We start from the raw sequence: 230686 nt of genomic DNA on the forward strand, positions 1-230686 counted from the left end.
GCGGCGAACGGCTGCCTCGCCGGAACCGGTGTAGCGAGCGTGAGCGTATTCACGAAGAAGCCGATGAGCCCGGCGACTTCGCCGCGCTCGCGATTCGCCGCAGGCACGCCGATCCGGATCTGCGTTTCGCCCGACGAGCGCGCGAGCAATGCGCTCAAGGCTGCGAGCAATACGGCGAACGGCGTTGCGCGCCGCGCATTGGCCAATGTTTTGACTTGCCGGGCGAGCGCGGCATCGAGCACGAAACGATGCCGCGCGCCGCGCGCGCTGCGCTGAGCCGGACGCGGCGCCGCGCCCGGCAATATCAGCACGTCGCGATTCGCGTCCAGCCGCTCGCGCCAGAATCCCAATTGACGCTCACGCTCGCCCGCGTCGAGCCAGCGGCGCTGCCACAACGCGAAGTCGGCGTACTGGATCGGCAACGGCGCGAGCGACACCGATTCGCTCTTCGCATACGCGCGGTAAAACGACGCCAGTTCGGCCAGCATCACGTCGGCGGACCAGCCATCGGAGACGATGTGGTGCGTCGTCAGCGCGAGCCAGTGGGTGGTCGCGTCGAGGCGAATCAGATGAGCGCGCATCAACGGCCCGACCGACAGATCGAAGGACTTCGCTTCGTCGGCGCGTGCAATCTCGGCGGCGCACGCCTCGCGCTGATCGGCGGCCGACGCGCTCACATCGCTCGCGCGCCACGGGCAACGCGACGGCGCATGTACCGTCTGCAACACGCCGTCCGCGCTCTCGCTGAAAGTGGTACGCAGCGCTTCGTGGCGTGCGATCAACGCATCGCACGAAAGACGCAGCGCGTTGGCATCGAGCGCGCCGTCGAGCCGCAGACGCTCGGTAATGTGATATGCGGCCGCTTCATCGATCATTCGCGCATGCAGCCACAAACGCGTTTGCGCGAACGAAGCCGGCACGCTCGCGGTCCGCTCGGCGCGCGGCGGAATCGGCAGCACGCGAAAGTCGATGCCGGCGGCGGCGAGCTTCGTGAGAAAGGCCTTGCGTTGCGCATCGGGCAACAGCGCGAAGCGCGACGCAAGGGAAAGCAGATCCGGTTTGGCTGTGGTCATGCTGGGTTGTCCCGGTACGGGCCGACGGGTCGACGAATCGACCGCGCTGGCTTATTGCAGTTCGAATTCGCCGAGCAATGCATCGATCGCGCTCGCGGTATCGCCTGCTCCGTGCGCATCGCGCCCGGCGAGCGCGCGGTCGATCGCGGCCGCGCAGCGCTGCAACGTGCGTTCGTCGAACAAGGTGCGCAGCGGCAGGACGAGCGTCCAGTGCAGATTCGCCTGCGCGTTCGCTTGTGTCGCGAGCAGCGAGTGGCCGCCCAGTGCGAAGAAGTCGTCGTCGCGGCCAATCGTGTCGACGCGCAGCACCCGTTTCCAGATCCCGGCGAGTTCGTGCTCGGTTTCGGTGGCCGGCAAGGCGACGGCTTGCCGGTCGGCCGCGCCACGCTCGGGCGCCGGCAGCGCATGACGGTCGCATTTGCCGTTCGGCGTGACCGGCAGCGCATCCACCTGAACCAGATACGAAGGCACCATGTACGACGGCAATTGCGCACGCAAGCCATCGAGCAGCGCCGGCGTGTCGAGCGCGTTGTCCGCGCCGCGCGCCACGTAGCCAATCAATTGCTCGTCACGCACGATCACCACGGCATCGTGCACGCCCGGTGCCGCACGCAATAGCGCCTCGATTTCGCCCGGCTCGATACGCTGGCCACGCAGTTTCACCTGCGTATCCATGCGGCCGAGATAGTCGAGCGCGCCGTCCGCGCGGCGACGTGCGAGGTCGCCGGTTCGGTAAAGCCGCGCACCTTGCGTGAACGGATCGGGAACGAAGCGTTCCGCCGTCAGCGCGGGCCGGCCCAGGTAGCCGCGCGCCAGCCCTGCACCGCCCAGGTATAGTTCGCCGGTCGCCCCTGGCGGCAGCGGTTGCAACGCCGCGTCGAGCACGTGCAGTTGCAGATTCGCAATCGGATGACCGATCGGCACGGACGCCGCTTCGGCATCACGCGCATCGCACGTCCAGTGCGACACGTCGATGGCGGCTTCGGTCGGGCCGTAGAGGTTATAGAGCCGCGCGCGAGGCAATTGCCGGGCGACGCGCGCCACCAGTTCCGGCGCCAGCGCCTCGCCGCTGGCGACGATTCGCTCGATGCTCGCGCAGCGCGCCGCCACATGGAAGTCTTCCAGATGGGCGACGAAGGCCGCGAGCATCGACGGCACGAAATGCAGCGTGGTGACGCGATGGGCTTCGATAGCCGCGACGAGGCGTGCCGGATCGCGATGGTCGCCGGGCGCCGCAATCGCGAGCTTCGCGCCGACGGCAAGCGGCCACACGAACTCCCACACCGACACGTCGAAGCCGAACGGCGTCTTGTGCAGCACGACGTCGCTCGCGTCGAGGCGATAGGCGGTCTGCATCCACGCAATCCGGTTCGCCAGCGCGCGGTGCGTATTGCCCGCGCCCTTCGGCTTGCCTGTCGAGCCCGATGTGTAGATGAGGTAAGCGAGCTGATCGGGTGCAACCGCCACGGCAGCGCTGAGCGTGAAGTCGGCGCCGCGTAGTGCGTCGACGCTCAGGATTTGCACGCGGGCGCTGTCGACTGCGGCCGTGACGCGTTCCAGCAGGTGCGGCTGCGTCAGCACGACAGCCGGCTTCGCGTCGTCGAGCAGATACGCAATGCGATCCGCCGGATAGTCGGGATCGATGGGCAGATAAGCCGCGCCCGCTTTGAGCACGCCGATCAGCGCCACCACCATGTCGAACGAACGCTCGACGCACAACGCGACCGCCGTGTCCGCGCGCACGCCGGCTTCGATGAGCGCGGCGGCGACGCGGTCGGCATTCGCGTCGAGTTCGCCGTAGGACATCTGCTGCGTGCGGCCTTGCGGATCGGCGAATTCCAGCGCGATCGCATCGGGCGACGCCAGCGCGCTCTGTTCGAACTGCCGATGCAGCGCCTGCTGCCGCGTGCGCGGCCATGCTTGCGCGGTCGCGTTGAAGCGGTCCAGCGTGGCCCGATCGTCCGCCGTGGAAATCGAAATCGTGCCGAGCGGTGCGTCCGGATCCGCGATCAGGGCCTCCAGACATGCGGCGAACGCGCGGTGCAATGCCGCGACACGTGCCTCATCGAGTTGCGCGGCGTCGTAGCCGTAGTCGATCGTCAGCGTGGCGCTCGCTTCGATCACCAGCGTGAGCGCGAAGTCGGTCGCTTCGATATTGCGCAGTTCACGCAGTTTGAGCGCGCGCTCGTCGCGGCCTTGCCAGGCATCGTCTACGGGATAGTTTTCGAACACCACCAGCGTGTCGAACAGCGCGCCGCCGCCCTGTCCCGCCCATTGCTGGATTTCATAGAGCGGCGTGTGCGCGTGCTCCGCAGCCGCGGCGTTCTCGCGCTGCAGATCGTGCAGCCATGCCGAGGCGCGGCGTTGCGGCAACGGCGCGGTGATCACCGGCAGCGTGTTGATGAAAAGGCCCAGCACGGTATCGACATCCGGTAGCGCATCGGGACGGCCCGCGACAGTCGCGCCGAAGGCGACCACCGGGCGATGCGTGATCCGCTGCAGCGCGAGCGCCCATGCGCCCTGCACCATCGTGTTGAGCGTGATTTTCAGACGGCGCGCGGTGTCGGTGAGACGCGCCGTCGTAGCCGCGTCGACGGTCTCGCGCCGCGTGAGGTGACGCGACGCGCGGCGGCCGTTTGCGGAGTCGAGATCCGCAACCAGCGTCGGTTCGTCGAGCCGCGCGAGCCGTTGCAGCCAGAACGCGCGCTCGCTGTCGGCGTCGCGTTCAGCCAGCCACGCGATGAAGTCGCGATAACGCGTCTTCGCGGGCGCGGCGAACGGCTGCGGGCGCGGCGGCGCAATGTAGTCGCGCAGCACGTCGGCGAACAAACGCGCCGTGCTCCAGCCATCGAGCAGCAAATGGTGACGCGTCCAGACGAGACGCCATGCGTCGTCCGTGATGCGGATCAGCGCAACGCGCATCAACGGCGGCGACGTCAGATCGAAACCGCGCGCGCGGTCGGCGCCGAGCCAGGCTTCGAACGCGGCCATGGCATCCGCGCCGCGCTCGCGCCAATCGAGAATCTCGACGGGCATGCGCGCCTGGCGGTGCACGACCTGCATCGGCATCGCCTCATCGGGCGTGAAGCTCGTGCGCAAGATGTCGTGGCGCGGCACGGCGGCCTCGAAGGCCACCCGCAGCCGGTCGACGTCCGGCTCGATCAGCGTCGCGACCAGTTGATTCACATAAGTGGACTGCTCGGGCGCGAACAGCGAGTGAAACAGAATGCCGTGCTGCATCGGCGAAAGCGGATAGATATCGTCGATGGCGCGCAAGTCGAATGGCATGCGCTCGATAGCGGCCTGCGTCAGGCCGGCGGCACGCGCGAGCGGATAGTCGCGAGGCGTCGCGCCGCCGCCGCGCTGCGCGAGACGGGCGGTGCAGGCGGCGATCAAGCCGGCGAGCGCGCTTTCGAAGCGCCGCGCGATGGCTTCCACGGTGGCGCGCTCGAATTGCGTCGCGCCGTAGACCCAGTGGATTGTGAGCTGGCGCGCCGCGGCGCCGTCGATATACGCGTGAATCGCCAATGCGTTGCCAAGCGGACCCGCCGGATCACGCTCGCGGCCCGCGCCGCCGAAACGCGGCACGAGCGCCGCCTCGCGCGGCGCATCGAACTGGCCGAGGTAGTTGAAGGTCACACGCGGGCGCGGCACGGCAGTCAGCGCCGCGCGCGTCGCCGCATCGCCGTAGTGGCGCAGCACGCCGAAGCCGAGACCTTTGTTCGGCACCGCGCGCAACGTGTCCTTGACCGCGCCGAGCGTGGCCGCCGGCGTGCTTTCGAGTGTGAACTGCACAGGATAATGGCTCGTCAGCCAGCCGGGCGTGCGGCTCACGTCGGCGTCGTCGAACAAGGGCTCGCGGCCGTGGCCCTCCAGTTCGATCCGGCACACGGGCAAGCCGAGCGATTGCGCCAGCGCCGCTATCAGCAGTTCGACCGTTTGCGTCCGGTATGCGCCATTCGCTTCCGTCAACGCGGCCTGGGTCAGCTCGGCGCCGATGGTCTGGACCACGGATTGCGCATCGGCGTTCGTCGCCGTGGCTTGCGGACGGTCGAGCGGTAGATCATCGTACGGCGCGGCGAGCGCGGTCCAATACGGCAGCTCGGCGGCAAACGGCGAGTTCGTGGTGTCGAGCGCGGCGCGTGCGAGCCGTGCCGCCCATTCCTGCGCCCGCGTTCCCGTCGACGCGAGACGCACGCTGCGGCGCTCGCAGGCGGCACGATACGCGGTGTCGAGATCGTCCAGCAGCACACGCCACGACACCCCGTCGACGATGATGTGATGGATCGCCAGATAAAGTTTTGTCGTACCGTCGGGCAGCAGCGCGGCCAAAGCGCAGACGAGCGGGCCATGCGTCAGATCGAGCGTGCTTTGCAACGCGTCGAACTGGGCGAGCGCGTCGGCCTCGTCGCGCGCGGACGCCGCCGCGAGCGGCAGTGTTTCGAACGCGTGCGCGGCCAGCGTGAGCCGCCATTCGCCTTGCGTTCCAACCGGCGCGAAACGCTGCCGGAAAATCTCGTGATGGCTCAGCAGCGTTTCGAAAGCGCGCGCGAAAGCATCGAAATCGAACGGCGCTTGCGTAGCCAATTCGATCGATTGGTTCCAGTGTCCGCGCCGCGGAATATCCAGCGCGAAGAAACGCAGTTGCGCGGGCGTGAGCGTCGCGGCGTGGTCGGCTTCGGACGGCGCGGCCTGCGCCTTCGCAGCGGGTGCGGCCTGCGCGGCGAGATCCACCGTCGTCGCGACACGCGCGAGTTGCGCGAGCGTGGGCGAGTCGAATAGTTGCTTGGGCGTAAAACGCACGCCGCGCTTGCGTGAACGGGCGATCACCTGCAACACCAGAATCGAATCGCCGCCCAGTTCGAAGAAGTTGTCGTCGCGGCCCACGCGTTCGGCTTTGAGCACGTCCTTCCAGACGGTAGAGAGGGTTGCCTCGATCGCGCCTTGCGGCGCGTCGCCCGCGCCCATTACGGGTGCTGATGCAGCCGCCAGCGCCCGCAACGCGGCCCGATCCACCTTGCCGTTGGCGGTCACCGGCAATGCGGCGACAGGCTGCAACACGGCCGGCACCATGTAGTCCGGCAGACTCGCGCCCAGCGCCGCGCGCAACGCGGCTTCGTCGAAACGCGCACCGCTCGTCAACGCGACGAAAGACGCCAGACGCAAACGCCCTTCGTGCTCCACGGCCAGCGTTTCGGCCTGAGTGACACCGTCGAGCGCGCGCAGTGCCGCGCTCACCTCGCCCGGTTCGACACGGTAGCCGCGAATCTTCACCTGATCGTCGAGCCGGCCCAGAAAATCCAACCGGCGATCGGCGCGCAGTCTCACGCGGTCGCCCGTTCGATAGAGCCGCTCGCCCGCTGCGAATGGATTCGGCACGAAACGCTCGGCGGTAGCGGCAGCACGTTGCAGATAACCGCGCGCCAAACCCGGCCCGCCGAGATACAACTCGCCGACGGCGCCCGGCGGCACGCTCGCGCCGGAGCGGTCGAGCACACACGCGTACGCGTTCGGCAAGGGCAGACCGAGCGGCACGGCCTGGGCGCCGCGCATGCTCGGCGCGCGCAACGCCGTTTGGCCCGGCGCGGACGTATCGCACGTCAACGCGCCGACCGTCGCTTCGGTCGGGCCATAGTGATTGATGACGCGGCACGCGGGCTTGAGCGTCGCGATCCGCTCGACCAGCGCCCACGGCAGCGTTTCGCCGCCCGTCACCAGCGCGTGCGCGGGCAGCACGTCGGCAGCCTGCTGCGCGTCGAGCAGCGCGTGCAAGTGGCTCGGCACGATCTTGAGAATGCCCACGTGGCGCGTGCGCATTTCGTGGGCAAAGCGATCGGGATCGAACGCGCACTGCACGGGCAACAGGTGCAGCGTGCGGCCCGAGCACAATGCGCCGAACAAGGCCGTATGGCCGAGGTCGGCGGCGACGGTGGACACCATCGCCATCGAAGCGTCGGCGGCGAATGCGAGTTCGTCCAGCATCCCTTCGACGTAGTCGGCCAGTGCGCCATGCGAAATCACGACGCCCTTGGGCGTGCCGGTCGATCCCGAGGTAAAGATCAGGTAGGCGGCTTGAGCTGCCAACGGGGGCGTGTGCGATGCGATTGAGCGTCGGCTGGCGTCGCCACCTCCAGCCGGCGATGAAGCTTGCGTGAGCGTGTCGATGTCGAGCGCGATCGCGGCGCCCAACCGCGTGACGGCCTGGCCCGCCGTCAGAATCCAGCGCGCGCCACAAGCGTCGACAGAAGCAGTCAGCCGCTCATGCGGCGCGGCCGGATCCAGCGGGACGACGTACGCGCCCGACTTCATCACGCCGATCATCGCCACGGCAAAGCGCACCGAACGCTCGATACATACCGCCACCGGCAGTTCCGCGCCCACCTCGCGCTGCCGCAAAGCCGATGCGATACAGTCCGACGCCGCGTCGAGTTCCGCATACGTGAGCTGCGTATCGGCATCCGCCAGCGCCAGCCGATGCGGCGTCTCACGCACATGCCGCGCGAACAGCGCGAGCACGTTATCAGCCGCCGGCTGGAATTCGCGGCCACGCCGCGCGGAACGGTATTCGGCGCTATCCGCGCAGTCCAACTCAGCAATCGCTCGTTGCGGATCGCGCACGGCATCCGCAACGAGCGCGGCGTAACTATGAAGCCACGCGTGAGCGGTCGCTTCGTCGATGCCGTCGAATGCGTACGCGGCGACCAGTTCGATGCCGCGCGGGTCGTCGGTGAAATCGAGCGCGTAATCGAAGCGGGCGGCAAGGTCGAGCCCCGGCGACATGCGCACCGAGGCACCCGGCAATTCAGCCGTCAGTTCGAGATCGAACTGCTGCGCGAACTTGACCTTGAGCCACGCGTCGCCGCGCCGCACGGGCGGCTTGACGGCGTCGAGCACCTGATCGAACGGCACGTCCTGATGTGCGAACGCATCGAAGGTGGAGCGGCGCACGCCGTCGAGCAACGCGGCGAACGGCAGGTCCGGCGCAACATGGGCGCGCAGCGCAAGCGTGTTGAGGAAGAGTCCCACCAGCGGCGCGGTGTCCGCTCTTTGGCGATGGGCGATGGGTGCGGCGACCACGACGTCGGTCGAGCCCGTCAACCGGTAAAGCCACGCGTCGAAGGCGGCGAGCAGCACCGTGAACGGGGACGCCTGCGCGCGGCGCGCCGTTTCGCGCACGGCCTCCGAGAGCGCCACGGGCAAACGCAGCGCGAGACGGCCGCCGCGATAGTCGTGTTCCGGCGAGCGCGGCCGGTCGAGCGGCAATCCGAGTGCTGGGGGCGCGTCGCGTAAAGCATCGCGCCAGTACGCCAGTTGCGTGTCGCCTTCGCCCGCGGCCAGCCGGTCGCGCTGCCATTGCGCGTAGTCGGCGTACTGGACGGTCAGTATGGGCAGTTGCGGCTCGCTTCCGATCGTGAATGCCGCGTAGGCGGCTCGCAGTTCGTCGAAGGCGCAGCGTGAACTCCAACCGTCGCTAATCGAATGATGCGTGGTCAACAGGAACCGCTGGGTGTTGTCAGTCAGCGTGACAAGGGCGGCGCGCACCAACGGCCCTTTCGACAGATCGAAGGCGGCGCCAACGTGCTGTTCGGTGAGCAGCACCAGTCGTGAAGCGCGTTCGGCCTCACCGCCGGCGCGCAAATCGATGCGCGCGATCGGCACCGGCAAGCGCGCATGAATGCGTTGCATCACAACGCCGTCGTCGGATTCGACCAGTGTGGTGCGCCATGCCTGATGCCGCGCGATCAGACAATCGAGCGCACGTTGCAGCGTGCCGATATCGAGTGAGCCTTGCACGTCCCATTGCACGGCAACGTGGTAAGCCGCACCCGCGTCCTGCGTTTGCGCGAGCACCCAGAACCGCTGTTGAGCGAACGAGGCGGCACGGTCGACGAACGGCGCGTCGGCGGGCCGCATTACGGTGATGGAATGCGAACCCACGCACGTTTCCGGCTCGCTCTCGTCGATCAGACGCGCTAGCGCTTCGAGCGGTCGATCGTCGAACAAGGTGTCGAGCCGCAGGTTCACGCGCCATTCGACACGAATCGCCGCCTGCAACTGCATGGCCGCGAGCGAATCGCCGCCGCTAGCGAAGAATCGATCGCCGCAGCCGATCGGCGCCGCGCCGTTCAACAGCGTTTGCCAAAGCGCCGCCAACCGCGTTTCAGTCGCGGTTCGAGGCGCGACATGATCCGCATCGGCCACCACCGGCATCGTCGCAACGAAGTCGCGCAACGCGGCGCGATCGAGCTTGCCGTTCAGCGTGTAAGGCAGCCGCTCAAAGCGCACGAGGCGCTGCGGCATCCACGCCTGCGGCAAATGCGCGGCGAGATGCGCTCGCAGCGATGCATCGTCGAGCGAGTCTTGCAGCACGATGCAGGCGATCAGTTGCGTCCGGCCATAGGTAGTTTCGGCGAGCACACCCGCATCCGCCACCGCGGGATGCGTCAGCAGACACGCCGCGATTTCGCCGGGCTCGACACGCACGCCGCGCACCTGCACCTGATCGTCGATGCGGCCGAGATAATCGAACGAACCGTCCGCGCGTTCGCGTGCGAGGTCGCCAGTGCGGTAAATCCGCTCGCCGGGCTCGCCGCCCGGGTCCGGCAGAAACCGCTCCGCCGTCAGGGCCGCGCGGCCGTGATAGCCACGTGCGAGACACGCGCCGCCGAGCAGCAGTTCGCCGCCTTCGCCGAGTTGCGCCGCGCCGTCGATGCACGCCACGCGCCGCCCGATCGGCCAGCCGATCGGCAGCGACGCAAAGCCGTTGCCTTCCTCGAGCGCCGGCGTCATGCCCGGATCGACAGGCCACAGCATCGGCGAGATCACGGCCTCGGTCGGCCCGTAGCCGTTGACGAGACGCACCGACGGGAACACGCGGCGAATCTCGTCGAAACTGTCCTGCGACATCGCCTCGCCGCCGAACAGCAGCGTGCGCAACGAAGGCGGCACGCCAAGGCGCTCGCAAACGTTCGCGAACTCGCGCACATAAGCGGGCGGCAGCGTCGTATTGGTGATGCCTTCGCGCAACATGAAGGCATGCGCGGTCTGCGGCGCGAACGGCGGCGGGTCGCTGATCACCACACTGCCGCCCACAGCAAGCGGGACTAGCCAGGCTTCGATGGAAACGTCGAAATTCACCGACGCAAAATGCAGCACACGGTCGCCCGCGCCGATCGGCAACGCGTCGGCCAGCGCCTGACCGTGCGCGGCAAGCGGTCCGTGTTCGACGGTCACCGCTTTCGGCGTGCCGGTCGAGCCGGACGTGTAGATCATGTAGGCCGCCGCGCGCGGATGCACCGGCGCGTCATCGCCGTTCACGCGCGGCTCGATCGGGTTTGCCGCAGCAGCGCCCGTCACGTCGAAGCATTGGGCGAAGCGCGCGCGCATGGCCGCATCGGCGGAATCGTCGACGATGCCGTGCATGAGCCCCGCGTCCCGCGCGACCCAATCGAGGCGCGCCGGCGGATGACGCGGATCGAGCGCGACGAACACGCCGCCCGCCTTCAATACGGCCAGCAAGGCGACGAAAAGATCGCAGGACCGGGCAACGCAGACGCCCACGCGCACTTCAGTCGTCACACCGGCCGCTCGCAGCCGTGCGGCAAGCCAGGCCGCGCGACTATCCAGTTCGCCGCGCGTCAACCGCACGGTATACGGCGTGAATGACGCCAACGCGGGCGCATCGGGATCGATGCGCGCCAGCGCGCGGATCTGGTGGTGCAACGCAATCGGAAAGCTCGTCATGGGCATGAAATCCGTTAGAACCGGCCGCTTCGGCCAAGTCGCTGGCCGTAATGGGCCGCTTCATTGGTGTGACGATCCGCGTTCGTGAATCTTTACCGCGTATGGCGTTTTTATTCGGACTGCGTCTTTTCCGCGCGGCGGATGACGGCGCATGGTAAATGTTTGCTTCGCCCATTCGTCTATCAGGCGAGGGGCGAGTCTGCGCGCCCCGCTGAATGGCCGTATGCATGCCCTCATGCGCGGCGATTCACCGATCCATTGCGACCCACTGCGACACCTTGCCGATGACCGCTGCCAACGAGCGCCACGACGCGCCACCCGCCTCTTCTTCATCTCCTTCCCACTCCGCGGGCAAGCCCGCCATGCGCCTGATCGTCGCGCTGCTCAAGCGCTCACGCGGCTCTTTCGCGATCGCGCTGAGCGCCTGCGTGCTGAACGGCATCGCCAGCGTGCTGCTCGTCGCGACCTTGAGCCGCGCGCTCTCGCAACCGGGCGCCGCCGATATGTCGCTCGCCATGCGTTTCGCGTTGTGCGCGGTAGTCGCGCTCGTCACGCGCGTGATCACCGGCGTGCTGTTCGCACGCCTCTCTCAGGACACGATGGCGCAGTTGCGTGAACACGTCGCGCGTCGCGTGGCCGAAGCGGAGTTGCGCGATGTCGAACGGATCGGTGCGGCGCCGGTGCAGTCCGTGTTGACCGACGACGCCACCAACGTCTCGATGCTGTTCTTCGCGCTGCCCAATCTCGTGATGCACGGCTCGATCGTGTTCGGTTGCCTCGGTTATCTGGCGTGGCTGTCGTGGCCGATTTGTTTGCTCGCGGTGGCCGCGATCCTGGTCGGCTCGCTCGGCTATCACGCCGGCGACAAGCGCGCGATCGCCTCGCTCGAAGCCGCGGGCCGCTCGCAAGACAAACTGTTCGGCTATCTCGGCGCGCTCTTCACCGGCGCGAAGGAATTGAAGCTGCATCAGGCGCGCTCGCGTCAGTTCGTCGACGGCCAGCTCGGTTCGGCGATCGACGAAGTGCGCGATCACCGGCGCGAGGCGTTCAGCGCCTATGCGGTCGGGGTCGGCTGGATCGTGTTTCTGTTCTACGTGTTTCTGGGCGTCGCGGCGTTCTGGCCGGCGCTCGGCGTGCATGCCGATGCGCCGTCCGCATCGGGCTACGTGGTCGTGTTCCTGTTCATGCTGCTGCCGCTCGACGGCCTGCTCAACAACGTGCCGACGCTCAACGCGGCACGCGTCTCGCTCGATCGCATCGAGAAAGTGATGGCCGAATTCGGCGCGCTGCGCACCGCGCCGCCGCCCGACGAAAACGCTTCGCATGCGCCGTATCGCACGCTTACGCTCAGCAATGTCACGCACTCGTACTTCCACGAGCGCGACGAGCGGATGTTCCGCGTCGGCCCGGTTAATCTGACTTTCAGGCCAGGCGAGCTGGTGTTTATCGTCGGCGGCAATGGCAGCGGCAAGACGACCCTCGCGAAAGTGCTCACTGGTCTCTACGAACCCGAGGACGGCACGATCGAACTGGACGGCAAACCGGTCGGTTTCGCCGAACGCGCCGCGTACCGCCAGCGCTTCACGGCCGTGTTCAACGATTTCCATCTATTCGACGCGCTGCTCGGCATTGTCGACCCGAACGACGCCTCACGCGCGCAGGCGGATGCCCGCGCCAACGCACTGGTGGCGAAACTCGCGCTCGATCACAAGGTGCAGGTGGTGAACGGCGCGTTCTCCACGCGAGCGCTTTCCACCGGTCAGCGCAAACGCCTCGCGCTGGTAGTCGCGTATCTGGAAGACCGGCCGTTCTACCTGTTCGACGAATGGGCCGCGGATCAGGACCCGCAGTTCAAAGCGGTGTTCTATGAACAACTGCTGCCGGAACTGTGCTCGCGCGGCAAGACAGTGCTGGTGATCAGCCACGACGACCGCTACTTCCATCTCGCGGACCGGGTGTTGAAGCTGGAGAACGGCAGTATCGTCAGCGAGACGCAGGGTTCGGCACAAGCGGTGCTGAGCCCGGCGGCGGCCAACGGTACGATGGGATGATGACGAGAGAGATACGCATGCCGGGCGCTGGTGTTGCGGCGCTCAGCATGTTGCAACGCGGTTCGCTTACTTCTTTACCGCGGGCGCCGGCAAGGACAACAGCGTCTCGGTCATCCTGTCGGCGAGCCGCAATGCCGACATCGGTCCACCAAAACCCCAGATATTCCGTTCCACGAGCCCAACGCGTCCCGAGCTGCGAGCCGGCACGAAACGCCAGATCGGCGAATCGAGTTTGGTGGCGAGCGGGACATTCTCTCCCGTCGCGCTGACGAACAGCACGGTCAGCTTCGGCTGCTTCAATAGATCCTCAGAACTCACATATGCGGTGCCTTCGCGAGTCGCTTCGGCGGGCCACGGGTCAAGCCCGAGCGCTTGCGCGACACCCGCCGCCGTGCTGTTGCCGGTGAACGCCCAGTTGCGGTCCGGCAAGCCCAATTCCTGCAACCATGCGACCTGCTCGCCATGGCGGCCCGCATCGGCGAGACGCTGCGCATCACGGGCGAAGCCGGCATCGACCCTTGCCTCGACGGCACGCGCCGCCTCCTCGCGCCCCGTCAGGCAGCCGATGGTGCGCAGAATCTTGCGGCTCCAATCGAGTTGCGTGACGTGGGCGCCGTCTTCGGTCAAATTCGGGCCGTATTTGAACAGCACGGTCGGTGCGATGCGTTCGAGCGCCGCAAAAATCGGCGCATGACGCAGACCGACGCCGAGGATCAGATCGGGCCTCACCGCCGCGATCGCTTCGAGACTCGGCTCCTGCCGTGTGCCCATGTCGGGCACCGATGCGAGACGCGCATTGTCGTAGCCGATCCACATGGGGTAATACTCGGGATCAGCCATGCCGACCGGCGTGATACCGAGCGCCGCCAGGTCTTCGGCGAACATGAATTCGAGCACGACGATACGCTTCGGTCGTGCGGGCAGCGACGGGCTCGCTTGCGAGACGATCGGATCGTCGGCAAGCGGCGTGCAGATTTGCCGCTGGGCGTGTGGGCTGACTACATCACTTGAAGGGCTTGCTCCGGTTGCGGACGGTGCGCGTTTGCTGCCTTGCGCGAACGCATACGCGTTGCAGAACAGCGTGGCCGCCGCGGCGGCAACCACGCAAAACTGCCTGAAACGCGGGGGTTTCCTCGCGCGGCGCGAGCGCAGCGCCGATGCCGCCAACACGGCGGTCATTGCGACGCGGCCTGCAATGCGATTTCCGCATCGCTCATCGTCAATAGCAGGGGGCAGCGTCCACACAGTTGCGTCTCTCCAGGAATTTCATAACGTACGCAGCACACGCGCCGCGCACTGAACGGGTTCGGCAAACTCGCGGCACGCGGCTTCGCCTGCCGTACCGGTTGACGCAGCGGATTAGCCTCGCCATTGGCATCGAGCGCGCCGAACAGCCACGCGATGTCGTCGGTCAGATCGAATCGCGGCGCGCATTGTTCGAACAGGTAGTCCAGCAGATTGCCGGCGTTGCTCCACAAGACGCGCGGTGCGATTCGGGTCATCGCGCACACTGTGCCGATCACCGTATTCAGGTGGTCGACGAGCGGCGCGTAGCGGCGAGCCGGGTCGCATTCAACGGGCTGCAAGGCGTCGCGCATGAAATACGCGGCGACGGGAAGGCCGTCACGCAGCACGATATGGGTCTTATCCGGCGACATGGCGAGCGGTCTGCGCAGCAAAGCCGCCGCGACGAATCCGGCGGTCGCGATGAAACCGAAGTAGTACTTGGTCCATTGCGACAGCAATGCGCGCGCATGCGTTTCGCGCTCGCCGCCGTAGAGCGTGACCATTGCGTCGAGCAATGTGGTGCGATGGTCAGCGAGTTCGCTAACGCGGATCACGGTTAGCGAAGCAGTCCGGTCACCGGCGAGCGCGGGTTCCTCGATCGCCTTCGGCGCGCCGAGCCACACATGCTCCAGATAATGTGCGATCGACTCCGGCGCGAAGGCCGCGAAACACCGCGCTCGCGGGTCTCGATCCGGTGGCCGCATCACCGCTTGCCCCGCTTCTTGCCCCGCGTCTTGCCCCGCCTCTCGCGCCGAGCCTCCACGATCAGCAGCGCGAGCAGATACGGTGCGCCGATCAGCGCGGTCAGCACGCCCGCGGGAATTTCGCGCGGCGCCAGCAGCGTGCGCGCCGCGATATCGGCCGCGACCAGCACCAGTGCTCCGCACACCGCCGCCAGCCATAAACGCGTGCGATGAGCACGCGCGCCCAGCATCGACGCCAGATGCGGCGCCATCAAACCGATGAAGCCAACCGGACCGACCGCCGCCACCGCGGCGCACGCGGCGAGCGTCGCCACGGTCAGCACCAGCGGACGCAACACGCCGATCGGCAAGCCGAGCGAGGCGGCCTGATCGTCGCCCAAGGCGAGCAGATCGAGCGGCCGCGCGAGCAGTGCGAACACCGGCACGGCCAGCACGCACCACGGCAGCAGCGTCGCCGCTTCGCCCCAGCTGCGCCCGTATGTGCCGCCGGCCAGCCACACCACGAAGCGCGCGGGTTGCACGCTTTGCTGGGTGATGAGCCATTGCGAGAGTGTGGTCCACAGCGTGCCCATCACGATGCCCGTCAACGCGACCGCGAGCGGCGCATAGCGATGCCGGCGATTCAGCAGGAGCGTGAGCGCCAGCGTGATGCCGCCGCCCGCGAGCGAGGCGACGGCCAGCGTCGAATGCGCCGCGAGCGGCCACATCACGAGAGCCGCGAGCGTGGCAAGACCCGCGCCTTGCGTCACGCCCAGCACTTCCGGGCCGGCGAGCGGATTGCGCACGACGCTTTGCATCAGCACGCCGCTCGCGGCAAGCAACGCGCCTGCCAGCAATGCGCAAATGAGGCGTGGCAGACGCAGATCGAGCAGCATTCTCGCGAACTCGTCGCGTTGATCGAATGCGGCGAGCCAGCGCGGCGCGCCGATCGTGGTTGGGCCGAACGAGGCGCCCGCGCACACGATCGCGATGCCGAGCAGCATCAAAATGCTCGCCGTGAGCGGCCACGGCCACGCATCGATCGCGCGCACGAAGCGCGTGCCCGAACGCTCGGCGGCGCGCTCCTGACCCGTATGCAGCGCGCCTGACCATGCGGCGCCGCGGCGGATCATCGCGAGCATCAGCGGTGTACCGACGAAGGCAATCGCCACGCCCGTCGAGAGCGTCGCGTCGAGATCGAGCGCCTCCACGGCGCTATCGGTAACGAGCACCAGCGCGCCACCGACCAGCGCCGCCAAAGGCACGAGCGCGGAGAGCCGCGACGCTTTCGCGCCGCGTATCTGACGCAGCAGATTCGGTGCGATCAAGCCGACATACGAGAGCGGTCCGGCGACACTCACCGCGACGCTCGCAAAGCCGACCGCCACCACCATCGCCGCGAGTCGCGTGGCGTCCACGCGTACGCCGGCTGCCGCCGCGGCGTCGTCGCCAAGCGCGAGCGGGTCGAGAGGGCGGATCACGAAGGGCAATGCGATCAACGGCAGCACCAGCCAGGACGCGGCGATCTTCAACCCCGCCGCGCCAGGTTGATACAGACTGCCGCTCGCCCACAACGACACGCCGACGATGCTCTGCTCTGAGAACGCGAGTATCAGCGTGGTCAGCGCGGAAAACAGCAGCATGCAAACGCTGCCGGCAAGAACGAGCCGCAGCGGCGTCGCGCGCCAGCCGCCTGCCGCGGCAGCCACACACGCCGCCGCGCCGAGACCGCATGCAAACAGCAGCGGCACGGACGCCACGCCCGCGAGCGCCGGCACCAGCATCGCGGCGAGCAGGCCGAGCTGGGCGCCGCCGGTGATGCCGAGCAGATCGGGCGAAGCCAGTGGATTACGCGTGAGCGACTGGAACAATGTGCCCGCCACCGCGAGGCACCCGCCCGCCACCCATGCCGCGAGAATGCGCGGCACGCTCAGGTCGAACAGCAGAATGCGCGCGAGCTGCGCGGCGTCGCTGCCCGCGGGCGCGGCGAGCCATGCGCGAAAACCCGGCGCAAGCCGCATCACGGTGACGACCACGATCAACGCGATGAGCGCGGCGCCGATTGCCGTCACGCGACTCTTGACGGGCGCACGGTAGCTGTCCATGGCAGGCGTGTTACGGCGCAGGCGTTTGCGTGCTGCAAGCGTCGTCATGCGGCGACATCCTTGCGCATCGCTTCATCGCGCAGCGCGGCGCCGCCTTCGTACGCCGGCACGCACATCGGTGCACCCGTCTGCGGATGCGCGATTTTCAGCATCGGCACGCCGAAGGTCTCGTTCAGATGACGCGGGTCGAGCATCGCGTCGGGTGAACCTTGCGCGACGATGCGGCCGGCGCGCATCAACACGATTTCGTCGCTGTAGGCCGCGGCCTGATTCAGGTCGTGCAACACCCACACGATCGTCAGGCCACGCTCGCGATTCAGGCGACGCAGCTCGCGCAGAATGTCCAGTTGGTGATGGATGTCGAGATAGGTGGTCGGTTCGTCGAGCAGCACGATCGGCGCCTGCTGCGCGAGCGCCATGGCGATCCACGCGCGTTGCCGTTCGCCGCCCGAGAGCGCGGCAACGTCACGCGCGGCGTCGGCGGCGAGACCGCTGGTAGCGAGCGCTTCGTCGATTGCCGCATGATCGGCGCGTGAGAGTCCGCGCAGCCAGCCACCGTGCGCGTAACGCCCGTACGCGACCAGTTCACGCACGGTGAGACCCGCAGGAATCTGGTTGAACTGCGCGAGCATGGTGAGCGTGCGCGCCAATACGCGGCGCCGCTGCGAAGCGAGCGGCACCCCGTTGACCTCGACGCGGCCGGACAATGCCAGTTGCAAGCCGGCGAGCGTGCGCAGCAACGTGCTTTTGCCGCAGCCGTTCGGTCCGCACAGTGCCGTGACGCGGCCGGCCGCGATACTCAGATTCAGACCGTGCAGCACGACGTGATCGCGATAGCCGACCGTCAACGAATGCGCTGCGAGCGCCGCGCCCCGCGATCCGGTCATTGCGCGGCCGTCCGTTTTTCACCTTCGGCTTCGCTGTAGCTTCGCGCCATCGCGACCACGACCTTGCGCGGTCCTTCGAACGGATCGCGTGCATGCGCGCTCAGCATGTTGTCGAGCATCAGCACGTCACCCGTCAGCCACGGAAACACGATGCGCTGCTGGTCGAGCACGCCGCGGATTTCCGCGAGCGCGTCCGCTTCGAGCGGTTCACCGTCGCCGTAATAGACGTTGCGCGGCACGTTTTCGAGCCCGACCGAATCGATCAGCGCCTCCTGCATGTCTTCGTCGAGCGAGGACAGGTGGAAGAGATTTGCCTGATTGAACCAGACAGGCTCGCCCGTGCGCGGATGGCGCGCCACCGCCTGGCAGCGTTCGCGCGTGCGCAGCAGCAGCTCGCCGTCTTCGCTGTCGCGCCATTCGCATTCGATGCCGCGTGCGCGGCAGATGTGCTCGACGGTGCGCGGATCCTCCGAGCCGAACGCCTGCTCCCACGGCAGATCGAGCCCTTGCCCGAAGTTGCGCACATAGAGCAGCTCGCGCTTCGTAAAGCGTTCGACCAGTGCGGGATCGAGCGCACGGTAGATCGCGCGGCTATCGGCGATCGGCGTCGCGCCGCCGCAACGTGCGGCGAGCGCGCAGTGAAACCAGATGCGCAACGGCCATTCGCGCGTGTACGACTGCTCGTTGTGCAAAGGAATCGAGCGATGCGGCGGATATTCCGTCGACGTGTACACCGCGCCTTCCACCTGGCTGCGCGGCGTGGACGCGAACTCATAGCCGATCAGCGGATGCCCGAACGAGGCGGCGAAGCGCTGAAACGCGTCGATCGAGGCCACGCGAAAACCGGTGAACAGCACACCGCCCGCGCGTTCGAGCGTGTCGTCGACAATCGTACGCAAGACCGGCGCGGCTTCTTCCAATGAAATCGCCGCACCTGCGCGCGGCGAGACGACAGTCGGCAAGCCCGGCTCGATTGATAAATCGGCGAGCGTGGGCAGCGGCATCGAAAGCATGGTCATACCGTGAATCCTTTTGCGGAAGCGGCGGGGCTGGGCGCACGCCCGAGCCCGCTCAATTGCACTGCTCGTGTTTCAGGCCGTCACGTGCTTCAGGCCGCCGCGTCCATGTGTCTGCGCAGACTGGCTGGGCGCATATCCGTCCACACGGTCTCGATGTGCGCAAGACATTCGGCCTTCGGGCCGCGCACGCCGACTTCGCGCCACCCGGCCGGCACGTCGCGGAATGTCGGCCAGATCGAGTACTGCTCTTCGTGGTTGATGACGACGGTGTAGACGAGGTCGTCCGCCTCGCCGGCTGCCGCGCCGGAGGTCTGCTGTGCTTGCGTCATGATGAAAGGCTCAGTCGATGAAAAGTCGGGTAGCGCCGGGACAGTGCACTGGCATGTCCAGGCATAGCGGCGCCGGCAACTCGCTCGCGCACCGCATCTATTCAGTTGACGTTTGATGCGCGCGCTTTTTTACCGGCGACGCGCGCGGCCGCTGCAGAACGAGGGGCCGGCCACGCCGCGATTGCGGGCGTCGAGGCAATCGGCGCAATGCTTCTCGGCGTCACGCACCATGAAATGCACCAGCGTCTGCGAGACCTCGAGCGCGCGCGCCGTGCTTTGCAGCGTTTCGTCGCGCAGGCGCACCATTTCGAATGCGGCGCGACTGCGCGGCGGGAGTTGCGCGAGCGCGTGGTAGACGTGCCGCAGCGTATCGCGCACGAGCAGCGCGGCTTCAGGCGAAGGTTCCGGCGACGGCACATGCAGGCCGTCGTCTTCGTCGGCGTGATAGGTGTTTTCGAGGCTTTGTCGGCGAAACGCGTCGATCGACGCGTTGCGCACCATGCGTGTGACGTAGGCGACCGGTTGACGCACCGAGTCCTGATCCGGAAAGTCGACCAATTTGATGAAGACGTCGTGCACCACGTCTTCCGCGAGACTCGCGCAACCCACGAAACCGCGCGCCAGATTGACGAGCATGGGCCGGTTGGCGATCAGCACGTCGAGCAGCGTGCCCTGCTCCCAATCGACTGAACGCGCATGGCCGCGCGCGCGCCGTGAGACCGGTGGACAGGCGCCCCCCGCGTTGAGAACCGTGATCGGGATCGCGGTTGATGGATCTCGCCTGACGAGCACCTCAGCCATGGATTCGCTCCGTTTTCTCAAAGGACAGGAGCGCCAATCTAACGTAAACGCGAATCATTCTCAATCAAGATTTGGAATAACCTTACGCTCTCCGATAGCTTTTCGGGTGATGCCAAATGCATAGCGACTGACCACGAAAGCTTGTGGTCTCCGGCAAGGGCCATGAATATATCTTAGGTATCCGTACTACTTTCGATGCGCTCACCCTGCTTCAAACTGCCGCACAATAGTGGAAATCGCTGCCGGCTCGGAAGCCACAGCCGTGACGATCGTGACGGTAGGCAAAGTGAAGAAAATGGGCGTGGTCGCACCGCAACTGTTCGCGGATCTGGCGATTCTTAGCGCCGAACTCACGCTCGGCCTGCCCGTAGCGGCGACTGCGGCGACCGGCGTCGATGCAGTGGTGCATGCGATGGAGGCTTACCCGGGCTTACGCGTCCGCGCATCTGAAGAATCCGGTTTCCGACATGCTCGCGGTGAAAGCGCTCGAACTGTTGTCGCGCAATCTGCTGCCGGCTTACGAGGATGGCGGCAACCGTGCAGCGCGCGAGGCGATGCTGCACGGCGCGACCTTTGCGGGCCAGGCGTTTGCGAATGCGCCGGTTGCCGCGGTGCACGCGCCGGCGTATCCGACCGGTGGCATCTATCACGTGCCGCATGGCCTTTAGAACGCGCTCGTGCTGCCGCACGTGTTGCGGTTCAACGCGGAAGCGGCGGCGACCTTGTATGCGCAACTCGCTGAGGTGGTCGCGCCGGGTGTGACCGGCAGTGATGAGAGCAAGACGCGAGCGCTGATCGACGGCTTGAGCGGATGATTGCCGCGACGGCGATTCCGGCGCGTTTGCGCGATGTCGGTATCGAGCACAGCGGGCTCGAACGAATGGCGAGCGATGCGATGTTGCAGACGCGGCTGCTGGTGAACGATCCAAGGCCGGTTAGCGAAGCGGATGCGTTGGAGATTTATACGGCTGCGCTCTAGTTCGAATGGGTGTCATGGGCTTGTTGCGATGTGACGGTGCGGCATGGCGGAGGGTGGCGACCTTGAGCGTTACGTCGGGCGCGCGCGTTACGTAGCACGCGGTCGGAACATGGTCTTGCCGTTGATACGAAACCGGCTATTTTGTCGCGGTAAATTTTCTTTTCTGGATTTTTTGTCGGTGTTTATGCGTCACTGACAAACGATCACGCCATAACTTACATTGGCGTGCAACTTGCAGTGATGTCCTCGTCAATAGTCGTTCAACGGGGACATCATGAAGAAATTTGCCGGTCGGACAGCCATCGCCGTCGCGACCTCCACATTACTCGCGCTATACGGCTGCGGGTCGACACTCAACACGCCGGGTAGCGGGCTTGGCGGCGGCGGGTTAGGCGGAACGTCGGGGTCGGGTACTTCGGGTACTTCGGGTACTTCGGGTACTTCGGGTACTTCGGGTACTTCCGGTACTTCCGGTACTTCCGGTACTTCCGGTACTTCCGGTACTTCCGGTACTTCCGGTACTTCGGGTACTTCGGGTACTTCCGGTACTTCGGGTACTTCGGGTACTTCCGGTACTTCCGGTACTTCGGGCACTTCCGGCACTTCGGGCACTTCCGGCACTTCGGGCACTTCGGGCACTTCCGGCACTTCGGGCACTTCCGGCACTTCCGGCACTTCCGGCACTTCCGGCACTTCGGGCACTTCGGGCACTTCCGGCACTTCGGGCACTTCCGGCACTTCGGGCACTTCGGGCACTTCGGGCACTTCGGGCACTTCGGGCACTTCGGGCACTTCCGGCACTTCCGGCACTTCCGGCACTTCGGGCACTTCGGGCACTTCCGGCACTTCGGGCACTTCCGGCACTTCGGGTACTTCGGGCACTTCGGGCACTTCGGGCACTTCGGGAACTTCGGGAACTTCGGGAACTTCGGGCACTTCGGGTACCTCTTCCACCCCCATCGGCAACATCGTCACCAATGCCAGCAATCTCATCACGGCAGTCGGCACAACAGTCGCCGACACCGGCGCCAAGGTCACGGGCACGTCGATTCCCGGCGTCAATGGCGCGACGACTGCCGGTCTCGGCACGGCTCTCACGGACCTCGGCAATGGCGTGAAGGTGCTGGGTAACGGCACCGCCGCCGGCCTCGGCACCCTCGGCAGCGCGGCTAATCCGCTCGGCCCGACGTTGACCTCGACTTCCGGCGTCGTCTCCAACACCGGTGCTGCCGTCACCGCGGTCGGCGGTGTGGTGACGAGTCTCGGCACGGGTCCGCTGAAACCGCTTGCCCCGGTGACGTCGACGCTGGGCAGCGTCGTCGGCGGCGTGGGCAGCGGCGTCACGGCTCTCGGCAAAGGATTGAACACCGCGCTCTCCAGCGCGCCGGTTCAACAGATCGAGACGCAGCTCAGTTCGGCGATCAACCCGATCACCCTCGCGGTCTCCAACACGACGCAGACAATCGGCAACGCGACGGGCCTCGGTTCGCCGCTCAACAACCTGCTCGGCACACTCGGCAACGGCCTCAACACGGCCGGCGTCAAAGTGTCAGGCGCCACCGGCGATCAGGTCGGTAAGGACGTCGGCGGAGTCGTAAGCCAATTGGGCAAAACCGTCACGAACACGGGCGGACTGCTCACCGGCGCGACCACCAATCCGCTTGCGCCAATCACTGGCTTGCTCGGACCGCTCGGCGGCACGAGTGGCTCGGGCGGCTCGGGCGGCGCGGGTGGCGCCGCCATCCCGCCTTTGAGCGGCCTGATCGGCAACCTCGGATCGCTGGGCGGTGCCACAGGAGGTTCCGGTGGTACAGGCGGCGCTGCCGGCCTGCTCGCGCCTGTCACAGGTCTGCTCGGCAAGGTCGGTTCATTGGGTGGGACGCCCGGCACCAGCAGTCCGCTCGCGCCTGTCGTCAGCCTGGTCGGCTCGCTGACGAGCGGCGTGAGCGGCGCCGTCAACGGCGCCTCACAAGGCGGCGCGCCCGCCAATCCGCTGACGGGCCTGATCAGCGGATTGACCGGTGGCTCGGCCGGCAGCACGGGCGGCAACGGTTCGACCAGCAAGAACCCGCTTGCGCCGGTGACGAATCTGGTCGGCGGACTGCTTGGCGGCGCGGCGACAGCCGGCAAATAAGCGCTACGCAAGCACAGCGGCCGGGCGCAAAAAAGCCAACAGCCCGGCCGCCTTCAATGTCACGACTACGAGGGATGACATGAACTCCACTTTCGATGCGGTCGCGCGCGTGCAAGACTCGCGGCCGCGCTCAGCGACGCCCTTTTCGATCGGCCTGCTTGGGATTGCCGCCGGACTGCTGACGCTCTGGGCGCTGCGCGACAGTCGCGCGCTGGACGGCGCGGCGCGCAGTACTGCCGCCTGTCTCGCGATCATCGCGACCATCGCCACCTACGAGCTATTTGTCGCGCGTGTCTATTTGCGGCCGAGCGCCGGCCTGGCAAGCCGCGCGGTGCGGTCGCTCAGCATTGCACGCGTTGCGTTGCGCCTCGCGGCATTGGCCTCGGTATATGCCGGTATCGGCGTGCTTTACTGGCTGTTGCCCGAGTATCACGGTGCGTTCTATAACCCGTTCTGGTCGCTGATCGGAACGCTCGCGCCGTATGTGCTCGTTGCGGCGCCGTTTTATTTTGCGTGGATGGACAGACATCAGCGCGAAGTCGACGACGCGTATCTGTTATGGGCTCACCTCCTGTTTCGCGGCGAGCGGCCGACGAACTGGCGTCCTGTGCGCGAGATGCTGGCCGGGTGGATGGTGAAGGCGTTCTTTCTGCCGTTGATGATCGTCTACCTGTCGACCAATGCGGATCACCTCGACGCGTCGTTGACGACCGCGCTGAACGCGCCGTTTTCGCTCGCGACATTCCGCTTCATGTATGACCTGTCGTTTGCGATGGACCTGATGTTCGGCACGGTGGGCTACCTGTGCACGTTGCGCATTCTCGACAGCCACGTGCGCAGCGCCGAGCCGACCACCTTGGGTTGGCTGGCAGCATTGATCTGTTATCAGCCGTTCTGGTCCTTGATCTCGAACCAGTACATTCATTACGAAGGCTCGGTGTTCTGGGACGGCTGGCTGATTACCGTGCCGGTTGTGCGTGTGGTCTGGGGCGCGGTCATCATTGCTTTGCTGCTGTGCTATGCGCTCGCTACGATTTCGTTTGGGTTGCGGTTTTCGAATCTGACTAATCGTGGAATTATTACGTCCGGGCCGTATCGGTTCACCAAACATCCGGCTTACATTTCGAAGAATCTGTCTTACTGGATGGTGACAGTGCCGTTTGTCGAGCCGCTGGGCTGGAAGGTTGCGGTGACACATTGTGCGGCGCTGGTTGCGGTAAATCTGCTGTATTTTCTTCGGGCCAGGACTGAAGAAAGACATTTGATGAATGATCCGGAGTACAGGGAATACGCCGCTTGGATTGCGAGGAACGGGGTGTTTGCCAAGCTCTTGCGTGTGTTTGAGTGAGCGTTCACCAATGCGCCAGCTTCCCATCAAGCCAGCATGCCTTAGTCAATATCGACACCAGGAAAAGTCAGTTCATCATTTCCGATGGTCGCCACTACTCGCCAGGCCGGATATCGATAAAAAACGGCTGATCGCGCAGCGCAACAGGCGCTCCCTCGAAATCGACCAACCTCGCGGCAAGCTGGCTTGCGTCAGCCTGCCATTGTATCGACAGGTGTCGAACACCTTGACCTACGGACTACGAATTTGTAGGATGATGACCGCCGCGTTCGGACAGATACCATCTGCCAGATTTTCAGTCCACGCTCGACATAAAAATAAAGTCCACTCCTAAATGGCGAGGTCACGGGGTTATGGCATGACAATGGATGAAGACATCGCTCACGTGGCGCGTGTGATGGTGCCGTCGCTCAGCGCGTTCCGTGGCGAGCCGGTGCTGCAGCCGGCGTATTGGCGAAGACGGCTGCAGCGGATACAGAGCGAGTTTCGGTTGACTGAGACACAAACGTTGCAGATCCAGCATTTACTTGGGGACCTAGACAGGTTTGAGGCGGAAAGCCTCGCGAAGAAACAGCCGACCGATACTCACATCCGTTCTTTAGGACCGCTGACGCAATGTGGCGATGAAACGTCTGAACTGACAAGATATGTTCAGCGTCTTACTACCACGGACTGACCTTGAGGTGCGGCGCGCAATGCGCCGCATCTGTTTTCCGTCTACGACTAGCTGGTAGCCTGGGCAATCAACCACGACGTTATGCCCAGAAGCATCGATACGGTTGCCGAGAAGCCCATCCGCCGCAAAGACCTCGCCTTCGCAGTCTCCGTTTTACCAATCGCGCGACCCGGGTGCAACTCAAGGAAAATGAGCCCACTACCTCGGCGTCTCGAGATCCAAAAGGCCGTCCGCAGACTTGTCACCAGGTAGATGAGACTCCAGGCAAAACATAACTTCCACAGAATTGCGAGAATATAGGTCATGGCGTGCGGTGTGAGGTTAATAGAAACGCCGCCCTCTCGTGGGGCGATCGCATCGGGGTTTGTCTCATTGCCAGTCCAAGCGCGCGGCAACGGTGACAACGCGAAGTTCGTGTGATGTCGCACTGACCACACGCTTTAGACGTCCAATCCAGCACCTGGATGTAGTGCCGATATTGCTTATGCGCTACGAGCGCCCGTAACATCAGCAATCGAAGTCAATTGTGAGGTTCTGTACGCCGCAGGCCTATGTGGTCAATCAACTAAGGCTCAATCTGAACCACGACGTTAGGCGCCTCTATCCCTTCGCGAAGATAGGCTACACCCTTTGTGTTAACCCAGTGAGCATGTCGACTGACGATCCTTCCTTCAACCACATGCCCCTTACTTTTCAGGGCCGACACAATATAGGCATTGTCGCTGCCGTCATCCTGATGCCCATTAATTTGAATATCGATTTTCTTCGCAACCGCCCCCGGTATCCTGGCCAGCCATAGCTCGATTCCGCAACGGCAGTTACGCGTCACCGGATCTGACACCACGATATTCTCAAGCACATCTCGATTGCTGTTAGGCTCAATGTCCAAACCCGCCGATGGCAACGTGCCGCGGATGTTTTCCCACAGCGGATTCAGGATGCGAACGTTGCGACCACTAATAAGCGAAATACCTTGTCTTCTGCATCCGCTTGCGTAGTGGGATTTAACCACCACATTTGAGCAAACAGCGTCCCGGTCCGTGTAGCTGTTAGCGATATAGATTCCATCTCCCCAGCAGTTGTTCGTGACTGGATTGGTCAACACCACGTTCGATGACCCGCAAATGGAAACTCCCATCCCATATCCATTCTTTCGACGATCGTTCGCGGCAGAGTTCAGCTCCTTGCTTCCGTCAAGCACCAGACCCACAATCTCGACATCATGGATATCCCAGATACGGACCATTTGGTACGTGTATGTATTGTGAGGAAGCAATTTAATGGCTGCGCCTCCATCAAATCTGATCCTAGTGCCCGATCTCAACGTCAGGCCCTGCACATCTATTCTAGGTTTTCCGGAGATCACCAGCACTTTTCCCACACAATTGTCGATGGCACGCTGCAACATTGCCGTATCGTTAGCGCGGCCATCTGCCTTCACACCGAATGTTTGCGCCGCCACCTCCGCGGCGGCCGTGCTCTCAGCGCGGACCTTTGCGCATGAAACGGAGAGAAGCCCGAAAGCTGCGAACTTCAGTGCATCACGCCGGCTGAGAGATATTCGAGGCTGATTGTTCAATCTTGGCTCATTGAAGTTAAGATCCGATGCCGTCTGCCCGCCACGCCGGGAATCACCGCACGCGTAATCTTCCGTACAGTCGCAAGTAACCCCGGCATGCGGCGTGAAGCGGAAAGTGACGAACAATGCGGTGCCGAGCTCGCTGACCGAGCTCACGCCTCTCCTCACTCGACAAGTTCACAATCGACAGTATTCCATCGGCGAGCCTTATGCTGTCCTTAGGTGGGACGACAACGCCCGTTTCTCCGATCAACGATGCGGTGTCGCCGACATCTGTAGCGACACATGGGACACCGCAGGACATCGCCTCGCCAATTACCGTCGGCAACCCTTCGCTGCGGGATGAGAGACAGAAGACATCAAGACCTGCCAGGCTTTCCTGAATGTTACTTGTCGGCCCCATCAGGTGCACTCTGGATTCAAGTCCCTTAACCGCAATCCGATCTTCCAAATGGCCGTTACCCTTGCTGAATCCATGGCCCATCATCACAAACTGAATATCAGGTTCTCTCGCCCCAACGATGGCGACTGCGTCGATGAAGTTCCCAATGTCCTTGATTGCGTGGTAGCGCCCCGCAATACCGACGATTCGACAGTCGGCCGGTAATCCCAGTTTCATCCTCAGATCGTCCCTCGCGCTTTTACATGGCCTGAACAGCTCCGTATCGAAACCATTGCGGACTAGATAAATCTTCTTCGAGCAGTAACCATGTTTTATGTGAGACACGCGAGCCGCATCAGCGCAGCATATAATTGCGTCCGGAATTGCAGAGGAAAGGCGAGCACAGAGGCGGGCTACCGCCCCCAAAACGAACCCTTCACGAAATCTGGGAAACGCCGTGTGGTGAACTCCCCAAACCAAGGTCGGCGTTGATCGAGGCCTCCGGAGGTCGAACCAGTCGACCAGACGGCTGATGAATACCATCAGTCCACCGGCCAGGTCTGCGTGGTACATCCATGTCTGTACTACGTCGGGACCTATACGCCTGACAAGGCGAACCAACTCAAGTAGCACATAGAGCGTCCGCCATGACTTACCCATGTTGAGCGCGAGCACCTCGCAACCTGAACGCCTTAACCGCGGCGCAACGTCCCCCTCTCCGGACAGCGATATGACCACGTTCTGTACGCTGTCTTTCTGCGACTGCTCGACAAACCGGCACAGACATACTTCGGCGCCGCCGACCCCCAAGCCCGAGATGATATGAACGATCTTCATCCGCCTACCCCGGACACGTCTTGCGATCAGACGCCGCGCCGGCGCAAACGCGGCCTTGCAGACCTTGACGCCTTAAAGAGCAATGGTGCCCGGAAGTTGACGAGGCACGCATAGAGATAGACATATAGCAAGATGAAGAGCCCAAGTGACACAACTAGCGATACATCCTGGTTCCAGAAGATCGACGCCGGCAACAATGGCATGAGACAGAGTACCCACAGGTACGGTGACGTCATCGAATTCGAAGTGAGGCCGAATCGCGGCTGAGATGAACAAGTAATACGCCTATGTACAAGCGTATGCAGATGCAATCCGTCGGGTTGTCCCACCGGCTTCCCCTGCACAAACTTACGCCGGTAGATCGTGAACAGCGTTTCGAACACGGGATAGATTAATGCGAGCGCGCCGTACCAAGGTGAAACGGTCGGATTCTCTGACACAAGCACGAGCGCCAAAACGGCAATCGAGTAACCAATAAAATAGGCTCCACCATCGCCGAGAAATATCGCTCCCCGAGGAAAGTTCCAGACGAAGAATCCCAGAATCGACCCAGCGATCATCAACGCGGCGAAGAAAACAAATTGGTCGCCGGCGAGATACGCAACCAGCGCAATGGACGACAGCACGAGCAGGGACACACCGGACGCCAGGCCGTTGAAGCCATCTATGATATTCACGGCGTGTGTGACGCCCGCAACGGCAAACGACGAAAACACAAGCGCGGCAGGTCCGACCGATAGGATTAGATCAATGATAGGGACATGCACGACAGACACGGTCGCATGCAAGAACCGACTGGCCAGCAAGCCACTTACCAGAGCGCAGGTCAAACGCGCACGGGGCGAAACCCGCTTCGTCAGATCCTCTGCAAACCCGGACAAGGCCGCCGGTAGTGAACAAAGCATAAACAGTCCAAGCCTGTGAGACGCGGGCGCATCCAGGATCGCGGTAACAGCCACACAGGAAATCGCAGCCAGAATAATCGCGACGCCTCCAACCCGCGGAACCGCCCTCTGATGGAATTTCTGTACGCCGCAGATATCGTGATCGTGCGAGAACCTTGAGTGCCATCGGTCGTACCGCAAGATCAATAGTACGAACACGAAAGACAGCCCCAAAGGAAGCATAAGGAAAATCATCGCGATTTTTCTTTTTAAAGCAATACGTTTTTGTAGCCGCGACAGCGTGATCACGTTACAACATGCGACTGCCCCCGTTCCGTACCTGAGTGTTGCTTGCAACACCTAGGCGGCAGCCCGCGGATCATGTGCGTAGCGGGTTATTTAATCAATCAGCTCGGACGCACTCAACAGCGCTTCGCTGTCGAGGCGACACCTTCACTTTGCCAATGCGGCAGGTTCCCCACCCTCATCTGCATACGTCTGGCTTGCCGACCGTCTGTACGACTTTCCCCACAATGATGGTTCTGGGTTTCTGCGAATCACCGCTCCCCGGTGCAAACGGCGAGGATTCCCGGCAGCGACTCTGCGCCGCGTAGAGAGAAAGACACCTGGTTCGTAATAGCGAGTTGTATGCCAGCCAAGTAACGACAAAGAGCCACCGTCACACGTGGCTCTCGCGGACCTATACGCTCAATCAGGCCGACCTGTACCCGTAACATGGACCGGACGTTACGGCGCTTAGGCCGTAACGCCTGACCGCGCGCATGCTGAAGTACAGCTGGATTTCATGAATTAAAACGGAGCCGGCAGTCTGGACGGCGCATGCATCCTCTTGCACAACGCGGGCATAGTTGTTGCCTTGCATGATCCACGAGATGTCGTTCAAACAGGCGTCTTCTCAACTCGGCGTCGCGACGTCTCTACTACTTAAAACTCGACTCGCAGACGGAAGCTGCTATTGCCTCGGATGACTTAAGCAACCGACTCACGATTATTGGAAGGTGTATTGCCTTCCGCATACCAAAACTCAAATGTGATATGGCCAACCACATCCTCTGTTATACAAAGCTTCTATTTGTCAGTCTAACGGTCTGCCTTCTCAACGCCTGCGCCTTCGCTCCAGGCATGAAGTACGAGGCGAATGTGCCGTCCGAAAACGGCCGTCCCACCATCACGCCCACTGTGGTCGAGATCACACCGAGCCTCGTCACACAGATACAGGCCGAATCAGCAGCATCTAGCGCTGACACATACGAACAGTTGATCGGCAAGCCCGTACCGTACAGAGTGGGCCCCGGTGATGTCCTGTCGATTATCGTCTGGGACCATCCGGAGCTTGTGATCCCGAATCTGACTTACGTTTCCGGCGACGTCCAGAACAGCACTGGTTTGCAAGGGCTCACACCACGAGCCGGGCTCACTTCGCCGACAGCGCCCGGATTCACCGTGAGCGAAGACGGATACATCCAATTTCCGTATGTAGGCCACTTCAAGGTCGCCGGCGAATCGCTTATCGAAATTCAGTCGCGGCTGGCAAGCGCCCTTAACGAATACGTACACCGCCCGCAGATTACGGTCGGCATGGCGGCCTACCGAAGCAAGCGAATTTTCGTCGAAGGTCAGGTGGCGCAGCCGGGTGCACAGCCATTGACGAGCATTCCGATGTCGATCCTCGAAGCCATTGCAGGTGCGAGTGGGATTACTCCCGGAGTCGGCGACGAAAGTAAGGTGCAGTTGGTACGTGCAGGGCGGGTCTATAACCTGAATCTCCCTGAACTGATCTCGCAGGGCGTGGACCTCGCTCATCTATATCTTGCCGACCACGACATCGTGAGAGTTCAGCCGCAGGCCTACAACCAGGTATTTGTCGCGGGTGAAGTCATGAAGCAAACAGCGGTCCCATTACACGATGGTCGTCTAACCCTGAATGAAGCAATTGCCGCGGCCAACGGCATCAATCAGAACCTTGCAAACGCCTCCGCCATATACGTCATTCGGGCGACTGCCGACCCCGTCCGGCCTGAAGTATTTCATCTTGATGGTTCCTCGCCTGTCAGTCTGAGTCTCGCCGAACATTTCAATCTTCGACCGAAAGACCTTGTGTATGTCGATTCACCGGGACTGGTTCGATGGAGCCGCGTCATCACACTTCTCGTGCCCAGCACGCAGGGTTTGTATTTCGGACGAGCAGCGGGAGCCGGGCTTTGATCAAGAAGATCTCCGTGCTGTGCATTGGAAACATATGCCGAAGTCCCATGGCCGAGGCATTGCTGAAGGCGGGTGTTCCTCACATCACGCTACGCTCCGCCGGCCTGCATGCCGTCGTAGGTGCAAAAGCGGATTCGACGGCATACCAGCTTATGCAGGAGCGCGGACTGGACCTGGCGTGTCATCGAGGTCAACAGTTCTCATACGAGGCCCATCGCGACTCCGACCTGATTCTTGTCATGGACGAGGCTCAGAAGGCACTACTCGAGAAGAACCACACGCCGCTCCGCGGTCGAGTTTTCAGACTCGGACATTTCTCGAACACCGACATATTCGATCCGTACAAGATGGGCTATTCAAGTTTTGTCGAATGTCTGGCGCTGATCGAGGCTGGCGTGACAGATTGGAAAAATAGACTGCAACAGCTGACTTAGGCTGAAATCGATTGATGACGGGGCCACATATGACTTATACAGCGGGAGCCGGAAGCTCATTGAAAGAGGAAGACGACGATATCAATTTCGCGTCTCTACTTGACACGATCATCTCGCACAAGGGAATGATCGCTTCCATTACCTCAATCGTTGTCCTGTTCGGCGCACTCTATGCATTTATGGGAACGCCTGTCTATGAGGCCAACATTCTCGTGCAGATCGAAGACAACGCGGACGCAGCAGGCGCCGCAAAAAATCTTCTTGGCGACATCTCCTCAATGTTCGAGGTCAAATCCTCCGCAGATGCAGAAATCCAATTGCTTGGATCGCGGCTTGTCATTTCCCGAACGGTGGACCAGCAAAAGCTCTACATCACAGCCGAGCCCGCGCGGTTTATGCTCATAGGCGAATGGATCGCGCGCCATATTCCCTTCGATGGTTCATCCACGCCGCTTCTGCGGTACTTCGCCTGGGGGCAGGAGAAGGTCAAGGTGGTCGCCCTCGAAGTGCCACCGGGTCTGATGGAGTCGTCGCTAACGCTCACTGTTATCGACGGGAGTACGTATCGCCTGGCCGAAAGTGGCTGGTCTAAAGGATGGATCGGTCACGTGGGAAAGACGGAAACGTTTTCCTCAAGCGGAGGCCCAATTGTCATCAATGTAGCCAGCATCTCGTCAGAGAGCGGCGTGCGGTTCCACGTGATCCGGCATTCTCGTCAGAATACGATCGAGCTTCTCCAGAAAGGACTCAAAATCGCTGAGCAGGGCAAGGATTCAGGTGTACTCAGCGCCACCTTGCTGGACAAAGATCCTTTTCGTCTCCAGGCTATTCTCAACGAGATTGGCTATCAGTACGTCCAACAGAATGTCGAGCGCAAGTCGGCGCAGGCGGCAAAATCGCTCACGTTCCTGAATTCGCAACTTCCAGAAATGAAGAAGCGGTTAGATGAAGCCGAGCAACGTCAGACGACCTACCGCAACGCGCACGGAATTATCAGCCTCGGCGAAGAAGCCAAAGTCGTCTTGGCGCAATCGGCGGACGCCGAGGGGCGAATCGCGATGCTGGAGGCACAACAACGGGAACTATTGATGCGCTTCGGGCCATCGCACCCTTCCGTTCAAACCATTGCGGAGCAACTTTCACTTGCTCGTCAAAAGCGTGGGGAGTTGACCTCCAGAGAAAAAGCAATGCCCAATCAGGAGCAGGAGCTCATCCGCTTGACGCGCGACGTTACGGTTGCAAACGACCTCTACGTGGCGACGCTCAGCAACATCCAGCAACTGGAACTTCTCAAGTCGGGGAAGATTGGCAACGTTCGGGTAGTCGATACGGCATTCAACCCGGAAATTCCAGTTAAGCCCAACAAAGCTCTTGTACTGCTCCTGTCCGCAACGCTCGGGCTGGCAACGGCAGTATTCGCGGCTATGGCAATAGAATTGCTGTACGGCGGCGTAACCGATGTCGACGCATTGGAAAAGAACACCGGCCTCAGCGTCTACTCGATCGTTCCCTTTAGCGAAGTACAGGATCTCTTGTTCAAGAAGATCAAGCTCAAGGTTCGCGAGATTCTTTTGTTGACCAAGGTCGCCGCTGAAGATCCGGCCGTCGAGAGCCTACGTAGCTTTAGGACCTCACTCGAATTTGCAATGCTCGAAGCTTCGAACAGGATCGTTCAAATCACTGCTCCTTCGCCCGGCATGGGCAAATCCTTTCTTAGCGCGAATCTCGCTTCGGTGCTCGCAGCCGCAGGCAAACGTATCCTGCTGGTCGATTGCGATTTGCGCAGAGGTCATTTGAATCAATATTTCGGATTGACACGCGACGCCGGCCTTTCCGAACTGATAGCGGGTAGCGCCGATATGGAACTGGCTACAAAGAGAGAGGTCGAGCCGGGACTCGACTTCGTTTCGACCGGTACACGGCCGATCAACCCATCGGAGCTTCTTGCCAGCAGCAAATTCAAGCAGATTCTGAATGAATGGTCGCAGAAATACGATGTTGTGTTGCTCGACTCTCCACCAGTGCTGCCGGTCGCCGATGCCGAAGTGATCGCATCTTCCGCTGCCACTGTATTTCTGGTAGCTCGTTTCGGCAAAACCAAGACCGGCGAGCTGATCGAATCCGAAAAGCGGCTTCGGCAGGTTGGAGCACGCGTTCGGGGCCTCATATTCAACGGGGTGATCCAGCGTTCCGGGGTTTACGCATACGGCTCGAAGTACGGCGCCTATCGCTACACGGCGTACCGATACGAAGTCGAAACAGATCACTAGCAATCAGCGGGTCTCCAATAACAAGGGCAAAAAAAATGATTCGTTTAAAAGAAGTCAAATTGGCTGTAATTGGCCTGGGGTATGTCGGTCTGCCACTCGCAGTCGAGTTCGGAAAAAAGCGCACGGTGGTGGGCTTCGACATCAGCAAGGCGCGCCTTGCCGATCTTAATGATGGCGTCGACAGGACGCTCGAAGTGGAGCGTGACGACCTTGCGCAGGCAACCGGCCTGTCCTTCACCGCGAGCGTCGATGATCTGCGTAAATGCAATGTTTACATCGCCACGGTTCCCACGCCAATCGATGCGCATAACCAGCCGGACCTATCGGCGATTCTGGGTGCCACCCGTACGATCGGCTCGGTGTTGAAGCGCGGTGATATCGTCATTTATGAATCGACCGTATATCCGGGAGCGACCGAAGAACGATGCGTTCCGTTACTCGAAGAGATATCCGGCCTGACATTCAATATCGATTTCTTTGTTGGATATAGCCCCGAGAGAATCAACCCGGGGGACAAGGTCCACCGCCTGACAACGGTGGTGAAAGTGACCTCTGGATCGACTCCGGATGCGGCTGCTTTGATCGACAGTCTCTACTCCGAGATTGTTGCCGTAGGTACTCACCGCGCCGCGAGTATCCGCGTAGCGGAAGCAGCAAAGGTCATAGAGAACACCCAGAGAGATCTGAACATCGCCCTCATGAACGAGCTGGCGATCATCTTTAATAGGCTCGACATCGACACAGAAGCCGTCCTTAACGCCGCAGGCACAAAGTGGAATTTTCTCCCCTTCAGACCGGGGCTTGTCGGGGGACACTGCATTAGCGTTGATCCCTACTATTTGACGCATAAAGCACAGGCGGTTGGGTATCATCCGGAGATCATCCTTGCCGGACGAAGACTGAACGACAACATGGGCGCCTACGTGACATCGCAACTTGTCAAGGCGCTTACCCGAAAGCGAATTCACGTGCGTGGTGCGAGAATCTTGATTCTGGGCCTTACATTCAAGGAGAACTGCCCGGATCTACGCAACACACGTGTTGTGGATATCGTGTCTGAGCTGAAAGAGTACGGCGCTCTCGTGGATATCCACGACCCGTGGGCATCATCCCACGAGGCAATGGACGAATATGGATTGTCGTTGACCAGAGAACCCCAGAAAGGCGTGTATGACGCAGTGATTGTCGCGGTGGCCCACGCTGCTTTCACCGACCTTGGTCCCAAAGGAGTAAGACGCTATGGAAAGGATGACCACGTCGTTTTCGACCTGAAATCGATCTTCCCACGGGAAGACTCAGATCTCCGTCTATAAGCGAAGCCACAGACAATCTCTCAAGTCCGACATAGTGATGACAGGTAAATACGAGGAGATCTGTGCCGATCTCAAAGCTAAGCCGAAGCGTTGGTTGGTTACAGGTGTAGCGGGGTTCATTGGGTCCAATCTGGCGGAGCGACTTTTGCAACTCGGCCAATATGTGACTGGCCTCGATAATTTTCTGACGGGCTCGCGGGACAACATTGAGTATCTTCTGCGGGACGCAGGCACGGATGCGAAGGAAAGGTTCACATTCCTGGAAGGTGATATTCGGAATATTGATACCTGCCGGCACGCCGTAGAAGGGGTCGATCATATCCTGCATCAGGCGGCATTAGGATCTGTTCCCCGTTCTTTGAAAGACCCGCTGACTACCAACGACATCAATATCACCGGCTTTCTGAACGTGCTGCTTGCCGCTCGCGAGAGATCAGACTGCTCCTTTACTTACGCGGCTTCGAGTTCGACATACGGAGATCACGAGGCACTTCCAAAACGAGAGTCCTGCATTGGCATGCCATTATCCCCGTATGCAGTCACCAAATACGTGGATGAACTCTACGCCCATGTGTTCGCTCAACAACTGGGATTCCGCAGCCGTGGGCTTCGCTATTTCAACGTGTTCGGCAAACGGCAGGATCCCGAAGGAGCCTATGCCGCTGTGATCCCTAGATGGATAATGAAGGCACTTCGAAACGAGACGATAGAGATCAATGGTGACGGCTCAAGCAGTCGCGACTTCTGTTTTATCGACAACGTGGTTCAGGCTAATATTCTGTCTGCCATGACATCCCCCGCCGAAGGACACGAGGTTTGCAACATTGCGTTGGGGGACCGTACAACACTACTCGAACTTCATGCGTTGATTGTTCAGGCTGTTCGCGCCAGGGGATTCACTCCGAAGGCCGACCCGGTGTTCCGGGATTTCAGAGCCGGAGACGTCCGACATTCGCAAGCTGATGTAAGCATGGCAAGCGAGGTGCTGGGATACCGTCCGGCCATCCGCGTGGGCGAAGGTCTAAGGACTACCGTTGACTGGTATGCGTCGCATCGCCTGAAAAGCTGATTGGAGAGAGAGACGCCCCCGCCGGTGCGCCGACGTCGATCACACATTATGACCGCTTCTCGATTGTCTGGAAGGGGCGGTCGTTCGGATGTACCAGTCAACGACGCGTCGAGAAGCCTCATTTAGTTCGAAAAACAAGTAGAGGAAGGCCCTTGCGGAGGCTTTGCGCCGAAAACACAGGTCGCCATAGTTCACCCATGTACTTCGAACGAACTTTCTCCCGCAGGCATCCTGCACGAACATGCTCAATAAGACCATGTCTTTGGAGCCTCGCAAAACCAACTAGATTGATATGTCGGAAATAAAATAGTCGTAGACATTCTTATAGTAGTTGTTGATTGCGTCGACCCCGACCATGGCAAAAAGCAGAACCGTCATGCCGAGAACAAGCCATCGCTTGATGACGATCTCCGGAATCAGGTATGGCAACAACATCGGCACGTAGTACCAGACACGCCCCTTGCCGAATGGGAAAATGAAAAATGCCACCACGAGGTAGACAACGAGTGCGATATGGATGACGGAAATCTGCGAGACTATCCTTTTCATTGGCCATCTATGGTCGTTGCGTCGAGTGTAAAGCACTAAGATTGATGCGATCCCATAGGCGGCTAGCAAAAATAATAGCTTGATCGTGAAGTCGTCCGTGTCCGCCGAGTACGTTCCAAGCCTGCGACCGCCAAACCTTTCAAAGAGAAAATGACCCGCGCTTGCAAGCGCGATGGCCGTTGCACTACAGGCGGAAATCGCCAGTGCCGTCCGGTTTCTGAAAACATGCGCCACGATCAGGAAGATAGCGGGAACGGCGAAGGTGGTGTGGATCGTACTCGCGATCAGTGCGCCCAACACCGGCCGTCTGTAGACGATAGCGGAGTACATCGCTATTGCGAACGCAAACCCTTGGCGAATCTGGAATAGCCCGACCGTGGATAACGCGGTCGGAATTACAATATAGAGAATCAAAGCCAGAAGCGGACGTCGTGCTCTGCTGAATGTGTAGATGGTGAGCGCGTTAAGCACCAATACCGTCAAGCGGACGCCATCCTCGGGAACGTTGTCGAACCAGTTGACGAGCAGGATCCACATCCGCCAGCCGAGTTCGTCCGTAACAGTGCCGATAAGGAACATGAACCCCGAGTGTTTTTCGGCGTAGATACGAATCCATTGCCAATTGGTTTCGGCAAAATAGCGCAAGTAGTTGTCCTGATCCAGCAGCGCATAGGTCCGCGGTGCGGTCGCCAGAAAGATCAGGACGATGGCCGCCACCCAGATAAATGCCCACCCAGCGGGTCGAAACCAGAACTCTTTTAGCCGGACACGCGGCTTTGCAATACGAAGACGCGGAAGTGCTAGCGCTTTCATTGCGGTTCAACCGGGTGGCGGTCCAACGTCGGCCAATTCACTGGCGTCCCGGCAAAGAATCCATCGGCGAAAAGGTCTGCGGCATTTTCCATGGTCATTGGCACCAAAATGACAAACAAGCTGTGGATTTCCGGAGGAGAAAGGTGACACAAACACGTGATCCCGACTCTACCGGCGTCTCGATCGATCGAATCGGAGACACTTGCCATTGTGAAACTCAGGGTGCCGGCTAAGACGGCGTAACAGCTCGCCGCGACTCAGCAGCAACGTCTTGAATCGTCGCATTTGTCAGTTGTTCATAGACGGCAATAGTCTTGCGTATCACGATCCGTTCGTCGAACTCCAGAAGTGCCCTTTCACGTGCGGCATTGCCAAGAGTCAAACACAGAGCACGGTCCTCCTCGAGTCGCCGGATCGCGCTGGCAAGGGCCGAGGCGTTGCGAACCGGCACCAAAAGCCCATTTTTACCATCGTCGTTGACCACCTCGTTGCAGCCGGGCGCGTCGGTTGTAACGATGGCCAAACCGCAAGCAGCCGCCTCAATCAGTGATTTAGGCAGACCTTCCCGATAGCTCGGTAGCACGATCACATCCACGTCATTGAATAAGCCTGGCATGTCGGCAACATGCCCCAGCCATTCCACAATGCCTTCCGACTGCCATCGGCTGATTTCTCCTTCCGGGACAGAAACAGGATTTCCTTTATCCGGCGTGCCGGCGAGGATAAAACTGTAGTGCCGTGATTCGTTTTTTAACTGTTTCGCGGCGTCTATGAACTCGCCGATCCCTTTATCCCAAAGAAGCCTCGAAGCAAGTACAAGTCGCAGGGGCCTCGATCGGTCCAGAACGTCGCGACGGTCGCGGTCACGGAAACGGGCCAAATTCACGCCTGAACCCTTTATCAGGCACACGTCGCGCGGATTTATCCAACGGGCCTTGTTGAAGAATGCCAAGTCATCGGGGTTTTGTACGACGACTGTGATGCGTGGACCACCTAGCGACAAACGAAACAATCCCCTGACGATCGGTCGTAACAATCGCGCAAGCGCCTTTTGGCTGGTAAAGACAAATCCCAACCCCGCAATGGAATTCACAATGCCGCCGGTCGTTGCCAGTTTTGAAGCGATCGACCCGTAGACTGCGCATTTTATTGTGAAGTTATGCAAGATGTCGGGCCTCTCCGCGGCGAGCAATTTCGCCAGCCGCATGATCACCCGAAGTTCGGCCAGCGGATTGATACTCCGTCGGCGCATGGGAACTTCCTTCCAGACGAAACCCGCTTCCTCTAACCGAGTGGTGTATTCACCTGGCGGAGAGAACAGCACCACCTCGCAACCTCGATCACGCAACTCCTGCGCGAGAGACAGTTTGAAGTTGTATAGATACCAATCTGTATTGGCAAAAAGGGCTACTTTCATTCTTATCGTTCTCCTCGATTCAGGTGGCCCACTCATTCGGACTGGGCGATGCATCGGTTTGTAGCGCGGTAGGTCCGCGATCAAGGCTCCTTAATGCACGCCGCGTCTGCCCAGAGGCACAAGTCTTGCCTCGTGCCACCGGCTCTACCGCACCTCCTCGAGGACTCCAATTTTGCGAAACTCCGCATCCCATAACGCGGTCACCCTCGCAAGAGAAAACCGACCGCGGACCGAGTCTGCGCCTAGACGTCCAAGAGATTGGCGGTCGGCCGAAGATTTCGACATCATCGAGCGCAACGCGGCTACGAAATCGTCGGCGTTTCCGTTCTCGACCAGGCGCCCGGATACGCCGCGCTCCGTCAGGTCGCGCGGCCCGCTCGGACAGTCGAAGGCGACAGCTGGCAGTCCTAGCGCCATGGCTTCCATGAGGGCCATCGACCAGCCTTCGAAGCGGGAGGAGAGAGCAAAGAGGTCGCAATTTGCCAGTTCCTCCCAGAGAGCGTTTGTTCGCCCCGGCAGGAAGACCCGGCGCCGCAGGCCAAGCTGATCGATCAACTCCTCAAGAGCAGGACGCTCCGGACCTTCGCCCCATATATAAAGGTCCCAATTGTCGAATTCTTTTGACAGACGGGAGAACATCCTGATCAGAAGATCAAATTGTTTCTGGTACTGCAAACGTCCTACCCCAACCACGCGGAAACGACCGGATGCTCCATTCGGCCGCATAGGCGCTGACGGCATGTCCGCGGGAAGCGGATTCGGGATTACCGCCATGTTTCCGACACCCGGCAAGAGGGCTTTATAGGGTGCGACAACGTCATGCGTAAGAACCGAAACGCAACTGGCAAATCTATAGGTTAGCCGTGATGCGATTCGCCAGAACAGGGATCTTCCGTCGACCAGCGGGTTATTGTGTTCACAAATAATGAGCGGGACTCTCAGTAGACACGTTGCCAGGATGGTCATCACATTGACGTTCGTCAAGTGCGAAACGACAACCGTTGGACGTTCGCTCCTGATTATTTGCCTAAGTTTTCCAAGCCGGAGAAAGAAGAACAGTTTTCCCGCCGAGCGACCCGGCACCATGTCGGCTAGAAACCTGACTGCAACCCCCGGGCCGACAGGATAGAAAATGGTTCCACGGCCGGAATAGGTGGCGACAAGCTGCACCTTTGCTCCTGCATCGGCCCACGCATTCGCCAGCGTGGTCGCAACGCGTTCCGCTCCACCGCTGCCAAGGGAGTTGACAACTACCACGATTTTCATTGCGCAGTCTCCTGTGTCAAACGATGCGCGACAAAAAGATACGCACTAAAGATCGAGACATACATGATCGATGTCGCAAGCAAAATGCCCTCAACCCCCAGAAGTCTTACAAGGAAAAAGCTGGCGATTACTTTCGTGACGAATCCGAACGCGGCAATGACCGACATGATTCGGTATCGCTTCAGGCTTGAGAACATCTGCATAAGGACGATCATGCCGAAGTTGAACGGGACCTGGAGAAGGCCAGGGCGCAACGCAGCAGCGACCATTTGAGTGTTGTGGGCCGTAAATGCGCCTCGCTGAAACAGGATCTCCACCAACAGGCTTGCCCCTAGCCATCCAAGCATCACAACAGTCAACCCCGCGATAAACATGACGGCGCACCACTTCAGCGCGATCCCTATAGCCCTCTCCTGTGACCGCGTTTGCATGACATCTGTCAGAACGGGCAGAATGGCGCGCCCTATTGCCAACGCGCCGACAGCCAAAATCAGCGCCAGAATCCGGTTGGTATAGCCCAGGGTTGCCACTCCTCCCGGACCGAGTTTGACAGCGAAGAACTGATCAAGTGGAATAGCCAGGCAGAGGACTATCTGGCCGATAGAGAAAAGTCCAATGGAGCGCAGAAGATCGGGCCAGTGGCGAGATTCAAAGCCAAATTTGAAAGGAGCTCCTATGTCGTCATTCAGTCTGACAGCACCATATAGACAGAGTGCCTGCAAGCCGAAACCAGCAAGGGTACCCAGCATTAGCGAATGAACGGCATGGCCCTTGTGAAACAGGACAATTGCAATTAGCAAGGTCGCAGCCGGCACGCACTCCAACATCGAGTTGACATGCTTTTCCTGTGCCTGAAGTCTCGCCGAAAATTGCGCAATCAGCAAAATCTCGACGGCCAGTGGGGCAAGTCCCTTTGAAAACTGCATCGAAAATTGAACGCTCTCGGCAGACAGGTTTGTTGCGAAGACGTGCAAGACGTACGGCCATGCCAGATAAAGCAGAGCACCGATCGCACATCCCGTTGCAACGACTGCGGTGTTCAACTCCGCCAGGAACAGAACGCGTTCGTCATCCTCCAGCATGCGGACGTGGACCAGCAAAGGAACCAATACAATCCCAAGCACTGAAACCAGGGTGCCTGGAACCCAGGTCATTAGATTGAAGGTCAGTTGAAACGAGTCGACGATCGGACTAACGCCGTAGAAATTCGCAATGGCAATCTCTTTCAGCGCACCCGCGCACCGCCCAATGAGGACGAAGACCAGGATGAAAAGTGCATTTCTGCCGATGCGCTTGTGGTCATCGTGAAGATTCAAGCCCTGCCATCTTCCAGCAGGTGGTTGTGTTGGTCTCATCGGGCGCTACACGGGAAAGTCCTGGTGTGGAACATCGGAGAGCAATAGAGTGCAGTGCGGATAAGCCGCAGCCGCTGAGCCAATCAACTCAGCCCACACTATGTCTTGCGACGATGTTCAATTGATCGGATCGCCCCGCGACCAGACCGGCTGTTTTAAACAGTATCCACCGCTGCTCATGCTTGATCCGCTGTGAGGAGGGCACCGGGCGAGCCGATCGTTCTTTTGTGCGACTGTCGACTTCGATCCGACGGAAAACCCTGCCATCAGGGGAACATCATCCCTCTCATCACGTTTGAACATCACTCGCAGCACATCGCTCGACACAGCGTTACGTAACATCTGGCATGGCGATCACGCCTCGCCGCGAAACGCGAACATGCTAGCCAGCCCGAGTTGTGGAAGCGAAAATAGCGAACCTTGCACCAGAGCCAGTGGCCAGCGACTCAACCACCGCAACTGCTCCTCAGTGTCGACACCATTCACCACAACCCCCAGGTCGAGCGCGTGCAGCAGATCCATCAGCGCAGCCATCACCGCCGCCGCCCGCTTATCGCGCGGCACTGTCGCCATCAGCTCACGCGCGACCGTCACGGTATCCACGTCGAGCCCGCCGAGCAGCGCCATCGACGACCCGCCGTTGCCCCAATTGCCGAGCGTGATACTGACGCCGGCATCGCGAAGACTCCCAGTCAGCGTGCGCAAAGGGAGAAGTTTTGCCGCTTCAGCGCTGTCTGAAACTTCGATTTCAAACAGCCGAGGCGAAACGCCATACGAGGCGGCCACGCGCGTAATCTCGCCCGCGAGCGATTCATGCAGCGCCACGTGAGCCGGCATCGCGATCGCAACCGACTGCAATGGCAGCTTCACCTCGTGACAGTCACGCAGTTCTCGGCATACCCCATCCACGACGAACAGGGCCATGTCCAACGCCATCTGCGGATGCTCGATCGGCATCATGAAACTGCCGGGAAGCAGCACGCCGTAATCCGGATGCGCCCAACGAAGCTGCGCTTCCAGGCGCGCGAGCGTTCCGCTTGCGGCGCGATATGCGCCTTGAAACACGAGATGAAATTCACCTGCGCTCAACCCCTGCAATGCGCGGTTTTCGAATTCGCTCAGACCCACAGGGATATCACCGGCATCCTCCAGGTCGTCTTGCGTCATACGGGCGGCGTGCTTCATGCGCGCGCGAGCAGGCAGTCCAGGTTTTGAGTAGTCGAGCGTGTGCATGGCGAATTTACTTTTTGGTTACGGCCGCTATATGCACATGTCATGCCAACCGAGGCGACGTCTGCTGTGGAAGGGCCGCTCGAATTGACGGAAACGCCGGTCCCGCAGCGAATTGCGCAGTACCTGACGCGAGTTTGCCGAAGTGTGAAATTCTCCGCCAAACGTTTGCGCGCTGTTGCGTGTTACGTAGCGTTGCGCTTCATGTTACGTTGCACAGCACATCGATGTGACCGCCGGCAGCGAATCCGATGTTGCGCGACACTGCCCAAATCCGATACGGCAGCGAAATCAAACGCATGGCGTGCTGAAGTGCTGAACAATTTACCGCGACGCGTCGCAACAAGACTATTTGACCGATAAAGAAAGATTTACTAGTATCGCCACACATGCAGCGGACAACGGCTGCGCATTCCTCACACAGTGTTCCGGGGCAGCCAATGCTACAAATCCCTCTTTCTGACGCCGACTGGGCAAGGGTCCAAGGTCTCTTTCCCGACCTTCGTTCCGCACGCGGGCGACCTCGTCGCAGCGATCGCGAGATTCTCAACGCGATACTCTGGTTGCAGCAAAGAAAGGAGAAATGGCACAGGCTTCCTGCCACTTTCCCGCCGCAGCAGACTTGTTATCTTCGATATATCACCTGGAAGAAGACAGGCGTGCTCGACCAGGTCAATGAGCTTCTTCCAATGTGTGACCCGGAGTTGTCGACCTGCTAACCGGCATATCTGAATTTGCTTCGCATACCATATCGAATCAGATGCGATTTGCCGTTTAGCGTGTCGCGATCTGCCGATCGCATCGATGCAGAACCACAGCCAGCCAGTAAATTCAGCGGGAAACCTACCCGCTGTTGCCGCTGCCTTGCCGTTGCCTTGCCGATCCTGCCTGCGGCTTTAAACCGTGGGCAGTTGCGCTGCCACTGCCCGTGGAAACGACACGCTGATATGCACGCCTTTGCCACCTTCGCCAGGCTTCAGCGTGATCTCGCCGTGATGGGTATCCGCGATTTCACGCACGATCGCGAGGCCGAGCCCGGTGCCTTCCGTATCCGCCGACGCCCGGAAGAAAGGCTCGAACACGCGGCTGCGCGACTCGGCAGGAATGCCTGGACCATCGTCCAACACGCTCACGGTGACGGTCTCCGCGTCGGCATCCACGCCCACCGTGACATGACCGCCGCTGCCGGTATAGCGAATCGCATTCTCAGCGAGATTCGCGATCAATGCCTGAAGCAGGCCACAGTGCCCCGCCACCGGCGCGGCGCCGTTCAGTTCGGCACCGAGATCGATGCCGCGCGCCTGTGCGAGCAGTGCGAGATCTTCCACGACTTCCATGGCGAGCGGAACCAGATCCACCGTCTCCAAGGCGAGCTGCGTGTTGTCGGCAGCCTCGGCTTGCGCGAGCAACAGTAGCTTGTTCGTCAGTCCCACCATCGAACGATTACTGCGATGCATGGCGGCCAGTGCTTCGTCCAGAGCCGGATTCAAACCCTCCTGCTGACGCGCGAACTGCAACTGCGTGCCCAACAACGTGAGTGGCGTGCGCAACTGGTGCGCGGCGTCAGCGATGAAGCGGCGCTGCGCGGCCACCTGAACGCCGAGCCGCGCAATGCACTGATTGATTGCTTCGACGATCGGCCGCAACTCGGTATGCAGCCGCTCGACACGAATCGGCGCGAGTTGCATTGGATCGCGGTCCGCCACATCCTCTTTCACTTTCATCAGCGGCCGCAATTCGAAAGTCAGACCGATGCATACCAGCGCCACCGCGAGCACGATCATCTCGATCTGCCGCACGAGTTGTGGTTGCCACAACTGCTCGGCCATGGCGTCACGCGAGCGCACGGTTTTACCGACAGTCACGCGCACGCGGCGCGTCGCGCCGTTGTCGTACATGAGACGGACAAGGCCGACCGCGCGCACGGAGTGACCTTGCACATGAGCGTCGTAGTGATCGGGCGTATCCGGTGCCTGCGCGGCACGCGTGGGAAATTCAGGCGTGCCCGCAAGCAGCCTGCCGTCGTCGACGCTCACGCTGTAGAACACCTGATCCCGGTAGGGCGACACGAATACTTCGAGCGCGGCGGGCGGGACATCCACCCGCAAGATGCCGTCCACCCATTCCACCTCGCCCGCGATCATGCGCGCGGACGAGATCAACTGATTGTCCTGCACCAGATCCGCGGTGCGCCGCGCGTTATCGTATTCAGCCTTGCCGGTCACGAACACGTACAGCGCGAGCGGTACCAGCAACCACCACAACAGGCGCATGCGCAGACTATTGGTCATCTTCTTTCTTGCGCAGCAGGTAACCGAGTCCGCGCAGCGTGACGATCGCCGCCGAGCTGCCGTCGAGTTTCTTGCGCAGACGCGAGATGTAGATTTCGACGGCATCTTCGCTCGGCTCGTCCGCGAGCGTGAAGATCGCGTCGACCAGCGCCGGCTTCGTGACGGTTTTGCCCAGCCGCAGGATCAGCGTTTCGAGCACCGAGCGCTCGCGCGGCGTGACGTTCAGCGGTGCACCCTTTAGCGTGAACTGGCGCGTGTCGATGTCGAACGCCAGATCGCCACAGACCACTTCGCTCGCCTTCGAGGGCGACTGGCGGCGGATCGCCACCTTGATCCGCGCAATCAGCTCCCGCACTTCGAACGGCTTGACCAGATAATCGTCCGCGCCGGCGCCGAGGAGTTCGACCTTTTCGTCGATCGAGCCGCTCGCAGTCAGGATCAGCACCGGCGTAGCGTCGCCGCGCTGGCGCAGACGGCGCAGCACGTTCTTGCCCGACAGCTTGGGCAGATTCAGGTCGAGCAGGATCACGTCGTAGTGGTTGGTGCGCAGCAACTGGTCGGCCGCGTCGCCATCCTGCACGGCGTCGAGCGCGAACGACTCCTGTTCCAGCATCTTCGCGAGCCAGTGCGCCAATGTGGGGTTGTCTTCGATCAGCAGCAGCTTCATGGCGGGAACGGCAAAAGTCAGGCCGTTGATTGTGCCGTAAAACAGCGGCCTTGCGCGTTTCCGCTGTGGTTTGCGGCATACGCCGTGGCGTTTCGGGGCGGCGCTGCGACAGGGTTGTCGTGTGGTTGCGGGTTAACACCCATGATTTACCGCCTGCCCAGAAAGCTGCCAGAAGGTTTCAAATTTTTATAATCGCCGACATTCACCCAGAAAGCGCCGCGTGCCTCACCCAGCGGCGACCAAACCTAAGGAGACTGCATCATGCGTACCTTGCGCCAGATTGCCGCCGTGTCAGGTCTTGCCTTCACCCTTGCCGCTGCTTCGGCTGCTGCTCACGCTGAAAAGCTCACGATCATGGTCGGCGGCGCCACCAAGATCATCTATCTGCCCGCCAAGCTCACGGAGCAACTCGGCTACTTCAAGGACGAAGGCCTCGACGTCGAAATCCTCTCGCAACCGGCCGGCGTCGACGCGGAGAACGAACTGCTCGCAGGCGCGGTGCAAGGCGTGGTCGGCTTCTACGATCACACCATCGACCTGCAGAGCAAGGGCAAGGAAGTTCAGGCGCTCGTGATCTTCGGCCAGGTGCCGGGTGAAGTGGAGATGGTCTCCACCAAGGCGTCCGAGACCTTCAAGAGCATGGCCGACTCGAAGGGCAAGACGCTCGGCGTGACCGGGCTCGGCTCGTCGACCAGCTTTCTCACGCAATACCTCGCGCAACGCGCAGGTGTGCCGTCCACGCAGTACACGCTGCTGCCCGTGGGCGCGGACAACAGCTTTATCGCGGCCATCAAGCAGAACCGCATCGATGCGGGCATGACGACGGAGCCGACCGTCTCGCAGTTGCTGAAGACCGGCGACGCCAAGGTGCTGGTCGACATGCGCACGCTGGAAGGCACGCGCGCCGCGCTCGGCGGCACCTATCCGGCATCGAGCTTCTACGTGCAGCGCGCGTGGGCGGAGTCGCACAAGGACGAAGCGGCAAAGCTCTCGCATGCTTTTGCGAAGACGCTGAACTTCATCGCGACGCATAGCGCGGAAGAGATTGCCGCGAAGATGCCGAAAGACTACTACGGCAACAATAAAGACCTGTACGTCGGCGCGTTGAAAGCGTCGCTGCCGATGTTCACGAAGGACGGCAAGATGCCGGCCGACGGTCCGGACACGGTGCTCAAGGTGCTCTCGGCGTTCAATCCTTCGGTGAAGGGTAAGCATATCGATCTCGCCAAGACCTACAGCAACGACTACGTATCGGCAGCGGTCAAGACCGCGGCGAAGTAACGATCTTTAATCAAAGTCACGAGAACAGCGAGGGACCAGCCGATGAATCAACCCATTTCACGCGATACGCCAGCGATCGAGATGCGCAACGTATCGTGCCGTTTCATTTCTCCCGACGGCAAGGCGACCATTGCGCTGCGCGACTTCAGCATGTCGGTGGCGCGCGGCGAATTCGTTGCGGTAGTCGGCCCGACGGGTTGCGGCAAGTCCACCACACTCAGCATGATTACCGGTTTGCTGAAACCCACCACGGGTGAAGTGCGCGTGATGGGCGCGCCGGTGGACGGCATCGACCCGCGCATCGGCTTCGTGTTTCAGGCCGACGCCGTGTTCCCGTGGCGCTCGGTGCTCGACAACGTGGCGGCGGGCCCGCTGTATCGCGGCCGTTCGAAATCCGCCGCGTACGACGAAGCCAACGAGTGGCTGCGCCGCGTGGGCCTCGACAAGTTCGGCAAGCACTATCCGCATCAACTGTCCGGCGGTATGAGAAAACGCGTGGCGCTCGCGCAGACCTTCATCAACAAACCGGAAATCCTGTTGATGGACGAGCCATTCTCCGCGCTCGACATGCAGACTCGCACGTTGATGCAAGACGAGCTTCTGCAATTGTGGGGAGGGGTTGGATCGGTGGTCTTCGTCACGCACGATCTGGAAGAAGCGATTGCGCTCGCCGACCGCGTGTTCGTTCTGACCGCGCGCCCGGCTACGCTCAAGAAAGTCTACGAAATCGATTTGCCGCGTCCGCGCGTGACCTCGGAGGTTCGTTACGACCCGCGCTTCGTCGAAATCTCGCGGGACATCTGGCACGACCTGCGCGAAGAAGTGCAGATTGGTTAATCAAGGAATGGCAAATATGTCTACTACCCCCCAACAGATGATGCCGTCGGGCATCGACGCCGCGTCGCTCGCGCAAGTCGAGCGCGTGGCCCAAAAACGCATCCGGCAACGTCACGCGCTGGTGATCTCGTTACGTATCGTCGTGCTGGTGGTCGTACTCGGCGGGTGGGAACTGTCCGCGCGCCTGAAGTGGATCGACCCGTTCTTCTTCTCGATGCCGAGCGCGATTTTCGACCAGATCGTCGACTGGTTCGTGAACGGCACCTCGCAAGGCCCGCTGCTCACCCAGGTGTGGGTCACGCTCGAAGAAACGGGGCTCGGCTTCATTATCGGTTCGGTAGCCGGGGTGTTCTGCGGCATCGTGCTCGGCCGCAACAAACTGCTGTCCGACGTGTTCAGTCTCTACATCAAGATCGCCAACTCGATTCCACGCGTGGTGCTCGGATCGGTGTTCGTGATTGCGCTCGGTCTGGGCATGGCCTCGAAGGTGGCGCTGGCCGTGGTGATGGTGTTCTTCGTCGTATTCGCCAACGCTTTCCAGGGCGTGCGTGAGGCCGATCGCTACATGATTGCGAATGCGCAGATTCTCGGCGCGTCGCGCCGTCAGGTGACGACCTCGGTGGTGATCCCGTCGGCGCTGAGCTGGATTCTCGCGAGCTTGCACGTGAGCTTCGGTTTTGCTCTGGTCGGCGCGGTGGTGGGCGAGTTTCTCGGTTCGAAGCAGGGTATCGGTCTGCTGATTTCCACCGCGCAAGGGGCGTTCAACGCAAGTGGCGTGTTCGCCGCCATGATTGTGTTGGCTGTGGTCGCACTGGCCGCAGACTATCTGTTGACCGCGGTCGAACACCGTCTGTTGAAGTGGCGGCCGGCCGCGGTTTGATCAGGATGTCTTAGTCCCTGGGCAGCGACACTTGTTTCGAGGCTAATGCCGTTCAGTCGTGGACTGAACGGCATTTTTCGTTTACGGATTGTGGATCACGCGTTGCCGCTCGACTGTGGCCCCAACGTATCTCCGCGTCGTAAGTCAGAGCCGATGCGAAATGGCATCGCCGAGTCGATCCGCTGCGTAAGCCAAATGGAAACTTGAATACGGATCACGTCGAGCGCGCCACCCCTCATATCTATATTTCCGCATTCGCATTCAGGATGGCTGATTAATGCTTGAATCCGCATGTGATCTGTACGTCTGCTTCACATGGCGGAGGCAAGACCGGCTCTCTGAACCGTCGCCGAACGACAAAGCCTCAGCGTGCACCTTTCCTTGCTACACGAAGTATTTCGATAACGCACCTCTCTGGTGCGCTGCGCACAATTCGACAAGGACGCCGGTGACAGTCCCCGCCCTGTGTCCCGCCGGAAAGTCCCGCATGTGTTGCGCGCATGTCCGGCGGACGTTCGCAATGGGTGCCGCGAGGGTGGCGCCAAGGGTTTGAAGGAGATGGACATGAAGAAGGCTCTGATCATCGCAGGCGGACTGCTTTGCGCGTTTACATGGCAAGCGCATGCTCAGGACACCACCGCGGAGAGTACAGCGCAGGCGCAACCGACAGCAGCCGACGCGATGGGCGGGCAGCCCGCCACCACTTCGATGTCCGGCGGCCCTGCAAGAACACAGGGACTGACGCGCGCGGATGTCTACCAGCAACTCGTTCAATCGCAGAAAAGCGGGGAAGCGGCGCGCCTGCAAGATCTATTCAAAGGGGGCAATTGAACCGTGCCGTAGCATTGGAGCGGGACCGCTCTGTTGAATCCAGTAGCCGTCCACATCACTGCATGAATGACGCCGTGTTTGCGTCAACGTCCCGACGGGATCCCGACCGGACGAAGCGAATACGGCGTCCAGTGGAAACGGCCGCCTGGTCGTGATTGTCGGCCCTGTTAGTCGCCACTTTCCCGCAGCCTGTCGCCCGTCGCCAAACTCACTATCAGTATTCGTTGGCCCCCGCGCAACACATTTTCATCACCCACAATCGCCCCAATCGCATACACGCCCGCCGCATAAGACACCGTGCGCTATGGCACGGTCGATGCGTAAGAAAAGACACCCCGTCGTGCACTTACCAACATCGGTTGAATCGAGGTGCGTCATGTCAAGCGTGCAAAGTCAGCGTCGTCCAGTGACGTGGCGAAGCCGGCCCTTTTCTGCGGAAAGCGGTTTGAAGCACCGCACTCGAGGCCGCCACCTCGCCACCGGATTCGTGCCGCTCGGGTTACGGACCGCCGGCTTCATCGGCCGGGGTCCGAAGCAATTGTGGCCGTATGTCTTGCCGTGGGTTTTCGCGGTGCTCACCGTCGGTTTCTTCTGCCTCGTCGTGCGCGGCGTACTCACGCGGCAGTTGCTGGTGCCACCGGTCGAAACGCCGCAGTCGCTGGTGGAACGCGGTTATACGTCGAACTTTCTCGCGGAACGCATCATGTCTTCGATGAGAGCGATCGGTCAGGACGCCGAGTCGATTCCTCACGACACCATGACCGACAACGACGCGCAACCGGACATTCAGATTCCCGGCCAGGAGATGTCGTATGCGACGACAGTGCGCTTCATCAAAGGCGTCATAAAACGCACGGATGTCGTGGTTCACGTCGGCATCACCAAGGTCAACGAGAGCGCCGACTCCTATATAGCCCACGTGCAGATTGAAGGCGGCCCGTTCAATGCCCGCGAAAGCACCGTGCCTTTCGAAGGACGCGACCTGGAAAAGTTCGTGCACGATATCGCTGTCAAAGCCATGCGTCTCGCCGAACCGAATATTCTGGCCAGTCACCTCTATTCGCAAGTCCAGAAGACCAAGTGCTCGCTCGCGCAATGCGACTACGGCGAGATCGTCTCGATCTACGACGAAGTGCTGTCACTGCCCGCCTCCGAGCAAGGCGAATGGGCGCTCGCTGGCAAAGCGTGGTTGCTCGCCAATCAGGGGCTCTCCAAAGAAGCCGAACAGCAGACCCGCGAAGCGCTGACCGTGTACACGCATTCGGCGGTGCTGCGTGCAAGCCTCGGCATTGCACTCGAACAGCAGCATCGCATCGACGACGCACTGGAAGCATTGCGAGCCGGTGCGAGCGAGAAATCGAAGACTGCTGAAAATCTGCGTCTTCTCGGCGACGTGCTGTTGCATGCGAATCGCTATTCCGAAGCGCTCGACGCATTCAAGCAGGCTGACAGCATGAAGCCGGACTCTGTCGACAACCTGCACGATTGGGGCGAAGCGCTGGTTACGGTCGGCCGTTATGACGAAGCGATCGAAAAACTTTCCCGCGCGGTCGCACTGCGCCCGGATCTGGCGCCCTCCTACGCGGAATGGGGCCGGGCACTGGATCGCAAAGGCGATCTGCTCGGCGCCTCGCGCAAATACGCGCAAGCGTTGCAACTCGACGCGGGCACTTTGTCGGCGCGAGAAAGTCGTCTGGCGCGCGTCGCGAAAGCGATTCAGGAAGGCGATCGCCCCGACATGCCGAAACCCGATAGACAAATCAGACCCGTTTCGCATCCCCCCGCAGCGCTTCCGTTTCAAACGGCCTAACAGGCACCCGGCAATACCGAATGAATCACCATGCGGATGGCTTTGCCCAGAAGCATTTTTACCGTCGCAGTCATGCACACAGTGGAAGAGGAGATGATTGATGGACAACTTCGATGATGCGTTCAAGGCTCTAATCGGCAATGAAGGTGGGTACTCCTTCAATCCGCATGACCCGGGCGGAGAAACGATGTGGGGCGTGACGGCACGGGTGGCGCGCAGCGAGGGCTATACCGGGGCCATGAAAGATCTGCCGCTGGATACCGCGAAACAGATCGCGAAGCAGAAGTACTGGGATCCCTTGCACCTCGATGAACTCGACCCGCGAGTGGCCTTTCAGATATTCGACGCCAATTACAACGGCGGGCTGGTGGTGTTGTGGATGCAAAAGGCGTCCGGCGCGAAAGAAGATGGCAAGTTCGGCCCGGACACACTGGACGCGGTCAAAAGCGCGGACCCGCTGAAGTTTGTCATGCGCTTTGCCGCCTTTCGTTTGCGTTATCTGCGGAACCTGCATGCATGGCCCAATTTCAGCCGTGGATGGACAGAAAGAATGGCCGCGAATCTTCTCCTGGGAGCAGCATGATGGACTGGTCAAAAGTGGCATCGAATATTGGCAGCGCGGCCCCCCTGCTCGCCGGGCTCGTGGGAGGACCGGTCGGCTTGGGCGTGACCGCCGCCGCTTCGATCATTTCACATGCACTCGGAACGCCTAGCGATCCCGCCTTCGTGGAACCCGCGTTGAACGATCCCGGCGCACTGGAGAAGATCCGTCAGGCGGAGAGTGCGAACTCGTTGCAGCTGCAACAACTGATGGTCACTGCCGCCCAGGCGGGCCTCGCGCACGAAAGCGACATGGCGCGCATCCAGGCCGCCGATCGGGCCGACGCGCGCGCCATGGCCATCAGCAATAAGGACTGGGTGCCCAAGGTGCTCGCCATGGCGGTTACCGCGGGTTTCTTCGGCATTCTGTTGCTCATGGCCTTCCAACCGCTGCCGGGGCCGAACAAGGATCTCGTCAACGTGATCGTCGGCGCCCTCGGTACGGCGTGGATCAGCATCATCGGATATTACTTCGGCACCTCGGTCGGATCGATGCGAAAGACCGAGCTACTCGCCAAGCCCAGCGTGCCCATTACGCCGGACAGCGCGGTCACGCTGCGCGAGCCCGCCACTTCTGCACCACGTCCAGCAGCGGCCAGCGCACCCTCGCATGGCGAGGTATTCCAGCAGTTCGCGCCGGGCGGCCAAGGTCCGATCTTTTCGGGCAGCTGACCCGCAGAGCGCAATCCGGACGATGCACCCGGCGAGCGAGCGGCTCGCCCCGGGCATCGTCCGTTGCCGTCTTTGTCTCAGATTCGGCAACAAACAATACCTGAAACGGTGATTACTCTCTCCAGGTCGCAAAACTACAATGCAATCACTGACTACGAACGAGAACGCTCGTAGCAACACAAAAACCGAACTGGAGGTAGTTCATCATGAAATCGCTCATTCAAGCAGTTGTTATTGCCACCGTCCTGGCCGCGCCTGTTGCTTCGTTTGCGCAGTCAAACCAGCCTGTGACCCGCGCCCAAGTGCGCGCCGAACTGATTCAACTGGAAAAGGCCGGCTATCAACCGGGCCGCGACGACCCGCACTACCCGGCTGACATTCAGGCCGCGCAAGCTCGCGTCGACGCTCAGAACGGAACCGCGCAGGCAGCGCAAAGCGGCTTCGGTGGCGTGGTGAGTGGCGCGTCGCAATCGGGCCGCCCGGAACTCGCCAACGGCCCGAAGTCGATCTACTTCGGCAATTAAGCGGTAGATAAGCGGCAACCAGGCGTCGGTCATGCGGTAAGCAAGCGGTAACCCGGCCGTAACCTGCCGTCGGCGGGCCACGGCCGGTGCAGGCGCGAGAAATCGCGCGCCGCCCGACGCTCAGCGCGTGCACGGCATACGCGCACTGATTCAAATGAACTGGCCCGCGACCGAGTACTCCCGATCGCGGGCCAGTTGTGTATTCCTTACCTCCGTCATCGGGCTCCCGATGGCTTCCGCCTGGACCTTCGCGGTCCGGGCGCTTTTTACCGGCAAGTGGTTTGGCGAGACTTCTGCGTGTATCGCCAGAGTCGTTGAAACAGGCGCCTGTGGGCCGGTTTCAGATAGTGGGCTCGCGAATCGAATCAGTCGCGCGCCACCAGATCGCCCACTTGACCGCGCCCGGTGACGAGGCAGCTCGATAGAAAATTCTCGCCCTGGCTGCTGGCCCCGATGTCCCCGAAACCTTTTTTCAGCGCGCTCGACTTCACCAGCTCGGCACCCTGGTGGCAGGTTATCGTGCCCATTTCTCCTGCTTGCGCGCGCATCAGCGCCCTATCTGCCATCAGATAGCCAAGCAGCAGCACCACGGCAATATTGAACGCTTGTCTCATGGTTCGCCTCCTCTTTTGAGCAGACTAACGCGAACCATGGATGCTTGGTCCTAGGGGTTTCCCGATCGAACGGTATTCCATGATGCAGATTAAATCAGGTAATGCTTCCACGCGAGCCGCTATGCGGGGTGACTGAATCCGGCGTTGCGCGCACAAAACGGAACTTCTGGATGCTCCTCTGCGCGCGTTTGGTATTCTGCTCGAACAGCAGATATACCGTGTACGCATAGACGTAACACGCGACGAGCATGCTCATGAGCACCAGCACACCGCGAGCGTCGAACTGGATACGGTGCCCGAACCCGACTGCGGCGACGAACAGAATGAACGAGAAATGCGTGAGATACAGCGAATAGGAGAATGCGGAGAAGCGTATCGCGATACGCGACAGGAGCGCCGGACGCAGGCGAACGTTTTCCCAGAGAATGCAACGCAGGAAAATGAAACACGGCACGCCAACGGCCCAGTCGTTGCTCCACAGGAACAAACGCGAGCACACCAGCGCGGCGAGAAACGCCGCTCCGCTTGCCAGCGTGAACCAGGGCAAGCCCGTACGCACGCTCCGCGCCGCAAAGCGCCTTTCCAGAACCACCAGGATGACGCCGAGCAGCCAGAGGCCGAACCCGCTCAGAAGCGACGGGAACGCGATCATCGTGGCGAGTGCGAGTGCAGCCGCCGCGAAGGCCGCGAAGCCACGCCGCTGACGCAGTAGTACGAAGCACGCGGGGAACCAGAGGTAATACCAGAACTCGTTGGCGAGACTCCACAACGGCCCATTGGATCCATAGGTGCCGCACGCGAGGGTCTGCAGGAACACGAGGTTGCAAGCTAGCGTCGCGCCTCCGAGATGCGATGCGACGTTGATCTGCTGATCGAACGTACCCTCGGTCCCGAGATAAAAGGACCCGCCTCCCAATGCGATGCCCAGGCGGTCCCAGAACATGGTCAGCAGCAGAGCGGGAATCAGCACGATCCACAGCCGCGACATGCGTTCGGTCAGATAGCGCTGCCAGGTCCAGGTTCCCGCCTGGACCTGGCGCAACACCGAACCGCCCACAAAGTATCCGCTCAGCAGGAAAAATACGATCACCGCAGTGTGGCCGTAGTTACTGACGAAATAGAACGCCTTGCCCGCGAGTCCCATGGCGGCACTCGAACGGTAATCGACAAACATGAGATTGCGCAGATGACTGATGCATACCGCGCCTGCCGCCAGTGCGCGGATCAGGTCCAGCGTGTCGCAATGGTGTTTGTCGGCAAGCGCCATGTGAGTCGGATCGGGCAGAGAGGTTGTCCAACAAACTAAGGCCCACCCTGTTTTTATTCGGTACGCTCCCCCACACTGCACAGGTGACGGGCTATCCGGTGGAATACGGCGAGACCATTCGCATCGCGCGCAAGGTCGCGAGCCGGCGTGTGATGTTGCGCAGCGGATGCCTGCTGTTCCGGATCATGCCGCGGGTCTCCAACGGAACAGCAAATGGCTCAAGAGATTCAGAAGCGCGCTTCGATCTGCCTGATTCGCTGTTCGACGGCGTTGCGCACGAGCCCATTCGAAGGCACCAGCAACAGCGACCAGGCGATGATCTGATACACCTTGTTGCGCCGAACTTTGGAGACTTTTTGCGGATCGAGCCAGGCGTCGTTGTCCACCAGAAGGATCAGCGTCTCCAGGCCGATCAGAATCGGCCACAGGCTCGCAAGACGCAGCCGTACCGCGGACGCGGGAATGGCCAGCGTGTAGTCGAGGGCTTCGCGGAAATGATCGAGTGTCTTGCGCAGAAGCTCGATCATCAACGGTCGGGCACGCACGGAGTTGGCCGGCAGCAGCAGGTCTTGCGCGCTCAGACCATATCGGTCGAGCAGGGTCTGCGGCAGGTAGCAGCGGCCGATGCGCAAATCCTTGCCGCAATCGCGCAGCACGTTGGTCATTTGCAGTGCCTTGCCGAAACGCACGCCGCGCCGTGCCATGGTGTCGGGTTGCTCCCTCAGCGTGCCGGGCATGTGCGCGTAGGTCATCGTGGTCCAGAATTCGCCGACGCAGCCCGCCACCAGATACGTATAGCGGTCGAGTTCGTCGTATTCGCGCAGCGCCGCGATCCGGCCGGAACGTTCGTCCGGAAAGGTGCGAAGGTCGAACTCCATGCCCTCGGTCAACGTCGTGACGATCTCGCGCACGGCCTTGCGATCGAACTCGCTCAGTTGCAGTAGCACGTCGAGCGCGGGACCGAGCGATTCGAGCAGGACCTTCTCATCCGACTGGACCTGCTGCCCCGCCACTTCGGCGGCCATGCGCCGGAACAGCGCGCCGTCGTCCGCCGCGCCATTCACCTGCTCGCGTAGCGACAGCAGCAAGGCGAGGCGTTGTTCAGGCGAGATCAGCGAGGTATCCGCGATCGTGTCGGCCGCGCGCGCCAGCAGGTAGGCAAGTCCGATCGGATCGCGCATCCCGACGGGCAGCACGCGCAGCGTGAGATAAAAGGAGCGTGAAACGCCTTTCAGGAGCGGGCCGAGAAGGAAGGCCCGGGTCGGATTCGGCATGAATGGGATCAGGTCAGTATGGGCGAAAAGCGGACAGAAATCCGGCGCTGCCGAATTGTATACGGCGCGCGCGCTCAACTCTTTTTCCCGCTCCAGTTGCACCGTTTGAAACGCTTGCCCGCGTGGCGCCGAGTGGATCGACCTTTGCCGCGCCCATTCGCCGCTAGTCCCTACCCGCCGCGCCGACATTGCCCGTTCGCCAACCGGCCCGGCACCAGGTAGAATTCGCCGCATCCATGCCGACGCGCGCCGTAGCCGTCCTGCTTCGGGAACACGGATTGCTGGCAAAAGTAGTTTGAACAACAGACGGTTCAAGGGCGAGCCGTCGATTCCGCGCACCTTGAATGACACTTCGACAATGACTATCCACGAATCTCCGACGTCTTCCCGATCCAACGTGGAAACAGGCGTCCCCGGTCTCGACGAGATCCTGGGCGGAGGTCTGGTCCGCGGCGGCGTCTACCTGCTGGAAGGCATGGCCGGCGCCGGCAAGACGATTCTGTCGAGCCAGATTGGCTTTCATCGTGTAAGCCAGGGCGAGAAGGTGCTGTATATGACCTTGATCGCCGAATCGCACGACAAGCTCCTGGGGCATCTGAAGGGTCTGAGCTTCTTCGACGAAAAAGCCGTCGCACAGCAGATGCTGTTCGTCTCCGGCTATCACGAACTGATGCAGGACGGTCTCGACGGCTTCCTCAAGCTGATCGCCTCGAGCATTTACGATTACCGCCCGAGCCTGATGATCATCGACGGCTTTCGCAGCGCGCGCGAATTCAGCGAAACCGAATTGTCGCTGTCGAAGTTCATCCACGAGTTGAACGCGCTGGTCGCGGCCATGGATTGCACGACCCTGCTGCTCGCGCCGCTTTCGGGCAACGAACCGCATCCGGAGCACACGCTGGTCGACGGTCTGATCGAGCTGAACCGGTACAACGACGGCATGCGCCGCGCGCGCGAAATCGAAGTCCACAAGATGCGCGCGCGCAATCATTTAATGGGCAAGCATTTTTTCCGCATTGCCGAAAGCGGCCTGTTGATGTTCCCGCGACTGGAAGCGCAATGCGCCGCACAGCCCGGCCCGGTGGATCTGAAAGCGCGCCTCGGTTTCGGCCTGCCGCATCTGGACACCCTGCTGGGCGGCGGCTTTGCGCAAGGCTCCACGACGACGCTGATCGGGCCGTCGGGCGTCGGCAAGACGCTGCTCTGCCTGCAATTTCTCGCCGCTGGCGTGGCGCGCGGCGAACGCTGTGTGTACCTTGGCTTTTACGAAGGACCGCAGCGGCTCATCGGCAAAGCCGAGGCCGTGTCGATCGGCCTCACCGAAGCGCATGACGACGGCCGGCTCGTGATCCAGTGGCAACCGGCCATCGAACTGGCCGTCGACGAACTCGCGGCCACCGCGCTCGCCACGGTCCAGAAGGTCGGCGCATCGCGCATCGTCATCGATGGTGTGGAAGGCTTCCGCGATTCCGCATTGCGCACCGAGCGCTTCGGCCTGTTCCTGAATGCACTGTTGCATCAGCTTCGCGAAGCCTGCGTCACGACGCTGCTAACTGAAGAATTGCCGCTCTACGCCGACCCAGGCCATTCCCGGAGCGTGCGCGTCTCGGCGTTGACCGAGAATCTCCTGTTGTTGCGTTACGCCGAAACGGAGGCGGGTCTGCGGCGCATGATTTCCGTGGTCAAACAGCGCGAAAGCGCCCACGACACCTCCTTGCGAGAGCTCGTGATTTCGCCTCAGGGTCTCGACGTGATCGAAGCCCCGGGCGGTACCGCGAGCATGTATTCGGCGGCAGGCCTGTCAGCCACGTTGCCGCCGCGACGAAATACGTAGTCACCCATGAAAACCATTCTGGTCGTGGACGACGAGTTCGACATCCTCACGGTCTGGCGACTGTTGCTGGAGCGGCACGGCTATACCGTGCTGGTCGCGTCGAACGGGGCGGCCGCGCTCGAACAGATAGGCAAGACCCGGCCCGACATCATCTTGTCGGACTGCATGATGCCGGTCATGTCCGGGCTGCAATTGTGCGCGGCGCTCAACGCCGATCCCGATCTGCGCGCCATTCCGATCATTCTGTGCAGCGCGGCGGCGGATATACCCCTGCAGCCGAACCCCACGATCGCCTACGCGCGCAAGCCGCTCTCCTTCGACACGTTACTGGCGATGCTTCAGCGCATGGCCGCATAAAGCGCCGGACTGCCGGCCCGGCGGGCCGACGCGCCGTCTGCGAGCGCGCCCGCCCCCTCCTTCTCCTCCGCGCGAAACGCCGGATCCACACCCCATGCCCTATGCAACGCGGCCAGGACCGCCCCGCCAACGCCGCTCCAGGCATCTTGAGACGACCGCGCCATTTGTTGAGCGCGTCCAGCGTTCTGCGTTTTGCCGCTGCCTTTTACAGTACGTCATCGATCGCGCGAAGCCGGAACATCGGAGCGCGACGCAACTTTCGGAGGATCGGTGATGAACAGCAATCGTGGGGCGATTCCAGTTGCTTTCTTCGGAATCGCGGTGGGCGCGCTGGCGTTTGCCAATTTGTGGCGCGTCGCGATCAGGCTCTGGCACCTGCCGGCTGCCGTGGGCACCTTGACGACGGTAGCCGCGCTCGCCGTGTGGCTCGTCATTCTGGCGGTATACGGGCAAAAGTGGCTGACGCATGTCGCCGAAGCCCGCGCGGAAATGAAGCATCCCGTGCAATCGTCGTTTGCGGCGCTCGGGCCCGTTTCAAGCCTGCTGGCCGCGCAGCTTCTAGAGCCGTATGCGCACGCGTTGGCGCTCGCGCTGTTCGGCGTGGCCGTCGCCGCGCAACTGGCGCTCGGCGTCTATCTGCATGGAAGGCTCTGGCAGGGTGGACGCAAGCCGGAACTGGTGACGCCTGCCATTTATCTGCCGACCGTGGCGCCGAGCTTCGTGGCCGGCACGGCTGCGGCCGCCTTCGGGTTCCATCAATTGGGCGGGCTTTTTTTCGGCGCGGGTCTGCTCTCGTGGCTTGCAATCGAATCGCTGATCCTGCATCGCGCCGCCGTGCATGAACCGCTGCCCGAAGCACTGCGCCCGCTGCTCGGCGTGCAACTCGCGCCGCCAGTGGTGGGTGGCGTGACCTATTTGAGCCTGAGCAGCGGCACGCCCGACCTGTTCGCGCTGGTCCTGCTCGGCTATGGCTTGTACCAGGCGCTGCTGCTGTTGCGTCTGCTGCCGTGGATTCGCCAGCAGGCTTTCGTCCCGGGCTATTGGGCCTTCAGCTTCGGTGTGGCCGCTCTGCCGACAATGGCGCTTCGGATGGTCGAACGAGGCGCGACGGGTCCGCTGGAATGGGCCGCGCCGGTTCTGTTCGTCGCGGCGAATCTGATCATCGCGATCCTGGCGGTGAAGACGCTGGGTTTGCTGGTGCAGGGCAAGCTCATTCCCGCCGCCACTACGGCCACTACCGCGACTGCCGCGGCGACGCCAGCCGTCAGTTCCCGGCCCGCATCGCCAGCACCGGCCGCTTCACGGATCGCCCGAGCCGGCTAGACTGCCACGCTGACGCGGCCCGATTCGGCAGCCCGATGCGCGCCGCGCTCAGATGGACGCCACCACCAGGGCGCCCACGTTCGCGATCGCCGCATTGCTGCGCGCCGCGTTGCCATCCGTTTCGGTCAGGTACACGGTCACCAGCACCGGACCGCGTCCGGGTGGCCAGAGGATCGCCACATCGTTGGCGGTGCCGTGATCGCCAGTGCCGGTCTTGTCGCCCACGCCCCACTCCTTTGGCAGCCTGGCGCGAATCCGCGCTCCGCCCGTTTCGTTCGCCGCGAGCCACGCCAGCAGTTGCGCCCGCGACGGCGGCGACAAATGCTCGCCGAGCAGAAGTTCGCGCAGATTGCCGAGCATGGCGTTGGGCGTCGTGGTGTCGCGCGGATCGCCGGGCATGGCTTCGTTCAGTGTCGGCTCGTTTCGATCCAGACGCGTGATGCCGTCACCCAGGCCGCGCGCGAACGCGGTCAGCCCCGCCGGTCCGCCGAACGTCGCCAGCAAGAGATTGGCCGCCGTGTTGTCGCTCAACGTGATCGCCGCCTTGCACAGTTCAGCGATGCTCATGCCCGCCTGACCGGTCAGCTCGCGGGTGTGCTTGCTCGTGGCCGGCGAATTGGATACCACGTCGTTCTGTGAGAACACCACGCGCCGCTGCAAATCTTCCTCGCCGCGGTCCGTGCGCGCCAGCACCGCGCCCACCGCCAGCACTTTGAAGGTGCTGCACATCGGAAAGCGCTCGTCGGTCCGCCAACCGGCGTGCAAGCCGGACATCGTATCGACGATCGACACCCCGAGCCGGCCGCCGCTCGCCACTTCGATTTCAGCAAGCCGCCGCCGGATTGGTTCGGCCCTGCCCAGTTCGCGCCCCTGCGCCGCCGCCCCCGTTTTCATCGTCTTGCCGAACGCGCCGGCTCCGCCAACTGCAACTCCAGCTATCGAAACACCCAGCATCGCGCCCGCGAACTTGCGTCTTGTGACCATCGCTGCTCCTATGTGTGAAGGCGCAACTATCGGTTTTCCGCCAGCCGCTGACAAACGATGATAAGTTAGCCAACTCACAAGAAAATCTTATGCCTTCGCGATGAGACCGTACCTTCCGCTGAACGCGCTGCGCGCTTTCGAATCGTCCGCGCGGCATCTGAGCTTCACGCGCGCGGCGCTCGAGTTGAACGTCACCCAGGCCGCCGTCAGCCAGCAGGTCAGAAGCCTGGAGGAGCGGCTCGGCACCGCGCTCTTCAAGCGTCTGCCGCGTGGTCTTGCCATGACGGACGAGGGTCTCGCGCTGCGTCCGGTGCTGACCGACGCGTTCGATCGCATCGAAGCCGTCCTCAAGCAATTCGAAGGCGGCCACTTTCACGAAGTGCTGACGGTCGGCGTAGTGGGCACGTTCGCGGTGGGATGGCTGATGCCGCGACTCAAGTCGTTTCGCGACGCGCATCCGTTTGTCGAACTGCGGCTGCTGACGAACAACAACCTGGTCGATCTCGCCACCGAAGGTCTCGACTTCGCGATCCGTTTCGGCGACGGCACATGGCCCGGTTCGCTCGCGACCAAACTGCTCGACGCGCCGCTCGCGCTGCTATGCACGCCTGAAGTCGCCGCGCGTCTGTCGAAGCCGGAGGATCTCGCCAATGAGACGCTGCTGCGCTCCTATCGCGCTGACGACTGGATGAGCTGGTTCACGGCCGCCGGCATTGCGCCACGGCCGATTCGCGGGCCGGTGTTCGATTCGTCGCGGCTTATGGTGGAAGCGGCGATGCAGGGCGCGGGGATCGCGCTCGCGCCCGCCTTGATGTTCGATCACGAGATCAACACAGGCCGGCTGGTGCGCCCGTTCGAGGTGGAGGTTCACGCCGGCAGTTACTGGCTCACAGGGTTGAAGGGCAAACCCATGACGCCGGCGATGCTGCTGTTCAGTCAGTGGATCGTCAAGGAAGCGGCCGGGCAGACGCCAAACTAGCCGGCTAGCAAAGCGCCGTGCGGCGATGGCCGTTCATTGCCGGCCGTTCGGCTTGCGGCGGAAACACATTCCACGAGCCGTCGTCATGACGGAAGAAGAAGATCGACAGCAGCCCGCCCGGCCGCAAGGCTTCCACGCACACATAGCGTTGCTGTTGCGATGCACGGTGGCAAAACTGCACGACGCGCGCGGGCATCGACGGGGTCGGGGCGAGCCATTTGTCCACGGCCCAATGCAAGGTCTTTTCCGCGGCAGCCATGATGTTCTCCTTGAATGCTTGAATCGCTGAAATCGGATGGCCCGTTACGCCAACTGCATGGCACCCTGAGCGCCCTTCGCACTGCTTTCCACGAAAGCCTTCACGAGGCACACGAGCGCATGCATGCCGGTGCGCGGATGGCGCAGGCAGCAATGCACCTGTTCGCTACGGCTTTCGCCGAGCAGGCACCACGAGCAGAAGTGCTCGCAGTTGTTCGTCAGCAGGCGGTAGTGGTTTTCACCGAGACGGGAGCGTGCGCGGCGCACGGCTTCGTCGCCGACGTAGCGGGCGGACGGGGTGGAGCGGATCGACAGCGGGTGACCGGCGGCGAAGCGTTCCAGTTCCACTTCTTCAACCGGGCCGCGATGCGCGGAACTCGCAAAGCCCGCGTAATGAACCACGCGACCATTGCCCACATAGATGCCGTGGTGTTCGTACCCGCGACGTTGCGTGACGAGGTGCGCGCCGATCGGCAGGTCGATGGTGGACGCGGCGTCGCGGCGGTCTTCGCTGCTATCGCTGCTCGTCGGGAGAAGTTTGGTGTTCATGGCTGGCCTCGCTTCGATTTCCAACACTGTTGCGAGGTTATTCGCATCATCCGGGCCATGCGCGCGAAAGCCTTTATTTAAAGGGCTTTGCGGCAAATTGCAGCGGGACGGACGCGACGAGTGTGCGTTGTGAGCCGACAGAATCCGGGCCGAAGTGTTGGCGGCCGGCGTTCATTCATGGCTGCTGCGCGAGGGGCAGGCAAGCCGATAACGACGCGCGGCGGGTGACGGGAAAGTGTTGGGTCCGACACCGGTCCGGCTGCGCGCTAGTTGGCTGTCAGCCGACCTGTGAATCAACCCGCGTCCGTGCGGGATGAAACGAGGCGCGCGGAATCGCCCGGCTATCAAGGCGTCAGAAAAAACGGCGCGCAAGGTCCGCAAATTGGCATGGCACTTGCATCGTATCGCGCAGATTCAATTAAACCGCGCGTCACCGCGCGCGTTTCACGCGGCCAACCGGAGAACGACATGGCTTCTATTACAGTAACCGACCTCTCGCTGAACCTCGCGCTAGACCGCAAAGCGATGACGGCGATTCGCGGCGGCGGCGGCGCCCCATGGGTGTACGGCTGGATTCAGCCTTATGTGCGCGACACGCCGAGCATTGGACCCGTCGTCAATCTGTACGAGGTGTCCAACAACTTCTATGCTAACCAGATGATCAATCAGTTCCAGTCGGTCGACGTCCGCAACACCGGCGCGAACTCGAACATCAGTGTCTCTCCCGACGCACGCAGCAGAAACGATACGGTGTAAACGTTGTGACCTGTGCGAGCCAATTTCGCTGGACGTCGTCCGCGCGTTCCGATGCCGGACGCGTCCGCGAAATCAACGAAGATGCCTGCCTCGACCAGTCCGAACTCGGACGCTGGGCCGTTGCCGACGGCATGGGCGGTCACGCGGTCGGCGATGTGGCGAGCCGTCTGGTGATCGATGCGCTCGCCCGGCTGACCTCGCCAGTTAGCATGAAGGCGTTTGTCGCCGACGCACGGGCGCGCCTGCAAAGCGCCAATCGTCAACTGCGGGAAGAAGCCGCGCGCCGCCAGGTGCAGCGTATCGGCAGCACAGTCGTTGCGCTGCTCGCCTGCGACCGTTTCTGCGGCTACGTATGGGCCGGCGACAGCCGGCTGTATCTGCTGCGCGAAGGCAGTTTGCGGCAACTCACGCGCGATCACAGTCAGGTTGAGGCGCTCAAGTCGCTCGGCGTGATCACCGAGGAGGAAGCGCGGCATCATCCGGCGCAGCATATGATCACGCGCGCCGTCGGCGCAACCGACGTGCTCGAACTCGACGACGACGCCATCGAGGTTGTGGATGGCGACGTTTTCCTTCTCTGCAGCGACGGCCTGAGCAATGAGGTCAGCGAAGACGAGATGCTGGCCGTGCTGAGCAAGTCGGCAAGCGTGAACGCTTCTGAAGAACTCGTCGAGCTGGCGCTCGCGCGCGGCGGACGCGACAACATCACCGCCGTGGTGGTGCGCGCCGAAGACCCGAATGCATCGGACAAAACCCTGCTGAACCCGGCGCCTTGAGCCTGTTGTTGCAATGACGGCGCATTACCGGGGCTTAAGTCGCGGGCTCAAGGCTCGTCGCCTTCCTCGTCACGCTCGCCCGCACCGTTCCTGGCAGCGGAAGGCATATTGCGGTTGCGGAAGTCCTTTGAATGCAGGCCGTGCTTCTTCAGTAGCATCTGCAGATGCGAACGGTTCATGTCGATACGGCGGGCCAGTTCCGCGACCGTGCCGCTCACTTCGCGAAGGCCACGCTCGAGAAACGCTTTTTCGGCGTCGTCGCTGGCCGCGCGCTTGGCGTCGCTCAGTGACATCAGGTTGGTCACGCTGATCGGCTCCTGCCCCGTTGCGGCCGCCGCGTTCAACGACGACGCGGGTCCGGGCCCCGTCGGCCGCATGTCCTGCGGCAAGTGATCGACATCGGCCATATCGCCGGCCAGACACGACACGCGATACATCACGTTGCGCAGCTCGCGGATGTTGCCCGGATACGCATAGTTCAGCAGAAAGTCGCGCAGACGCGGCGTCATCCGCACGGGCCTGCGCTTCAACGTACCGGCGGCTTCATCGCCGAACCACGCAATCAGCAATGGAATCTCATCGCGCCGTTCGCGCAGTGGCGGCAGCGTGACATGAATCACACTGAGCCGGTAGAACAGGTCCTCGCGGAACTTGCCCTCTTCACTCAGCTTCCGCAGATTGCGATTGGTCGCGGCGACAATGCGCGTGTCCACCGCAATCGTCTCATCGGACCCGACGCGCTGAATCTCATGCGCTTCCAGCACACGCAGCAGCTTCACCTGGCCGGCTAGCGGCAACTCGCCGATCTCGTCGAGGAAAATGGTACCCGTATGCGCGCTTTCGAATTTTCCCTTGCGGTCGTTCGAAGCCCCCGTGAATGCGCCTTTGCGATGCCCGAACAATTCCGACTCCAGCAGATTGTCGGGAATCGCGCCGCAGTTCACGGAAATGAACGGCTTGTCGGCACGCGAGCCGTTGGCGTGAATCACCTTCGCCATCAGCTCCTTGCCGGTGCCGCTTTCGCCGTCGATCAGCACGGGCAAATCAGTCGGCGCCGCTTTTTCCGCAATTTCGAGCGATTCGAGCAGCCGCGGATTATCGCCGAACGTCCCTTCGAAAATGAAGCTGCGTTCGAGCAGCGCTTTGCGGCGCGCGCCGCGCGATTGATCGACCCGCTCCTGCGGCTCGGCGGCCACCGCCGCTTGCACGAAGCGCTCCTTGTGCGAGAGTTGCATCACCTCGTCGCGTAACGAGGTGGCTTGCCGCAAGAGTTTGTCGATGTCCGCGCGCTCCAGCCGCGACGACCAGCGCAACGTCGAGCGCAGAATCTCGATCCGCTCGATCAGGCCCGCATACGAAATCGCGGGGCTGGCCTCTTCAATCTGGTCGAGTATTTTCATCATCACGCGCTCAACTGTTTCTGGACCAGCTGGTAATACATGCCGCCGCGCTGAATCAGCTCATCGTGGCGGCCCTGTTCGACAATCGCCCCTTCGTACAACACGAGAATCTTGTCCGCGCGCATGATCGTGCTGAGCCGGTGCGCAATGATCACCGCCGTTCGTCCTTTCAGGATGTCGTGCATATTGCCGAGAATATTGCTTTCCGATTGCGAGTCCAGCGCCGAGGTCGCTTCGTCGAAGACGAGCAAACGCGGATCGTGATACAGCGCGCGGGCAATGCAAAGCCGCTGGATCTGCCCGCCGGACAAGCCGATTCCGCGCTCGCCGACGATCTGCTCGTAGCCGAGCGGCATCTTGCTGATAAACGCGTGCGCGTCAGCCATCTTCGCGACTTCCTCGATGCGGCGCCGATCGGGCGCGTCGTCGCCGCTAGCGATATTCTCCGCAATCGTGCCGGAGAACAGCAGGTTGCTCTGCATCACATAACCGATCTGCGCGCGGTAATAGGCTTTATCCACCACGCCGAGATCGTAGCCATCTATCGTCATCTTGCCCTCGGTCGGCGTGTAGAAGCCGACCAGCAATTTGGCGAGCGTGGTCTTGCCCGATCCGCTGCGCCCCACGATCGCCACCAACTCACCCGGCTTGATATCGAAGCTGATGTTCTCGAGCACATACGCCGAATCGTTTTCGCCGTAGCGGAAATAGACACCGCTCAGGCTGATTTCGCCCTGAAGTTCGGGCAGCATCACCCGCGAGGGCAAATCCTGCGGCTTCTGCTCGGGCTCGATATCGAGCACGTCGCCAAGGCGCTCCATCGCCACGCCCGCGTCGTTGAGCATGCTCCACAAGCCGACGAGGCCCATTAACGGGCCCAGTACGCTGCCCATGAACGCGTTGAAGGCGATCAACTGACCGATCGTCATTTCACGCGCCAACACGAGATTCGCGCCGACCCAGAGAATCGCGATCGTCGTCGCGGCATTCAGCAACTGGCTGCCGAGTCCCACGAGAATATTGAACGCATGCGCGCGATACTGCACTTCGAGCGCCTTCGCGTACTTCTTCTCCCAACGCAAGCGCACCGGCCGCTCGATCCCCATGCCCTTGATAGTCTCCACCCCGGCAAGCGCTTCCATCAGAAACGACTTCGATTCGGTCGACGCCGTGAACACTTCGCGCGCATAGCCTTTGATCTTCGGCGTGGCGATCGCGGTCAGCGCCATGATCGGAATGACGAACGCGATCAGCACCAGCGTCATCTTCACGTTGTAGACGAACATGATCGTGAAGTAGATGAATACCATCAGCAGATTCAGCGCCGTGGTAACAGTGGATTCGGTCAGGAAAGCGCGGATCGTCTGGTTCTCCTGGAAACGCGCGAAAATGTCGCCGGTCTTGCGCTTGGCGAAGAACGAAAATGGCAGCGACAGGGTGTGTTTGAAGAACTGCGACATCATCGCGAAGTCCATGTTGCGTACCATGAAATTCGCGAGATAGGCGCGAATCGACGACATCAGTTGCGAAAAGACGTTGGCGATGATCAAGCCGCCAATCAGGAGATGCAGCAGGCTGACATTCTGATGCACGATCACGCCGTCGAGAATGTTCTGGATAATCAGCGGCGGAATTACGCCTAACACCTGAATGACGAAGGTAGCGAGAAACAGGTGACCGAGAATCTTCTTGTACGGCGTGAGATAGCCGACAAAGCGTATCCACGGCGAACGCGCGGCAGACATCTGCAGCAGATTCGGGCCGCCGGCAAACAGCAGACAGGTGCCGCTCCAACCGCGCTCGAAGTCCTCGACCGTCATCTTCTTGAAGCCGACCGCCGGGTCCGCGACCCACACATAGTCTTTGGAGAGCCCGTACACCACGACGTAGTGGTAGCCCTCCCAATGCACGATGAACGGCAGATCGAAGCCGCGCAACGAGTCGAACGTGCATTGCACGCCGCGGGCCGTGAAGCCCAGCGATTCACCCGCGCGCGCGAGACTGTCGAGTGTCGCGCCTTGGGTCGTGACGTTGGCGAGTTCGCGCAATTTACCGAGCGTCATTGGAATGCTGTAGTGGCGGCATATCATGGCGAGGCACGCCGCGCCGCAATCCATTTCTTCGGCCTGTTCGACCAGCGCGAAGCGCTTGATGACTTTCTCGCCGAACTCGGGCTTAGTCTGCAGATCGAGCATGAGCGGCAGCTTGCGCCGCTGTTCGAGACGTTTCTGGCGCTGCAATTCGCGGTCGCCGTAACGAATCCGCTCGTCGAGCACTTCGCGCAGCTTGGGATTGCGCTCCAGGATGAAGTGGACCGTGCGCTCCGGAATCACCAACAGGCGTGTATCGGTCGTCGCGACAACCGAGGCCATCTGCTCCTGACGCATCAGACACGCTTTCTCGCCGAATATCTCGCCTTCTCCGAGCGTCGCGAGCGTGTAGTCATGGCCTTCCTCGTGCCGGACAATGCGCACTTCCCCCTGGCGCACCACATACAGCCGCCGGTCTTCGCGTCCGTCCTGCTTGAGAATTTCCTTGCCGGCCGCGACCCGCTTCACACCGACGCTGCGCACATACTCCTCGAGTTCCGCCTTGTTCAGCTTGCCGCGCAGATCGAACAACTGCGCGACGAACCCGCCCGCTGAGTTGATTGCCACATAACTGGCAACGAACGCCAGCGCGGCCTGATTGCCGGCAATCACCGGTTCGATCGCGGCACGCGGAATGAACAGCAACTCGGTTTTCGCCGACGCCCGCACCGACGCTTCATGCACATAGGCGCGCAACATCGCGATATCGGCGAAGATTTCGCCCGATTTGCGCACCCCCATGCTGGTTTCCTTGCCGTGCTCCTCCGTGAAGATCCGCACTGAACCCGAGCGAACCACGTACAGCCCGTCGGCCGTCTCACCCGCGGAGCAAACCGTTTCGCCGAATGAATAGAAGCGCGCTTGCGCATATTCGGCGAGACGCTCGATCTCATCGCGCGAAAACGGCGAAAGAATTTCCACCGAGGTGAGAAACTCGGCTGCGGAGGGCGCGGTCTGGGGTGCATCCATGTGCTTGCGGACCTCGAATCGGCGTGTCGTGGCGTTGTTTCAATGCGGCGTGCGAGCGCGGGCTAACGCGCTTCGATCACGTGCTCCTGCGCGCGGGCGATCAGCCAACTTTCGCGCAGCAGCCGCCTGACTTCCGAGGCCACGTCGGCGTCGAGCGTCGCGGGATATTTGGCCGTTACGGCGAAAATCTCGAAGCACGATCGATCCGCCGACGGAAACGGCCCCAGCAGGTCGCCCACTGCCGCATTGAAAATCTTCGCTTCGATGTCCGGCTTCAATGAGCCGCGCAACACCTTGCCGATCACGCCGCCGGCCTCGCGCGTATCCGCGATGGAGTGCTCGCGCGCCATGTCGGCGAAACTGTCGGGGTCGTCGTGCAGATACGAGATCATCTCCTTCGCCTTGCCTTCGCTGTCGAGCACGATGTGGCTCACTTCGATCGCGTCGAACTTCGGCGAATTCAGTGCGAAGTAGTCCTTGATCGCGGCGTCATTGCCGATCTCGTCGAGCATCTTCTCCTGATACAGCCCGTCGGTAATGAAGGCCTCGAACTCGTCGAGACTGACGTTGAGCGCATCGAGGTACTGATTCATATCCGTCGCGCGATGCAAGCCGCGCACCCGGCGGAATTGATCGGCGCGTTCCTGGATTTCATCCGCGCTCACGGTCAAGCCCTGCTTCTTCGCCGCATGCACCGTGAGCTTGTCGCGCACGATCTGCTCGATCAGGCTCTCGAACTGGCCGGTCAATTTCAGAAGACGAATGAACTCGGCCACGTCCACGACTTCGTCGTCGATTCGTACTATCGCGGTCATCTCGTTCGCTCCTTTAATTGATGTGGGATCCGCGTGGTCAACCCGCCACCTGCCTGAACGGATCGAGACCCAGATCGATCAGGCGGCGCTCACGCACCACGATCTCGGCGCTTGCCGTCATGCCGTAGCGCAACGGGTAGCGCGTGTCGGCAATCTGGTAGTAATCCTTGTCGAGCGTGACGCGGCCTTCGTAGACCGGCTGCTTGTCCGTCGCCGACGGCTTGGTGGCCGGCGAGATATAGGCCAGCGTGCCGCTGATCAGCCCATAGCGCTGATACGGAAAGGCGTTGAATTTGAGCTTGACGGGCAGACCCTCGTGCAGAAAAGCACGGTCGTGTTCGGCAATTTCGATTTTAAGCACGGGCCGCGCGTCTTTGGGCGCAATGCCCCCGAGCGGCGCGTTGGCCTGAATCTTGTCGCCGCGCTGGGTCGATGTCACGTCGGTGATGACGCCCGAGACCGGCGCGAGAATCAGCAGGAAATTGTCCTTGTCGATGTTCTCGAAGCGAATCCGCGCGGCCGCTTCGGAGACCAGCCGCGCGCTTTGCAGTTGCAGGCGCAACTTGTCTTCCGCGTCGGTAATGTCGCGCACTGCCGAATCGTATTGAAGCTGCAGGTCGGTGGTTTGCTGACCGCTGGTTTCCAGTTGCGCATTGGCCTGCGCATATTCGTGGCTGAGGCGGAAATCCAGCTCCGCGAGCTTCGATTGCGCGACCCGGTATGCGTTATCCGCTTCCATCGCCGCGGTGCGCTTCTGCTCCACCTGCAATTCGGCAATGCCGCCGCCGCCCGGTTGCGCGAATAGCCGCGAATAGCGATCCAGTTCCTGACGCGCCGCTTCGCGCGTGCGCCGGGCGTTGTCGAGCACGCTGCGAGCTTCGTCGAGTTCGGCCTTCTGCCCTTCCGCGAGTTTGGTCGTGCCTTCGGAGACGCGATTTTCGTGCTGGCGTGCTTCCACTTCCATCTGCGCCTTGAGCGCGGCGGCTTTACGCTCCATGAGCGCCTTCTTCTCGGGAAACTGCTTCCAGTCGCGCTCGGCGTCTTCCAGTTTGAGTTGCGCTTGCAGCGCGTTGCTGGCGGCCTCGATCGCACCGCGCGCATTCAGCCGCGCCAGCACGTCGCCTTTCGACACGGGTTGGCCCTCGGCGATATAGAGGTCCGCGAGCTCGCCGTCGATCGGCGCGTAGATCCGGCGCACCTCCGATTCCGGCGACAATGTGCCTTGCGCGCTGACGATCACGTCCGCCCGTCCCACGAACGACCACAGCAGACCGACCACGACGAGCGCGACCATCGCCCAGATCAGCGCGCGCGCGAGCCGCACCGGTTCCGCCGTCAGAATCGCAATGCCTTCGACACTGTGATCCTCCAGCGCCTCCGACAACGGTCTAGGGTGATTGTCGCGTTTCACTCTGCTCGCCTCCGATGAGTGCCAGCTTCGCTTTCAGAAGTCCCGGATCCAGCACCATGCGCAACTCGGTCAGCGAACGGCGCTGCAAGTTGGCTTCGGCTTCGATATCGGCGAGCAGACGGTCGAAGTCGGCGGGGTGATCGGCCTTCAGTTGCGTGTAGATGCGCATGCCCTGTTGCGCCGACGTTTGCGCCTCGGACAGCAGACGCGCCGCGCTGCGAAACCCCGGCGAGATTCCCGCTTCGAGACGTTGCGTTCCGCCGATCGATCCGCTCGCGCGATACTGTTTCCATAGGGTCTGGGCGCGCAACAGCAGGTCTTGGGCACGCGCCAGCGCTTTGTCGTGCAAGGCGGCGACGTCTTTCTGAATCGATTGCAGGAACCAACCGTCCGTTGCCGGGACGAGGCTCGCGTAGAACGACAGCAGGCGTTGGTCGTAGTCTTTATCGCCGCGCGTCTTCTGCAATTGCGCGTACTGATCGAGCAAGGCCTTCTTGTGCGCCAGTTCCGCCGCGAGCACATCGGACCACGGCCCGGCGGGCATGGCCTGCAAACCGGCCAGCGCCTGTTGTGCATCGCCGCGCTGCCATGCCTCCGCCACCGCGTCATGGCGCGCAATGACGTCGGGTGACGGCAAACGGCTGGCCGCCAGTTGTTGAAACTGCGCCTGAAACGGCGGCGTGCTGAAATGGGCCGTTTTCAGCATCGCGAGCAATGGCGCTAGTTGCCGGCCCAGCGCGGCGTTCAGCAAGTCGGTATATTGGCGTAGATCCTGGCGCACCCGGTCGATGCCCGCGAGACGCGGATAGCGCTGCGCGTAATCGTCGAGTACCGGAGGCAGCGCATCGGGCTTGTCGCGCGCCAGCTCGGTGCGAATCGTCCCATTCAGACGGTCGATGGCGGCGAGATACACCGAGTCGTCGCTTTCCAGCTTGCGCAGATGGCTCAGCGCCAGGGCATAGGGGTCGGCGAACACGGGGACGTAGGACGCGATCCGGTCGAGCGCGCGCTGGTGGCTCTTGGCGTCGTCTTCCCAGCGTCGCAGCAAATTGCCGATCGTGCCCTCGTCCGTGTACATTCGAATCGGCGCCTCCACGCCGCCGCGTCCCGCCACGAAGCGCTCCAGATCGCCCACCCACTGTAATTCGCCGATCAATGACGCGGCATCCGCGTTGTTTGCACTCAACGATTTCATTTCGGTGAGCAACGCGTCGGCCTGATCGAACTGCGCCTTTTCCAGCGCATTCAGCCAGTTGGGGACTTTCGCCTTCAACAGCGCTTCGCTCGCGAGCGCGCTGACTTTCGTGTCCGTGGGATGGCTCGCCAGGTAGCCCTTTGCCGTGGTAACCGCGCTGCTGTAATCGCCGTTGGCGAGCAGGTTCTTCAACTCGCGCTCCGACGAACCGCGCATATAAAGTGTCGACGCGATTGCCACCAGCGCCGCCACGCCCACGCCGCCCCAGATCGCGATACGCCGCACGCTCGTGCGATCGCCGATTGCAAAGGCGTTACCGAGTTCGCCAGCGAGCAAGCGCCAACGTTGCGGTTTGCGCTTGCCCGCGCCGGCATGGGCGGCGCCATGCGCACCGTTCGTTCCGTTCGCGCCTTTCTCCATGCCCGTCGGCGTGTCGCGTTTCGCATGCGCGGACGTGGGCTGCGCGGCCTCGTTGACTTCGTCTTCCCGTTGCACACCAGGGTCGACGCAAAAGATATCGAGGAAGGAATGCGCGGCGCCGACGAACGTGGTTTTGTCCTGATCGGCGGCTTCGGCGGCGGCCGGATTGAGGCATAGCTGGGTCACGGTGGGCTCGACTTCAGGGGGGTTCTGCAGCGTCACCCTGTAGACGAAGTGATCTCCGCCAAATGCAACGAGGTCTCCCTCTACGAGCGGCAGCGCGGATTCGTCCAGCCGCTTTCCGCCGACGAATGTCCCGTTGGTGCTGCCGAGATCTTCGACATACAGTTCGCCGCCCTTCAGAAAGATGTGAGCGTGACGCCGCGAAATGTAGTTGACCTGGTGCGGGTAGCGGTCCTTGTAGCGCGAAAACACCTCGTCCGTTTTGCTGACGAGAAACGGAAAGGCCTGCACCTCGATGGGTTGCAGGCCGAGGTCGTCGCGCTGCGGCACCAGCAGCAATCCCGGCGCGGCGGACGAACTGGCGGCCGCCACGATACGCGCGCGAGGCTCGATGCCCACCCGGTAGCACAGCTCGCCACCGAAGCACAGTTCGTCGCCGGCACGCAGACGCGCCGGTGTTTGCCGCACCGCGACGCCGTTCACCGTCGTGCCGTTCTTGCTGCCGAGGTCGGCCACGTAGACCGCGCCATGTTCCGTGAAAATCCGCGCATGGCGGCGGGACAGGCGCGCAATCCGTTGCGCCGGATAGTCGGTAAACGGCGCCTCGCTGCGCCCGATTGCAAAGAGGTTGTCGACGATCCGGATCGCATCCAGCGCGGGACGTTGCGCGGACGCAGCCGGCGACAACACCACGTCGAACGCGGCGTCTTCAGTCGCGCGCATCTCAGCAATCGGAGCTTCGCCGGCGGCCATTTTATCTGGATCACTAAGCGTTTACCCGCGGCGGCGAGAGCGCAGCGGAAACGGGACGAAGGACTACGGCGAAAAGATATTGTTCGAGTGAGCCGTGCATGGGCCGGCCCCTTAAAGATTGTAAGTCACACATGGCGGGTGTCAATTTTCCGATCGTCGGTTATGAAGGCAACGAGTGCATCAGATACAGCCGAAATACCCCCTGTTGCGCGCCACATTGCGGTTTAGCTCAGTGTTCCTTTACTTCTGTCTGTACGTCGACGCTCGGCCAGCCCCCGCCCAGCGCTTTATAAAGCAGCACCGTGTCGGACAGAATCTGCTGATGGTTGGCGAGCAATGCCTGCTGCGCCTCCAGCAAGGTTCGCTCGGTTTCGAAAACCTCCAGTTGCGACACCACGCCGAGGCGCAGTTGCGACTGGATCTGATCCGCCACGATTTGCAGCCGCGCCACTTCCTGCTGCAGTTCCACCCGCTGTTCCTTGTGCGAATTCACATTGACCAACGCGTTTTCCACTTCTTCGAACGCGGCCATCACCGCCACGCGATACTGCTGCTCGGCAACCGTCGATTGCGCCTGCGTGACTTTCACGTGCGCCCGCACGCCGGGATCGAGCAGCGGAATGTTGATGCTGGGCATGAAGCCGTACGTGAACGATTTCAGCAGATCGGTCAGCGCAAAACTGGCGGTGCCGCCGTGCGCGGTCAGGCTGATGGTCGGCAGTTGCGCGAGTTTTGCCTGGCCGACGAGGTCGTACGCTTCCAGCACTCTGAACTCCGCGGCCACCACGTCGGGACGCCGCGCGAGCAGTTGTGCGGGCAGGCCGTCAGGCACGGCGGGCAGTTGCACGCGCTGCTGCAAATGTCCCTTGGGCATCTGAAACTCGCCCGCCGGCACGCCAAGCAACGTGCAGAGCGCGTTGTTGGCAAGCGCGCGCGAACGGCGCAGATCGAGCAACTGATTGGTCAGGCGGTTGATCTCGGCCTGCTGGCGCAACACCTGGGTTTGCGGCACGAGGCCGTTGCGGCGCTGGCCGTCGTAAATCGCGAGAATCTGCCGGTTCGTTTCGAGGGTTTTCTGTTGCTGTTCGATCTGATCGTCGAATTGCAGAATCTGGAAGTACGTGCTGGACACGTTCGACACCAGTTCCAGATAGCCGGCTCGCCAGTCCGCTTCGCTGGCGTGGAATTCCGCCTTTTGCGCCTGCACGCCTTTTTCGACTTTGCCCCAGATATCGATGTCCCAGTTCACCTGCGCCGCCAGGTTGTATTGCTTGGAGAACGTTTGGTGGGTGGTCTTTTCGAAATCGGCGCCGGCGCCGAGGTCCATGGTCGGCAGGGCGCCTGCCTTGGCTTCGCCGATCTGCGTGCCGGCCACGTCGATGCGCGCGGCCAGCACCTTGATATCGAAGTTGCCGGCAATCGCCTTCGCGATCAGCGTGTCGAGATAGGGATCATGGAAGCCTTTCCACCAGTCGGGTTCGATCGTCGCCGCAGCCGAGACGGGCGAGCCCTTCTGATCCGACCACGACGCCTTGGCGGGCGTGTCGGGACGCTTGTAATCGGGCATGCTCGTATCGACGCAGGCCGTCAGCGATAGCGCGCAAACCGTTGCCGCGCAAACGCAACGCAGCGCCAGTGTCCTGCGATAAAAGCGCTGACGAGCTGATGAAAGCAACGCTGACACAATGGTCTCCGATGACGCCCACTTCATTGCACGAGGAGAACGCGCCCTTTAAGTAAAGCATCTCCTGCGCGGCTTCACCATCGAAGCGAGGCAAGAATGTCGGCGCGGGAATCGGGCGGTGACGCGGGGATGGCGTGGAAAGAACGATTGGTTGCGAATTCTTTTTGAGGAGCGGCCGGTAGGCGCCCGCGGAGGCCATCGGACCCCCGCGGCGGCCTGCATCGTTTAATGCAGGTTGATGTTGTTGCTTGCGCTCACGTGCGGATCGATCGTGGTCGAGATGCCGGAGACGAACGCTGCGTTGTTGCCGTTGGCGTTCTGGATGTCCAGCTGCGTGTTGATCAGTTGGGTGGCGTTGACCGTCTTGCTGTTGTTCGGCGCGTACATCGGCATGAAGTTGAAGTACGACGAGGACGGATAGTAGCCGGTGCCGCCGCGCACGGCGCTCATGGCCTTGCTGTCGAGTTGTTCGGTGATGGACAGGTCTTTGATGGTCAGCGTGTTCATGGTAAATCTCCTGGAAGGGAATACTGCACAGTTTGCGGTTGGGTTCGAGCAACTTGTCTGCTCGAGTGTCACTAATGCATGGGCTGTGCCAGTCTTGCTTTCCTCTCCTAAGAAATTTGCCGAAGCGCTGTAGATAAAGGGTTGCGGGGTGGCCCGGGAGAACGCCCCGGCAAAGAGCAATGAGCCGGCGCGGGGAAGATGGTGGATCGCGGCCAACAATCCGCGTGAAGCTGTTGGTTGCGGCGTCACACCAGGCAGTTCGGGTGTCACGCCGCGCACGGCGTCATCGAGCAATGACGGTGATCTTCTTCGAGTACACGGGTGGATTGTGCGGGACATGCATGTCGTCGCCCATCAGCAACTGCAACGTGTGCTTGCCCGGCGGAAGTTGAATCGTCGTCTCCGTTTCGCCCGCGCCGAAATGCAGGTGGTTACGGTCCGACGGAATCTCCTGATCCATCGGCGGCAGATCCGTGTCGATCAGCAGATGGTGGTGGCCGGTATTCGGATACTTGACGCCTTTGGGCGCCACGCCCATATACCGAAGGCCGAACCACACCTTGAACGGCTTGTTGGCCGGTACGACCTGGCCGTCGTTGGGATAGCCGATATAGGCATGGGCGCCCGCCGGTGCCGGCGTCGTACCCGCAATGACGACATTCGGCGAAGCCAATACCGCCGACATGGCGAGCGCCGCGACCGCGATGATCTTGTACATGGAGGTCTCTCCGTCCTGACGGATCCGCTTCGAGCGAACGGATCGCGCTAGTCTTTTAGCACGGTGATGGTGATCTTCTTCGAATACACGGGCGGCACGTGCGGCACGTGGTTGTGATCGCCGAGAATGAGTTGCAGTGTGTGTTTGCCCGGCGGCAACTCGATACGCGCGTCCGTTTCACCCGCACCGAAGTGCAGGTGATTGCGATCCGATGGGATTTCCTGATCGAGCGGCGGCAGATCGGTATCGATCAGCAGATGGTGATGGCCGGTGTTCGGGAACACAACGCCTTTCGGGCACACGCCCATGTTCCGCAGGCCCATGCGCACCCACAACTTGCCGCCGTGAATCACCGCGCCATCCGGCGGCCAGATGATGTACTCCTCCGCGCCCGGCGGCGAGGCCGTCGGCTCGGCGAGCGCAAATGCGCCCGGCACCATACCGCCGAACATGAGAACGAGCGTTGCACGCAACGCCTTACGCCGCGCCTCGCGATGAGGATTCGATTCGTGACGCACGTCGAGAACAACGGGGGTAACGGTTCTTCGCATAGCGCACTCTCCCGAAGAGCGGTCATGGCCACCCCGGCTGCGCGAGGCAGGCCGGGCGTCCGGCTGGATATCGCGGGCGCGCGCACGGTTTGACGGCCACCCTGTATATAACGACCGTGCCGCCTTACTTTGTGAATTAGCTTAGGACGTAACTTGCCAAAAAGATACGCCACACTCGTTAACCGTATAACGCGTTCGGGGCAAGTGGACGGTTGTGGCGCGCAAAGCGCGTGCTATCGTTATTAAGAGGTTGCAGATGGATGGTCGATAGCGGCGTCGATGTTTCGCGCGACTGACTCCAGCAACGGCTGCGAGTGGCGCGGTGCCCGATTGCCTATGTTCTGTCCGGAACAAACAGGATGTGAAGATGTGGCGAATATTCATGCTGGTGTGCATGGCCGGGGCGATGCAGGCGCATTGGGGCAATGCCTTTGCGGCGCCGCAACGTGAGGGCGCCCAGGCGAACGCGAGTGCGGCGCCCATGGCGCAATGGCCGCTCACGCCGTTCGCGCCGCCATGGGGCAAGCCGCCGTCTCCGCGAATTGCGCTGGTGATCGGCAACGGCGCTTACGGTGCTGATCGTGCTGATCGTGCTGATCGTGCTGATCGCAATGATGCGCAAGCGGACGCGCTGCGGAAGAACGCCCCACGCGATGCCGAGGCCATGCGCGACAGGCTGAAGGCACTCGGCTTCGATGTCGTCATGCGCACGAATGCGACGCCGCAGCAAATGCGGCAGGCCATCGGCGAATTTCATGAACGCTTGCGGGCAGGCGGCGTCGGTCTCTTTTATTTCGCGGGACACGGCATGCGGATCGGCGCGCAAACAATGCTCATTCCCGCCGGACTGGATGCTCGCTTGCCGGCCGCGGTCTTCAGCAACGCCATCGAGCTGAATACCGTGTTGCAGGCAATGCGCGCGCCGCGTGACGGCAAATTCAACCTCGTGATCCTCGATACGTGTCTGAACAATCCGTTCTCGGCAGACGTGACGGGCGATGCATCAGCGCTTCCGGACCACACGGTAGTGGCCTACGCGACCGCACCCGGCGGCTTCGCAGCAGACGGCGCGCGTCATGGCGTCTATACGAATGCATGGCTGCACGCCCTCGACAGCGCTGCGTCACAGCCCCTGGCGAACCTTTTGCAGCGCGTCGCGGCGCAGGTTCGCGACGCGACTGGCGGCGAGCAAGCGCCGTGGCTTGCTGCGTCGCTTCCTCAATCCTTCTTCATGGCCGACGCTGCGTCCGCTGCCTGGGACAATCCCGTGGTCACACTGCACAGCCGAGGCATTCTGCCCAAAGACAGCAGCGAGCAATACGAAATCACCTTCTGGGATTCGATCAAGGACAGCAACTACCCGGCCGACTATGAGGCGTATCTGAAGGCCTATCCGAACGGCCGCTTCGCCACGCTCGCTCATGCGCGCATCGACCGTTTGCGCGCGGCGGGCGCGTCGACTGCGCCGTCCGTGCCCACGCCCGCTGCGTCCTCGGTAACACCGGCTCATCAAACACCGGCTCCGCAAACCGCGCGGCCAACGCCGCCGCCCACCGCGCCAGCGCCCAAGCCCACCGCCAGCGCCGCCCCGCCGGCCACGCCCCCCGCCGCCGCGGTCGCGCAAAAGCCCGTCACGCACGCGCCGGTTGCCGGCGAAAGCCGCGATTGCGCCACCTGTCCGATCATGATCGCCGTGCCCGCTGGTTCGTTCTCGATGGGCAGCAGCACCGACGATCCTTCCGAAAAGCCGGTTCATCACGTGAGCATCGGCGCGCCGTTCGCGATCGGCAAGTACGAGGTGACGGTCGAACAATGGAACGCCTGCGTTGCCGCCAATGCGTGTCAGAAGCTCACGCCCGAAAGCAATACCAACAAAGCGGCTCCCGCGCGCGACCTCAGTTGGGACGACGCGCAGCAATACGTGAAATGGTTGAGCAAGAGCACCGGCAAACCGTACCGCTTGCCCACCGAAGCGGAGTGGGAATACGCCGATCGCGGCGGCACCACGACCGCCTACTGGTGGGGCGAGCAGATGCGCAAGGGCAACGCCAATTGCAAGGACTGCGGCGACCCGTGGCACAAGGAAGGACCCGAGACCGCAGGCTCGTTCGCACCGAATCCGCTCGGCCTGTACGACATGAACGGCAGTGTCTGGGAATGGACCGCCGACTGCTGGCACAACTCCTACCAGGGCGCGCCGGCCGATGGCCACGCATGGGAGACCCCCGGCTGCGACATGCGCGTGATTCGCGGCGGTTCGTGGCGTGAAGGCGGCGGCTATATGCTCAGCGCGACACGCTTCAAATACAGCTCGGGTGTGCGCCAGTCGCAGGACGGCTTCCGGGTCGTCAAAGATCTCAAGTGACTTGTGGGGCCGCGGCCGGTTCACAACCGGCCCGCAGGCCGCGCTCACACTTCGCGCTCAGGGCGAGCGCGGCTTCGTCGTAATCGGCGCGAAATCGGCGACGATGTGGTCGCGCCCATATTTGCCGCCGATCTGCGCGAGCCGCGCGTCGAGTGCGTGCAGGTAATCGGCGCGCGATTCGCTTTCGGGACGCGGCTTGTCAAATAGCGGTGCTGGCGTAATCAGCAGCACCACCATCTCCGATCCGAACGGCTTTGAAATGATCCAGTCGCCGGCGCCGCCGATCGTCGCGGCATAGTGCGGCGGCGCCTGATTGTCCTTTGCGCGCGGGCTCGGCACCATGTGCACGACGCTGCCGTCGAGCTGGTAGTAGTCGAGGTTCACATACGAGTCGTAGCCCGGCGTGGTGACGTCGACGACCAACGGGTCGCCGTCGCTCAACTGACCGCCTGGCGGCCGCACGTGCAAGGCGGCAACATGGCCGGCTTGCATATTGGCCACCCAGTAGGACGCGAGCGCTTTGACGGTGTCGCACTTATCGTCGGCGAGCGGGTCGACGGCAAGCGTCAGCGTATCGACGCCCGGCAGGGCCGCCAGCGTGTCCTTCAAATGCGGCGTGCCGTAGCGTTGCGAAACATAGCCCCGCACCGTCAGCGAGTGGTCCTGTACAGAGGCCGACAGTGCTGAACAGGGCACTTGCGTCAGCGCGGATGTGACGGCGGCGAGAGTCAGCGCCGGCTTCGGCGCGGGCGGCGACACCGACGGCGTGACGGGCACGGCCGCGACCGGACTTGCCGGCGGTGGCGTGGCGGGCGCCGCAGCGACCGGACTTGCCGGCGGTGACGGCGCGGGCGCGACAACCGGGCCCGACACGGTTTCCCCCGAAGCCGACGAAGCCGCCTGCTCCGCCAGGGCCTGCGACGCGCCCGCCTGCGTCTGTGCCCCGTTCTGCCGGTTCGGCGCCGAGCGGAACGCGTACACGCCGACCGCGGCCGCGCACACCACCGCGAAACTCGCGAGTCCCACCTTCGCCAACGTGCCCGACTTCTCCGCGCGCGCTTCGTTATCAAACTCCGCGATGAAGCGCTCCACGCTCGGCATGCGCGTATTGCGATCGAACGATAGCGCCGAGCGCAACGCGCGCCACTGTCTCGCGTCGAGATTGGGCGGCCGCTGCGGCTTGAAATCGGCATTGCGGGCTTGCGTCGCCGACAAGCGGTCGAACGGATGGTGGCCGGTCAGCAACTCATACGTGATGCAGCCGAGTGCGTAGATATCGTCGCGTGGATCCGGCTCGCGGTGCTCGATCATTTCCGGGCTGGCATATGCGGGCGTCAATGCGCCGAGGCTGCCGGGATCGAAAACGGTTGCGTCGCTCTCCTCTTCCGGACGCTGGAACACACGGGCGATGCCGAAGTCGATGACTTTCACTTCGGCATTCGTCGTGAGAAACACGTTGGCGGGTTTGAAGTCGCAATGCACGAAGCCGCGCTCGTGCGCGTAGGCGAGCGCGCTGCTCATGCCGCGCACGATCGGCAGCGCCGCGCGCACCGGCATGCCCTGGTAGCCCGGCGTGCGCAGCAACTGGCTGAGCGGTTTGCCGGACAGGTACTCCATCGTCAGGTAGACGATCGGCCCGTCGCGGTCGAAGTCGTACACCGTGATGATGTTGCGATGCGCGAGCACCTGCGCCTTGCGCGCCTCGCGCTGCAACGCGACGAGCGAATTCGGGTTGCCGCGGAACTGGACGTTGAGCACCTTGATCGCGAGATACGGCTTGCGATCCGAAGCCTCGAGCTTGCGCAGGTCGAGCGCCTTGTACACCGTGCCCATGCCGCCGACGCCCAGGCATTCCTCGAGCACGAAACGGTTATTCAGCGTGTCGCCCGTGCCCTTGATCTGATCGTGTCCGGCCGCGCCGCCGGTGCTCGTCGCGTTGGACGCACTGCTCGAATGGTTCCCGCTGCCCGCGCTGGCCGAGCGCACCGACGGAAGCTCGACCGTGGTCTGGATGCCGGTCTCGTCGCCGCCGGCCGCCACGTTCGAAACGCGCAACTGTTCGATGCGCCGCCGCACTTCCACATAGAGATCGTCGGGGAGCGGCGCTTTGCGATGTGCCGCGCCGAGCATATCCAGCAGCTGCGTGGGACCGAGTCCTTCGGTCGTCAACGTGCTGTCGAGTTGGGCCACGAACTCGTCACGGGACAGCTCGCCGTTCTGAAAGTCGTGAATCACACGCGCAAGGCTAGCCATTTGTGCGAAGCACCGCCGCTGCCGTTGGGCCGGATCGCACGCGATCCGAGACTCTCGGGCCGATAGAAAACCTGTCGTAACCGGTTACATGTGCCGCTTCGATACTAGCTCCAGGCCCGTGCTTTCGCAAACCAGGATTGGCCCGCTGCCTGCGAGGCGGGCGTGTGTCGTGCGCTATCCAACAGCGTAACGCGGTTTGTCGGGCGCGCGCCGTCAGCCTCGCATCCCGCAGGCACGGCAGCACGTCTTCGCCCATCCGGCACGGCGGCGCGAAAGCCTTATTCGGCAAGCCTTCTCCCACTTTCTTAGGAACCTTGAATAAAACTGGCACAGCCCGTGCATTAGTGACACTCGAGCAGACAAGTTGCTCGCAATCCACCCCAAGCCAGTGACCCTTACCTCCAGGAGTTTCACCATGAACACGCTGACCATCAAAGACCTGTCCATCACCGAACAACTCGACAGCAAGGCCATGAGCGCCGTGCGCGGCGGCACCGGCTACTATCCGTCCACCTCGTACTTCAACTTCAGCCCCGTCTACGCCCCGAACAACAGCAAGAAAGTCGATGCCACCCAGCTGATCAACAACGAACTGAATCTCCAGAGCGCCAACGGCAACAACGTCGCGTTCGCCTCCGGCATCCACTCGACGGTCAACCCCTACGTCACCACGAGCAACAACATCCACGTGTAATTCGTGACGCGGCAAGGCGCCCGGCTTCCCGGCGCGCTTTGCCGCCCGCCGATTACCCGCGTCCCGCGCGCACCTTTGGAGAAGCACCATGTCATCCCTCATGATTCGCGATCTGTCCGGCACCCGCGAGCTCGACCGCCGCGCCATGTCGGCGGTGGCCGGCGGCACCGGCAGCAGCGTACCCGGCCTGCCCTCGGTCGCCGGCCTTGGCGGCATTGCCAACGTCAACGTCTCGGTGAACCAGAACCTCAACCAGTTGCAGTACGTCAATGTGGCGGCGCTGAACAACGTCGGCGTGATCGGCGCGGGCTTCGTGCCGCTGCACCTGAACGTCAGCCCGTCGCTGTGGGGCGCCAACTACGCCAACGTCTGAGCGCTCGCGGTAGCGAGGCCCGGGGGGCCTCGCTACCGCCGGCAGGCCATCGCCGGCCGGCGAGCCACGAGCAGATTTCCTATACTGATAGTGCGAGGAGACCTCAGCACATTTCACGATATACCCGAGCGACAGCCGGTGCTTTCCACCGGCCAGCCGCTCGACTTCTTTCCTGGAGCCACCATGGCGAATCTCATCATCAGGGACCTCTCCGACAGCATCGAACTCGACCGCCAGGCAATGGCGGCCATTGTCGGCGGCGCCAGGATTGGCGCACGGCTGAATGTGGCCGTGCCGCTGGTGCCGGTTTCGGCACGTGTTGTCGAATATCCGCCCGGATTTCCCGCAGCGCACCAGACCATTGCCCGGGCGGCCATGCAGCGCAAACCGTAGCGCGGCCGCCCGCGGCGCTGCAGGTTCACAGCAGCGGCACGCGTCACACACGCATGCCGTTTGCTTGTGTCGCGAGGGGAGCGCCGTTAGCCGACAACCCGCACGCGGTTGGTCGGCGCTCACCGAACACTTCGATCCCGCCTCACCTTCACCGGGCCTCATGGCGGATAAGCGCATGACGCCTCTCCCTTGCAGGCCTTGCGTTGCCGGCTCGCATACGGTTTCCTCGCGCATCGCGCGCAATTTGGCATAGCCCTTGCAGAACATGGCTTGAGCACCGCACTGTGCTCGCCCATCCAACTTCAGGAGTAACGCCATGAAATCCACACTCATCCTCAAGGACCTGCCGCGCTCCGCGGAACATGCACATGACGACATGACGCTCACCGCCGAGCAGATGAAGGCGCTGCGCGGCGGCCGTTCCGTCGTCGTCACCGTGGACCGCGGCGGGTTAGGCCATGTCGACGACTTTGAGATCAACACCGCCATCTTCGAAGGACGCATTGGCGGGACCTACCTGTAGGACGCGCGAGATGTCCGCAATTGGAAACGGGCCCCTTGCGCGTCTTCGCCGTGAAGGGGGCCTGTTCATTTGATCTGGTGAATGTCCGGCCCTGTCGTTCATTAATGCGCCCCGTCCTTTCATGCAACCCCTTTCAAGCAGCGTCGCCTCGACGCTCACGCTTCGGTTCTCCGACGTTGAACGACGTTCATTAGACGGCCGCTCGTCGAAACCGTCAAAGCCGATGATCTCCTCACGCGAAGTCATCTGGTCCGCGATTGCATCGGACGATCACGGTTAAGCGATCCGTGCTGACAACAGTGCGACAGCAGGATTGCAAGGCATCCAGTCGCCTTGCCGCGAATCTCGCACGCTCCGTCTGCCCTCCGTTCGACATCTTCCACCGGCTTCGCATCCTCGAAGTCTGAACACGCGCACGTCAATGCAGCGCGATTCAACGGTGTCAGTGTCGTGCGCTATCCAACAGCGTAACGCGGTTTGTCGGGCGCGCGCCGTCAGCCTCGCATCCCGCAGGCACGGCAGCACGTCTTCGCCCATCCGGCACGGCGGCGCGAAAGCCTTATTCGGCAAGCCTTCTCCCACTTTCTTAGGAACCTTGAATAAAACTGGCACAGCCCGTGCATTAGTGACACTCGAGCAGACAAGTTGCTCGCAATCCACCCCAAGCCAGTGACCCTTACCTCCAGGAGTTTCACCATGAACACGCTGACCATCAAAGACCTGTCCATCACCGAACAGCTCGACAGCAAGGCCATGAGCGCCGTGCGCGGCGGCACCGGCTACTATCCGTCCACCTCGTACTTCAACTTCAGCCCCGTCTACGCCCCGAACAACAGCAAGAAGGTCGATGCCACCCAGTTGATCAACAACGAACTGAATCTCCAGAGCGCCAACGGCAACAACGTCGCGTTCGCCTCCGGCATCCACTCGACGGTCAACCCCTACGTCACCACGAGCAACAACATCCACGTGTAATTCGTGACGCGGCAAGGCGCCCGGCTTCCCGGCGCGCTTTGCCGCCCGCCGATTACCCGCGTCCCGCGCGCACCTTTGGAGAAGCACCATGTCATCCCTCATGATTCGCGATCTGTCCGGCACCCGCGAGCTCGACCGCCGCGCCATGTCGGCGGTGGCCGGCGGCACCGGCAGCAGCGTACCCGGCCTGCCCTCGGTCGCCGGCCTTGGCGGCATTGCCAACGTCAACGTCTCGGTGAACCAGAACCTCAACCAGTTGCAGTACGTCAATGTGGCGGCGCTGAACAACGTCGGCGTGATCGGCGCGGGCTTCGTGCCGCTGCACCTGAACGTCAGCCCGTCGCTGTGGGGCGCCAACTACGCCAACGTCTGAGCGCTCGCGGTAGCGAGGCCCGGGGGGCCTCGCTACCGCCGGCAGGCCATCGCCGGCCGGCGAGCCACGAGCAGATTTCCTATACTGATAGTGCGAAGAGACCTCAGCACATTTCACGATATACCCGAGCGGCAGCCGGTGCTTTCCACCGGCCAGCCGCTCATTTCATTTCGGGCGGAGCGTCGTCAGCCTGTCACTAACAACGCCGGAGATACCGGCGCCCGGGAACATTCCTCTTCGCTGCTTCGCCATGAAAGGGCTTTTTCATTTAGCCTGGTGAATGTCCGCACGCGGCGACGCCGCATGCCGCGCGCTCGCCTATGATGCTTAGGACGCCACGTGGTTTCTCATTGCCGTCCGCCAATAGCACGTACTATCCGGACAGCTTGCTGGCGCAGCAGTGATCGCGACGCGCCGCAGCCACGACGCGCCGCCCACCATCAGCGACGATGGCAGCGCGCCACGAGCCGGCATCGCCCATTCGGATTGGAGACGCGCAATGAAATTCATCGTCCAATGGAACGGTCTGCCGACCGCCGAGAGTTCCGTCATCGAACGCTTCATGAAGACCGGCGGCCAACCGCCGGACGGGATCAAATTGCTGGGGCGTTGGCACGCCATCGGCGGATTGCACGGCTTTGCGGTCGTCGAAGCGGACGACACCCCCGGCATCTCAGCACTGGCGCTCGAATGGGGCGACCTGCTTACCATGAGCATCTTCCCGGCCATGACCGACGAAGAACTCGGCGCCGCCCTCGGCAAACATCTGGCCGCTCGCAACAAGTAGGCACGCCATGAGCACCGGGCTCGCCGCGCCGCTTCCGAGCGGGCAACTGCTGCCGTTCCGCGAATCGCTGCTGGCGATGCTCGGCATCGCGTTCGTCGCGATGCTGGTGGCGCTGGATCAAACCATCGTCGGCACCGCACTGCCGCGCATCGTCGCCGAACTGAAGGGCTTCGATCTGTACGCGTGGGTCGCCACGTCGTACATGCTGGCCTCCGTCATCACGATTCCCATCTTCGGGCGGCTGGGCGATCTGTACGGCCGCAAGCGGTTTCTGATCGCCGCGATCCTTCTGTTTACCGGCGCTTCGGTCCTGTGCGGGCTCGCTGGCAGCATGTTGCTGCTGGTGGTTGCGCGCGGCCTGCAAGGGATCGGCGGCGGCATTCTGATCGGCACGGTGTTCGCCACTGTCGCCGACCTGTTCCCGAATCCGAAACTGCGGTTGCGCTGGCTGGTGTTCGTCACGTCCGCCTTCGGCATCGCCAACATGATCGGGCCGACGCTCGGCGGCATGTTGACGCAATATGGCGGGTGGCGGCTGGTGTTTTTCGTCAATGTGCCGGTCGGACTCGTGTCGCTGCTGTTCGTGCAGCGCTTTCTGCCGCCGCTCCTTCATCTGCGGCGCAAGGGTCCGGTTCGGCTCGACTGGCTCGGCGCGTTCGTGCTCGCGGTCACATTCGGCGCGGTGCAACTGCTGATCGAACTGCTTCCGAGGCGCGGCCTCGACGCCACGACCATCGTGCTGGCCATTCTGAGCGCAACCTGCGGACTCATTCTCTGGCTATGGGAGCGGCGCGTCGGCTATCCGATCGTGCCGGTGGACATGCTCATGGACCGCAAACTTTCCGCGCTCTTCGCGATGTCGGTGCTCGGCGGTTTCGCGCTCTTTTCGCTGGTGTTTTACGTGCCGCTGCTGTTTCAGGGCGGCTACGCGATGTCCGCGCATGACTCGGGCATGTTGATCACGCCGCTGCTGCTCGGCACGACGGTGGGCAGCGTGGTCAACAACCGCATCGTCACACGAATCCACCGCGCAAACGGCATCATGTATGTCGGCTTTGCGCTGTCCGCGCTCGCCTGTCTCAGCGTGGTCGTCTTGCGGGGCACGGAGCCGCGTCTGGTGTGGATGTCGTGCATGGGTATCAGCGGCATCGGGCTCGGTCTGGTCGCAACCAGCCTGACGGTCTGTTCGCAGCAGATCGTCGCGCGGGATCACGTCGGCGCGGCCACCGCGCTGCTTCAATCGCTGAGGACGTTCGGCGGCATGCTCGGCACCGTGATGACCGGCGCGTTGCTCGGCCATCTCTATTCGCGCGGGGTGCATCGCTCGCTCGACTCCTATCAGGCGACGCAGTGGTTCAAATCGTTCGCCAGTCCTGAACTGCTGGTGGACCGCGCGGAACAGGCCGCGCTGATCAATCGTCTGGTGAGCGCGGGCCAGGCGGGAGACGCCATGATGAAGTCCGCACGCGAAGCACTGGTGCAGTCGATTCACATCGGCATTCTGGTGGCCGGCGCCGCCGCGCTGATCGGACTGTGTCTCGCGTGGTTCGTGCCGCCCGTGCGAATCAGCTATCAGGACGCTGAACTCACGCCGGACGGACAATCCCCGGCAGACGCCCTTCCATCGCGCCGCAGCGCGCTGTAGAGGCCTTGCCTGGCGCCACGCCATGTTCTTCTTGCATTCTGTATCGGTCGATATATAATCGCTTTCTATATCGACCGATACAGAACGGTCGTCAGCTATGCAGGAAGGACCTACACCATGGCAAGACCCCGCGAATTCGACGAGCACGAGGTGCTGGAAGCCGCAAGCGCGGCCTTCTGGACCAAAGGCTATGAGGCGACCACCACGCGCGACCTGGTGAAATCCACCGGTCTGACGCAGCCGAGCCTCTACAACGCGTTCGGCGACAAGCGCACGCTTTATCTGCGCGCGCTGGAGCATTACCTCGAGCACACGTTGCGCGAGCGGATCAACCGCCTGGAACGCACCGTGTCGCCGGCTCAAGGCGTCACCCTGTTCTTCCACGAGATTCTGGAGAGAACGCTCGCCGACCCCGGCAAGCGCGGCTGCATGCTGGTCAATTCGGCGCTGGAAACTTCATCGGACGACGAAGCATTTCGTGAAATCGTCGCCACGGAATTCGCCGAAGTCCGCGCGTTCTTCTACCGCCGCATGGTCGCGGCGAGCGAGAGCGGCGAGATCACCGCCGTCGTTTCCGCCGATGACGCCGCCACCCATCTGCTGGCCACGTTGATCGGCGTTCGCGTCCTCGCGCGGGTCAATCCGCAACCGGCGCTGCTGGTCGGCGCGATTGCGCCCGCTTTGCTGCTGCTCGGTTTGCCTGCTCTACCGGCGCAAGACCCGCACGTCTGAGCCCGGCGCCTGACTGGGCGCGCCCCTTCACATCGATTTCACCACCGACATCCGGCAGCGCCGCCATTCGCGCGCGCACCGGTAAAGGAACCGTCATGTCCGCTGCACCCATAACATCCGCCAGTCCGGTCTCACTGGATGCCCGCGCGCTCTTCGCAACACTCGCCGGACTGTGCGGCAGTCTCGTCGCCATCGGACTCGCCCGCTTCGCCTACACGCCGTTGATTCCCTCACTGATCCAGGCCCACTGGTTCACCTCGTCGCAAGCGGTAACGCTCGGCGCGGCGAACTTCGCCGGCTATCTGGTCGGCGCGTTGATCGGCAGGCCGCTCGCCTCCGCGCTGTCGAACCGCAGCGCGTTGCGCATCCTGATGGTTGTGGTGACAGCCGCCTTCTTCGCCTGCGCGTATCCGCTTTCGGTGAGCTGGTTCTTTACGTGGCGTTTGCTGTCGGGCATTTCCGGCGGCGCGATCATGGTGCTGGTGGCCACGTCGATTCTTCCGCATATTCCGGCACCGCGCCGTGGCTTCGTGAGCGGCATGATCTTTCTCGGACTCGGCCTGGGCATCGCGGCATCCGGCACGTTGATTCCGAAGTTGCTCCACTTCGGCTTGCAGACCACGTGGATCGGCCTGGGCGGCGTGGCGCTGGCGCTCACAGCCGTGAGCTGGTTCGGCTGGCCCGCAACGAATCCGCCCGCGGTGCTCGCGCCGGCCGGCGCGCATCACGCGGTGCGCGTTCAAGGCTTGACGCTGCGCGTGCTGTACGCCCAATACGCGGCGAACGCCCTCGGCCTCGTCCCGGCGATGGTGCTGCTCGTCGACTACGTCGCCCGTGGCTTGGGACGCGGCGCTGCGATCGGCGCCGACTACTGGGTCCTGTACGGCCTCGCTGCGATCGTCGGCCCGGTGATCTGCGGCAACGTTGCCGATCGCATCGGCTTCGGCAACGCGTATCGCGTCGGACTGGTTCTGCAAGCCGGCGCCGTCGGCCTGCTCGCCTTGTCAGGCGGCCCGGCGGCGCTGGCTGTCTCGACCGTGATTCTCGGCATTTTCACACCGGGCATCGTGCCGCTCGTGCTCGGACGCATTCACGAACTCGTGCCGCACGATCACACCGAACAGCGCGCAGCGTGGAGCCGCGCGACGACCGCCTTCGCGCTCTTCCAGGCGCTGGGTGGCTACGGCTATTCGTACCTGTTCTCGCATACGCATAACGATTACACGTTGATCTTCACTTGCGGAGCGATAGCGCTGAGTCTCGCGTTCGTCGCGGATCTGGTTGCGCCGCGTCCCGGCGCTGCACGCAATCCGGCGCAGTAACCGGGCTAGCCGATTTCCAGCTCGCCCCTTCGCCTTAGGCATGCGGTTTGCTCAACCATGACATCGATACTGCCGTACGCAGAAGCGCCCACACCGGGCCCTGCGTGGCTGTCGTGAAGACAGATCTTATCAACCAGGCGGAGGTCATTCATATGTTGGGAACTATTCTTCTAGTCGTGCTGATTCTTCTCCTGATCGGAGCGCTTCCCTCGTGGCCGCATAGCCGTTCGTGGGGCTATGGTCCGACCGGCGGTATCGGCCTTGTCGTGATCGTGGTGATCGTGTTGCTGATCGTCGGCGTCATATAGTCTTCGCCGCCGCAGCATTTCGGAGTATCCGTATTTTCCAGGCTGGGTCGCAGGCCGCCGGCTATCCCTGCAGTTTGCTGCACGGATAGCCGGCGGCCTTGCTATGTCGACGCTCGACCCATCTTGCCGCTGTGTCACGCCGGGAGAAGCGATGGAAAAATTACTCGCAAATCAGGTCGCTCTAGTCACGGGCGGCAGTTCGGGCATTGGTTACGGTGTCGCCAAGGCGCTCGCCGACGCAGGCGCGGTTGTCGTCGTGAACTATCACTCGCAAGCCGAAGCGGCGCAACAGCTTGCCGGCGAGATCGAGAAAGCAGGCGGCGCCGCGCTCGCGGTTCAGGCCGACGTCTCCGATCCGTTACAGGTCGAGAAGATGTTCGCGGCATGCCGTGCGCGCTTCGAAAGCGTCGACATCGTGGTCGCGAACTCGGGTTTGCAAAAAGACAGCGCGTTTGCCGAAATGACGCTGGAAGATTGGCAGAAGATCGGCACGACGTTGTTCGTCGACGGCGGCATGACGCTCTACCCCGGTTTCGGCGACAACGGCTAGCCGTTGCCGGCGATCAGTTGTTCGAAGAGATCCGTATCGCCCATCTGGCCGCCTTTAAGCATGATCTCCATGCCGTCGAGTTCCGCGCGATCGGCGTGAAGCCGGCACACGGTGACGCCCGCCGATAGCGGCGCGAGATACGACAGGCCCCATGCGCCCAGCGCGCGCACGGCAAGACTCGACGTGTCGCCACCCGCAATGCCGATGCGCTGCAAGCGCACGGCGCCGAGCACCTGTTGCAACAGCGACGCACAGGCGTGCGCGAGCCGGGGCAACGCACCGCCTTCGCCCGACGGGCGGCGCGTCGTGTACGCGAGTACGTTGCGTCCGTCGCGCAAGGGGCCGGCGATTGCCGCCACACGCGTCGCCAGATAATCGGACGCCGCCTCGCCGGTCATTTGCAACGGATCCAGTTCCACGCGCAGATAGGACTGCGCCGCGCCGATCTGCACCTCGGTCAATGGAGAGAGGCTGCCCGCCAACACGAACACGGGGCCGCGCGCACGCGCCAGCGGTGGCGTGGCGCGCTCAGCAGCGGCGCATTCGGCAGTACGCTTGCGCGCCAGTGCGTAAGCCTGCGCGACGCTGCTCGCACCTACCGCAAGCAACGGCGCCGACGCTGCGGCGTGGCGCGCGATCACGCGGCCAATCGCTTGCAGATGCGAATCGTCGAGGACGTCGAACAGCAACGCGTCGGGTTTCGAATCGAGCCGGCGCCGCACTTGTGCTTCAAGCGCTGACTCACCGGCGGCATAGCAGCGCCAGTCGATCGATTGCACATTGTCCAGCCCCTGGCGCCGCAGATGCACACACAAGTCCGCTTCGTTCATCGGCGTGACGGGATGGCGGCTCATGGTCGGATGGCGGTCGATGCGATAGATCGACTGCGCGCTATCGTCCGCGCCGGCTGCCGCGAACAGTTCGCCGAACACGCAATAGCGCCGCAAATTCGGCTGACCGCCGATCACCGCGACGAGTTCGTTCGCACAGTACTCGCGCAAGGTGCGAAGCGCCACGCCGATGCTGCCGGTTTCCGGCGCGCTATCGAACGTCGAGCACACCTTATAGTGCATCACCTGCACACCGAGTGCGGCAAAAGCGGCGCCGGCCTGCTGAAGTTCCTGCCGCTGCGCGGCGGGCGCCATGGTCCGCGCGGCGCCCGCCACGCCGATCGCATCGAGCCGGCCGAGCATGGCGAGACGCGCGGCATCCGGCGGGGAAAAGAACAGCATGGTGCGCAAACCCGCGCGAGCGAGATGGGCCAGCGTGTCGGTTGCGCCGGTGAAGTCATCGCCGTAGAACGCGTAAGCCGGCCCGTGGCCGTTCATTCCGCGCACGCCGTTCATCGTGTGTTCGGTCCCGTGTGCGGTGTTCACGTGCGGCTGCCGAAAAACGCCAACGCGCGCCGCAACTCCGGCATGTGCTCGGCGTACACCGGCAGCGGCGTGCCGGCCTGCACGGCCGCCCACGCCTGGCGCACGCTCGTGACGCCCGCGGCGGGGCCGTCCGGATGCGCGAGAATGCCGCCGCCCGACATGAACAGCAAGTCGGTCGAGCGCACCGCGTCGAAGGTCGCTTGCACGGTGCCGGCGCACTGCCCTGACGAAAACGCGGGCAGTACGACATCGTCGCAGCCGGGCGCGAGCGGGGTCGCGCAATCGCGCGCCGACTCGATCACCTCGGCGTCGCTCTGGGCGAATTTGCCGGCGAGACCGTGCACGTGCATATGATCGACGCCGCTCAAACGCCACAACGTTTGATACGCCTGGAACGACATGCCGAGCGCCGGGTCGCGTGACATCATGCCGTAGCCGTTGCGGTGCGCGTGAAGCACCAGCGGCGTCGCGCGGCGCAGCGACTGGATCGCGGAAAAGCCGCACCAGTTGATGCTCGCCATCACACAACTGCCGCCTTCGCGTTCGACCAGTTCCGCGTGACGGCGCATGGCGTCGAGCTCGTCGGTGATATTGAACGCGACCATCACGGGCCGGCCGCTGCGTTCACGATAGCCGCGCACTTCGGACATCACCGCCCGCACGCGCTCGGCAAGCGGCGCATGCGCGGGGTTCGCGCACACCTCGTCGTCCTTGATGAAATCGACGCCGGCTTCGCACAGGTCGCGCACCAGCGCCGCCGTTTCCGCCGCGCTCAAGCCGACGTTCGGCTTGATGATGGTGCCGATCAGCGGCCTGTCGCTGACTTCCGTCAGCGCGCGCGTCCCCGCCACGCCATGCCGGGGCAATGCAAAACGCGCACGGTACGAAGCCGGCAAGCGCAGCGACAGAAGCCGCATGCCGGTCACTTCGCCGAGATCGTACAGATTGCCCGCGACGGTCGCGGCCAGCGTGGGCAGATTCGCGTCGATATTGGCGAGCGGAAACGACAGCGTGACGCGCGCGCGCCGCCACGGCCCCGGCGTGCCTTGACGCTCGAGCCATGCGTTCGGCAAGCTGGGCCGTGCCGCCGCCTCCAGCGCTTCGACACGCAGCACGCTCGCGCGGCTGCGTGCCCGCAGCGCATCGGATTCGTTGGCGACGCGCACGAACGTGCCGCTCGACTGCTCGCCGGCCATGACGTCGGCAACGCGCGCGGGGTCGAGCGGCGTCTCGATCAGATAGTCCGCCTCGAGCGTGTCGTCGCAGACGGTCTGCGATTGCAGCGCCGCGCTCATAGCGTGCCCAGATCGGGAAAGCGGCGCACGGGCTCACGTCCGTCCCAGTCGCGCGACGCCGCGTAGATCATGTCGAAGAGCTTGCCCTTGGGGCCGGCGATCTCGGACAACTCGATCACCGTTCCGGGATGATTCTCCGTGTCGAAGTAGACAAAGCGACCGTTGCGCCCCACTTCGCCGCTCATCGCGACTTTGAAGCCCTGCTCCTGCAGGCGCGCGAGATCCGCGTCGAACGAGGTGGTCCAGTACGCGTTGTGTTGCAAACCGGTATGGCCGGCGGCGAGAAAGTCGCGATACATCGAGGGCGCGTCGTTACGCGTCTGGATCAGTTCGACCTGCAGCGGTCCGGAGTTCGCCAGCGCAACCGAGTTATGCACCTCATACGTTTGTCCACGGTACGTATAGTTTTCAATCGGCACGCGTTCGTTATAAAACCATGGGCCCACGCCGAGCACGCGGCTCCAATAGTCCATGGCGGCCTCGATATCCCGAACCACGTAGCCTGCCTGCCGGATTTCGCCAAAGAAACGACTCATGAAACTCTCCCGATGCTGCGGGTTTGAAAAGACGAGCGACACCCCGGCGCGGCGAGGACGCAGCGCCCGAAGGTCGAACCTGTTAATCAACTTGAGAGACCGGCTTAGAGAAACCCGATCGAAATCCAGGGAATTGCGGCGACCAGCATCAGGCCGACGAGCAACGCGCCCATATAGCCGACAATCGGCCGAATGCCGGCGTCCGGATTGACCTTGCTGATCGCGCAGGCCGAGTAGTAGCCCACGCCGAACGGCGGCGAAAAGAGGCCCACGCCCATCGAGAGAATCACCACGATCGCGTAATGCACTTCGTGCACGCCCGCGAGCCGCGCGATGGGAAAGAGCAGCGGCCCGAACAGCACGATCGCGGGAATTCCCTCGAGCACGCTGCCGAGCATCACGAACACGACGATCGACACCGCGAGAAAACCGTATGCGCCGCCGGGCATCGAGCCCATGAGTTGCGCGAGATCCTGCGAAAAGCCCGATTGCGTGAGCGCCCACGCCATCGCAGTGGCACAGCCGATGATGAAGAGAATCGCGCCCGACAGCGTCGCCGCATCCACCAGCATGCGGCCAAGCCGCCGCCATTCGAAGCGGCGATACACCAGCAGGCCGATCAGCGTCGAATAGGCAATGCCGATGGTCGACACCTCCGTCGCCGTCGCCACACCTTCGACCACCGCCATGCGAATCACGAACGGCAACGCCAGCGCGGGCAGCGACACGATGAACAACCGCCCGATCTGACGCTTGCTGAAACGCTGCGCGCCGCTCAGGTCTTCCTTGCGATAGCGCCACCACACCACCACGCACAGAATCAGCGCGAGCACCGCGCCCGGCAGCATGCCCGCAGTGAAGAGCGCGGATATCGACAGACCCGTTACCGAACCGATCGTGATCAGCACGATGCTCGGGGGAATGGTCTCGCTTTGTGCGCCTGTGGTGGCGAGCAGCGCGACGAGATCGCCCTCGGAAGCGCCGCGCTTTTTCATTTCCGGAAACAGCACCGGTGCGATCGCCGCCATGTCCGCCACTTTCGAACCGGAAATGCCCGACACCAGATACATCGCGCCGATCAGCACGAACGACAGGCCGCCATGCACATGACCGACGAGGCTCGCGAGGAACTCGATCATTGCGCGCGCCATGCCGGTCATCTCGATCAGCAAGCCGAGAAAGACGAAGAGCGGCACGGCCAGCAGCACGAGATGCGACATGCCCTCGTCCATGCGGCCGACCACGACTTCGAGCGGCGTAAAGGTGGAAAGGCCCAGATAACCGAACGTGGCAAGCGCAAACGAGAAGCCGATGGGCACGCCGGAAAAAATCCCGACCGCCACCACGCCGACGAAAAAGATCACCAGATTGGTCTTGCCGAGCGTCTGAAACCACGGCCCGGCGAACACCACCACGGCGGCAAGCAATGCCGTCATCGCGAGCACGATCACGACGTCGCGCGACCGGCTTACCTGGGCGAGGCGCATCAGGCCGACCAGCAGCATGAGCGCCGCGCCGATCGGCAAGGCGAGCGCGCGCCACGCGTTGCTGATCTGCAAGGCGGGCGTGACGATCGCCGCCTCGCCGGATGCATAGTCGTACGCGGGCGCGATCAGCAGCGCGAGCAACGCGATCGAGGCCGCGATCGCCAGCGTATCGACGAACGCGCGCCGTTGCGGCGAGAGGCGGCTGACCAGCGCCGTCATCCGCATATGTTCGCCGCGCCGCAACGCGAGCACGGCGCCGAGCATGGCAAGCCACAGGAACAGAATGCCGGCCAGTTCATCGGACCAGACGAGCGGTTGATGCAGCACGTAGCGGCTCACGACGCCGGCAAGCATCACGACGATCTCCACGGCGAGCAGCGCCGCCGCGCACACTTCGACGAGCGCCATCAGACCGCGATCGAAACTCCTCAGCCAGCGGCGCGGCGTGCTCGCGGCATGCAACGGCACGCCCGCCTCCGCCGGATTCAATGCGTGATTCGACATCCTGCTGCCTCCTCGCGGCCGCTCGCCGCGCTTCGTCTCAGGCTCATCCGTATGCAACACGCTCAGGCCAGCTTGCCGACCGATTGTTCGAGCAGGTCCCACGCCTGATTGCCGAACCTGCTTTTCCATTCGGCATAAAAGCCCGCCTGGCGCAGCGCTGCCCGAAACGTGTCCGGCGCGGGACGGTTGATCGACAAACCCTTGCTTTGCAGATCCGCGACCGCCGCATCGTTCAGCTTGCGCACGTCTTCACGCTGCTTGAGCGCCGACTGGTTGAACGCGTCGCTGGCAATGCCCTGCAAATCTTTGGGCAAGCGTTGCCACGCGCGCGGGTTCAGCACGAACCAGTAGCCGTCCCACATGTGATTGGTCAGCGAACAGTATTTCTGCACTTCGTAGAGCTTGGCGACCTGCACGATCGGCAGCGGATTTTCCTGCGCATCGACGATATGCGTTTGCAGCGACGAGTAGACTTCGCTGAACTGCAGGCTGGTCGGCGCGGCGCCGAGCCCTTTGAACATATCGATACTGAGCGGACTCACCGGCACGCGAATCTTCAGACCGCGCATGGTCTGCGCGCTCGTGATCGGGCCATTGCTCGTCGTGGTCTGACGAAAACCGTTGTCCCACATCTTCTCGAACGATTCGAGGCCGGCCTTCTGCATCGCCGCGCGAACGTATGCGCCGAGCTTGCCGTCCATCGCGCTCCACACCTGGTTGTAGTCGCTGAACGCAAAGCCGACCGCGTTGATCGCAACCGACGGCGCCAGCGTCGACACCACGAGCGCCGACGGCGTGAACATCTCGATGCCGCCGCTGCGCACCTGCGCGAGCATGTCGGTGTCGCCGCCCAACTGGTTGTTGGGGAATATCCGGATCTCCATGCGCCCTTTCGACGCCTCTTTGATCTGATTCGCGGCTTCCTGCGAGCGCACGTTCAACGGATGCGTGAGCGGCAGGTTGTTGCCGTACTTGAACACGAACTCCGGGCCGGACGCGGCGCGCACGATCGCCGGAAAGCCCAGCGCGCCGGCTACCGGCACAGCGGCTGCCGCACGCAGAACGGTGCGTCTCGCGAGGTTGGTCATTTGAGCGTCTCCTTGCTTATAATTGATGTGACTGTCGAATCCATCAAAAACCATCATCGCCTGTTCAACCACCTTGATTTCCAGTCGCCGGTGTTGAGTCGTCGCGTGATAGCTGCAAGACTAGGGGTGCGCGGCAAGCGCTGTCAAACCGCGGACTTGATGTTTTTTGATGGACTTCCCTTCTATGAAGGACGGCTATGTCCGAAACGGTTCACCTCACCGCCGCCGCGCGCGCGCGCATTCCCGACATTGCGCGCACCGCCGGTGTTTCAACCGCCACGGTGGACCGCGTGCTCAATGGGCGCGAAGGCGTGCGCGCCGTGACCGCGCAACGCGTCCTGCAAGCGGCCGCTCAACTCGGCTATCTGCTCACGCCGCAGGCGCCTGCCGTGCCCGCCTCGAAACCGATGCGCATCGCGTTTCTGCTGCCCGCCGGCACCAATCGCTACTTGCGCATGCTCGGCGACTACATCGACTTCGCCCACGATCAGTGGAACGCATTGGACATGAAGTGCCGCGTGCACTATGTCGAGAGTTTCAACCCGAAGGAACTGGCCGACCGTCTGTTGCACTACGGACAGCGTGCGGACGGCGTGGTGTTCATGGCGCTCGAACACCCCGTGGTGCGCGATGCCGTGAATGCGTTGGCCGGTCAGGGAGTGCCGGCCATCACGTTGATTTCGGATTTATCGAACGCGCGGCGGCTGGCTTATGTGGGTATCGACAATCGTGCGGCAGGACGCACGGCCGCGCTGCTGCTCGGGCGCTTCATGGGCCCCCGTCCGAGCGGAAAGATCGCGATGCTCGCGGGCAGCCTCAACTATCGTGGGCATGAGGAACGCGAAATCGGCTTTCTGCATTTGATCGAATCGACGTTTCCACAAGTGCGCGTGATCGGCTTGCGCGAAGGACACGACGACAGCGAGCGCAACTATATGCAGACGCGCAAGCTACTGGAACAACATCCGGATTTAGCCGGCATCTACAACAGCGGCGGAGGATCGGATGGCGTGGCGCGCGCGCTTGTCGAAGCACGCTCTGAACAGAAGATTCTGTTCGTCGGTCACGGCTTGACGCCGGACACGCGCGCATTGTTGATCGACGGCACCATGGATGCGCTGATCACTCAAACGCCGCAAGCCATGGTGGGAAATTGTTTGCGCATTTTCCGCAACGTACGCGAGAAGCGCGACCCATTGAGCGACGTGAAGCCGGTGCAATTCAGCATTGTTCTGCGGGAAAATTTGCCCTGACATTGCCACGACGCTACCGGCTGGTCACGCATGGCAGGTCAGGCACGCGGGATGCTCAATCACTTTCGTATTCATACTTCGATACGAAAGGAGATTTCACCATGCCTTACCTTCTCGGCTGGCTGCTTGGCGTCCCGTTGATCGTACTGGTCATCCTGTACCTCATCTTCCATTAATCCTTGCGACTTCACCATTTATGCAGTTGAACTGAACTTCCGTTCCGGTGCGCCGCGGCCTCGCGGGGCTGCGGCGCGAAAGGCGACACCGGCGTCAGGGTGTCGCCTTTCGCGCGTCCGCGCGATGCCCGCATGCCGACGCGCCGGCGGCCGCAGCCGGCGGCCGCATCTTTCCGCTTGCACTGTCGGGAATGGCGCGTAAAACTAACCTTCGCTAGTCCTCGCGAAATGCCATATCTGCATACGTATGGCCGCAATGCGTGCGAGTGAGGAGGGACCGATGGCAAGCAACGAGTACACGCTGTCACACCAGGACGTGGTGAGAGCCGTCATTATTCATCAGGGCATTCACGAGGGGTTCTGGACGCTGAACATCAATTTCGACGTTGCGGCCGGCCACGGCGCGCAAGCATCCGATCCATGCCTTGCGGTCACCATTAAGGGGATCGGCATCATGCGCGCGTCGCCTGCTGATCCGTTCGCGATCGACGCCGCCCTCGTCAATCCGCCGGCGCCCCAGCGTGTCGAGGGGACAGTGCATGTCGCGGCGGCCGTCAACGGTACGCACGAGCGCGGCGTGCAATTTTGTCGCGACGTCTATCGCAATATTGCGGTACAGAGCGCGGTCAAAGCGCCGATCAAACCGACCTGAGCAGGCGGAAACGCCTGGCGGCTTTTTCGAATCGCCATTGTGGCCGTTGCGCTTTGCGGTCGATGCGTGCGGTTCAGCGCACCGTTGCCCTCAGCGCGTCGAAGCCGAGCAGCGAACTATCCATTGAAAAATTCGACGCGCAAACGCCTTTGCAACCGCTGTAAAACAGTTCGCAAGCGACGCGAAAAAACTGCCAACGGATGCCACGCTCAATGCAAGACGCGACCGTACATGCGTTCGGACGAGAACATGCGTTCATGCCCGGCGAGCGCGCCTTCCGGCGCGGGTAACACCGGAATTCGCCCGCCTGCCGCCTTCCCGTGAAGGCAGCAAGACACCGGATGGCAGCTTGTGGCCGCTTCAGGCCGCAGGCACGAGGCCCACGACCCGGACGGTTGTCCCGGGCATGAATGCATGTGGAAAATATACCCGGAGGCAAGCTGGATAGGCTTCCTAAAGCGATAGCCCGCATCCCGTGTCTCGGGACGATATTCCGCTAGAATGACATTCTCAAGAACAATCTTCCACTCTCGCCCATGACCACCCGTAACCGCCCGCTCGACAATCAGGATCGCAAGATCCTGCGTGAGCTGCAGAAAAACGCGCGCCTGAGCAATGCCGAACTAGCGGAACTGGTCGGCATGTCGACCACCGCATGCTGGAACCGCACGCGTCAATTGGAAACGGAGGGGTATATCCGCGGCTACGTCGCGCTGCTCGATCAGCAGAAGCTGGGCTTCGCGGACGTGGTCCTGCTCGAGGTGACGCTAGACCGTCACGACGACGACGCCCTCGCCCGCTTCGGCGCCGAGCTGGCAACGCTCACGGAGGTGCTCGAAGCCTATCTCGTGTCGGGCGACTACGACTATCTGGTGAAGGTGGCGGTTGACGGTACAGCGGGCTACGAGCGCTTCCTGCGCGAGAAGCTCTACAAGATCGCCGGCATCCGTCATAGCCGCTCGATGTTCGCCTTGCGTTGCATGAAGAGCATCCCGTCCGTGCAGGTGTGAGGTATGAGGCGCGAAGTGTGTAGTGCGAGGCGTGAGGCGCACTCGCCTGCGAGCGCGCCCCCACATTCAGCGCAGCGGCTTCTGACACGCCGCCAGCGCCGCGCCCGCCGCGAGCAACGCCGCGGAATACACCAGCCCCCGCGCGAGGCCCGCGCCGTCGGAAACCCAGCCGATCACCATCGGCCCGACGATCTGCCCGAACGCGAACACGATCGTGAATGCGCTGATGCCCTTGGCCCAGTGACTCACGGGCAGGTTGTGGCGCACGAAGGCCGTGGTCGACGCCACGGCGGAAAGGAACGTCGCGCCAAACAGCGCACCGGACACGAATGCCACCCACGGCTGCGTGAACAGCGCGGGCAGCAGCGTCGCGATCGCGAGCAAAGTGTTGAGGACCGCGAGCGCCTCGCCGCCGCGCATGCGGTCGAGCAGGCTCGACCACACGCGAGCCGAGACCACGGTCGCCACGCCGAGCAGCAGATAGAAGCCCGTGACGACAGCCGCGCTCATCCCAGCATTGCGCAGCAACGCCACGATGAACGTCATGTAGCCGATATAGCCGACGCCGAACAATCCATAGCCCGCCAGCGCCACGCTGAAGCGCGGCCAGCGGGGCGCATCGGCGGCAGGGTGCGATTGCGCCGCCGCGGACACCGTCACGTGCACGCTTTCGATTGTTCGCGCGGCGCCGACGGCCACCGCGGCGAATAACGCGCACGCCAGCGCGAGTGCGAACCATGCGAACTGCCAGCCGTGCGGGACGTTGAAAATGGTCAGCGGCACCAGTACCGACGACACCACGATGCCCCATCCCGTGCCGCCGTAATACAGGCCGAGGACGAGCCCTGCGTCGCGCGGCCTTGCCGACGCAAGCCGCGCCGCCAGCACGCCGCCGCTGATGAAGATGGCCGCACTGCTCGCACCGGTGACCACGCGCAACGCGAGCAGCGAGTGCGTGTCGGCAAGCAGGCCGCTGCCGGCCATCAGGAGCGCGGTCGCCACGCAACCGCCGCCGAACAGCGCGCCGGCCGACCAGCGGCGCGCAAGGCGCGGAAAAGCCAGCGCGCCGAGCAGATAACCCAGCGCGTTCGCCGTGTTCATCGCGCCGGCTTGGGCGAAACTCCAGCCGAGGTCGAGTTTCATCGACGGCAGCAGCAGTGCATACGCGAACCGGGCAAGCCCGAGCGCGATCGCGCTTCCTAGCGAAAGCGTCGCGGCAAGCTTCAGCGTGGGCAGGCGCCGCGCCGCTGCGGTAGGGTTGGAAGTCGATGCGGCGTCGAGTGTTTTTGTCGGCATGGGGGTGGCGAAAGTGGGCAAGTCGGCTGCAAACCGTTTGTGCCACAAAGGCTGAATCCGGCACTTCGCCATCATATCCGGGGACGCTCGGAGGGGCTGACCGTTAGTTGCGATATGACGCCAATGGTCAGCCGCACGGCTGCCCCACTCCTGCGTCAAGCACCGGAGATGCGTCAATTTCACGCTGCGTCCAAATGAGAATGATTTGCATTTAGACGAAAATTAGCTCATCATCCATCTCAGCCAGTTCAAGGTGAAGGAAACGCCTGATGCCGGCACCCGAGATAAGCACCTGACGCCGGCTTTGCGTCATCGCCCATCCGTCGCACGACATGCGCTGGCCTGCGACGCGGCACCCGTCCCATGTGGCCGGCGCGATTCATTGGACCGTGTCCACCCAGGAGCATCGATGAACTTTCGCTCTCAACACGCCGGCCGCCCGGAACTGATCGACGATCATCCGACCGATTCCGCCGACGCCCCCGAACGCACCGTGCTGAGCGCCGTGCGCACCTGGCTGCGGCCCGCCTGCGAAACGGCGAGCGGCGGCATGCAATGGCGCGACATTCTGGGCTGCGTCGGCTTGCGTCAGGACGGCATTGAACACTTCGATCTGCTGATGCGTTCGCTGATGCACGTGTCGTACCGTCCGCTCGACATGCGCTGCCGCTGCGCCACCGAGCTCGGCAAGGACGAAGCGGTGATTTTGCAAACCATCGCTTTGCTGCAAAAAACGCATAGCGGCGCCGCGTTGCGCCTGCTGAACGAGTGGCTGCCGGCGCCCGCGGTAAGTGGCGTGCTGAAGCTGCTTCGCTGGTTCGCCATCGACCTGCTCGACGCCGGTGTCGAACTCGACGTGCAAGCACGGCGCGTCACGTACATGCATTGAGGAAGCCGGCTTATGTCATTGGAACCGGACCAGGTGTGTCCAGCGACTTTGCGCGGAAGCGGAAGCGGAAGCGGAAGCCTAAGCGGGAGCGGCACGGCGCGCGAACTTGAAGGCGCTGTTGAACGCATCGCCGAAGGCGCCGCTGGCCACACTGCCGTGCACGCACTCCGCATCGCGGACACGGCTGTCGCGGCACCGGCGTTCCGGTGCCATCCGCTGACACGCAACCGGCCGTACGACGTTACGGCACCGCGCGGCGGCGAGTTGCATCTGTGGCGATTCCGCTGCGAATGGCTGCCCGTGCCCGTACAGGAAGGCGATAGCTGGCTTTCGAAAACCGAGCGCGAGCGCGCGCGGCTGCATCCCAACGCCGCGCTGCGCAAACGCTTTGTCGGCGCGCGCGTGGTGGTGCGCTGGATCGTCGGGAACCTGTTCGACACCGCGCCGCACGCCGTCGATCTGCAAGACGACGGCAACGAGAAACTGCGTGCGCGTCATCCCGGCGACGGCCGCGGCATCACGATCGATATCGCGTACGGCGGTATCTGGATCATGATCGGCGTTGCGTCGGCGACGCTCGGATTGGGTGTCGTCGTGCCCTCGCCCGGCGCGGCCCCCGACGAGACGCCGCAAGCATCGCGCCGGCGTGCTCGCTATGCCAGCCTGTGCAACGCGTTGCGCTACGCGCCTGTCGATATCGATACCGAAATGCTGTTCAGTCCCACCGCAACCGGTGCGTTCGATCTCGCGGAATATGGCCGCTGGCACGTGCTCGACGTGCCGATGGCCGGCAAGATTCGTGCGGCGGTCGCAGTGGCTCAACCGCTCATCCAGGTGCACACGTTTGGCTGGCCGAAGACTTTGGTATTCGGAGACGCAATCGCGTAATGCATGGCGCGGCCGCGATTACCGGAGCGCGATCTCCGACCATGCGACGCAAGCGGCGTAACCGCCCGGCGCCGCCAGCCAGTGCGCGCCGACTTCACGCATGTCGTCGGGAATCCGGTTGCGCAGCGTCACGCGCGTGCTTTCGCGCGGCAGCACCGTCAGATGTTGCAGTCCACGCGTGATGCCAACGCCTGTTGTCTTGACGAGCGCCTCCTTGGCGACCCATGCGTCGTAAAACGCAGCAGCTTGCCAGGCGGCGTCGAGCCGTTCTATCCATGCGGCTTCCTCCGGATCGAGCGTCAAGGCCGCAATCGAATGCCAATCGAATCTGTCGCTGTGCAGTTCGATATCGACGCCGACGCGCCGAACCGGCGACATTGCAACCAGGCCATGCGCGCCCGCATGCGACACGTTGAAATCGACACGATTCGAATCCGCGAGATGAGGACGGTGGTTGACATCGACTGTAAAACGCACGGCATGTGCCGCAATGCCGAGCGCTTGCGCGAGTCGTTCTCGCAGCGCGGCACGCACGGTGGCGAAACGCAACGCGTCTTCATGGCGGCGAAAGTTGCGGGCTCGCGTGCGTTCGTCGTCGCTAAGCGACGAGAAAAACGGCGCGTCCAGCGACACAGCGAAGTCGATGTCGATTCGCCACAAGGCAATGTCGGACGGGCCGTCGTGCGGCAGCGGAACAGGGTCGATGGAAGGCATCGTGAAGATTCGGACGGTCTACGGGCTGTCGCGACAGACTACACGCGACTCTACCCGATTATCCCGTCCGATCCGGCACGCGTCTTCACGCGCGCTCGACGTTTTTCGGTACGCCGAGCAACATGGCCACGCCGCTGACGAACAGCAACGCGGTCAGTACATACAGCGCGTTGTCCATGCTGCCGGTGTGCACCTTGATCAGACCGATCACCCACGGGCTGACAATACCGCTGGTAATGCCGATGCTGCTGATCAGCGCGATCCCGGCCGCCGCCGCGGCGCCGGACAGATAGCCCGACGGCACCGTCCAGAAAATCGGCAACGCGGCGAAGATCAACACTGCGGCCAGCGAGAGAATCGCGAGCATCGCGGGAAAGCTGCTCAGATGAAGCGTCAGCAACGAGAGCGCCACGCCGCCGCCAATCGTGCAAACCGCGAAATGCCGGCGACGTTCACCCCGGCGGTCCGAATGACGCGCGATCAGAATCAGCCCCACCGCGCCGATCGCATTGGGAATCACCGTGTACAGGCTGATGGCGAGGACGTCGTGAACGCCGAAGTCGCGAATCATCAGCGGCATCCAGAAGTTCAGCGTGAGCGAGGCGCAGGTCAGCGAAAAGTACACGAACGCGAACAGGTACACCCGCGGATTGCGCAACGCCTCCATGAACGAGCGGGACGAATGCGCTTCAGTCGAAGGACGGCGCTCTTCGTCGCGTTGCGCAATCAACTGCGCCTTTTCCGCGGCGGTAAGCCATGCGGCGTGCTGCGGGCCGTCCACCAGATAGAACGCGGCCAGCAGACCGAGCACGATGGCGGGCGCGCCTTCGATCGCGAACATCCATTGCCAGCCGAACAAGCCCAGCACCCCGCCCATATCGCGCATGATCCAGCCGGACACCAGTCCGCCCAGCACCCCGGCCACCGCCACGCCGGCAAAGAAGATCGACAGCACGGCCGCGCGCCGCCGCGCCGGATACCAGTAGGTCAGATACAGCACGATGCCGGGAAAGAAGCCTGCTTCGAACACGCCGAGCATGAAGCGCAACACATAGAAGTGCGTGGGCCTCGACACCAGCATCATGCCGACCGACGCGATGCCCCACAGCAACATGATCCGCGTGAACGTGCGGCGTGCGCCGAAACGCGCGAGCAGCATGTTGCTCGGCACTTCGCACAGCACGTATCCAACGTAGAAGACCGCCGCGCCGAGCCCGTACATCGCATCGCTGAAGCCGAGGTCGTGCTTCATCTGCAATTGCGCAAAACCGATATTGATGCGATCGAGAAACGACACGACATAGCAGAGAAACAGAAAAGGAATGATCCGTAACGAGACCTTGCGATACAACAGGTCGTCGTGCGCGGCAGCGGATGCGCCCGGCTCGAGCGCGCGGGCGAGGGATTGGCTCATCGGTTATCTCCAAACGTGAGGGTCCAACGGACCCGTTGGGTCCGGCGTCTTGATGCGCCGCGTTGTTGTCTGTTACTGAAAAAAGGCAGGCGAGCTTGTCGATACGCCGCGTTGCCTTGTTGGATTGCGTGGCTCGAACGGCCACGCGTGTTTTCCGTTGACTCGTACGGGTTCGAGTTCGCCCAGACCCGGCTCAGGCCGCCAACGGATGCGCCTGCGCGTCTTGAACCGCCGGAACGTCGACCACGCCCGCGCGGGCATACCGCATCGCTTCGAGCAGCGTGGCGTGATCGCCGATATGGTTGGCGAGCAGCAGGATCAGTTGCGCATTCGCCGACTGGCTCTGCGCATCGTCCAGATCCCGATGCATGTCGATCAGCGCCTCGTAGAAATCGTCGGGGCGGGCGAGATTCGGTTGCGTGTTCAGTGCCATGTCTGTCTCCTGCTATTTTTTTCCGATGCGGCGCGTGCTACGCGAGCCGCTTTTGCCGTACGTTCAAGCCGTGCCTTCGACGTACAACGCGCGTTTCAATGCGGACTCGACATCGACCGCGGCGAGTTGCCGCCAGCGCGCGCAAACGTGCTGATCCGGACGAATCAGGTAGAACGTGCCCGGCTTCGCGTCATAGCGCGAGTGAGCCAGCCCTTCGATGTCGTGCGCGACCTGAGCGCCGGCAGGCGCGCCGTGCTGCTCGACGTCGCGCGTCACCACGACGAGCTTCACCGGAATCGGTCCGCTACGCAACGCATCCAATGCGGCCTGCGTAGCCTGATCGACGCCTTGCTCGCCGCAGAACAGCACACCCGTGAATTGCTGGCCGAGTTGCTGCAGCAGCCACGCCGGCTGTCCCGCCACCTGCACCGGCGCATCCACGCACGACGCGCCCGGCACCATCGCCCCTTCGAAGGGGTCACTGTCCGGTGTATTCAGCGGCGAATCGCGTAACACCGCCGGCACCGACAGCCGGCCGCTGTTGGTCAATTGCCGCGCGAACGGATGATGACGCGAGAGCTTCAGCACCGCGTCGCGAAATACGCGGCTCACGGGGCTCTTCGGTGTAATGAAATCGGTGGAACGCGTGGAATTGCGGATGTTTTCGTCAGCCGCGAATTCGCGCTCGCTGGCATAGGTGTCGAGCAAAGCGTCGGAGGCTTTGCCTTCGAGCACCATCGCCAGTTTCCACGCGAGGTTTTCCGCGTCCTGCACGCCGCTATTCGCACCGCGTGCGCCGAACGGCGACACGCCATGCGCCGAGTCACCGGCGAACAGCACGTTGCCATGACGGAAGCGGTCCATGCGCAAACACGAAAAGGTGTAGACGCTGACCCATTCCAGCTCGAACTTCGCGTCCGGCCCGAGCAACGCGCGCACACGCGGGATCACGCGCTCCGGCGTTTTTTCCAGCACCGGATCCGCGTCCCAGCCCAACTGGAAATCGATCCGCCACACGTTATCCGGCTGACGATGCAGCAGCACCGATTGATTCGGATGAAACGGCGGATCGAACCAGAACCACCGTTCAGTGGGAAACTCGGCTTCCATCTTGACGTCGGCGATCAGGAAGCGGTCTTTGAACGTCACGCCTTTGCTGTCGAGTCCCATCAGGTTGCGGATCGGGCTGCGCGAGCCGTCGGCGGCGACCACATAGCGGCCGCGCAACGCATATTGACCGTGAGGCGTCTCGACGGTCAGCGTCACGCTGGTGTCCTCAGTGCCGGACGTACCGTTCTGCTGCACGCCCACCACTTTGCTTTTCCAGCGGATCTCGAGATTGGGCATCTCCTGCGCGCGTTCGAGCAGAAAGCCTTCGACGTAGTACTGCTGCAGGTTGATGAACGCGGGCCGGTTGTGGCCCGCTTCCGGTTGCAGATTGAACGTGTAGACCAACTCGTCTTTCAGGAACACCTTGCCGACATTCCAGCTGACGCCCTTGTCCACCATTCGCTGACCGCAACCCAGGCGGTCGAAAATATCGAGCGAGCGCTTCGAAAAGCAGATCGCGCGCGAGCCGGTGGACAGCGAACAGTCGTCGTCGACCAGCACGACCGGCACGCCCTGCTGCGCGATATCGATCGCGGTGGCGAGACCCACCGGGCCCGCGCCGACCACGATCACGGGATAGACCGTCTGCTCCGCGCCGTCTTGCGCGCTTTGTTCGCGGCACGGCTGGTATTCGAACGACAGCGTCTGGTAGTTGGTGCTCATCTTGTGTCTCCGTCCTTCTCCGCTCTGCCTTGTATTGCGATGCGTCCGTTCCGGTCAGGCTTGCAGCGCGTCCCACATTTCCTTGTCGCGTTGCGCGGTCCAGATGCGCGGATGCGTGATGCCGCTCGCCTCGTCGAATGCACGCGACACGTCGAACGGCAGGCAGTGCTCGTAGATGAACACGTGGCCGAACTTCGGATCCATCGCCTTGCGCGTATGCGCCATCGCGGCCTTCAGATCGAGTTTCTGTTCGACGGCTTCACGGCCTTGCTGCAGCAACGTGGTGACGAAGTCCTTCGTGTAATCCAGACCCTTGTTGACGTCTTCCGGCGTGGTCAGCGCGGGACCGCGGCCCGGCACGAGCTTCTCGGCCTTCAGCGCGCGCAACGCTTCGAGCGTGGCCGGCCATTGTTCGAGTTGTGCGTCGCCGCAGTAGCAGGCTGCGTCGTACTCGACCAGGTCGCCGGAGAACAGCACCTTCTGCGACGGCAGCCACACCACCGTATCGCCCTTGGTGTGACCCGCGCCGAGATGCGCGATACGCACTTCGAGCTTGCCGAGAAACAGCGTCATTTCCTTTTCGAACACGAGCGTGGGCCACGTCAAACCCGGCACCGTTTCGACACCCGCGAACAGACGCGGGAAGCGCTCGATCTCCGATTTCATGTCCGCTTCGCCGCGCTCGACGATCATTTCGTACGTGCCGCGGCTCGCGATCACTTCCTGCGCGCCTTCCTCGAAGTATGCCGACGCGCCGAGCACGCGCACCGCGTGGTAATGCGACAGCACCACGTACTTGATCGGTTTATCCGTGACGCTGCGAATCTTCGCGATGAGGTCTTGCGCCATGGCCGGCGTAGCGGTGGTGTCGACGATCAGCACGCCGTCGTCGCCGATGATCACGCCCGAATTCGGGTCGCCTTCAGCGGTGTACGCGTACGCGTTCTCGGACAACCTGGTCCACGTGACTTTCTTGACTTCCAGATCGGCCTGGGATGCGAATGCCTTTGCCATGATGCGTGTCTCCCTCAAAAGTTGGACGTGAGGCGAGACGGCCGGCTGCGCGCATGCCGCGCGGGCTGACGGTGTTGGAAGATTGTCTCGCCCCGTATTGGATTCTGTAACTGCGCCGGTGTGTCGGGGTGAATGCATCTTAGGACGGCGCCAGTTTATTTGTCAATAGCGAAATGTATCGCTATACGCAAATTCTCAGAAGCCTAGGATGTGGGCAGACAGGTGCGGTCCTTGGCCGAGGCCTTCGGTTAACATGAACCCTTTTTAACGGACGAGCGCAGGTGTGAGCAAAGCAGCGAAATCGGCCACAAGCCAAGGCACGGGCGGCCGCGAGACGGCGGACGGCGGCAAGACGCAGCGTGGCATCCAGAGCGTCGAAGTGGGCGGCCGCGTGTTGCTGGCGCTCGCGCAGGCGCGCGCGCCGCTCGCCTTGTCCGACCTCGCCACCGCCGCGCAGATCGCGCCGGGGCAAGCGCATGCGTACCTGGTGAGCTTGAGCCGGCTCGGTCTGATCAAGCGCGACGAGCTGTCGGGCCGGTATGAACCCGGTCCCCTGGCGCTGCGGCTCGGCTTGCTGCATCTGGAGAATCAGCCGGCGTTCCGCGCCGCCGTGCCGCGCGTGGCCGCGTTGGCCGAAGCGATCGGCTTCAGCGTCGCGATCTGTATTGCCGGGCCGCAAGGGCCGACCATCGTCCGCTATGAGCACGCGGGCTTTCCGCTGCACGTCAATTTGCACGTGGGTACGGTCATGTCGCTGCCGGCTACCTCGACGGGACGCGTGTTTTGCGCGTTTCTGCCGCGCGAGGTGCGCGACGGCATGTGGGCGAATCAGTCCGGTGCGGCCAATCGCGCCATGACGCCGCCTGATGAAAGCGCCGCCTTCGAGGCCGCCCTGGACGCGATCCGCGCGCGCGGCCTGGAAAGCAGCGTGGATGCGCCAAGTCCGGGTATCAGCAGTCTGAGTGCGCCGGTGCTGGACGCCGACGGCCGCCTGTCGCTCGCGCTGACGGTGATCGGCTCGAGCGGCGTTATCGACGTCGCCGCCGACGGTCCGATCGCGCGTGCGCTGCTGGCCACGGCGCGCGAGATCGGCGCCCGGTTGGCGACTCAAACCTCCTTGTTAGCGTCTTCCGCAACGTGACCGATTCTCTCGACACCCCTCACGCCACCTCCGCCGACGCGAAACCGCAGCGCGGCATCCAGTCGCTCGATAGCACCGGCGAACTGCTGGCGGCGCTGGTCGCGGCGGCGCGGCCATTGAGCCTGCGCGATCTTGCGGCGGCGGCCGGCATGCCGCCGGCGAAGGCGTTTCCGCACCTGGTGAGTCTGCTAAAAATCGGCTTGCTCGATCGCGATGCGTCCGGCTGCTTCGAAGCCGGGCCGCTCGCGCTGGAGCTGGGACTGATCGGATTGCAGCGCTTGTCGCCGACACGCGAAGCGGAACCCGAGGTGGTCGAGCTCGCGGCGTCGACGGGCATGAGCGTGGCGATGGCGGTGCTCGGGCCGCTTGGGCCGACCGTCGTGCGTCTGGAGGAATCGGCGCGGCCGTTGCACGTGAGCCTGCGGGTCGGGACGGTGATGTCGCTGGTGAATACGGCGATAGGCCGCGTGTTTGCCGCCTATGTCGCGGACGACGTGCGCGCCGGTTTGCTCGCGCAGGATCATCTGCGGTTGGCGGGAGCGGAGACGGCGGAGGTTTTTGCCGGGAACGCCGCGTCAGCGGGCGAAGCTCAGGTCCGGGGCGGCACGGACGCAGCGTGCGCGCCGCCGCCGCTGACTCGCGCCTACGCGCAGCGGCTTGCGCAAGTCCGCGCGGACGGGATCGATACGGCGCTCAGCCGCCCCGTGCCGGGCATCGACACGCTGGCCGCGCCGGTGCTGGATCATACGGGCAGCATCTGCCTCGTTCTCGCGTTGATGGGGCCGAGCGGCAGCTTTGACAGTGAATTGGCCGGCGGGCCGGCGCAGACGTTGCGCGCCGCGACAATGCGGTTATCGCGGCGCTTTGGATGGATGGCGGCCCCCGTCGAATAATCGCTTTTCTGGAGAACTGCCTGTTTGCAATCGTGTTGCGAGCCGGTTAAACGAAACTGCGGGAGCTTTGGTCCTGCCTTCCCGCCGGCACGCGCATGGATCACCACCACGGCGCCGCCCTCCCTCAATCCCCCGCCGCCTCCGGCTCATGCGACGCCAGCCTCGCCTTCGCATGCCGCATTTTTTCGAGCGTCTTCGGCCCCGCCTTGAGCGCGACGCCGATAGCCAGCGCGTCCATGATGCAAAGATGCACGAGCCGCGACACGCCCGGCGTATTCGGATCGATCGGACTCGGCACGCGCAGCAGCAGCGCAATATCCACCAGCCACGCCAGGCGCGAGCCGACGTTGGTCAGCGCAATGGTGGTCGCGCCGCGTTCCTTGGCAATCTGAATGCTCTCGTTCACTTCGACGCTGCGGCCCGAATGCGAAATCGCGAAAGCCACATCGCCTGGTTCCATGAGGCCTGCGTACAGACGCTGAAGATGTCCGTCCACAAACGCGGTGGACGCAATATCGAGCCGCAGAAACCGCAGCGCCGCATCTTGCGCGACCAGTCCCGAGCCCGATCCCACGCCGAAGAAAAACACCCGCCGCGCGCTCGACAACGCGCCGATCGCACTCTCCACCACCGCCGGGTCCAGCGCGCCACGCGCATGCGTAATGCCGTCGATAGCCGCCTCGCCCACCTTGTCCATGAGCGTTTGCACGTCGTCGTCGCGCGCCACCGCCGTGGACGCGTACGGCATGCCGCCCGCCACGCTCTGCGCCAATTGCATCTTGAAGTCGCGCAACCCATGCGCGCCGATCGCGCGGCAAAAACGCGTGACGGACGGCTCGGACACCTCCGCGCGCTGCGCGAGTTCGGTGATGCTTGCGCGCATCGCGAAGTCGACATCGCTCAAGACCATGTCGGCGACCTTGCGCTCGGCGGGCCGCAAACTGGCAAGCGCGCTGCGAATATGGGGAATCAAGTTTGGTGCGGACACCCGGTGTTCCTTACGTGGCACCATCAATCATGCGAGAGGCAAACCTGGATCGGCCTCAAAAGACCACACACGGTTCAAACCAGCCTGCGTCCACTCTCCGTATCGAACAGATGAATATGTTCGGCCGGCAGGCGTAGCGCAACGCGTTCGCCAGGCTCGATTTTCGAGCGCTGGCGAGTCGTCACGCACCACGTGCTGCCGCCTATTTTCCCGTACAAATGCGTTTCCGCGCCAGTCGGCTCGACGACCTCCACTTCCATCGTGGCGTCGGGGGTTTGCGCGATCGTCTCGATGTGCTCCGGCCGCACGCCGAGCGTGACCTTCGCGCCGACCACCGCCGAAGCCGGCGCGCCCTCCAGCACGATCTCGCCGCCATCGGTGAGTTTCAGTGCGAGGCCGGCGCCTTGCGCGCGGTTCGCGATCACCCCTTCGGCAAAATTCATCGACGGCGAGCCGAGAAAGCTCGCCACGAAAAGATTCGCCGGATAGTCGTACAGCTCCAGCGGACGGCCGATCTGCTCGATGCGCCCCGCGTTCATCACGACGATGCGGTCAGCCATCGTCATGGCTTCGATCTGATCGTGCGTGACGTAGATCACGGTATTTTTCAGCCGCTGATGCAGCGCCTTGATCTCCGTGCGCATCTGCACGCGCAGCTTGGCGTCGAGATTGGACAGCGGCTCGTCGAACAGGAACAGCGACGGCTCGCGCACCACGGCGCGGCCCATCGCCACGCGTTGCCGTTGTCCGCCCGACAGCGCGCGCGGCAAACGGTCCAGATAGCCGCCGAGGTTCAGCATTTTTGCAGCGGCCTCGATCCGCGGCTTGAAGCTCGCCGGCGACTCCTTGCGAATTCGCGGCCCGAACGCAATGTTTTCGTAGACGGACAGATGCGGATACAGCGCGTAGCTCTGAAACACCATCGAGATATTGCGCTGCTGCGGCGCGAGGCCGTTCGCGCGCGTGCCGCCGATCATCAGATCGCCGCCGCTGATCTCTTCGAGCCCGGCCACCATGCGCATCAACGTGCTCTTGCCGCAGCCCGACGGCCCGACCAGCACGACGAACTCGCCGTCGTCGATGTCCAGATCGATGCCGTGCACCACCTGCGTATCGCCGTAGCGTTTGAAGATGCCGCTCAGTTGCACTGCTGCCATGCTGTCCTCATCGTGTTCTTTCGTTGACCCGATTTCGTGCCGCCCGCATGTCGCTTCGAGCGGTCAGATCGACTCGAGCGTCAGTTCCTGCGCCATCAGACGGTTGCCGGCCATCAGGCCGCCGTCCACCGGCAACGCGACGCCGGTAATCACGCGCGCCATCGGCGAGGCGAGAAACAGGACCGCGTCGGCGATGTCGTCGGGCGTCGCGAAATCGCGCAACGGGTACCACTTTTTCAGATCCTCGAAGACCTGCGGATTCTTGTCGACACGCGCCTGCCACGCCTGCGTCTTGACCGTGCCCGGACACACGATGTTGGCGCGAATGCCATAGCGGCCGAGTTCGAGCGCGAGCGCCTTCGTATAACTGATGAGCCCGGCTTTCGCCGCGCTGTAAGCCGGATGTCCGAGCGCGGCCATGCCGTTGACCGAACCGATCAGCACCAGCGCGCCTTGCTGCCGCTCGATCATCGACGCGCGCACGGCTTCGACCGTGTGATACGTGCCGTTCAGATTCAGATGGATGTCGCGCTGCCAGCTCGCGACATCGGTCGTGGCAAGCGTCAGACCGTCTGCCGCGCCGGCGTTGGCGACCAGCACGTCCACCGGAGCGCGCACCGCGACCGCGGCGGCCACCGCTTGCTGCACCGCGGCGGCATCGCCGAGATCGACCGCGATCGGCGTGACGTGCGCCTCGCCGAGTTGCGCGGTCAACGCTTTCAGCGCGGCGGCGTCGATGTCGAGCGCCAGCACCGTATCGCCCTGCTCCACGAAGCGTTTGCACAACACGCTGCCGATGCCGCCGCAAGCGCCCGTTACCAACACCACACGATTCATTGTCCGCCTCGCTCTTCTACCGCGCCGCCAGCACCGAACTGTCCTGTAAATTTCTTACAAACCCGGTTTCGCGGCATTGTCCAGTGATCCCGAAGATTGGGTATCCGTGACATCACGCCGCGCAGAATACCCCTGCTTTACAGCATGTTATGCACAAAACCAGCTGAGAAAAAATATGGCAGACCCTACGTGACAAGCTATTTTTCGTCATGTAGGATTTTTTCAAACAATTCAACCCGAAGCGGCCGGCGACGGCAGCGAACCATCCCCAGGAGAGAGAGAAATGTCGTTGCATGCCCGTGCTTCCCTCGCGCTCGGCAAAGTTGCCGTGGCGCTCGCGTTTGCAGGTATCGCCGTCGCGGCACACGCCGACACGGTCCGCGTGACCGTCGCGCATTACAGCGACGCGACCGCGCCGTACTTCGAAAAAATGGCCCGCAACTTCGAGAAGGCCAATCCCGGCACGACCATCAAGATCGAAGACGTGAACTGGGACACGCTGCAACAGAAACTGCAAACCGACATTTCCGGCAACGCGAACGCCGACCTCGCGATCGTCGGCACGCGCTGGCTGCTCGACTTCGTGAAGGACGACGTGGCGGAGCCGCTCGACGGCTATATGGACGCGAGCTTCAAGGGCCGCTTCATCGGCCCGTTCCTCGCACCGGGTGAAATCAACGGCAAGGTGTACGGCCTGCCGATCGCCGCTTCGGCGCGCGCGCTGTACTACAACAAGGATCTGCTCGCGAAGGTCGGCTATCCCGACGGCCCGAAGACCTGGAACGACGTGATCGAAGCGTCGAAGAAACTGAAGGCGCAGGGCATTGCCGGCTTCGGTTTGCAAGGCAAGGAGATCGAAACGGACGTCTACTATTACTACGCCCTGTGGACCAATGGGGGCGACGTGGTCGGCAAGGACAACAAGGCAGCGTTCAATTCGGCGGCCGGCATCAAGGCAGCCACGCTATACAAATCGATGATCGATCAGGGTCTGACGCAACCCGGCGTGACCGGCTATAGCCGTGAAGACGTGCAGAACCTCTTCAAGCAAGGCCGCGTTGCCATGGTGATTTCGGCGCCGTTCCTGTCGAAGCAGATCAAGAAGGAAGCACCGAACCTGAAATACGGCATCGATCCGATTCCGATGGGCACGACGCACGCCACGTACGCCGTCACGGACTCGATCGTGATGTTCAAGAACTCGAAGGTGAAGAAGTCGGCATGGAAGTTCCTCGACTATCTGTTCACGAAGGAACCGCGCGTGGAGTTCACCACGACCGAAGGCTTCCTGCCGACCACCAAGGCCGAATCGACGGATCCGGCGTTCAACGATCCGGACACGAAAGCGTTCGTCGCGCTGCTGCCGACGGCCCGCTTCGCGCCGACGGTGACGGGCTGGGAAGATACCGCCAAGGCCGTGACCGACGCAATGCAGTCGATCTATCTGGGCAAGGCGAAGCCGGCTGACGCATTGAACGCGGCGGCCACCCAGGCGAACAAGTCGCTCGGTCATTGATCCCGCGGTGATCCGCTGAACCCGGCACGCGCGCCGCCACTCGCAAGGCGGCGCGCGTGCCGGCCGTAATGCACTATCCGGCCCATCCCGTCGCGCCCGCCGGTCAACGCGGACGCGACTTACGATCGAGCACGCATGAGCCGTTCCGCTTCTACGCGCCTGCAAGCGCCCTGGTTGCTGATAGCGCCGAGCCTGATACTGGCGCTCTTCATCATCAGCTATCCGATCTTCAACATCGTGTGGCAATCGCTGCACGAGGTCTCGCGCTTCGGCGCAATTCGCGATTTCACCGGTCTGCAGAATTTCTATACGATCTTCGGCGACCCCGCGTTTCTCGCCGCCGCCAAACGCACCCTTGTCTGGACCGTGTGCGTGGTCGGCGGCACGGTGCTGATTTCGGTGCCGGTAGCGCTGGTGCTGAATCAGGATTTTTATGGACGCGGCGTGGCGCGCACGATCGTGATGCTGCCGTGGTCCGTCTCGCTGACCATGACCGCCGTAGTCTGGCGCTGGGCCTTCAATGACGACTACGGCATGGTCAACGTCACGCTGCAGAGGCTGGGGTTGATCAGCGGTCCGATCCATTGGCTGGCCACACCGGAGCTCGCGTTTCCGGTCGAAATCGCGGTCGGCATTCTGGTCTCGATCCCATTCACGGTGACGATTCTGCTCGGCGGATTGTCGTCGGTGCCCGGCGATATTTACGAAGCCGCGCGCATGGACGGCGCAAGCGCCTGGCAGCAGTTTCGCAAGCTCACCATGCCGCTGTTGCGGCCGTTCATCAACATGACGATCCTGTTGAACGTGATCTACGTGTTCAACTCGTTTCCGATCATCTGGGTAATGACACAGGGCGGGCCCGATAACAGCACGCACATTCTCGTGACCTATCTCTATGAGCTTGGCTTCCGGCTCGGACGCCCCGGCGAAGCGGCAGCGGTGTCGCTGATCATGCTCGTCATGCTGTTCGTGTTTTCGATCGCCTATCTGCGCCTGCAGCCCGCGAAAGAAGGAGATCCGTCATGAGTCTGAGCGTCAAGATGAAGCGTTCGCTGTGGTGCTGGCTCGCGCTGTCGCCGTTGGTTGTCGTGGTGCTGTTTCCGTTTGCCATCATGCTATTCACGGCATTGAAACCGGCTTCCGAGATCTTTGTCTATCCGGCGCGGTGGCTGCCGGTGCATTGGCAGTGGAGTAATTTCTCCGACATGTGGGTGGCCGCCAATTTCGGCGTGGCGCTGCGCAACAGCACGGTGATCAGCTTGCTCTCGACCGCCCTCGCGCTGGCCGTCAGTCTGCCGGCGGCTTATGCATTGGCCAGGTTTCCGTTTCGTGGCCGCGGGTTCTATCGCCAGTTTCTGCTCGTCACGCAGATGCTCTCGCCTATCCTGCTCGTAGTCGGCCTGTTCCGCCTCGCCGCGATGATTCCCTATGGCGACGGAAACCTGGTCGACTCAAGGATCGGCGTGATCGTTTCTTACGCAGCGTTCAATATCGCGTTCGCCGTGTGGATGCTGTCTTCGTATTTTCAGACGGTGCCGCGAGATCTGGAAGAGTCGGCGTGGCTCGAAGGATGTGGACGGACCAAGGCGGTCTTCAAGGTGTTCCTGCCGCTCGCGGTGCCTGCGATCGTCGTCACCGCGATCTTCACGTTCATCAACGCGTGGAACGAATTCGCGGTCGTTTATACGTTGATCCGTTCACCGGAAAACAAGACGTTGACCGTGCAGGTAACCGACATGGTCGCCGGAAAGTACGTCGTGGAGTGGCATCTGGTGATGGCCGCCACGCTCTGCGCGACGCTGCCGGTCTCGGTTGTGTTCGCGTGGCTGCAGCGGTATCTGGTGAAGGGGCTCGCGCTGGGAGCGGTCAAGTAGCGTTCGGGGGCCAGCGCGACAGATGGCGGGCTGCCATCCGCACTCACCATGCCGCGTGCCGCCCGGGAGGGTGCGACTCTGGCAAACAGGTCACGCTCGCCCCTCCTTCGTATTACTCGGTGCCGCGCACAATCCGCAGATCGCGCTCGACGCCGTCACCCAACGCTTCCAGCGCTTTCTTGTAGGGTTCGCTATCGTACGCCGCGACGGCCGCTTCGTAGGTCGGAAACTCGATCACGACCGTACGCTCCTTCAAACCTTGCTCACGCGCCTCGTCCGCCACGCCACGCACGACGAACTTGCCGCCGGCGGCCGCCACGGCGGGCGCGGCGAGCTGCGCATACGCGGCCAGTTTGGCCGCGTCTTTGGTGGCGCGATATGACGTCACCCAATATCCCTTGCTCATTTGAAACTCCTTTCAATGTTGGAAAAGCAGCCGTTGCCGCAGACGACGGATTATGACGCTTGCCGGCATCCCTGTTGCTCGCGAAGTCGATCATTCTCACCGCAGTGGTGAATTGTAAGTCCCCGGCTCGCACTCCGTCACGAGCGCGGTCCTGCAAATACCGGCAATTCGGGTTACGCTGTTCGCGGCTGCCGAGCTGGCACCGGGTCGGCCATGCAACAGATCATCCCCATCAGGAACACAGCAATGACACAAGCGCTCACGATTGATTTTGTCTCCGATATCGCCTGCCCGTGGTGCGCGATCGGCCTTTCCTCGCTCCAACGCGCGCTAGCGAATCTCGGCGACGCGGTCGACGCCCGGATCGTCGTGCATCCGTTCGAGTTGAATCCGGAGATGGGGCCGGACGGCGAGACGATTGTGGACTATCTCGGCAAAAAATATGGGCGCACGCCGGAGCAGATCGCCGAAACGCAAGCGGCGATTCGCGAGCGTGGCGCGAGCGCAGGTTTTACTTTTGGCCCGCGCACGCATGTTTACAACACCTTCGACGCGCACCGTCTGTTGCATTGGGCCGGCCTCAAGGGCGAGCAGTTGCCGCTCAAGCTCGCGCTGCTGCAGGCCTATCACTCCAACGGCAAGGATACGAGCGACCACGAAGTCCTGATCGAAGCGGCCCAATCCGTCGGACTCGACGCCACGGAGGCTCGCGACGTGTTGCGAAACGGCACGTACGCTGCCGAGGTTCGGGCGGAGGAGCGCAAAAACGAGGCGATGGGCATCCAGTCGGTGCCGGCCATTATCTTCAACCGTCGCTACCTGGTGAGCGGCGGACAACCCGTGGAAACTTTCGAGCAAGCCATCCAGCAGATTCTGGCCGAAGCGAAGAACGACGATTCACACGGCACGTAAGGGCACGTAACACTGAACGTTGCTCATGCAACGGCCACGCCGCGCGCGTGGCGGGAGACGGGACGACTGCGCTTTGAAGTCGGACTGCTCCGTCCGACTGAGGCAAGGTGCGCGCGCTTGCACGATAGCGTATGCCCGGCAGATGCCAGGCATACGCGTCTATACATCACTCAACGCCACAAAACTTAGAACGCGTGACGCATACCCACGGTGACCGCCACTTGCGTGTTGGTCGCCGACGGCGACAACGTGTTGATCATGGCATGCGAGAGCACGGAGTCCGCCGGCGCGCCGTGCACGTTCTGATAGACGCCTTCCAGATAGAAGTCCGTGCGCTTGCTGATCGCGTAATCGGTCTGCAGCATGGCCGTGTTCCATCCCGGCGCCGAACCGTTATACGCGCCGTGCGTATACGTGTACGCACCCGATACGGTTACCGCCGACGTGAGCGCGTACTTGGCGTTCACTTCGTAGTTGTCGAGGCGCAGGGAACCGTTCAGCGATCCGGCAGAGGTGTCGCCCGCGCCAAGGTAGCTGCCGGTGCCGAAGGAGAACACACCCGATGCGTTGTCGATCTGAGAATGGCTCCAGACCAGCCCGACGGTAGCGGGCCCGAACGTGTAGTTTCCACCCAGCGACCAGATACGCTGGCGTTGCGCGAGGAAGTTCGCGCTCGCATCGCCCGACGTCACCGCGCCGCTGCCGTTACCCGCGTTGTTCAGTTGCAGGTAGCCCGCAGCGAGATTGAGCGGACCTTGTGCATAGGAAATGCCGAATCCATATGAGCGGTTATTGCCGAAGTCGCCCGCCTTGTTGCTGAACGAATACATCGTTTCGAACGTGACGCCGCGGTAGGTCGGGCTTGCGTACTTGACCGAATTGTTGATCACGACGGAATTCGCAGCGAGGTTGTCGTTTTCGAACGGATGCGCGGCCATGCTGCCGCCCCACGTATTGAACTCCGCCGTGAGCGGTCCGACGAGGTCGTTCATCACGTCGAACTGGCGGCCGAACGTCAAGGTGCCGTAAGGATCGCTTTGCAGACCGACCCACGCCTGAGAGCCGAAGCCATCGCCGGAGAATGCCTGGGCGCCGTTGTTCAGCAGGAAGCCTTGCTCGAGCTTGAAGATCGCGTGCAAGCCGCCGCCCAGGTCCTCCGAGCCTTTGAGGCCGAAGACCGTGTTCTGCGTCGAACTGCTCACTTCCTGCCAATTACTGTGTCCAAGCTGATTGTTCGTGTAGACCAATCCAGCATCGATGAGGCCATAGAGGGTCACGCTGCTTTGCGCATGCGCCTGCATCGTCAATGCGCCGAAGAGCGCGACCGCGAGTAAAGACTTTTTCATACTTGTTGGCTCCGTGATCGTGATCAAGCAGTAATTGAGGGTGTCAATTGCTCTTTCCGCCAGCGCCATGACCGTGCATGCAATACGTTTTTTGCAACCGTTGTTGCGCAAACTGCGAGAAGCATAAGGTGTTGTTTGATGTTTATTGCGCGCAACGCTATTTCAATGGCTTCGCCATCGTGCGCGCTGTTTTATTGCATGGCTTTTCAGATCGCTCAGTGAGCGCGTACCAGCCGGTGCGGCGAGAAAACGAGCAGCCCAATCATAGGACGATGAAAATAAACGAGGCGTCAAAAAAATAAACGGCGTGGCGTCAAAAGAACAACGGGGCACGAAGCTTAACGTTTTCCGGCGCGAGCGGGGAGGCGGTGTGGCAGGATTTAGACAGAGAAGAGGCTGGCGAAACCGGTTTTATTATTGATTCGAAATGGATTGGAAAGCCTTGTGTAACGGGGGATCCTCCACGGACGAATCGGCATTGGTATCGGCACGCCGAAAAACCGGGGCACGCGCATAGGCGCTTTTCCCCTCATGCCGCAAACAGAACAGGCCGATTCAAGCGCTGACTCCACCGCACCGAGGTGATGCTCCAGTTAGAGCGCCTGCCTCGCAGGCATCGGCCTTATGGCTTTTTGAAAGCGCTATACAGCGTCTTTGCGAGCGCGCTCAACTCGCCGCCACCCTCGCGAAGCGCAGCGATCCGCGCACCGCGCTCCAATGTCCGCTCGACTCCGTGGCTCCGATCTCGCGCCACGGCTTCTAAAACGGCCTGCGGCAGCGCGGCCAGATGATCGATCACCTCGAAATCACCTAAACCGGTCAGCATCGGATTATCCGACCCGCTGAGCATGGACCGTGCGTCAGCCTTGAACAGCACAAGCGGCTTGCCCGCGTGCCACGCCAGCGACGCCTCGACCACCGTGCCCTCATCGGCAACGCGGCCGTTGAGATTGGCAACGACTGCGTCGCAGCGCCTGAGCAACTGATACGTATCGAGACTGAAGATTGCGCGCTCGAGCATGTGCGCCGCTTCTTCGACCGAGGCGCCGAGCTTCTCGAGTTCCGGCTTGAGCTTCGCGAACTCCAGACCGTCGCGATGCGGAAGAAATGTCGTCAAACCCGCGGCCTCCAGCGCGGCTGCAATCGAATCCATCTCCGATCGCTCGGCTGCGTTGAAGAGCGGCCCTGCGCAATACACTCGTAGCATCATTCTGCGTCCCGTGAGGATGGTGGAAGTCGTGAAGCATTCCCGCAGCGGGAGAGCCGGCAATCGGGCTGCGAGGAGCCTTTACGATATCGGCGCGCGAACGAATGTCAATGCAGGGCGTCGGACAGGTGTCGCCCGAAGCGATCCGCGCGCGGGCAAGCAGATGATCTGCGAGCCCACCCGCCCTTCACGCGGCATTCAGTCGTCGTGCCGATGCTTGTGATGATGCTTGCGCGACCGATAGCCTCCTCGGGAATAGTCGTCCGCGTACGAATTGGAGCGCGAGATGTTGCCGCCGAGCGCCGATCCCGCGCCGCCACCCAACGCGGCGCCGACGAGGCCGCCGCCGCGCCCGCCCATCGCATTGCCTGCCGCGGTGCCCGCACCGCCGCCAAGCGCGCCGCCGATGATGGCGCCCGTGCGCTCCCTGCGGTTCGACGTGACCGCGCCACCCGCGCCGCCGCCCACTGCTCCACCCAGCACGGCGCCCGTGCTGCCGCCTAACGCGCCACCCACTGCCGCCCCCGCGACACCGCCGAGCGCGCCGCCAAGCGCGTTATTCATATCGCCGGCCAGCGCCGACAACGATGCCGAAGCGGTGAGCACCGCAACGGCAATAACCTGGAGGATTCTCTTCGACATAACAAGTCCTTTCATTGTTTGGGACGGCGCCGAGTATAAACGCACTTCTGAAAGGCGTTTGTAACCACGTCGCTTCGCACCCGTAAGACGTGTAACAAAATAATCCGGGAGAAGTCGAGGGGGCGCGTTTCGTGGGGCCGAACGAGGCAATGCCGACGCGCACGGTGTTGGGCACACGGGTTTGAATGGCCTCGGACTGAACACGAAAAGAAGGTCGCCGGCTACTTTGCCGGCGATCTTATGGATAGCGAATCATTCAGTCTGGCGTGGCCGCGCGACGGGCGGCCCATCGTGGACCGCCGGCCCGCCAACCGCGTGTTCAAAACTTATCTGCGCCGCGTCTTCTTCAGTTCGATGGTCTCGAACAATTCGTAGTTCTGGGTCGGTGTCTGATCCGCGCCGGGCGCGTGATAGTAGTTCATCGTAATCGTGGTCTCGCCACCGGGATGTCCGGGATCATGATCGAACACCGCAATGCCGTAACCGGTGCCGGTGTCGCGTTGTGCCGACCAGATCGCATCCTCCACGGCGTCCGCGCCCGCGCGCACGAATGTCCCGGCCGTCGCCCCTGCCACCGGGCGGTTGGGCCGCGTGAAGATGCGCGCTTGCGGCAGCCCCGTGCCGGCATCCACGCCATACACATCCAGCGGCGCGCTCGTGCCGCCGCCGCCGAGGATCAGGTGAATCGTGCCGTGGCTCGTATCGAACGTCGACGCGCCCGAAGACACGGCGGACATCACCGGCTTCGGCTGCAACGTATCCACTGGCTGGCCCGTCGCGATGTCGGTGCCCCTGTTGTGATTGCAGCCACGCACAGGGAAACTCCGCTCATAGTCGTGATCGTGGCCGCACAGCACCAGGTCGACGCCGTAGCGGTCGAACAGCGGCAGCCAGGCTTCGCGAATGCCTTTGTCGGAACCGTTGCCGGTCTTCGATGAACTCAGCGCATCCTGATGCATCTGGACGACGATCCAGTCGACCTCGTCGTCTTCGGCCGCGCGGCGCAACGTCCTCTCGAGCCATCGCGTCTGCTCGCCGGCGCTATATCCGCGCACATAGAGCGACGTGCCGGGTTGAATGGGCGGATTGCCGGTGCGGGCAACCGGCACCAAAGGATCCGGGCCGGCGACGAAGGCGGCCGCGTCCTGATACACGACATCGTCCGCATCGAGCGAAATGAAGAGTACGGAGCTCACGCGAAAGCTGTACCAGCGGCCCTGAAAGCGCGTGTGATTGTCCGGCAGCGTATAGCGCGAAAGATACGAGGCAAGGCCTTGCTCACCGTTATTGAACTCGAGTTCGTGGTTGCCCGGACACGGCATCCACGGCCGGTTCGAGGCCGATGTCTGGCAGTTGTTGCCAAAATCACGCCACACTTCCGGCTGGTGCGCCGGATTCAGGTTGGCATAGCACAGGTCGCCATTGAGCAGGTGGAACAGCGGTTGAAACCGCTCGACCGCCTGCACCGCGAAGCGGCTTTGCGGCGACGACAACACCCAGCCGGTATTCGGCGTCGCGAGATCGCCATAGCTCGTCCAGCGGAATGGCGCGCGTCCGCGCGGCGCAGTGCGAAAGCTTGCCGTGAATGGCTGAGCCGCATTGCTGTCGTTGTCCGCGCTCACGTGGTATTCGTAGCTCGTATCGGGCTTCAGATCCCGCAAACGTGCGTGATATGTGAATACGACCTCGCCGTTCAGGCCGTCCGTATAGGTGGCCTGGACGCCATGCACCGCATGTTTGGCCGCACCCGCGCCGCCCACGCGTACTTGCGGGTTCACCGCGGGCGCCAGCGACGCCCACGAGACAGTCACCTCGCTGGTCGGATCGTTGCCCCAGGTCAGATGGACCTGCTCGGGTGTGCCGTCAGGTGCGCTGTTCGCCGCGCGCGTCGCGGATGAAAGCGTGCCTGCCGCCGTGGCGAGACTGGATGCGCCGGCCAACTTCAGGAAGCCACGGCGCGAGACGATGGAAGCACCGTGATCGGTCGGTGATGCCTTGGGGATTTTGCTGTTCGACATGTCTGGTGTTGTTGTACGGAGGTGGAAGGACGCCGGCGCATGAGCCTGACGACAACCATCCTAGGCGCCAGGTTATGACACCCGGATGAAACCGCTCAAAGCAGACAATCTCATCCGTCCACTCCGCATTGCAATTCAGACGATCGACGGTTTGGCAAACCGATAGATATTTTATTATTAAGAACGCAAAGGGCGCCTATTAAGATTATTCATCCACAGGTCATCCTTTAGTGCGGGGCAATGGAATAACCAACAGGGCTGGCGATAATTGCCGAATGGGCGCATGCGGCAATCTTTTCCCGCGAGCGAATAAACGAAATGGCAATGAACTGACACCGCGCAGAACCGGCGCAGATTTCATATTTGGCAAGCGCAACGGCTAGCGTCCCGGCGGTTGCGGATTATTCGCGGGATTGGTGTCGAATCTGGAGATGCGCTGTATTCCCTCCTGGCTGACCAGTTCCGATAGTTGGCTCTCCATGAGATCCGTGACCTCCTTGCCGTAAACCTCGCCGCCGTTCACGTAGACGGTAAACGAGCGCAAGTACCTGGCTTTCTTCTCCGCGTTCTCGATCGTCTCGCGGGTCCACTGATAGAGCGGATAATTTTCCGTGCCCTGCCGTTCCGCTTCGCGCACATAGTCGGCGAATGCGTCGAACTGACATTTCAGCGTTGCGTCGTGTCTGCGCAGCACCTCATGAAGCGCGCTATGCGAAGCACCCGCCGGATCAGCACGCAAAGCGTCGGCCAGTTCCGGCGAAACGGTAAGACGCAGCTGGAATTGCAGAGTGGGCTCCATATCGGCCTCGGTGTCGGAATTGACGGACGCTCATTCCTTCGCGGAATGCGCTGCGGTTTTTTCTTCGATCCGCGCGATCTCGTGCCCCTGCACTGGCTTGCCAAGCAGAAAACCCTGAGCATGCGTGCATCCGCACAAGCGCACGAAATCCAGCTGTTCTTGCGTCTCGATGCCCTCCGCCGTGGTCGGCATACCGATTTCGCGCGCCAATGCCACGATCCCACGCACCACCGCAGCCGACTCCCGGCGATGCACGGACTCCTTGACGAAAGAACTATCGATTTTGAGCTTGTCGAACGAAAAACGCACGAGGGTCGACATGGTCGAAAAGCCGGTGCCGAAATCGTCGAGCGCGAGACCGATGCCCATGGCTTGCAGCCTCGCGATGTTGCGCCGGGTGACGACATCGTCGTTCAACAGCACCGTTTCCGTGACCTCGATATTCAGCCGCTGCGGCGCAAGCCTGGTCTTGCGCAGAATCCCCGCGACGGTCGAGGCAAACGACTCCTCGCGCAATTGCACGGGCGACACATTGACGGCGACCGTAACCTTGTCTTGCCAGGTCACCGCTTCCTTGCACGATTGCAGCAATGCCCATTGACCCAAGGCCAGAATGAGGCCGGTACGTTCGGCGGTGGGGATGAATGATGACGGCGCAAGCTCGCCCCGGGTCGGGTGGGTCCAGCGTATCAGCGCCTCGCGGCCGCAGACCGCGCCGCTGCTGAGATCGACGATAGGCTGATATTCCATGCGCAAGCCGCTGAACGAATGCAGCGCGCCCTCCAGATCGCTGCGCAGAAGGCTCAGGCTTTCATCCGACGCGTGCCTCGCGGCATCGAAAATGGCGAACGCGCTCTTGCCGCTGCGTTTCACCGCATATAACGCACGATCGGCGCAAATCAGCAATTGCGGGCCGGTTCTCGCGTGTTCGGGATAGAGCGAAACCCCGACGCTCGCGCCGATATGCACGAGCGCCTCGCGCAGCGCGAACGGGCGCGCCAGGGTCTTCACAATGCGGTCGGCCAGGATCCGGACGTCGCGGGCCTGGCCGCCACCATCGGAAAACGCCACGAACTCATCGCCGGCCAGGCGTCCTACGAGATCGCAGCTCGGCAAGATTTCGCGCAACCGGATTGCGGCTTCCTGAAGGATTTGATCGCCGGCGGCATGGCCGAGACTGTCGTTGATAGCCTTGAATCCGTCCAGATCGATCAGTAGAACAGCGAACGATTCGTCTTTGCGTAACGCGCCCTTCTCCGTGCGTTCCAGCAGAAGCTCGCTGATACGCGTGCGATTAGGCAGGCCCGTGAGGCTGTCGTGATGGGCGAGCCGATGGCTGTTTTCCCGCGCGAGAAGCAGCGCAACCGTGTCGCGATTGCTGCGCACAGCAACCGTGAAAAAACCGGCCGCGCAAAAGGGCGCCTGAAACAGCAACACCAGTTTGCCGGACCCCGGAGAGAGCGCCGCGCCGAGCGCGAGGGGCACGAGAATAAAGGTGATCTGCAGCATGACGAGCCGGGGCGTGCCGGCATTGCGTCCCGCCAATCCGCCGATAACGCCCACGGCGCAAACGTTGCCGAGCAGAAAAAGTGTTTGATCGCCGCTGATGTTGCAGAGCAATGCGCCGAAACCGAATAGCAGGCTCCAGAGCAGGCTCGCGAACAGAAACGCGGAGGTTGGAGTGGGCTGGCTGCTGGCGCTGCGCGAGCAGTTCAGCCAGATCAACGCGAGCCGTGCCATTAGCAGCGCGACAACGGCGGCGCCCCAGCTTGCGTAAAGAGGTTGGGGATGGAGATAGTACGCGGTCGCGCAGACGCTGATTTCGCAAACCGACGCAAACACGATCGACGAGGTGCGCGTGAACAGATTCGCAAGCAATATCTGCCGGTTGTCCGCGCTCAGGCCTTCAGAGGATGAGACGACCCACTTGAAAAATGGAGACCTTGGTTCGCTGAAAGCCATGACCTGCGCATTTTTATGGTTGGTGGACCGAAAACGGGTTGTTTTGCAATTCTTGATTTGCAATTATTACGCAAGCATAAAGTAGCAGGTTTATTCGACTGAGGAAATGCCCCCGGTCACGGGCAAGGAGAAAAATTTACGGATCGGCGCGGTTGATTGCCTGCGATTTACCGCGCTCCACGCGGCTTGCGCTTCACCCTTGCGTGTTCACGATGCGCGGCGGCGTACTCGCGCATCATGTCGATGAGCGCCCGTAACCCGGCAGGCGCATGACGACGGCCGGGATAGTACAAACACAGACCGTCCAGCGGCGGCGTCCAGTCCTCCAGCACGCGCACCAGTGTACCCGCCTCCAGATCCGCGGCGACATTCCATTCCGTCAGATACGTCACACCGAGACCGGCGCGCGCCGCTTCCAGCATCAAGCTCGGTTCGTCGAGCGTCAGCGCGCCTTTTCCGTCGATACGCATGGTTTCGCCGCGGCGCTCGAATTCCCATTGATACATCGCGCCGCTCGGCATGCGCGTGCGGATACAACGGTGCGCGAGCAGATCGGCAGGCGTGCGCGGCGCTTTGTGCTGCGCGAAATAAGCGGGACTGCCGACGACAGCGAAGCGTTGCCTGTCGCCGAACGGCACCGCAATCATGTCCTGCGGCACCGTTTCGGCCAGACGGATCCCTGCGTCGAAACCTTCCACGACGATGTCGATCAGTCTGCCCTCGGTCACGAGATCGATCTTCATCTCGGGGTACCGCTGCAAGAATGCGATGAAGACCGGCATGGCCTGCCTCGCCGCGCCCACCGACGCATTGATGCGCAACGTGCCCGATAGCGTGTCGCGAAAGCTGCCGGCCTGTTCGATCGCGACGCGGATCGTCGATAGCGCGGGCGCGACGCTGTCGACGAACTGCGCGCCCGCCTCCGAAAGCGCCACGCTGCGGGTCGTACGATTGAAGAGCCGCACGCCGATGCGCGCTTCGAGCGCCGCAACCGCGTGACTGAGCGCCGACGTCGACACGCCCAGCTCAGTCGCGGCCGCCCGGAAGCTACGATGCCGCGCCACAGCCAGTACGGCCTCCAGTTCGCCCAAACCCGATGTTTTCATTGTCCTGAATTGCTCAATATGACGTGCACGATTGTACGGCTAGTCAACTCAATGGCATCGGTCTATCGTGATTCGTTCGGAGCCTTCCTCGGAGCAATCATGCGGATCATCGACCAGATTTATATCGACGGCGCGTTCGTCACGCCGCACGGCAGCGACATGTTCGACCTCTTCAATCCGGCGACGGAGCAGGTGATCGGCCGCGTCCGCCTTGCAAACGCACAGGACGCGCGCGATGCCATCGCCGCCGCGAAACGCGCGTTTCCCGCCTTCTCACGCACCAGCAAGCGTGAACGCATCGACATGCTGAAGCGGATGCATGAAGCCGTCGTGGCAAAAGAAAACGAGCTTTACGAAGCGATCACCGACGAATACGGCGCACCGGTGTCGCGCGGCCGCTGGATGGCGCGGCACGCGAGCAGCGTGTTGCTCGAAGCGGCGAAGGTATTGCAGGACTATGCATTCACGCGCCGCGCGGGCAGCGCCGAGGTCGTGATGCAACCGTTGGGCGTCGCCGGTTTGATCACCCCGTGGAATAGCGACGCGGGCTTCATTTGCGGCAAGCTCGCCGCCGCTCTGGCCGCCGGCTGCACGGCCGTCGTCAAGCCGAGCGAGATGAGCGCGATCCAGACGCGCATCGTGACCGAGGCATTGCATGACGCGGGCTTGCCCGCGGGCGTGTTCAACATCGTGACAGGGCGCGGGGACACCACAGGCGCGGAAATCAGCTCGCATCCCGACGTGGCCAAGCTGTCGTTCACCGGATCGACAGCTGTCGGCAAGACGATTCTGCGCGCGGCGTCCGACACATTGAAGCGGGTGACGCTCGAACTCGGCGGCAAGTCGCCCGTGATCGTGCTCGACGACGCGAACTTCGATGAAGCCGTGCCGCTCGCGATTCAGGCCGGCTTCATCAATAGCGGGCAGGCATGTATCGCGGGCACTCGCATTCTGGTGCCGCTGCGACGGCTGCCGGAGTTCGAAGCGCGCGTGCAGGAAGAGGTCGCGCGCACCCGCGCCGGCGCTCCGCGCGATCCGAAAACCACCGTTGGCCCGATGGTCAGCCAGAAGCAGTGGGAGCGCGTGCAGCGCTATATCCGCATCGGCATCGACGAAGGCGCGCGTCTGATTGCCGGCGGCCCGGGACGTCCGGAAGGCATGGACGCCGGTTGGTTCGTGCGCCCGACCGTGTTCAGCGACGTCACGAACGACATGACGATTGCGCGTGAGGAAATTTTCGGCCCCGTGCTGTCGATCATCGGCTATCGTGACACCGAAGAAGCCATCGCGATTGCCAACGATACGAGCTATGGCTTGCAGGCTTATGTGTTGTCGGGTGACAACGAGCGGGCGCATGAGGTTGCGTCGAGAATCGAAGCGGGGCGCGTACTCGTCAACACGCTGGCTCATGAGCCGGCCGCGCCGTTCGGCGGCTTCAAGCAATCCGGCATCGGGCGCGAATACGGTACGTTCGGGCTGGAAGCGTTTCTGGAGCCAAAGTCCGTGCTTGGCGTTCTCTGACGCGCAGCGTGCGGAAAAACGCCGGCTCGCATTGGTTTCCAAACGCACACGGTATCTTGCGCGACATTCTGGACGAGTCGAGTATCGCGGTACGATGCCGTATAGTGGATGCACCGCTGATCTCCAGCGGACTGCCCGCACTTTGGCGCGATGGGGGACCACAAAATGACAGTCGCAAGTACATCGATGAACGGCTCTCACGAACCCGTGCCGGAATCGCTGCAGACCTTGGTCGAGTATCTCGAACTTTCGCTCGACAAGGCGGCGAGCGTGGTCATGACACGCCATACCACCGACGCCTGCACGGTCTACCTGGGCGACCCGGCCGGCCTGCTCGACGAAATGAAGAAGGTCGGCACGATCTCCATTCCGCTCGCCAATGACATGCTGGAGCTGACCCGCTCGGGCGTCAACGAGATGGAAATCGGCGGGCAAGCCTACCGCTTCGTGCGCACTTTCACGCAAGTCGAGAACGCCGCAGCGGTTGTTTTCTCCGCGGCTTAGACGCTAGCGCGCGACGGCGGTCTCGCGTGCGTGAGCCACATGTGGTTCGCCTATGGGCCACGTATGGGCCACGCGTTTGGGCCGTCCGCGCGCCCTGAGCGCGGCTGTCGGGAAAGCGACCGTGGCGCCGGTCAACGATGCTATCCGGTGCGCCGTTGACGGCACGGCGATCCGCCGCGTTATACTCTCCTCATGGATACGAAGCCGATCACGCTGAATTGTTGGTGGCGCGCCTGATTTAGGCGGCCCCGTTTCCACTCGTCCATCGAAACGTGATGCCGCCAGTCCTGGCGGCATTTTCGTTTCTGCGCGCTGACGGCTGGTGGTATCGACAAACGCAGAACCCAGACCATGACAGACGCAAACCAGACCACGAAACAACCCATTATCCTCACCGGCGACCGAACCACCGGCCCGCTTCATCTCGGCCACTACATCGGCTCGCTGCGCTCGCGCGTGCAGCTTCAGCACGAAGCGCAGCAATTCCTCCTGCTTGCCGATGCGCAGGCCATGACCGATAACGTGGGCCGCCACCAGAAAGTCACTGAAAACGTTATCGAGGTGGCGCTCGACTATCTGGCGGTCGGCATCGACCCGGCCAAGTCGACCATCTTCATCCAGTCGCAGGTGCCGGAACTGGCGGAACTGTCGCAGTATCTGCTGAATCTTGTGACGGTCGCGCGCCTCGAACGCAACCCGACCATCAAGGCGGAAATCGTGCTGCGCGGTTTCGAGCGCGACATCCCCGCCGGCTTTCTGACCTACCCGGTCAGCCAGGCTGCGGACATCACGGCGTTCAAGGCAACGCGCGTGCCGGTCGGCGACGACCAGTTGCCGATGATCGAACAAACCAATGAACTGGTGCGCCGCTTCAATAACACGGTCGACAAACAGGTGCTGGTGGAATGCGAAGCGGTGCTCTCGCACGTGGCGCGGCTGCCGGGCATAGACGGCAAAGCCAAGATGAGCAAGTCGCTGGGTAACGCCATTACGCTGGGCGCGACTCCGGACGAGATCACCAAGGCCGTGAACAACATGTACACGGACCCCAACCATCTGCGCGTCAGCGATCCGGGCCAGGTCGAAGGCAACGTTGTGTTCGCGTTCCTCGACGCGTTCGAGCCCGACGTACCGAAGGTCGACGAACTCAAGGCACACTACCGCCGCGGCGGCCTTGGCGACAGCGTGGTCAAGCGCGCGCTCAACGAACGGCTGCAATCGATGCTCGCCCCCATTCGCGAGCGCCGCCGCGAATTCGAGACCGACCGCGCCGAGGTGCTGAACATCCTGCGCCGCGGGACCTTGCGCGCGCGGGAAGTGGCGGGCGCGACGGTGTCGGAGGTGAAGGGCGCGCTCGGCCTGAATTATTTCCAGAACTGAGCGCCGCGCGGCGGCGGGACGCCCCATGGTCAGGGGCTCCGCCTTGCCGCCCTAAGGTTTGCCTTTCAGGGTGAACGGAGCCAGCAGAGACTGGACATCGATCTGCTGCCCTTGAAGCAGAAGCAGCCTCGCGTGAAGCACCGTGTTTTCGAGGACAAGCTTGGCGGTGCTGAGCAGGTACAGCGCGTGAATGTCGGACACCGACAGGTTGCCGGCTTCGACCTGGTGGTGGCGCTCGACGAGCGAGGTCATGACAAGACGCCTGAGTTCCTGCTCTCCGAAAGGCAGGTCGGCGTAGTCGATCGGGTCGTCGGCCTCGACTTCTCTCAGCATGTCAACAAGCGCTTCCGTGCTCACTTCCATGTTTCGGCTCCCACGTTGTCCCAACGCTCTCAGACTAACGGGTCTATTTGCGCGAGTCCAGCGCGACGAGCGATGTTATGCGATCCACGCAACGCCGGGCATAGACGATATTCGTTAGCCATGACGAGGCTCGATCCGAATCGACGCGACAACGAGTGGGCAAAGCCAGCGCTTCAGGTCGCTTCACCTTTGGCTGCTTTCGCTCGCGTGCTAGCAGGCGCTTTCTTCTTCTCTTTGCTCTGGTTGTAATCAATGGCGGCACGGATGAGATTTTTTAGAGCACGCGCATCGATCTTGTCGTCCTCGAAAAAATCGATCGCTCGTCTCGCGTTGCCTTCGAGGCCTGCGTTGAAAAGCTTGCCGGGATCCGCCAGCTTTGCCCCGTGGGCGAAGGTAAGCTTCACCTTGCCTTTGTGGGCGTTGGCAACCGCGATCATTCCATCCCGATACCACACCGGACTTCCCATCCACTTCCATTCCTTGATGATTTCCGGGTCGGCCTCGAGAATCGCCTTGCGCAGACTGGCGAATGTCTTGCCGCGCCAATCGGTCAGTTCTGCGATCAGCTGATCAATGCGTTCCGATGGATTCGCTGGATCTTTCTGCATCGAATAGTCGTCCCGTTTGGTGCCGCCGCAATCGTTCTCAGCGATGGCAAGGTTAGACGAGCCGGCTCGAGTCATAGATGGAAATCAAGCGCTTTTGTCCCGTAGCGACGCGACATATTGCCTGGCGGCTTCGTTGCCGTGGGCGATCGCCCGTGACGCAAGGGAAAATCCCAGCTGCGTTTCATGGGCCACCGCGCTGCGGTCGTCGTCGAAGACTTTCGCTGCGCGCCGCATGTGCTGCGCAGCCTGCGTGTGAAGATCCGACGCCGCGGCATGATGTTTCGCGGCAGTCAGGCCACTTTCGACGGACCCTGCCGGCAATGGCGCGGCGGTATGTTTGGCGGCGAGGTTGGCCTCTGCGATGGCAAACAACGCATGGCCTTGCGCCAATACCGCCTGGTGGGCCGCGTGATCGTAATCCTTGCCCGCCTCGTAATACTGCGAAGCCTCCCGGTGAAATTTCGCTGCCTGCTCGTGATGCGATGCAGCAGCATCGAGATGTTCCTTTTTACTTTGCTTGGTGTTCACGGCAAATCCTCCGATAACGGTTCGTTTCTGCGGTGACCGGTTGCTCGCGGATAGGCAGCCGGACGGAATCCGTTATGGAAAGGTACTCTCTCTCGCGGTGACGTGGGCTTTCGAGGGAAAAGTCATGCCTTTACTGGCGATAGCGGTTCAGCTCGCGCAGCCAATAGCGTCCGCTCACGCCGACGCCGCGAGAATCGCTTCGACGATTGCTTCCCGGGCGGCCAGGTAAGCTTCGCTACGCGGTCCTTCGTTGATCGCGGTATGGACAAATGCCCGCTTGACAGACTCATCGCCGAATCCGGCCGGGAAGATCGAATCCATATCGGAGAAGAACGTCGAGAACGGGCAGACCTGACATGCGGACGCAAGCGGAGCTTCCCAAACGGCGCCGCCCACGTTCGACGCGGACGGCGTGTTGCCGATGTCGGCAAGGCGGGTCAACGCGAGCGGGTCTTCGGACACGAGATGCAGCCGTTCCTCCCAGATCAGCAACTGCGCCAGCTTCACGAATGCGCCCTTGCGAGGGTGGCCGGCTGACGTATCGGCGGTACGTGGGCGCGTCGCCAGCCAGTTCGTCAACTGGGCGGCCGGCATCGGCTCGGCGATAGCGTAACCCTGCACGGCATCCGCGCCCAGAATTCCGATCGCGTCGAGCAGATCGACGTGTTCGATACCCTCGACCACCACCGACTTGCCAAGCGAGTGGCCAAGTCTCGTCAACTGATAGATGAAACGCAATACGCTGTTGGCGTCCTGGTCGGCGAGGTTCGTGATATTGCGATCTATCTTGATCCAGTCGAACGGCAATTGCCGCAAGCGGTTCAGGCTGCTGTGACCCGAGCCCAGATCGTCCTCCGCGAGAATCACGCCCAGTGCCTTGAAGCGGTTCAATGCCTGCAGAACGTCGCTGTTCGCGGGCAGGTCGTCGGTTTCCAGCACCTCCAGGGTGAGCACATGCGGGGCGCAGCCGTGCTGCGCGAGCGCCTGCTGCGTCGCCGTGAAATAGCGGAGATCGCTGAGCGCGGCGGGAGGAAGATTGATCGCCACGGCAAGATCGAGGTCGTCCCGCAACCACGCATTTCTTTGCGCGAGCGCCTGGTTCAGGCCGCTTACATACAGGTGAAAAAAATCGTTCGACGACATGACCGGAAAGAAAACGGCCGGACTCAGCACACGGTCCCCGTCCCGCAGCCGGGCGAGCACTTCGATCTTCGTCACCTCCCCCGTCCGGATGTCGAGCAAGGGCTGGTAATACATCACCAACGCTTCAGAGTGAAGCAACTCCGTCCAGCGCTGCCGTTGTGTGTAAGGTACCGTGCGTGTGTGCCCTTCGGAGTTTTCGATCCGGTCGATCGCGAGACCCAGCAAGCTCTGCAGCATGGCAATGAACGCACTCTGATCTTCCGACGAATAGCCTCCCGGATAGGCGCTATACAGCGAAAGAATGGCCTTCGCCGGTTTGCCCGGCTGCCGCAGCGGAATCGCGATACTGGAGCGAAAGCCCGCCATGGCGGCCCGCTCCCGCCAGGGTTCCATGCTCGGGTCCGTTGCAATATCGACCACCCGGTGCACCTCGCCGCTGCGCCATGCGCGCCCTGCCGGCCCCTGCCCTTGCGGCTGCATCGCGTCGGTCGTGATCTGCTGTTCGCTGCCCGCCTCGACATGCGCAACATACGCGCGGATAGCGCCACCCGACGCGGACTCGAACCGAAACACGCCTTGTGAGTCAGGTCGGCCGACGGAACATCCCGCGACTTCTTCGTGTCGGCCAAGAAGATTCACCGTGAGGCCGATCAGATCGGTGTAAGTCTCGGCCTCCCACGCAACGTTCGTGAGCGCCATGAGAACCTGCTGCCGCGACGCCTGGATCTGTTGATAGGCTTCGGTCTGAAACGCGAGATCGCGCGTCAACCGGCGCGCCAGTAGCGACAGTGCTTCGTTATGCTGCACTGGATCGACCGAACGACGAATCTCGGTCGCAAGAATGATCCTGCTGCGCACGAGTTCTTCCCGGTCGAGACCGATAATCGCGTGCACGCGGCCCACCCGCAAAGCCATCTCTCGATGCGCGTGTGCGCTCAGATCGGGGGACGCCATCGTCAGCAGCGTGTCCCGCTGCTTCGCCTTGAGGTGCTCCAACTCGTCGGGCGAGAGCGCCTCGAGAATGGCTTTCGATTTCGGGAGTACGGCCAGTTTCAGGTAGAACGCATCGACTATCTCCGCCGCGTGACCAGTCATCACGCTCAATAGAGACGCGAAAACGGACTGGCGCTTTTGATCGTAAAGATCGACGTCGTCATCCATCCAATGATTGCTTGCGCCGCTGCTTTGCGCGGGATTCGCCATAGCCTTGCAGTCTCTTCTGTCGGTAGCGCGATGCAGGAGCGGCAGCGGGCACTGGCGCCGATAAGGCGGTTTTCATCGTGGCGCCCGCATTCCCAGCATCGCATGAATGGATGCACGCGAAACCCTATCATAGGGCATCGGCGCTTTCCCTCATGACAAGGGCTTATTCGGAGCGCCCAGCGCGTCGCGCTTGATCGTGGTCAAGCTCAGCGGCGCCGCTTCGTCTACCGTGGTCAAAGTCGGCGGCTTATGGGGACGCCGCCGCGCGGCAACGTCCGTTTTCAATGTCTGGTCACCCGGAAGGAATCGCGATGACAGCGGCGCTGATCTCAACATTCAATGTAACGACCCGACCGTTCGCGAAAACGGTTTGCTTTATTGCTGCTGTCTTCGCGCTCCTGCCGGCAGGCGGCTGCGGAACCTATATCGCGCCGGCGAACGACGCAGAGCTCAAGGCGTCGTTGACCGACGTGCTGGATCTCTATTCCCAGCGGCTCCGGCTGGTCACCCAGCTAACGGCGATTGCAAAAGACAACCTGAAGCACGGTACGTCCGTACTCGCCGCGGTTGCGAGCGCCCGCGCCCAGATCGCTGCCGTGAATGCCACGCCCGCGCTTGCAAACGACCCCATTGCATTCGAACGTTTCGACGTTGCGCAAAGGCAGTTGACCGAAGCCGTGTCCGCGCTGACGGTCGAAGCCGAATCCGAACCCCGCCTGAATACAGACGCCACCTTCCGTGCGCTTCAGGGCAACCTTGCCGTTTGGGCGACGCGTATCGGCTCCGCTCGCACGCGCTACGACGAAGCCGCGCAAATCTACAATGCAACGCTGCACACCTTTCCACACAACATCGCGGCAAAGCTGTACGCCGAGCGGGAAAAACCGCTTTTCACCGTATCGGACCGTCGGCCTTCGGGAACGCTGCCGCACATCGACTTCCGGGAGCTGCGCGGGGCTTTACGGGTCTAACCGGCGGAGGGCGGCTGTACGTGGACGCAGGCGCCGTGTTAGAAGCGGTGGCGCAGACCGACCGCCGCGACGAACTGATTCGCGCCCGACGCGCGCGAAAAATTCGATATCTGGGCGCCCTGAATCCCCGTCCCCTCCAACTGGTTCGCACGCTGATATAACGCTTCGGCATACACGTCCGTGCGCGCCGAAATAAAGTACGTGTTCAACAGCCCGAGTTGATGCCATTTCGGATAGCGCACTCCGGTCGGCGTGTCGAATCGGCCGTAGGTAAAGACATAGTTTGCCGAGACATGCCACTTGGGCGTCATGAAGTAGCGCACGTTGACTTCGGCGTTCTCGAACCGGACCTTGTCGTGCGGCAGCGAAATCGCCGTATCGGCGACGTTGTTGATCGAGGTCGCGTTATCGAGCCGGGTCTCGCTTAGCACCAGTCCCACGAGTGCGTCGTTGTACCGGTAGTTTCCTCCCACCGCGTATGTCCGTTGTCGGTCGGCGTTGAACGGCGCACCCGCCGGTTCCGAACCACCCGTATTGGCCGTGGCGAGATTCGAAGCGTGATTGAACTGGAAATATCCCGCGCCGATGCGCATCCCGCCATAGTGGTAGCTCGCGCCCAAACTATATTCGCGGCTGTCGTCGAACGCCCCGGCCTTGTTCGAGAAGCCATACGTGCCGCCGAACGTCACACCGTGAAAGTCCGGGCTCGAGTATTTGACCGAGTTGTTCGTGCGCGTGTAGTTATCCAGATTATCGTTGTCGTACGGATGCGCGAAGGCCGTTCCGCCGTAAGCGGTGCCGCCGAGCGCGAAGGGCTCGACGTATTGCACCACCGCGTCGAACTGACGGCCCAACGTGAGCGTTCCCGAACGCTTCGAGGCCAGTCCCACGAACGACTGGAAGCCGAATAGCCGGCCCTGCTGCGCGGCTGTGCCCGTCATGACCGAAAAGCCATTGGTCAGCGTGAAGAGCGCATTCAGGTCGCTGGTAATGGGTTCTTCGCCCGTCAGCGCCCAGCGGCTGATGTTCACGTCGCCATTCTTGGCCTGCCAGGCCGACTGATGTCCCGACTTGTTGCCGGCATCGCTAACATACGCAATGCCCGCGTCCATCGATCCTGTCAGTCGCAATGAAGCTTGCGCATGAACCAATGGCGACGTCATGGCCAGAACCATGGCAACTCGCAGCCGTGCTTGACGGCCCGTATCACGGTGGTGTTCGCGCTTGTCCCCGAAGTGCGCGGAATGCGCCGCGGCTCGGCTTCTGGCCGATTGCCTGTAATTGTTCATTGAATGACGTGTACGGTTGATATCGATGCCGGTCAGTGGTCTCCATGACCTGATTTCAATGGCATTCGACTGTTGAGCGAGTGATTCGCCCGTGTTTTTATCATCGCACTGTCGCCCGCATACAGACGCAAATGTGTAAGGCACTCTTCCACTAGACGGCGCTAATGGGAGTACGCACTGCGTCCGATATGGCCAGTGAAAATCACGCAGGCGGATCAGGCCGCGCAGGGGAACACCGTCACATCGATGTTCCGCTTACAGCGGCGCATCCGCGCGTTCAGTCGCGCGGAAACGGCGCGTCGCGATCCAGCAGCGCGGTCCGAACGAAATGCAGGCAACCGATTATCCTCAGCATGCGGTAGCGCTCCGCCGTATGAGGCGTCAACTCTTCCAGCCGCGTTTGCGCCATGCTGATCGCCACGTTGACCGCCGCGAGCGCGCTTCTCAGATGCCTCACGTTGGGCTGGTCGAACAGCACCGGCAGCGCGCGCACCGCCAGATCGATCGAAGCAAGCCAGCGAGGCTTCGGCATCCGGCCGCGCACGCCGCTCTCCTGCTGCAATTCGCCACGCAGGTCGATGGCCGCGTGACCCACTTCGAGTGTGGCCAGCATCCATTGCAGCGCGTCGCGGTGCCGATGCGATTGCGTGATGAGCAGCGTGCGCAGTTGCGACATCAGGTCGTGGGTGCTCGACTGAAAGCGCCCGTCGAGCCCGGCGAGCGGCGCGGTGCATGCCATGGCGACTTGCCCTCTCAAGTGACGCTTGATCTTCTCGACGAGCCAGGGCATTTGAGGCGGAAAGATAACGGCGAAGGCCAATGCGCACAGCAGCATCGACGTGAGAATCGCGAGCCCGTTGTTCATCAGGACGTCGGGCGCGTAGTCGATCACATTGTCGGGTCCGGCGAGCAGGCAGAAGAACACCGCGAAGCCGACCCCGTAGGCTGCCGTGGACCGCCGCGCCATCAGAAACGCGCCGAGGCCGAGCGGCAGCAGAAGCGCTGCGCACAGCAGCGGAAAGCCGTCGATATTCGGATAGACGTGGGACAGGAACACGCAGCCGAACAGCAGCGAGAGCGCGGCGCCAGCAGCAATCTGCAAGGTGAATTTCGGCGGCACGGGCGATGTCGAGCTCAGCGCGCAGGTGATCGCCGCGCCCGTCACCAGAAAGCTGCCGCCCGGCCAGCCGGACGCGATCCAGAACCAGCTGGCGGCGCCGACGGCCACGACCGTGCGAACGAACGCCAGTCCAACCACGTATGGGCTGGTTTGCGGTTCGTACCGTACGCGCGAGCGGTCGAGCACATGCTTGCGCGAGTTGGCCAGCGAGAGATAAATGTCGCAGTAAGACAGGAATTCGCCGACGAACCGGTGAACCAGTTCCATCGCAGTGACGTAATCCAGCATCGAGCGTGGCGCGACTCGTTCTATTTCCCGTTGCGTTTCGCGCGCGCGCCGCGCCAGACCGGTCTGGAACCCCTTGATGCGCTCCAGTAGCTCCGGCATGTCGGCCTCACCCTTTTGCAGCCTTCTGCCGACATCCACGAGCAACACGGACAGTTCATCCAGAAACGGGGAAATGGCGGCGATCGTTTCGGCGGCGCCACTGCCGCGTAATCGCTTGAGCAGTTGGTGCAGCGCATGCAGGCGGGCGCATGCATTCATGAAGTCGCTATTCAGGCGTGAGAGCCGCGCCGCCCGGGCGCGCATATCGGGGTCTTCGTACGACGCGAAGGTGCGCGTCGCTTCGAATCCGACGATCTCGTCGACGAGCGCGGCAAACTGCTTCTCGAACCTATCCGCCGGCAATGCCGTCGACAGGACGCCGGCCGCGAAATCCGTGAACTCGATGGTCCGCCGTTTCAACGTGCGGAATAAAGTGGTCGTCGCCTTGATCGGGAAAACCAGCGCGCTCACCGCGCTCGAACACAGAATGCCGATCGACACCTCGGCGGCACGGGTCAATGCCGCCAGAAAGATCGTGTTGGGTTGCATCAGCGCCGGAACGCCGATCAGCGCCGCCGTATAGCCGGCTAACACGAAACCGTACCAGCGAAAGTGGCGGTTTCGAACCGCCGCCGCTGTGCATAGCCCAATCCAGCAGGTCAGACCGAATAGATACAACTCCGGGTCCTGCACGCAGAGACCGGCAAGCAGAATCGCGAACACGGTGCCGACGGCCGTGCCGACAACCCGGTAAAAGCTCTTCGCGAGCACCATGCCGCTGACCGGCTGCATCAGAACGAAGACCGTCGTCATCGCGGTGCGCGGCTGCTGGAGGTCGAGCAACATTCCGATGCCCAGCGCAAGCAGGGCCGCGGCCACCGTCTTGAACAGATGCAGCCAGATCAGACCGTCGTTGAGCGCCCAATGCGATGACGCCTTTCTCGCCAGCCTCAGCCAGCGCGACACCTCGCTTCTTTGGCTCAATGAGGGACTACGGGAATATCGGAGATCCATGGAAAACGCGGCGGTGGTCGCCCTTTGCGGAATTGAGCCGCGTCATGGCGTCGTCCGTCGTCAAGGGAAGAACCTCGATTCTAGGACCGCCCGATAGGTCTATTAAGCGGGCTCTTAGGGAACGTCCCTTGTCGCCAGGGTAACAATGCGCCCGCGCGGCCCACGCCATCGGCCTGCTTTCGGTCGGAAGAAACCGGCAGGCGCGATCTATCCTCAACCACCAAGGGACCATTCCACGCAAGGCGGATAATTTACTACGTCATCCTTTATAAAATGGAAAGCGTCAATCAAACACAAGAGAGGTCAATGATGTTCAGGTCGCTGTTTCCGGTGGTTGCAATCACCGCCATGCTTGCCGCGCCGGCCGTATCGTTTGCGCAGCAATCCGATCAGCCGGTGACGCGCGCTCAGGTGCGCGCCGAGCTTGTCGAACTCGAAAAGGCCGGCTACAACCCGGCGCATGGCGAAGATCCCTCGTATCCCGCCGACATTCAGGCTGCGGAAGCCAAAGTCGCCGCACAAAAGGCGTCGGTGAACTCGTATGGCGGCTCGACGGGCGGCACCTCGGCGACAGGCACGAGCCGCGCCGTGGTTCCGGCGGCCAGCCTGGAGAGACAGTCCCTTTACAGCAAGCACTAAAGACGGGTGGTGAAAATTGCAAAGCGCAGCGCCGCAAGGCTCACTGCGCCGTCCGCGTTGCAGCTTTCTGACCGCGGCGACGCGCGACGAGAACGGCTCATTGGCGCCGACACAAGCAAATAAGCCGGGTGCAATGCGGCTCACGCGCCCACCTCCTGGCTCAATGATCGAGATAGCCTCTCAAGTTATTGATACCGTCGGCGTGACGCAGCTTCTGCAATGCCTTGTTCTGGATCTGGCGAACCCGCTCACGGGTCACGTCGAACTGATCGCCGAGTTCTTCCAGTGTATGTTCGGAGACCGCATCGACGCCGAAGCGCAGTTTTAGCACTTTCGCTTCGCGCGGCGTCAGGACACCGAGCGCCGCGTCGATGGCCACCCGCAGATCGGCTTGCAGCAGTGCGTCGAGCGGCGCAAGCGCGGAAGGGTCTTCGACCATTTCGCCGAGCGTGGTGTCCGCGTCCTCGCCGATCGGCACATCGAGCGAGACGGGCTGCCTCGTGACCTTCTGCACGTTGCGCACCTTGTCCTCGCTCATGCCCAGGCGCGCCGCCAGTTCGCTGGAGCGGGCTTGCCGCCCGGTTTCCTGACGCATCTCACCCGCCACCCTTTTGACGCGGTGCATGGCGTCCGCCATATGCACGGGCACGCGTATCGTGCGGCCGTAGTCCGCGATTGCTCGCGAGACCGACTGCCGAATCCACCAGGTGGCATAGGTCGAGAACTTGAAGCCACGCCGGTATTCGAAACGGTCCACGGCCTTCATCAAGCCGATGTTGCCTTCCTGAACCAGATCGAGCAACGGCATGCCGCTCTGCACGTACTTCTTGGCAACCGACACAACGAGCCGAAGGTTCGCTTCGATCATCGCGCGGCGTGCCTCCTGCAGCTCGCGATCCGCCACATTCATTCTTCTGCTGATCCGTTTCAGCTCCTGCAACGATAAACGCTCGCGTGCCTCGATTTGCGCGAGTTTTTCCTGCTCACCATGAATCGACGGAGCGCAACGCATCAACGCCGCACTGCAAGCCGGCACCGCGGCGGCCGCGCGTGCCACCCAGTCGGGATCGGTTTCGCTTCCAACGAACGTTTCAACGAACACGTCACGCGGCATACCACTTTGATTGACGGCGATTCGCAAGACGTTTCTCTCGATTCCGCGAATCTCCTCGACCGCCTGCCGCACTTCGCCCGCGAGTTCGCCGATTGTCCGCGCACTGAAGCGGATCTGCCCGATTGTCGAAGCGATCAGCCCGAGCATGGCCTGCGCGGCATCGCGCTGACCGACACCTCCCGCCGCCGCTGCCCGCCACAAGGCAAGCCGTTCACGGACCTGCGAAAAGATCTCAGTGCAGCTCGCCGTCAAGCGAATGACACGGGCTTCATCGGACTCGGCTGTACTGCCTGGCTCGCCAGCGAGAATTTCACCTTCTGCTTCCTCGGCCGCCTTAACCTGCCCTGTCGCAAGCACCTCGCTCGGGCGCGGCTCGAAGATTCCGTCGACCAGATCGTCTATATCGAGTTCGCCCGATGCGACGCGATCCGCGCGCGCGAGTATCGCTTCGACCGTCGCGGGACGCGAGGCGATGACCTCCAGCATCTCCCGCAGGCAGGCTTCGATACGACGCGCGACGTCAATTTCGCCTTCGCGCGTCAAGAGAGGGGTCGCGCCCATTTCACGCAGATAGGCACGCATGGGGTCCGCCGCCGGTCCGGGTTCGGACATGGCGATGGTCAGCGCGGTGGCTGTTTCGTCTTCCGCGACGTCGTCGGGTGCTGTTTGCTGGGCGGCATCGCCGAGCAGAAGCGCGTCGCTGGCGGGAGCGCGATCGCGAACGGCAATGCCCACGTCGTTGAACGCCTTGACGATGCCTTCAACGGCATCTGCCGCTGCGACGCAATCCGGCAGGTGGTCGACTATCTCCGTGTGGGTGAGGAATCCGCGCTCCTTGCCGAGCTTCATCAACGCGCGTAGCTGCATTTCCCTTGAGTCTTGTTCCATCGACACGTGCACCGCTTTCTCCATCCTGGCTGCATGCCTCTACAAGCAAGGTCGACGCGCGTAGCCGCATGCGTTGGGTGGCGCCGACGCACCGGCACGGCGCCGATAGCGCGCAAACGCCGAGTGTTTCAGTAAAAAATTCTAGAAGTGTTGTACAGGTAGATCAATCGGACATCGAAAGAACATGCGTTCCAGATTGAACAACAATGATGCGGTCTACCGCTCGCGTGACAGTATCCCGACCACCTTCGCCGGCGCCGATCAGGCGGCGGCGAAGGCGGACAGGACATCCTCCGGCGTCAAACTGGCCGGTTAGAACATGTGCAGCAACGCGACGCGGTAAACCATCTGGTTGCGTCCCGAAGAAACGTCGGCCGAGCCAGGAATGTTGGCAAAGTCGAAATCGGTGCCCGTATTCGCGCTGATTGCGTGCTGATAGGCACCTTCGGCAAACACGGAAGTACGCGACGACAGATCGTAGTTGAGCTTCAGGCTAAGCTGATGCCACTTGGGATCGAATTGACCCACCGTCGAGGAAAGACGCGCCTGGGTATAGGTGTAGCACGCGCCGAGATACAGCGCGGGGGTGAAGTGATACAAGCCGCTCACTTCGAAGTTGTCGAACTTCCAGGCGTTCCATGTGCCGCCGGCTGGTTGCGTGGTGCCCGTGAAGTACGCATTTGCCGTCGGATCGTAAACATCGACGTGCGAGTACGCGAGGCCGACCAGCGCCTTGCCGATCGTGTAGTTGACGCCGATGCCGATGTTCTGCTGTGAGCGGGCGTTGAATGTATTGTCGCTGGTCACCGCGCCAGCCGAGTTGGCGGGCGCAACCACGGCGGAACTCGCGTTGTTCAGCTTGAGATACGATGCGCCGATTTGCAGTCCGCCGTTCTGGTACTGCGCACCGAAGCCATACAGCCTGTTATTCGAAAAGCCGCCCGCCTGATTGCTGAATGCGTACATGCCTTCGGCCGTGAAACCATGAATGCTCGGCGTGACGTATTTGATCGAGTTGTTGACGCGGAACGAATAGTCGGTGTTGTCGTTGTCGTAGGGATGCGCGAAGAGATAGCCGGTCCAGTTGCCATTCGCCGTCATCGGCGAAAACATATCGACGCTCGGGTCGTACTGGCGCCCGAAGGTCAGCGTGCCGTATTGATCGGACGCAATGCCGACGAACGCCTGGCGGCCGAACTCCCTGCCGCCCTGGCCCATTTTGCCGGTGTTCACGTCAAAGCCGCTTTCGAGCTGGAATATGGCGTGATACCCGGCACCGAGGTCTTCGGTGCCCTTCAGGCCCCAGCGGCTTCCGTAGTCATAGCCGCTTTGCATCTGGTACGCATCATGCCCTCGCGCATTGGTCGTGTAATTGAAGCCATCTTCAATCTTCCCGTAAAGCGTCACGCTGCTTTGCGCATGTACGGCTGTCGCAAGCGTGATTGCGGACAGCGCCACGCCGATTTGTTTCATCACCACCGCTAATCCCCTTCCGTTGAATGTTTTGAATACCTTCGTTCTTTGTCGGCCAACAATGTCGTCATGCAGCACGGCATGTAAGACATTCGATTGATCGATGCCAAACGTTAAGTGATCCAAATTTCTTCGCGTATCGGCGAATTCGGAAGAGTCCTTTCCAACCAGCGCAATAACCCGGTCTGAAGCGGTGTTTCATCGGCCTGCAAGCCGCTCGCGTGCTATTGCGAGCGAACGGCCACGGGGTGTCCTTACGCGTTGACTTGCGGCAGGCACTTATTTACGGGGTCCGCCGGACTCCGACGTGCCTTGGTCCGCGTCGCCATAGCCGCTCTGCGCAGCCGCGCCGGCTGCGGCATGACGCGCAGCGACCGTGGCTTCGGCGGCAAGGATATCGTCCGGGTAGTGCGGGTCGCTGCCCGCGCCGGGGTGCCACCCTGCCAGTTCTAGTTCAACCAGTTCCGCTCTGACCTGAGCACGCGTTAGAGGCGTCGCCGATTGTGCGAACGCGAATGCGGGAATAACGGCGCCGAGCGCGATGGAAGCGGCGAGCACGCCACGTTGGAACGTAAGCTTCATGTTGAACGACCTCGTGGGGACGTGATGGTTTGAGCAGCAGCCAGTGTTTCAACTGGCTCGCGCAGTCTAGCCATATCCCCGCGAATCGGTAACCGCCTCGCCCGGAAAGAATTGTTTCCGAAAACGTGCTGATTCAGGCACCACTCGCGCCAGCGGCAACTCGAATCCACGCACCGTTCAACGCTGCGGCGATGCTTTGACTGTCATGCCGAATCTCCCGGCGGGTGATGCGGGAACGGCAATGCGCCGCGAGGCAATGTGCCCGCACCGTGGCGGCGGAAGCTACCGCACCGCCCAGACGAAACCGCACTCTTTGCAAACCACGACGGCCGCTAACCGAGCCTCGATATGCGCCGATCGTGCTTGCTCATTGCTGGAAAAGCAGAGCGACTCACCGATTTCCCCCTCATACGCATACGTCAGATCGGGCGAGTCGCATAGAACACATTCCGCAGGGACATGCGCCTGAACGGATCGCGCGCCGATATCACGTGAAGGAGCGGGCTGAACTGGCGTTTGCGTCATCTATGCTTTTCTACCTTGCTAGTGTGTTGTACGGCCGGCGCGGCATGGCTTGCCGCGTCGAACATCGTCAATGCGTTCCAATGCCCCTCGGGGAAAGGGCACACGTGGCGTGACGAATGAAGTCTAGGCCACGTTCCGCGGCCCCTCGCTCATGTGTCTGTCGTGGCTTTTGCGCCCACGCGCGATTTCCGCCACCTGCCATGAAACCAGCGCAATGCAGCCGAATATCACCTCGCGCGCCCGCTTGACGAGCGCCAGCGACAACGCCGCCTCCCGATCCACACCGACCACCAGCGCGAGAAGCAGGACTGCCGCTTCCTGCACGCCAAGACCTGCCGGCACCATAAACGCCGCATGACGCACGGCTTGCGTCAAGGCTTCGATTGCCAACGCGCCGCTCGCCGGCACCGGATGTCCCAACATGGCCAGAGCCCAGTATGTTTCCAGCGCACCTAAAACGTACCCGGCGAACTGCCAGAGAAATGCGCCTAGCAGCAGACCTGTGCGGGACATCAGTGCGTCGATATCCGCGTCGAGCCGTTTTCCGTCGATATCGCGCAGCAACGGGTGCGCGCGGCCCAGCAGTTTCGCCGCGAAGCCCTCGATCCGGTGAAAGACCCGGCCGCGACGAAGGAGCACGACCGTCAGAACCGGTAGCGGCATTGAGAGCGCCAAGGCGAGTGCGATTGTCTTGATCGCGCTGACCTGATGCGTCGATATCGCGATCAGGACGAGCCCAAGCGCGGAGAACACGTATTGCACGGCCATCGTGACCAGTACCTCGACAACGACCGACGCACTGACCACGCTTGTGTCAGGGATGCGCCAGCGCGCGAGGCCGATGCCGACAATCTCGCCACCGATGCTCGCAACCGGCAGCAGCCGGCTGACCGCCTCGCGCACCGCCGCGACCCACCAGAGAAACGGCAGTGAGGCGCGCTTGCCGAGCAACAGGCACCACGCATATGCGTCGAGTAACAATGGCAGTGCGTGTAACGGCAGCAGCCACAGCAGCCCGAAACCCGCATTAGCAACCACATGCATGACATCGCCGGCACCTTCATGCAACACGAGCGCAATGAGTGTCGCAATGCCGACCGGCAATCCTATCCAACGTAGCCATTTCATGACGGCTAACCGCGCTGCGCGAGGAGATCGACAAAGCCGCCGCGTGTCGCACCCGCAGCACTGATCGCATCCGCCACACGCGGGGACAGCAGCGCGTTGAGCTCATCCGCATGACGGTAGGACTGCATTCCGGGCGTCAATGGCGCATCGCCCCGTGTCGCCGGGTGGCAATAGATTTCGCCGACACCACCGGGCAACCGTTCGAGCGCTGCAAGCCAGGCCGACTCGCTCATGCGCCCGGTGTCCGCGAGACCGAATACATAGTCGTTATGTGCGATGCCGGCGCGGTCGAGCCGCGTGCGCACCAGGTTCATCCATGGCCGCAACCAGAGTGGCGCATCGGGCTCGCTCGGCAAACGCATTGCGCGCATTCCGAAGTCGCGCCCGATCTCGAGGATCAGAGAAAGCACCGTTGGATGCAGGTGAAAATGCTTGTGCGTGTTGACGTGATCGAGTGTCAAACCGGTCTTCGCAAACGCCGCGAACTGCGCGCGGATTTCCAGGGCAAGCTGTGCGCGGACGTGCGGCAGAAAGTAGAACCGGAAGCCGTCGCGCACCATGTTGCTGCCGAACCGGCCCTCGGCATCCACCAGCGCGGGAATCGTCTCGCGTGGCAGCAGAGCCATGCCATCGGCGAGAACCAGATGCAAGCCGACGCACAGCCCTGGAAGCGAGCGGGCCCGCGCAATGGCATCGTCGGCGGCAGGCGCGCCGACCATCAGGCTCGCCGCCGTCAATACACCGTTCCGGTAAGCGAGCTCAACCGCTTCGTTGACGCGAGGGTGCAAGCCGAAATCATCGGCCGTAATAATCAGCATCCGCTGACGCAAGCGATCACGACCGATCATGCCTCGTGCGCGCGCAGGAACCGGAAGAATTCGACGCCTTCACGCAGGCGCCGCTTCATCATGTCCCAACTCGTGAGCATCTCGCGCAGGATTTCCCAGATCTTCGAGGGCCGGAAATAGAAACGCTTGTAGAAATTTTCGAGCTGATGGTAAATCTCGTCGCGCGACAGATGCGGATAGCCGATCGCCGCGAGCTGCACCCCCGACTTGCTGACCAGGTTGATCACCTTGTTCTCTTCGAGCCAGCCGTTTTCGACCGCCTGGTTGTACAGCGTCGTGCCCGGATACGGCGCGGCGAGCGACACCTGAATGGTGTGCGGGTTGATCTCCTTGGCGTACTCGATCGTCTTCTGGATCGTGTCCTGCGTCTCGCCCGGCAGACCGAGAATGAAGGTGCCGTGAATCTTGATGCCGAGTTTGCGGCAATCGTCGCTGAAGCGGCGCGCGATGTCCGTGCGCAAACCCTTCTTGATGTTCAGCAGGATCTGGTCGTCGCCCGACTCGTAGCCGACCAGCAGCAGGCGCAGGCCGTTTTCCTTCATGATCTTCAGCGTCGAGTACGGCACGTTCGCCTTCGCGTTGCACGACCACGTCACGCCCAGCTGCCCAAGACCGCGGGCGATTTCCTCGACGCGCGGCTTGAAGTCGGTGAAGGTGTCGTCGTCGAACATGATCTCCTTGACTTCAGGCATGTTGTCGCGAATCCACTTCACTTCGGCCAGCACGTTCTCCACCGAGCGCGTGCGGTAACGATGGCCGCCCACGGTCTGCGGCCACAGGCAGAAGGTGCATTTGGAGCGGCAGCCGCGGCCCGTGTAGATGGACACGTACGGGTGCTTCAGGTAGCCGATGAAGTAGTTCTCGATCTTCAGGTCGCGCTTGTAGACGGGCGCCACGAACGGCAGTTCGTCCATGTTCTCGAGGATCGGACGCGCCTCGTTGTGCTCGATCGAGCCGTCCGCGGCGCGATAGCTGAGGCCCTTGATCTGCGCCAATGGCTTGCCTTCGGCGACTTCCTGACACGTAATGTCGAACTCTTCGCGGCACACGAAATCGATCGCTTCAGTGGCCGTCAGCGAATTGTGGGGATCGACGGCGACCTTCGCGCCCACCATGCCGATCAATATGGACGGTTTGCGCTTCTTCAGGTCTTCGGCGAACAGCGCGTCGGTGGGAAAGGACGGCGTGCTGGTGTGGATCACTACCAGATCGTATTGCTGCGCAATGCCCAGCGTTTCCTCGACCGACAAACCATCGGCCGGAGCATCGAGTACGCGGCTGTCCGGCACCAGCGCGGCGGGTTGCGCGAGCCACGTCGGATACCAGAATGAGCGGACTTCGCGTTTGGCCTGATAGCGCGAACCCGCGCCGCCATCAAAGCCGTCATACGATGGTGCCTGCAAAAAGAGCGCTTTCATGAGTGGTCCGCCAACTTGCTTTCAATAAGGAAAATTTCACACCGCGGGCGCGAAATGTATGTAATGTCAAAGTCCATCGGATGCATCGGTGAAATCCAGCGCCTTCATAACGGAGGGATTGATCGAGTTGCTGGACGACGCAACTGGCACGCGCGCTCCACGCCATACGACGTGAGAGCCGAACGCTCCAGCAAGCCATTGCAAAGCCAATAACGTATCACGGAGCGGCACGAGCGGCAGATCTCGCCAGAACGACCGCGAATGACGCGTGGCGCGTGCGTGGAGCATTATCCGCGCGGCCGCACCCACGGCCGAATTGACGACCATCGCCGTGGCCGCCCAGGGATGCGCGCCCGCCTCCGCGCCCGAGTGGAAATTCAACGCCAGCCACGCACCGGCTACGAGCCACGGCGTGGCAAACGTGATGACCAGCGACGCGAACCCCGGCTGGTTCACCGATCTGATCGTACGCAGCCAGCGCGTTTCCCTCAACCATAACGAGGCGAACGTGGGCTCGATGACGTCGGTCGCCACCATCACGGGTGAGAGCACCGTGCGAAGTCCAAGGTTGCGGACGTGCTCGGCGAGCCAGTAGTCGTCGGCAAGGCAATCTTTCAGCACATCGAAACCGCCGATACGCTCGAGCGTCGTGCGCCGTAATGCGAGAGTCGCGCCAAAGCCGAACCGTCGAGAGCCAACGGCATGCGCGACCCGCACTGACGGAGCAAACCACTCGTTAATGAAGAGCGCGCCCAGACGCGGCCAGAAACCACCTACGCTCTGAGCGACGTAAAGACACGTCACCACACCCACGCCCGCATCGGCGAGCGGCGCGGAGACAGTACGTAAATAGTCCGGGTTGACTGCGATATCGCTGTCGGCAATCACGATAATGTCGTATTTTGCCCGCTCAGCCATATTGATGAGATTGCTCACCTTCAGGTTGCTGCCGTGCACGCGGGAGTCGATTGCCAGTTCGATATCGTGACCCGGATAGGCAGCCTGCAAACGCCTCACAACTGGAATGGCGGCATCGTCGGGCGATGACACGCCAAACAGAATCTGGAAGTGGGAATGCGTCTGTTCGCAGAACGTGGCGAGATTCTCATATAACCTCGGCTCCGCACCGCATAAGGGCTTCAATACACTGACGCCGTCGACTAATGCGCTGTATCGCTGGAAACGTTGACTGCCCGCGCGACTCGCGCGCAGAAAAGGTGTCGCGACCGCGGCGACGACTATGTAGAGCGTGGCCATGAAACACAGCACCACCAGCGACCACTGGAAAGCAGACAAGACAACGTGCATCATTGGACAGTACCCCGTGCTACTTTCACCGACGACCGCGCCAATCGGTCAGAACGCATCTAATTCAGCCGCCTGTCGGAAAGCAACATCAGTTTTGATCGGATCCCGCGACGGCAGTGGTGACGAATCCCGCCTTTTTGATCTGGCGCAATGCTCTTGCAATTGCCTTGTCGATGGTCTCGCCGTAAACCGGAATACTTCCTGGTTGGGCGCGACGGCATATTAAACGCCGCCCCGATCCCGGTAAACGCAGGAACCGCTAAAAGACCTTTCCAGAAATGAGCTGGTACGACACGTTTCGCATATCACGCAAAGCCAAAACGCCCTGCTAAAAATTCTAACGGCTTTCTCGAAATAAAGCACTTCCCCATCATCCTTTCACTTCGAAAGCGTCCGATTTACTCACCGTTTCGACAACAGTCTCTTCCTGCGATATCGACGAATACAGCCTGATCATCCACCTAGAATGGCGATTAACAGGTGCGGCGCCCCGCCCTGCGTATCGATGATGTGATGGCAATTTCCACGAAAGCGCGCCCCTGTCAAAAAGCGCGGCCGATATTCACCCAGCAAAGCTCTCCTGGAGTCTTTATGAAATCAGCAGTCGTCCAGACGATCACATTATGTGTCGCCTCCCTCATCTCGGTTTCGGCGCTGGCACAGACCGCGGCGTCCGACGAGATAGCGTCGTCCGCCCCCGCGACTGCTTCCCAAGCGGCTCCTCAATTGAGCGCGAAGGCGCGTCGCGTGCAGAATCACGTGGTGCAGAAGAACGTCCGGCATGCTCTAACCGCATCGAAGGGACTTAACTCGTCCGGAATCTCGATTCTCGCGAAAGACGGTGTGGTTACGCTGCTCGGAAGCGCACCGGATGAAAAACAGATCGCGCGCGCCGTCACCGTTGCGCAGAGCGCCGCCGGCGTTCAACGTGTCGACAATCGGCTGAAGGTCTTCCAACCCGGCAACTAAGCGGACGCGGCAGCAGGCAGACCATGGCCTGGCTGTCGCCAGACGGGCAGTGCGCGGCGCGCATTGCCCGGTGTTGCTCTTTGTGCCGAAAGACATTCCGGTGAGCGAGTGCACGCTACCGGACCAAGCGGCGCACTGGAGGCCGTTGAAACAATCGCGCCGAACCGGGGATCCACCTCGAGCCGTATCCGCCAGCGAGGCGCACATTCCGGCACCGCGCCTCGCGCCCAGTCGCATTCGACCCCGACCTATGACAAAATAAGCCACGCATAACATCAAGCAGTTGCGCGCAACTGTACTGCCACCTTGAACTCGCTTTCGGCTACCGTATCAATGTCGCTGGTCAACGGCTTTCTAGCCGGGGCAGACCCTATGGCCATTGAGCGCCTGGCTGAGCGATCGGGAATCCCGCATGCGTTGCTGCACAGACCGGGAGCGCGCGTCACGCAGGAGCAGTTTGCAACGCTCTACCGGCTGCTGGCGGCCGAATATGACGACGAAATGCCTGGCATTTTCAGCCGCCCATTGCGCAACGGCACGCTCAAGTATCTCTGCCTCAGTCTGCTCGACGCGCCTCGGCTGGATGTGGCGATGCATCGGTTCGGCCAGTTCTTCCACCTGATTCTCGATGACTTCACCGTGAAGTCGCAACGCGATGAGTCGCTCTGCCGGATCGAACTCGTAGCGAACGAGGCAAACAGACTTCAGAATGCGCTTGGCCAGGAGCTGCTGTTGAAACTCGTGCATGGCGTCGCGTCCTGGCTGATCGGGCAGAAAATCCCTCTAGTCAAGGTGGAGTTCGATTTCCCTCGGCCGGCACGGGAGACAGACTACCTCTACCTGTTTCCCGGCCCAGTGCATTTCGGTTGCACCCAGACCTGCATGTCGTTCGAGTCCCGGTATCTCGACATGGCCATTCGGCAACACAAGTCCGACCTGAAGAAGTTTCTGGCGCGTGCGCCGGAAGACTGGATCTTCGTGTCGTTCGCCGAACAGATGGTATGTCACCAGGTTCGCCAATACATTGCGGGTTGCCTTCCGGCCATTCCCACTATCGGAATCGTCGCGCAGGATCTGCACTACTCGGTGAGAACGCTGTGCCGCCGCCTTTCGATTGAAGGTACGACCTTCCAGGCGATCAAGGACGAACTGCGACGCGACATTGCGATCCAGCGCCTCACGCGTTCGGCCGACGCGATCGGCGTCATTGCCTACGAGGTCGGCTTCGACGATCCGACCGCATTTCACCGGGCATTCCGCCACTGGACGGGCAGCACGCCTCAGGCATACCGCAAGATGATTTGAGGCAAATGGCTAGGCCGACGGCTTCGCCGCATCGACGAGATGCCGTGCGAATCGCTGCTTGAGAACCAGTTTCTGGAGTTTGCCGGTCGCGGTCAACGGCATCTCGGGAACGAAAACGACGTCATCCGGAATCCACCACTTGGCGACCTTGCCTTCGTAATACGCCAGCAATTGCTGCGCGCTCAATGTGCTGCCAGGACGCCGTACCGCAATCAACAGCGGACGTTCATCCCATTTCGGATGTTCGCACCCAATACAAGCCGCTGATTCGATCTCGGGATGAGACATTGCCACATGTTCGAGTTCGATCGATGAAATCCATTCGCCGCCGGATTTGATGACGTCCTTGCTTCGATCCGTGATCTGCATATAGCCGTCGGCATCGATTGTCGCCACATCACCCGTTGAGAACCAGCCGTCTTCCAGCGCTGTTTGCTCGGCACCGTAGTAGCGATCCAACACCCAGTGGCCGCGCGCCATGAGATCGCCCGCCGATCTTCCGTCCCACGGCAATTCCACTCCACCGGAGCCGACGATCTTCAGATCGATGCCGGGCACGACGCGCCCCTGTTTCGCTTCGATACACTTGCGCTCCTCCGCGGACTTCTCCTGGTAGTCATGCGACGGCGAGCACACGGTGCCAAGCGGCGACAGCTCCGTCATACCCCATGCGTGCACGGCCTTGATGCCAAGCTCGTGCAACGACGAAGCGAGTTGCGGCGGGCACGCCGATCCTCCCACGATTGCGCGCTTGAAGTGCGTGCTGTGCTTGCCCGCACGCCGCATGTAGTCGACGAGGCCTAGCCAGATAGTCGGCACGCCCGCGGAGAAGGTGACGCCTTCCTGCTCGAACAGCGTCCACAGCGACTCGCCGTCGAGCTTCGCTCCGGGGAGCACCAGCTTGGCGCCCACGAGCGGTGCCGAAAACGGCAGACCCCAGGCGTTGACGTGGAACATCGGAACCACGGGCGCAACGGTATCCGTCGCGGACAGACACAGCGTGTCCGGCAACGCCGACCCATAGGCCATCAGGCTGAGCGAGCGGTGCGAATACAGCACGCCTTTAGGGTTGCCGGTTGTCCCGGACGTGTAGCACAGGACAGCGGCGCGCTGTTCATCGAACCGGGGCCAAACGAACTCTTCAGGCTGTCCAGCGATCAATGCCTCATAGCTCACCAGCGGCACAGGGAATGTTGCCGGCAACGCCGACTCGTCGCACAGCATGATCCACTTTTCGACAAGCGGACATTGGTGAGCAATCTGCTCGACAAGCGGCGCGAACGACATGTCGAAACAGATGAACCGGTCTTGCGCGTGGTTGACGATATAGGCAATCTGCTCGGCGAAAAGCCGCGGATTGATGGTATGACAGACGGCGCCAATGCCGGACACGCCGTAGTACATTTCCATATGCCGATACCCGTTCCATGCGAGCGTACCGATCCGGTCGCCTGGCTGGATGCCGTGCGCGGTCAGCGCATTCGCCAGCTGCATTGCGCGGACATGGCAGTCGCGATAGGTGTAGCGGTGGATATCGCCCTCGACGCGCCGCGACACGATCTCGACCTTGCCGGAGTGCCGCGCGGCCTGCTGGAGCAACGACGACAACAATAACGGCGCGTACATCATCTGGCCAAACAGGTCCATGGGCTTGTCTCCGGAAGGGTTTTCACTCGCGGTGCTTTGGAAGGTATTGAACGACCGGCCTGACAAACAACGCCAGCCAGCCGCAAGTACCGCTGAGGGCAGCGTCATGCTGCATCTTCAGTCTATTCTAGATTCACCGGCTTCCCTGGACATTAGCAAGCTTGGCCGATTCATTGACCGAATCTGCCATTTCACGCCCGGTCACGCCCGCGCTCCGGGCCGATAGAAAAACGGCAGCTTTTGTCAATGAAACGGCAGATTTCGCCATCTGGCACGGGTAGCCAAGGCAGTAGGATTAGCCATCCGAGTTGCCGCCCATGCCCGAATTGCAGGTTTCGCGCGGGAGCCTCTCGATTGCAAACCATACCAAGGAGACGGAAATGAGCTATACGGCACCCATCAAGGACATGCTGTTCGTGATGAAAGAACTGGCCGGTCTCGAACACATCGCGACGCTGCCGGGCTTCGAAGACGCGAACCTGGACACCGCGCAGGCCGTGCTCGAAGAGTCGGCGAAACTGTGCGGCGAAGTGCTCGCGCCGCTGAACGTCGAAGGCGACCGCAATCCGAGCAGCTGGAAAGATGGCGTGGTCACCGCGACACCCGGGTTCAAGGAAGCGTTCCGCCAGTTCGGCGAAGGCGGCTGGCAGGGCGTGCAACATCCGCTCGAGTACGAAGGCCAGGGCCTGCCGAAGCTCATCGCGACGCCCTGCGTCGAAATGCTCAACGCGTCGAACCTGTCGTTCGCGCTGTGTCCGTTGCTCACCGACGGCGCGATCGAAGCGCTGCTGACGGCCGGCACCGAAGCGCAGAAACAGACCTATGTGCCGAAGCTCATTTCCGGCGAATGGACCGGCACGATGAACCTCACCGAGCCGCAGGCCGGCTCCGATCTCGCGCTGGTGCGCACGCGCGCCGAGCCGCAGGGCGACGGTTCGTTCAAACTGTTCGGCACGAAGATTTTCATCACCTGGGGCGAGCACGACATGGCGAAGAACATCGCCCATCTCGTGCTGGCGCGCACGCCGAACGCACCGGAAGGCGTGAAGGGCATTTCGCTCTTTATCGTGCCGAAGTTTCTCGTCAATGAAGACGGCTCGCCCGGCGCGCGCAACGACGTGCATTGCGTGTCGATCGAACACAAGCTCGGCATCAAGGCGAGCCCGACCGCGGTGCTGCAATTCGGCGACCACGGCGGCGCGATCGGTCATCTGATCGGCGAAGAGAATCGCGGCCTCGAGTACATGTTCATCATGATGAACGCGGCGCGTTTCGCGGTCGGCATGCAGGGCGTGGGCATCTCGGACCGCGCTTACCAGAAGGCGGTGGCGTACGCGAAAGACCGGGTGCAAAGCCGTCCGGTGGATGGCTCCGCGAAACAACCGGTCGCGATCATCCAGCACCCGGACGTGCGCCGCATGCTCGCGACCATGCGCGGCCTCACCGAAGCGTCGCGCGCGCTCGCTTATGTGGCCGCGGCGCACTGCGACATCGCGCACCGTCACGCGAACGAGGCCACGCGGGCCGAACATCAGGCGATCTACGAATACCTCGTGCCGATCGTGAAGGGCTGGAGCACGGAGCTGTCGATCGATGTCACGAGCCTCGGCGTGCAGGTGCATGGCGGCATGGGTTTCATCGAAGAGACCGGCGCCGCGCAGTATTACCGCGATGCGCGCATTCTGCCGATCTACGAAGGCACGACCGCGATCCAGGCGAACGATCTGATCGGCCGCAAGACCGTGCGCGACGGCGGCAAGGTGGCGAAGTCGCTGCTCGCCGGCGTGGCTGAAACGGTCGAGGCGCTCGGCGCGCAGCAAGGTCCGGCGTTCGAGTCGATGAAGAAGTATCTTGCGCAGGGTCATCGCTCGCTGAGTGCCGCCGTTGATTTCGTCGTTGCCAATACGAAGAGTGATCCGAACGCGGTGTTCGCCGGCAGCGTGCCGTATCTGAAGCTCGCGGGCATCGTGCTCGGCGGCTGGCAGATGGCGCGTGCGTTGCTGGTGGCGGCCGCAAAGCGCGACGAGGATCCTTCGTTCTACGGCGCGAAGATCGCGACCGCGCAGTTCTATGCGGAGCATGTGCTGACGCAGGCGTCGGCGCTGGAGGCGTCGATTGTCAGCGCGAAGGGTGGGGAGAGTGTGCTGGCGTTGTCTGAAGATCAGTTCTGATGGGCGCCGGCAAAGCAATGACCTCAGCAGATCTCATTGAGCAGTACGGCCCGCGCGAGTCGATGGAATACGACGTCGTGATCGTCGGCGGCGGCCCGGCTGGGCTGTCCGCGGCGATTCGCCTGAAGCAGCAGGCGGCTGAAAAAGGCGCTGAAATTGGCGTGTGCGTACTGGAAAAAGGCTCGGAGATCGGGGCACATATCCTCTCGGGCGCGGTGATGGATCCGCGCGCCATGACCGAGCTGATTCCGGACTGGAAGGAAAAAGGCGCTCCGCTGACCGTGGATGTGACCGAAGACAAATTCCTGTTCCTCACCGAAACGGGTTCGAAGAGCGTGCCGGTCTGGGCGCTGCCGGATAACTTCAGGAATCACGGCAATTACGTGATCAGTCTCGCGAACGTGACGCGCTGGCTGGGTCAGCAGGCGGAAGCACTGGGCGTCGAGATCTTCCCGGGTTTCCCGGCTGCCGAGATTCTCTATAACGACGACGGTTCGGTCAAAGGCGTCGCGACCGGCAATCTCGGCATCGGCAAGGATGGCCAGCCGACCGAGAACTTCCAGCTCGGCATGGAACTGCACGCGAAATACACGCTCTTCTGCGAAGGCGCGCGTGGGCACCTGGGCCGTCAACTGAACGAGCGGTTCAAGCTGCGCGAAGGCGTCGATCCGCAGGTCTACGGTATCGGCATCAAGGAACTGTGGGAAATCGATCCGTCGAAGCACCAGCCCGGTCTGGTGATGCACACCGCCGGCTGGCCGCTGGAGAACGACACCTACGGCGGCTCGTTCCTGTATCACATGGATAACAACCAGGTGGTGGTGGGCTTCGTGGTCGGGCTCGGCTATACCAATCCGTATCTGTCGCCGTTCGAGGAATTCCAGCGCTACAAGACGCATCCGGCGATCCGCGCGATTCTGGAAGGCGGCAAACGCGTGTCGTACGGCGCGCGGGCGATCACGGCGGGTGGCCTGATGTCGCTGCCGAAGCTGGTGTTCCCGGGCGGCGCACTGGTCGGCGACGATGCGGGCTTCCTGAACGCGTCGCGGATCAAGGGCTCGCATGCGGCGATCAAGACCGGCATGCTGGCCGCCGAAGCGGCGTTTGAAGCCGTGCAGGCAGGCCGCACCAGCGATGAGCTCACCGCCTATCCGGAGAGCTTCAAGACCTCGTGGCTGCACACCGAACTGCATCGCGCGCGCAACTTCAAGCAGTGGATGAGCAAGGGCCTGTACCTCGGCACGCTGATGGTCGGCATCGAGCAGAAGCTGCTGGGCGGCAACGTGCCGTGGACGCTGCATCACCAGCACTCGGATCACGAGATGCTCAAGCCCGCGTCGCAATGCAAGCCGATCGTGTATCCGAAGCCGGATGGCAAGCTGACGTTCGACCGGCTCTCCTCGGTGTTCATCTCGAACACGAACCATGAAGAGAACCAGCCCGCTCACCTGACGCTGAAAGACCCTTCCGTGCCCGTGAACGTGAACTGGCAGACCTACGCGGGTCCTGAGTCGCGTTACTGCCCGGCAGCGGTGTATGAGTTCGTGAAGAACGACGACGGCAGCGAACGCCTCGTGATCAACGCGCAGAACTGCGTGCACTGCAAAACCTGCGATATCAAGGACCCGACGCAGAACATCGTGTGGGTCACGCCCGAAGGCGGCGGCGGTCCGAACTATCCGAACATGTAACTTCCTTGCGCGCGCGCTGAGGCAAGCTGCACGCGTCAAGTCGAATTCAGGAGTCTCAAGTGCAAAGAGAAGTTGTTGTTGTCAGCGGTGTGCGCACCGCGATTGGCAAGTTTGGCGGGAGTCTGAAGGACATTCCGCCCTCCGAACTCGGAGCGCTTGTCGTACGTGAGGTTCTGGCGCGGGCCGAGGTTGCGGGAGATCAGGTCGGCCAGGTCATATTCGGCACGGTGATAGCGACCGAACCCAAAGATCTTTACCTGTCGCGCGTCGCCGCGATCAACGGCGGCGTCAGCGAAACGACGCCGGCATTCAACGTCAATCGTCTGTGCGGCTCGGGCTTGCAGGCTATCGTCTCCGCGGCTCAATCCATTCTGCTCGGCGACGCCGACATCGCGATTGGCGGCGGTGCGGAAAACATGAGCCGTGCCCCGTACATTACGCCTGATGCGCGCTTTGGCGCACGAATGGGCGACACCCGCCTGGTCGACATGATGCTCGGGGCGTTGAGCGATCCGTTCCACTCGATCCCGATGGGCGTGACGGCCGAGAACGTCGCAAAGAAGTACGGCATTACGCGCGAACAGCAGGACGCGCTCGCAGTCGAGTCGCATCGGCGCGCCGCCCATGCGATCGCCGAAGGCCGCTTCAAGGATCAGATCCTTCCGATTACGCGGACCGTAAAGGGCCAGCGGGTCGTCTTCGACACCGACGAGCATGTGCGTCTGCAACTCGATCCCGCTGAGCTGTCCGGCTTGCGACCCGTGTTCCAGAAGGAAGACGGCACGGTGACGGCAGGCAACGCGTCGGGCATCAACGATGCGGCGGCCGCTGTTCTGCTGATGTCGCGCGAAGCGGCGGACGCGCGTGGCTTGAAACCGCTGGCCCGGCTCGTGTCGTACGCGCATGCCGGCGTCGATCCTCTCTATATGGGTATCGGCCCGGTGCCCGCGACGCGCATCGCGCTCCAGCGCGCCGGCCTTGGCATCGGCGATCTCGACGTGATCGAGGCGAATGAGGCCTTTGCCGCGCAGGCCTGCGCCGTGACGCAGCAGCTTGAACTCGATCCGCGCAAGGTCAATCCGAATGGCTCCGGGATTTCGCTCGGCCATCCGATCGGCGCGACCGGTGCGCTGATTACCGTCAAGGCGCTATATGAACTGCAGCGTATCAACGGGCGCTTCGCGCTGGTGACGATGTGTATCGGAGGCGGCCAGGGGATTGCGGCTATATTCGAACGCTTACAATAGAAAAGATGTGTCGCATTGCTGACAAGGAATAGCCATGACAATCAACACCGTTGGGATAATTGGTGCAGGTACGATGGGCAACGGCATCGCTCAGGTCGTTGCGGTTGCGGGATTGAAAGCGGTCATGATCGACGTCAATGAGGCGGCGCTCGCAAAGGGTCTGGCCACGTTGACGGGCAGCCTCGATCGGCTGGTCGCCAAGGGCAAGCTCGACGCGGCGGTAAAAGAAGCCGCCCTCTCGCGAATCGAGACTTCAACCGACTATCAGCGCCTCACCGCCGTCGACCTCGTGATCGAAGCCGCCACGGAAAATACCGATCTGAAGATCCGCATCTTGCGGCAGATCGAATCGGTGGCGCGGCCGGACACGATCATCGCGTCGAACACGTCGTCGATCTCGATCACCGCGCTCGGGGCGGCGCTTACCGATGCGTCGCGCTTCATCGGCATGCACTTCTTCAATCCGGTGCCGCTCCTGCCACTCGTCGAAATCATTCGTGGCATACAGACCAGCGCGGCCACGATTGAAGCCGTACGTGAGTTGACAGTCAAGCTCGACAAATCGCCGATCAGCGTCAAGAACGCGCCGGGCTTCGTGGTGAACCGCATTCTGGTGCCGATGATCAACGAAGCGTTCTTCGTGCTCGCCGAAGGCATCGCGACGGCGGAGGAGATCGACCTCGGCATGCGCCTCGGCGCGAATCACCCGATCGGTCCTCTGGCACTGGCGGATCTGATCGGTCTCGACGTTTGCCTGTCGGTCCTCGACGTCTTCCTGAAGGACTTCGGCGATTCGAAGTACCGCGCGAGCCCGCTGCTACGCGAACTGGTGGCGGCAGGCCGTCTCGGACGCAAGGTTGGTCAGGGCGTCTATCGCTACGACTAGAGCTGGCCCGGTCACTGCCGAACCAATGCGCGCCTGAGCCGTTCTGCCATGAACGGCTGCGCGCCACTCCATAACAACGTGCGCGAAACACGGTCTGGGTCCATGCCGCACAGGACGCAATCGTGGCTTTTTCGCGACACGTGGGAGGTTGCGAAATCGAGCCGATGGCCTATGGTTCGATGCCGGCACGCCGCGCCCGCGGCGTGAAACCGCCCGCAAGCCTGCTGCACGTCGCAGGCATTTTCATCAGACACAGAGTCGCGTCATTGTTCCTGATTCTGGAAGGAACCAATCCATATCATGCGATATGAGGCAAAAAACCGACCGACTATGCTCCCGGTTACAGCCTCACCCAGCCACTCTTCAAGGGCATTCGAGGCGGTCAAATAATCAATCATACTTAGGACACCCGTCTGATGAAAAACGTCGTATTTTCCAGTGCCGTAGGTTCGCTCTTCGTCCTCGCCGCGTCACCGGCATTCGCGCAAAGCTCGGTCACGCTGTATGGTCTCGTTGATACGGCACTCCGATATCAGACGAATGCCGGCCCGGATGGCAAAGACCTGGTCAGCATGACGGTCGGCCCGGAAACTCACAGCCGTTGGGGCCTGAAGGGCACTGAAGACCTGGGCGGCGGCCTGTCCGCGATTTTCCGCCTTGAAAATGGCTTCGAACTCAACTCCGGACAACTGCATCAGGCCAACACGCTGTTCAGCCGGCAAGCGTATGTAGGTCTGTCCAGTGACAAGTACGGCACGCTGACCTTCGGTAACCAATATGCGCCGCTCTACGACACCATGGGCGATGTGTTCGACCCGTTGACCGTCGGCGACTACTGGCAAGACAGCTGGGCATGGAATGGTATCGGTCCGTACCTCACGATCAACAACTCGGTCAAATACAAGGCATCGTTCAATGGCTTGAGCATCGACGCGATCTATGGCTTCGGCAATCAGGCTGGCGCAGTCGGCCTCGGCAGCACGTATGGCGTGGAACTGACGTATACCCACGGCCCCGCATCGCTCGACGCGGGCTTCCAGCAGACCTCCGTGACGTCCGCGAACGGCAGCCTCGTCAATGGCGCGAAGATCAACATGCTGCACGTCAGCGGCGCGTACCAGATCACCCCCACCGTACGCCTGTTGGCCGGCTGGCTGCGCGCGCAGGATCGCAGCGGCACCACCGACGCCAATATGCAGCAGGCCGGCGCGCCGAAACTGCCGGGCAGCAGCCCGAACCGTATCGACGACACGCTCTACATCGGCGGCAACTGGCAGGCAACGGCGCCGCTGCTGATCACCGTGGCCGGCTACTACGGTCGCGCTCGCAATGCCGAGCGGATCGACGGCACGCTCGGTTCGGGTATCAACTACTCGGCCACTGTTCTCGCCGAGTATTCGCTGTCCAAGCATACGGAAGTGTATGGCACGGTCGACTTCGCGCGCGGCAACGGCGCGTTCGCCGCCGACTACCCAGGCTCGACCAACCCGGCGACCGGCGTTGTCGATACCGTCGGCCGCACCAACAACGTGGGCGCGGCAGTCGGCATCCGTAAGATGTTCTAAATCTGCATGGGACGGATCTACGGCCGGCGTCAGCCGTTGCCCTGCAGGTCCGTCTCCGGCACATCGACGGGAGGCGGGCTCCTCGCCCCCGCGCGACCAGTTCCATGACTGGCAGCCGCAGCGTTTGCGCCATCGCGTCGATCGTGATCGGCTGGCCGCCGTCCTGACCCAGCAATGTGACGACGCTTCCGGTCCGCGCCTGCGCGATTTCGTGAGGCTCCGTGAAGAACCGACCCACGCTCGCCGAGAGCGTCAAGTTATCGCGCGCGATGCCTTCCGCATGACACAAACATGACGGAATCAAGGCAGCTGGCCTCATATAAAAAAGATCGTTCACCTGCGCCTTGCGCAGAAAAGTGTCGCCCAACCGTCTCTTGACCCAGATCAACAGCGACGCCCAGGGCACCGCTAAAGTCAACCTCACGATTCTTGTTGCGACGCACAATCATGGAGCCTACGCGCGCTCCTCCACGCGTCCGCAATACCGTCGTGCCGGGGAACGTCGACTGTCACAGGTAGTTCTCGTTTCGCCGCCATGCTCTGCAATAGCTATCCCGCTGTCGTCGGTTCGTTCGGCCACGACGCCGCGCGCTCAGACAATCAAAAGGAAATCAGATGGACATTCGCTCCAGGTTGGCTCCCGCGGAAAATCGTGCACTGCCTGACGGATCTGCCGTCTCCGCATCCACTGCGCCCTTCCGGGAACTAGACCACGCCAAGGAAGCCATGATCGCGCGATTGACGGCGGGCCTGTCACCGGCGGCGCTGGGCGCGGCATTCTCCGACTGGCTCATCCATCTCGCGGCGGCGCCCGGCAAGCAACTGGAACTCGCCTCGCTCTGTGCGCTGAACACAAGGCGTGTCGCCGACTATCTCGCACATGTGGCCACGGGCGCTTACGCGCCCTTGCCGGCGGAACCGTCGTCGCAAGACGACCGCTTTCGTGGCGACGCGTGGCAGACCGAACCCTACCGGCTGTGGCAAACGACATTCCTGCTCGCCGAGCAATGGTGGAATACCGCGACGCGGGAAGTGCCCGGCACCACTCGGCACCATGAAGACGTCGTGTCGTTCGTGGCGCGCCAACTGCTCGATACGCTGGCGCCGACCAACTTCCCGCTCACCAACCCGGAGGTGTTCCAGCGCGCGATGTCGACAGCGGGCATGAGCCTCGTGCAGGGCGCGCACAACGCGCTCGAAGACGCGACGCGCCAGGCGAGCGGCATGCCGCCCGCAGGTCTGGAACAGTTCAAGGTGGGGGCCGATCTTGCGGTCACGCCGGGCAAGGTCGTGTTTCGCAATCACCTGATCGAACTGATTCAATACAGCCCCGCGACCGACGAGGTCATCGCCGAGCCGGTCCTGATCGTCCCCGCCTGGATCATGAAGTACTACATCCTGGACCTGTCGCCGCATAACTCGCTGATCCGTTATCTGGTCGGGCAGGGACACACCGTGTTCTGCATCTCGTGGCGCAACGTCGACGCCGACGACCGCGACCTAGGCCTCGAGGATTACCGGCAGTTGGGCGTCATGGCTGCGCTGGACACCGTCTCGAAGATCGTCCCCGGCCGCCAGATCCACGCAACCGGTTATTGCCTCGGCGGCACGCTGCTGTCGATCGCGGCGGCAGCCATGGCGGGCTCGGGCGATAACCGGCTGGCGTCGGTCACGCTATTCGCGGCGCAAACGGATTTCACCGAACCCGGCGAGCTGCAGCTCTTCATCGACGATAGCGAAGTCTATTTCCTCGAAAGCATGATGTGGTCGCAGGGCTATCTCGACGCCCGTCAAATGGCCGGCGCGTTCCAGCTCCTGCAATCAAACGACCTCGTCTGGTCGCGCATCGTGCACGACTATCTGCTCGGCGAACGCGCCCCGATGATCGATCTGATGGCGTGGAACGCAGACGCCACGCGCATGCCGTACCGGATGCACTCGGAATATCTGCGGCAACTCTTCCTCGACAACGACCTCGCCTCCGCCCGGTATCAGGTCGACGCGCGGCCGGTCTCGATTCGCAACATCCGCGCGCCGATGTTCGTGGTGGGCACGGAACGCGATCACATCGCGCCGTGGCGTTCGGTCTACAAGATCCACGATCTTTCCGACACGGCAATCACGTTTGTCCTGACGAGCGGCGGTCACAACGCCGGGATCGTCAGCGAGCCGGGGCATCCGCACCGCCAATTCAGAATCAAGGAGACCGCCGCCGACGATCTGCGCGTGAGCCCCGATGAATGGGTGCCCGCAGCCGCCCAACGGGAAGGCTCGTGGTGGCCCGTCTGGTCCGATTGGCTCAAGGCCCGCTCGAGTCCCGAGCGTATCGCGCCGCCGGCCCTCGGCAACCAACCGGGCGCCGAGGCGCTCCCGGACGCCCCCGGCACCTACGTCTTCCAGCACTAGGAGGCATTCGTGAACGATCTTCTGCTGCATAACCGGACCTTCGATGAACTGGCGATCGGCGAATCCGCATCGCTCGTGCGGACAGCGGGGCAAATCGACATCGACCTGTTCGCCGCCGTGTCGGGCGATGTCAATCCCGCGCATACCGACGCGACCTTCGCGTCGAGCGACCTGTTTGGCCATATCGTCGTTCACGGCATGTGGACCGGCGCGCTGATCTCCGCGCTGCTCGGCACCCGGCTGCCGGGTCCTGGGACCATCTATCTGGATCAGGAACTGCAGTTCCGCCACCCGGTCGCGCCGGGCGACACGATCACCGCCACGGTGACGGTGAAAGAAAAACGCCCCGAGAAGCGGATCGTGCTGCTCGACACGCGCTGCACGAATCAGAAGGGCGACACCGTTCTGCTCGGCACGGCCACGGTGATTGCACCGTCGGCACCGATCGTGTGGCATCCCACCCTGCAACCCGAAGTGTCCGTGCGCCGGCACGACCGTTACGAGGCATTCATTCGCGAAGCGCGCACTCATACCGCACTGCGCACGGCCGTCGTGCATCCCTGTTCACCGGATGTGATTCAGGCGGTCTTCGAAGCGCGTGACGAAGGCCTGCTCGATCCGATACTCGTCGGTCCCGAAGCCAAAATCCGCGCCGCCGCCGAAGCCGCTAACGTGAGTCTCGCCGGCATCACGATCGAAGCGGTCGCGCACAGTCACGCCGCCGCCGCGCGCGCCGTCGAACTGGGCGCCGCCGGCCAGGTCACCGCGTTGATGAAAGGCACGCTGCACACCGACGAACTGCTCTCCGCGGTCGTCGCTGCCGGGTCTGGCCTGCGAACCGGCCGGCGCATCAGCCACGTGTATGCGATGGACGTACCCGCTTACCCTAAACCGCTGATCGTCACCGATGCGGCGGTCAATATCTCGCCGACTCTCGCGCAAAAACGCGATATCTGCCAGAACGCGATCGACCTGCTGCATGTTCTAGGCATCGAGCAGCCGCGGGTCGCCGTGCTCGCGGCCGTTGAAACCGTCAATCCGGCGATGCCGACCACGCTCGACGCGGCGGCGCTCACCGTGATGGCCGCACGCGGCCAGATAACCGGTGCGCTGGTCGACGGCCCGCTCGCCTTCGACAACGCGATCAGCCTCGCCGCGGCGACGACCAAAGGTGTCCACTCCCCGGTGGTCGGTCAGGCGGACATTCTGCTGGTTCCCGATCTCGAAGCCGGCAACATGCTGGCGAAGCAATTAGTGTATTTCGCCGGCGCCGACGCCGCGGGTCTCATCGTCGGCGCGCGGCTGCCGATCATCCTGACGAGCCGCGCCGATAGCCTGCGGGTGCGCCTCGCATCGGTCGCGCTTGCCAGGCTCGTCGCCGAAAGCCGCCTGAGCGAACTGCTCGCATCATGAGCGCCCCTCTTCTGCTCACCTTCAACCCCGGCTCGTCGACGGTCAAGATCGGGCTGTTTCGCGTCGTCGCCGGTGAAGCCGTGAGAATCGGCCAGGGCATGATCGACTTCCGGCATCAACCCTTGCAGTTGCACCTCGTGAATGGCGGCAAGACAGCAGACATTGCCCTGCGGTCTGCCGTCACCGAAGATCTGCACGACGTGCTCGACGAAACGCTCGGCTGGTTCGCCACGCATTTTCCGCTCGACGATCTCGTGTCAGTCGGCCATCGCGTCGTGCATGGCGGCGATCGCTTCGCCGGTCCCGTCGCCATCACGGACGAAACGCTTGCGGCCATCACCGCCCTCGTCCCGCTTGCGCCGTTGCATCAGCCCCAGAGCGTCCGGCTGATCCGGGCGATCCGGCATCTGCGGCCGCATCTGCTGCAGGCCGCGTCGTTCGACACGGCATTTCACCGTACGCAGACTGCGCTGGTCCAACGCTTTGCGATTCCACGCGGACTCTTCGACAAGGGCATCAAGCGCTACGGTTTTCATGGCCTGTCATATCAATTCGTTCACGGCCAGCTCGAACTGCAATTCCCGCAACTCGCACGCGGCAAGGTCGTTGCCGCCCATCTAGGCAGCGGCGCAAGCCTGTGTGCATTCGAGGCCGGCGCAAGCCGCGACTCGAGCATGGGTTTCTCGACACTCGACGGAATTCCCATGGCCACGCGATGCGGCGCGCTCGACGCCGGGGTTCTTCTACACCTGCTCGAACAGCACGGCCTCAGCGTCGACGAGGTCGAACACATGCTCTATGAGCAGTCCGGTCTGCTCGGGGTTTCCGGTATCAGCGCGGACAGCCGCGAACTGCAGGCGAGCCACCGCCCGGAAGCCCGCGAGGCGCTGGAGCTGTTCGCCTTTCGCATCGCGGGCGAGGCCGCGCGGCTCGCCGCCACGCTAGGCGGCCTCGACAGTCTCGTCTTCACCGCCGGGATCGGCGAGCATCAACCCGCGGTGCGCGTTGCCGTATGCGAGCGCCTCGCGTGGCTGGGCGTCGAACTCGATCGCGAAGCGAACGACAGCAACGCACGTGTGATCAGCAGCGCGCGCAGCCAGATAACGGTCCTCGTGCTGCCGACCGATGAAGAGCAGATCATCGCCAACGAGGCGATTGCGGTATTGCATCGCGAGGCATTGAAATCGTGAATTCCATCATCGACCTTTCGGGCAAGCGCGGCCTGGTCGTCGGCATTGCGAACGAGCACAGCATCGCCACCGGCTGTGCGACGCTGTTTCGCGCGGCCGGCGCGGAACTCGCCGTCACCTATCTGAACGACAAGGCCGAGCCGTTCGTCCGCCCGGTTGCCCAGACGCTTCGTGCGCCTCTCGTCATGCCATGCGACGTGCGTGTTCCGGGTCAGCTAGAAGCCGTCTTCGAGACGATCACGAAAGAGTGGGGGCGGCTCGACTTCGTGCTCCATTCGATCGCCTTCGCACCCGCCGACGACCTGCACGCGAGCCTCGTCGACTGCTCGGCCGAGGGCTTCGCCCTCGCGATGAATGTGTCGTGCCATTCGTTCATCCGCATGACAAAGCTCGCGTTGCCGCTGATGCCGGACGGCGGCAGCCTGATGACCGTGAGCTTTCTGGGCGCCGAGCGCGCGGTGGATCATTACAACGTGATGGGGCCCGTCAAGGCCGCGCTCGAATCGAGCGTGCGTTACCTTGCCGTCGATCTGGCGGCACGTCGCGTCCATGTCCATGCGATCTCGGCAGGCGCGGTGAAAACACGCGCCGCATCCGGCATCGACCATTTCGATGCACTGCTCGACGACGTCCGCACGCATACGCCCGCGCAGCATCTCGTCACGATTAACGAAATCGGCCGGATTGCGACCGTGCTCGCGAGCGAGGCGGGGATGACACTAACCGGCTCCACCATCTACGCGGACGCGGGCTTTCATATCACGGCGTGAACCTATCGAGCCCGTGCGCGCGGCTGATGCGGATTCCGGGCCCACCCGGCTCTCGATAAACAAACGATTTCTTCGCTTTCTAACAGGAGCATGCGATGACAAGAACGGCGCTCATTACCGGCGGAGTCAGTGGAATCGGAGCGGCAACAGCAAGACAGTTGCAAGGCGCCGGCTACTCGGTGATTGCCAACTATTTCGGAAACGATGCCGAGGCCGATGCATTTCATAAAGAAACGGGCATTCCCGTCTTCGGCTGGAACGTGGCTGACTTCGATGCCACCCAGCAAGCGATTGCCACGATCGTCGCGCAATCGGGCCCGATCGATGTGCTCGTGAACAATGCCGGCATCACCCGTGACAGCACGCTGCACAAAATGACGCTGGAGCAATGGCGCAGTGTGATCGACGTGGATCTGGGCGGATGCTTCAATACGTGCCGGGCTGTCATCGAAAGCATGCGCGAGCGCCGCTTTGGACGGATCGTGAATATCAGTTCGGTCAACGCGCTTTCCGGGCAGTTCGGCCAGACCAACTATGCCGCAGCCAAGGCGGGGCTGATCGGCTTTACCAAGGCGCTCGCGCTCGAAGGCGCATCGCGAGGCATTACGGCCAATGTGATCGCCCCAGGCTATACGGATACGGGCATGGTGCACGGTGTGCCGGACGACATTCTGAAAACGATAGTCAGTGGCGTGCCGGCGGGAAGACTGGCGACGCCGGATGAAATCGCGCGCGGCATCGTCTTCCTGGTCGCGGATGACGCGGCGTTCATCAACGGAGCCACGCTGTCGATCAACGGTGGCAAATATATGGCGTAGGCGGGACGGGCGCCGTCCTCTGGACGGATGAACGCCATGGCGGGCGAATCGGCGGAAATGTTTCCGCGCGATGCGCCCGCTCTCACACTAGATGTCTCGCTATCCGATCGTCAGATCGTCGTTGACCGCGTGTACGCCAGGCGCGGCCCATGCCGCTCCGCGCGCGATCGATCGCTCCGCATACGAGCCGACCTTGCCCGTCAGCGTCACCGTGCCGTCCCGCACGCTGACGCCAATGCGATCCGCTTCGCGCTCGACGTGACGCACGAGGGCTTTGCGGATGCTGTCGCCGATATCCTCCCCTGCCGGGCTCTCATGCACGTCGATGAGATTCGACACTCCCCTCACGCCACGCATGGGATTGATCATGCGCGTGGCGAGATGACGCTGATAGGCGCGCTCGAGCCTGCCTCGCAATGTCACCCATCCGTTGTCGACTTGCACCTGGACGTGGACATCGGATACGCCAACGGTCCACTTCAGGATCGACCGGACAGCGTTCGCAATGTCCTCATCCGTTCTGACGTCGCTGTGGGGCAGGCGAATATCCATTCTGGAAACTACCGTCTTCACGCCCGCCACCCGTTTCGCCGCCTTCTCGGCGGCCAGCTTTTCCGCATAACTCGACGGATGGCCGGACAGCGTGACAACCCGCTCTTTCACCTCCACGTCGATGTCCGCCAGCGACACCGCAGGATCCCACGCCAACTCGTCCGCAACTTCTGCCTGCAACTGCCGGTCCGTTTTCATTGCGCTCTCCTGTCATTTCCCTGTGCTCATCTGCCTGAATGACGGCTGATTTCGCCGTCACGCAGCACCGTGATCGACGCTCGCGCGCCAGAGATCCGATCGCGCGCATGACCATGACGTCTTTCCAGCGCGCAGTTCACCAAGCCCTTCGTCGATTCATCTCGAAGCGCTGCTGAACTCAGCATAGCTTTCGAAGCCGCCGCGCCAGTTGAGTTACATCAATGCCTGACTGGCGCGCGCCGGCGTTCGGATAAGCGCTCCGCGGCCTGTCGCCGATGCAGCGAACTAGCCAGCGCCTGCGTGCGCATCAGCCGTGCTGCCCCGCATGATGCGCTGTAATGGCAAGCGGGAGTTCGCAGTCGATTTCAGACTTCCGTGCGCGTGACGCTCGCAACGACGCCGCTCTCGGCCTTTTGCACAGGGAACGTTGTGAGACACAGGCTGCCGGCCCCGCGGATACAACCTGTCGCCAGATCGAAGCGCAGGCCATGCGCCGGGCAACGCAATACGTGGCCATCGAGTTGACCACTCGCAAGCGACGCGCCATTGTGGGGGCACGAGTTTTCGATCGCGTAAACGGTCCCTTCGATATTGAAGATGACGACGCTGCGGCCGTCGACGAAGACGAGCTTGCGCTTGCCGGGGGGCAATTCATCGACAGTGTCGATCGGAATCAGCCGTGGCGCTTCCTGGCCGCAAGCCGTGGAGCGATTGCTTTGACTGAGCACGCCGACTCCTCAACTGAGTTCACGGATGAATCCCGACGCGCGTGGCCACTCGCCGTATCCCGAGGCGGGGTTGAGATGGCCGACTGCTCCGACGTCGACTAGCCGGCTGCCCCAGTCGCTCGCCAGCTGGGTGACCTTCTCGATGCTCGCGAGGGGATCGTTCGTGCTGGCCGCCACGATGCTCGGGAACGGCAGCCGGGTTCGCGGCGTGGGCAGCCAACCGTGCTCGCGCAGCACATCGAGTGCCGGATAGCCGTCCGGCAACGGCGTTTCGAAATCCGGCGGCGCCGCCAGCAGCGCGCCCTGGATGTCGCGCTGATGATGCTGCGCCCAGTGCACCGTCATCATCACTCCGGCACTGTGCGATACCAGCACCACCGGACCCGCGATGCTGGCAAGCGCCTGATCGAGCGCCTCGACCCTGGCGGCGCAGTTCAGCTTGTCGCGTTCCAGTGGCGGCACCACGCGCGCTTTGGGCAGCTTGCGGGAGAGGATCGTTTGCCAGTGATCCTCCACGTGATCCCGAAGGCCGGGAACGATCAGGATGGTTGGCGGTGAAGAAGCTGTCATTGCACGTACTCGAACAAAAAATATTAGCGAGGTGTGGGCTGGTCGCGCGTTGCACTCAGGCGGCGCAGGTCTTTCGCATAGCTGCGCTTGCCCGCGAAGAACGCGATTGCGCCAACAAGGGGGACAATGGGCACGATCTGCAAGGTGCCCAGCAGGCCGATTCTGTCCGCGATCATCCCGGTCAGCACGGCGGCTGGTGCGAGGCCCATCAGGTTATTGGCGAGCGTCAGCGTCGCAAAAGCGGAGGCGTGAATGGATGAGGGTGTCAGGTTGGCCACCATTGCACCTGACGGCCCGGAAGCGCCGGCGCTGACGAACATGCCGATACCGATCAGCACAAGTTGCAGCGCGCCGGCATGTAAGCGGAAGGCCGTTCCCAGCACTGCGAACGACACCATGCAGTAGGCAATGGCGGTGATCCACTTTCTTACCGGCACCGCGCGGCTGATCCGGTCGGTCAGCATGCCGCACACCACCATCCCGAGGCCCGTCAGCAGGACGAATCCCGACGCGGCGACCGCGGCGCTGCCGGGTGTCATCGCGTAATAGCGGTTCAGGTAGCTGGGCATCCAGGCAAACAGGGCAGCGGGAACGAACAGATGCAAGCCGCTGCCGACGTACGCGCACACGACGGACCTGGAAGCAAAGAGTCCCTGCACCAGCAACCGCAAGCTGAGCCGTACGCCGGGTTTGCACGGAGCGGCGACACTGACTTCCGCCCGAAGCCGCGCCAAGCGCTTTTCCGTCACGACGATGCGATAGACGATGAGGAGCAGAAGGCCGAAAGCGGCCATCGAGCCGAAGGACCAGCGCCATCCGAGGTGGGCTGCGATGCCACCGCCTAACGCCATGCCGAGTACGGAGCCGAACGCGCCGCCCGCCATGAACGCGCCCGTGAGTGTGGAGCGCAGATGGGCCGGGAATACGCTCAGGACGAGCGCCACGCCGACGCTGCCATACGCCGCTTCGCCCAGCCCGACGAACGCACGCGCCACGAGCATTTCACCGTAGCTGGTCGAAATGGCACAGCCCAGCGTTGCAAGACTCCACAGCCCCGCCATCAGCGCGATGCTGTTCACGCGGCCCCAGCGGTCGGCGAGGACGGACAAAGGGAAAGTCAGCACACCGACCATCAGCGCGACGATGCTACTGAGCGAACCCAACTGCGTATCCGACAGCGCCCATGTCGTCTTCAGCAACGGAAAGACCGCATTCAGAACCTGACGTGACATGTAGTCCGACAACAACAGCCCGAGTGTCAGCGCGAACACGGTCCATGCATACGTGCGTGAGATCGCCGGGGCGGAGTCGATCTTGCCGGTCTCGAGCTCGATATCGTGAAAGTACAAAATTGTCTCCTCCAGTGCTCGGCGACGCGGTTCTCTCGTGCACATCGCTGCGCACCGGACCCCTTTGAAGGCTGGGCATCACGCGACGCCCAGCTTTCGCCATGAGACTGTCAATGTTGATGGGGATGCCGCAAATTTCAGGCAACCTGCAGCGGTGCGTACTTCGTCGCGCCGCGGCGGTTCGGCATCATCCCGTTGGCGTTCAGCGTTGCGTCGATGTCCTTGTATTGCACACCGATCCGGTAAATCTCGCGCGCCTCTTTGCCGGTCGCGATCTCCCGGCCCAACTCGCGCGCCACCCGCACCGTCTGTTCGATCTGCTGCACCGAACTCATGCGCTCGCCATGCTGGTCGATGATCGTGTCCTCGATACCGCAACGGGGATGCAGGCCCATCGCGAGGGCCATGGTGTTGAACGGCAACACGTTCTTCAGCAGGGACTCGGCGGTCAGCGTGCAGCCGTTCGGCGCGCGATGAATGAAATTGAAGAAGTTGAACGGGTTGGGGCCGTCGAAGCCGCCGCCGATGCCGATCCAGGTCAGGTTCAGCGGCCCCTTGTACGCCCCTCGTCGGACCAGCCGCTCCAGCGTTTCCAGTGCATGAATGCCGGTCAGCTGAAAATGCGGCTGAATGCCGGCGGCCTGCAGGCGCCGCAAGTGCTCCTCCACCCACGCCGGGCCCGCCGGCACGGTCATTTCGCTGTAGGCCGCCTTCAAGGCTTCATTGGCCAGCGAGGTGCCCTCCAGGTACTCCGGATACAGCAACTCCATGATGTTCATCTGCGTGGTGTTGATCGCGACCGTCACCTGATCGGGCTTCGGTTCGAGGTCGGCCAGCATGTGGCGCGTGTCGTCGGACAGCCACTTGGCGGCCTGTCCGTCGTCCTCTGGCGCGAACGAGATCGAACCGCCCACCTGGATGATCATGTCGGGCACTCTGGCGCGCACGCCCGCGATCAGTTCGTTGAACTTCGAGAGCCGTTTCGAACCTTTGCCGTCGAGTTCGCGCACGTGCAGGTGAAGCACCGTCGCGCCGGCGTCGTAACAGTCAACGGCTTTCTGGATCTGTTCTTCCATCGTGACCGGAATGTCTTCGGGGAAGTCAGCCGGCATCCATTCGGGTCCGTACGGTGCGACCGTGATGACTACGGGTTCCATGTTTTCGGGGTGCAACGAGTCGTCGAGAAATTGCATTTTTTCCTCTCTGTTTCCGTGAGATTGACGCGAGACGGCAGGGCCGCTGGCGTCGGTGATCAGAAGGGCACGTCGCCGATGATTCCCGCGCGTTCCATCTTGCGGTGGCAAGGCGGGTAATCCATCACTGCGTAGTGCTGGGTGCTGCGGTTATCCCAGATCGCGATGCTGTTTTTCCGCCAGCGCCAGCGCACCTGGTACTCGGGAATCTGCGCCTGGCTGAGCAGGTAATTGAGCAGCAGGCCGGCTCCGGGGTTGGCGTCCTGGCCGAAGCGAACGCGCTCTGGCGTGTGATAGTTCGTGAAGTGCGTCGTGAAGGCGTTGACGAACAGGACTTGCTCGCCCGTCTCCGGGTGCGTGCGAACCACCGGGTGTTCGGCATCCGGATATTGCGCTTTCAGCGCCAGCCGCTTTTCGATCGGCATGGCCGCGCCAAAGCTTGCTTCGATGCTGTGGCGCGCTCGCAGATCGGCGATCTGTGCCTTCACGTGGGGCGGCAGGTTTTCATACGCCAGCACCATGTTCGCCCACATCGTGTCGCCGCCGACGGGCGGGCATTCGACACAGCGCAACACGCAACCGAAAGGAGGCGCGGCGCGCCACGTCGCATCGGTATGCCACGCGTTTTCATAGCGATCGTTGGGCTGATCCGGGGTCTTGTAGATCCGCACGAGTCCCGGATGCTCCGGGTCACTGCCGGCCACCGGGTGATCCTCGAGTTCGCCGAAGCGATGCGCAAAGGCAACGTGTTCTTCGCGGGTGATGTCCTGATCGCGCAGGAACACGACGCGGTGCTTCAGCAGCGCGGCGCGGATGGCAGCGAACAGCCCATCGTCATGGATCGCGTCGGCGAGATGCACGCCGAGCAATTCCGCGCCGATACTGCAGGTAAGGGGTTCGATCCGCATGGCTTTTTCCTCAGACGAACAGTACGGATGAGCCGGTTGTCCGGCGCGATTCGAGGTCGCGATGGGCCTGGGCGGCATCCTGCAACGCGTAGCGCTGATTGATTTCGATCTTGATGCGGCCGGCCGCGACGTGGTCGAACAATTCGCCGGCCAGGGCGTCTTTTTCGGCGGGATCGGCGATGTAGTCGGCGAGCGCCGGGCGCGTCAGATAGAGCGATCCCTTCATCGCAAGGATTTGCGGATTGAACGGCGGAATCGGTCCGGACGCGGTGCCGACGCAGACCATCAGGCCGCGTCGCCGTAGCGAATCGAGCGATGCGTCGAAGGTGTCTTTGCCAACGCTGTCGAATACGACGTCGACGCCGGCCCCTTCAGTCAATTCGCGCACGCGTTTCGCGACGTCCTCGCGGCTGTAGTCGATCGTATAGTCGCAGCCATGCGCGCGGGCGACCGCCGCCTTGCTTTCGTTCGAGACCGTGCCGATCACGATCAGACCGAGCAGCTTCGCCCACTGCGACACGATCAGTCCGACGCCGCCGGCGGCAGCGTGCAGCAGGATCGTGTCGCCGGGCCGGAATGCATGGATGCGCCGCAGCAGATAAGCGGACGTGAGGCCGCGCATTGTCATCGCAGCGGCTGTTTCGCACGAGATGCCTGCGGGCAGCCGGATCAGCGGCGCAGCCGCGATTATCCGCTCGCTGCTATAAGCGCCAAGCGTGTTGAGAAAACCGGTGTACGTAACACGGTCGCCCACCGCGACGTTCGTCACGTTCGGACCGACCGCCTCGACAATGCCCGCCGCTTCGACGCCCATGCCCGCAGGCAAAGGCATGGGGTACAGGCCGGAGCGGAAGTAGGTGTCGGCGAAATTGAGTCCGATTGCTTCATGGCGCAGGCGGACCTGGCCGGGGCCCGGATCGCCCACGACGACCTCTTCCCAGCGCAATACTTCGGGGCCACCCGTTTCGTGCATTCGAATTGCATGTGCCATTCATGTCTCCAGTCTTTGTGAGGGCTTTTGGACGCGTGTTCTTTACAGCGTCCGGGTGTTCGGCTGTTCATCGGCGCAGCCGGCGCCAAACGCTTGCGCCAGTGCGTTCCAGTCCGTGTCGCTCAAATAGCGCCGCGCGGCTGGCAGCACCACGCCTTCCTTGCGGCCCATGTTTTCCCAGGTGAACTGCGCGCATGCGCGCAGACCCTCTTCGAGCCGCACGGCGGTTGCCGCGAATTCGTCATTGCTTGCGATCAACGGGCCCAATTCGTCGAACATCTGCATGGCACGTTGATGCTGCCGTCCCAGCTCGTCAAGTTCCGCATCGACCGCGGAGGTGCGTTCGCGCAGTCGCGCAAACAGGGCTTCCGTCATCGCGTTTTGTTTCGGCTTCAACTCGTTCAGCCGGCTGGCGAGCGCGTGCAACGTTGTCGGCTCGTACTGTGGATTCGTCCCGCGACTCACCCGGGCGGCGCGGAGCGCGGCATGCAGGTGCGCGGAGATAGCGCGTTGCCCGGCAAGCAGAATGCCGATCGCCCGTACGACTGCCGGACGCGAATCGATCGCGCAGACCAGCACCGCGATGCCGCCGCCGTCGACCGTCGTCGTGCCGTCCGCCGATGTTCCGGCCGCCGCCGGGCGCGGAGCGACGCAGATCAGATCGCAGCCCTGAGCATGGGCAAGCGCGGCAAGCGGCAGCGGCGCATTCGCGCCGGGGGTGGCGAGCGAGCACGGCACGCCTTGCGCCCGTGCCGCTGCTTCGGCCCGCACGAGCAGTTCCCGGGTCATTTCGCCGTCGGCCGGCTGCGCGTCTCGATCGACTCCCGCATCCAGACGCGAGCCCGTGAGTGCGGCCGGCAGCGGGCAGAATGTGATCCGCGCACCGATCGACTGGGCGAATTCGACCGCCTGACCCAGCGCTTCGATTGAAGCGTCGGCGCCGTCGACTGGGACGAGAAGGTGACGGTACATGAGATATATTGCTCACCGATAGGCTGTGTAGGCCGGCCGAATCGGCATGTGAAAGTGAGACCTTTCCCACACCGTAGACCCGTTGAACCATAGCGTAGTCCGTCGGCGCCACGTGCGCCCCTCCCTCGAAGGGAGGGGCTTGACGCATGCAAACAATCCGACCCATCCTGTAAACGTGCTGTCGGCAGAAGCATCCCGCCCTGCCGCGCCGCAACGTAGTCCAATCTCGCCAGATGTCCACCACTTCCTTTGGCAGTGAATCCGCTACGACAGAGATCGTCCTGAAGACGATCCCGCCGCGCGCACCGCTCCATCTGCTGGCGCGCTCACGCCTGAGCGCGGTAGGACCGTCGTTCAATCACCAGCCGCTCGTGCTGGTGCAAGCGCCCGCCGGATTCGGCAAGACCTCGCTGCTCGCCCAGTGGCGGCGCGAGCATCTGACTGCCGGCGCCACGGTAGCGTGGCTGCTTGCCGACGAGCGTGACGACGCCGACCACCTCCTGCCGGGCCTGGTTCATGCCATGCGCACGGCTTGCGCGCGGCCCGACTTCGGCCGGCTGCTGCTGGAGGGCGCGCCGGCAGTCGCCGGCGGTCTGGATGGCGCGACCGCGTGGCTCGCCGAAGTGGCGCGGCTGTCGCTCGATGTCGTGCTGTTCATCGACGACGCCGACCGGATGCCGGCCGACGGCGCGGAAGTGCTCGCGTACGTGTTACACAACGCGCCGCCGAACCTGCGAATCGTCGTTGCCGCGCGCAGCGGGCTCGAAGTGGCTTTCGGCGATCTGCTCGCCTATGGACAGGCAATGCTGGTCGGTCCCGAGGTGCTGCGCTTTCGTCTCGACGAGACAATCGCGCTGATCGGCAACCGCTTCGGCCCGCGCATCGACGCGGATGCCTGCGCGCGTTTGTTCGAAGCGACGGACGGCTGGCCGCTCGGTCTGCAACTCGCGCTCGCGGCCATGGCGCACGCGGCGGACCCGCGTCAGACCGTCGACGCGCTGGCAACCGGCCCGGGCCGGGCGCGCGATCAGCTCGTGGGCGCGTTGCTCACCAAGCTCTCCCCTGAAGACGAGGCGTTTCTCACGCGGATCAGCGTCGTCGACATGCTGCATCCCGACCTGTGCGCGGCGCTGACCGGCGACGCCGGCGCGCCCGAACGGCTGCTCGGTCTCGTGCGGCAAACTCCGGTGTTCATCACGTCCGAGGACGGCCCGTGGTGCCGCTTGCACATGCTCGTGCGCGACGTGCTGCGCGAGCGCTTGCTGGCGCTCGACGCCGGCGCGCAGACCACGCTCCACACGCGAGCGACGACGTGGCTCGCCGCGCACGGCATGTTGCAGGAGGCCGCCTATCATGCGCTGGCGGCCGGGCAGTACCAGACCGCCTACGAGTTGGCGGACCGGTGGCTGCACGATGCGGTCAAGCAGGGCCACCTGGCCACCGTGCTCGACTGGCTCGACCGGCTGCCGGAATCGGAACTCGAACGGCGGCCTCGTCTGCGGCTCGCGGCGGCCTGGGCACTCGCGCTCGGTCAGCGGCACAAGGAGGCGCGCTGCCAGGTGGAGCGCGTTCTCGCGGCGCCGGGCGTCGACACCGAGTTGCGCTACGAGTGCGCGCTGATTCTGAGCGCGGCTGCTTATTACGCTGACGAACCCGACCGTTTTGTCGAACTCTTCGAGCCCTGGGCGGACCATCCGCCCGACGGCGCATCATGGCTCGCGCAGGTCCACGCAAACCGCTTGTCGGCACGCTCCGTCCTGTTCGGCGAGCCGGCGCAAGCGCGACGTTTCCAGCAACGCGTGCCGCGCGGACAAGTCGGCAAAGGGCACGGCTATCTGGCGCGTTGGGGCGATCACATCGTTGCGTTGAGCTACTTGCGCGAAGGCCAGTTGCGCCTTGCCGAAGAGGTCGTGATGCCGGCGCTGACGAGCGCCGAGGCCGATTTGGGCCGGCGGCATCCGCTTACCTGCATGTTCGCGGCGATCGGTGCGGCGCTCAGCTATGAGGCCGATCGGATCGACGAAGCCGCCGCGTTGCTGGCAAACCGGCTGGATGTGCTCGAGCGCGCCGGTACGCCCGAGACGGTGATACTCGCTTACTGCACCGCCGCGCGCGTCGCGGGCGTGCGCGGCAGCGAGCACCGCGCGCTCGACCTGCTCGAAGCGCTGCACGCAATGGGCCTCGCGCGGCGGCTCCCGCGGCTGCGCATCGTCAGCGTCGCCGAGCAGGTGCGTATTCATGCGAGCCGGTATCGCGCCCAGACATGCGACGCCCTGGTGCGCAGCATCGACGAGATCCTGGCTGACGCGGCTATACCGCAAGGACCGCTGTGGCGCGGGTCAGTGGCCCTGCTGCGGCTCTTTGCAGGCGCCCGCGCCGACCTGGCGGCGCGGCGCAACGACAGTGCGTTGCATACTCTCACCGAGGCGGCGGAACTCGCCCAGACGCAAAAGCTCGGTGTGCCGCGCATCGAATTGATGGCGCTGCGCGCATTCGCGCTCGAGCAGACCGGCGCAAACGGCCTGCCGCTGCTGCGCGAGGCGATGAACCTCGCGCAGACCTACGATCTGACGCGAACGCTCGCCGATGCCCATCCGGCGCTCGCGGACTGGGCAAGACGCGTGAGCGCGGAACAGACCGATTCCCCCGAGACCGCTCACGCGATCGCCGTGCCGCGCATTGCGCGGCCGCCCGCGCTGCGCGGCACGGCCAATCCCCGCGCGGTGCCGAGCGTCGTGCTGACGCCAAAGGAGCGCGAGATCCTCGAACTGCTCGCGCGCAACCTGTCGAATAAGGAAATCGCCACGGCCGCGACGGTCGGCGAGGGCACGGTGAAGTGGCACCTGAAGAACCTGTTCGGCAAGCTCGACGCCAGTTCGCGCAAGCATGCGGTGCGTCGCGCGCTGGTCCTCGGCCTGCTCGAAGAGGCCTGACAGGGGTTCAAGCGGCGTGTCTCGCAGACCAGGCGCGCCGGTGCGCGCGCGGCTGATCCACCAACACTGAGTGTTTTCCATACCCCTCCCGTCACGGGAGGGGTTCGCACGCTGGGCCTTGCGTATTCTTGCCTGCACTAGCCGGCACGATGCCGCCACGATTCCCGGTGCAGGAGAGCATTGCTGTGCAACCGTTCGATCCGTCCGTCCCCCTGATCACACCCACGCCGTCCGCTTATGGCTATCCGCTGCTCGTCAGGCAGCTGCTGGTGAACGCACTTGCCGTCTCGCCAGACCAGCAGATCACCTATCGCGGCGAGCGGCGCCACACGTTCGCCGCGTTGAACCGGCGCATCGGCCGTCTCGCCAATGCGCTGGCGGCGCTCGGTGTGCGGCATGGTTCGACCGTGGCGATCATGGACTGGGACAGCCACCGCTACCTCGAAGGATATTTCGCAATCCCGATGATGGGTGCGACCATGCTCACGGTCAACGTGCGCACTTCCGCGCAGCAGATCGCGTATGCATTGAACGACGCGAATGCGGACGTGCTGATCGTGCACACGGATTTTCTGCCGCTCCTCGAGCAGATTCACGGCGAACTGCGCAGTGTGCGCACCCTGATCATCGCCGCCGACGGCGATGGCGATGGCGATGGCGACAGCGGCGGCCTCGATGTGCCGGCGATGCCGTGCGCGGGCGAATTCGAACATCTGCTCGCGGCCGCTTCCGAGCACTTCCCGTTCGAGGACTTCGACGAGAACACGCGCGCGGCGCTCTTCTACACCACCGGTACGACAGGCGACCCCAAAGGCGTGTTCTACAGCCATAGGCAGATCGTGCTGCATGCGCTGGCGACGGCGACCACGTTGTGCTCCCCGCGAGAGGGCCAGCGGCTGCACCGCGAAGACGTCTATATGCCGATCACGCCGATGTTCCACGTGCTCGCATGGGGCATGCCCTATATCGCCGTGCTGCTCGGCCTGAAGATCGTACTGCCCGGCCGCTATCAGCCCGACACGCTGCTCAAGTTGAAAGCCAGCGAGAAAGTGACGTTTTCGCATTGCGTGCCCACCCTGCTGCAAATGCTGCTCGATGCCTCCGGGCGCGACGGACAGGACCTGTCCGGCTGGAAGATGATCATCGGCGGCTCCGCGCTGTCGCCGACGCTGTGTCGAGCCGCGCTGGCTCGCGGCATCGATGTGTTTTCCGGCTATGGAATGTCCGAGACCGGACCGGTGGTCGCTCTTTCGCAGTGCGCGCCGGGCGCGGCGCCCGTGAGCATCGACGAAGAAGTTCGGCGGCGCTGCATGGCCGGACGGCCGGTGCCGATGGTGGAGCTGCGCGTGGTCGACGCGGACATGAACGAGGTGGCGCGCGACGGCCGCAGCCAGGGCGAGATCGTGTTGCGCGCGCCCTTCCTGACTCAGGGATATCACGGCAAGCCGGGCGCTTCAGAAGCGCTGTGGGCGGGCGGTTACCTGCACACTCAAGACGTGGCCGTCGTCACACAGGACAGCTATGTACAGATCGTCGACCGCATGAAGGACGTCATCAAGACCGGCGGTGAATGGGTCTCGTCGATCGAGGTCGAGGCGCTGATCAACGCCATTCCGGGCGTGCGCGAAAGCGCAGTCGTCGGCGTGAAGGACGATAAGTGGGGCGAGCGTCCGCAGGCGTTCATCGTATGCGAGCCGGATGCGGCGTTGACCGGCAGCGAGGTTCGCGCGCATCTGCTCGTGCTCGTGGAGGCGAACCGGATCAGCCGTTATGCCGTACCCGAGATTGCGCGCATCGTCTTCGTTGCGGAGATCGCCAGGACGAGCGTCGGAAAGATCGACAAAAAACTGCTACGCCAACAATCCGATTGATCACAACGCCGGACCCCGCCGTCCTCGCATGACGGTAACGATAAAACTACGGAGACACAATGAAGGTGAAACTGACCGCAGCCGCCGTGCTGGTCGCATGGACAGGCGTCGCGCATGCCCAATCGTCGGTCACGCTCTATGGCATCCTCGATGCGGGACTGCTGTATCAGAGCAGTTCGGCGGCGACGTTCTCGCCGAAAGCGCCGAACACGGGCAAAGTGTTCCGCTTCAAGGATGGCGGTATTTACTCGAGCATCTGGGGCATCCGCGGCAGCGAGGATATCGGCGCCGGCTACAAGGTCAATTTCAGGCTGCAAGGTTCGTTCGACAGCGGCACGGGCAAATCCGGCCTCACGGACACGCCCGGGACAACCGCGGTTTTTAACCAGTTCACGACAATTGGTGTCTCGGGGCCAATCGGCACGTTCACGGCCGGCCGTCAGATCGTGCCGATGATCTACGCGATGGCCGAAACCGACGCACGCTCGGCCCAGTATTTCGGCAGCATTCTGACCGCGTGGCTCGGGATGAACCAGGCGGCGGGTTGGCCGGGAACCAGCACGAATGCGCCGATCGGTGCGCTTTATGACAGTAACGCGCTCGTCTACCAGTCGCCGGCTTTCGGCGGCGTATCGCTTGGACTGGAATACGCGCCTGGCGGCGTGGCCGGCCAGTGGCAGGGCGGCACGCGCGAGTCGGCGGTCCTCAAGTATGCAAACTACGGACTCAATCTGGCCGCCGTCTACTACAACGGGCATGATGCGAACCCGGCGCCGGGCGCGCCGCTTACGGGGGTCGACAACAACCGTTTTGTCTATCTCGGCGGGATGTATACGATCGAGGGCTTTTCCGTGTCGGCTTCGTATGCAAACGGCAGGAATCCTGCACACTCGAATCAGGTCAACCTCGACATGTACTCCGTCGGCCTGCGCTATCGATTTTCGCCTGCATTCACCGTGGCGTCCGGTCTCTACTACCTAAAAGACAAGAACCATTCGTCGAACAAGTCGACTGAGATCGCGATCGGCGCCGAATACAACGTCTCGAAGCGCACGCTGGCCTACGCCCAGGTCGGTCATGTGAACAATCAAGGCGGCATGAACCAGACGATCGTCTACGGCCAACCGGTTGCGCCGGGCGTTGGCACCACGGCGGTCATGCTCGGCTTGCGCCACAACTTCTGAGTACGCTGCCAACGAGTGGCCGTGACGGCGCGATGCTACCGGTGGAGGTGGACGGCGCGCTCCGATGGGCGATTCGTACGACGCGGGCCCCGGACACATTGAGCTTTCGAAAGCGACATGCCGTTCGGTTTCCCGCCATCGGGATCGGGCTCACGCCAACTCGGGCCCTAGGCCTTTATTTCCGCCTTCAGAAATTCGACCAACGCCAACTGCAGCGCATTGAGCACCCCGCGAGAAGTCACGAGCGCAAGCTCCGTCGGGGGCAACCGCGGCAAACCCGTGCACAGTCGATGCTCAGGCAGCACCGCCGACGTGGGCAGCACTGAAATCCCCAGACCCGATGAAACAGCGGCCTGAATGCCGGTGAGACTCTGACTTCCGAACGCGATGCGCCAGCGCCGATGCGCCCGGTCGAGGCTGCGAATCGCGCGTTGCCGGTACACGCACCCGTGAGGAAATAGCGCCAGTGGGATGGGCTCGTCCGCCGACTCGTCCGGTAACTCAACCTGCCCGCCGCGGACCCACACCAGCGATTCCGGCCATGACGCCAGACACTCCCCACTGCCCGGTTCGCGCTTGACCAGCGCAATCTCGATCTCGCCGCTCGCCAGCTTGCGTTGCAGGTCGACGCTCATGCCGGCGACGGTCTCCAGCCGCACGCCCGGCTTTGCCTTGACGAAGCCCGACAGCATGGCCGACATGCGCCGCGCGTCGAAATCTTCCGGCACGCCGATACGAACCGGCGTCAGTTCCACCTCGCTGACCAGCGCGTCCTGTGCTTCCTGCGCCAACGCCAGCAGCCGGCGCGCGTATTGCGCGAGCAACTCGCCGTGCTCGGTCGCCGTCACCTGATTGCCGGTGCGGTCGCGCAGCAGCAGCGTTCGCCCGACCAGTTCTTCCAGTTTGCGCACCTGCTGGCTGACCGTCGATTGCGTTCGATGCACACGCTCGCCGGCGCGCGTGAAACTCCCTTCGTCGACGACGCAAATCAGTGTGTTCAACAGTTCGAGATCAAGCATGAGCGGCTCGCTTCGTTATTTGAAAATCAACTGAATCTAAGAGCTTAATTTAATTTTCAAATATCGTCCATCGTGCCTAAGCTGGCTACTTCTGAACACCTGAACCCCGTTTCCAAGCGAGCAAATCATGTCACTTCACAACACAGGCCGCCCGCAGTGGCTCACTTTCGACTGCTACGGCACACTGATCCAATGGGATGAAGGTTTGCGGGCCGCGGTCGGCGACATTCTGCGGACGAAACACGGCAACGTCGTCGATCCGGCAAAACTCATCGAGGTCTACGACCGGCACGAGCATGCGCTGGAGCAGACACCTCCGCATCGCTCGTTCCGCCAGGTGGCCGGCGAGGGCTTGCGTCTCGCGCTCGAAGAACTCGGCTTGCACGGCGAGCAGGACGACATTGGTGTGCTGACCGATAGCATCTCCGCGATGCCGCCGTTTCCCGAGGTGGTGTCCACACTGCGGCGGCTGAGGGAAGATGGCTATCGCCTGTGCATCGTGTCGAATACGGACGATGACATCATCTCAGGCAACGTCGCGCAGCTCGGCGGCTACATCGACCGTGTGATAACCGCGCAGCAGGCGGGCGCGTACAAGCCGGCGCGCAGACTGTTCGACTATGCTCACGAACAACTCGGTATAACGAAGGACGACGTCGTGCATATTTGCGCGAGCCCGCATCTGGATCACGCGGCCGCGCGCAATATCGGGTTTCGCTGCGTGTGGATCGATCGCGGAACAGGCCGCACCTTGCTGCCCGACTACACCCCGGACGCGACGCTCGCGACACTCGATCAGGTGCCGGCACTCTTCACTTCACTTGGCTGGTAAATTTCAGGGACAACGATCATGGCGCATACACTTCTATCCACCGCCTCCAAGGCGAGCTCACCCCACGTGCGGCTCGACGCGGACGCGGTCATGCAGGCTCGTATCGAACTGGCCGCGTGTTTTCAGCTCGCGGCGCGGCACGGCCTGGAGGAAGGGATCTGCAATCACTTCTCGGCCGTCGTCCCTGGCCACGACGATCTGTTCTTTGTGAATCCGTACGGCTATGCGTTCGCCGAAATCACTGCATCACGACTTCTGATTTGCGATTTCGACGGACACGTTGTCCACGGTGAGGGCAAACCGGAAGCGACCGCGTTCTATATCCATGCGCGCCTGCACCGGTTGATGCCACGCGTGAAGGCCGCGTTTCACACGCATATGCCGAACGCCACGGCGCTGTGTCTGCTGGAGGGACCACCGCTGCTGTGGCTCGGGCAGACGGCGTTGAAGTTCTACGGCCGCACGGCGGTCGATGAGCACTACAACGGTCTGGCGCTGGACGAGTCGGAAGGGGACCGCATCGCCGCGGCAATGGGCGACGCCGACATCCTGTTTCTGAAGAACCACGGTGTGATGGTGGCGGGCGCGGACATCGCGCAGGCGTGGGACGACCTGTATTACCTGGAGCGCGCCGCAGCGGTGCAGCTCAAGGCGATGAGCGCCAATCAGCCGCTCAAGCCCGTGCCTCATGAGGTCGCGCAACGCGCGTACGAACAAATGCGCGTTGGCGATCCGGACAGCGCGCGAGCGCACCTCGACAGCGGTATGCGGGAACTGCGCAGGCAGGGCATTGCGTTCGACAGATAGCGCGCGAATTGGGAAGTCGAGGGAGATTGCCCTACCGCTTCGCAGTAGAATAATTGCCTCTGATGCGCGTCGAGTACAAAGCGCTATGAAACCCCGTACACGGTTCGTCACGGCGACACTGGCCGTGCTCGTCGTTATCGCGTTGCTCGCCGCTCCATTGCCGCAGCGGATTGGACTCGACACACGCATCGTGACGGTTGCGTCGATTCAACGCCCTCCCACCGTCGTATTCGACTACGTCACGACTCCGGCTCACTGGCCGGACTGGCATCCGTCATCGCTCGCGGTCAGCGGCTCCGTCGACCATTCCCTCGATCTGGGCGAGCAGGTGACGGAGGACTTCCGTGTAGCGGGCAGGCGCGGCCGCGTCGTGTGGACGGTCGCGGCACGGGAGCGCCCGGACAAGTGGACGATCGACGGAAAGATCGACAGCAGACCGGCTGGCACCGTCACCTATTCGCTGACATCGAACGGAAACGGAACCCGCTTTCAACGTGAGTTCACTTATCGCGCGCCGTCGTTGTGGTTCGCGATATTCAACTGGCTCGTGTTGCGCGCGCGAATTCAATCGGAATCCGATACGGCGGTGTCGCAACTCAAGCGTCTTCTGGAGGCGACGCAGCACTAGCCGACTTGCTCGGCTCGCGTTGCCGGTTGGCGGCTCCATGACAGCAGCCCTGCAATCGGCAAGCGATTCAAACAGCCCACCCGCGCGCGCATGGCAAGCGCAATGCGGGAGGGCTGGCCTCACACCGGATTCAACGCGGGTCGCCCATCCAGCACGGCGGCGACATTGTCCAGTGCCGTAAAGCCCATCTGGTCGCGCGTCTCGATCGTCGCGCTGGCCATATGCGGCGTCAGAAACACATTGTCGAGCTCCGCGAAACGCTTGTCGACATCGGGTTCGTTCCGGTACACATCCAGACCCGCGCTGAACAGATGTCGCGAAGTCAGCGCTTCGTAGAGCGCATCTTCGTCCACGAGACCACCACGCGCCGCGTTCACGAACACTGCGCCCTTCGGCAAGAGTCCAAACTCCTTTCTTGTCATCAACGGGACACCTCCGCCCGGCACGTGCAGCGTCAGCACTTGAGAGTGCGGCAGCATTTCGTCGAGTCTGGCGTAAAACGTCGCGCCGTTTTCCAGCGCCGGCGCCGCGCGGCTGATGTCCGTATAGATCACGCGCATGCCGAAACCCTGCGCACGCTTCGCGACCGCCCGTCCAATCCGCCCGAATCCGACAATGCCGAGCGTCTTGCCATTGACTCGCGTACCCAGCATCTCGGTCATGCCGAACGATTTGCCCCATCCGTTGCGCATGATTCGTTCGTATTCCGACGCGCGACGGCAAGCCGCCAGCACGAGCAGCATGGAGAAATCGGCGGTGCATTCGGTCAACGCGTCGGGTGCGTTCGTCACGACTATTCCCCTTTGCCGGGCGGCCGCCACATCCATGTGATCAAACCCCGCGCTCGCATTCGCAATGATCTTGACCGACGCGGGCAGCGCGGCAATGTGCTCCGCCTGCAAACCGGACTTCTTGCCGATCAGTACAGCCGGCACGTCGTGCTTCGTGCAGAACTCGACGACAGACCACGCGTCCATATCGGCCTCGGTCACGAAGGCATGGAGTTCGGCCTCGGCGCGCTTCGCCACGGCGGTGGGAACCTTGCGCGCAATCAACAGCCTGGTACGGTTATTTTCCGACATGGTTCTTCCTTGGGGACTTGGGTAGACAGACGTCGAGAGACTACGAACCGCAGACCGGGTCGTCAATGTTGATTGGATAAATCAACTCCTGGGAAATGATCGGCCCCTCATTCGTCCCCTGCACTCCGCACGACGCGATTCGCTCTCCTTGCATGCCCTTGTCCGCCGCTCGGCCGGCAACGCACGTATCAGGAAAACCCTGGTGCGATCCCCATGCGCAAGGCCCCCAGATGTTGATTCAATCAATCAAGATTGCTCACCGCATGGCGCGAATGCAACTCTCTTCCCCGTGCTCAATTGAATTGTCGAGAGGAACTGAAATGCCTGCATCGAAGAAATTCGCCGCTGTTACGGGTGCCGGTTCCGGCATCGGCCGCGCCGCCGCCGTGGCGCTCGCCAGCGCCGGGTTTAGCGTCGCGCTGATCGGCCGCAGAGCCGAGCCGCTTCTGGAAACCAGGGAGGCAATCGGCATTGCCGGCGCAGAGGCGTATGTCTTCCAGGCCGACGTCGCCGATGCGGCATCGGTGGAGCGCGCGTTTTCGCAAATCGCCGAAACGTTCGGCCGGCTCGACGTGCTCTTCAACAACGCGGGCCGCAACGCGGGGGCCGTCCCGCTGGAAGACTACGAGGTCGACTTCTGGAACGATGTCGTCGCCACCAATCTGACCGGCGTGTTTCTGTGCGCACGGGCCGCTTATCGCCTGATGAAGGCGCAGTCCCCTCAAGGCGGACGGATCATCAACAACGGCTCGATCTCGGCCCACTCGCCAAGGCCGCATACCATCGCCTATACCGCAACCAAACATGCCGTCACGGGCATTACCAAATCGATTGCACTGGACGGACGCGCGTTCAACATCGCCTGCGGCCAGATCGATATCGGCAATGCGGCGACCTCCCTCACGGAACGCATGAACCGCGGCGTCCTGCAAGCGGACGGACGCATGGCGCCCGAAGCAAGAATGGACGTAACGCACGTTGCCAATGCGGTCGTGCATATGGCCGGTCTTCCGCTCGAAGCCAATGTGCTCAACATGACGATCATGGCGAGCGCCATGCCGTTCGTCGGCCGCGGATAAATCGTCTTTCGCCAGCCATCAATAACAACAGGCTAATGTTACGGAGACATCGATGAAAGTCGTAGAGGAACAAACCTTGCCGGCACGAAATCCGGCTTACGCGGATGCCACGAAACGCTCCCGGGTCCGGTACGTCGTGCTCTCGATGCTGCTCGTGGCGACCATCCTCAATTACGTGGACCGGTCGGCGCTGGGTATCGTCGCGCCAGGCCTCTCGAAGGGGCTGGGGCTCGACAAAATGCAGATGGGCGAGCTTTTTGCGGCATTCGGTCTCGCCTATTCGATTGCGCTCGTGCCCGGCGGTGTGCTGACCGATGTCCTCGGCTCGCGGGTGGCCTATGCCCTGTCTCTGGTCGGCTGGTCGTTCGCCACCCTGACGCAAGGTCTGGCGGCCGGCTACCAGATGCTGCTCGGTTCGCGGCTCGCCATCGGCGCGCTGGAGGCGCCGGCCTTCCCTTCGAACGCACGCGCCGTGACGTTGTGGTTTCCCGCCCGGGAACGCGGCTTCGCGACCAGCGTCTATGTGATGGGCCAATACATCGGCACGCCCTTATTTACTGGCTTGTTGCTATGGATCTCCGCCGCGTACGGCTGGCGTACGGTCTTCTTCGTGACGGGCGGCTTCGGCATTCTGTTCAGTATGGTCTGGTACCGCATTTATCGCGATCCGCTTCAGCATCCGGGCGTGAATGCGGCCGAACTGCAATACATCCACGAAGGCGCTACGGCAGCGCGCAAGCCCCGCGAGAAGTTCGACTGGCGCATGGCGCTCAAGCTGCTCGGCTACCGGCAGATTCTCGCCATCTGTCTCGGCAAGTTCTGCAACAACACCTTGCTGGTCTTCTTCACCACGTGGTTCATGACCTATCTGATCGAAGCACGTCACATGTCGATGATCAAGGTTGGGATCTTCCAGGCACTCCCGTTTATCGGCGCGACGGTCGGCATTCTGCTTGCCGGTTTCCTCTCGGACTTTTTCATCCGACGCGGCGTGTCGATTTCCACCGCCCGCAAGGCGCCGCTCATTATCGGCACGCTGCTCGGTGCGTCTATCGTGCTCGTCAATTTCGTCGAGTCGAACGAGCTGGTGATCGCCATTCTGACGATCGCGTTCTTCGCGCAGGGCATCGGGTCGATGTCGTGGGCCGCCGTCTCTGAAATCGCGCCGCGACAGTATGTGGGACTGACCAGCAGCATCACCAGCCTCGCGGCCAACATCGCGGGCGTCACCACGCCGCTCATGATCGGCTACATCACCCACCACACCGGCCACTTCTACTGGGCTTTGAACCTGATGGGCTCGATATGCCTGCTCGGCGCGTTCTCTTACTCCGTGCTGCTGGGTAAGCTTGCCCGCATCGAACTGTGACGCTTCCGACTATCCAGAGAAATCGAATGATTGAATTCAAGTGGGATCATCTGCAACTGCGCTCGTCGGACGCCGAAGCCACCGCCGCCTGGTTTGCGCGCTGCCTGAACGCCGAGATCGTGCGTCGGCCGGGGCGAGTGGATTTGCGCATCGGCAGCATCAACCTTTTCATCACCTCGCTGACAAACGCACAGCCCCGCCGTCCTGATGGCGAGCGCAGTCAGGGTATCGATCACTTCGGCGTGAGCGTCGACGATCTGGACGCCGCGTTCGAGCACCTGGTGCGCTGCGACGCGGAAATCGTCGAACCGATCAAGCAGGTACGCCCTGGCGTCAGGGCGTGCTTCGTGCGATCGCCCGGTGACATTCTCGTCGAGATCCTGGAGCGGCGACCCGCCGAGATGACTTTTACCTGAAAAGACGTCACTATTGGCGCTGGATCGGCGCGCCCGTATGCAAAGGCGCGATCCGAATCGTCCCTCTCCCGCCGCGCTGTACCGCTGCATGACCTTGCCTGCCATCCCATGCGAAACTGGATCACGCTGACCGAAGCGGCCCGACAACTCGGCGTGCAGCCGCAGACTGTCTATGCATATGTCAGTCGAGGCAACATCGCGGTCATGCCGGATCCGCAGGATCCACGCAAGAGCCTCTATCGCGCGGAAGACGTCGCCGGTCTGTGCCGCAAGAAACAGGTGGGACGCAAGCGCGAAGCGCTCGCCGCCGGGACGATATTCGGCGCGGAGCCGTGCATTTACAGCAGCATCACCACCTTCTCGAAAGGCAGGCCGTATTACCGGGGACGCGATAGCATCCGGCTTTCGGAAACGGCAACGCTCGAGGACGTCGCGGCTATTCTCTGGAATGCGCGCGCGCCCGTTACCTTCGAAAGCGGCGACTTGCCGCTGCAGGGCGACGAGCGAGGCAGGCAATGCGCGTTCACATCGCTGGCGGCGCTCGCGGCCAGCGGACACTCCACCCTCGGACGCACGGACAGCGCGCTGCATGTCGAGGCCGGCCGGCTCGTGGCGCTCGTCGCACAAGCGTTTGGCGCGCGACGCAACGCGAACGCCCAAATGACGCATGAGCGGCTTGCGCTCGGTTGGGGCCAGGACCGCGATGGCGCCGAACTCATCCGCAAGGCCATGGTTCTCGTGGCCGACCACGAGATTACGAGTTCGGCGTTCGCTGCGAGGATTACCGCCTCCACCGGCGCATCGCTGCCGGGATGCCTGCTCACCGGGCTCGCAACGTTATCCGGGCCGCTGCACGGCGATGCGTCAGGCCGCGTGCGGGCCGTGTTCGACGACGTCGGCAGACTCGGTGCGGAGCATGTGGTTGCTTACCACTTGCAGTCGGCCATTCCCATCGCGGGGTTTGGACATCATCTGTATCCGGACGGCGATCCGCGGGCGGCCGCATTGCTCGCGGTGCTGGATCCTCCTCGTGAGCTCACGTCGTTCATCGCCAAGGTGGTCGAGCTGACCGGGCTCAAGCCGAATATCGACGTTGCGCTCGCGGCCCTGGCGACGCAGCTGGCATTGCCACGCGATGCGTCGTTCGCGTTGTTCGCGACGGCCCGCAGCGTAGGGCTGCTCGCGCATTGCATCGAGCAACTCCGGGTGGGCAAGGTCATACGGCCACGAAGCCGCTATACGGGGCGCGCATTGGAAGACGACCACCCCGCATCGCCCGCGGAAGGCGGTGAGACGGCGCTCGATCCAGGCACGCTCGACAAGAATCGCGTGTTCAAGGCGGTTGAGCGCTGAGAGATTCCGGCGCTTGCCCGTTCGTCGTCGCGTCGACGGCAACGTGCAGGTTCCCGTGCCGCGTACGTCGATTCAAACTTGACGAGCGGCTGCTCTTTGAACGTGAAAAGGGTTTTTCCAACGTCTGCCGGTAAGCAGGGGCGAACGGCAGAGAGCGGCCGCGTGCAGCCGGATTGCGAAGACATCGAGCGCATGCGCGCGGCCTCTACATCCTGCTTCGACTACGCCCGCACGAAAGCCAGCAGGTCCGCGTTGAGGATCTCCGCATTGACCGTCAACATCCCGTGCGAGAAGCCGGGGTACGTCTTCAGCGTGCCGTTGCCGAGCAGTTTGATCGACTTCAGCGCTGCGTCGGCAATCGGTACGATCTGATCGTCTTCGCCATGCAGCACCAGCGTCGGGACGGTTATGGCGCGAAGATCTTCGGTCTGGTCGGTTTCCGAAAATGCTTTGATCCCCTCGTAGTGAGCCTGTGCGCTACCCATCATTCCCTGTCGCCACCAGTTCTGAATCACGCCGTGATGCACGGTCGCGCCCGGCCGATTGAAACCGTAGAAGGGTCCGGCCGGAACGTCGACGAAGAACTGGGCACGGTTCGCGGCAAGCGCCTGCCGAAAGCCGTCGAATACTTCGAGCGGAAGGCCTTCCGGATTCGTCGCGGTCTTGAGCATCAGCGGCGGTACCGCGCTAACCAGAACCGCTTTGGCCACGCGGCCGGCGGGCTGTCCGTGCTTTGCCACGTACCGGGCCACTTCGCCGCCGCCTGTCGAATGGCCGATATGCACCGCGTTACGCAGATCCAATGCTTCGACAACGGCGAAGGCGTCCGCGGCGTAGTGATCCATATCATGCCCTTCGGAGACCTGCGACGAACGACCGTGGCCGCGACGATCGTGGGCGATGACACGATATCCGTTCTTCACGAAGAAGAGCATTTGCGCATCCCAGTCGTCGGAAGACAAAGGCCAGCCGTGGTGAAATACGATGGGTTGGGCGTCCTTCGAACCCCAGTCCTTGTAGAAGATTTCGACGTTGTCCTTCGTTGTGACGTACGGCATGGTGATTCTCCTCTTCGAGGTTGTTAAGCGATAACCGCTCCATCATCCGGCGACAATATTACAGCGACCACCGTCCCTCGCGGCCCGGTGAAACGAACTGAGGCAGGCGAGCGGAGAAGAATACGTTCGCCCATGGCATTCGGGAATGACAGCGCGTGCAACTCATCGTTCCAATAGCGCAATGGCGGGTGTTGGCATAAAGGCAGGACATGGCCGGCAGCGCCTCTATTTCTCCCGCGACCACACGGGTTTCGACAGGAACTCCGCGCAATAATCCGCCAGCGCGGTGACCTTTGCCGGGCGCGCCCGGGCCGAGGGCGTGACGAAGTACAAACCGCCCCGTGTCAGGTGCCAGTCGGTCAGGATCGACTCGAGTCGTCCATCGGCAAGGTACTCACCCGCAATGAAGTCGGGCAGCTCGGCAACCGCGAGCCCTGCGAGCAGCATGGGCAGCAGTGCGTCGGAGTTGGTCACCCGCAGCGGACCGACGGGCGTGACGGCCTCTTCCTCGCCTGAGTCATTCGCGAAGCGCCACACCTCGCTGCGCGCGCGATAGGCATACGAGAGACAGGGTCGGCCAACCAGATCGCGCGGATGGGCCGGACGCCCGCAGCGCGCGAGATATCCGGGCGACGCGACGACCACCTGCGACACCGGACACAGGCGCCGTGCGATCAGCGACGAATCAGGCAGCGCGGCGATGCGCAGCGCCGCATCGAACCCTTCCGCCACAATGTCGACCGGCGCATCCGAGAGATGCAGATCGATCGATATCTCGGGAAAGCGCCGCGAGAATTCCGGCAACAGCGGCGCGAGCCAACGCAAACCAAACGACATGGGCACCGCAAAACGGATCAGTCCGCGAGGCTGAACCGACATCTCGCGCGCCGCGCTCTCCGCTTCTTCCGCCTGTCGATATATGTCGCCGGCCTTCTCGCAGATCGTGCTGCCGAATTCGGTTAGCGCGAGCTGCCGTGACGTGCGATTGAAAAGCCTCGCCCCAAGGCGGTCTTCCAGGCGCGCGACGCCACGCGACACCGTTGCGACGGACACGCCCATGGCACGGGCCGCCGCGGCGAACGAACCCTCTTCGGCCACCTTGGCGAACATCGCGAGCCCTTCGAAATCCGGGAATTTCGTCATTTCATTTTTGCAATGATGGTTTGCAATCAATTCTATTTCGAAACATGGCTCGCGTCGATATTCTTCTCACATCGCCTCACCCCTTAACGAACGCAACTCACTGAAGCAAAGGATCAACATCATGGCACGCAAGCTCGAAGGCAAGATCGCACTGGTTACCGGCGGCACCAGCGGCATTGGACTCGCCACCGCAAAGCGCTTTGCAGCGGAAGGCGCGCACGTCTACGTCACTGGCCGCCGCCAGGCCGAACTCGATGCAGCGGTCGCCGCGATCGGCAACGCGACCGGCGTTCGCGTCGATTCGTCGAAGCTCGATCAGCTGGATTCGCTGTATGAGCAGATTCGCGGCGAGAAGGGCCGTCTTGACGTGCTCTTCGCCAACGCGGGCGGCGGCTCGATGCTGCCGCTGGGCGAAATCACCGAGCAGCACTTTGACGACACATTTGACCGCAACGTGAAGGGCACGCTGTTCACCGTGCAAAAGGCGCTCCCGCTACTCGCCGATGGCGCCTCCGTGATCCTCGCCGGTTCGACGACAACCATCGAGGGAACCGCGGCCTTCAGCGTCTACTCCGCGTCCAAAGCGGCAATCCGGGCATTCGCGCGCAGCTGGATTCTCGATCTGAAGGACCGCAAGATCCGCGTCAACACGATCAGCCCGGGCGCGACGAGAACGCCCGGCCTGGTGGAACTGGCGGGCCCGGACAAAGCACAACAGCAGGGACTGCTCGACTATCTCGCCTCGCGTATTCCGATGGGGCGCGTGGGCGAGCCGGACGAGATCGCCGGCGCAGCACTCTTCCTCGCTTCGGACGACGCCAGCTTTGTGAACGGTATCGAACTGTTCGTCGACGGCGGCCAGGCGCAAGTCTAGGCGCCCTCGTTGCGATCGCAATGCGCAAGCGGTTCGGGGCGGCGGCATGAGCGCCGCCTCTGCATCACGCGAAGGTTGAATCATGATCGAACATCGCCCCTTTGACACGCTCGGCAGTATCGAGCGGGGCTGGCTCAAAGCCAGCTTGCATTTCCGCTTCGGCGAACTGGGACGTCCCGGGCATACGCCAATGGGAGCGCTTCACGTCTGGAACGATGACGAGTTCGCTCCGCACGCCGGCTTCGACATGCACTCGCACCGCAACGTCGAGATCGTGACCTATGTGCGCACCGGCGCGATTACCCACGCGGACAGTTTCGGCAACGCGGCCCGCATTGAAGCTGGCTGCGTTCAGGCAATGAGCGCGGGCACCGGCGTGCTTCACTCCGAGCGCAACGAAGAGCGAGAGCCAACGCGGCTTTTCCAGATCTGGTTGACGCCCCGCTCGCCCAACGGTGAGCCGCGCTGGGCGATGCGGCGCTGCGGTCTGGACGAGCAGCAAGGACGGCTCGTCGTACTCGCAAGCGGGGACCCTGCCGATCATCGCGCCGGCGCATTGGCCATCAATGCCAATGCCCGTTTGCTCGGCGCGACGATGCTGGCCGGTCAAACGCTCGTGCATGCATTGCCGCAAGACTCGCAGGCATACCTCGTGACAACGGTGGGCCGCCTCGACGTAGCCAACTTTCGCCTTGCCGCGCGCGACGGCATCGCTGTCGCCGGCGAACCCAGTTTCGCCATGACCGCTGTCGATGATACGTCCATCGTCATGGTGACGACGCGCGCCGCATGACCGGCGATCGTTCGGCTGCGCAAGGCGCTTTCGTCGAACGAATCCAACTTTGACGCAAGTCCCGCGGCAGTCGCCGCTTTGATAGACCCATCCTCCGCACCGGCTGCGCTGTCGGCGCAACAACGTTGCTTTCCGGCGGCACGCGCCTTCAAATTATTTTCGCAGTTTCCGTCTTCTTTTCGGAAGGGCATCGCTTTGTGGGTCGGCACTTTCCAGATGACGCATGTGTCTTCAGTGCGTCGGAATCTTTCGCCCACTTCCGCAGGCAGGAGAGAACGGCAATGAAGCGCTCAAATCGATGTGCCGGAACGATTGCGGCCACCCTGGCAGCGTTGATGTTGGCGACGTATGGTCAGATCGGCTTCGCCGCCGCCGACGGCGAGCCCGCTTACGAAGCAAGCATCAAGAACACGACGGCGCACACCGCGGCGACGCCCTGCAAGGAGCCGGCGAGCGGTGCGAATTCCCCGCTCACCTTGCTCATCCAGCCACCTGCGGGCGGCACCATGCGGCTCACTTATGTTCCGGCTGACGGATGGAAGCTCGACACCCCGGATGCAGCCCCCAGGACAACCAGAGGCCGGGTCACACCAGTAGGAACGTCGCAGCATGAAGAGAATCACGGCATCAGCAAGCCGATGACCGTGTTCATCGACGGTCCAACCGGTTTTACCTACGTCTGGAGCCAGGACGGCGGCTGGACGTTCGCCGGGCGTGTCACCGACCGGATTCAATGAGCGATGCGCGGGATGCAGCCTGCGCCCGCGAATCTCCCGGCACCAGCGTAGCCGTCTGATCGGATGCGCTGCCGCGAACGGCCAGCGTCACAACGTGGGCGCCAATGCCTGCCTCGCGGCGCGAATCGGCCAACTAGCCGGCGTTGCCGCATTCAGGTCCGGGCCGTAGCCCTCAGCCCGGAATCTCGGGCTCGACCAGCTTCGCCAGCTGAACCAGCGACTCCTGCCAGCCGAGGTAGCACATCTCGACAGGAATGACCTCGGGCACGCCCTCCTGCACGACGGTGAGCTCGGTGCCGCAAGACACCTGGCGCAATGAGACGGTGGTGACCATCTGGCCGGGCAGGTTCGGATCGTCGAACCGGTCCGTATAGCGGATCTTCTCGGACGGCGTCAGTTCGAGGTATTCGCCGCCGAACGAGTGGCCGTTACCGGTGCCGAAATTTCGGAAGGACATCTTGAAGGTGCCGCCCACCCGAGGATCCATGTGGTGAACCTGACAGGTGAATCCGTAAGGAGGAAGCCACTTTGCCAGCGCATCGGCTTCGAGAAATGCCCGGTACACGCGTTCAGGCGTAGCGCGCAACACGCGATGAAGATTGACGGTTCCGGTAGTCATGGTGTGTTCGCCTTTCACTAAGGAAGTTGGACATACTCCTACGACGAACCGGCGCCGGCAATCTCGACATGACGACTCTCCGTGAAAACCCGAAGGTGTCAATGGCTTTCACGCGCTATCGCAACTCCTGAGCTGTGGCCGTCACTGTATCGGCCGCACGATCCGCGTGATACGACGAACGCACCAGCGGTCCCGCCACCACCTCGCGAAAGCCCATTTTCAAACCCTCGTCGCGCCACGACGCAAACTGTCCGGGCTCGACATAGCGACGCACCGGCATATGAAAACGCGACGGTGCAAGATATTGACCGATAGTCAGGATATCGACATGATGCGCGCGCAAATCGCGCATGGTGTCGAGTAACTCCTGGTCGGACTCGCCAAGTCCGACCATCAATCCCGACTTCGTCAACACGGCCACATTCTCCTCTTTGACGCGCGCCAGCAAGCCGAGCGAGCCGCGATAGTCCGCGCCGGCACGCGCGGCCCGATACAGCGACGGCACCGTTTCGATGTTGTGGTTGAACACATCCGGCCACGCGCGCGAGAGTTCGGACACGGCCCGCTCTACGCGTCCGCGAAAATCCGGCGTCAGCACTTCGACCCGAATACCCGGCACGCGCTCGCGCAGCAACGCGACACACCGCGCAAAATGCGCAGCGCCGCCGTCGCGCAAATCGTCACGATCCACCGACGTCACGACGACATAGCGAAGACCGAGCGCCGCCACCGCGTCGGCGAGCCTCGCCGGCTCGCCGTCGTCCAACGGCGCCGGCCGGCCGTGCGCGACGTCGCAGAACGCACAACGCCGCGTACAGATGCCGCCCATGATCATGAACGTGGCGGTGCGCTGTGCAAAACATTCGCCGATGTTCGGGCACATCGCCTCCTCGCAGACCGAATGCAGCCGATGCTCGCGCAGGATCGCCGCCACGCCGGCGACCGTCTCGCTCATCATCGGCCTTGCATGCAGCCATGGCGGTTTCGGCAAGGCCTCGCCGCCGGCGAGCGGCACGATCTTCACCGGAATTCGCGCGAGTTTGTCGCCACTGCGCTTGCCGTGCTGGCCAAGGGCGGTGACGCTATCGCCATGCAGGGCGGCGTCCATGTCAACGCCCCAGGAAGTCGTTGAGCAGACGGTTCACTTCCGAGGCCGCCTCCATCTGCACCATATGCCCTTTTCCTTCCAGCACATGAACGCGGATATCGCCATGGAGTCCCTGCGCGTGCGAAGCCGGAATGATCCGGTCTTCAGCACCCCAGATCACCAACGCCCGAGGCACCAGCTCCGCAAGCCGGTCGCGATAGCCCGTGCGTTGGACATCGCCATCGAACGCGGACGCGGCAATCTTGCGCAACGTGTCCTGCACGCCTTCGAGCCGCTTGTATTTGACAATGTCCTCCACGAGTTGCCGCGTCACGAGCGCGGGGTCGGCAAAGAGCTTGGCGAGCTGCGGCTTGAGGGCGTTGCGATTGCTGCCTTCCGTGAACCCGCTGATGTACTCGCCATTGATTTCTTCGCCGAGCCCCGCGCCGGCGATCAGCGAAAGCGACGCAACCCGCGCTGACGCCTTCGCGGCCACCGTCATGGCGACCAGCGCGCCCATCGAATGACCGATCAGATGCGCGTTGCCGATGCCGCGGTCGTCCATGAACGCGATCACGCTGTCCGCCAGTTCTTCAGCACTGCCGGTCTCGACCGCCTTGCCCGATTCGCCGTGGCCGGGCAAATCCAGCGCCCACACGGTGCGATGCGCGGCGAGATCGGCATGATTGAAGAGCCAGTTGTTGAGGTCGCCGCCAAAGCCGTGAATCAGCAGCGCGGGCGTGCCGCCGTCGCCCAGTTTCAGGTAGCGCACGGTCCGCCCGCCGATCTGCGCTTTTTCCGGCTGCGGACCCGTTTCGCCGGCCTCGGCGCTGGCCGGGACAAAATCGCGCTGAAACGCTTCGACCGCTGCATCGATCTCCGCATCCGCGGTTTCCGGGTCGGCCACCACCGCGAGCAAGGCGCCGATCGGCAACGTGTCGCCCTCCTGCGCGATCCGCCGGCGCAAGATGCCGTCGAATGCGCACTCGACGCCGGACGAGATCTTGTCCGTCTCCACGTCGAGTATTTCCTCGCCTTTCGCGACCTTGTCGCCGATCGCCTTGAGCCAGCCGTTGACCTGCCCCTGCTCCATGGAAAGGCCCCACTTGGGCATCGTAATCATATGAATCGGCATCGCTTAACCTCTCACTTTCAACACGGCGTCGGCAATCTGCTTGGGCGACGGGATGTACATGTCTTCGAGCACGCCGGCAAACGGCGTGGGCGTATGCGGCGCGGTCACCATTTCGATTGGCGCCTTCAGCGAGTGAAACGCGCGTTGCGCGATCAGCGCGGAGATGTCCGTGGCGATCGAGCAGCGTGGATTCGCCTCGTCCACCACCACGACACGACCCGTGCGATTCGCGCTTTCGAGGATGGTGTCTTCGTCGAGCGGCGAGGTGGTGCGCAAATCGATCACCTCGACTTCGAGGCCGTCTTTCGCGAGTTTTTCCGCGGCTTCCGTGGCGTAATGCACCATGCGGCCGTATGTGACGATCGTGACGTCGTCGCCGTCACGCACGACGTTCGCTTCGCCGAACGGAATCGCATACGACTCTTCGGGCACGTCGCCTTCGCGGCTATAGAGCAGCTTGTGCTCGCAGAAGATCACCGGGTCGTTGTCGCGGATCGCCTGGATCAACAGGCCTTTCGCGTCGTACGGTGTGGAGGGGCACACCACCTTGAGGCCCGGTATGTGCGTAAACAGCGAGGTCAGCATCTGCGAGTGCTGTGCGGCCGCGCGCAAACCGGCACCCTGCATGGCGCGAATCACCACCGGTGTCACCGCCTTGCCGCCGAACATGTAGCGGAACTTGGCGGCCTGATTGAAAATCTGGTCGAAGCACACCCCCATGAAGTCGATGAACATCAATTCCGCCACCGGCCGCATGCCGCACGCGGCCGCGCCCACCGCCGCGCCGATATAACCGCCTTCGGAGAGCGGCGTATCGAGCACGCGGCCCGGATACTTGTGAAACAGGCCCTTCGTGACGCCGAGTACGCCGCCCCACGCGTCCTGTTCGCCGGGGGAGCCCGCGCCGCCCGCGTTGTCCTCGCCCATCACGATGACGGTTTCATCGCGGGCCATTTCCTGACTCAGCGCTTCGTTGATTGCCTGAGAAAATGTGATCTTGCGTGCCATGTCTGTCTCCTGTGGACCGGTGTTAGCGGCTTGGCGCCGACTTCGGTCACATCCAAGTTTGCGAATCGTTCAGGTCTGCAGCGGACGCGTTACGGATAGGACACGTAGACGTCGCTCAGCAGGTCTTCGGCGGTCGGCAGCGGCGCGGCCTTGGCTTCGGTCACGGCGCTGTCGATCAACGTCTTCACTTGTTCATCGACACTGCGCAGCTGATCCGCGCCGAGCATTTCCGCTCGCACCACACGCTCCTCGAAGCGCTTCAGGCAGTCTTTCTCGTCACGCAGTTTCTGCACTTCGCCAGGCGCGCGATAAGTTTGCGCATCGCCTTCGAAGTGGCCGAAATAGCGCGAGAACTTCACTTCGACGAGCGTCGGTCCGCCGCCGTGACGCGCCCGCTCGATCGCCTCGCCGAGCGCCTCATGCACTGCGAAGAAATCGAACCCGTCCACGATCACGCCCGGCATGCCGAAGCCGCTCGCGCGATCCGCGATGTTGTCCGTCGCCACGGACCACGTCGAAGAAGTCGCTTCGGCGTAACCGTTGTTTTCCGCGACGAAAATCGCGGGCAGCCGCCATACCGAGGCCAGGTTCATCGATTCGAAAATCACGCCCTGATTCGATGCACCGTCGCCGAAGAAACACACGCCCACGCCGCCCGACTTCTTGTACTTCGCCGCCAACGCCGCCCCGCAAATGAGCGGGCCGCCCGCGCCGACAATGCCGTTCGCGCCGAGCATGCCCTTCGACAAATCGGCGATATGCATCGAGCCGCCTTTGCCGTGGCATACGCCGGTCTTGCGACCGTAGATTTCGGCCATCATGCCGCGCACATCGACGCCCTTGGCAATGCAGTGACCGTGGCCGCGGTGCGTGGTCGCCACATAGTCCGCATCGTTCAGATGCAGCATCGCGCCGACCGCCGACGCCTCCTCGCCCGCATACAGGTGCACGAAGCCGGGTATTTCACCGGTCGCGAACTCGACGTGCAGGCGCTCCTCGAACTCGCGGATCGTGCGCATCATGCGATACGCCTTCAGCAGTTCGTCCTTGCTCAACTCTGTTGAAACCGACATGGTGTGTCTCCTTGGAATGAATGCACTGCTTGCCTACCACCTACGTTTGACGCGCAACCACATTTGCCACTTCGCGAACCAGTTGCCGCGACGCCGAGTAACGCAGCGTGCGCTCGACATCGACGGTGAGCGGCCCGTCCCAGTCCAGCGAAATTTCGTATTGATCGCCGCGCTCCAGTTCGATTTCGCGCTCGCCGTCGAAAGCGAGCGTGCCGCGTTCGGCATCGAGCGGCGTCCAGCCGCCCACTTCGAAACGCTCGCAGGTGCGCATGAAAACCCGCTCGACGCGGCCCGGCGCTACCGGCGCGACCAGCGGCACGCCGGATTCTCCGGGCCGCGCAAAACGCAGATGCAAGCCGTGCGAGGCCGTACGCTCGACAGGCGCCCACGCGCCGCCGATCGACGACAGGCCGATCCCGTCCGGCGACGCGAAGGTGAGAAACAGCGTGTCGATATCGGCCGGATCGGAGACGGCGCGAGCGCCGACGAAGCGTTGCCGGCTCACGCACACGTCCACTAGCGCGATCTCTTCGCGGCCGCGGTTGGGGCCGGCGACGCAGCGCACCACAAGACGCTTGTTGCGCGTGAGCGCGACGTCTGGCGGCACCGCGCCAGTCGCGGTCAGTGCACCCGCAAGACCGACGACAGTCGCTTCGCGCAGATCGGGAAACGCGTTATTCGTGCCGGTCGACAAGGTCAGCAACGGCACCCGGCCGCAATGCGCGGCAACCGCGCGATGCGTGCCGTCGCCACCCAGTACCGCGATCAGTTCGACGCCCGCCCGCCGCATCGCGGCGACACCCGCATGTGTGTCGGCGGCGCTATCGGTAATCGGTTGGTCGATGAACTCGACCGCGGGCCAGCGTTGTTGCGAGGCGACCGCGGCGTGGGTATCGAGCGCACGCAGCAGCAGCGCGGCGACGCCGGTGCGGTCGCGCATGGTCAGCACGCGATCCACGCCGAGCACCCCCAGCCCCGCCAGCAACCGGACGACCATGTTGGCTTTCTCGGCCGTCGGGAACACGGATGCGTACGTGGTGAGGCGGCGAATGTCGCGACCGGATGCGGGGTTCGCGATCACGCCGACCGTAATGGGCGATGGCACAGGCTTGTCTCCTGCCCGCGTCATGCGCGGACTCATATCAGGAGCGCCGTATTCGAACCACGGCGCTTTTTTCATGAGTCGAACACTGCAAGGGGTATGCCAATTTCGCCGAGCAGCCTCGAAACCTTGCGAAAGTGTCTTGTTTAAAGGGACTTACGCACGGAACGGGTTACGCTGTCTGGCGCGCGCGCCGTGCGCCGCAACGCGCGGTGCGTCTCACGCGCTCGCTCCGCGACCCCAGGCGCCCGGCATCGGACTCTGTGTAAGACGCGCGAACCCTTGTACCGCCTGTATCGAAGCAACGTGAGACGGCGTCTCAGCCGGGGTTGAGACGAACGTCTCACGCGTCTCGCGTGCTGCATTGCAGTGTGATTGATCGAACGGGATGTGCTACAAGAACAGCCTGACCTGACTGCGTGTCGCTCGACTGGAGCCGACCATGCCTTACGTTTCGCAAAACCAGCACATTGAACGCGTGCGCGGCGCCATAGAAGGACGGCTTCCCGCGCCCGCCGACTCCACGCGCCTCGTATCGTCATGGCAGCGCTCGTTCGAACAATACCGGCTCGATCCCGGCGCGGTGATCGGCCCACGCGTGCTTACGTCTGCTGAATTGCGCGAAGTGCAGGGAAAAGAAGAAGCGTTCCTGCGTGCCTCGGGCCAATGCCTGAGCCGCCTGCACGACATGATTCGCGTAGCCGACTACTGCGTGATGCTCACGGATGCGCACGGCGTCACGATCGATTACCGAATCGAGCGCGACCGCCGCAGCGATTTCAAGCACGCGGGACTGTATATCGGCTCTTGCTGGTCCGAGCGTGAAGAAGGCACATGTGGCGTGGCGAACGTACTGACCGATCTCGCGCCGATTACCGTGCACAAGACCGATCACTTCCGTGCCGCCTTCACGACCTTGACCTGCAGCGCCGCGCCGATTTTCGCCCCGACCGGCGAAATGATCGGCGTGCTCGACGCCTCCGCCGTCCGCTCGCCGGACAACCGCGACAGTCAGCGGCTCGTGTTTCAACTGGTGCGCCAGAGCGCCGGTTTGATCGAGGATGGCTATTTCCTCAATCAAACCGCGCAACACTGGATCCTGTTCGGCCATTCGAGCCGTAATTTCGTCGAGGCCCAACCCGAGGTGCTGATTGCGTTCGACGAATGCGGCAATCTGGTCGCCGCCAATCGCAAAGCGCGCGAATGCATTCCGGCGTTGAACGGCCCGCGCCATATCGACGAGATATTCGACACCGCCGAGGTGCGTCTGCACGATGTCGCGCGGACCGACGCGATTGTCTGCCTGCGTCTGCGCGCGACGGGCGCTGTTTTGTATGCGCGCATTCGCGCGCCGCTCAAACGCCCATCGCGCACGGCAAATGGCGCGGCCGCCGGTGCCACGCGGCAATCGCACGGCGAGACGCAAGACGATCTGCAAGTCGGCGCCTTGGGCCGCTTTCTGAGAAGCGCCGACACGCGCATTGCTCACAACGCGTCGGTGGCATTGCGCATCATCGGCAAACGGTTGCCGATTCTGATTCTCGGCGAGACCGGCGTCGGCAAGGAAGTCTTCGCGCACGCGGTGCACGACTCGGGCGCGCGGCGCACGCGGCCATTTATCGCGGTGAATTGCGGCGCGATTCCTGAATCGCTGATCGAGAGCGAACTGTTCGGCTACGCGCCCGGCGCCTTTACCGGCGCACGCAGCCGCGGCGCTCGCGGCAAGATCGCGCAGGCGCATACCGGCACGCTGTTTCTCGACGAAATCGGCGATATGCCGCTCAATCTGCAAACACGGCTGCTACGCGTGCTGGCGGAAGGCGAAGTCATGCCGCTCGGTGGCGATGCGCCCGTGCGCGTCGATATCGACGTGATCTGCGCCACCCACCGCGATCTCGCGCAGATGGTGGCGGAAGGATCGTTCCGCGAAGATCTCTATTACCGGCTAAGCGGCGCCAGTTTGCCGATGCCGCCGTTGCGCGAACGCGCGGATATCGGCGACGTGATCGCGGCCGTGTTCGAAGAAGAAGCGCAAATGGCCGGCCACGTCCTCACGCTCGACCCGCGCCTCGCCGAGCGCCTCGCAACCTTCGCATGGCCGGGCAACATTCGCCAGTTGCGCAACGTCCTGCGTTACGCGTGTGCGATGTGCGATACCGCGCGTGTGGAATTGCGCCACTTGGCGCCGGACGTCGTCGCAATGCTGGAGCCCGAGGGCGCGGGCAATCGCGCATTGACGTCGGCCCTCGCGCAGCAGGACCCGCGCGACGAGCGCACGCGCATTATCGACGCGCTGACGCGGCATCAATGGCGGCCCAATGCCGCCGCGCAATCACTGGGAATGTCGCGTGCGACCTTATACCGGCGCATCGCCAAGCTGGGCATCGTCGGGCCGCATCGCTGCTAATGGCGTTCCAGCGGTCGACGACGATCCGCCGGCCCTGGCGGTCAGTGGCTGATCATCCAAGGCCTGCCTGCGGGATTGGTCTTCAAGCCGCCTGCGGTCGTCGCCCCCTTAGTCCTGCTCGACCCGCATCCACAACCGGGCCCGTGCCGGTGGGTGTACTCGCCTGAGCGTTGCGGCGCATGCGCCGAACGTTCGTTGATCTGATGCCCGGTGCGTGCGCTTGCCGCCATCAACGACAACGAAGGCAGACTCAAGGTACGTTGCGCCGGTGCGTCGCAGGTGGGGCATGCGCAAGGCACGTCGCGCTCGGCGACGCGGCGGATCGCGGCGAATGGGCCGCAGTTTTCGCAACGGTAATCGTATGTCGGCATGGTGCGCTCCTTGAATGCCTTAAGTCTTTCTCCGATGACCGCCGCTACTGCGACATCCAGCACGGCGGTCTTCCGGGCACGGCCCTCTCAGGTGTTTCGACAAAACCTACGTCAGACCAGATCCGGTGACAAAGGCAGATCCACGCCGCCGGTAATATGCTTGACGGGTCCCGCGGAAGTCGGCCTGATATCGAAGTCGAAAATCTGCGTTGGCAACCAGAGCGTCGCGCACGCGTTCGGCACGTCAACGACGCCGCTGATATGCCCCTGCACCGGTGCCGTGCCCAGAATCGAGTAAGCCTGCGCGCCCGAGTAGCCGAACTTCTTCAGATACTCGATCGCATTCAGACACGCCTGGCGGTAGGCGATATGCACGTCCAGATAGTGCTGCTTGCCCTGTTCATCGACGGAGATGCCTTCGAAGATCAGGTAGTCGTTGTAGTGAGGCGTGATCGGGCTCGGCTTGAAGATCGGGTTCTTGATGCCGTATTTCTCCATGCCGCCCTTGATCAACTCGACCTTCATATGCACCCAGCCGGCCATTTCAATGGCGCCGCAGAAGGTGATTTCGCCGTCGCCCTGACTGAAGTGCAAGTCGCCCACGGACAGACCCGCGCCGTCCACGTACACCGGGAAATACACCTTCGAGCCGCGCGACAGGTCCTTGATGTCGCAGTTGCCGCCATGCTCGCGCGGCGGCACCGTGCGCGCCCCTTCGGCGGCGGCTTTGGCGCGCTCGTCGCCGGCGAGACGCCCCATGTGCGCAGTGGCGGCGAACGGCGGATTGGCGAGGCCGGGCACGCGCTGCGGGTCCGTGGCGATCAGCGCGGCTTCGCGCTCGTTCCAGGTGGCCAGCATCTTCGGATCAGGCAGGCAGCCGATCAGCCCCGGGTGGATCAGTCCCGCGAAGTTCACGCCGGGAATATGGCGCGAACTGGTGTAGAGACCATGAAAATCCCAGATCGACTTTTGCGCCTGCGGGAAATGATCGGTCAGGAAACCACCGCCGTTCTTCTTCGAGAAGAAGCCGTTGAAGCCCCATTGGCTCTCCTGCTTCGCGCCGATGTCGAGCAGGTCCACCACCAGCAGATCGCCCGGCTCCGCGCCCTTCACGCCCACCGGTCCGGACAGGAAGTGCACGATGGAGAGATCGATATCGCGCACGTCGTCGGCACTGTCGTTGTTCTTGACGAAGCCACCGGTCCAGTCGTAAGTCTCCAGAATGAAATCGTCGCCCGGATTGACCCAGCAGGCCATCGGAATATCCGGGTGCCAGCGGTTGTGGACGTTCTCGTTGTCGTAGGCCGACTGGTTCAGATCGACCTTGATTAGCGTTTCAGCCATTGCAAACTCTCCTCTTGGAAATTGCAGACAGTCGGCTCACACCGACAGGTACTCGCGGATCTTCGCGGTGTCGGCGTCGCTGCGCGTGCTCTCATGCACGAGGCGCCCGCCTTCGATGACGAAGAGCCGGTCGGCCACATCGAGCGCGAAACTCAGGACCTGCTCGGACACGACGATCGTGATGTCGCGCAGCTTGCGGATCTCGTTCAACGCGCGCGCGATGTCCTTGATGATGGACGGCTGAATGCCCTCGGTGGGCTCGTCGAGCAGCAGCACCTTGGGCTCCGTGACCAGCGCGCGGGCAATCGCCAGTTGTTGCTGCTGGCCCCCGGACAGGTTGCCGCCCTTGCGCGAGCGCATCTCGTAGAGCACCGGAAAGAGCGCGTAGATTTCGTCGGGCACGCGCTTCGTGGGCGAGTTCTCCAGACCGGTCTGGATGTTCTCCTCCACGCTCAACGTGGCGAAGATTTGCCGCCCCTGTGGCACATACGCGATACCTTTGGCGACGCGCCGAAAGCTTTCATCGCGCGATACGTCTTCGCCATCCACCTGCACCGAGCCCGCCTTGAGCGGCAGGATGCCGATCAGCGACTTGAACAGCGTGGTCTTGCCCATGCCGTTGCGTCCCATGATCGCCACGGTTTCGTTGCGCGCGGCGTTGAAGCTGATGCCGTGCAAGGCCTCGCTTTGGCCGTAACTGACGAATACGTCGTCGACATTCAACATGCTGGGCTCCTCTTTGCTCGTTTCACCGTGCCCTCCCGTTCCGTTTCGCCAACCGCTCAGTGGCCCAGATAAACGTCGATCACGCGCGGGTCGTTTTGCACCTGCTCCATCGCGCCTTCGGCGAGAATCTTTCCCTGGTGCATCACCGTGACCTTGTGGGCAATCTGCTCGACAAATGCCATGTCATGTTCGATCACGATCATCGAGCGGTTCTGGCAGATGCGTTTGAGCAGCTCGGCCGTGATCTCGCGCTCGCGCACGCTCATGCCGGCAATCGGCTCGTCGAGCATCAGCAGTTCCGGCTCCTGCATCAGCAACATGCCGATTTCGAGCCACTGTTTCTGACCGTGCGACAGCAAGCCTGCTTCGAGGTCGAACTGACCAGCGAGGCCAATCTCTCCGGCCACGCTTCTCACGCGGTCCATCACGTCGTCGGTGCGGCGAAACGCCAGCGCGCCGAACACGCCGCGTCCGCGCGGAAACGACACTTCGAGGTTCTGAAACACGGAGAGGTTTTCGTAAATCGACGGCGTCTGGAACTTGCGGCCGATCCCTTTTCGTACCCGGCGAAACTCGGGCAATTGCGTCATCTCTTCGTTGCGGAACTTGATGCTGCCCTGGGTCGCCCGCGTCTTGCCGCAGATAAGGTCGAGGAGCGTCGTCTTACCCGCGCCGTTCGGTCCGATCACCACGCGCAGTTCGCCGCGATCCACATACAGGTTCAGCGAATCGATCGCCTTGAAGCCGTCGAAGGACACGCTCAGTTCTTCCACCGCCAGCACGAAATCAGTATTGCTCATGAGGCGCTCCTTGCGCCGCGGCGCGCGAGCCACGGCTTCACATGACTGTCGTAGAGACCGGCGAGCCCGTTCGGAAACGCCATCACCACGCCGATAAAGAGCGCAGCCATCAGGAACAGCCACAGATTCGGAAAGCTCTCCGAAAACCACGTCTTGCCGAGATTGACGAGCACCGCGCCGTAGACCGCGCCGACCAGCGACATGCGCCCGCCGACCGCGGCATAGATCACCATTTCGATGGACGGCACGATCCCCACGAACGACGGTGACATGAAGCCCACCTGCAACGTGAACATCGCACCACCGATCGCGGCGAGCACCGCGGCGACACAGAACGCGAACACCTTGAACATGGCCACGTCATAACCGGAAAAACGCACGCGGTCTTCCTTGTCGCGCATGGCCAGCAGCAGCGTGCCGAGCTTGCTGCGCTGGATTTGCCGGCAACACAGAATCGCCACCAGCAGCAGCACCGCGTTGACGAAGTACAGGATCAGCTTCGCACCGTCGCCGCGAATGTCCCAGCCAAGCAGGGTGCGCAAATCCGTGATGCCGTTCACGCCGCCCGTGTAGCCCTGCTGGCCGATAATCAGCACCGACAGAATCAGCGCCACCGCCTGCGTGATGATGGCGAAGTACACGCCGCCCACGCGCCGCTTGAACATGGCGAAGCCCACCACGAACGCCAGCGCGCACGGCACGACCACCACCGCCGCAAGGGCGAACGGCAGCGAATGAAACGGCTTCCACCAGAACGGCAAGGCGGTGAGCTGGTTCCAGTCCATGAAGTCGGGAATGCCGGGCGTCGACTGGATCTTCGTGCTGACCGGGTCGGAGGCCTCGAGCTTCAGGAACATGGCCATGCAATAGCCGCCGAGTCCGAAAAACACGCCTTGCCCGAGACTCAGCACACCGCCGTAGCCCCACGCCATCACGAGGCCGACGGCGACGAACGCGTAGGTCAGATACTTGCCCATCAGGTTCAGACGGAACACGTCGAGCGCGAGCGGAAACACCACCAGAATCAGCGCCGCCAGCACAGCGAGGCTGCCGTAGCCATCGGTGGTCAGCCAGCGCCACGGCGCGGGCCGCAAGCCGGCACGAGCGGCGGCACGATCCGGCGATGCGGGCACACCGGCGGAAGGGTTCAGCGGGTCCATATGCGTTTCTCCGGACTGAAGCGATTGACGGAACGGTTCAGATGCGCACTCGATGAAAGATCACGCACGGCGCACCTTCGACGCGAAGAGTCCCTGCGGCCGCAGCATCAGCACGATCACAATGGTCAACAACGTCACCACGCGCGCCGACGAGCCCGTCATGAAGAACTCGCTGATCGACTGCATCTGCGCAATGCCGAAAGCGGATGCCACCGTGCCGAGCAGGCTCGCGGCGCCGCCGAACGTCACCACGAGGAACGAATCGACGATATACAGCGAGCCGCTGGTCGGCCCGGTGGAGCCGATCGCAGTGAACGCGGCGCCCGCGACGCCCGCCATGCCGCAGCCGATCGCGAAGGTCAGCCGGTCGGTCTTGCGCGTATCAATGCCCGCGGCATTCGCCATCTGACGGTTCGCCACGGTGGCTCGCACACGCAAGCCCCAGCGCGAGCGGTACAGCGCCAGCAGCACGCCGCCCGTCATCAGCACGGCAAGGCTCATCACGAAGAGGCCGTTGATCGGAATGTCGAGCCCCGGCTTCGGCGACCACGAGCCCATGAGCCAGTCCGGCAAGGTCGGACTCACTTCTTTCGGGCCGAACACCGAGCGGAATACCTGCTGCATGCCGAGGCTCAGCCCCCACGTGGCCAGCAAGGTGTCGAGCGGTCGCCGGTAGAGATGGCGGATCAGCGCCCACTCGGCGACCCACCCGGCCGCGAACGCGAGTGCGAAGGCGGCACAAATGGCGAGCGGGAAATACACGGGCGCGAAGCCGTGCCAATAGTTGTCGGCCAGCTGCGAAAACATGTAGATCGTATAAGCGCCGATCGTCATGAATTCGCCGTGCGCCATATTGATGACGCCCATCTGGCCGAAGATCACCGCCAGCCCCAGCCCCATCAGCAGCAGCACGCTGAAAAGGCTCAAGCCCGCGAAACCCTGCATCAGCGTGATGTTAAGAATGTCCGAAGCCGACATATGGCTCTCCTCGAATTGATCGGCGCGCGCCCGCACTGCGGCGAGCGCGCTTCACGCGTGGCTTGCTGGGGCGATTACTGATAACCCTTCGGGAACGGGTTAGGCTCGATCAGATCCGGCGATTCCGCGACCACCTTGAACTGGCCGTCCGCCTGCGCCTGTCCGATCCGCGTGCGGCTCCACAAGTGATGGTTGGCGTGGATCTTCACGTAGCCTTCCGGCGCGCTCTTCAGTTCGATGCCAGGCGAGGCCGCCACCACCTTGTCGACGTCGAAGCTGCCGGCCTTTTCCACCGCCGCTTTCCAGAGCCACGGTCCGAGATAGGCCGCCTGGGTGACGTCGCCGATCACGGATTTCGGCCCGTATTTCGCCTTGAATGCCGCGACGAATTTCTTGTTGTTGTCGTTCTCGAGCGACTCGAAATACTTCATGGCCGAATAGAAGCCCGCGAAGTTTTCGCCGCCAATGCCGAGCACTTCGTCTTCCGTCACCGAGATGGTCAACAGGAACTGCTTGTCCGCGGTGATGCCGGCCGCTTTGAGCTGCTTGTAGAACGCCACGTTCGAACCGCCGACGATAATCGCGTAGATGCAATCCGGCTTGGCGATCTTGATCTTGTTGATCAGCGAATTGAAGTTGGTGGTGCCGAGCGGGTAGTACTCCTCGCCCACCACCTTGCAGCCGCTCAGATGCTGCTCGATGTGCTTGCGCGCAATCTTGTTCGAGGTGCGCGGCCAGATGTAGTCCGAGCCGATCAGGAAGAAGCTCTTCGCCTTCTTCGTCTGGTTCGCCCAGTTCAGCCCCCAGAGAATCTGCTGGGTCGCTTCCTGGCCGGTGTAGAACACGTTGTGCGACTGCTCCAGGCCTTCGTAGAAGGTCGGGTAGTACAACAGGCCGTTGTCGCGTTCGAAAATCGGCAACACCGCCTTTCGCGAGGCCGACGTCCAGCAGCCGAACACGGCGGCGACGTGATCGTTTTCCAGCAGCTTCTTCGACTTTTCAGCGAACGTCGGCCAGTCGGATGCGCCGTCTTCCTGAATCACCTTGATCTTGCGGCCGAGAATGCCGCCCGCCGCGTTGATCTGTTCGATCGCAAGCCGCTCGGCCTGAATCGAGCCGGTTTCGGAGATGGCCATCGTGCCGGTCGCCGAGTGCAACTGACCCACCGTCACTTCCGTGTCGGTGACGGCAAGGTGAGTGGTGTTGACTTTCGCGGTCGGAAACTGCTGGGCCCGCGCGATGCCGGACACGGCCAGCGCGGGCGCGGCAGCGAGTCCCATCAACAGTTTGCGGCGCAGGGCCGAGGGCATGCCGGACTCGTTCTGATCATCGTGTGACATCGAATTCTCCTTGTAGTCGTGGTCGGGCGACCCGCGCCGTGAACGGGATGGCGGTGTCGACGCCACGAAAGGTAGGTAGCCAAATTGCGCCGCCCAATACGTCAGTTGACGTAGGGCGTGACAAAAATCCGCTCCCTATAATCGCGGCGGCGTGGCGTGCCTCGGCGGCATGAGGGCAGGGAGGCGAGCGTGAATGGAATGCAATTTGCATGGCCGCACCGCTAGTCACGGAATCCGCCGACGAAAGGCCCCGATGCACCAAACGCAACCACAGAACCCGCTGCCCGCCGGTCCGGCCACCCAAGCTGGGGCATCGCGCCCGCCGGCAGCCGGCACGCAGCGCATCGTCAAAATCCGCCGCGACTACAACGCGTGGGTCGGCGACGAGACGCTCGAGGATTACGCGTTGCGGTTCACGCCGCGCACGTTCCGGCGCTGGTCGGAATTCCGCGTCGCCAATACGGCGATCGGCGCGGTGTCGTTTCTCGTGCTCGAAGCGATTGGCGGCGCGCTGGTCGTGAACTACGGCTTCACCAACGCAATCTGCGCGATTCTCGCTGTCTCCCTGCTGATCTTCTTGACGGGCATCCCGATCAGCTATTACGCCGCACGCAACGGCGTCGACATGGATCTGCTCACGCGCGGCGCGGGCTTCGGCTACCTGGGTTCGACGCTCACTTCACTGATCTATGCGGTCTTCACCTTCGTCTTTTTCGCGCTGGAAGCGGCCATCATGTCGCTCGCGCTGGAGCTGTATCTGAAGGTGCCGCTTTCCGTGGCTTATGTGATCAGCGCGCTCGTCATCATTCCGGCCGTGACCTTCGGCATCACGTTCATCAACCGTCTGCAGGGATGGACCCAGCCGTTGTGGCTCGTGCTGCTGGTCGTGCCCTACGCGGTGGTGTTGTGGCGTGAACCGCACGTGCTTGCGGAATGGGTGACGTTTGGCGGAATCTCAGGCAGCGGCCATGAATTCAACCTCGTCGCTTTCGGCGCGGGGTGCACGGTGGTGTTTTCGCTGATCGTGCAGATTGGCGAGCAGGTCGACTATCTGCGCTTTCTACCGCCGCGCACGCGCGCCAATCGCTTTCGCTGGTGGGCCGCGCTGATCGCGGCCGGGCCTGGCTGGATCGTGCCGGGCGCGATGAAGATGCTGGGCGGCGCGTTCCTCGCCTTCCTCGCCATCCAGCACGAGATCGATCCGGTCAAGGCCGTCGAACCCACGCAGATGTATCTGGTCGCATATCACTACGTGTTCCACTCGCCTGAAGGCGCGCTCGCCGCGATGACGCTGTTCGTGATCGTGTCGCAACTGAAGATCAACGTGACGAACGCCTACGCCGGCTCGCTCGCGTGGTCGAATTTCTTTGCGCGGCTCACGCACAGCCATCCGGGGCGCGTGGTGTGGCTCGTGTTCAACGTGCTGATTGCGTTGCTGCTCGTCGAGATGGGCGTGTTCGAGGCCATCAGCAAAGTGCTTGCGCTGTATGCCAACGTGGCGATCGCCTGGATTGGCGCGGTGGTGGGCGACCTCGTCATCAACAAGCCGCTCGGGTATAGCCCGCGCCACGTCGAGTTCAAACGCGCGCATCTGTACGACGTCAATCCGGTCGGCGTGGGCGCCATGCTGTTCGCTTCGCTGATTGCCGCGCTTTCGCATGCGGGCGTTTTCGGCACCACGGCTGAGGCGCTGTCGTCGTTCATTGCGTTGCTGGTCGCGTTCATTTGCGCGCCGCTGCTGGCGATCGCCACACGCGGACGCTTCTATCTGGCGCGCGATGGCCGCGACCTCGAAGCAGGCGCGATACTGCGCTGCGTGATCTGCGAAAACACCTTCGAACGCGAGGACATGGCGCACTGCCCGGCTTACGCCGGTTCGATCTGTTCGCTGTGCTGCTCACTCGACTCGCGCTGCAACGACTCCTGCAAACCGCACGCACGGCTGCCCGCGCAATTCGGCAATTCCATGCGCACCCTCTTTCCCAAGCTCAAGCTCGGGCCGGCGGGCTTGCGGCTCGCGCAGTACGCCGGCTTGCTGATTGCCGTGGTGACGCTACTCGGCGGCGTGCTGGCGGTGCAGTGGTATCAGAGCGTGCGCACCCTGCCCAATCTCGACACGACCGTTCACGACGTGCTGTTGCAGGGCTATCTGAAGGCGTTCTTCGCGCTGGCGCTGGTCGGATGCATTGCCGCGTGGTGGCTCGTGCTCGCCAACGAAAACCGCAAGGTCACCCAGGAAGAATCGCAGCGGCAAGCCGAATTGCTGATGCAGGAAATCGAGGCGCACCGCAAGACCGATGCGGCGCTTCAGCGAGCGAGCGCCGCGGCCGAATCCGCCAACCGCGCAAAGAGCCGCTATGTGACGGGCCTGAGTCACGAGTTGCGCACGCCGCTCAACAGCATCCTCGGTTATGCGCAACTGTTGCTGCAAGGCACCGACGAACTGCCGCCGGCGCGACGCAATGCCGTGGCGACCATCTATCGCAGCGGCGAACATCTGCTGGCGCTGGTGGATGGCCTGCTCGACGTGGCGCGGATCGAGGCCGGCAAGCTGCAGTTGAATGTGACCGAAATCTCGCTGCCCGATTTCGTCGCGCAACTCTCCGCGATGCTGGAACCGCAGGCCACCGACAAGGGACTGCAGTTCGAATTCCACACGAGCGGGCGCATGGCGGACGTGGTGCGCATCGACGAAAAGCGCGTGCGGCAGATTCTCATCAACCTGATCGGCAACGCGATCCGCTTCACGTCGCACGGTTCCGTGAAGGTGCGCGCCGGCTATGCGTGGGAGACCATTACTTTTGAAATCGCCGATACCGGCCCCGGCATGCCGGCCACCGAACTGGAGCGGCTATTCCTGCCATTCGAGCGCGGTGCCGCGGCGCGCGAACACGATCACGGCGCCGGGCTGGGACTGACCATCTGCCGCATGCTCACGGAATTGATGGGCGGCAACCTGGACGTGCAAAGCGAAGTGGGCAAAGGCACGCGCTTTATCGTCAAGCTGTTCGCGCCTGAAGTGCGCGCGCCGCAGTTGCTGGCGAGCGGCCCGCTCAACGTGAAGGGTTACGACGGTCCGCGCCGCACCGTGCTGGTGGTGGACGATCTCGCGGAGCAACGCCGCATCGTGGTGCAGACGCTGGCGCCGCTCGGCTTTAACGTGGTGGAAGCGGCTAGCGGACCGGAGGCGCTGCAGTGGCTCGGCACCGCGTCAGCGGACCTGATCGTGATGGACGTGTCGATGCCGGACATGGACGGCTTCGAGGCGAGCCGCCTGATTCGCGACAACCATCTGTCGGCGGCGCCGGTTCTGATTCTGTCCGCCAACGCATTCGCCGATGACCGCGACAAAGGCGCCGCGGCCGGTTGCGACGACTACCTCGCCAAACCGCTCTACATTCCGCTCCTGCTCGACAAACTGGCCGCGCTGCTGCAACTGCACTGGATCGTCGAGCCGACCGACACCGTGGCAACCGCCTCCGCCGTTGCACGGATCGACGTGACGGCGAGCCTGCCCGCCCCGCTGCGCGAAAAGCTGCAGGCGCAACTGGAAATGGGCTACGTGCAGGGTTTTATCGAACAACTCGACGCCGCCGAACATGGCGCGCCGGAACTCGCCAGCGTGCTCGAACCGTTGCGCGCGTTGGCGCGCCGCTTCCGGTTGACTGAACTCGCGCATCTGCTCGCGCCCACCCAGCAGGTCAATCCCGATGCATGACGACACTGTGCTCCTGCCGCCCGAGACGCAACCGGACTTGCCCGACGGCAAGCCGGTAGTGCTGATCGTCGACGACACCCCCGACAATCTCGCGCTGCTCTCCGAAACGCTGCAGGCGGCCGGCTACGCGGTACTGGTGGCGCTGGACGGCCAGTCCGCGCTGCAACGTCTTGCGCGCATCACGCCTGACGCCGTCCTGCTCGACGCGCTGATGCCTGGCCTCGACGGCTTCGAGACGTGCCGGCTAATCAAGGCCGATCCGCGCAACCGGCATCTGCCCGTGATCTTCATGACCGCACTGACCGATAGCGAACACGTGGTGCAGGGTTTTCGCGTGGGCGGCATCGATTACGTCACCAAGCCCGTCAAGCCCAGCGAGGTCAGCGCGCGAATTGCCGCGCACGTGCAGCGCTCGCGCCAGCAGCGTCAGGCGGACATGGTGCTGGAGATCGGCATGCGCGCAGCGCTGATCGCGGCGGCGAGCGGCGAGATCAGGTGGCAGAGCGATCTGGCGCGGCAACGGCTGGCGTGGTACGAGATGGCGCGCACGCCGACGGATGCGCGAAATGGAGACACTGGCGATCTGGAGCCGGCTTCGGCTTCGTTGGCGTCGGGATGTGTCGACACAGCTTCGCCATTGCAGCACCCGCTCATCGAAGCCGGTCCGCGTTTGCCGACGACGCTGGAGCAGTGGTTCGTGCGCTGGATCGAAGCCGGTTGCGACTTGCAAGCCGCGTTCGAGACCGCCGCCGACGGCGTGCGCCGCGTTGCGCGCGTACTGGGCCCCGCAACGCGTGGCGAATGGGTGATCCTGCTGGAAGAATTCGACGATGCCGCTCATACCAGCGCCCTCGCCTCGCAATTTGGCCTGACAGCACGCGAAGCGGAGGTGCTGCTGTGGCTCTCGCGCGGCAAGACAAACCGGGATATCGGCGACATTCTCGGGATGGCGCCGCGCACGGTGAACAAGCACCTCGAACATGTGTTCGGCAAGCTGCATGTCGAAACGCGCGCGGCTGCCGCGGCGATTGCGGCTAAGGCGAGCACGCGGTATTGAGGCTCACCGCGCGGGAGGCAAACTCGCAAGCGACGGCGCAATACAGTCCGTCGTCTGGATGGGCATAGCCGAGCGCAGGCACAGGCCACCGACGGTGGATGATTGCAGCCCAACATTTCATTGCACCATCGAATTCTTATGGAAACCTTAACGAACAGGCTTGAACACGTATTTTTTTAGACCATGGATCGGCGCCTCGCTGAGTCAGGTAATCGAAAGCGCCGCTTCATCTTGACGACTCAATCGAACTGCACATTCATTCCCCGGTTACCAGATATTTCATGACAACGTGAAAAAGGACGGGAAATGATGACGATCAGGATAGGGAAACGTAAGCGAGTCGCCGCCAGCGTGGGCGCTGTCGTGCTTGCCGGGCTGTACTCGATGGGAGCGGCAGCAGCCGAAGACCACGACCGCGATCACCAGCATGAATCGGTGAAGCGTGTACTGCTGATCAGCTTCGATGGTTTGCATGAGCAGGACGTCGCACGTTGTATCGGTTCCAATGCATGCCCGAATCTTGCGTTGCTGGCCCGGTCGGGAACGACTTACACCAACGCACACACGCCAGGCCTGTCGGATTCATTCCCCGGCCTTGCGGCGCTCGTGACCGGCGGTTCGCCCAAATCCGCAGGCCTGTTCTACGACGTGTCTTATGACCGCACGCTGTACGCGCCGTCCGATACCAATTGCACCGGCAAGCAAGGCTGGAACGTCGTATTCGACGAGACCACCGGTATCGACGGCGAGAACGGCGGCGCATTGACGCATCTCGATGGTGGCGGCGCGTTCAATCCGCAGGCCATCCCGCATGCTTTGGTCAACGGCATCTGTACGCCCGTCTATCCGCACAATTATGTGAAGACCAACACGATCTTCGAAGTGGTCAAACGCAACGTGAAAGGCGCGCGCACCGCCTGGGCCGACAAACACGCATGGGGCTACGACTGGCTCAATGGACCGTCCGGCACGGGCGTCGACGATCTTTCGCGCACCGAGATCAATTCGATTGATCCGGCTACGAACACGAACTACACCGACGTCTACACGCACACGGAGCAGTTCGACAATCTCCACGTGCAGTCGTTGATCAATGAGATCGACGGCAAGGATTCGACGGGTCAATCCAGCGCAGAGGTGCCCACCGTCTTTGGAACCAACTTCCAGACCTTGAGCGTCGCCCAGAAGGCGACAGTCGCCGCTGGCGGAGGCTATCTGGATGCGAGTTTCACGCCGGGGCCACAGGTCACCAACGCCATTGCCTATCTGGACAGCGCCTTGGGCCGCATCGTTTCCGAACTGAAGCAGCGCAACCTCTATTCGTCGACAGCGATCATCGTCACGGCGAAGCACGGGCAATCCCCGACCGATCATTCGAAGCTGATCAAGAACGGCGACACGCTCTCAAAACTGCTTGAAGCAAACAACTATCTGGATCCGAACGGCAACTTCGGGCAGAACAGTACGAAGAGCGGCAACCTCAATGACGGAACGGGCCTTGTCGGTACGGGTTTCGTGCAGACCGACGACGTCGGCCTGATCTGGTTGCGCGATCAAAGCCAACTGCCCGCGGTGGTGAAATCCTTGAAAGACAACCTGGGTTGCAACGCTCCCGGCATTTGCGCGGACGGCCCGCAGGCGTACATTCTGTACGGCCCGCAGTTGAGTGGCCGGTTCGGCGATCCTGCGGGTGGACGCACGCCTGACATCGTCGTCCAGCCGAACCCGGGGGTCATCTATACCTCGAGCAAGACCAAGGACGAAGAGCACGGCGGCAACGCTCCCGACGACAGCCATCTCGGACTGGTGATCTACGTGCCTCACGCCCATCACGCTGGACGGATGAACGACGAGCATGTCCTGACCACGCAGGTTGCGCCGACGATTTTGCGTTTGCTCGATCTGAACCCTGAATTGCTGCACTCGGTCGCGATTGAGGGAACGCGTGCGCTGCCGGAGTTCGATCGGGAGCGCTTCTAGCACTGCGGGCTATGCTCTGTACGCTGGCAGAGCACAGCCCTTTCGCCTGGCCGTCCATCGCTGCCCGTTGGTGATGGACCCTTGCCACGTAGTTTCGCGAGTTTTGAAGAACACCCGAGCCTGAACGGCGATCGGAAAATGCTACAAGTGCTTACAAATCTTGCGGACTTTATGTCCACCGGTTTGTCAGCTCCCGCGTTCTTGCTGACACACGTCAACGGAGCGCGAGATGAACACCAACCTCACACCCAATCTGCCGCAACGCAATCGTATTCACCCGCTGGTTGCCGGGGCGGCCGTGGCCGTCATCCTGGCGAGTGCGACAGGCATTGCTGCAATGACCGGCATTCTGCCGACCTCGCGCGCAACGACCGCGCCGTCGACGCCAGTTGCACCGGTGGCCGCCCAAATTCCAAGCGCCCCTGCGACTTCACCGCAACCTGCTGCGGAGCAACGCGTCACGCGTGAGGGCACGGCAGCGCAACCCCGCGTCCCTCATCACCGCAGCGCGACGGTCGAGCAGGCTCCGAGGTATGCGAACGACAATAGCTATCAGAGCCTGGCACAACCCGCCCCAAGGCCGGTTGCCGTCGACCCGAATGCGGGCGAAGTGGTGGCCGTCAATGCGGTGCAGGAAGCCGAACCGACCACGGGTCTCGGAGCCGTGGGCGGAGCTGTCGCCGGCGGTCTGTTGGGAAATCAGGTGGGAGGCGGACGCGGTCGCGTTCTGGCCACGATTGCAGGCGCGGTAGGCGGCGGACTGGCGGGTAACGGCATCGAGCATGCGGTGCGCAAGGCGACGAGCTACCAGGTGCAGGTAAGAATGCAGGACGGCAGCTACCGCAATTTCAATTACTCGACGCAGCCGCCGGTGCAGGTGGGTGAGCGCGTCCATGTCTCCGGCGACACGCTGAGCACGTCGTAATCACGATCAGCGCCGGCAGTATCCCAAGCAGCTTACTGCCGGTTACAGAATTGACATTTCAGCCGCACCTGCGGCCGCGTGTCACGCCTAAAATCCGCGTCACTTCGCCATTGTCTGGCATCCGTCGGAAGTGGGCAGAACAGGAGAACTCCATGAAACGCGCTACCCTTTTTCTGGCAGTCGGCATATCCGCTGCGTGCGCATCCAGCGCGGCTCTCGCGCACGCGGACATTGGCGTGTTTCTGGGCGTGCCGGGACCCGTCTATGCCGCGCCGCCCCCCGTCGTGTACGAGGCTCCGCCGCCAGTGGTCTATGCACCCGCCCCCGTCTATGGCTACGGCTACGGATATCGCTACGACCAGGATTACGGCGACGGTCGCCGGTGGCATGACCACGGTCGCCATCGCGGATGGGAACACCATCGTCATGACGACGACGACTGAGTCGCCTAAGCCGCCCGCCGCCAGCCAATGCGCTCAAACGGGCAGGCGCGGCTTCACGTTTTACCCCCGAGCGTCGTGGCGGTGGTCGTTCTGCTGATGGCCAGCGCAAACAGCGTCGCGATACAGAATCCCGCCCCGGCGTAAAACGTCGTGCTGGCGCCGAGTCGCTCCCAGAGTTCGCCGGCCACGACGCTCGCAACGAGCATCGCCAACCCGCTCATCAGGTTGAAGAAACCGAAGGCAGTGCCTTTCAGTTCCGGCGGCGCCGAACGCGCCACCATGGTCGCGAGGAGACCCTGCGTCAGCCCCATATGCAGCCCCCAAAGCGCCACGCCGATTATCACGACTGGCCAGGAGGTGCCGTGCGCGAGCACGATGTCCGACGCAATGAGCACGACGAGGCCCACGGACAGCAACTTTGTGTGGCTCATCGAGTCGGCCAGTTTCCCGAACGGATACGCTGAAAGCGCGTACACGACATTCATGGTGACCATGACGAGGGGGACCAGCGCTACCGGAACGCCGGCTTGCATAGCGCGGAGCACAAGAAAGGCTTCACTGAACCGCGCGAGCGTGAAGACCGCGCCGACGCCGACCACCCACCAGTATGCGGCCGAGAGTTTCTTCAGGTTGTCGCGCGTGACCGGATTGACGCGTTTCGTATCCGGCTGCCGCTCGGGTTCCCTGATACCGCAAGCCAATAGCGCAACGGCAAAGAGCCCCGGCACCATCGCGATCCAGAACACCAGGCGGAAGTTATTGGCCCACAGCAGCATCAACCCGACCGCAAACAGTGGCCCGAGAAGCGCGCCGACCGTGTCAAGAGACTGCCGGAGGCCATAAGCCGCGCCACGGAGATGCGCGGGGGTGATGTCCGCCACGAGCGCGTCGCGCGGCGCCCCTCGAATGCCCTTTCCGATGCGGTCGACGACACGAGCGGTCAGCACGAACCCGGCCGTGGGCGCGAGCGCAAATAGCGGCTTGCTCAGTGTGCCCAGGCCGTATCCCACCACAGCAAGCCACTTGCGGTTGCCGAGGTAGTCGCTCAGCACGCCCGAAAACACCTTCACGATCGGCGCTGCAGCCTCGGCGAAGCCTTCGATCAAACCGACCATCACGGCGCTCGCACCCAGACTCGTCACGAGGAACATCGGCAGAAGGCTGTGGATGATTTCCGACGAGATGTCCATGAACATGCTCACGAAACCGAGCATCCAGATGCCGCGCGGAATTTGACGGAGCGTACCGTAGCGCTCGGTGGTATCGGTCTGCACGTGTCGCGGTTCGTGGTGTTTGTCGGGGCTGGTTGGTACGGCAGAAGTCCGAATGTACTGATACTCAGAGCTCGGAGCGAGTTGGCCGAATGCTGGCCTCAAGCCGGGCGGTGACGCGCGCGCATCTGAATCGATACCGCGCCTGTCAGATGCTTTGTAGCCGAAAAAAATGCCGCTCGTGGCCGCTCCTGCAGTGGGCGCCCCTTTAAGGTTGAGAGGTCGTCCGCGATCGATTCTTCAGTAGTCTACTGTGTTCCGGCAGGCGGTGGCCCCATCCGGTATTGCTGTTGCAACATCATGTTGTTCATCATCTCCTGCTGCATCCGCAGGTATTGGTCAGTCATGTATTGACGTTGGCGCAGTTGCTCGGGCGTCAGGTGTGAGTAATAGCCGCCCATATGCCCCCAGCCCCCCATCATCCCGGGACCGGCGCCACCCATCACTCCCGGGCCCATTCCATGACCCATCATCCCCGGGCCCCACATGCCGTGCATGACTGTCATCGCGCTTTGCATCGTGGCCCAATGCCGCTGGAGTAGCTTCTCGCGTTCCTGGGGGTCTTGAGTCTTACGAATCTGCTCCATCTGCGCTTGCATTGTTTTCATTTGCTCCTGAAGCTGGGCCAGATTCCTGTCGAATTCAGCGGCGCTGGAGGGTGGCGTTTTCGAACTGCTCGGTGGGGTAGCCGTGTCCCTGGATGCAGCTTGCAGAACCGGGGACGTCAACGCGACACCGATACCAACAGCGGTCGCAACTAGAAGCGTTTTCATATTTCCTCCCTATAGCGTGCGGAATCTCGACGAAGCGCGTGTGGCGATCGTCCACTACAAGGCTACATGCCAGGAGGGACCTTTTCTTGACGCTTGTCAACGAAGCACGGGAGTCGATTGGCCCGCTATCGGGCTTTCCATACAGGGAGATGCCGTGCCATCGTCTGCAACCTGGACGAGGTCGATGACACGTCCGTCAGGGAACGGCGAATGAGACGACGGCGGCGCTCTCTTGGCCGCCGCCGTAATAAAGTTTGCCGCAGGTGAGCGCCGTCACGCAGCGTCAATCTGTCCGCCGGTCGCGCGAACGCGTCTGCGGTGACCCGTAAGCGTCCACGCAATCGCGGTCCCGATCGCGAGAGCAAACAGGCATGCAGTGGGAACAAGCATAGGCGCAACGTGACTGTTGGTCACTTTCCCGACGTACGGCATCAGGTTCTGCCCGAAGAACCCACCAAGATTGCCGATGCAGTTGATGGCGGCGACACTCGCCGCGGCTCGAGCGCCAGAGAAGAAGCGCGGGGGAAGCGACCAGAAGCACGGGTATAACAGCGGAATACAGGCGCCGCCCAGACAAAGGGCAACGAAACGCCATGCCACCGTCGGCAGGACGAGGCTCGATGCGAAGCAAACCACGCCAATGCCGGCAATGACGACCATTGCTTTCAACACCACCTGTTCGCGTTTGAGCTTGCCGGGAAGCCACAGCAGTAAAAGCGTCGCCAGTGCCCATGGAATCATGTTCAGCAACCCGTTTGCGCTCGACGAAGCACCCCAGCTTTTCACCAATGTGGGCATCCAGTACGTAACGCCATACAGCGACGTGGACATCAGCATGTAGGTCGCTGCAAACATAATGACCTTGGGGTCAAGCAAGGCGGCCCAAGGCCTGGATCCTTTCGCTTCAGGCGAGGCTTCGCGCTCGAGCGCCGAGAGTACGAGGTCCTTTTCCTCTTGCGAAAGAAAGTTTGCTTCCTTCACCGAGCTTGGCAGGTACTTCAGCGCGACCACGGCAATCAGGATTGCCGGAATACCGGTGGCAAGGAAGACCCACTGCCAACCCGCCATGCCGAATGTGCCGCCCAAAGAGAGGAGCAGGCCACCCACCAGGGAGCCTAGCATATTGGCCAGTGAACTGCCGAGCGTGAACAGACCGAGCACACGAGTCCGCGCGCTCTGGGGAAACCACTGCGTCAGGTAGTAAATGACGCCAGGATAGAAACCCGCTTCAGCGACACCCAATGCAAAGCGAAACGAGTAGAAGACAGGAAGCGATTTTGTGAAGGCCATCAGCACGGTGACGATGCCCCACGTCATCATGATGCGCGCGAGCCAGGTGCGGGCGCCGAAGCGATGCAGGGCTAGCGTGCTGGGCACCTCGAACAGCAGATACCCGATGAAGAACAACGACGCGCCGAGGCCGTAGGCCGCTTCCGTCATGCCAAGAGCCTGCACCATTTCCAGTTTGGCGAAGCCGACGTTCTGGCGGTCGATGAACGCGATAAGAAACATGACAATCAACAGCGGCATCAGCCGCCATGCCATTTTCCTCATCACTTGCTGCTCGCGTGTCGCGGAGGTAGACATTTTCATTCCGGGGTCCGTGGCCGCTCACGCTCGACTGTTTTGAACCAGAAACCTTCAGCCAGACGAAGACAAGCCAATTGATATAGTCATATATATGTTTGTATGTTTTGCACGGCATTGCAATGAGGTCTAACCCGGACTCATGCATGGAGGGGGCGATGCGCTGGTAGATGGTGATGCCGCATGTCGGAGCCGGCTGGCGAGCGAAAATGCCGCCTCCGGCCTGGCAGGGCGCCGGCCGAGCGCGGTAAGGCGATGACTGCATTAGCCGGGCGGCGGCGATCGTGTTTTCAGCGAATATCGACCTGATACTGGAACCCGGAGGCGGCGCCGCGAGTGGTACGCCACTCGATGGGCGTCCCGGCAAAATCCGCTGCCACGCGTTGCACGAGGATGACCGGGCTGCCGACATCGATACCCAGCAGCGCCGCATCATCTTCAGTGGCCTGTTCGACGTTCAGAATCTCGGTGGCGGACGCCACGATCTGGCGGCAAAGCCGCTCGTAGAGCGGATACAGCAAGTCCTCGAAGTCGCCGAGGCGCAGACCCGTCAGCGCTTCGAAACGATTTCGCGGGAGCCATATTTCTTCCGATAAAACAGGCCGCCCTTCAATGAGCCGCACGCGGGAAAGATGAATGGTCTTGTCGCTCCCCTTCAACTGCAAGGTTGAGCGAATCGCCTCGTTCGGCTTCACGATCTCGCGTCTGAGCACCTTTGCCGTCGGCCGGACCGGCTTGCCGTCAACCGATTTGAACCGGAAAAATCGGAACAACGACGAATCGAAGCGCGGACGCCGGACGAACGTGCCTTTGCCCTGAGTGCGGGTAAGCACGCCGTCGGCCACCAGGAGATCAATGGCTTTACGGACCGTGCCGGTCGATACGTTATAGAACTGTCCCAGTTCAGCCTCCGTGGCGATCGCCGTGTCCGGCGCCCACTCGCCCTGCGCGAGGCGGCGCACCAGGTCGTCGCGCATCTGCTGGTATCGAGGCAGTCGATCATCCGGTTTGCCCGAGAACGCTTGCATATCCATGATTCATATAGTTGTTCACAGGAATACCCACTTTACAACATCTGTCCCGCAAGGGTAAATCCTCAATGACAACCGACCAGACGGGTTTAACATATAGTCATATATATGAATACATGAATCATCTTTTTGTGGAGACAGCCGATGCTCACCTGGTACAAAAGAGGGACGCCTCTTGAACGCAGCACCTTCTGGGGATGTTTCGCCGGCTGGGGTCTCGATGCGCTCGATGTACAAATGTTCACCCTGGCAATCCCGGCCATCATTGCGTCTTATGGCATCGACCATACGCAGGCGGGTGCAATCAGTGGCGTGACATTGGTGTCGTCGGCCCTGGGTGGCTGGCTGGCGGGCGCCCTGTCGGACAGGATCGGGCGTGTGCGGACATTGCAGATGACGATTCTCTGGTTTGCAGGGTTCACCTTTCTCTGTGCGTTTGCCCAAAGTTTTCCTCAACTGCTGGTCCTGAAGGCCTTGCAGGGATTCGGGTTTGGTGGAGAGTGGGCAGCCGGTGCCGTGCTGATGGCGGAGACGATCCGCACGGAACATCGTGGCAAGGCCATGGGGGCCGTGCAGAGCGCGTGGGCGGTCGGCTGGGCCGGTGCCGTGCTTCTATACGCAGCAGCCTTTTCATGGTTGCCGTCGGACACAGCGTGGCGTGTCATGTTCGGGGTCGGCCTTCTGCCGGCGCTTCTCGTTCTTTACGTGCGCCGCCATCTTCGCGAACCGGCGCGAACCGCGCCGGCTTCCGCTGAACCGACTGTTTCCGTGTGGACGCAAATCGCGCAGGTATTTCAGCCGCGCGTCATCAAGACCACCGTTATCGGCGCGATCCTGGGCACAGGCGCCCACGGCGGCTACTACGCCATCATGACCTGGCTGCCGACCTTCCTCTCCAAGGAGCGGCATCTGTCGGTGCTGAATACGGGCGGATACCTGGCTGTCGTTATCGTGGCGTTCTGGTGCGGCTGCATGGCAAGCGCCTACCTGCTCGACCGCATTGGCCGCCGTCGCAACATCGCCTTCTTTGCCTTCTCATGCATTGTCACGGTGCTGGCTTACGTGATGCTGCCGTTGAGCAACACGGAAATGCTCGTTCTGGGCTTTCCGCTCGGCTTTTTTGCCGCCGGCATTCCGGCGAGCCTCGGCGCACTGTTCAACGAACTCTATCCCGCGGACATGCGAGGCGCGGGCGTCGGCTTCTGCTACAACTTCGGGCGTATCGCCTCGGCAGGTTTTCCGGTGCTGGTCGGGTACATGAGTCATTCAATGTCGCTGGGGGCAGCCATTGGTATCGATGCGGCAATCGCATACGGACTGGCGATGATCGCCGTGCTGCTCATTCCCGAGACGCGTAGCAAGCGACTGCAACCCTCTGGCGTTGAACAGACATCGCAGCCTCCCGCCGACGCCGAATTCGCACTCGACCATTCGCGGGGCCAACGATGAATCAGCCTACTTCGAATGCGAGGCCTCGGTTGGCACGCATCGACACTCATGCGCACGTGTTCACAAGAACACTCCCGCTCGCGGACGGTCGGCGCTATGCACCCGACTATAACGCGACCATCGACACGTACCGAAAGCTGCTCGATGACAGCAATATTGACAACGCAGTCCTCGTGCAACCGAGCTTTCTCGGCAACGACAACAGCCATCTCCTGCAAGCCCTGGCGACGGACCGAACCAGATTGCGCGGTGTAGCGGTCGTATCCCCGGATATTTCGGAAGACGACCTGACGCAATTGAACGACCAGGGTATTACCGGGGTGCGCCTGAACCTCGTCGGGCAACCGCTCCCGGACATCAATGCAGCGCCTTACACGAGGCTATGGCGGCAATTGTCGAAACTCGGCTGGCATGTTGAATTGCACAGGGCCGCGTCGGACCTGCCGCCCCTCGTCAATGCTCTCGTGGATGCCGGCTTGGCCGTCGTGGTTGACCATTTCGGCCGCCCGGACCCACACAGCGGAACAAGCGATCCGGGCTTCAGGAACCTGCTGAAGACCGGGCGTTCGGGCCGCGTATGGGTGAAGCTTTCGGGAGCTTACCGCTGTGCGAATCCGGTCGCCGGTTTTGTGCATGATGCTACCGACCAGCTCATCAATGCATTCGGCCCGGAACGCCTCATGTGGGGCAGCGACTGGCCGCACACGCAATATGAAGAGATCACGGACTACGGCAAGACCCTCTCCACTTTGCTGGACCTGGGTCTTGAGCCGTCACTCGTCGATACGATCCTGTGCACCACGGCTCGTGAGTTCTACCAATTCGACAAAGCGCCCGCAGGCGTGATTGCCGCTTACCTTTCCCGGTGATAACGGCCGAACGTTTTGCAGTTGCGCCTGTCGACCTGACGACAGGCAGGTGCTCAGCCATTCGTCGCAAGCAACCGCCATTGCGGGATTGCGGGTGGCAGTCACGCGCCCGGTATCAGTGGCACGACATTAAGCTGCTCCACGGTCGCTCGCACTGTTCCAACGGCGAATGTGCCGACTCGTGCTGTCAATCACCGAGCCTTTCGGACCCTGAACAGCCGCTGGAGTGGATGCGACCTTGATGGCGGCTTCACTTGCTCATTCCTTGCTCACAGGAAAGACACACCCGCCATTGCGGACCAGCGCCTTCACCTCTTCGCTCACTTGCATGGGACTTCGACTTAATCGAGCAAAAAACTCCTTGCTTTGGCGCACGTACGACTTCGAGTCATACTTCGCACTCCAAATGACTATATTAAACATGATTGGAATGAGGTCGAGGCCCTTCTCGGTCAGAGTGTAGAAGTCCTTGCGCCCGTCGGCGGGGCTAGGCGCTCTCGAGAGAATTCCCTGCTCCTCAAGAAAGGCAAGGCGGGAAGCAAGAACATTGGTCGCGATTCCCTCTTCCGATTTCAGGAACTCGCCATACGTCTTTTTGCCAACAAAAACGATGTCGCGAATGATCAGGAGCGACCACCGGTCGCCGAAGATCTCCACACCGTAGTTCACTGCGCAATGGGACCGAACGTCCTCTTTAGATGTCGTCTTCATAACTAGATCCTAACATCGCTTGCATGACGCAAGTTAATTTTCATGTTTACTTGTTATTTGCAAGTAATGTGGTTAGCATGACCTTTAGAGAATGCGAACACCAACCAGCTCACAGGGGGACTGCACTTGAGCACTATCAGCGTCATTGGCGCAGGTGGCATGGCCGCAACGATCGGCGGCCTCGCCGTCAGGGCCGGACACACCGTCGAGGTGACGAGTCGCGACGCCGTCAAGGCGCGGACGCTGGTCGGGCAACTCGGAGCCGGCGCGACGACAGGAACGTTCGGCGCCGCCCCGGCCGGGGACATCGTTATCCTGGCGGTCCCCTACGCAGCCGTTCTCGACGTGGTGAAGCAGTACGGCGAGGAGCTGGCAGGCAAGCTCCTCGTCGACATCACCAATCCCATCGACGCCGACTTCAAGGGCTTTGTGATCCCTGAGGACAGTTTCGGCGCGCAGGAGATCGTCAAGGTCGCCCCCGCCAATGCGGACGTCGTCAAGGCGTTCAATACCCAGTTCTCTCACGTACTGGCTGCCCGTCCAGGCGGAGGCAACCCGGTGGACGTGTTCCTCGCCGGGGGCGACGCGCGGGCCAAGGGACGCGTCTCGGCGTTCATCGAGAGCCTCGGACTGCGCCCGATGGATACCGGGCTGCTGCCCATGGCGCGGACGCTGGAGCACGCCGCTCTGCTGACGCTGCGCCTCGTCACCCACTCCGTCAACCACACCAACTTCTCACTCGGTATCGGCCTTCCCGGCTGAGCGCACGGGTACCACCACTTCTCACCTAATCAAAAGGACAGTTACATGCACGTTTTCATCACTGGCGGGACCGGCCACGCCGGTTCGCACGTCATCCGCGACCTCGTCGCGGCCGGCCACGAGGTCACCGCCTTGGCCCGAACGGACGAGTCGGCCGCTGCGGTGTCCGCTCTCGGCGCCAAAGCGCGTCGTGGGGATCTTGGCGACCTCGATGGACTCAAGGCGGCAGCGGCCGGGTCCGACGGCGTCATCCACGTCGGATACCGGGCCGACCTGCTTCAGGCCGGTGGGATCGCCGCCTTAGCCGGTTCGGAGCTCGCAATCGTGCTCGCTTTCGGCGAGGCGCTGGCGGGGACCGGAAAACCGCTGGTCGTTGCAGGCAGCATCGGCGCACCCACGAACGTGGGTCGGGAGGCCCCTATCGTCGCACCGGTCAGCCTGGGCCGACCCGCGACAGAGGATGACCCCGCCCTTCCTGCCAGGCCCCTGGACGCAGGCACCCTGCGGGCCCGCAACGTCGTGGAGACCGCTGTCGTTGGCCTTGCCGAGCAAGGCGTGCGGTCGTCGGTCGTGCGGATTCCCCTCATCGCACACAGCACGGCCGATCGCGTCGGCTTCCTCCAGATGCTGATCGGGCTTGCGAAGGAGAAGGGCGTCATCGGCTACCCCGGAGACGGCGAGAACCGGTGGCCCGCGGTGCACATCCGCGATCTGGCCTCTTTGTTCCGCCTGGCATTGGAGAAAGGTTCTGCCGGCAAGACCTGGCACGCGGTTGCCGACGAGGGTATCCGGTTGCGCGAGATTGCCGAGGCCATCGCCGCTCGCCTGGGCGTGCCCGCTGTGAGCATTCCCGCTGACGAACTGATGGTGCCGGGCTACTTCGGGTTCCTCTCGGCTGTGGTCACGGGCGACTTCCCGGCGTCCAGCGCCATCACGCGCAAGGCTCTCGGCTGGGAGCCTGCTCAGCCAGGCCTGCTCGAGGACATGGGCAACGGTCATTATTTCCCCGCCGGCTGAACACGGCTGACGGTAGAGAGCCGGCTCAGAACGAGCCCGGCGGACAGCAATGCCCCAACTAACGAGGAACTGCACATGAGCACTATCAGCATTATCGGATCAGGAGGGATGGCCACTGCGATCGCTGGCCGTGTCGCCACGGCTGGACAGATTGTCGAGGTGATCAGCCGCGATAACGCAAAGGCGCAGGCACTGGCCGACCAGCTCGCGTCCGGAGCGATCACAGGAAAGTACGGCGCCGCGCCGGCGGGCGACATCGTCATCCTCGCCGTGCCGTACGCCAGCGCGGCGGCGGTCGTGGCCGACTTTGGGGAAGCGCTCGACGGCAAGGTGATCATCGACATCGCCAACCCGGTTGCCCCCGACCTTTCGGGCCTCGTGACCCCGCCCGGCAGTTCCGCTGCGCAGGAGACCGCCAAGCGCATCCCCGCCAGCGCGCACGTGGTGAAGGCCTTCAATACCATCTTCGGTCACGTACTTGCCAAAGGTGGACGCCTCGACGCGTTCATCGCAGCCGACGATGCGAAGGCGAAGGCCCGCGTCTCGACCTTCCTCGAAAGTCTCGGGCTGCGTCCGTTTGATGTCGGCGGCTTGCAGATGGCCCAGACGCTGGAGGCGCTCGGCCTGATGATGATCGGCGTGGCCAAAAACGGCGCCGGCACATGGGACTTCGCCCTGAACGTCGATCTCGGCTGAATCGCCGGCCACGGCCTCACCAGCAGATGCACGCCACCCTTGAGAGCAAGTCAGGAGACAGCAGCCACTACAGGACGGATTCAAGATGCCTCGCGATGAAGACCCCGTCTGCGTCTCGCTCCCCACGGCCGCCGGTTGGTCTCCCTGACGCATGCCGAACCATTGCTCGGACCAACTTCATCGTCGCTGACCGACTTTATTCTCTCGCGCCAGCTCAACCCCATCGACACGGGCCCTCACCCACATTTACTTGACATCTAAACTATATAAACCTAAATTATCCCCATCGGCAGCGTTCACATTTGGGGAACAAGCATGCGCATCGTTTGTATCGGCGGCGGCCCGGCCGGGTTGTACTTCGGTCTGTTGATGAAGGGCCGCAACCCGGCCCATGACGTCACGGTGGTCGAGCGCAACCGTCCCTATGACACCTTCGGCTGGGGCGTCGTCTTCTCCGACCAGACCCTCGGCAATCTGCGCGCCGCCGACGCCCCCAGCGCCGATGCGATCCTCGACGCGTTCAATCACTGGGACGACATCGAAATCAATTTCCGCGGCCGGCAGATCCGCTCATCGGGTCACGGCTTTTGCGGCATCGGCCGCAAACGTCTGCTGAACATCCTGCAAGCGCGCTGCGAAGAACTCGGCGTGAAGCTGGTCTTCGAAACCCAGGTCACGGACGACAGCGTCTACAAAGCCGATCTGATCATCGCCTGCGACGGCGCCAACAGTGCGATCCGTCAAAAGTACGCCGCAACCTATCGCCCCGCCGTCGACATGCGCGATTGCCGCTTCGTCTGGCTGGGCACCAAAAAACTTTTCGACGCCTTCACCTTCGCCTTCGAAGAAACCGAATTCGGCTGGTTCCAGGCGCATGCCTATCGTTTCGACGATCAGACTTCCACGTTCATCGTCGAAACGCCGGAGCGCGTGTGGCGCGCCGCCGGCCTCGACGAAATGAGCAAGGAGGACAGCATCGCCTTCTGCGAAAAGCTGTTCGCCAGGTATCTGGACGGCAACCCCTTGCTCTCGAACGCGGCGCATTTGCGCGGCTCGTCGCAATGGATTCGCTTCCCGCGCGTGGTCAACGAGGAGTGGGTCCATTGGCGCGGCAACGCGGACGGCACGCAAACGCCGGTCGTCCTCATGGGCGACGCCGCGCACACCGCTCACTTCTCGATCGGCTCGGGCACCAAACTCGCACTCGAAGACTCGATCGAACTCGCCAACAGCATCGGCGCGCATCCCGGCGATCTCGCCGCCGCGCTGCAGCATTACACCAACGTACGCAGCGTCGACGTCTTGCGGATTCAGAACGCCGCGCGCAATTCGACGGAATGGTTCGAGCATGTCGATCGCTATACGTCGTTCGAACCGGAACAGTTCGCGTATTCGCTGCTCACGCGCTCGCAACGCATCTCGCACGAAAATCTGCGTGAACGCGACGCCAACTATCTGTCCGGCTTCGAAGACTGGCTCGCCCGGCGCGCAGGCGTCGAGCGCGCGCCGGAAAAGCATTCGGTGCCGCCCATGTTCACGCCCTTCACCTTGCGCGGCGTCACGCTGAAAAACCGCGTGGTGGTGTCGCCCATGGCGCAATATTCGGCCGTCGACGGCATTGCGGGCGACTATCACCTGATGCACCTCGGCGCCCGGGCAATGGGCGGCGCAGCGCTGGTCATGACGGAGATGACCTGCGTCTCGCCCGAAGCGCGTATCACGCCCGCATGCCCCGGCATGTATGCGCCCGAGCATCTGAGCGCGTGGAAGCGCATTGTCGATCTCGTGCATCGTCAGTCGGATGCGAAGATCGGTATTCAGCTCGGCCATTCCGGCGCGAAAGGGTCGACACGTGTCGCGTGGGAGGGCATCGATCAGCCGCTTACGCAGGGCAACTGGCCGCTCGTCTCGGCGTCGCCGCAACAATATCTGCGCGGCGTCAGCCAGCATTCGCGCGAAGCCACGCAGGACGAGTTGCGCGAAATCGAGGCGCAGTTCGTGCGCGCCGCACAGATGTCGGCCGAAGCGGGTTTCGACTGGCTCGAACTGCATTGCGCGCACGGCTATTTCCTGTCGAGCTTTCTGTCGCCGCTGACCAACCAGCGCACTGACGAATACGGCGGCTCGCTGGAGAATCGTCTGCGCTACCCGCTGCGGGTTTTCAAGGCGATTCGCGCGGTCTGGCCGCAGGACAAGCCGATTTCCGTGCGCATCTCCGCGAACGATTGGGTCGAAGGCGGCACGACACCCGACGATGCGGTCCAGATCGCCCGGGCCTTCAAGGCAGCCGGCGCCGACATGATCGACGTGTCGTCCGGCCAGGTCAGCAAGGAAGAAAAACCCGTATTCGGCCGCATGTTCCAGACGCCGTTCGCCGACCGCGTGCGCAACGAAGCGGGAATCGCGACCATCGCGGTGGGCGCGATCTCCGAAGCGGATCACGTGAACAGCATCATCGCGGCAGGCCGCGCCGATCTGTGCGCAATTGCTCGCCCGCATCTGGCCAATCCCGCGTGGACGTTGAACGAAGCCGCCAGGATCGGCTATTTCGACGTGACGTGGCCGAAGCCCTACACCGCGGCGAAATCTCAACTCGAGCGCAACCTCGAACGCGAGCGCGCCCAAGCCGCCGCGAACGCCGGTTTGTCGCCGCAAGAACGCGCGCAACGCGCTGAAGGAACCACGTGAACACACTCCATTCCACGCTCTCCGGACAGCACGCCGTGGTCACCGGCGGCGGCAGCGGCATTGGCGCGGCCGTCGCGCAAGCCCTGCTACGCGCCGGCGCGCGAGTCACCTTGATGGGCCGCAACGCGCAGCGGCTCGACGCGCAGCGCGAGAAATGCCGCGCGTTGGGCGACGTGGCTTGCCTCAGCGTCGACGTCACGCAGGAAGACTCCGTCGCGAATGCGTTCCGTGAAGCCGGCGCGGTCGATATCCTCATCAACAACGCAGGTCAGGCGCAAGCCGCTCCGTTTTCGCACACCGACATGGCGCTCTGGCAGCGCATGCTGGACGTGAACCTCACCGGCGTCTTTCTCGGCACGCGCGCGGTGTTGCCCGGCATGCTCGAGCGCGGTCACGGCCGCATCGTCAACGTGGCGAGCACGGCGGGACAGATCGGTTATGCGTACGTCGCCGCTTATTGCGCCGCGAAACATGGCGTGATCGGCCTCACGCGTTCGCTCGCGCTGGAAGTCGCGACCAAAGGCGTCACCGTGAACGCCGTGTGCCCCGGCTATACGGAAACGGAACTGCTGCACGCATCGCTTGAACAGATCACCAGCAAGACCTCGCGCACCGAACAGCAGGCGCGCGAAACTTTGCTTCGCTCGAATCCGCAACATCGCTTCGTGAGTCCCGAGCAGGTCGCCAATGCGGTGCTCTGGCTTTGCCAACCCGGCTCGGACGCCGTCACGGGGCAATCCATTTCCATCTCCGGTGGAGAAGTCATGTGACCAAGTCAACGAACATCAGGAAGCCCGCGGCGGCGGCTGACACGAAGCCGCCGCGCAAAGGCGTCGCCAAACCCGCGGAGAACGTCGTGGACCTCGAAATGAGCACCGGCGCGGATAGTCACATGGGCTTGCGCCTGTGGCTGCGCATGCTGACCACGACCAACCTCGTGCAGGCCGAATTGCGCAAGCGTTTGCGCAACGAATTCGACACCACATTGCCGCGTTTCGATCTGATGGCGCAGTTGGAGCGCCATCCTGAAGGCCTGAAGATGACCGAGCTGTCGCGCCGCTTGATGGTGACGGGCGGCAACGTCACCGGCATTACGGATCAGCTCGAAAAAGAAGGGCTGGTGTCGCGCGACACCGATCCGAACGACCGCCGCTCGATCAGCGTGTGTCTGACGCCCGCGGGCCGCAAAGCGTTCGACAAGATGGCGGTCGCGCATGAGCAATGGGTGGTCGAGCTGTTCGGTGGTTTGAGCC

General features: G+C 62.5%; 193 protein-coding genes and 3 pseudogenes (2 of these 196 cut by a window edge). 95 read left to right on the forward strand and 101 right to left on the reverse strand.

Translation table 11 applies throughout. From position 1 onward, the window contains the following. Positions 1–1073, reverse strand: partial view of a non-ribosomal peptide synthetase gene (locus CJU94_RS26905; protein WP_095421671.1) — the 5' end (the start) only. 3952 nt of this gene lie to the left of the window's left edge; 1073 of the gene's 5025 nt are visible here — the first part of the coding sequence; the start codon lies at positions 1071–1073; its stop codon lies beyond the left edge, outside the window. A 51-nt stretch (positions 1074–1124) separates the two neighbouring features. Further along, positions 1125–10817: a non-ribosomal peptide synthetase gene (locus CJU94_RS26910; RefSeq protein WP_095421672.1), complete on the reverse strand. Its 9693-nt coding sequence runs from the start codon at positions 10815–10817 to the stop codon at positions 1125–1127. A 284-nt stretch (positions 10818–11101) separates the two neighbouring features. On the opposite strand from CJU94_RS26910, the gene CJU94_RS26915 reads away from it, so the two are divergent. After that, positions 11102–12868 carry a cyclic peptide export ABC transporter gene (locus CJU94_RS26915; RefSeq protein WP_095421673.1) on the forward strand — a complete coding sequence of 589 codons (1767 nt, stop codon included), beginning with the start codon at positions 11102–11104 and terminating at the stop codon, positions 12866–12868. Between the two features lie 66 nt (positions 12869–12934). Here the strand turns inward: CJU94_RS26915 and CJU94_RS26920 are convergent, their stop codons facing one another. From CJU94_RS26920 to CJU94_RS26950, 7 genes are all read right to left on the reverse strand, one after another. Next, entirely contained in the window at positions 12935–14047 is a 1113-nt protein-coding gene (locus tag CJU94_RS26920) for an ABC transporter substrate-binding protein (protein WP_244220986.1), read from the reverse strand. After that, positions 14044–14859 (reverse strand): siderophore-iron reductase FhuF, encoded by an 816-nt coding sequence (gene fhuF, locus CJU94_RS26925; protein ID WP_095421674.1) that lies wholly within the window; start codon positions 14857–14859, stop codon positions 14044–14046. The genes CJU94_RS26920 and fhuF overlap by 4 nt, the downstream gene beginning before the upstream one ends. Next, positions 14859–16991: a Fe(3+)-hydroxamate ABC transporter permease FhuB gene (fhuB, locus tag CJU94_RS26930; RefSeq protein ID WP_095421675.1), complete on the reverse strand. Its 2133-nt coding sequence runs from the start codon at positions 16989–16991 to the stop codon at positions 14859–14861. The genes fhuF and fhuB overlap by 1 nt, the downstream gene beginning before the upstream one ends. Next, on the reverse strand, positions 16988–17830 hold the full coding sequence (locus tag CJU94_RS26935; protein ID WP_095421676.1) for an ABC transporter ATP-binding protein: 843 nt from the start codon (positions 17828–17830) through the stop codon (positions 16988–16990). The genes fhuB and CJU94_RS26935 overlap by 4 nt, the downstream gene beginning before the upstream one ends. Then, complete coding sequence (locus tag CJU94_RS26940) at positions 17827–18849, reverse strand: TauD/TfdA family dioxygenase (RefSeq protein WP_095421677.1); 1023 nt, start codon at positions 18847–18849, stop codon at positions 17827–17829. The genes CJU94_RS26935 and CJU94_RS26940 overlap by 4 nt, the downstream gene beginning before the upstream one ends. Before the next feature lie 89 nt (positions 18850–18938). Continuing rightward, positions 18939–19178, reverse strand: coding sequence for an MbtH family protein (locus tag CJU94_RS26945; RefSeq protein WP_095421678.1), 240 nt, complete (start codon positions 19176–19178; stop codon positions 18939–18941). Between the two features lie 129 nt (positions 19179–19307). Next, entirely contained in the window at positions 19308–19979 is a 672-nt protein-coding gene (locus tag CJU94_RS26950) for an RNA polymerase factor sigma-70 (protein ID WP_095421679.1), read from the reverse strand. A 244-nt stretch (positions 19980–20223) separates the two neighbouring features. Between CJU94_RS26950 and CJU94_RS26955 the strand changes: the two are divergent. The 4 genes and pseudogenes from CJU94_RS26955 to CJU94_RS26970 form a co-directional block, all read left to right on the forward strand. Next, a pseudogene (locus CJU94_RS26955) lies at positions 20224–20958 on the forward strand (dehydroquinate synthase/iron-containing alcohol dehydrogenase family protein); the annotation flags it as partial. A gap of 274 nt (positions 20959–21232) precedes the next feature. Next, a complete protein-coding gene (locus CJU94_RS42580) occupies positions 21233–23092 on the forward strand; it encodes a collagen-like triple helix repeat-containing protein (protein ID WP_095421680.1) in 1860 nt (619 codons plus the stop codon). A gap of 79 nt (positions 23093–23171) precedes the next feature. Beyond that, the gene (locus CJU94_RS26965; RefSeq protein WP_095421681.1) at positions 23172–24440 is read left to right on the forward strand and encodes an isoprenylcysteine carboxylmethyltransferase family protein; all 1269 of its coding nucleotides are present in this window, start codon (positions 23172–23174) and stop codon (positions 24438–24440) included. Positions 24441–24804: 364 nt separating this feature from the next. After that, a complete protein-coding gene (locus CJU94_RS26970) occupies positions 24805–25116 on the forward strand; it encodes a hypothetical protein (protein ID WP_244220987.1) in 312 nt (103 codons plus the stop codon). Between the two features lie 565 nt (positions 25117–25681). On the opposite strand, the gene CJU94_RS26980 is transcribed toward CJU94_RS26970, so the two are convergent. From CJU94_RS26980 to CJU94_RS26990, 3 genes are read right to left on the reverse strand one after another with little or no spacing between them, the layout of a single operon-like run. Next, a complete protein-coding gene (locus CJU94_RS26980; protein WP_167397576.1) occupies positions 25682–26851 on the reverse strand; it encodes a glycoside hydrolase family protein in 1170 nt (389 codons plus the stop codon). Continuing rightward, positions 26748–27914, reverse strand: coding sequence for a glycosyltransferase (locus CJU94_RS26985; RefSeq protein ID WP_095421685.1), 1167 nt, complete (start codon positions 27912–27914; stop codon positions 26748–26750). The genes CJU94_RS26980 and CJU94_RS26985 overlap by 104 nt, the downstream gene beginning before the upstream one ends. A 26-nt stretch (positions 27915–27940) precedes the next feature. Then, the gene (locus tag CJU94_RS26990) at positions 27941–29107 is read right to left on the reverse strand and encodes an MraY family glycosyltransferase (RefSeq protein WP_244220988.1); all 1167 of its coding nucleotides are present in this window, start codon (positions 29105–29107) and stop codon (positions 27941–27943) included. A gap of 747 nt (positions 29108–29854) precedes the next feature. On the opposite strand from CJU94_RS26990, the gene CJU94_RS26995 reads away from it, so the two are divergent. Genes CJU94_RS26995 through CJU94_RS27015 form a run of 5 tightly spaced genes read left to right on the forward strand, consistent with a single transcriptional unit; the run spans position 29855 to position 36110 of the window. After that, positions 29855–31024: a polysaccharide biosynthesis/export family protein gene (locus CJU94_RS26995; RefSeq protein ID WP_095421687.1), complete on the forward strand. Its 1170-nt coding sequence runs from the start codon at positions 29855–29857 to the stop codon at positions 31022–31024. Then, positions 31021–31458: a low molecular weight protein-tyrosine-phosphatase gene (locus CJU94_RS27000; protein ID WP_244220989.1), complete on the forward strand. Its 438-nt coding sequence runs from the start codon at positions 31021–31023 to the stop codon at positions 31456–31458. Before CJU94_RS26995 ends, CJU94_RS27000 begins: the two co-directional genes overlap by 4 nt. Positions 31459–31517: 59 nt before the next feature. Further along, a complete protein-coding gene (locus CJU94_RS27005; RefSeq protein ID WP_244220990.1) occupies positions 31518–33728 on the forward strand; it encodes a polysaccharide biosynthesis tyrosine autokinase in 2211 nt (736 codons plus the stop codon). 38 nt (positions 33729–33766) lie between these two features. Continuing rightward, positions 33767–35041: a Vi polysaccharide biosynthesis UDP-N-acetylglucosamine C-6 dehydrogenase TviB gene (gene tviB / locus CJU94_RS27010; RefSeq protein WP_167397602.1), complete on the forward strand. Its 1275-nt coding sequence runs from the start codon at positions 33767–33769 to the stop codon at positions 35039–35041. A gap of 37 nt (positions 35042–35078) precedes the next feature. Continuing rightward, entirely contained in the window at positions 35079–36110 is a 1032-nt protein-coding gene (locus CJU94_RS27015; RefSeq protein WP_095421690.1) for an SDR family oxidoreductase, read from the forward strand. Positions 36111–36392: 282 nt separating this feature from the next. On the opposite strand, the gene CJU94_RS27020 is transcribed toward CJU94_RS27015, so the two are convergent. From CJU94_RS27020 to CJU94_RS27040, 5 genes are all read right to left on the reverse strand, one after another. After that, positions 36393–37472, reverse strand: a complete 1080-nt coding sequence (locus tag CJU94_RS27020) for an EpsG family protein (protein ID WP_095421691.1) — start codon at positions 37470–37472, stop codon at positions 36393–36395. 229 nt (positions 37473–37701) lie between these two features. Further along, complete coding sequence (locus CJU94_RS27025; RefSeq protein ID WP_095421692.1) at positions 37702–38889, reverse strand: glycosyltransferase family 4 protein; 1188 nt, start codon at positions 38887–38889, stop codon at positions 37702–37704. A gap of 144 nt (positions 38890–39033) precedes the next feature. Continuing rightward, the gene (locus CJU94_RS27030; RefSeq protein ID WP_095421693.1) at positions 39034–40155 is read right to left on the reverse strand and encodes a glycosyltransferase family 4 protein; all 1122 of its coding nucleotides are present in this window, start codon (positions 40153–40155) and stop codon (positions 39034–39036) included. Next, on the reverse strand, positions 40152–41471 hold the full coding sequence (gene murJ / locus CJU94_RS27035; RefSeq protein WP_157763813.1) for a murein biosynthesis integral membrane protein MurJ: 1320 nt from the start codon (positions 41469–41471) through the stop codon (positions 40152–40154). Before murJ ends, CJU94_RS27030 begins: the two co-directional genes overlap by 4 nt. 393 nt (positions 41472–41864) lie before the next feature. Next, positions 41865–42743, reverse strand: coding sequence for an EAL domain-containing protein (locus tag CJU94_RS27040; RefSeq protein ID WP_157763814.1), 879 nt, complete (start codon positions 42741–42743; stop codon positions 41865–41867). A 437-nt stretch (positions 42744–43180) separates the two neighbouring features. On the opposite strand from CJU94_RS27040, the gene CJU94_RS42585 reads away from it, so the two are divergent. Then, entirely contained in the window at positions 43181–43459 is a 279-nt protein-coding gene (locus CJU94_RS42585) for a transposase (protein ID WP_095421695.1), read from the forward strand. A gap of 177 nt (positions 43460–43636) precedes the next feature. On the opposite strand, the gene CJU94_RS27050 is transcribed toward CJU94_RS42585, so the two are convergent. Continuing rightward, positions 43637–45031, reverse strand: a complete 1395-nt coding sequence (locus CJU94_RS27050) for a sensor histidine kinase (RefSeq protein WP_095421696.1) — start codon at positions 45029–45031, stop codon at positions 43637–43639. Next, a complete protein-coding gene (locus tag CJU94_RS27055; RefSeq protein WP_095421697.1) occupies positions 45021–45698 on the reverse strand; it encodes a response regulator in 678 nt (225 codons plus the stop codon). Before CJU94_RS27055 ends, CJU94_RS27050 begins: the two co-directional genes overlap by 11 nt. 261 nt (positions 45699–45959) lie before the next feature. Here CJU94_RS27055 and CJU94_RS27060 point away from each other — a divergent pair, with 261 nt between their 5' ends. The 8 genes from CJU94_RS27060 (at position 45960) to CJU94_RS27095 (ending at position 53133) form a co-directional block, all read left to right on the forward strand. Continuing rightward, the gene (locus CJU94_RS27060) at positions 45960–46979 is read left to right on the forward strand and encodes an ABC transporter substrate-binding protein (RefSeq protein ID WP_095421698.1); all 1020 of its coding nucleotides are present in this window, start codon (positions 45960–45962) and stop codon (positions 46977–46979) included. Between the two features lie 42 nt (positions 46980–47021). Then, a complete protein-coding gene (locus tag CJU94_RS27065) occupies positions 47022–47816 on the forward strand; it encodes an ABC transporter ATP-binding protein (protein WP_095421699.1) in 795 nt (264 codons plus the stop codon). 16 nt (positions 47817–47832) lie between these two features. Further along, positions 47833–48696, forward strand: coding sequence for an ABC transporter permease (locus CJU94_RS27070; RefSeq protein WP_095421700.1), 864 nt, complete (start codon positions 47833–47835; stop codon positions 48694–48696). A gap of 564 nt (positions 48697–49260) precedes the next feature. After that, positions 49261–49527, forward strand: a complete 267-nt coding sequence (locus CJU94_RS27075) for a hypothetical protein (protein WP_095421701.1) — start codon at positions 49261–49263, stop codon at positions 49525–49527. Between the two features lie 376 nt (positions 49528–49903). After that, a complete protein-coding gene (locus CJU94_RS27080; RefSeq protein ID WP_095421702.1) occupies positions 49904–51337 on the forward strand; it encodes a tetratricopeptide repeat protein in 1434 nt (477 codons plus the stop codon). 100 nt (positions 51338–51437) lie between these two features. After that, on the forward strand, positions 51438–51920 hold the full coding sequence (locus CJU94_RS27085; protein WP_095421703.1) for a glycoside hydrolase family 108 protein: 483 nt from the start codon (positions 51438–51440) through the stop codon (positions 51918–51920). Next, on the forward strand, positions 51920–52609 hold the full coding sequence (locus CJU94_RS27090) for a hypothetical protein (protein ID WP_095421704.1): 690 nt from the start codon (positions 51920–51922) through the stop codon (positions 52607–52609). The genes CJU94_RS27085 and CJU94_RS27090 overlap by 1 nt, the downstream gene beginning before the upstream one ends. Before the next feature lie 206 nt (positions 52610–52815). Then, the gene (locus CJU94_RS27095) at positions 52816–53133 is read left to right on the forward strand and encodes a DUF4148 domain-containing protein (RefSeq protein ID WP_095421705.1); all 318 of its coding nucleotides are present in this window, start codon (positions 52816–52818) and stop codon (positions 53131–53133) included. Positions 53134–53498: 365 nt separating this feature from the next. On the opposite strand, the gene CJU94_RS27100 is transcribed toward CJU94_RS27095, so the two are convergent. From CJU94_RS27100 to CJU94_RS27110, 3 genes are all read right to left on the reverse strand, one after another. After that, positions 53499–53747, reverse strand: a complete 249-nt coding sequence (locus CJU94_RS27100) for a hypothetical protein (RefSeq protein ID WP_095421706.1) — start codon at positions 53745–53747, stop codon at positions 53499–53501. Between the two features lie 94 nt (positions 53748–53841). After that, positions 53842–55014: an acyltransferase family protein gene (locus CJU94_RS27105; protein ID WP_095421707.1), complete on the reverse strand. Its 1173-nt coding sequence runs from the start codon at positions 55012–55014 to the stop codon at positions 53842–53844. 227 nt (positions 55015–55241) lie between these two features. Then, the gene (locus CJU94_RS27110; RefSeq protein WP_095422816.1) at positions 55242–56288 is read right to left on the reverse strand and encodes a phytoene/squalene synthase family protein; all 1047 of its coding nucleotides are present in this window, start codon (positions 56286–56288) and stop codon (positions 55242–55244) included. A gap of 358 nt (positions 56289–56646) precedes the next feature. On the opposite strand from CJU94_RS27110, the gene CJU94_RS27115 reads away from it, so the two are divergent. The 3 genes from CJU94_RS27115 (at position 56647) to tehA (ending at position 59802) form a co-directional block, all read left to right on the forward strand. Then, positions 56647–58122 carry an ATPase domain-containing protein gene (locus CJU94_RS27115; RefSeq protein ID WP_095422817.1) on the forward strand — a complete coding sequence of 492 codons (1476 nt, stop codon included), beginning with the start codon at positions 56647–56649 and terminating at the stop codon, positions 58120–58122. A 6-nt stretch (positions 58123–58128) separates the two neighbouring features. Then, positions 58129–58479, forward strand: a complete 351-nt coding sequence (locus CJU94_RS27120) for a response regulator (protein ID WP_095421708.1) — start codon at positions 58129–58131, stop codon at positions 58477–58479. A 273-nt stretch (positions 58480–58752) separates the two neighbouring features. Continuing rightward, positions 58753–59802 (forward strand): dicarboxylate transporter/tellurite-resistance protein TehA, encoded by a 1050-nt coding sequence (gene tehA, locus CJU94_RS27130; protein WP_095421710.1) that lies wholly within the window; start codon positions 58753–58755, stop codon positions 59800–59802. 48 nt (positions 59803–59850) lie between these two features. Here tehA and bla read toward each other — a convergent pair whose 3' ends face one another. Beyond that, on the reverse strand, positions 59851–60786 hold the full coding sequence (gene bla / locus CJU94_RS27135) for a class A beta-lactamase (RefSeq protein WP_095421711.1): 936 nt from the start codon (positions 60784–60786) through the stop codon (positions 59851–59853). Between the two features lie 100 nt (positions 60787–60886). Between bla and CJU94_RS27140 the strand changes: the two genes are divergently transcribed. Next, positions 60887–61765 carry a LysR family transcriptional regulator gene (locus CJU94_RS27140; RefSeq protein WP_095421712.1) on the forward strand — a complete coding sequence of 293 codons (879 nt, stop codon included), beginning with the start codon at positions 60887–60889 and terminating at the stop codon, positions 61763–61765. Positions 61766–61769: 4 nt separating this feature from the next. On the opposite strand, the gene CJU94_RS27145 is transcribed toward CJU94_RS27140, so the two are convergent. Further along, positions 61770–62024 carry a hypothetical protein gene (locus CJU94_RS27145; RefSeq protein ID WP_095421713.1) on the reverse strand — a complete coding sequence of 85 codons (255 nt, stop codon included), beginning with the start codon at positions 62022–62024 and terminating at the stop codon, positions 61770–61772. Positions 62025–62068: 44 nt separating this feature from the next. Then, a complete protein-coding gene (locus CJU94_RS27150) occupies positions 62069–62572 on the reverse strand; it encodes a lecithin retinol acyltransferase family protein (RefSeq protein WP_095421714.1) in 504 nt (167 codons plus the stop codon). A gap of 468 nt (positions 62573–63040) precedes the next feature. Between CJU94_RS27150 and CJU94_RS27155 the strand changes: the two genes are divergently transcribed. Then, positions 63041–63328: a hypothetical protein gene (locus CJU94_RS27155; protein ID WP_095422818.1), complete on the forward strand. Its 288-nt coding sequence runs from the start codon at positions 63041–63043 to the stop codon at positions 63326–63328. Positions 63329–63333: 5 nt separating this feature from the next. Continuing rightward, positions 63334–64104: a PP2C family protein-serine/threonine phosphatase gene (locus tag CJU94_RS27160; RefSeq protein ID WP_095421715.1), complete on the forward strand. Its 771-nt coding sequence runs from the start codon at positions 63334–63336 to the stop codon at positions 64102–64104. 47 nt (positions 64105–64151) lie between these two features. Here the strand turns inward: CJU94_RS27160 and CJU94_RS27165 are convergent, their stop codons facing one another. From CJU94_RS27165 to CJU94_RS27205, 9 genes are all read right to left on the reverse strand, one after another. Continuing rightward, complete coding sequence (locus CJU94_RS27165) at positions 64152–65507, reverse strand: sigma-54 interaction domain-containing protein (protein ID WP_095421716.1); 1356 nt, start codon at positions 65505–65507, stop codon at positions 64152–64154. After that, entirely contained in the window at positions 65507–68563 is a 3057-nt protein-coding gene (locus CJU94_RS27170) for a peptidase domain-containing ABC transporter (protein WP_095421717.1), read from the reverse strand. The genes CJU94_RS27165 and CJU94_RS27170 overlap by 1 nt, the downstream gene beginning before the upstream one ends. Positions 68564–68625: 62 nt before the next feature. Continuing rightward, positions 68626–69378: a peptidylprolyl isomerase gene (locus tag CJU94_RS27175; protein WP_095421718.1), complete on the reverse strand. Its 753-nt coding sequence runs from the start codon at positions 69376–69378 to the stop codon at positions 68626–68628. Between the two features lie 37 nt (positions 69379–69415). After that, positions 69416–70789 carry a beta-barrel domain-containing protein gene (locus CJU94_RS27180; protein WP_095421719.1) on the reverse strand — a complete coding sequence of 458 codons (1374 nt, stop codon included), beginning with the start codon at positions 70787–70789 and terminating at the stop codon, positions 69416–69418. After that, entirely contained in the window at positions 70767–73340 is a 2574-nt protein-coding gene (locus CJU94_RS27185) for an FHA domain-containing protein (protein WP_095421720.1), read from the reverse strand. Before CJU94_RS27185 ends, CJU94_RS27180 begins: the two co-directional genes overlap by 23 nt. Before the next feature lie 229 nt (positions 73341–73569). Further along, positions 73570–75024, reverse strand: coding sequence for an efflux transporter outer membrane subunit (locus tag CJU94_RS27190; RefSeq protein WP_095422819.1), 1455 nt, complete (start codon positions 75022–75024; stop codon positions 73570–73572). Between the two features lie 225 nt (positions 75025–75249). Beyond that, entirely contained in the window at positions 75250–75531 is a 282-nt protein-coding gene (locus tag CJU94_RS27195) for a hypothetical protein (RefSeq protein WP_095421721.1), read from the reverse strand. 283 nt (positions 75532–75814) lie between these two features. Then, positions 75815–76249: a DUF4399 domain-containing protein gene (locus CJU94_RS27200; protein ID WP_095421722.1), complete on the reverse strand. Its 435-nt coding sequence runs from the start codon at positions 76247–76249 to the stop codon at positions 75815–75817. A gap of 47 nt (positions 76250–76296) precedes the next feature. Then, on the reverse strand, positions 76297–76800 hold the full coding sequence (locus CJU94_RS27205) for a DUF4399 domain-containing protein (RefSeq protein ID WP_095421723.1): 504 nt from the start codon (positions 76798–76800) through the stop codon (positions 76297–76299). Positions 76801–77281: 481 nt separating this feature from the next. Between CJU94_RS27205 and CJU94_RS42590 the strand changes: the two are divergent. Continuing rightward, a pseudogene (locus tag CJU94_RS42590) lies at positions 77282–77968 on the forward strand (caspase family protein); the annotation flags it as partial. A gap of 546 nt (positions 77969–78514) precedes the next feature. Then, a complete protein-coding gene (locus CJU94_RS42595) occupies positions 78515–79165 on the forward strand; it encodes a formylglycine-generating enzyme family protein (protein WP_425272232.1) in 651 nt (216 codons plus the stop codon). Positions 79166–79222: 57 nt separating this feature from the next. Here the strand turns inward: CJU94_RS42595 and CJU94_RS27215 are convergent, their stop codons facing one another. Further along, positions 79223–81418, reverse strand: coding sequence for a serine/threonine protein kinase (locus CJU94_RS27215; protein ID WP_095421725.1), 2196 nt, complete (start codon positions 81416–81418; stop codon positions 79223–79225). Positions 81419–81833: 415 nt separating this feature from the next. On the opposite strand from CJU94_RS27215, the gene CJU94_RS27220 reads away from it, so the two are divergent. From CJU94_RS27220 to CJU94_RS27275, 12 genes and pseudogenes are all read left to right on the forward strand, one after another. After that, positions 81834–82112 carry a hypothetical protein gene (locus CJU94_RS27220; RefSeq protein WP_095421726.1) on the forward strand — a complete coding sequence of 93 codons (279 nt, stop codon included), beginning with the start codon at positions 81834–81836 and terminating at the stop codon, positions 82110–82112. An 88-nt stretch (positions 82113–82200) separates the two neighbouring features. Further along, complete coding sequence (locus CJU94_RS27225; RefSeq protein WP_095421727.1) at positions 82201–82485, forward strand: hypothetical protein; 285 nt, start codon at positions 82201–82203, stop codon at positions 82483–82485. A 183-nt stretch (positions 82486–82668) separates the two neighbouring features. Further along, positions 82669–82878 carry a hypothetical protein gene (locus CJU94_RS27230; protein ID WP_095421728.1) on the forward strand — a complete coding sequence of 70 codons (210 nt, stop codon included), beginning with the start codon at positions 82669–82671 and terminating at the stop codon, positions 82876–82878. A gap of 316 nt (positions 82879–83194) precedes the next feature. Then, entirely contained in the window at positions 83195–83401 is a 207-nt protein-coding gene (locus CJU94_RS27235) for a hypothetical protein (protein WP_095421729.1), read from the forward strand. A 696-nt stretch (positions 83402–84097) separates the two neighbouring features. After that, a complete protein-coding gene (locus CJU94_RS27240; protein ID WP_095421726.1) occupies positions 84098–84376 on the forward strand; it encodes a hypothetical protein in 279 nt (92 codons plus the stop codon). Positions 84377–84464: 88 nt separating this feature from the next. After that, on the forward strand, positions 84465–84749 hold the full coding sequence (locus CJU94_RS27245; protein ID WP_095421727.1) for a hypothetical protein: 285 nt from the start codon (positions 84465–84467) through the stop codon (positions 84747–84749). Between the two features lie 400 nt (positions 84750–85149). After that, on the forward strand, positions 85150–85536 hold the full coding sequence (locus CJU94_RS27250) for a DUF3303 domain-containing protein (protein ID WP_425272199.1): 387 nt from the start codon (positions 85150–85152) through the stop codon (positions 85534–85536). A gap of 7 nt (positions 85537–85543) precedes the next feature. Beyond that, entirely contained in the window at positions 85544–87181 is a 1638-nt protein-coding gene (locus CJU94_RS27255; protein WP_095421730.1) for an MFS transporter, read from the forward strand. A 117-nt stretch (positions 87182–87298) separates the two neighbouring features. Then, positions 87299–87913 carry a TetR/AcrR family transcriptional regulator gene (locus CJU94_RS27260; protein ID WP_095421731.1) on the forward strand — a complete coding sequence of 205 codons (615 nt, stop codon included), beginning with the start codon at positions 87299–87301 and terminating at the stop codon, positions 87911–87913. 95 nt (positions 87914–88008) lie between these two features. After that, positions 88009–89235: a YbfB/YjiJ family MFS transporter gene (locus tag CJU94_RS27265; RefSeq protein ID WP_095421732.1), complete on the forward strand. Its 1227-nt coding sequence runs from the start codon at positions 88009–88011 to the stop codon at positions 89233–89235. 152 nt (positions 89236–89387) lie between these two features. Then, positions 89388–89543 carry a DUF3309 family protein gene (locus CJU94_RS27270; RefSeq protein ID WP_095421733.1) on the forward strand — a complete coding sequence of 52 codons (156 nt, stop codon included), beginning with the start codon at positions 89388–89390 and terminating at the stop codon, positions 89541–89543. Between the two features lie 151 nt (positions 89544–89694). Then, a pseudogene (locus CJU94_RS27275) lies at positions 89695–90039 on the forward strand (SDR family NAD(P)-dependent oxidoreductase); the annotation flags it as partial. 50 nt (positions 90040–90089) lie between these two features. Here CJU94_RS27275 and CJU94_RS27280 read toward each other — a convergent pair. From CJU94_RS27280 to CJU94_RS27300, 5 genes are all read right to left on the reverse strand, one after another. After that, positions 90090–91439, reverse strand: coding sequence for a four-carbon acid sugar kinase family protein (locus CJU94_RS27280; RefSeq protein ID WP_095421734.1), 1350 nt, complete (start codon positions 91437–91439; stop codon positions 90090–90092). 26 nt (positions 91440–91465) lie between these two features. Then, positions 91466–92764, reverse strand: a complete 1299-nt coding sequence (locus CJU94_RS27285) for a ribulose-bisphosphate carboxylase large subunit family protein (protein WP_095421735.1) — start codon at positions 92762–92764, stop codon at positions 91466–91468. Then, the gene (locus CJU94_RS27290; protein WP_007178289.1) at positions 92761–93300 is read right to left on the reverse strand and encodes a VOC family protein; all 540 of its coding nucleotides are present in this window, start codon (positions 93298–93300) and stop codon (positions 92761–92763) included. The genes CJU94_RS27285 and CJU94_RS27290 overlap by 4 nt, the downstream gene beginning before the upstream one ends. A 104-nt stretch (positions 93301–93404) precedes the next feature. Beyond that, a complete protein-coding gene (locus tag CJU94_RS27295; protein ID WP_095421736.1) occupies positions 93405–95291 on the reverse strand; it encodes a TRAP transporter large permease in 1887 nt (628 codons plus the stop codon). Between the two features lie 62 nt (positions 95292–95353). Further along, on the reverse strand, positions 95354–96379 hold the full coding sequence (locus tag CJU94_RS27300; RefSeq protein ID WP_095421737.1) for a TRAP transporter substrate-binding protein: 1026 nt from the start codon (positions 96377–96379) through the stop codon (positions 95354–95356). 197 nt (positions 96380–96576) lie between these two features. Here CJU94_RS27300 and CJU94_RS27305 point away from each other — a divergent pair, with 197 nt between their 5' ends. From CJU94_RS27305 to CJU94_RS27315, 3 genes are all read left to right on the forward strand, one after another. Further along, entirely contained in the window at positions 96577–97632 is a 1056-nt protein-coding gene (locus CJU94_RS27305; protein ID WP_095421738.1) for a LacI family DNA-binding transcriptional regulator, read from the forward strand. A 456-nt stretch (positions 97633–98088) separates the two neighbouring features. Then, on the forward strand, positions 98089–98460 hold the full coding sequence (locus CJU94_RS27310) for a hypothetical protein (RefSeq protein WP_095421739.1): 372 nt from the start codon (positions 98089–98091) through the stop codon (positions 98458–98460). Positions 98461–98996: 536 nt separating this feature from the next. Next, complete coding sequence (locus CJU94_RS27315; RefSeq protein WP_095421740.1) at positions 98997–99470, forward strand: Lrp/AsnC family transcriptional regulator; 474 nt, start codon at positions 98997–98999, stop codon at positions 99468–99470. 66 nt (positions 99471–99536) lie between these two features. On the opposite strand, the gene CJU94_RS27320 is transcribed toward CJU94_RS27315, so the two are convergent. Then, positions 99537–100766, reverse strand: coding sequence for a YbfB/YjiJ family MFS transporter (locus tag CJU94_RS27320; RefSeq protein WP_095422821.1), 1230 nt, complete (start codon positions 100764–100766; stop codon positions 99537–99539). 409 nt (positions 100767–101175) lie between these two features. On the opposite strand from CJU94_RS27320, the gene CJU94_RS27325 reads away from it, so the two are divergent. Then, the gene (locus CJU94_RS27325) at positions 101176–101655 is read left to right on the forward strand and encodes a hypothetical protein (protein WP_095421741.1); all 480 of its coding nucleotides are present in this window, start codon (positions 101176–101178) and stop codon (positions 101653–101655) included. A 156-nt stretch (positions 101656–101811) separates the two neighbouring features. After that, positions 101812–102543: a 4'-phosphopantetheinyl transferase family protein gene (locus CJU94_RS27330; RefSeq protein WP_244220991.1), complete on the forward strand. Its 732-nt coding sequence runs from the start codon at positions 101812–101814 to the stop codon at positions 102541–102543. Between the two features lie 18 nt (positions 102544–102561). Here CJU94_RS27330 and CJU94_RS27335 read toward each other — a convergent pair whose 3' ends face one another. The 5 genes from CJU94_RS27335 to CJU94_RS27355 all read right to left on the reverse strand — a co-directional run bounded on the left by CJU94_RS27335 (position 102562) and on the right by CJU94_RS27355 (position 107891). Further along, positions 102562–103257 (reverse strand): 4'-phosphopantetheinyl transferase family protein, encoded by a 696-nt coding sequence (locus CJU94_RS27335; protein ID WP_095421743.1) that lies wholly within the window; start codon positions 103255–103257, stop codon positions 102562–102564. An 85-nt stretch (positions 103258–103342) separates the two neighbouring features. Next, complete coding sequence (locus CJU94_RS27340; protein ID WP_095421744.1) at positions 103343–104671, reverse strand: MFS transporter; 1329 nt, start codon at positions 104669–104671, stop codon at positions 103343–103345. A gap of 193 nt (positions 104672–104864) precedes the next feature. Further along, positions 104865–105104 carry a DUF2783 domain-containing protein gene (locus CJU94_RS27345; protein ID WP_095421745.1) on the reverse strand — a complete coding sequence of 80 codons (240 nt, stop codon included), beginning with the start codon at positions 105102–105104 and terminating at the stop codon, positions 104865–104867. 63 nt (positions 105105–105167) lie between these two features. Beyond that, the gene (locus tag CJU94_RS27350) at positions 105168–106877 is read right to left on the reverse strand and encodes an FAD-dependent oxidoreductase (RefSeq protein ID WP_095421746.1); all 1710 of its coding nucleotides are present in this window, start codon (positions 106875–106877) and stop codon (positions 105168–105170) included. A 54-nt stretch (positions 106878–106931) separates the two neighbouring features. Beyond that, on the reverse strand, positions 106932–107891 hold the full coding sequence (locus CJU94_RS27355) for an MBL fold metallo-hydrolase (protein ID WP_095421747.1): 960 nt from the start codon (positions 107889–107891) through the stop codon (positions 106932–106934). Positions 107892–108174: 283 nt separating this feature from the next. Here CJU94_RS27355 and CJU94_RS27360 point away from each other — a divergent pair, with 283 nt between their 5' ends. Both CJU94_RS27360 and CJU94_RS27365 read left to right on the forward strand, forming a co-directional pair. Further along, positions 108175–109032 (forward strand): IclR family transcriptional regulator, encoded by an 858-nt coding sequence (locus tag CJU94_RS27360; RefSeq protein WP_095421748.1) that lies wholly within the window; start codon positions 108175–108177, stop codon positions 109030–109032. Continuing rightward, positions 109029–109925, forward strand: coding sequence for an IclR family transcriptional regulator (locus tag CJU94_RS27365; protein ID WP_095421749.1), 897 nt, complete (start codon positions 109029–109031; stop codon positions 109923–109925). The genes CJU94_RS27360 and CJU94_RS27365 overlap by 4 nt, the downstream gene beginning before the upstream one ends. A gap of 124 nt (positions 109926–110049) precedes the next feature. On the opposite strand, the gene CJU94_RS27370 is transcribed toward CJU94_RS27365, so the two are convergent. The 3 genes from CJU94_RS27370 to CJU94_RS27380 form a co-directional block, all read right to left on the reverse strand. Continuing rightward, positions 110050–110913 carry a MurR/RpiR family transcriptional regulator gene (locus CJU94_RS27370; RefSeq protein WP_095421750.1) on the reverse strand — a complete coding sequence of 288 codons (864 nt, stop codon included), beginning with the start codon at positions 110911–110913 and terminating at the stop codon, positions 110050–110052. A 74-nt stretch (positions 110914–110987) separates the two neighbouring features. Next, on the reverse strand, positions 110988–112070 hold the full coding sequence (locus CJU94_RS27375; RefSeq protein WP_095421751.1) for an ABC transporter ATP-binding protein: 1083 nt from the start codon (positions 112068–112070) through the stop codon (positions 110988–110990). 63 nt (positions 112071–112133) lie between these two features. Then, a complete protein-coding gene (locus CJU94_RS27380) occupies positions 112134–112907 on the reverse strand; it encodes an SDR family oxidoreductase (RefSeq protein WP_095421752.1) in 774 nt (257 codons plus the stop codon). 283 nt (positions 112908–113190) lie between these two features. Between CJU94_RS27380 and CJU94_RS27385 the strand changes: the two genes are divergently transcribed. From CJU94_RS27385 to CJU94_RS27395, 3 genes are all read left to right on the forward strand, one after another. Further along, positions 113191–114423: an ABC transporter substrate-binding protein gene (locus CJU94_RS27385; protein ID WP_091806088.1), complete on the forward strand. Its 1233-nt coding sequence runs from the start codon at positions 113191–113193 to the stop codon at positions 114421–114423. A gap of 135 nt (positions 114424–114558) precedes the next feature. Beyond that, positions 114559–115449 (forward strand): carbohydrate ABC transporter permease, encoded by an 891-nt coding sequence (locus CJU94_RS27390; RefSeq protein ID WP_091806086.1) that lies wholly within the window; start codon positions 114559–114561, stop codon positions 115447–115449. Continuing rightward, the gene (locus CJU94_RS27395) at positions 115446–116297 is read left to right on the forward strand and encodes a carbohydrate ABC transporter permease (protein ID WP_095421753.1); all 852 of its coding nucleotides are present in this window, start codon (positions 115446–115448) and stop codon (positions 116295–116297) included. Before CJU94_RS27390 ends, CJU94_RS27395 begins: the two co-directional genes overlap by 4 nt. A gap of 112 nt (positions 116298–116409) precedes the next feature. On the opposite strand, the gene CJU94_RS27400 is transcribed toward CJU94_RS27395, so the two are convergent. Then, on the reverse strand, positions 116410–116703 hold the full coding sequence (locus CJU94_RS27400; protein WP_095421754.1) for a DUF1330 domain-containing protein: 294 nt from the start codon (positions 116701–116703) through the stop codon (positions 116410–116412). Positions 116704–116949: 246 nt separating this feature from the next. Here CJU94_RS27400 and CJU94_RS27405 point away from each other — a divergent pair, with 246 nt between their 5' ends. Next, positions 116950–117615, forward strand: a complete 666-nt coding sequence (locus tag CJU94_RS27405) for a DsbA family oxidoreductase (protein WP_095421755.1) — start codon at positions 116950–116952, stop codon at positions 117613–117615. A 185-nt stretch (positions 117616–117800) separates the two neighbouring features. Here the strand turns inward: CJU94_RS27405 and CJU94_RS27410 are convergent, their stop codons facing one another. The 7 genes from CJU94_RS27410 to CJU94_RS27440 all read right to left on the reverse strand — a co-directional run bounded on the left by CJU94_RS27410 (position 117801) and on the right by CJU94_RS27440 (position 126695). Then, positions 117801–118961: a porin gene (locus tag CJU94_RS27410; protein WP_095421756.1), complete on the reverse strand. Its 1161-nt coding sequence runs from the start codon at positions 118959–118961 to the stop codon at positions 117801–117803. A gap of 622 nt (positions 118962–119583) precedes the next feature. Next, entirely contained in the window at positions 119584–120114 is a 531-nt protein-coding gene (locus tag CJU94_RS27415) for a nucleoside 2-deoxyribosyltransferase (protein WP_244220992.1), read from the reverse strand. A 252-nt stretch (positions 120115–120366) separates the two neighbouring features. Continuing rightward, complete coding sequence (locus CJU94_RS27420; RefSeq protein ID WP_095421757.1) at positions 120367–120810, reverse strand: hypothetical protein; 444 nt, start codon at positions 120808–120810, stop codon at positions 120367–120369. A gap of 326 nt (positions 120811–121136) precedes the next feature. Beyond that, entirely contained in the window at positions 121137–122828 is a 1692-nt protein-coding gene (locus tag CJU94_RS27425) for a purple acid phosphatase family protein (RefSeq protein ID WP_095421758.1), read from the reverse strand. Positions 122829–123207: 379 nt separating this feature from the next. Continuing rightward, positions 123208–123627 (reverse strand): hypothetical protein, encoded by a 420-nt coding sequence (locus tag CJU94_RS27430; protein ID WP_095421759.1) that lies wholly within the window; start codon positions 123625–123627, stop codon positions 123208–123210. A gap of 30 nt (positions 123628–123657) precedes the next feature. After that, on the reverse strand, positions 123658–125589 hold the full coding sequence (locus CJU94_RS27435; RefSeq protein ID WP_095421760.1) for a putative bifunctional diguanylate cyclase/phosphodiesterase: 1932 nt from the start codon (positions 125587–125589) through the stop codon (positions 123658–123660). 167 nt (positions 125590–125756) lie between these two features. Then, positions 125757–126695 carry a LysR family transcriptional regulator gene (locus tag CJU94_RS27440; RefSeq protein WP_095421761.1) on the reverse strand — a complete coding sequence of 313 codons (939 nt, stop codon included), beginning with the start codon at positions 126693–126695 and terminating at the stop codon, positions 125757–125759. Positions 126696–126794: 99 nt separating this feature from the next. On the opposite strand from CJU94_RS27440, the gene CJU94_RS27445 reads away from it, so the two are divergent. From CJU94_RS27445 to trpS, 3 genes are all read left to right on the forward strand, one after another. Next, positions 126795–128216: an aldehyde dehydrogenase family protein gene (locus CJU94_RS27445; RefSeq protein WP_095422823.1), complete on the forward strand. Its 1422-nt coding sequence runs from the start codon at positions 126795–126797 to the stop codon at positions 128214–128216. Positions 128217–128381: 165 nt separating this feature from the next. Beyond that, entirely contained in the window at positions 128382–128720 is a 339-nt protein-coding gene (locus CJU94_RS27450; RefSeq protein ID WP_095421762.1) for a hypothetical protein, read from the forward strand. Between the two features lie 351 nt (positions 128721–129071). Continuing rightward, on the forward strand, positions 129072–130100 hold the full coding sequence (gene trpS, locus CJU94_RS27455) for a tryptophan--tRNA ligase (RefSeq protein WP_095421763.1): 1029 nt from the start codon (positions 129072–129074) through the stop codon (positions 130098–130100). Positions 130101–130151: 51 nt separating this feature from the next. Here trpS and CJU94_RS27460 read toward each other — a convergent pair whose 3' ends face one another. From CJU94_RS27460 to CJU94_RS27475, 4 genes are all read right to left on the reverse strand, one after another. Then, positions 130152–130463 carry a hypothetical protein gene (locus CJU94_RS27460; RefSeq protein WP_091806046.1) on the reverse strand — a complete coding sequence of 104 codons (312 nt, stop codon included), beginning with the start codon at positions 130461–130463 and terminating at the stop codon, positions 130152–130154. Positions 130464–130636: 173 nt separating this feature from the next. After that, positions 130637–131071 carry a DUF1801 domain-containing protein gene (locus tag CJU94_RS27465; protein WP_095421764.1) on the reverse strand — a complete coding sequence of 145 codons (435 nt, stop codon included), beginning with the start codon at positions 131069–131071 and terminating at the stop codon, positions 130637–130639. 84 nt (positions 131072–131155) lie between these two features. Beyond that, complete coding sequence (locus tag CJU94_RS27470) at positions 131156–131599, reverse strand: hypothetical protein (RefSeq protein ID WP_095421765.1); 444 nt, start codon at positions 131597–131599, stop codon at positions 131156–131158. Between the two features lie 174 nt (positions 131600–131773). Beyond that, positions 131774–133903 carry an EAL domain-containing protein gene (locus tag CJU94_RS27475; RefSeq protein WP_244220993.1) on the reverse strand — a complete coding sequence of 710 codons (2130 nt, stop codon included), beginning with the start codon at positions 133901–133903 and terminating at the stop codon, positions 131774–131776. Positions 133904–134256: 353 nt separating this feature from the next. Between CJU94_RS27475 and CJU94_RS27480 the strand changes: the two genes are divergently transcribed. Next, a complete protein-coding gene (locus CJU94_RS27480) occupies positions 134257–134916 on the forward strand; it encodes a LemA family protein (protein WP_095421767.1) in 660 nt (219 codons plus the stop codon). A 38-nt stretch (positions 134917–134954) separates the two neighbouring features. On the opposite strand, the gene CJU94_RS27485 is transcribed toward CJU94_RS27480, so the two are convergent. Together CJU94_RS27485 and CJU94_RS27490 are read right to left on the reverse strand one after the other, a co-directional pair. Then, positions 134955–136079, reverse strand: coding sequence for a porin (locus tag CJU94_RS27485; protein WP_244220994.1), 1125 nt, complete (start codon positions 136077–136079; stop codon positions 134955–134957). A 403-nt stretch (positions 136080–136482) separates the two neighbouring features. After that, positions 136483–138666 carry an FUSC family protein gene (locus CJU94_RS27490; protein WP_095421769.1) on the reverse strand — a complete coding sequence of 728 codons (2184 nt, stop codon included), beginning with the start codon at positions 138664–138666 and terminating at the stop codon, positions 136483–136485. 309 nt (positions 138667–138975) lie between these two features. Here CJU94_RS27490 and CJU94_RS27495 point away from each other — a divergent pair, with 309 nt between their 5' ends. Beyond that, on the forward strand, positions 138976–139305 hold the full coding sequence (locus CJU94_RS27495) for a DUF4148 domain-containing protein (RefSeq protein ID WP_095422824.1): 330 nt from the start codon (positions 138976–138978) through the stop codon (positions 139303–139305). 160 nt (positions 139306–139465) lie between these two features. Here the strand turns inward: CJU94_RS27495 and rpoD are convergent, their stop codons facing one another. Then, entirely contained in the window at positions 139466–141307 is a 1842-nt protein-coding gene (gene rpoD, locus CJU94_RS27500) for an RNA polymerase sigma factor RpoD (protein ID WP_244220996.1), read from the reverse strand. A gap of 184 nt (positions 141308–141491) precedes the next feature. Between rpoD and CJU94_RS42305 the strand changes: the two genes are divergently transcribed. After that, positions 141492–141623, forward strand: a complete 132-nt coding sequence (locus CJU94_RS42305) for a hypothetical protein (protein ID WP_279636641.1) — start codon at positions 141492–141494, stop codon at positions 141621–141623. Here the strand turns inward: CJU94_RS42305 and CJU94_RS27505 are convergent. From CJU94_RS27505 to hpnI, 6 genes are all read right to left on the reverse strand, one after another. Next, positions 141620–142780 (reverse strand): porin, encoded by a 1161-nt coding sequence (locus CJU94_RS27505; RefSeq protein ID WP_095421771.1) that lies wholly within the window; start codon positions 142778–142780, stop codon positions 141620–141622. The genes CJU94_RS42305 and CJU94_RS27505 overlap by 4 nt on opposite strands. 279 nt (positions 142781–143059) lie before the next feature. Continuing rightward, positions 143060–143362 carry a DUF4148 domain-containing protein gene (locus tag CJU94_RS27510; protein WP_095421772.1) on the reverse strand — a complete coding sequence of 101 codons (303 nt, stop codon included), beginning with the start codon at positions 143360–143362 and terminating at the stop codon, positions 143060–143062. A 648-nt stretch (positions 143363–144010) separates the two neighbouring features. Next, complete coding sequence (locus tag CJU94_RS27515; protein ID WP_095421773.1) at positions 144011–145015, reverse strand: lysylphosphatidylglycerol synthase domain-containing protein; 1005 nt, start codon at positions 145013–145015, stop codon at positions 144011–144013. 5 nt (positions 145016–145020) lie between these two features. Further along, entirely contained in the window at positions 145021–145833 is an 813-nt protein-coding gene (gene hpnK / locus CJU94_RS27520; protein ID WP_425272201.1) for a hopanoid biosynthesis-associated protein HpnK, read from the reverse strand. A 26-nt stretch (positions 145834–145859) separates the two neighbouring features. Next, complete coding sequence (gene hpnJ / locus CJU94_RS27525) at positions 145860–147281, reverse strand: hopanoid biosynthesis associated radical SAM protein HpnJ (RefSeq protein WP_095421775.1); 1422 nt, start codon at positions 147279–147281, stop codon at positions 145860–145862. Between the two features lie 66 nt (positions 147282–147347). Beyond that, positions 147348–148592, reverse strand: coding sequence for a bacteriohopanetetrol glucosamine biosynthesis glycosyltransferase HpnI (gene hpnI / locus CJU94_RS27530; protein WP_095421776.1), 1245 nt, complete (start codon positions 148590–148592; stop codon positions 147348–147350). Between the two features lie 588 nt (positions 148593–149180). On the opposite strand from hpnI, the gene CJU94_RS27535 reads away from it, so the two are divergent. Then, entirely contained in the window at positions 149181–149558 is a 378-nt protein-coding gene (locus CJU94_RS27535; RefSeq protein ID WP_095421777.1) for a BON domain-containing protein, read from the forward strand. 333 nt (positions 149559–149891) lie between these two features. After that, entirely contained in the window at positions 149892–150863 is a 972-nt protein-coding gene (locus CJU94_RS27540; RefSeq protein ID WP_095421778.1) for an AraC family transcriptional regulator, read from the forward strand. Positions 150864–150872: 9 nt separating this feature from the next. Here the strand turns inward: CJU94_RS27540 and CJU94_RS27545 are convergent, their stop codons facing one another. Beyond that, entirely contained in the window at positions 150873–152510 is a 1638-nt protein-coding gene (locus CJU94_RS27545; protein ID WP_095421779.1) for a 3-(methylthio)propionyl-CoA ligase, read from the reverse strand. 380 nt (positions 152511–152890) lie between these two features. Between CJU94_RS27545 and CJU94_RS27550 the strand changes: the two genes are divergently transcribed. The 10 genes from CJU94_RS27550 to phbB all read left to right on the forward strand — a co-directional run bounded on the left by CJU94_RS27550 (position 152891) and on the right by phbB (position 166667). Then, on the forward strand, positions 152891–154681 hold the full coding sequence (locus CJU94_RS27550) for an acyl-CoA dehydrogenase (protein ID WP_095418557.1): 1791 nt from the start codon (positions 152891–152893) through the stop codon (positions 154679–154681). 17 nt (positions 154682–154698) lie between these two features. After that, entirely contained in the window at positions 154699–156372 is a 1674-nt protein-coding gene (locus CJU94_RS27555; protein ID WP_095422825.1) for an electron transfer flavoprotein-ubiquinone oxidoreductase, read from the forward strand. A gap of 59 nt (positions 156373–156431) precedes the next feature. Beyond that, the gene (gene bktB / locus CJU94_RS27560) at positions 156432–157619 is read left to right on the forward strand and encodes a beta-ketothiolase BktB (RefSeq protein WP_095421780.1); all 1188 of its coding nucleotides are present in this window, start codon (positions 156432–156434) and stop codon (positions 157617–157619) included. A 34-nt stretch (positions 157620–157653) separates the two neighbouring features. Continuing rightward, on the forward strand, positions 157654–158505 hold the full coding sequence (locus CJU94_RS27565) for a 3-hydroxybutyryl-CoA dehydrogenase (RefSeq protein WP_095421781.1): 852 nt from the start codon (positions 157654–157656) through the stop codon (positions 158503–158505). 416 nt (positions 158506–158921) lie between these two features. Then, complete coding sequence (locus tag CJU94_RS27570; RefSeq protein WP_095421782.1) at positions 158922–160070, forward strand: porin; 1149 nt, start codon at positions 158922–158924, stop codon at positions 160068–160070. Between the two features lie 615 nt (positions 160071–160685). Next, positions 160686–162476, forward strand: a complete 1791-nt coding sequence (locus CJU94_RS27580; RefSeq protein WP_095421783.1) for a PHA/PHB synthase family protein — start codon at positions 160686–160688, stop codon at positions 162474–162476. Positions 162477–162485: 9 nt separating this feature from the next. Beyond that, positions 162486–163889: a bifunctional enoyl-CoA hydratase/phosphate acetyltransferase gene (locus CJU94_RS27585; RefSeq protein WP_095421784.1), complete on the forward strand. Its 1404-nt coding sequence runs from the start codon at positions 162486–162488 to the stop codon at positions 163887–163889. After that, positions 163886–165079, forward strand: coding sequence for an acetate/propionate family kinase (locus CJU94_RS27590; RefSeq protein WP_095421785.1), 1194 nt, complete (start codon positions 163886–163888; stop codon positions 165077–165079). Before CJU94_RS27585 ends, CJU94_RS27590 begins: the two co-directional genes overlap by 4 nt. A gap of 8 nt (positions 165080–165087) precedes the next feature. Continuing rightward, positions 165088–165849, forward strand: a complete 762-nt coding sequence (gene fabI, locus CJU94_RS27595) for an enoyl-ACP reductase FabI (protein ID WP_208645424.1) — start codon at positions 165088–165090, stop codon at positions 165847–165849. A 95-nt stretch (positions 165850–165944) separates the two neighbouring features. Next, on the forward strand, positions 165945–166667 hold the full coding sequence (phbB, locus tag CJU94_RS27600; protein ID WP_095421787.1) for an acetoacetyl-CoA reductase: 723 nt from the start codon (positions 165945–165947) through the stop codon (positions 166665–166667). Positions 166668–166766: 99 nt separating this feature from the next. Here the strand turns inward: phbB and CJU94_RS27605 are convergent, their stop codons facing one another. The 8 genes from CJU94_RS27605 to CJU94_RS27640 all read right to left on the reverse strand — a co-directional run bounded on the left by CJU94_RS27605 (position 166767) and on the right by CJU94_RS27640 (position 174128). Beyond that, complete coding sequence (locus CJU94_RS27605; RefSeq protein ID WP_095421788.1) at positions 166767–167417, reverse strand: BON domain-containing protein; 651 nt, start codon at positions 167415–167417, stop codon at positions 166767–166769. A 365-nt stretch (positions 167418–167782) separates the two neighbouring features. Then, positions 167783–168094: a Rieske (2Fe-2S) protein gene (locus tag CJU94_RS27610; protein ID WP_095422826.1), complete on the reverse strand. Its 312-nt coding sequence runs from the start codon at positions 168092–168094 to the stop codon at positions 167783–167785. A gap of 60 nt (positions 168095–168154) precedes the next feature. Beyond that, positions 168155–168715, reverse strand: a complete 561-nt coding sequence (locus tag CJU94_RS27615; protein ID WP_095421789.1) for an RBBP9/YdeN family alpha/beta hydrolase — start codon at positions 168713–168715, stop codon at positions 168155–168157. Positions 168716–168738: 23 nt separating this feature from the next. Next, a complete protein-coding gene (locus CJU94_RS27620; RefSeq protein ID WP_425272202.1) occupies positions 168739–170064 on the reverse strand; it encodes an MFS transporter in 1326 nt (441 codons plus the stop codon). A gap of 137 nt (positions 170065–170201) precedes the next feature. Then, complete coding sequence (locus CJU94_RS27625) at positions 170202–171257, reverse strand: beta-keto acid cleavage family enzyme (RefSeq protein ID WP_095421791.1); 1056 nt, start codon at positions 171255–171257, stop codon at positions 170202–170204. Between the two features lie 59 nt (positions 171258–171316). After that, entirely contained in the window at positions 171317–172165 is an 849-nt protein-coding gene (locus CJU94_RS27630; protein WP_095421792.1) for a TauD/TfdA dioxygenase family protein, read from the reverse strand. Positions 172166–172175: 10 nt separating this feature from the next. After that, on the reverse strand, positions 172176–173156 hold the full coding sequence (locus CJU94_RS27635) for a quinone oxidoreductase family protein (RefSeq protein WP_095421793.1): 981 nt from the start codon (positions 173154–173156) through the stop codon (positions 172176–172178). A gap of 42 nt (positions 173157–173198) precedes the next feature. Next, entirely contained in the window at positions 173199–174128 is a 930-nt protein-coding gene (locus CJU94_RS27640) for a universal stress protein (protein ID WP_095421794.1), read from the reverse strand. A 233-nt stretch (positions 174129–174361) separates the two neighbouring features. Here CJU94_RS27640 and CJU94_RS27645 point away from each other — a divergent pair, with 233 nt between their 5' ends. The 3 genes from CJU94_RS27645 to CJU94_RS27655 all read left to right on the forward strand — a co-directional run bounded on the left by CJU94_RS27645 (position 174362) and on the right by CJU94_RS27655 (position 180116). Then, on the forward strand, positions 174362–177061 hold the full coding sequence (locus CJU94_RS27645; protein WP_095421795.1) for a winged helix-turn-helix domain-containing protein: 2700 nt from the start codon (positions 174362–174364) through the stop codon (positions 177059–177061). A 185-nt stretch (positions 177062–177246) separates the two neighbouring features. Continuing rightward, positions 177247–178932: a fatty acid--CoA ligase gene (locus CJU94_RS27650; RefSeq protein WP_244220998.1), complete on the forward strand. Its 1686-nt coding sequence runs from the start codon at positions 177247–177249 to the stop codon at positions 178930–178932. A 59-nt stretch (positions 178933–178991) separates the two neighbouring features. Further along, complete coding sequence (locus CJU94_RS27655; protein WP_095421797.1) at positions 178992–180116, forward strand: porin; 1125 nt, start codon at positions 178992–178994, stop codon at positions 180114–180116. Between the two features lie 167 nt (positions 180117–180283). Here CJU94_RS27655 and CJU94_RS27660 read toward each other — a convergent pair whose 3' ends face one another. Then, on the reverse strand, positions 180284–181135 hold the full coding sequence (locus CJU94_RS27660) for a LysR substrate-binding domain-containing protein (protein WP_095421798.1): 852 nt from the start codon (positions 181133–181135) through the stop codon (positions 180284–180286). A gap of 127 nt (positions 181136–181262) precedes the next feature. On the opposite strand from CJU94_RS27660, the gene CJU94_RS27665 reads away from it, so the two are divergent. The 3 genes from CJU94_RS27665 (at position 181263) to CJU94_RS27675 (ending at position 183402) form a co-directional block, all read left to right on the forward strand. Then, positions 181263–181967 carry a haloacid dehalogenase type II gene (locus tag CJU94_RS27665; protein ID WP_095421799.1) on the forward strand — a complete coding sequence of 235 codons (705 nt, stop codon included), beginning with the start codon at positions 181263–181265 and terminating at the stop codon, positions 181965–181967. Between the two features lie 18 nt (positions 181968–181985). Continuing rightward, positions 181986–182774 carry an aldolase gene (locus tag CJU94_RS27670; protein ID WP_095421800.1) on the forward strand — a complete coding sequence of 263 codons (789 nt, stop codon included), beginning with the start codon at positions 181986–181988 and terminating at the stop codon, positions 182772–182774. A gap of 85 nt (positions 182775–182859) precedes the next feature. Then, positions 182860–183402: an SRPBCC family protein gene (locus CJU94_RS27675; protein WP_095421801.1), complete on the forward strand. Its 543-nt coding sequence runs from the start codon at positions 182860–182862 to the stop codon at positions 183400–183402. Between the two features lie 119 nt (positions 183403–183521). Here CJU94_RS27675 and CJU94_RS27680 read toward each other — a convergent pair whose 3' ends face one another. Beyond that, positions 183522–184484 carry a 2-hydroxyacid dehydrogenase gene (locus CJU94_RS27680; RefSeq protein WP_095421802.1) on the reverse strand — a complete coding sequence of 321 codons (963 nt, stop codon included), beginning with the start codon at positions 184482–184484 and terminating at the stop codon, positions 183522–183524. A gap of 320 nt (positions 184485–184804) precedes the next feature. Between CJU94_RS27680 and CJU94_RS27685 the strand changes: the two genes are divergently transcribed. From CJU94_RS27685 to CJU94_RS27700, 4 genes are all read left to right on the forward strand, one after another. Beyond that, positions 184805–185563: an SDR family oxidoreductase gene (locus tag CJU94_RS27685; RefSeq protein ID WP_095421803.1), complete on the forward strand. Its 759-nt coding sequence runs from the start codon at positions 184805–184807 to the stop codon at positions 185561–185563. Positions 185564–185615: 52 nt separating this feature from the next. Next, a complete protein-coding gene (locus CJU94_RS27690; protein ID WP_095421804.1) occupies positions 185616–186932 on the forward strand; it encodes an MFS transporter in 1317 nt (438 codons plus the stop codon). Between the two features lie 26 nt (positions 186933–186958). Then, positions 186959–187348 (forward strand): VOC family protein, encoded by a 390-nt coding sequence (locus CJU94_RS27695; RefSeq protein WP_095421805.1) that lies wholly within the window; start codon positions 186959–186961, stop codon positions 187346–187348. 108 nt (positions 187349–187456) lie between these two features. Then, complete coding sequence (locus tag CJU94_RS27700; RefSeq protein WP_095421806.1) at positions 187457–188701, forward strand: citrate synthase; 1245 nt, start codon at positions 187457–187459, stop codon at positions 188699–188701. A gap of 221 nt (positions 188702–188922) precedes the next feature. On the opposite strand, the gene CJU94_RS27705 is transcribed toward CJU94_RS27700, so the two are convergent. Both CJU94_RS27705 and CJU94_RS27710 read right to left on the reverse strand, forming a co-directional pair. After that, on the reverse strand, positions 188923–189759 hold the full coding sequence (locus CJU94_RS27705; protein ID WP_095421807.1) for an alpha/beta fold hydrolase: 837 nt from the start codon (positions 189757–189759) through the stop codon (positions 188923–188925). A 225-nt stretch (positions 189760–189984) separates the two neighbouring features. Further along, positions 189985–190902, reverse strand: coding sequence for a LysR family transcriptional regulator (locus tag CJU94_RS27710; protein WP_095421808.1), 918 nt, complete (start codon positions 190900–190902; stop codon positions 189985–189987). A gap of 121 nt (positions 190903–191023) precedes the next feature. On the opposite strand from CJU94_RS27710, the gene CJU94_RS27715 reads away from it, so the two are divergent. From CJU94_RS27715 to CJU94_RS27725, 3 genes are all read left to right on the forward strand, one after another. After that, positions 191024–191776: an SDR family NAD(P)-dependent oxidoreductase gene (locus CJU94_RS27715; RefSeq protein ID WP_095421809.1), complete on the forward strand. Its 753-nt coding sequence runs from the start codon at positions 191024–191026 to the stop codon at positions 191774–191776. Between the two features lie 82 nt (positions 191777–191858). Continuing rightward, a complete protein-coding gene (locus CJU94_RS27720) occupies positions 191859–192569 on the forward strand; it encodes a pirin family protein (RefSeq protein ID WP_095421810.1) in 711 nt (236 codons plus the stop codon). 125 nt (positions 192570–192694) lie between these two features. Continuing rightward, entirely contained in the window at positions 192695–193306 is a 612-nt protein-coding gene (locus CJU94_RS27725; protein ID WP_208645373.1) for a hypothetical protein, read from the forward strand. A gap of 172 nt (positions 193307–193478) precedes the next feature. Here the strand turns inward: CJU94_RS27725 and CJU94_RS27730 are convergent, their stop codons facing one another. From CJU94_RS27730 to CJU94_RS27755, 6 genes are all read right to left on the reverse strand, one after another. Further along, the gene (locus tag CJU94_RS27730) at positions 193479–193925 is read right to left on the reverse strand and encodes an SRPBCC family protein (RefSeq protein WP_095421812.1); all 447 of its coding nucleotides are present in this window, start codon (positions 193923–193925) and stop codon (positions 193479–193481) included. A gap of 115 nt (positions 193926–194040) precedes the next feature. Next, entirely contained in the window at positions 194041–195033 is a 993-nt protein-coding gene (gene lipA / locus CJU94_RS27735; protein WP_095421813.1) for a lipoyl synthase, read from the reverse strand. Position 195034: 1 nt separating this feature from the next. After that, entirely contained in the window at positions 195035–196147 is a 1113-nt protein-coding gene (locus CJU94_RS27740) for an acetoin dehydrogenase dihydrolipoyllysine-residue acetyltransferase subunit (RefSeq protein ID WP_095421814.1), read from the reverse strand. A 3-nt stretch (positions 196148–196150) separates the two neighbouring features. Next, positions 196151–197155 carry an alpha-ketoacid dehydrogenase subunit beta gene (locus CJU94_RS27745; protein WP_095421815.1) on the reverse strand — a complete coding sequence of 335 codons (1005 nt, stop codon included), beginning with the start codon at positions 197153–197155 and terminating at the stop codon, positions 196151–196153. 89 nt (positions 197156–197244) lie between these two features. After that, on the reverse strand, positions 197245–198228 hold the full coding sequence (locus CJU94_RS27750; protein WP_095421816.1) for a thiamine pyrophosphate-dependent dehydrogenase E1 component subunit alpha: 984 nt from the start codon (positions 198226–198228) through the stop codon (positions 197245–197247). A gap of 40 nt (positions 198229–198268) precedes the next feature. Next, positions 198269–199333, reverse strand: coding sequence for an ATP-NAD kinase family protein (locus CJU94_RS27755; protein WP_095422827.1), 1065 nt, complete (start codon positions 199331–199333; stop codon positions 198269–198271). A 439-nt stretch (positions 199334–199772) separates the two neighbouring features. On the opposite strand from CJU94_RS27755, the gene CJU94_RS27760 reads away from it, so the two are divergent. Further along, on the forward strand, positions 199773–201737 hold the full coding sequence (locus CJU94_RS27760; protein WP_095421817.1) for a sigma-54-dependent Fis family transcriptional regulator: 1965 nt from the start codon (positions 199773–199775) through the stop codon (positions 201735–201737). 41 nt (positions 201738–201778) lie between these two features. Here the strand turns inward: CJU94_RS27760 and CJU94_RS27765 are convergent, their stop codons facing one another. The 7 genes from CJU94_RS27765 to urtA form a co-directional block, all read right to left on the reverse strand. Continuing rightward, positions 201779–202108: an FmdB family zinc ribbon protein gene (locus tag CJU94_RS27765; protein ID WP_095421818.1), complete on the reverse strand. Its 330-nt coding sequence runs from the start codon at positions 202106–202108 to the stop codon at positions 201779–201781. Between the two features lie 111 nt (positions 202109–202219). Continuing rightward, positions 202220–203452 (reverse strand): formamidase, encoded by a 1233-nt coding sequence (gene fmdA / locus CJU94_RS27770; RefSeq protein WP_095421819.1) that lies wholly within the window; start codon positions 203450–203452, stop codon positions 202220–202222. 36 nt (positions 203453–203488) lie between these two features. Next, positions 203489–204178, reverse strand: coding sequence for an urea ABC transporter ATP-binding subunit UrtE (gene urtE / locus CJU94_RS27775; RefSeq protein WP_095421820.1), 690 nt, complete (start codon positions 204176–204178; stop codon positions 203489–203491). Between the two features lie 56 nt (positions 204179–204234). After that, positions 204235–204978 (reverse strand): urea ABC transporter ATP-binding protein UrtD, encoded by a 744-nt coding sequence (gene urtD, locus CJU94_RS27780; protein ID WP_095421821.1) that lies wholly within the window; start codon positions 204976–204978, stop codon positions 204235–204237. After that, complete coding sequence (urtC, locus tag CJU94_RS27785; RefSeq protein WP_095421822.1) at positions 204975–206138, reverse strand: urea ABC transporter permease subunit UrtC; 1164 nt, start codon at positions 206136–206138, stop codon at positions 204975–204977. Before urtC ends, urtD begins: the two co-directional genes overlap by 4 nt. A gap of 60 nt (positions 206139–206198) precedes the next feature. Further along, a complete protein-coding gene (gene urtB / locus CJU94_RS27790) occupies positions 206199–207116 on the reverse strand; it encodes an urea ABC transporter permease subunit UrtB (RefSeq protein WP_091808902.1) in 918 nt (305 codons plus the stop codon). 74 nt (positions 207117–207190) lie between these two features. Next, the gene (gene urtA / locus CJU94_RS27795) at positions 207191–208456 is read right to left on the reverse strand and encodes an urea ABC transporter substrate-binding protein (protein WP_095421823.1); all 1266 of its coding nucleotides are present in this window, start codon (positions 208454–208456) and stop codon (positions 207191–207193) included. A gap of 193 nt (positions 208457–208649) precedes the next feature. Here urtA and CJU94_RS27800 point away from each other — a divergent pair, with 193 nt between their 5' ends. The 5 genes from CJU94_RS27800 to CJU94_RS27820 all read left to right on the forward strand — a co-directional run bounded on the left by CJU94_RS27800 (position 208650) and on the right by CJU94_RS27820 (position 216579). Then, a complete protein-coding gene (locus tag CJU94_RS27800; RefSeq protein ID WP_095421824.1) occupies positions 208650–212174 on the forward strand; it encodes a hybrid sensor histidine kinase/response regulator in 3525 nt (1174 codons plus the stop codon). Beyond that, positions 212167–213231, forward strand: coding sequence for a response regulator (locus tag CJU94_RS27805; protein ID WP_095421825.1), 1065 nt, complete (start codon positions 212167–212169; stop codon positions 213229–213231). Before CJU94_RS27800 ends, CJU94_RS27805 begins: the two co-directional genes overlap by 8 nt. A gap of 306 nt (positions 213232–213537) precedes the next feature. Beyond that, on the forward strand, positions 213538–215211 hold the full coding sequence (locus CJU94_RS27810) for an alkaline phosphatase family protein (RefSeq protein ID WP_095421826.1): 1674 nt from the start codon (positions 213538–213540) through the stop codon (positions 215209–215211). Between the two features lie 229 nt (positions 215212–215440). Then, positions 215441–216136: a glycine zipper 2TM domain-containing protein gene (locus tag CJU94_RS27815; RefSeq protein WP_095421827.1), complete on the forward strand. Its 696-nt coding sequence runs from the start codon at positions 215441–215443 to the stop codon at positions 216134–216136. 152 nt (positions 216137–216288) lie between these two features. Further along, the gene (locus CJU94_RS27820) at positions 216289–216579 is read left to right on the forward strand and encodes a hypothetical protein (RefSeq protein ID WP_095421828.1); all 291 of its coding nucleotides are present in this window, start codon (positions 216289–216291) and stop codon (positions 216577–216579) included. Between the two features lie 53 nt (positions 216580–216632). Here the strand turns inward: CJU94_RS27820 and CJU94_RS27825 are convergent, their stop codons facing one another. From CJU94_RS27825 to CJU94_RS27840, 4 genes are all read right to left on the reverse strand, one after another. Beyond that, positions 216633–217853, reverse strand: coding sequence for an MFS transporter (locus CJU94_RS27825; protein ID WP_095421829.1), 1221 nt, complete (start codon positions 217851–217853; stop codon positions 216633–216635). A 245-nt stretch (positions 217854–218098) separates the two neighbouring features. Next, positions 218099–218623, reverse strand: a complete 525-nt coding sequence (locus CJU94_RS27830; protein WP_095421830.1) for a hypothetical protein — start codon at positions 218621–218623, stop codon at positions 218099–218101. A 273-nt stretch (positions 218624–218896) separates the two neighbouring features. Next, positions 218897–220210: an MFS transporter gene (locus CJU94_RS27835; RefSeq protein WP_095421831.1), complete on the reverse strand. Its 1314-nt coding sequence runs from the start codon at positions 220208–220210 to the stop codon at positions 218897–218899. A 290-nt stretch (positions 220211–220500) separates the two neighbouring features. Next, complete coding sequence (locus CJU94_RS27840; RefSeq protein ID WP_095421832.1) at positions 220501–221244, reverse strand: GntR family transcriptional regulator; 744 nt, start codon at positions 221242–221244, stop codon at positions 220501–220503. 141 nt (positions 221245–221385) lie between these two features. On the opposite strand from CJU94_RS27840, the gene CJU94_RS27845 reads away from it, so the two are divergent. Further along, the gene (locus CJU94_RS27845) at positions 221386–222690 is read left to right on the forward strand and encodes an MFS transporter (RefSeq protein WP_095421833.1); all 1305 of its coding nucleotides are present in this window, start codon (positions 221386–221388) and stop codon (positions 222688–222690) included. 29 nt (positions 222691–222719) lie between these two features. Further along, positions 222720–223559 (forward strand): amidohydrolase family protein, encoded by an 840-nt coding sequence (locus CJU94_RS27850; protein ID WP_244220999.1) that lies wholly within the window; start codon positions 222720–222722, stop codon positions 223557–223559. Between the two features lie 258 nt (positions 223560–223817). Here the strand turns inward: CJU94_RS27850 and CJU94_RS27855 are convergent, their stop codons facing one another. Then, entirely contained in the window at positions 223818–224270 is a 453-nt protein-coding gene (locus CJU94_RS27855) for a winged helix-turn-helix transcriptional regulator (RefSeq protein ID WP_095421835.1), read from the reverse strand. A gap of 126 nt (positions 224271–224396) precedes the next feature. On the opposite strand from CJU94_RS27855, the gene CJU94_RS27860 reads away from it, so the two are divergent. From CJU94_RS27860 to CJU94_RS27885, 6 genes are all read left to right on the forward strand, one after another. Further along, positions 224397–225032, forward strand: coding sequence for an NADPH-dependent F420 reductase (locus tag CJU94_RS27860; RefSeq protein WP_095421836.1), 636 nt, complete (start codon positions 224397–224399; stop codon positions 225030–225032). A gap of 45 nt (positions 225033–225077) precedes the next feature. Continuing rightward, positions 225078–226049 (forward strand): SDR family oxidoreductase, encoded by a 972-nt coding sequence (locus tag CJU94_RS27865; protein WP_095421837.1) that lies wholly within the window; start codon positions 225078–225080, stop codon positions 226047–226049. 75 nt (positions 226050–226124) lie between these two features. Next, positions 226125–226745: an NADPH-dependent F420 reductase gene (locus CJU94_RS27870; protein ID WP_095421838.1), complete on the forward strand. Its 621-nt coding sequence runs from the start codon at positions 226125–226127 to the stop codon at positions 226743–226745. Between the two features lie 315 nt (positions 226746–227060). Beyond that, a complete protein-coding gene (locus CJU94_RS27875; RefSeq protein ID WP_095421839.1) occupies positions 227061–229433 on the forward strand; it encodes a bifunctional salicylyl-CoA 5-hydroxylase/oxidoreductase in 2373 nt (790 codons plus the stop codon). After that, positions 229430–230203 (forward strand): SDR family NAD(P)-dependent oxidoreductase, encoded by a 774-nt coding sequence (locus CJU94_RS27880; protein ID WP_095421840.1) that lies wholly within the window; start codon positions 229430–229432, stop codon positions 230201–230203. The genes CJU94_RS27875 and CJU94_RS27880 overlap by 4 nt, the downstream gene beginning before the upstream one ends. Further along, on the forward strand, positions 230200–230686 hold the 5' portion of the coding sequence (locus tag CJU94_RS27885) for a MarR family winged helix-turn-helix transcriptional regulator (RefSeq protein ID WP_095421841.1). It continues 74 nt past the right edge of the window; only the first 487 of its 561 coding nucleotides appear in the window; its start codon is at positions 230200–230202; its stop codon lies beyond the right edge, outside the window. The genes CJU94_RS27880 and CJU94_RS27885 overlap by 4 nt, the downstream gene beginning before the upstream one ends.

Source organism: Paraburkholderia aromaticivorans (genome assembly GCF_002278075.1).
Classification (GTDB): Bacteria; Pseudomonadota; Gammaproteobacteria; order Burkholderiales; family Burkholderiaceae; genus Paraburkholderia; species Paraburkholderia aromaticivorans.

Bases quoted from the DNA above. Each gene is read 5' to 3' on its own strand.
- CJU94_RS27200 (WP_095421722.1), bottom strand. From the start codon at position 76,249: ATGTACAAGATCATCGCGGTCGCGGCGCTCGCCATGTCGGCGGTATTG.
- rpoD (WP_244220996.1), bottom strand. From the start codon at position 141,307: ATGGAACAAGACTCAAGGGAAATGCAGCTACGCGCGTTGATGAAGCTC.
- CJU94_RS27630 (WP_095421792.1), bottom strand. From the start codon at position 172,165: ATGCGGATCGAACCCCTTACCTGCAGTATCGGCGCGGAATTGCTCGGC.
- CJU94_RS27215 (WP_095421725.1), bottom strand. From the start codon at position 81,418: ATGGCTAGCCTTGCGCGTGTGATTCACGACTTTCAGAACGGCGAGCTG.
- CJU94_RS27285 (WP_095421735.1), bottom strand. From the start codon at position 92,764: ATGAGCGCGGCGCTGCAATCGCAGACCGTCTGCGACGACACGCTCGAG.
- CJU94_RS27100 (WP_095421706.1), bottom strand. From the start codon at position 53,747: ATGAGACAAGCGTTCAATATTGCCGTGGTGCTGCTGCTTGGCTATCTG.
- CJU94_RS27145 (WP_095421713.1), bottom strand. From the start codon at position 62,024: ATGGCTGCCGCGGAAAAGACCTTGCATTGGGCCGTGGACAAATGGCTC.
- CJU94_RS26995 (WP_095421687.1), top strand. From the start codon at position 29,855: ATGGCCAACCACATCCTCTGTTATACAAAGCTTCTATTTGTCAGTCTA.
- CJU94_RS27760 (WP_095421817.1), top strand. From the start codon at position 199,773: ATGCCTTACGTTTCGCAAAACCAGCACATTGAACGCGTGCGCGGCGCC.
- CJU94_RS27800 (WP_095421824.1), top strand. From the start codon at position 208,650: ATGGAATGCAATTTGCATGGCCGCACCGCTAGTCACGGAATCCGCCGA.
- CJU94_RS26915 (WP_095421673.1), top strand. From the start codon at position 11,102: ATGACCGCTGCCAACGAGCGCCACGACGCGCCACCCGCCTCTTCTTCA.
- CJU94_RS27065 (WP_095421699.1), top strand. From the start codon at position 47,022: ATGAATCAACCCATTTCACGCGATACGCCAGCGATCGAGATGCGCAAC.
- CJU94_RS27715 (WP_095421809.1), top strand. From the start codon at position 191,024: ATGGCACGCAAGCTCGAAGGCAAGATCGCACTGGTTACCGGCGGCACC.
- trpS (WP_095421763.1), top strand. From the start codon at position 129,072: ATGACAGACGCAAACCAGACCACGAAACAACCCATTATCCTCACCGGC.
- CJU94_RS26945 (WP_095421678.1), bottom strand. From the start codon at position 19,178: ATGACGCAAGCACAGCAGACCTCCGGCGCGGCAGCCGGCGAGGCGGAC.
- CJU94_RS27655 (WP_095421797.1), top strand. From the start codon at position 178,992: ATGAAGGTGAAACTGACCGCAGCCGCCGTGCTGGTCGCATGGACAGGC.
- CJU94_RS27680 (WP_095421802.1), bottom strand. From the start codon at position 184,484: ATGTCGGAAAATAACCGTACCAGGCTGTTGATTGCGCGCAAGGTTCCC.
- CJU94_RS42305 (WP_279636641.1), top strand. From the start codon at position 141,492: ATGCGTTCCAGATTGAACAACAATGATGCGGTCTACCGCTCGCGTGAC.
- urtA (WP_095421823.1), bottom strand. From the start codon at position 208,456: ATGTCACACGATGATCAGAACGAGTCCGGCATGCCCTCGGCCCTGCGC.
- CJU94_RS27140 (WP_095421712.1), top strand. From the start codon at position 60,887: ATGAGACCGTACCTTCCGCTGAACGCGCTGCGCGCTTTCGAATCGTCC.
- CJU94_RS27540 (WP_095421778.1), top strand. From the start codon at position 149,892: ATGTCGCTGGTCAACGGCTTTCTAGCCGGGGCAGACCCTATGGCCATT.
- CJU94_RS27355 (WP_095421747.1), bottom strand. From the start codon at position 107,891: ATGGCAAAGGCATTCGCATCCCAGGCCGATCTGGAAGTCAAGAAAGTC.
- CJU94_RS27515 (WP_095421773.1), bottom strand. From the start codon at position 145,015: ATGAAATGGCTACGTTGGATAGGATTGCCGGTCGGCATTGCGACACTC.
- CJU94_RS27495 (WP_095422824.1), top strand. From the start codon at position 138,976: ATGTTCAGGTCGCTGTTTCCGGTGGTTGCAATCACCGCCATGCTTGCC.
- CJU94_RS27260 (WP_095421731.1), top strand. From the start codon at position 87,299: ATGGCAAGACCCCGCGAATTCGACGAGCACGAGGTGCTGGAAGCCGCA.
- CJU94_RS27570 (WP_095421782.1), top strand. From the start codon at position 158,922: ATGAAAAACGTCGTATTTTCCAGTGCCGTAGGTTCGCTCTTCGTCCTC.
- CJU94_RS27700 (WP_095421806.1), top strand. From the start codon at position 187,457: ATGCGAAACTGGATCACGCTGACCGAAGCGGCCCGACAACTCGGCGTG.
- CJU94_RS27055 (WP_095421697.1), bottom strand. From the start codon at position 45,698: ATGAAGCTGCTGCTGATCGAAGACAACCCCACATTGGCGCACTGGCTC.
- CJU94_RS27050 (WP_095421696.1), bottom strand. From the start codon at position 45,031: ATGACCAATAGTCTGCGCATGCGCCTGTTGTGGTGGTTGCTGGTACCG.
- CJU94_RS27840 (WP_095421832.1), bottom strand. From the start codon at position 221,244: ATGGATATGCAAGCGTTCTCGGGCAAACCGGATGATCGACTGCCTCGA.
- CJU94_RS27460 (WP_091806046.1), bottom strand. From the start codon at position 130,463: ATGGAAGTGAGCACGGAAGCGCTTGTTGACATGCTGAGAGAAGTCGAG.
- CJU94_RS27550 (WP_095418557.1), top strand. From the start codon at position 152,891: ATGAGCTATACGGCACCCATCAAGGACATGCTGTTCGTGATGAAAGAA.
- CJU94_RS27835 (WP_095421831.1), bottom strand. From the start codon at position 220,210: ATGTCTACCTCCGCGACACGCGAGCAGCAAGTGATGAGGAAAATGGCA.
- CJU94_RS27395 (WP_095421753.1), top strand. From the start codon at position 115,446: ATGAGTCTGAGCGTCAAGATGAAGCGTTCGCTGTGGTGCTGGCTCGCG.
- CJU94_RS27155 (WP_095422818.1), top strand. From the start codon at position 63,041: ATGGCTTCTATTACAGTAACCGACCTCTCGCTGAACCTCGCGCTAGAC.
- CJU94_RS27565 (WP_095421781.1), top strand. From the start codon at position 157,654: ATGACAATCAACACCGTTGGGATAATTGGTGCAGGTACGATGGGCAAC.
- CJU94_RS27025 (WP_095421692.1), bottom strand. From the start codon at position 38,889: ATGAAAGTAGCCCTTTTTGCCAATACAGATTGGTATCTATACAACTTC.
- tehA (WP_095421710.1), top strand. From the start codon at position 58,753: ATGAACAGCAATCGTGGGGCGATTCCAGTTGCTTTCTTCGGAATCGCG.
- CJU94_RS27440 (WP_095421761.1), bottom strand. From the start codon at position 126,695: ATGAAAACATCGGGTTTGGGCGAACTGGAGGCCGTACTGGCTGTGGCG.
- CJU94_RS27205 (WP_095421723.1), bottom strand. From the start codon at position 76,800: ATGCGAAGAACCGTTACCCCCGTTGTTCTCGACGTGCGTCACGAATCG.
- CJU94_RS27300 (WP_095421737.1), bottom strand. From the start codon at position 96,379: ATGACCAACCTCGCGAGACGCACCGTTCTGCGTGCGGCAGCCGCTGTG.
- CJU94_RS27730 (WP_095421812.1), bottom strand. From the start codon at position 193,925: ATGACTACCGGAACCGTCAATCTTCATCGCGTGTTGCGCGCTACGCCT.
- CJU94_RS27280 (WP_095421734.1), bottom strand. From the start codon at position 91,439: ATGAACGGCGTGCGCGGAATGAACGGCCACGGGCCGGCTTACGCGTTC.
- CJU94_RS26940 (WP_095421677.1), bottom strand. From the start codon at position 18,849: ATGACCATGCTTTCGATGCCGCTGCCCACGCTCGCCGATTTATCAATC.
- CJU94_RS27695 (WP_095421805.1), top strand. From the start codon at position 186,959: ATGATTGAATTCAAGTGGGATCATCTGCAACTGCGCTCGTCGGACGCC.
- CJU94_RS27590 (WP_095421785.1), top strand. From the start codon at position 163,886: ATGAGCGCCCCTCTTCTGCTCACCTTCAACCCCGGCTCGTCGACGGTC.
- lipA (WP_095421813.1), bottom strand. From the start codon at position 195,033: ATGGACGCCGCCCTGCATGGCGATAGCGTCACCGCCCTTGGCCAGCAC.
- CJU94_RS27820 (WP_095421828.1), top strand. From the start codon at position 216,289: ATGAAACGCGCTACCCTTTTTCTGGCAGTCGGCATATCCGCTGCGTGC.
- CJU94_RS27165 (WP_095421716.1), bottom strand. From the start codon at position 65,507: ATGATGAAAATACTCGACCAGATTGAAGAGGCCAGCCCCGCGATTTCG.
- urtB (WP_091808902.1), bottom strand. From the start codon at position 207,116: ATGTCGGCTTCGGACATTCTTAACATCACGCTGATGCAGGGTTTCGCG.
- CJU94_RS27240 (WP_095421726.1), top strand. From the start codon at position 84,098: ATGAACACGCTGACCATCAAAGACCTGTCCATCACCGAACAGCTCGAC.
- CJU94_RS42585 (WP_095421695.1), top strand. From the start codon at position 43,181: ATGCTACAAATCCCTCTTTCTGACGCCGACTGGGCAAGGGTCCAAGGT.
- CJU94_RS27505 (WP_095421771.1), bottom strand. From the start codon at position 142,780: ATGAAACAAATCGGCGTGGCGCTGTCCGCAATCACGCTTGCGACAGCC.
- CJU94_RS27665 (WP_095421799.1), top strand. From the start codon at position 181,263: ATGTCACTTCACAACACAGGCCGCCCGCAGTGGCTCACTTTCGACTGC.
- CJU94_RS27400 (WP_095421754.1), bottom strand. From the start codon at position 116,703: ATGAGCAAGGGATATTGGGTGACGTCATATCGCGCCACCAAAGACGCG.
- CJU94_RS27425 (WP_095421758.1), bottom strand. From the start codon at position 122,828: ATGTCGAACAGCAAAATCCCCAAGGCATCACCGACCGATCACGGTGCT.
- CJU94_RS27255 (WP_095421730.1), top strand. From the start codon at position 85,544: ATGAGCACCGGGCTCGCCGCGCCGCTTCCGAGCGGGCAACTGCTGCCG.
- CJU94_RS27150 (WP_095421714.1), bottom strand. From the start codon at position 62,572: ATGAACACCAAACTTCTCCCGACGAGCAGCGATAGCAGCGAAGACCGC.
- CJU94_RS27115 (WP_095422817.1), top strand. From the start codon at position 56,647: ATGACTATCCACGAATCTCCGACGTCTTCCCGATCCAACGTGGAAACA.
- CJU94_RS27090 (WP_095421704.1), top strand. From the start codon at position 51,920: ATGGACTGGTCAAAAGTGGCATCGAATATTGGCAGCGCGGCCCCCCTG.
- CJU94_RS27350 (WP_095421746.1), bottom strand. From the start codon at position 106,877: ATGAGCACCAACTACCAGACGCTGTCGTTCGAATACCAGCCGTGCCGC.
- CJU94_RS27805 (WP_095421825.1), top strand. From the start codon at position 212,167: ATGCATGACGACACTGTGCTCCTGCCGCCCGAGACGCAACCGGACTTG.
- CJU94_RS27030 (WP_095421693.1), bottom strand. From the start codon at position 40,155: ATGAAAATCGTGGTAGTTGTCAACTCCCTTGGCAGCGGTGGAGCGGAA.
- CJU94_RS27235 (WP_095421729.1), top strand. From the start codon at position 83,195: ATGAAATCCACACTCATCCTCAAGGACCTGCCGCGCTCCGCGGAACAT.
- CJU94_RS27380 (WP_095421752.1), bottom strand. From the start codon at position 112,907: ATGAATCGTGTGGTGTTGGTAACGGGCGCTTGCGGCGGCATCGGCAGC.
- CJU94_RS27480 (WP_095421767.1), top strand. From the start codon at position 134,257: ATGACAGCGGCGCTGATCTCAACATTCAATGTAACGACCCGACCGTTC.
- hpnI (WP_095421776.1), bottom strand. From the start codon at position 148,592: ATGATGCACGTTGTCTTGTCTGCTTTCCAGTGGTCGCTGGTGGTGCTG.
- CJU94_RS27435 (WP_095421760.1), bottom strand. From the start codon at position 125,589: ATGGCTTTCAGCGAACCAAGGTCTCCATTTTTCAAGTGGGTCGTCTCA.
- CJU94_RS27310 (WP_095421739.1), top strand. From the start codon at position 98,089: ATGGCAAGCAACGAGTACACGCTGTCACACCAGGACGTGGTGAGAGCC.
- CJU94_RS27605 (WP_095421788.1), bottom strand. From the start codon at position 167,417: ATGAAAACGGACCGGCAGTTGCAGGCAGAAGTTGCGGACGAGTTGGCG.
- CJU94_RS27830 (WP_095421830.1), bottom strand. From the start codon at position 218,623: ATGAAAACGCTTCTAGTTGCGACCGCTGTTGGTATCGGTGTCGCGTTG.
- CJU94_RS27705 (WP_095421807.1), bottom strand. From the start codon at position 189,759: ATGCCGTACGTCACAACGAAGGACAACGTCGAAATCTTCTACAAGGAC.
- CJU94_RS27405 (WP_095421755.1), top strand. From the start codon at position 116,950: ATGACACAAGCGCTCACGATTGATTTTGTCTCCGATATCGCCTGCCCG.
- CJU94_RS27345 (WP_095421745.1), bottom strand. From the start codon at position 105,104: ATGGCACTGAACACGCAACCGAATCTCGCCCGCCCCGACGATTTCTAC.
- CJU94_RS27385 (WP_091806088.1), top strand. From the start codon at position 113,191: ATGTCGTTGCATGCCCGTGCTTCCCTCGCGCTCGGCAAAGTTGCCGTG.
- CJU94_RS27765 (WP_095421818.1), bottom strand. From the start codon at position 202,108: ATGCCGACATACGATTACCGTTGCGAAAACTGCGGCCCATTCGCCGCG.
- CJU94_RS27315 (WP_095421740.1), top strand. From the start codon at position 98,997: ATGACCACCCGTAACCGCCCGCTCGACAATCAGGATCGCAAGATCCTG.
- CJU94_RS27475 (WP_244220993.1), bottom strand. From the start codon at position 133,903: ATGGATGACGACGTCGATCTTTACGATCAAAAGCGCCAGTCCGTTTTC.
- CJU94_RS27815 (WP_095421827.1), top strand. From the start codon at position 215,441: ATGAACACCAACCTCACACCCAATCTGCCGCAACGCAATCGTATTCAC.
- CJU94_RS27510 (WP_095421772.1), bottom strand. From the start codon at position 143,362: ATGAAGCTTACGTTCCAACGTGGCGTGCTCGCCGCTTCCATCGCGCTC.
- CJU94_RS27640 (WP_095421794.1), bottom strand. From the start codon at position 174,128: ATGTACCGTCACCTTCTCGTCCCAGTCGACGGCGCCGACGCTTCAATC.
- CJU94_RS26950 (WP_095421679.1), bottom strand. From the start codon at position 19,979: ATGGCTGAGGTGCTCGTCAGGCGAGATCCATCAACCGCGATCCCGATC.
- CJU94_RS27270 (WP_095421733.1), top strand. From the start codon at position 89,388: ATGTTGGGAACTATTCTTCTAGTCGTGCTGATTCTTCTCCTGATCGGA.
- CJU94_RS27485 (WP_244220994.1), bottom strand. From the start codon at position 136,079: ATGACGTCGCCATTGGTTCATGCGCAAGCTTCATTGCGACTGACAGGA.
- CJU94_RS27675 (WP_095421801.1), top strand. From the start codon at position 182,860: ATGAAACCCCGTACACGGTTCGTCACGGCGACACTGGCCGTGCTCGTC.
- CJU94_RS27535 (WP_095421777.1), top strand. From the start codon at position 149,181: ATGAAATCAGCAGTCGTCCAGACGATCACATTATGTGTCGCCTCCCTC.
- CJU94_RS27220 (WP_095421726.1), top strand. From the start codon at position 81,834: ATGAACACGCTGACCATCAAAGACCTGTCCATCACCGAACAACTCGAC.
- CJU94_RS27230 (WP_095421728.1), top strand. From the start codon at position 82,669: ATGGCGAATCTCATCATCAGGGACCTCTCCGACAGCATCGAACTCGAC.
- CJU94_RS27070 (WP_095421700.1), top strand. From the start codon at position 47,833: ATGTCTACTACCCCCCAACAGATGATGCCGTCGGGCATCGACGCCGCG.
- CJU94_RS27745 (WP_095421815.1), bottom strand. From the start codon at position 197,155: ATGGCACGCAAGATCACATTTTCTCAGGCAATCAACGAAGCGCTGAGT.
- CJU94_RS27390 (WP_091806086.1), top strand. From the start codon at position 114,559: ATGAGCCGTTCCGCTTCTACGCGCCTGCAAGCGCCCTGGTTGCTGATA.
- CJU94_RS27685 (WP_095421803.1), top strand. From the start codon at position 184,805: ATGCCTGCATCGAAGAAATTCGCCGCTGTTACGGGTGCCGGTTCCGGC.
- CJU94_RS27020 (WP_095421691.1), bottom strand. From the start codon at position 37,472: ATGAAAGCGCTAGCACTTCCGCGTCTTCGTATTGCAAAGCCGCGTGTC.
- CJU94_RS27410 (WP_095421756.1), bottom strand. From the start codon at position 118,961: ATGAAAAAGTCTTTACTCGCGGTCGCGCTCTTCGGCGCATTGACGATG.
- CJU94_RS27105 (WP_095421707.1), bottom strand. From the start codon at position 55,014: ATGGCGCTTGCCGACAAACACCATTGCGACACGCTGGACCTGATCCGC.
- CJU94_RS27870 (WP_095421838.1), top strand. From the start codon at position 226,125: ATGAGCACTATCAGCATTATCGGATCAGGAGGGATGGCCACTGCGATC.
- CJU94_RS27625 (WP_095421791.1), bottom strand. From the start codon at position 171,257: ATGCAATTTCTCGACGACTCGTTGCACCCCGAAAACATGGAACCCGTA.
- CJU94_RS27465 (WP_095421764.1), bottom strand. From the start codon at position 131,071: ATGCAGAAAGATCCAGCGAATCCATCGGAACGCATTGATCAGCTGATC.
- CJU94_RS27195 (WP_095421721.1), bottom strand. From the start codon at position 75,531: ATGAACACGCTGACCATCAAAGACCTGTCCATCACCGAACAACTCGAC.
- CJU94_RS27660 (WP_095421798.1), bottom strand. From the start codon at position 181,135: ATGCTTGATCTCGAACTGTTGAACACACTGATTTGCGTCGTCGACGAA.
- CJU94_RS27750 (WP_095421816.1), bottom strand. From the start codon at position 198,228: ATGTCGGTTTCAACAGAGTTGAGCAAGGACGAACTGCTGAAGGCGTAT.
- CJU94_RS27040 (WP_157763814.1), bottom strand. From the start codon at position 42,743: ATGCACACGCTCGACTACTCAAAACCTGGACTGCCTGCTCGCGCGCGC.
- CJU94_RS27335 (WP_095421743.1), bottom strand. From the start codon at position 103,257: ATGCCTTCCATCGACCCTGTTCCGCTGCCGCACGACGGCCCGTCCGAC.
- CJU94_RS27430 (WP_095421759.1), bottom strand. From the start codon at position 123,627: ATGGAGCCCACTCTGCAATTCCAGCTGCGTCTTACCGTTTCGCCGGAA.
- CJU94_RS27690 (WP_095421804.1), top strand. From the start codon at position 185,616: ATGAAAGTCGTAGAGGAACAAACCTTGCCGGCACGAAATCCGGCTTAC.
- urtC (WP_095421822.1), bottom strand. From the start codon at position 206,138: ATGGACCCGCTGAACCCTTCCGCCGGTGTGCCCGCATCGCCGGATCGT.
- urtD (WP_095421821.1), bottom strand. From the start codon at position 204,978: ATGAGCAATACTGATTTCGTGCTGGCGGTGGAAGAACTGAGCGTGTCC.
- bla (WP_095421711.1), bottom strand. From the start codon at position 60,786: ATGGTCACAAGACGCAAGTTCGCGGGCGCGATGCTGGGTGTTTCGATA.
- CJU94_RS27185 (WP_095421720.1), bottom strand. From the start codon at position 73,340: ATGGCCGCCGGCGAAGCTCCGATTGCTGAGATGCGCGCGACTGAAGAC.
- hpnK (WP_425272201.1), bottom strand. From the start codon at position 145,833: ATGCTGATTATTACGGCCGATGATTTCGGCTTGCACCCTCGCGTCAAC.
- CJU94_RS27710 (WP_095421808.1), bottom strand. From the start codon at position 190,902: ATGACGAAATTCCCGGATTTCGAAGGGCTCGCGATGTTCGCCAAGGTG.
- CJU94_RS27320 (WP_095422821.1), bottom strand. From the start codon at position 100,766: ATGCCGACAAAAACACTCGACGCCGCATCGACTTCCAACCCTACCGCA.
- CJU94_RS27645 (WP_095421795.1), top strand. From the start codon at position 174,362: ATGTCCACCACTTCCTTTGGCAGTGAATCCGCTACGACAGAGATCGTC.
- CJU94_RS27865 (WP_095421837.1), top strand. From the start codon at position 225,078: ATGCACGTTTTCATCACTGGCGGGACCGGCCACGCCGGTTCGCACGTC.
- CJU94_RS27080 (WP_095421702.1), top strand. From the start codon at position 49,904: ATGTCAAGCGTGCAAAGTCAGCGTCGTCCAGTGACGTGGCGAAGCCGG.
- CJU94_RS42580 (WP_095421680.1), top strand. From the start codon at position 21,233: ATGAAGAAATTTGCCGGTCGGACAGCCATCGCCGTCGCGACCTCCACA.
- CJU94_RS42595 (WP_425272232.1), top strand. From the start codon at position 78,515: ATGGGCAGCAGCACCGACGATCCTTCCGAAAAGCCGGTTCATCACGTG.
- CJU94_RS26970 (WP_244220987.1), top strand. From the start codon at position 24,805: ATGGATGAAGACATCGCTCACGTGGCGCGTGTGATGGTGCCGTCGCTC.
- CJU94_RS27015 (WP_095421690.1), top strand. From the start codon at position 35,079: ATGACAGGTAAATACGAGGAGATCTGTGCCGATCTCAAAGCTAAGCCG.
- CJU94_RS27875 (WP_095421839.1), top strand. From the start codon at position 227,061: ATGCGCATCGTTTGTATCGGCGGCGGCCCGGCCGGGTTGTACTTCGGT.
- CJU94_RS27615 (WP_095421789.1), bottom strand. From the start codon at position 168,715: ATGACAGCTTCTTCACCGCCAACCATCCTGATCGTTCCCGGCCTTCGG.
- CJU94_RS27305 (WP_095421738.1), top strand. From the start codon at position 96,577: ATGTCCGAAACGGTTCACCTCACCGCCGCCGCGCGCGCGCGCATTCCC.
- fhuF (WP_095421674.1), bottom strand. From the start codon at position 14,859: ATGCGGCCACCGGATCGAGACCCGCGAGCGCGGTGTTTCGCGGCCTTC.
- CJU94_RS27555 (WP_095422825.1), top strand. From the start codon at position 154,699: ATGACCTCAGCAGATCTCATTGAGCAGTACGGCCCGCGCGAGTCGATG.
- CJU94_RS27670 (WP_095421800.1), top strand. From the start codon at position 181,986: ATGGCGCATACACTTCTATCCACCGCCTCCAAGGCGAGCTCACCCCAC.
- CJU94_RS27720 (WP_095421810.1), top strand. From the start codon at position 191,859: ATGATCGAACATCGCCCCTTTGACACGCTCGGCAGTATCGAGCGGGGC.
- CJU94_RS27635 (WP_095421793.1), bottom strand. From the start codon at position 173,156: ATGGCACATGCAATTCGAATGCACGAAACGGGTGGCCCCGAAGTATTG.
- hpnJ (WP_095421775.1), bottom strand. From the start codon at position 147,281: ATGAAAGCGCTCTTTTTGCAGGCACCATCGTATGACGGCTTTGATGGC.
- CJU94_RS27740 (WP_095421814.1), bottom strand. From the start codon at position 196,147: ATGCCGATTCATATGATTACGATGCCCAAGTGGGGCCTTTCCATGGAG.
- CJU94_RS27085 (WP_095421703.1), top strand. From the start codon at position 51,438: ATGGACAACTTCGATGATGCGTTCAAGGCTCTAATCGGCAATGAAGGT.
- CJU94_RS27490 (WP_095421769.1), bottom strand. From the start codon at position 138,666: ATGGATCTCCGATATTCCCGTAGTCCCTCATTGAGCCAAAGAAGCGAG.
- CJU94_RS27060 (WP_095421698.1), top strand. From the start codon at position 45,960: ATGCGTACCTTGCGCCAGATTGCCGCCGTGTCAGGTCTTGCCTTCACC.
- CJU94_RS27845 (WP_095421833.1), top strand. From the start codon at position 221,386: ATGCTCACCTGGTACAAAAGAGGGACGCCTCTTGAACGCAGCACCTTC.
- CJU94_RS27225 (WP_095421727.1), top strand. From the start codon at position 82,201: ATGTCATCCCTCATGATTCGCGATCTGTCCGGCACCCGCGAGCTCGAC.
- CJU94_RS26985 (WP_095421685.1), bottom strand. From the start codon at position 27,914: ATGAAGATCGTTCATATCATCTCGGGCTTGGGGGTCGGCGGCGCCGAA.
- phbB (WP_095421787.1), top strand. From the start codon at position 165,945: ATGACAAGAACGGCGCTCATTACCGGCGGAGTCAGTGGAATCGGAGCG.
- CJU94_RS27855 (WP_095421835.1), bottom strand. From the start codon at position 224,270: ATGAAGACGACATCTAAAGAGGACGTTCGGTCCCATTGCGCAGTGAAC.
- CJU94_RS27580 (WP_095421783.1), top strand. From the start codon at position 160,686: ATGGACATTCGCTCCAGGTTGGCTCCCGCGGAAAATCGTGCACTGCCT.
- CJU94_RS27170 (WP_095421717.1), bottom strand. From the start codon at position 68,563: ATGGATGCACCCCAGACCGCGCCCTCCGCAGCCGAGTTTCTCACCTCG.
- CJU94_RS27245 (WP_095421727.1), top strand. From the start codon at position 84,465: ATGTCATCCCTCATGATTCGCGATCTGTCCGGCACCCGCGAGCTCGAC.
- CJU94_RS27545 (WP_095421779.1), bottom strand. From the start codon at position 152,510: ATGGACCTGTTTGGCCAGATGATGTACGCGCCGTTATTGTTGTCGTCG.
- CJU94_RS27265 (WP_095421732.1), top strand. From the start codon at position 88,009: ATGTCCGCTGCACCCATAACATCCGCCAGTCCGGTCTCACTGGATGCC.
- CJU94_RS26920 (WP_244220986.1), bottom strand. From the start codon at position 14,047: ATGACCGCCGTGTTGGCGGCATCGGCGCTGCGCTCGCGCCGCGCGAGG.
- CJU94_RS27415 (WP_244220992.1), bottom strand. From the start codon at position 120,114: ATGGATTCGATTGCAGCCGCGCTGGAGGCCGCGGGTTTGACGACATTT.
- CJU94_RS26935 (WP_095421676.1), bottom strand. From the start codon at position 17,830: ATGACCGGATCGCGGGGCGCGGCGCTCGCAGCGCATTCGTTGACGGTC.
- urtE (WP_095421820.1), bottom strand. From the start codon at position 204,178: ATGTTGAATGTCGACGACGTATTCGTCAGTTACGGCCAAAGCGAGGCC.
- CJU94_RS27175 (WP_095421718.1), bottom strand. From the start codon at position 69,378: ATGACCGCGATAGTACGAATCGACGACGAAGTCGTGGACGTGGCCGAG.
- CJU94_RS27375 (WP_095421751.1), bottom strand. From the start codon at position 112,070: ATGGCAGCAGTGCAACTGAGCGGCATCTTCAAACGCTACGGCGATACG.
- fmdA (WP_095421819.1), bottom strand. From the start codon at position 203,452: ATGGCTGAAACGCTAATCAAGGTCGATCTGAACCAGTCGGCCTACGAC.
- CJU94_RS27420 (WP_095421757.1), bottom strand. From the start codon at position 120,810: ATGTCGAAGAGAATCCTCCAGGTTATTGCCGTTGCGGTGCTCACCGCT.
- CJU94_RS27450 (WP_095421762.1), top strand. From the start codon at position 128,382: ATGACAGTCGCAAGTACATCGATGAACGGCTCTCACGAACCCGTGCCG.
- CJU94_RS27325 (WP_095421741.1), top strand. From the start codon at position 101,176: ATGAACTTTCGCTCTCAACACGCCGGCCGCCCGGAACTGATCGACGAT.
- CJU94_RS27340 (WP_095421744.1), bottom strand. From the start codon at position 104,671: ATGAGCCAATCCCTCGCCCGCGCGCTCGAGCCGGGCGCATCCGCTGCC.
- CJU94_RS27095 (WP_095421705.1), top strand. From the start codon at position 52,816: ATGAAATCGCTCATTCAAGCAGTTGTTATTGCCACCGTCCTGGCCGCG.
- CJU94_RS27290 (WP_007178289.1), bottom strand. From the start codon at position 93,300: ATGAGTCGTTTCTTTGGCGAAATCCGGCAGGCAGGCTACGTGGTTCGG.
- CJU94_RS27810 (WP_095421826.1), top strand. From the start codon at position 213,538: ATGATGACGATCAGGATAGGGAAACGTAAGCGAGTCGCCGCCAGCGTG.
- fhuB (WP_095421675.1), bottom strand. From the start codon at position 16,991: ATGACGACGCTTGCAGCACGCAAACGCCTGCGCCGTAACACGCCTGCC.
- CJU94_RS27445 (WP_095422823.1), top strand. From the start codon at position 126,795: ATGCGGATCATCGACCAGATTTATATCGACGGCGCGTTCGTCACGCCG.
- CJU94_RS27110 (WP_095422816.1), bottom strand. From the start codon at position 56,288: ATGCCGAATCCGACCCGGGCCTTCCTTCTCGGCCCGCTCCTGAAAGGC.
- CJU94_RS27295 (WP_095421736.1), bottom strand. From the start codon at position 95,291: ATGTCGAATCACGCATTGAATCCGGCGGAGGCGGGCGTGCCGTTGCAT.
- CJU94_RS26965 (WP_095421681.1), top strand. From the start codon at position 23,172: ATGAACTCCACTTTCGATGCGGTCGCGCGCGTGCAAGACTCGCGGCCG.
- CJU94_RS27120 (WP_095421708.1), top strand. From the start codon at position 58,129: ATGAAAACCATTCTGGTCGTGGACGACGAGTTCGACATCCTCACGGTC.
- CJU94_RS26910 (WP_095421672.1), bottom strand. From the start codon at position 10,817: ATGACGAGCTTTCCGATTGCGTTGCACCACCAGATCCGCGCGCTGGCG.
- CJU94_RS27075 (WP_095421701.1), top strand. From the start codon at position 49,261: ATGAAGAAGGCTCTGATCATCGCAGGCGGACTGCTTTGCGCGTTTACA.